We start from the raw sequence: 217,288 nt of genomic DNA, 5'->3' as shown, positions 1-217,288 counted from the left end.
GATGAGCTGAGGGTAGTGGAGAAATTCCAATCGAACCCGGAGATAGCTGGTTCTCCCCGAAATAGCTTTAGGGCTAGCCTCAAGCTTGTAGCCGCTGGAGGTAGAGCACTGATTGGGCTAGGGGCGCAAAAACGTTACCGAACCCTATCAAACTCCGAATGCTGGCGGTGTTAAGCTTGGGAGTCAGACCACGAGCGATAAGGTCCGTGGTCGAGAGGGGAACAGCCCAGACCGACTGCTAAGGTCCCGAAGATGTGGCTAAGTGTGCAAAGGATGTTCAGCCGCGAAGACAACCAGGAGGTTGGCTTAGAAGCAGCCATTCCTTTAAAGAGTGCGTAACAGCTCACTGGTCGAGCGGCTGGGCGCCGAAAATACTCGGGGCTGAAGCCACACACCGAAGCATCGGGTTATAGCCACAAAAGGAAGTGGCTATAGCGGTAGGGGAGCGTTCTGCGTTAGGGCGAAGCCCAAGGCGAAAGCCAGGGTGGACGAGGCAGAAGTGAGAATGCCGGAATAAGTAGCGCGAGGCAGGTGGGAAGCCTGCCCGTCGGAAGCCCAAGGGTTTCTGGGGAAGGCGAATCCGCCCAGAGTTAGCCGGGGCCTAAGGCGAGGCCGAAAGGCGTAGCTGATGGGTATCAGGTTGATAATCCTGAGCCACCTGCCGGAGGTTAACCTACGAGGCGGGACGCAGGAGGAGCAGGCAACCGGGGAGTTGGTAGACCCCGGCCAAGCGGCGAGCGGGAGTGGGTAGGCAAATCCGCTCACTCGGCAACCGTGAGCCGTGATGGGGAGCCGAAGAAAAAGTAGGCGAAGTGCTGAGCTTCACACTGCCAAGAAAAGCGTCGCGTAGGCGAAGGCAGGTGCCCGTACTGGAAACCGACACAGGTGGGCGAGGAGAGAATCCACAGACGGACGGGTGAAGCACCGCTAAGGAACTCGGCAAACTGACCCCGTAACTTCGGGAGAAGGGGTGCCCTGGGTGAAGAGCTCAGGGTCGCAGGGAATAGGCCCAAGCGACTGTTTATCAAAAACACAGGTCTCTGCCAAGCCGAAAGGCGAGGTATAGGGGCTGACGCCTGCCCGGTGCTGGAAGGTTAAGGGGAGGGGTTAGCCTGAAGAGGGCGAAGCTCCGAACCGAAGCCCCAGTGAACGGCGGCCGTAACTATAACGGTCCTAAGGTAGCGAAATTCCTTGTCGGGTAAGTTCCGACCCGCACGAATGGCGTAACGACTTGGGCGCTGTCTTGGCGGTGTGCCCGGCGAAATTGTGGTACCAGTGAAGACGCTGGTTACCCGCGGTTGGACAGAAAGACCCCGTGGAGCTTTACTGCAGCCTGGCACTGTGTTCTGGTGTGTCCTGTACAGGATAGGTGGGAGGCAGAGAAGTGGGGGCGCCAGCCTCCATGGAGCCGGCGGTGGGATACCACTCTGGGTGCACTGGGGCACTAACCAGACACTCTGAACCGAGTGATGGGACACTGTCAGGTGGGCAGTTTGACTGGGGCGGTCGCCTCCTAAAAGGTAACGGAGGCGCCCAAAGGTCACCTCAGCACGGATGGAAATCGTGCGGTAGGAGTGCAAAGGCGGTAAGGTGGCTTGACTGTGAGAGAGACATCTCGAGCAGGGACGAAAGTCGGGCTTAGTGATCCGGCGGTTTTCGAGTGGGAGAGCCGTCGCTCAACGGATAAAAGTTACCCCGGGGATAACAGGCTGATCTCCCCCGAGAGTCCACATCGACGGGGAGGTTTGGCACCTCGATGTCGGCTCATCGCATCCTGGGGCTGAAGTAGGTCCCAAGGGTTGGGCTGTTCGCCCATTAAAGCGGTACGTGAGCTGGGTTCAGAACGTCGTGAGACAGTTCGGTCCTTATCCGCCGCGGGCGCAGGGTATTTGAGGGGAGCTGACCCTAGTACGAGAGGACCGGGTTGGACGGACCGCTGGTTTACCAGTTGTTCCGCCAGGGGCACGGCTGGGAAGCCAAGTCCGGATGGGATAAACGCTGAAAGCATCTAAGCGTGAAGCCCACCCCAAGATGAGATACCCCACACCTCAAAGGTGGTAAGGGTCCTGGGAGACTACCAGGTAGATAGGCCGCATGTGTAAGCGCTGTGAGGCGTTGAGCAAGGCGGTACTAATGGCCCGAGGAGCTTGACCGAAAGATTAGCTTTCTCCCTATTCACTTGCGAGGCTGCTTAAAAAGCTGCTGAAGAAAATGAATAAGCTGACAAATCCGGTGGCGAAAGAGCGAGGGAAACACCCGTTCCCATTCCGAACACGGAAGTTAAGCCTCGCAACGCCGATGATACTGTGCTGGAGACGGCACGGGAAAGTAGGTGGCTGCCGGATTTTTTATTTTTTAATTATAATTGTTAATAATTTAACAGTTCGCTTAAATGTCAAAAAGCAAATGCTCAATTTCTAAACCTTAGTGTCCTTTTTCAACTCCTTTTAGATATGCTTTGTCTTTTGTTAAGCAACTTTTATCCAAAAACGTTTTTTATCCTTTCTCAGTTAGTATAAATAATTACATAGCATTGCCATATCAAGAAAATATGCAAATCATTTACCTAATAAACGAGGTTTCATTTCTGTTCTATAATTAGCAATCCCCACGTTAGAATAAAAAAATTATTTAACATAATAATTACGAAATTGCCATTTCAGAATTTAAAGTAATTCTTCTGTTTTTTATTTTGCAGTTAAATAGCCAAGAAAGATTACTGCCTGAGACAATATGAACTAAAATGTCTAATTATGTAGAAATGTGTCGAAACATTGTTGTTGAAAAAAATGAATATGATTTTATAAAATAGTAACATATTCTGAAGAAGACAATAACATAATTGAATTTAATTTACGTTTTTAGAAAAAACAAATTATATCTAGAAAGGAGCTATGATAGGAATGAGCTTGAGAAACATATATGCAAATCGAATTTTATCGATATTACTGTTTTTATCATTTTTCTTTTTACTGCTGTCAAATCCATTGTTACCTTTGGCAGCAGAATCAACACAGGTTGACATGAACGAAAGCATAAACAAAGCAGTTCGATGGTTAGCACAAGGCATGAACTGGGGAGATGATTATATTCAGCAGATAATAACAGCTTCAAACATTGTGAAAACTCTAAAAAAATACAAGGGAACTGAGGAAATTATAGCTAAAGCATCAGAATGGTTAAATTTACAAGAGACAGATAATGTAGACTTAATAGCAAGGGTGTTACCTTGCATATCAGAAGAAAAAAGAAAACAATTAATTTCAAAAATAGTGGAACTCCAAAATTCTGATGGTGGCTGGGGAATAACCAATGAATACGAAAGTGACATTTTAGATACATGCTTAGTGCTTGACAGTTTAATTGAAATTGAAGGACACGACCACGAAATTCAACGTGGAGTCAGTTATTTGATTTCAGCGCAGAATGCAGATGGAAGCTGGGGGTTTATAGAAAATACAGAAGGTCGTATTTATGCAACAGCATTAGCAAGGATGGTATTAGTGAAGTACAAAGAAATATATCATGTTGATATTGCTGACGTATTGGATAAATCTGCTCAATGGTTGTTAACTCAAAAGAACGAAAACGGCTTGTGGGGTGATCTAGATACTACAGTATATCTATCTACTTTTGTATACAAAGCATTATATAAGGATAGATGGGAAGAAGTTAAGAACATTCCTGAAAAGATAGCTTTGCTTCAACAGCCAAATGGAAGTTGGGAGAATGATGCGTATATAACAACAATTGCGTTAGATGTTTTGCAAAGTTATATTGACGAACAAAAAGTAGAATTAAGAGATGTAAAAATTCTAGTTAATGGGAGAGAAACTAAACAAGTAAAAGCAAAAGAGTTTGTAGAAGTGCTTCCGATTTACCAGGGAAAGGATATTGAAGTTGAGGTGGCAATAATTAATCCGGAACATGAGAAGATATTTATTCCAAAAGATAGCTTGGGAAGGTATTTTTGGTTTTCAGATGTAAATGAAGAAGGTATCTATAGTGCAGAAGTTGTGTTAAAAAATAAAAATGGTGAAGTTATTGCATCATTAGTGAAAAATTTCAATGTTGAGCCTTTTATAAAAATTAAAAGCGCATTTATAGAAGTAATACCTGGAGTTGCAAGGTTGTATAGCAGAATAACACCAAAATTGCGTATCAATTTAGATGCAGAAGTTAACATAAAAGATGAAATTACAGTTAGAGCAAATGTTTACGACTATAACTATAACATTATTTTTAATAAAGAGATGATGTCGAGATTACAAAATGGTTTAAATCAAATTGAAATAGGTGCTTTTGAACCAAATACAAAGAATGAAGGAGAATATAACATTACAGTCACTCTGTATTACAAAGAAAAAGAAATTATAAAGAGATATTACAAATTTAAAGTATTAAAGCAGCTTAGTTCCGTTTTCACATCAGATGAGGATTTTGATAGAGGTATTATGAGAGGAGTCAATCATGAAGAAGTTCATGATCAGCTCCAGCTTAATAAATCTGCTGAAGTATTTCCATATATTTGGATTGCTAATGCGGGTGAGGGAACTTTATCCAAAATTGATACAAGGACAGGGCAAGAAATAGCAAGATATAGAACAGGTCCAGATAGTTCTACAAGTCCATCAAGAACAGCAATTGATAAAGAAGGAAACTGTTGGGTAGCAAACAGAGGTAATGGAACGGTTGTAAAGATAGCTTTATCGGGTGGAATTGATAAAAATAAAAATGGAAAAATAGATACGTCATATGATGTAAACAATAATGGTAGGATTGACTCAAATGAAATTTTGCCATGGGGAGAAGATGAAGCGGTTTTGGCAGTTGTTCAAGTTGGTAGTTCAAATAGTATACCAAGAGCTGTTGCAATAGACAAAGAAGACAGAGTGTGGGTTGGATTATATAATGAGCGGAAATTTGTTGTGTTAAATTCGGACGGAACAAAAACAGGAATTGAAATAAATGTTCCATATGGACCTTATGGTGCGACAATCGATTCTAATGGTATTTTATGGGCAGCTACACTAGGTTCTGCAATTATGAAAATTGATACTAATAACAATACCTATGTGAAGAGTTATTCTGTTGGTGGAACAACTTACGGAATTGTGGTAGATAAGAAAGGGATTGTATGGTCACCTTCATTTACTTCTTCAGGGGGAATTATAAGATTTGATCCAGTTACCGAGCAGTATTCGATCCATTATGGAGATGGTTCATATGGAAGAGGAGTGGCAGTTGATAATGAGGGTAATATTTGGGCAGCATATTCTGGTAATCACGTATTAAACAAATTTTCACCGGATGGGAAATTCTTGATGTCTGTAAAACTTTACCCTAACGGACAAGGCCCTATTGGTGTTGGAGTAGACGGAGAGGGATATGTATGGGCAGTTAATTATTCGACAAGTAACGCAGCAAAGATTAAAACCGATGGAACAATCGTTGGTTTTTACCCTGTTGGTGCTAGTCCATATACGTATAGTGATATGACAGGCTTTCATCTTAAAAATATTACTGCACATGAGGGGACATGGACAGTGATTCATGATGAAGGAGAGGAAAATTGTAGATGGAAGAGTATCAGTTGGCATGAGAAAAAGCCTGCAGGAACAGATATTACTGTAAGTGCGAAAGCTGCTAATACTTTAGAAGAGTTAGAATCCAAACCTTACATCCAGGTTCAAAATAATGTCGAAATTAAAGACTTAATTGGCAGGTTTGTTCAAGTAGAAGTAAAATTAAAAACTTCTAATTTAGAAACACCGATATTAGAAGATATATCAATTAACAGTTATAATAGAGCACCAATAGCAGATGCAGGTGATGATATAACAGTTCAAGCAGGGTCAGATGGAAAAGCCAAAGTGCTGTTAGATGGGACAGGTTCATACGATCCAGATGGCGACAATTTAACATACAAATGGATATGGGACGGAGGCCAGGCAGAGGGGAACCAGCCAGAGATTATTCTATCTGAGGGAACTACTAAAATAATGCTTGTAGTAAATGATGGGAAAGTTGAATCAGAACCGGATTTTGTTAATGTAACTGTTGTTGGTACAAACAGTTTGAAAACTGACCTATTTACTGACAAATATGAATATGAAAGAGGAGAAACTGTAAATATAAGTATATATGGTGAAAATAGCAGCAATTTAAAGACACAGTGGAAATTGAGAGTAGATATTTTAGATAGGAATAAAAATTTGGTTGCAAATGTTGTTAATGACATACCAGTTGAGCTGTATGAGGGTGAGAAGAAAAACATATTATGCAAATGGGAAACAGGAACAACATTAGCTGGTTATTATATTGTAAGAGCTACTTGGAAAAAAGAAAATGTTATAGCTGCTGTCAATGAATGCAATTTTGTTATCAGACCTGATGGGGAAATTTATAACAGAGTGGTTACTGATAAAGTGGAATATTGTGCTGATGAAGATGTGAACATAACTGAAACAATCAAAAATGGCAGTACAAACAGTATTGAAAAGGGGCTTACTGTAAAGACAAAAATTATTAATTTAAATGGTGAAGAAGTATGGAGTAAAGTTACTAATATTGAGGAAATACTTCAGGGTGAGACAAAAACTATAAAAAGTTCGTGGAATACTTCAAAGAGTAGTTTAGGAGATTACACGGTTGTTTCAGAGGTATACAAAGGCAATGAAGTAATCGCAAAAACTACCACAATGTTCAGAATTATTGGAAGTACTTATAAAGGGCTAAGAGGAGAGCTTGAAGTCAAACCAAGAGTTATACGCTCAACAGATGATGTTATATTCGACTATGTTCTTACAAATACAGGGAATACAGAAATTGGTGCTATTACTTCGCAAGTAAAAATTATTAATCCTGTAAGTATGGAGATGGTTGATACATTAACAGAAAACAATATAAATATAGGAGTTGGTCAAAGTGTATATATTAGTAATACATGGAAACATACTCCATTAAAAAGAGGAACATATTTAGTAATTCTTGATGTTGTTTATGATACAGAAAAAGTAACATTAGACAGTGATTATATACTTGTAAAAGGTTCAGAGAAATTATCAAGTCCAGCATTTGGTTATACCTTATTTTCGTCGAGCAGTGTAAATCCATTGGAGATTTATGTTTATGAAGGCTGTGTAAATGGAGATGTTCATAGCAATAGCAATATTCAATCTGCTGGGACAACGTTGAATATAAACGGCACCTGTTCAAGTGTTGGTGTAATAAACACATGGTTCCAGACAACAAACATATGTAATGTGCTAAGTAATGCTCCTTATGTAGATATACCTAACGTAGTAGAAGAAATTAGAAGTAAAGCTCAACAAAGTGCAACCACCGTAAATGAGATGAGGATTATTGATTATGGAAATGGAATCAATATACCAGGAAACGTCATAAGTGAAAGTTGTATTGAAGTGAATGGGAATGATCTTACAATTGGCGGTTATTTGATATCTAAGAACAATATTTCATTTAATTTAAGAAGTGTAAAAAGCAGCTGTGAGAATGGAATTGTTATTTGTTCAGAAAATGGGGATATAAACATACATGCTTCAGAAGTAGAATTAAAAGGAATTATATATGCTCCTAATGGGACGGTATATATAAATGTGAATAAATTCAAATTAACAGGAAGAATTTATGCCAAGAGTATTAAAATAACATGCTTGCATTTTGAAGCAACACCAACAGCACGTGATATTGAGATGCTAGAACCTTAAGTGAGGTCTGGGATATATCTGCTTTTAGCGAACTAAAATCAAAGAAAAATAAAGATGTGTAGGGAGGATGGTTTTGGAATGGTGCGCAGTAAATTATCAAGACTGATTGCTATTGTATTATTAGTTGCATTTATATTTAACTTTATACTTCCAACTCAACAGTTTGCTTTAGCAAAACAGGCAAAACAAGTTGAGAGTACTTTTAAAACAACGACGTTTGAGAGAAAATATGAAATTCCAAAAACCAGAACAAAACTTGGCTGTTTCACAGATGAAATATATAAACTGTATGAGAAGCTCAAAGCAGACATTGAAGCCAATGACATAGATAAAGTGAAATCTGATATAAAAAACATAAAAAAGGTTTTAAAAGAGATTAGAAAATCTATTGTTACAGAACTTGACAAAAACAGTAAAATACTTGACAAGTTGAATGCAACTAAAGCCAAGCAAAGACATAATCGGTTTAAATCTGAATTGGAAAAGAAATTGAACAATTTTGAAGTCTTATTTGATAAGCTTGATGAACTTTTGAACCGCGTAAAAGAATACAAAGGTAAGGACATGGAACTTCTAAGGAACAAACTTCAGGAGATAGAGAATATATTAAATCCTGAACAGCCCCAGCAACCATTGGGTACACTTCCTCATAACAATGCTAGCTTAACTCCACCTAAACCAGCAATTGGTAATGAAGCCGCAGCATCTGGGTATAGTGTTGCACAACAGGAGTCTTTGGCAAATGTGTTGCCAAAGACTCCTGTTGATGCGGATTTGGCTGAGACTGCTGAGACAAAATTTACACAGGAAATCAAAAATTTAGCTGATTCACTCAAAACACCAGTGAGAATGTATGAATTTGTAAAAAACAACATAGATTTTGAGCCTTACTATGGTTCGAGAAAAGGTGCAACTGGTACGTTAAACCAGTTAGCCGGCAATGACTATGACCAAGCGTCGCTCTTGATAGCAATGTTAAGATACAAGGGCATTCCTTCACGATATGTTAAAGGTATTGTTGAAGTGCCTGTGGAGAAGGTAAAAAATTGGACAGGTGCTCAAACTGCCGAAGCAGCTGTAAAAGTGCTTGGCTCTCTTGGTATACCTACCGAATCTGTTGTGTCTGGTGGTGCAATTGTTGCTGTTCGATTTGAGCATGTTTGGGTAGAAGCATATGTACCCTATGATTACTATCGCGGCGCAGGGGCTATGAAAGGTCAAAAAGTGTGGGTTCCTCTAGATCCAAGTTTCAAACAATATAGTGTAGAATCGGGTTTGGATATTAAAGCAGTCACCAAAGTCACAGATGAGCAAATTATGGATGCATTTAAAGTTAGTGGTGAAAGAGATGGCGAGACCATCACGAAAATAGATATCGAAAAGATGAGCAGCTTCATGGATGAGATTAAAGGGAAGCTGCAAGCCTACATTGAGGGGAATAATCTTAGTAATGTTGATACTAACAAATTGATAGGTGGCAAGAAAATAAAGCCTGAAAAGCTGGGGATGCTTCCTATTACATTGCCATTCAAGATAGTTACAGTACTTGCAAAAACAAATACGATACCTGATGCAAGTAGTGAGAAAATAGGATTTTCAATCAGGGGAAATGAACCGTTCAACTTGAATTTTTCAGGAACGTATGATTTTAGTATTCAGTTCAAGGCAGTTGAACTATATGGTAAAAAGATAACTCTTTCATGGATTCCAGCCACACATGAGGACGAAGAAATTATCAATCATTACGGCGGGTTATTTAAAACACCTGCTTATATGGTTCAGTTGAAACCGCAGCTGAAAATAGATGGCCGGGTTGTTGCAGAAGGTAAGGCAGCAGGATTTGGAAATAGGCAGGAATTTACAATTGAGATAGGACATGTAGGAAGAACTGTTGAGAAGATAACCAACACTGTCACTGTTGGAGGATTTTATAGCATATGTTTTGATTTTGGCAAGATTGATGTTAAAGAACTTGATGCTATCAAAGAGAGAGTGTCAGTCATAAAAGATACAGTAAATGAGGAAAGCATTTATACAGATCAGGTAATGGGAGAGATTTTAAATAGTGCAGGTAAGACATACTTTGCTCAGCTTGATGCATTTAATTCAATTATGGCAAGAGCAATGAAGGTAAGTTCTGTTCGCCAAGTTAGTGAAGCAATGACCGGCTACAGCCCAACTGTAAAGTATATATTCAATACTCCTGTTGAGGTAACAGGCGGTTCGTTTTATATTGATGTAGACCATGATGTAATGGGTGTTGTTAGTCTTGAGGGTAAAAAGCAGAGCGAACGAGGATATATGATAACATCAGGAGTAATAGCTTCTGCGCTAGAGCATGGGATACACGAACAAATATTTAAATTACCTTCAGTTTCAGCAGTAAAGATACTTACAGAAGCAAGCAATAGATGGATACCTATATATACTATAGGCAAGGATAACATTGACAGAATAAATGAACTGGATGTTTCCGAGCATGTTAAAACAGATATCACCAATGCTGTTAACAGCGGGAAGATAGTAATAATACCGCAAAAAGAGATAAGGTACTACAACTGGCAGGGAGCAGGTTATATAGTTTTAGATCCGGAAACTGGCGCAGCAGGATACATGATAAGCGGAGGGCTTGCAGGTGGTTCTGCAGCTATTGATGTTATGGTTGCGCTGGTTAGTTTAACTACACTTGCTTGGGCTATATTTGATGTACTGCAAATATCTTGTGCTTTAATTGCTGCAACCAATCCGCTTTTAGCAATTATATTCTATTCATTGTTTGTAATCAGCACAATCAATCTCATTATGACGTTAGAAACAATAATTTTGTACTGGGAGACAAGAGATTATGAATATGCAAGCCAACTGTTTGGCGAGTTGATACTAAATATTGCTACATTTGGAGTATTTAAGGTAATTGAATATTTAGTACCGGGTATTATGACGTTATTCAAGACGGTAAAAAATCAACTGGATGAGATAGCCCAGATAGCTGAACAATTTGGAGATGAAGTTGCTGAAGTTGCAGCAAGATACGGTCCTGATGCGATTGAGGCTATAAAGAGGTATGGTCCAGATGCTGCGAGGGTGATCAACAATTATGGTGATAGTGCAGTAAAAGCTATGGCAAGAGGTATTGACCCTGCGCTTATTGAAAAAATGGACAGTTTAGCTGTTAAGGTAAATAAGCTTGAAAAATTCAAGATACTATCTCGTGAAGCAGCTCTCAAAGTTGTTGAGGTAGTGGAAACAATAAAGGACTACTTGAAAACATCTGTGGGAAGAGTTTTTGAAAAGATTAGGTCTGTGTACAGGATTGAAGATGAGTTAGATTTAACAACAGTGGATGGATGTGAATTTGGCTTATCAAGGGCAAAACTGAAGAAGAAATTAATAGAAGAGGGAATGAGTGAGGATTCGGCTGAAGAATCACTAAAATTTTTAGAAGAAGGTTGCTTTACCGGGGACACAATTGTTATTACAAAAGAGGGTAAAAAGAGGATAGATGAGATAAAGATAGGTGATTTTGTTTTTGCGAAGGATGTCAATACAGGTAAGACAGCTTATAAGAAAGTTAAACAGATTTATGTCAAGAGTGCGGAAGAGATTGTTCATATCAAAGTTGGAGATGATGAAGTAAAAACTACGAAATCGCACTTATTCTTTACAGATTCGGGCTGGTGGGAAGCAGCTGAGGATATAAAAAGTGGTGACAAAATAGTAACACAAGATGGTATAATGAAAGTAGTATATGAAGTAGAAGTTGAGAAGTTAAGCGCACCTGTAAAAATTTATAATCTCAACATAGAAGATTATCATACTTACTTTGTTGGAAGCTCTGGATTGCTTGTGCATAATGACTGCACACCTGAGGAGACTAAACTTTGGGGAAAATGGCTAGATGTAGCCGAAAAATTTAAGATAATTGAAAAAGAAGGTTTTGGTAAACTTGACGAAGGCAGAAAATCTTTTACCCAGGAATTAGATAATGTTCTTATAGGAAATTCACTTTCGAAAGAAGAGTTTTTAGAGTACATTAAGAGATTTGTTCATGACGAAAAAGAACAAAAACTTCCATCTGAAGTAAGGAAAATATTGCTTAAAATTAGAAGCTCAATACCAAAACCAGATGAGGATACAGTATTAATAAGAGTTCTAAGCCCTGATGATGTGATGTTAAATAAATATTATATAAATGCGGAAAATCCATCTGTAAGTGGATTTATAGCGTGTGCAGCTGACCTTGAAGACACTAAGACTTGTGAGGAACTTGTAGCACGACTAAGGTTAGATTACAAAGATTCACCATTTCCGGATCATAATAAGCTATCTGATATTAATTATAATGAAATATCATGCTATATATTGGTATTTAAAACGAAGGACGTAGACAAGATAAAAATTCCAGTTAGCAAAAATATGTTTGAAGACATTTCGGATGAGGAGCTTGCTAATTTGGGTATTCGCAAAGAACATTTTATTTTATTTGAGGAGGATGAAGAGTTAGCGAAAAGGTATCTTTCCAAACCATTCACAGGGACTGGATTTACAGCTGCAGGTGCTGGATACAGTGAGCATATAAGCAATGATGTAATGTATCAAATGAAAGACAAGGCAATACCGGAGTATTTTGTTCAGTTTGAAAATCCCCTAAGTTTAAAAGATGGTGCATTTTTGATAGAAATGAGAGGAAATAAGAATATGAAAGTGATAGCAAGATATTCTGAAGCAGAAAAAAGATTTATACATTTTGAGGAGTAAGGAGGCGATACTGATGCTATTTAGGATGTTGTATGGATGTGAGAAAGTCTGTGTTTACAGAGGCAAAGAATATTGTTATGAAAATTGCTATATCCCGGGGACTTACATTTTGAAAGGATACAGATTAATATCGACAGATGAAGAAGACGTTAAGTTGAGAGGATTTAGACCGGTGGAAGGGGAGAGAGGGATTTATGAGAAGGTAGTGTTAGTGGATGATGTGACAGCTGTGTATGAAAGGAAGTGGCAAATAAGATACAAGGGATACTGGGTTCAAAAATACTGTTTTTGGTTAGTTACATCTTCTGTGAATGAGATACAAATAATAGAATCTGCGAAAGAAAATGAGGGATATGGATTTTTAGACATATTTGAGAATGCAGGACCAGATAACAGGGATTTTGTAAAGACGATAGATGTGCTTGATTTGGATGAGGTAATAGAGGTTTGGGAAGTTAAGGACGGCTACAGCAGATATTTGGACAGGATGGGAGAGGATGAAGAGAAGAAAGGGGGTGAAGAGGCAAAAGCGGAGAAGGAGAAGGATGGAGTTGAGAGGGGGTATTATGCAGATGGCAGATTGAAGTATGAGATATATTACAGCAAGGGCAAAGAGCACAGGGGGGATGGACCTGCGTATGTGAAATATTACGACAATGGGAAGAAGGAGATAGAGATATATTATCGAGGAGGGAAGGTTCACAGGGAAGACGGACCTGCGTATATAAGATATTCATACAGAGGAGATGTTGTTGCGAAGGTGTATTATGTTGATGGGAAGGTTCACAGGGAAGGAGGGCCAGCGAAGATTGAGTATTACGAGAGTGGGAAAGTTAAGGAGGAGTGCTATTACAGGGAAGGTAAGCTTCACAGGGAAGATGGACCTGCGAGAGTAGTGTATTACGAGGATGGAGCGAAGAAGATAGAGGAGTATTACATTGAAGGCAAACATCACAGGGAAGGAGGACCTGGGTATATATGTTATTTCAGAGATGGTAGGATAAGAGGAGAGACGTATTTTAAAGAAGGCAGGAGGCACAGGGAAGGAGGACCAGCGAATGTGTGGTATTATGACAATGGAGTGAAGGAATTTGAGGAGTATTTCAAGGGGGGTAAACTGCACAGAGAAGATGGGTCTGCGGCAGTGTGGTGGTACAAACACGGTCAGGAAAAGGCAGTGAAATATTGCATTGAAGGTAAGTGGCCTGTGCAAGAAAAGCCTTACCTGACGTGGTATTATGAAGATGGCAGGGTAAAAGAAACATTTTATAGATTGCCACCTTTGAGTGAAGAAGAAAGGGAAAAGTACAAATATAAGTTTTATAGAGCAAGATATTACGAAAATGGAAATCCAATGTGGATTGAATGGGGGGGAAGAGAAGGGAGTTCATACTACAATGAAGATGGTTCTGAGCATAAATTGGTTTACTGAGCGTTAGCAGGAATAATAAAAGAAGATGAGGCAGATAAAAACACAGGATTAAATAGGAAGGTGATTGTGAGGATGAGGAAGGCAGTGCAGGTTTCATGTGGAGATAATTATACGCTTGCGGTATTAAGTGATGGTAGTGTATGGGCATGGGGTTCGAACTGGAATGGGGAGTTAGGGATAGGTGAGAAGGGTGGCATTTTTGCCACTCCTGTGCGAGTAAAAGGATTAGAGGATATAGTGATGGTATCAGCGGGGAAAGACCATAATCTTGCGCTGAGGAGAGACGGGACAGTATGGGCTTGGGGCAGGAATGAAGGCGGGCAGCTTGGAGATGGGACGAGGGAGAGCAAGTTAGTTCCTGTGCAAGTAAAAGGCTTGAAAGATGTAGTGATGGTAGCTGCGGCGGAGGGGCATTCTTTGGCATTGAAAAGAGATGGGACAATTTGGGTTTGGGGGTTTAATAGTGATGGAGTATTGGGTTTAAACGAGATAGTAACCCATTGTGAGGTTCCGCTGAAGGTAGAGGGTTTGGGTGAGATAGTATCGATAGCGACGAACAGATATTTAGTTTTTGCATTGAGGAAGGACGGCAGGATAGTAGCATGGGGGGAAAGACGGTACAAATATCTATGTGGTGATATAGATTTATGGGACAAAAGAAAGTTTATTATAATAGATAAGTTAGAAGACATAGTGGCGATAGCATTGGGTGAGAATCATGCGGTGGCGTTGAGGCAAGATGGCAGAGTGTTGACATGGGGAGTTTTTGAGTATGATTTGTGGAGAGAGAATAAACGTATTTTCCCTGTGCTTATTGAGAGAGAGTTATTGGAAGATGTGAGGATGATAGCGGCTGGGTATAAGCATGCACTGGTGGTGAAAGGAGATGGCAGTGTGTGGGCATGGGGTATGAACAGGAGAGGACAGCTTGGAGATGGGACTGTAGTGAGCAAGGTTTTTCCTGTTAGAGTGAAGGGGATAGAAGGAGTTGTATCGATATCAGGAGGAGGCTGGCACACAGTAGCAGTTAAGGAAGATGGGAGTATCTGGGGCTGGGGATTTAACTATTTTGGGCAGGTAGGCAGCAGGGATGGTGTTGTGAGGGAAGAGGATTATGTAATAACAACTCCTGTTGAGGTTTTTGATAAGTCTTTCTTTGGTTGATAATGCGAAATAGCTACAGTTTTGCAGGTTTGTGTTGGTAAAAGAGAGTTGAGCAAAATTGGGTTTATATTTTTTTGCAGTATAATATTTTTAAAAAAGTTGCTGAAAGAAATAATACCGAAAAAGAAATATTAGAGAGAGGGTGATTGGAAGTGTCGCAGATAGAATGGAAAGAACAGTATACTTTAGGTGATGAAGGTTTCGACGAGGATATCAAAAAAATTGTTGAGAGAATGAATAAAATTTTACATGCCTATGAACAGCCTGAAAGTCAAAAAGATGTTTTAGAAGAGCTACGCTTTTTGGGGAATAATTTAGCTATTAGTTTTTCACATCAAGAATATCGCATGAAGAAGTATTTGTATCCGCCCTATTTTTCACACAAGAGAGAACACGACAGCTTTCTTGAAAAATATAAAAAGTATCGAGAGGAAGCAGGAAAGGAAGGAGAGTTAGTAGCTGCTGTTATGAAGATAAGAGGGATTATTGAAGAGTGGTTAGAGAACCATGTAATTGTAGAGGATAAGAAACTAGTAGCTTTTTTAAAAAAGAAGGAGCAGGGGATGTAGACAAAAGGTTCAAGAACCTGCAAAAGCTATCTGCCACAATGGTAGACAGCTTTTTGTTTATAAGATATCAGGCTTTTTCTGTAAAGGTCAATATCAAAGTGTTTTTTTCCAAGGTCAGTTGAAAGCAGTATCTTAATCATTTGAAATCATATTTGATTTGAGTATTACCTACGCATATTTATTAAATCTAAAAACATGCAGAAGCAAGCAATAGATGGATACCTATATATACTATAGGCAAGGATAACATTGACAGAATAAATGAACTGGATGTTTCCGAGCATGTTAAAACAGATATCACCAATGCTGTTAACAGCGGGAAGATAGTAATAATACCGCAAAAAGAGATAAGGTACTACAACTGGCAGGGAGCAGGTTATATAGTTTTAGATCCGGAAACTGGCGCAGCAGGATACATGATAAGCGGAGGGCTTGCAGGTGGTTCTGCAGCTATTGATGTTATGGTTGCGCTGGTTAGTTTAACTACACTTGCTTGGGCTATATTTGATGTACTGCAAATATCTTGTGCTTTAATTGCTGCAACCAATCCGCTTTTAGCAATTATATTCTATTCATTGTTTGTAATCAGCACAATCAATCTCATTATGACGTTAGAAACAATAATTTTGTACTGGGAGACAAGAGATTATGAATATGCAAGCCAACTGTTTGGCGAGTTGATACTAAATATTGCTACATTTGGAGTATTTAAGGTAATTGAATATTTAGTACCGGGTATTATGACGTTATTCAAGACGGTAAAAAATCAACTGGATGAGATAGCCCAGATAGCTGAACAATTTGGAGATGAAGTTGCTGAAGTTGCAGCAAGATACGGTCCTGATGCGATTGAGGCTATAAAGAGGTATGGTCCAGATGCTGCGAGGGTGATCAACAATTATGGTGATAGTGCAGTAAAAGCTATGGCAAGAGGTATTGACCCTGCGCTTATTGAAAAAATGGACAGTTTAGCTGTTAAGGTAAATAAGCTTGAAAAATTCAAGATACTATCTCGTGAAGCAGCTCTCAAAGTTGTTGAGGTAGTGGAAACAATAAAGGACTACTTGAAAACATCTGTGGGAAGAGTTTTTGAAAAGATTAGGTCTGTGTACAGGATTGAAGATGAGTTAGATTTAACAACAGTGGATGGATGTGAATTTGGCTTATCAAGGGCAAAACTGAAGAAGAAATTAATAGAAGAGGGAATGAGTGAGGATTCGGCTGAAGAATCACTAAAATTTTTAGAAGAAGGTTGCTTTACCGGGGACACAATTGTTATTACAAAAGAGGGTAAAAAGAGGATAGATGAGATAAAGATAGGTGATTTTGTTTTTGCGAAGGATGTCAATACAGGTAAGACAGCTTATAAGAAAGTTAAACAGATTTATGTCAAGAGTGCGGAAGAGATTGTTCATATCAAAGTTGGAGATGATGAAGTAAAAACTACGAAATCGCACTTATTCTTTACAGATTCGGGCTGGTGGGAAGCAGCTGAGGATATAAAAAGTGGTGACAAAATAGTAACACAAGATGGTATAATGAAAGTAGTATATGAAGTAGAAGTTGAGAAGTTAAGCGCACCTGTAAAAATTTATAATCTCAACATAGAAGATTATCATACTTACTTTGTTGGAAGCTCTGGATTGCTTGTGCATAATGACTGCACACCTGAGGAGACTAAAATTATTTCAGAGGCGCAGCAGCAATACGAAAAATGTATAGAAGAAGGTATTGCTTCACTTGACACAGCAAGAAAATGTTTTAGCGACGAATTGGATGATGTTCTAAAAAATCTTGAAGATGAGATAAAAATTTCTAAAGATGAGTTTGTGGAGTATAAATCATCAGTTGTTCATGACAATCCAAAATTACCTGAAAATAAAAAAGAACTTTCTATTAAAGAAAGGAAAGCATTGTTAAAAATAAGAGGTGATATACCACAACCAGATGAGAATACAGTATTAGTAAAAGTGCTAAACCCTCAGGAAGATGTAGAAAAATACTATTTACGTGGGGAGAGTCCATATGTAAAAGGATTTATAGCGCGTGCAGTTGATCTTAAATACGCTCGAACTTATGAGGAAATTGTAGCAAGTTTAAGGTTAGATTATAAAAATTCACCATTTCCGAAACGAAATGATGTGTCCGAAAATAAAGTATCATGCTATATTGTGATATTTAAAACGAAGGACGTAGACAAGATAAAAATTCCAGTTAGCAAAAATATGTTTGAAGACATTTCGGATGAGGAGCTTGCTAATTTGGGTATTCGCAAAGAACATTTTATTTTATTTGAGGAGGATGAAGAGTTAGCGAAAAGGTATCTTTCCAAACCATTCACAGGGACTGGATTTACAGCAACAGGTGCTGGAGACGATGAGTATATAACCGATGGGGTAATGAATCAAATGAAAGACAAGGCAATACCGGAGTATTTTGTTCAGTTTGAAAATCCCCTAAGTTTAAAAGATGGTGCATTTTTGATAGAAATGAGAGGAAATAAGAATATGAAAGTGATAGCAAGATATTCTGAAGCAGAAAAAAGATTTATACATTTTGAGGAGTAAGGAGGCGATACTGATGCTATTTAGGATGTTGTATGGATGTGAGAAAGTCTGTGTTTACAGAGGCAAAGAATATTGTTATGAAAATTGCTATATCCCGGGGACTTACATTTTGAAAGGATACAGATTAATATCGACAGATGAAGAAGACGTTAAGTTGAGAGGATTTAGACCGGTGGAAGGGGAGAGAGGGATTTATGAGAAGGTAGTGTTAGTGGATGATGTGACAGCTGTGTATGAAAGGAAGTGGCAAATAAGATACAAGGGATACTGGGTTCAAAAATACTGTTTTTGGTTAGTTACATCTTCTGTGAATGAGATACAAATAGAATCTGTGAAAGGAAATGAGGGATATGGTTTTTTAGACATAAGTGAGAATGCAGGACCAGATAACAGGGATTTTGTAAAGACGATAGATGTGCTTGATTTGGATGAGGTAATAGAGGTTTGGGAAGTTAAGGACGGCTACAGCAGATATTTGGACAGGATGGGAGAGGATGAAGAGAAGAAAGGGGGTGAAGAGGCAGAAGCGGAGAAGGAGAAGGATGGAGTTGAGAGGGGGTATTATGCAGATGGCAGATTGAAGTATGAGATATATTACAGCAAGGGCAAAGAGCACAGGGGGGATGGACCTGCGTATGTGAAATATTACGACAATGGGAAGAAGGAGATAGAGATATATTATCGAGGAGGGAAGGTTCACAGGGAAGACGGACCTGCGTATATAAGATATTCATACAGAGGAGATGTTGTTGCGAAGGTGTATTATGTTGATGGGAAGGTTCACAGGGAAGGAGGGCCAGCGAAGATTGAGTATTACGAGAGTGGGAAAGTTAAGGAGGAGTGCTATTACAGGGAAGGTAAGCTTCACAGGGAAGATGGACCTGCGAGAGTAGTGTATTACGAGGATGGAGCGAAGAAGATAGAGGAGTATTACATTGAAGGCAAGCATCACAGGGAAGGAGGACCTGGGTATATATGTTATTTCAGAGATGGTAGGATAAGAGGAGAGACGTATTTTAAAGAAGGCAAGAGGCACAGGGAAGGAGGACCAGCGAATGTGTGGTATTATGACAATGGAGTGAAGGAATTTGAGGAGTATTTCAAGGGGGGTAAACTGCACAGAGAAGATGGGCCTGCGGCAGTGTGGTGGTACAAACACGGTCAGGAAAAGGCAGTGGAATATTGCATTGAAGGTAAGTGGCCTGTGCAAGAAAAGCCTTACCTGACGTGGTATTATGAAGATGGCAGGGTAAAAGAAACATTTTATAGATTGCCACCTTTGAGTGAAGAAGAAAGGGAAAAGTACAAATATAAGTTTTATACAGCAAGATATTACGAAAATGGAAATCCAATGTGGATTAATTGGGTGGGAAGAAGAAAGAGTTCATACTACAATGAAGATGGTTCTGAGCATAAATTGGTTTACTGAGCGTTAGCAGGAATAATAAAAGAAGATGAGGCAGATAAAAACACAGGATTAAATAGGAAGGTGATTGTGGGGATGAGGAAGGCAGTGCAGGTTTCATGTGGAGATAATTATACGCTTGCGGTATTAAGTGATGGTAGTGTATGGGCATGGGGTTCGAACTGGAATGGGGAGTTAGGGATAGGTGAGAAGGGTGGCATTTTTGCCACTCCTGTGCGAGTAAAAGGATTAGAGGATATAGTGATGGTATCAGCGGGGAAAGACCATAATCTTGCGCTGAGGAGAGACGGGACAGTATGGGCTTGGGGCAGGAATGAAGGCGGGCAGCTTGGAGATGGGACGAGGGAGAGCAAGTTAGTTCCTGTGCAAGTAAAAGGCTTGAAAGATGTAGTGATGGTAGCTGCGGCAGAGGGGCATTCTTTGGCATTGAAAAGAGATGGGACAATTTGGGTTTGGGGGTTTAATAGTGATGGAGTATTGGGTTTAAACGAGATAGTAACCCATTGTGAGGTTCCGCTGAAGGTAGAGGGTTTGGGTGAGATAGTATCGATAGCGACGAACAGATATTTAGTTTTTGCATTGAGGAAGGACGGCAGGATAGTAGCATGGGGGGAAAAACGGTACAAATATCTATGTGGTGATATAGATTTATGGGACAAAAGAAAGTTTATTATAATAGATAAGTTAGAAGACATAGTGGCGATAGCATTGGGTGAGAATCATGCGGTGGCGTTGAGGCAAGATGGCAGAGTGTTGACATGGGGAGTTTTTGAGTATGATTTGTGGAGAGAGAATAAACGTATTTTCCCTGTGCTTATTGAGAGAGAGTTATTGGAAGATGTGAGGATGATAGCGGCTGGGTATAAGCATGCACTGGTGGTGAAAGGAGATGGCAGTGTGTGGGCATGGGGTATGAACAGGAGAGGACAGCTTGGAGATGGGACTGTAGTGAGCAAGGTTTTTCCTGTTAGAGTGAGGGGGATAGAAGGAGTTGTATCGATATCAGGAGGAGGCTGGCACACAGTAGCAGTTAAGGAAGATGGGAGTATCTGGGGCTGGGGATTTAACTATTTTGGGCAGGTAGGCAGCAGGGATGGTGTTGTGAGGGAAGAGGATTATGTAATAACAACTCCTGTTGAGGTTTTTGATAAATCTTTCTTTGGTTGATAATGCGAAATAGCTACAGTTTTGCAGGTTTGTGTTGGTAAAAGAGAGTTGAGCAAAATTGGGTTTATATTTTTTTGCAGTATAATATTTTTAAAAAAGTTGCTGAGAGAAATAATACCGAAAAAGAAATATTAGAGAGAGGGTGATTGGAAGTGTCGCAGATAGAATGGAAAGAACAGTATACTTTAGGCAATAAAGATTTAGACGAGGATATCAAAAAAATTGTTGAGAGAATGAATAAAATTTTACATGCCTATGAACAGCCTGAAAGTCAAAAAGATGTTTTAGAAGAGCTACGCTTTTTGGGGAATGAATTAGCTATTAGTTTTTCACGTCAAGAATATCGCATGAAGGAGTATTTGTATCCGCCCTATTTTTCACACAAGAGAGAACACGACAGCTTTCTTGAAAAATATAAAAAGTATCGAGAGGAAGCAGGAAAGGAAGGAGAGTTAGTAGCTGCTGTTATGAAGATAAGAGGGATTATTGAAGAGTGGTTAGAGAACCATGTAATTGTAGAGGATAAGAAACTAGTAGCTTTTTTAAAAAAGAAGGAGCAGGGGATGTAGACAAAAGGTTCAAGAACCTGCAAAAGCTATCTGCCACAATGGTAGACAGCTTTTTGTTTATAAGATATCAGGCTTTTTCTGTAAAGGTCAATATCAAAGTGTTTTTTTCCAAGGTCAGTTGAAAGCAGTATCTTAGTCATTTGAAATCATATTTGATTTGAGTATTACCTACGCATATTTATTAAATCTAAAAACATGCAGAAGCAAGCAATAGATGGATACCTATATATACTATAGGCAAGGATAACATTGACAGAATAAATGAACTGGATGTTTCCGAGCATGTTAAAACAGATATCACCAATGCTGTTAACAGCGGGAAGATAGTAATAATACCGCAAAAAGAGATAAGGTACTACAACTGGCAGGGAGCAGGTTATATAGTTTTAGATCCGGAAACTGGCGCAGCAGGATACATGATAAGCGGAGGGCTTGCAGGTGGTTCTGCAGCTATTGATGTTATGGTTGCGCTGGTTAGTTTAACTACACTTGCTTGGGCTATATTTGATGTACTGCAAATATCTTGTGCTTTAATTGCTGCAACCAATCCGCTTTTAGCAATTATATTCTATTCATTGTTTGTAATCAGCACAATCAATCTCATTATGACGTTAGAAACAATAATTTTGTACTGGGAGACAAGAGATTATGAATATGCAAGCCAACTGTTTGGCGAGTTGATACTAAATATTGCTACATTTGGAGTATTTAAGGTAATTGAATATTTAGTATCGGGTATTATGACGTTATTCAAGACGGTAAAAAATCAACTGGATGAGATAGCCCAGATAGCTGAACAATTTGGAGATGAAGTTGCTGAAGTTGCAGCAAGATACGGTCCTGATGCGATTGAGGCTATAAAGAGGTATGGTCCAGATGCTGCGAGGGTGATCAACAATTATGGTGATAGTGCAGTAAAAGCTATGGCAAGAGGTATTGACCCTGCGCTTATTGAAAAAATGGACAGTTTAGCTGTTAAGGTAAATAAGCTTGAAAAATTCAAGATACTATCTCGTGAAGCAGCTCTCAAAGTTGTTGAGGTAGTGGAAACAATAAAGGACTACTTGAAAACATCTGTGGGAAGAGTTTTTGAAAAGATTAGGTCTGTGTACAGGATTGAAGATGAGTTAGATTTAACAACAGTGGATGGATGTGAATTTGGCTTATCAAGGGCAAGAGACTTGTCAAGAATTTTGTGTTTCCAATTTTTAATGCAAATTATAGAGTTGGGTTATGTTGTTAATGCATTTTCTAATGCTGGGAACTCCATTTTTCCATTTTGTACGGCGTAAGTTCTCCCGCTGTAAGTAAATATTAATTTCTAAGACTTCAACAGACTGAAAGTATCCACCTGAATTTACTCTAATCTTTTCAATCATGCTATTTACACTTTCAACGGCGTTTGTGGTGTAGATATGCTTCCTTAATTCCTCAGGGTATTTCATATGGGCAAGATAAAACTCTGCTTTTTCTGATATTGCTTTAATAAATCGAGGATATTTTGAAAGGTATCCATTACAAAGTTCTTTAAATTTCAGTACAGCTTCGTCAAAATCGGAGGAAGAAATTCTAAGTCTGTCTAAACTCTTGTTAAAAGCTGAAGCATCCTCTTTTGTCATATGTTTTCTGCTATTTCATTGGAGGTGGACAAAAGCAAGCTCAAGGTCAGCAAGAGGATAAACAAGTTTGGCAACATCTATAATACCAGGAAAGTCATCACTTATGACAATTAGAATCTCTTTTAGCCCTCTTGTAATTAAGTCTTCAAAAACTTTCATCCAATCAGCCTTATTTTCTTTGCCGAAGAAAGTGTAGACACCGAAAATGTCTTTTTTACCTTTCTTGAGTCGATACCGAGGACAACATAACAAGTAGCTTGTTTAACCTTAGAATTATCCTTAACTTCACAATGATAACCATCGATGATGAGAGCAAAAGCACTTGTTGGTAGTTCTCTTTGTTTGAATAACTGAAGCTCATTTTTAAGGTCTTCTTTGATTTTTAGTATTTCATTTTCGGAATATGGAAGATTCAAAGCTTTCAAAGTCTGGACAAGGGAACGCTCAAGAATGACCATTGATGTACTTGCGACATAAGCAGGGAAGTAGATAAACTATCAACTCTTTTGTAGCGGAAAGAAGAGGATAGAAGGTCGGAAATTCTAAGGGCGTGTGCGAGGGACAGAGATTTCAAACTACATAGCAGGTGTTGCAAGTTTTCTCTCATAGAAGCCATTGCCTTTGTCGTTTTCGTTTTTAGCAAGGTAAACAGTTCTTTCTGATAACATAAAGCAATCGAGCAAGTTTTACTTTTAGCTGTTTTAGAGCTGGGCGAGTAGGATCATCCTTGGAGCAATACATATTTAGCACTTGTTCGATAGCCATATTTTTAGCGGTCTCAAAAATTTCATTTTTCTCCATAATCGTGAACCCCCTTTGGTGATTATTTCAATACTAATTATACAGTGGACACAATTTTATTTTAACTCCCTTCCCTGTGCTTATTGAGAGAGAGTTATTGGAAGATGTGAGGATGATAGCGGCTGGGTATAAGCATGCACTGGTGGTGAAAGGAGATGGCAGTGTGTGGGCATGGGGTATGAACAGGAGAGGACAGCTTGGAGATGGGACTGTAGTGAGCAAGGTTTTTCCTGTTAGAGTGAAGGGGATAGAAGGAGTTGTATCGATATCAGGAGGAGGCTGGCACACAGTAGCAGTTAAGGAAGATGGGAGTATCTGGGGCTGGGGATTTAACTATTTTGGGCAGGTAGGCAGCAGGGATGGTGTTGTGAGGGAAGAGGATTATGTAATAACAACTCCTGTTGAGGTTTTTGATAAATCTTTCTTTGGTTGATATTATTAGCCTGAAGTGAGAAAATTTGAAGCAAGAGGCGAATAGAGTATTATTTAGCTTTTGATGTGATGTTGCAAGGATAGTATGCTTATTCATTGTGCAAATAAATATAACAACTAAATGTTTTCAAAAAGCGAAATTCTCACTTGGCACTGGTACCTTTTCAAGTATCTCGTTTATCACATCTGACGACTTTGTGTTTTTGATTATATATTGATTTTTGAGAAGAATCCTGTGGCTGAGGACAAAAGGAGCTAAGTACTTGACAAAATCAGGAAGAACAAAATCGTAGCCTCGGACAGCGGCAAGGCTTTGAGATGCACGCATAAGAGCAATGAAGCTTCTGTTGCTTGCAGGAAGCTGAACCATTTCGTGTTCTCTTGTGCTTTGACAAATTTCGTATATATAAGATAGAATATCTTCGTTTACATACACCTCTTTTATCTTTTCCTGAATCTTTATTACCTCATCCTTTGCTACCACAGGTTCGATCTCATCAAGAGGATTTTTTTCTCTGAACCTTGTGAGCATCTTTATAGTCTCTTCTTTGTTTGTATATCCTAAACTGAGCTTTATCAAAAACCTGTCAAGCTGCGCCTCAGGGAGAGGATATGTTCCCTGAATTTCAATAGGGTTTTGAGTAGCAATAACAAAAAATGGGTCTTCTAACTTATGTGTGATACCGTCAATTGTCACCTGTCTTTCTTCCATGCATTCAAGAAGACTTGACTGTGTTCTTGGCGTTGCCCTATTTATTTCATCAGCCAGCAGTATATTTGTGAAAATTGGACCTGGTCTGAACTCAAACTCTTGTGTTTTCATGTTGAAGTAGTATATACCTGTCAGATCTGATGGCAGAAGGTCTGGCGTGAACTGAATTCTTTTGAAACTGCAATTTATAGATTTTGCAAGAGCCTTTGATAGCATTGTTTTTCCTGTGCCCGGGACGTCCTCTAAAAGAACATGCCCACCGGCAAAGAGAGATGTTATTACAAGCTCAATTTGAGCTTCTTTTCCCACAATCACCTTTGATATGTTTTGGATAATCCTTCTTGCAACGTTGGCTATCTCCATTTCTCATTCCTACCCTCTTTTTAAATCTTTTTATTAAAATTTTGACCTTACTATGTTTTATTTAAACTTACATGCCCTACCTACAAGATTATTTTACCTCTTTTATGTAGTTATTTCAATGAACTGGGATCAGATTAAACTTACAAAATATTGAGAGCTGTTTTATCGAAAATGTGCAAAAACAAAGCAGAAATTTGTATACCCATAACTTAACAAAGTGAGATACAATATTGTCATGTAAACAATTTCAAAGGAGGCATAAAAGGTGGCGAACGAGATTTTGGGAACAGATGTTGTTGTCCAGATAGGAATAATTGTTAAAGACATTGAAAAGACAGCAAAAGACTTTGCACAGTTTTTTGGAGTTGAGGTTCCACAGATTATCGAAACCGAAGAGTATGAGAAAACTCACACAGAGTATAGAGGAAAGCCTACAAATGCCAGAGCAAAACTTGCATTTTTCAGAAACTTCAAAAACATAGAGATTGAGCTGATTGAGCCAGATGAGAATCCTTCTACATGGAGAGAGTTTTTGGATACTCACGGTGAGGGTATTCACCATATTGGTGTATTTGTGAAGAACATGGATGAGAAGATTGAAAATCTTAAAAAAGAAGGAATTGAAGTTGTTCAAAAAGGGGATTACACAGGTGGAAGATATGCTTACATGGAAAGTACCAATAAGCTCAAATTTATCTTGGAACTTTTAGAAAACTTTTAAAATATTTATTGAGGGAAGTGGGGAGAAATAATTATGAAAAAAATCTTAGCCTTACTTGGAGATTTTTACCACAGTCATGACAACCTGCTCAAAGCCTTACAGCAAGCCACAAGTACTGCTTTAGATAACTGCGAGATAATAGATGCATCAATTGAAAACTTTGAGGAGTTTCTTTCTCAAAATCCAGATGCAATTGTAATCTCTGCAGAAAACAGGGTAAATCCACAAGACGAAATTGTAAAGTGCTGGATGACAGAGAAGGTGGAAAATAGAATAAAAGAGTATGTTGAAGGCGGTGGAAGGCTTTTTGTATGGCACTCAGGGCTTGCCTCATACCCTGAAGAAGGGGAGTTTTGCCAACTTGTGAGAGGGTATTTTAAGTTTCATCCAGAGAAGCACAAACCTGTAAGATATCACTCTTTCCAAAAAGTTGTTCTTGGCAGCAAAGGGTTTGACTTCACAATTGTGGATGAACACTATTTTGTTTTTTGCAACAAAGAAAATACTAACATCTATCTTTACTCTGAATCAGAGGATGGCAGTTCAATTGCAGGATGGTGGCACAATTTTGGCAAGGGTAAAGTGGTTACACTTACACCTGCTCACAGAGAAGATGGGCTTTTAGATAATAACTTCCAGGAACTTCTCAAAGCAGTTTTGACCTTTCTTTTCAAGTAGGACTTTCGAAATATAAATAATAAATAAAAGTTTTCAAGGGCTTATCCAGCTACAGCTTTGGATGAGCCCTTTTTTAAAAAAAACAATTGACAGAATATAAAAAAACAATTAATATAGAAATATAAAGTGAACGATTAAGTAACCTATTTACTAAACTTTTAAGTGAGCTGGTAAAAAATGGATATTACAAAGTTTAAGGAAGATTTAAAAGCACATCTTGAAGAAAAGATTGTACCATTTTGGCAAAGTTTAAAGGACGACGAATTTGGTGGCTACTATGGATATATGGACTTTAATCTTAACATTCACAGAAAAGCTCAAAAAGGTTGTATTTTGAATTCGAGGATATTGTGGTTTTTCTCAGCATGTTACAATGTACTGAAAAATGAAAAATGCAAAGAGCTGGCTTTTCATGCGTTTGAATTTTTAAAAAACAAGTTTTGGGACAAAGAGTATGAAGGACTTTTCTGGAATGTATCCCATAAAGGTGTGCCCGTTGATATGACAAAACATGTTTATGTTCAGGCTTTTGGCATATACGGACTTTCGGAGTACTATGAAGCATCTGGTGACAAAGAAGCTCTTCAAATGGCAAAGAAGCTTTTCGAGATTTTAGAGACAAAATGCAAAAGGGAAAATGGATATACAGAACAGTTTGAGAGAAACTGGCAAGAAAAAGAAAACAGGTTTTTGAGCGAAAATGGAGTAATTGCCTCAAAAACAATGAACACGCATCTTCATGTACTGGAGAGCTACACAAACCTTTACAAGGTTTTGAGAACTAAAGATGTGTATGAAGCGCTTGAGTGGATTGTAAGACTCTTTGTTGACAAGATTTACAAAAAAGGTACAGGTCACTTCAAGGTATTCTGCGATGATAACTGGAACGAACTTATAAAAGCAGTATCATATGGACATGACATTGAAGCAAGTTGGCTTTTGGACGAAGCTGCCAGGTATCTGAAGGATGAAAAGTTAAAAGAGGAGGTTGAAAAGCTCACATTAGAGGTTGCGCAAGTAACTTTAAAAGAAGCCTTTGATGGGCAAAGCCTTATAAACGAGATGGTAGAGGACAGGGTTGACAGGAGCAAAATCTGGTGGGTTGAGGCAGAGACTGTTGTTGGATTTTTCAATGCATATCAAAAGTCAAAAGAGGAAAAATTTTTAGATGCAGCCATCAAGACATGGAAGTTCATAGAAGAGCATCTTGTTGACAAAAGAAAAAATTCTGAGTGGCTATGGAAAGTAAGTGAGGATTTAAAAGCTTTGGATATGCCAATTGTTGAACCGTGGAAGTGTCCATATCACAACGGTAGAATGTGTTTGGAGATAATAAAGAGAGTTGGTTGAAAATTTTAAGCTTGACCCTGTAAAGTTACAAAGAAATAAAGTATAATAGAAAGTAAAAAAGAAAAGGCTTGTAAAGCCTATTTTGAAGGGGAATAAAAAGACCATGGACAAGAGAATTACTATGAAAGACATTGCCGAAAAGCTTGGTGTTTCCAAAGTAACTGTTTCAAAAGCGCTCAAAGACAGTCCTGATATCAGTTCATCCCTGAAAGAAAAAATCATAAAGACTGCCCAGGAGATGGGTTATATCTACAATGCAAAGGGCAGGATGCTAAGAGAAAACTTAACATATTCCATCGGTGTGATATCATCAGAAAAGTATTATGGCAAAGACGACTATTTCTACATAGACCTTTACAAGCATCTTTCAAACAGTTTAGAGAAGCTTGGCTTTACAACAACCTTCAACATTATAAGCCAGTCAGACGAAAATGAGCTTTCTGTACCAAACGCGCTTTTGGAACAAAAAGTAGACGGTGTTGTTATTTTGGGTCAGATGAGTCTTGATTACATTCAAAAGGTTTTAAGTTACAATTACCCGACAGTGTTTTTAGACTTTTACTGTGACAGGTTTAACGTTGACTGTGTCATCACAGACAACTTTTTTGCAACATACGAGATAACCAACATGTTAATAGAGCATGGTCACACCAAAATTGGGTTTGTAGGGAACATCTACGCAACAAGCAGTATCCAGGACAGGTTCCTGGGTTTTTACAAGGCGCTTTTGGAGAACAAGATAGATCTCAACAAAGACTGGATAATAAAAGACAGGGATGACAACAACAATTTCATAGATATTGTATTGCCCAAAAACCTTCCGACGGCATTTGTCTGTAACTGTGACAAGACTGCTTATCTTACAATAGAGAAGCTAAAATTAAGTGGCTACAAGGTGCCGGATGATGTTTCGGTGGTGGGGTTTGATGATAGCCTTCACGCAGTGCTTTCACAGCCCAAAATTACTACAGTCCGTGTGAATTTGGAAGAGATGGGCAGAAGAACAGCCAAGATGATGGTTGAAAAGATAAAGCAAGGGGAAAAGCAATTATGGTAAGATGCTCATAAAAGGCAAAATTATCGTAAGAGAGTCAGTTAAGGCTTTGAAATAACACTTTGTTAACATGGTCGGATAACATTTTAAATTCACATAAATCAAAAAATATGGAGGAGGAAAGAGCTAATGGATATCAAAATAATAGGGCAATCACTTCCAAACATGCCATGGGAAGAGAGGCCAAAAGACTGCAAAGACATTGTATGGAGGTCTAAACACAACCCAATTATCAAGAGAAATCAGGCAAAAGATGCAAACAGCATCTTCAACAGCGCAGTTGTTCCATTCAAAGATGGTTTTGCAGGAGTTTTTAGAGTAGATGATAGGGCAAGAAGAATGAACATCAGACGTGGGTTTAGCAAGGATGGTTACAACTGGGAGATTGACGATGAACCAATCAACTTTATCCAGCAGACAAGAGACCCGCTTGTAAGTGAGTATAAATACGACCCAAGAGTAACTTTCATAGAAGATAGATACTATATCACATGGTGCAATGGCTATCATGGTCCGACAATTGGTGTTGGCTATACATTCGACTTTGAAAAATTTTATCAGATTGAAAATGCGTTTTTGCCTTACAACAGAAACGGTGTACTTTTCCCGAGGAAAATAAACGGCAAATACGCTATGTTATCCCGCCCATCAGATACGGGGCACACACCATTTGGTGATATATTCTACAGCGAAAGCCCTGATATGATTCACTGGGGTTGCCACAGACATGTAATGTCAGCAGGCTATACTCCATGGCAGTCGCTCAAAATAGGGGCAGGGCCTACACCAATTGAAACAAGCGAAGGATGGCTGCTAATTTATCACGGTGTACTTCTTTCATGCAATGGTTATGTATACAGCTTTGGTGCAGCGCTTTTAGATTTGGAAAAACCATGGATTGTGAAAGCAAGATCAAAATCTTATCTTCTTTCACCACAAGAGTATTATGAATGTGTTGGCGATGTTCCAAACGTAGTGTTTCCATGCGCAACACTTTGCGACGCTAGCACAGGAAGGCTTGCAATATATTATGGCGGTGCTGATACTGTTGTAAACCTTGCATTTGCTTATGTTCAGGATATAATTGAACTTCTCAAAAGAGAGAGCCAGGAATAAAAAATATTGATGATAAAAACATACAAAAAAAGGCCGGCAGCAGAACAAGGCTGCTGGCCTTTTTGATTTTGTGATGTTTTCCAAACTTGAAATTGGTTTATTTACTGGTAAAGTAAAATCTAAAATCTACAGTATAAAATATTAAATCTCTCGGGTTGTTAAATATGCACCACAAAATTTATAATGAATATGTAGTTGTTTTGCAGTTTTTCTATGCAAAAATTACATTCTAGAAAGGAGGATTGATTATGTTTAAAAGAAGAGTTGCTTTATTGGTTGCTATTGCCTTTTTGATAACCATCATTGTTCCAGGGTTTTTAAGTACTCCAACAAAGGCAGTAGCAGCATCTAAAAACCCAATAGTTTTTAAGATTTATTGGGGTGATTCTAATGCAGAGCCGGTTGATGTGTGGAAGACACCAATTGGTAAAAAGGTTGAACAAATAACAGGTGTAAGGCTTCAATTTGAATTTATTGTTGGCAGTGACGAGGAAACAAAGGCAGGTATCATGCTTGCAAGTGGCGACTTGCCAGACTTAATCAATGCACACAATGTTGTAAACAAGTTTATTGAAGCAGGAGCTTTAGTTCCACTGGATAATTACATTGCTAAGTACGGCAAGAACATCAAAAAGTGGTATGATACAAAAGCGCTTAAAAAACTCAAATATCCAAAGGATGGGCACATTTACTATCTCACACCTTTCAGAGAAGAGTCTGACCCGCTCTATTCGTTTGCTGGTTTTTGGCTGCCTATATACGTTCTGAAAGAAAACAAATGGCCAGTTGTAAGAGATATTGACACATATTTTAAGATTGTAAAAGATACTGTCAAGAAACATCCAACATACAATGGAAAGCCAACGATAGGTTTTACAGCGCTGACTGATAGCTGGAGAATTTATGTACTGATGCAACAGCCGCTGAGGCTTGAAGGCTATCCGAACGATGGTGGCTGGCTGATCGACGAAAAGACTGGAGTTGTAAAAGACAGCTATACAATGCCATATGCAAAGACATATTACAAAATACTCAACCAGATGTGGAACGAAGGTCTTCTTGACAAAGAGATGTTCTCACAAAACTATGATCAGTACTTAGCAAAGATTTCGTCAGGTAGGGTTGTTGGTTTTTATGATGAAAGATGGCAGATACAGTCTGCAATAGACTCTCTTGAAAAACAAGGACTTTATGACAGAATTCCAATTGCAATGCCAGTGCTCAAGAAAGGCGTAAAGAGAGATAGATACAACGTGGTTACAATGGGAACAGGTGCCGGAATATCAATTACAAAAAAGTGCAAGGACCCGGTTGCAGCCTTCAAGTTCTTGGACAGAATGGCTGGCGAGGATATCTTGAAACTCATCAACTGGGGTATCCAAGGCCAGGATTACTATGTAAAGAATGGTAAAATGTACAAGGATGCAAAACAGATTCAAAACTACATGAACCCAGATTACAGAAAGAAACAGGGCATTGGCGGAAATATCTGGTTTGCATTCCCAAGACCACCGTTTGACTGGACATATTCAGACAAGAGCGGAAAGATTTCTTGGGACTATTCAGACCAGGCATTAGAGCAGAGGTACAAACCATATGAAAAGGAAGTTTTGAAAGCTTATAAGATTAAGTCGTTCAAAGACTTGTTCTCACCAACATGGAACTCACCGTACGGATATGGCTGGGATATCAAGCTCCCAGACGACCTGCAGGCAATCCAGAACCAGGCTGATGACTTGCAGAGAAGGTACATCACAAAAGCTATAATGGCAAAACCGGGTGATTACGATAAGATTTGGAATGAATACCTTAGCAAGATGAAGAACATTCCTATCAAGAAGGTAATTGACTTTAGACAAAAAGAGATCCAGAGAAGACTCAAAGAGTGGAACTAATTAGTTGTTTATAACAGTAAATTTAATCTTGAAATTTTAAAGCTCACGGAACACCTAATTCTACAGGTGTTCCGTGAGTATTTAGTTTAATTGACGCTACAAGCTTTTAAGGAGGAAAAGAAAAATGCAGTCATCTAAGAAAGGAATCTTTTCAACAATCTACAACCAGCGCCAGCTAATTGTTCTTACATTTCCTTTTTTAATTATGGTGCTAATTTTTAACTACTTTCCACTGTGGGGCTGGCTTTTGGCATTCAAAGACTACAAACCGTATCTTGGTTTTCAAAATTCAGAGTGGGTTGGATTTAAAAACTTTGTGGACCTGTTTTCAGACGTTTATTTTTTCCAGGCGCTTAGAAATACCTTGGTCATAAGTTTTTTGAAACTAATATTCAATTTTTTGTCATCCATTACATTTGCAATACTTTTGAATGAGATTAAAAACATGCTGTTTAAAAGGACAGTGCAGACAATCTCCTACCTTCCACACTTTGTTTCATGGGTTGTAGCAGCAAATATTGTATACACAGTGCTTTCACCTGACTATGGGATAATAAACGAACTTCTTGTCAAATTCCATATTCTAAAAGAACCAATTAACTTTTTGGGCGAACCTAAATATTTCTGGTTAATAGCACCAATTACTGAGGTCTGGAAAGAGATGGGTTGGAATGCAATTATATACTTGGCTGCAATGACTAACATTGACCCGCAGCTTTATGAAGCTGCAAGCATAGACGGTGCAGGCAGGCTAAAGAGAATATGGTATATAACCTTGCCAGGTATTCTACCCACAGTCAAGATTCTTCTTATCATGAACGTTGGATGGATTTTGAACGCTGGGTTTGAACAGATGTACCTTTTGCAAAGACCATCAACCTTGGACTATTCAGATATCCTTGAGACATACATTTTGAGGTATGGTATTGGCAGTGGAAGATGGTCATATGCAACAGCAGCTGGTATTTTCAACTCTGTTGTAAGCCTTATTCTTGTTACAACTGCAAACAGAATAGCATCTAAGATTGGTGAAGGCGAAAGGGTATTTTAAAAAACTTTACTGAGAGGTGTTTTAGAAAGTGCAAACGTCAGCAAAGTACAGGACAACAGAGGATTTGGTCATTGACATTGTGGTATACACAGTTATGATAATCGTGATGATAGCTACTTTATATCCTTTTTGGAATATACTTGCTATTTCACTTAACGATGCGCTTGATTCCATAAGAGGTGGAATATATCTGTGGCCAAGAAAATTTACACTCAACAACTATAGAGTCATCCTCAGCAATCCTGACATATACCATGCAACGCTCATATCAGTTTTGAGAGCTGTTATAGGAAGCCTCACAAATGTTCTTTCATGTTTGATGGTTGCGTATGGAATTAGCCGAAAGGACTATATATTCAGAAAGTTTATCTCCAGAGTTATAGTGTTTACAATGTATTTTAGCGGCGGTCTTATACCCACATACCTTCTTATGAAAAATCTTCATCTTGTTGGAACGTTTTGGGTGTACATTTTGCCTGGTATGGTAAGCGCGTTCAATATAATTGTGATAAGAAGCTATATAGACGGGCTTCCTCAAAGTCTTATTGAGTCAGCTAAGATTGACGGTGCAAGCGAATACAGGATACTGTTCCAGATAATAATACCGCTTTGCCTTCCTGTTTTGGCAACTGTTACACTTTGGGTTGCGGTTGGTCAGTGGAATTCATGGTTTGATACATTTCTATACAACTCTGGAAAGCCAGAATTGTCTACTTTGCAGTTTGAGCTTCAAAAGATTTTACAGTCTGTTCAGTCTGCTTCAACAAACCCCGACTTTTCAGCATCACTTACATCTTCTGGCAGGACTGTAACACCAACTGCTATCCGTGCAACTATGACAATAGTTGCAACACTGCCCATACTTTTTGTATATCCGTTCCTACAAAGATACTTTATACATGGTCTTACAATTGGTAGTATAAAAGAGTAAAGAAGAATATGTTATAATTAAATCAATATTCTTCTTAGTTTAAAAAAGATGAAAAGATTCATGCGCCGAAGTATCAAGATTGTAAACGATATTCCGTTGTTTAAAAAGATATTTTCCATATTTTTTATATTTGTTTTTATACCTCTTTTGTTTTTGAGCAGCCAGTTTATCTCGCAAATTGATTTTTATATTAACGATAAGCTCCACAGCCAGCTTGAAAATGCTTCAAGCATAACAATTTCAAATTTTAAAAAAGCAATTGAGCTTGCAATCAATCTTGCGTATACCATATATTCGGACCCGAGAGTAATTGAGACTGTAAATACCCGGTACTTCTCTGTTGAAGAATTTTATGATGCGTACGAAAAGAACATAAAACCTATACTTCAAAACGCAAGAATACTCTATCCACAGATTTCGCAAATAACAATATACTGTGACAATCCTACTATACTGAATGCAGATGGGCTTGCCTTTTTGACAGATGAATATAAAAAGTTTTTGCAAAAAGGAGAAAAAGAGGGTAAAAACCTCTATGTGCTAAGTGGTCTTGAGAATGAAAAGCCGTATGTTTCTATTGTGCTAAATCTTAACTTTTATGAGCAATATGTTCCTAAATACCAGCAGAGCACAATTAAAAAGTTTTTAAGAATTGACCTGAACAGAGTTTATCTTAACAGTATTTTAAGCACGTTTAAAGATGGGCACATATTTATAGCAGATAAAAAGGGGACTGTATATTTTAGTGACCTTTTGTATTACAATCAGGTTGGAAGACTCGGCGAACTTTTGAAAGAAGAGAAAAATCAAACAATTGTGTTTGAAAAGCTTTTATCAATAGAGCTTCCTTACTTTGAAAACTGGAGATACATTGTGACAACTAACAATAGTGGAATATCAAAGAGGCTTTTTGAACATCAGAGAAATTATCTTGCAATTGTGGTTTTATGTTTTACGCTTGCGTTTTTTGCACTTTTTTTAATAGTAAATTCGGTGGTAAGTAGACTTTCGGTTTTAGCAAGACACATAAAAAAGGCAAGAAAACAGCAGTTTGAAAGTATCAATATTGAAGCTGGCAAAGATGAGATAGGCCAGGTTATAGAAGAGTTCAATATCATGGCACGAAAAATAAAAGAGCTTCTCGAGAAGGAAATAAAATATGAGCTTAGACAAAAAGAACTGGCACTGGAGAAAAAACAGGCAGAGATAAATGCGCTACAAAGCCAGATAAATCCCCACTTTCTTTTTAACACATTAGAAACAATCCGTATGAGAAGCATGCTCAAAAAAGAATTTGAAACAGCCAATGCCATAAAACTTCTTGCAAAGCTCTTAAAGCGAAGTATAAGATGGGAAAACGACCTTATAACCATTGAAGAGGAAATTTCGGCTATTTATGACTATCTTGAGATACAAAAGTACAGGTTCGGTGAAAAGCTAAAATTTGAGATTGAGGTTGACGAGGATGTAAAGTCAACAAAGATACCGAAGATGACAATACAACCTCTTGTTGAGAACGCATGTGTTCATGGGATAGAAAACAGCAAAGGTGAAGGCAGGATTGTGGTCAAGGTTTTAAAAGAAGGTGATATGATAGCAATACATGTTGAGGACAATGGCAAAGGCTTAGAAGATGATAAAATAACAGAACTCTTGCGTTCTGTAAAAGGACTTTCATCTGACAAGGTAAGTAGTGTGGGACTTAAAAATGTTTTTAGAAGACTTGAACTTTTTTATAACAAAGATTTCAGCTTTGAGATATTAAGAAGCCAGCTTGGGGGATTAAAAGTTGTGATAAAAATTCCTAACAAGAGGGACTTTGAATATGCTGTACAAAGTGTTGATAGTTGAAGATGAGGTATTTATGAGAGAAGGACTAAAAAACCTAATTGACTGGAAAGAACTTGGGTTTGAGATAGTGGGCGAGGCAGAAGATGGTCTTTCGGCATTTGAGTTTTTGAAAAAAATGCAGGTTGACGTGCTCATCAGCGATATCAAGGTTCCGCTATTAAGTGGACTTGACCTTATTGAAAAGGTTAAAAGGGAAATAAGAAACCCTCCTGAGATAATAATCATCAGCGGGTATGCAGATTTTGAGTATGCAAAAAAAGCTATCCAGCATGGAGTTGTAAATTACATATTAAAGCCTATTGAAGAAGAAGAGCTTGTTGATACGCTTCTTAAAATAAAGTCAAAACTTAAAAAAAGGGAGTTAATTAAGGAAGGCGAGAGTCTACTTGCACTTGAGAGAAGCTTTAAAGAAAAGATAGAAAGTAACAATATCAAAATAGAAAATGGAGTTTATGTTGGAATAGTCTATTTTAAAGAAATGTCGAGCTGGCTTAGTCTTTATTTTGATGAGGGAATAGAAAATATATTGTCAAGGATAAAGGGTTGTTTTGAACAACTAAAAAAAGAGAGACTTATGTATGAATTTTCAGAAATTGATGGCAAGTATTATGTAGTTACAACATCTGAAGAATATATAAAAAAGGCGTATCAGAGCATAAAAGAGATGGTGGACTTTGCGACAGAGATTGTATTTGCTTTTTCAAGAAGGATTACAAAATGGGCTCAATTTTTTGATGCTATATACGATGCAGCATACTCTTTAAACTTTGCACTTTTTTATAATCAAACAGGAATTACATTTTATAGTACTAGTCTGCCCAGTTCAAAAGAGCTTTTGTACTCGAAAGAATATGACAAAAATCTCATTTTGGCTATCGAAGAAGAGAATAGCCAGAACCTACAAAAGATAATTAAAGAAATGTTGGAGGATAGTAAAAAAGGAAGATATCAGCTTGACTTTTTGAAAACATATTTGAGCTTTGTAGTGGTATCTATAAGTTCTTATTTTAGCAGGATAGGACTCAATTTAGAAGATGAGATAGAGTGGTTTTCAAGCTTGAGGCTGGAATTTTCAAACGTTGAGGATATAGAAAAAAATATGCTTAAGTTTTGCGAAGGGATACTTAACAAGTTCAGACAGTGGAAAACAAGCCTATCTAACGGTATCATGAGTGAGCTTGAAAAGTATATAAAAGAAAACTATAACAAGAACCTAACGCTGAAATCTGTTGCGCAAAAGTTTTATCTAAATCCTGTATACTTGGGTCAGCTTTTCAAAAAGCATTATGGGATGTATTTCAACTCTTATTTGCAAAAGATACGCGTTGAAGAGGCAAAAAGGCTTTTGATGTCAACAAATATGAAGATATACGAAATTTCACAGGCAGTTGGGTACAACGACACAGACTATTTTATCCAGTGCTTTACAAAATTTTGCAATATGACGCCTAATCAGTTTAGAAAAAAGTACAGAAAAGTATAAAAAAGGCTGGGATTTTTGCAAAAAACATTTTCCCAGCCTTCTTTTGTTTTATGTGAGGAGGAAGATTTGTTACAAGTTGTTCCTAACTTCCCACGCTGCCAGAACCATATTTTGTAATGTTGGCAAAATTTCTTCTTCCTTTCTGGTCTTAAGACCGCAGTCAGGGTTTATCCAAAGTCTGTCTTTGCCAACCTTTTCTATCATCTTTAAAATAAGCTTTTTCATCTCTTCTTTTGAGACAATCCTTGGTGAGTGAACGTCAAAAACTCCTGGACCAACTTCAGCTTTCAATTGGCTTTTGTTGATGCTATCAAGCAAAGTAAAATCAGATTTTGCAGCTTCAAAAGTTATAACATCGACATCCATCTTTGCAATTTCGTCTAAAAGTTCATCAAAGTTGCTGTAACACATATGAGTGTGGATTTGTGTTTCTGGTTTTACCTTTGAACAGGAGAGCCTAAATGCCTTTATTGCCCAAGACAGATACTCACTGTGCTGGCAGCGCCTGAGCGGAAGCTTTTCAATCAGAGCTGCCTCGTCAATCTGGATAATCTTTACACCTTCTTTTTCAAGTTCGAGAACCTCTTCTTTTATTGCAAGAGCAAGCTGAAAAGCAACATTTTTTAATGGTATGTCTTCACGCACAAACGACCAGTTGAGGATTGTCACAGGCCCTGTCAAAATTCCCTTAACAGGTTTTTTTGTTAGGCTCTGTGCATATTTTATATACTCAACTGTAATTGGTCTTTTTCTCTTTATGTCTGAGAATATAATTGGCGGTTTTACACATCTTGTACCGTATGACTGAACCCAGCCGTTTTGAGTAATTAAAAATCCTTCTAAATTTTCACCAAAAAACTCTACCATGTCATTTCTCTCATATTCGCCATGGACGAGCACATCAAGCCCGATTTCTTCCTGAAGCTTTATTACTCTTTCAATTTTGGATTTTATAAAGCTTTCATATTCTTCAAATGTTATCTCACCTTTTTTGAGTTTGCTTCGCGCTGATCTTACATCTGTGGTTTGCGGGAAAGATCCAATTGTTGTTGTCGGAAGCTGTGGGAGCTTCAAAACCTCTTTTTGAAGCTTGATTCTCTCTTCAAAACACGGTTTTCTTTCAAAGTCATCGTCTGTAAGATTATTTACAGCTGTGCTGACATCTGATAGTTTGTTTTTATTCAGCTCTTCGAAAAGCTGAGCGTTTTGAAGATAAATGCTGTTTGCAGTAAAGTTTCCTTGAGAAAATAAAAGCTTTAGCTCAGACAGCTCTTTTAGCTTCTCCTCAGCAAACGCTAAAAATTTCTTTTTATTGCTGTCAAGCTGTATTTCAAATTTTAAAGAGTATGGCACAAAGAGTAAAGAACATGATGTTGAAATTACAATATTTTTCTTGTCAACAAAGGATGAGAGAGTATTTAAAAGCTCAAGTGTATCTTTGTAGTTATTTTTAAACACATTTCTGCCATTTACAACTCCGGCAAAAAGGAGCTTTTCCCGTGGGAAACCAAATTTTTTAATGAGCTCTAAATTGAATTTTCCATCAATAAAGTCAAGTCCGATTGCGTCAAAGTCAAGAGAAATTATCTTTTCAAAGCAGTCTCTGACGTCTCCAAAATAAGTCTGAAGAAGTACTTTTAGCTTTCCTTTGTGAGAAAGAAGATTGCGGTAAAAATTTTCAAAAAGCTCTACGTCTTTTGTACTTAAGTCTGTGACAAGTATTGGCTCATCTATCTGAACAAACTCGCAACCCAACTCTTCAAACCTTCTTAGTATTTGAATATATACATCAAGTAGCTTTTCCCAAAAAGATTTGTCGTATATATCCACATTTGATTTTTTAGAAAGCTTCAGAAAAGTAAGAGCACCGATTATTACTGGTTTTGTCTTGATTCCTATCGAAAGTGCTTCGACAAATTCATCAAAAGGTTTTGTTGATGAAAGTTCAAATTTGGTGTTTTCAGTGATTTCAGGCACAAGATAATGGTAGTTTGTAAAGAACCACTTTTTCATTGGCAAAGCTTTAAGATCAATGTTTTGGTCTTGATATCCCTTTGCCAGCGCGAAGTAAAGCTCGAGATCATCTGAGAAAACCGCCTTGTATTCCTTGGGTATTGAGCCTACTAACATTGCATGGTCTAAAAAAGTGTCATAGAACGAAAAATCATTTGATGGTATCAGGTCAACACCATACTCTTTTTGAATTTGCCAGTGAGTTTTTTTCAGTTCTTTTGAATTTTGGATGAGCTCTTCTTTTGAAATCTTTTTGTCAAGATAGCTTTCTACCCATCTTTTTAGCTCTCTGTTCTGTCCTATTCTTGGAAAACCAACAACCGAAATCATCTTACGCTTTCTACCTCCCAAATAAAAATTTTATTTGCCGTCAGAAAAACAAATGGGTCTTTACTGCCAACAAAAAAGGCACAAATTGTGTCAAGGCAGTAAAGACCCATTGCTACCATTTTCAAGAAACTCGTGCTTTTAAAATACTTTTTTAAAGAAGCAAAAAGCTTTGAGAAATAAGGTATGGCAGGGGTTAAAAAAGGACAAAACACCCCCCTATGGTCTTTACCACCTTGACTGTGCTTCCCACCGAAGACAGTACAAGGCATCTCAAGCAGGCAGGTCTCCTGGCTCGCACCTCATCCAAAACCCTCTTTGGCCTTCCCAGAAGGCAAGCTCCACTTTCAAAAGAGGAACTACACCTTCCAGTGGCAAAAGTTTATTGAGGGCTTGTCAGTGCTCACAGTAGCGGGGGCTGCAGCGGATTTTCACCGCTTTCCCTATTAAGCAGCCAAATGGCAGCACCTGCTTGATAGGTAAAAGGCCTGTTGCAAATATTAAGTTTTTTTATTTGTATTGCATATTTACAATGAAAATTGACAATTGCATTTATGCAATGCATTTTATATCAAACATGTTAATTGAAAAGTCAGGAGTTGTCAATATATTAAAAAAGATCAGTGGTATATATTCCTGTGATTGCAACAACAAATGAAACTTTAAAAACAACATTGAAGTTATTTTTATAGAGGAGATGAGTAAGCAAGTTTATGGATTTTTCAAAGTTTTATCGTGTTCACCAATATTTCTAAGAATTATTCCATCTTCTTTGTACTGCCATGTCAGTCTTATTCCCATCGTAATGCTTGTTTCAAATATATCTTTTGTCCCTTGGATTTTTTTAGTTCGCAAAGAAGGATGGTATTGATTTTGTAATAATAGTTCTAACTTTTTCTTTAGTATCTTTTTTGCATCTGGTGGCAATTTGTTTACTTTTTCTTTGAAAAGTTGCGAGTAGTAAATCTTCATTCGTCATTCAACCCCAAATCATCAAATAATTCTTCCAATGAATTAGCCACCAAGAGTTTGCCTTCCTGAATCTCCTTCTCTACAGTTGCTTCTTCTCTTTGCCACTTCTCAGAGTAAAACCACGCCTGCTCTTTTGGAATAGCTATTACAGGCGTTAAAATTATCCTACCATCCTTCTCCTCTATTTGTAATAAATCACCTACACGCAAGTTTAGCTTCTTCAGAATTTGAGCTGGAATTGTCACCTGTGACTTTTTCTTTATTTCAACAATCACCATTTCTCACCTCTTAAAGTTAAAAAGTTGTACTTTCTAACTTTAGTATATTCTCACTAAATATATTTGTCAACTTTGTTTGTTGTAAAATTAAATGCAACAGGATAAGAAAATATTAAAGCAATAGCTTCAAGCCATGTATGATATTAATTGAAAAGACAAACCCATACACAGGAGGTTTGAAGCTATTGGTCTATGATGATAATAACACAAAGAGAAGAAGATTTAAACGCTCAAGTGAAGCAGAAAGAGAGGTTATAGAAAAGCTTTCAGAATTAGGATATGGTATAAGAGAAAGTAAGGGAATTGGGAAAAGTGCAAGTAGTTAATGCTGCAGAGGAGAATGATTTGTTTTTATAACTTTTAAAATGCTTGAAAATAGAAAGCTGTTCAGTATCTACTTTATTTGACTATTTTTTCATCTGATTAGTAAACCATAATTTTAATACAGGTTGACAAATCTCAATGCAGGAAATATAATAAAGTAAAAATAACATTGAATAACAAAACAGAAAGGAGAGGTCATTTTTATGAACACAAAAAATATTTGCTTGGTTTCGCTCTTTGCAGCTTTGACTGCTGTAGGAGCCTATATAAAAATTCCCATTCCTTATGTACCATTTACTCTTCAGCTTCTGTTTTGTGTATTAGCAGGACTTTTCTTAGGTCCTAAACTTGGAGCACTGTCACAGGTTGTTTATGTAGCAACAGGGCTTATTGGTATTCCAATCTTTGCAGAGGGTGGAGGTCCATTGTATATTTTTAAGCCGACCTTTGGTTATCTTATTGGCTTTATATTGTGTGCATATATAGCTGGTTATATATCTCATTTGAATCAGAGTAGAAGTATAAGCTTAAACCTTATAGGTTCGCTGAGTGGTTTGTTTGTTGTATACTTATTAGGAGTTAGTTATCTGTATGTGATTTACAATTTTTATCTAAAAATTCCGAAAACCATTAGCTGGGCTTTATACTGGGGATTTTTAGTATGTGTGCCTGGAGATATATTTTTATGCATCGTTGCTTCCATTGTTGCAAAAAGATTAAAACCAATGTTAGAAAAAATTTTACTTATAAATGCAAGATATTTACAAGAAATCAAAGAATAGTTTATCCAAGGAGAGGAAGAGAATGAAGGCTGCTTACATTGTTGGAACAGATACTGATGTTGGAAAGACATTTATATGTGCTGGACTCTGTTGGGCTTTAAAGGAAAAAGGATATAACATAGGATATTTCAAGCCAGTACTAAGTGGTGCTAAAAGAAGAGGAAAGATGCTAATACCTCAAGATACAGAATTTGTAGTTAATTTTGCAAAAATAGAGGGGGATATTTACAGACTCACACCATTTATATTTGAAAAACCAGCCTCTCCTCATATAGCCGCAAGTGATGAAAATATAGATATTAATGTTTATCAAATAAAACAAACCTTTGAAGATTTATCACAGAACTATGAATTCGTAGTAATTGAAGGTTGTGGTGGATTGGCAGTGCCACTGAAAGAAGAGAAAAACCAATTTTATATGCAATATCAATTGATAAAGGAAATTTGCAACAATGTTATATTGGTTACAACAACAAAGCTGGGTACAATTAATCACACTCTCTTGACAGTTGAATTTGCAAAAGCTTACGGACTTTGTTTAAAGGGGATCATAGTGAATATGTATAAGAATGAACCAGATGAAGATAAGGTAATAAATACAATAGCAAAGTTTACCAATATTCCAATATTAGCCAAAGTAGACTTTATAAATGATTTTCCAAGTGATGTAGATGAGAATAAATTTAAAAATGTTTTTAAAAAATGCTTTGATGATAGGGCAATAATGAAGATAATGGGGGTTTTTGAATGTTAAATGAATGGCAACAAAGAGATTTAAAGTATATTTGGCATCCGTGCTCACAAATGAAGGATTATGAAGAACTACCGCCTATCGTTATAGAAAGAGGCCAGGGAGTATGGCTATACGATGTTGAAGGTAATAGATATCTTGATGCAATTTCTTCATGGTGGACAAATCTTTTTGGACATTGTAATAAAAGATTAAATGATGCTCTCAAAGCTCAAGCAGACAAGTTAGAACATGTAATATTTGCAAACTTTTCACACAAACCAGCTATTGAATTGTCTCAAAAATTAGTTAAAATAACCCCAAAGGGATTGGAGAAAGTATTCTTTTCTGATGATGGTTCAACATCTGTTGAAGTTGCACTTAAGATGAGTTTTCAATATCATCAACAGAAGGGGAATTATACAAAGCTCAAGTTTGCATGTTTTACAAACTCATATCATGGAGAAACCTTAGGGGCATTGTCTGTTGGAAGTATAGATCTGTATTCAAAGATATATAAACCCATTATGAAGGAATCCATAAAAATTCAAGGTCCTGATTGTTTTAGATGTAAATACCACAAAACAAGATATAGCTGCAATGTAGAATGTTTTGAAGAAGTAGAAAAGATTTTAGAAAAGCACCATAAAGAGATTTGTGCTGTGATAATTGAGCCTATTATCCAATGTGCAGGTGGCATGAAAATTTATCCACCTAAATTTTTAAAGCTATTGCGAGAGGTCTGCACCAGCTATGATGTTCATCTCATTGCAGATGAGGTAGCTGTTGGATTTGGTAGAACAGGAAAGATGTTTGCATGTGAACATGCAGGAATAACTCCAGACTTTTTATGTTTATCAAAAGGTTTGACAGCAGGTTATATGCCGTTGGCAGTAACACTTACCACTCAAGAAATTTTTGCTGCGTTTTATGCTGACTATGTGGAATTAAAAGCTTTTTTGCATAGTCATAGCTATACCGGAAATCCTCTTGCTTGTGCAGTTGCTTTAGAATCATTAAAAATCTTTGAGGAATACAATGTCCTCAAGAAAATAAATGAAAAAGCAACCTACCTTGAAGAGCTTGCCAGAAAAACTTTTGATAACCATAGGTTTGTGGGTGAGTATAGGCAATTTGGATTTATCGGAGCAATTGAGCTTGTTGAAGATAAGGCTACTAAAAAGGAATTTGATTGGAGAAAGAGAGTGGGATATCACATTTATAAAACTGCTTTGAAAAAAGGGTTGCTTATTCGTCCTCTTGGAAATGTAATATATTTTATGCCTCCATTTGTTATTGAAAACGATGAAATTGATTTTATGGTAAGGAATACTCTTGAATCAATAAACCAATTTTTTGGACTGTAAGTTGCAAAGAGAAATCAAAAAGTTGAAGAGGGGCTATCCAAGAAGATTTTGGACAGCCTCTTTGCATTTATTTATAGTTATCTAATTATTATGCATATTGGTTTGAAACTTTAAATCCAAGGATTCCAACATCTCAATCTTCTCTCTTATTCCCATTCCCCTTGTTGTAAGATAATTTCCAACCATACAACCATTTACGCCACACTCATATGCCATTTTTTCCATATCTCCAAGCGCATTTTCTTTTCCACCTGCAAGAAGAATTGTCTTTTTTGGTAGCACAATCCTAAATAGTGCCAGGGTGATAAAAATTTCGTTTTTGTCTATGATCTTTATATCTTCTAAAGGCGTGCCTTTTATTGGGTTTAATATGTTGATTGGAACAGAGTCAACATCTAATTCTCTTAGTTCAAATGCAAGTTTGATTCTTTCAATCATGTCCTCACCCATTGAGATTATTCCACCGCTACAGATTTGAAGCCCTGCCTCTTTTGCAATTTTTAAAGTCTCTATCTTTTGCTGTTGAGTGTGGGTGGAGCAGATATTTTTAAAATATGTGCTGGATGTCTCTAAGTTATTGTGATACTTTACAACTCCAACTTTAAGTAGCTTTTTTGCCCTTTCTTGAGTAAGAAAGCCGAGTGATGCGCACAGAAGTATGTTATAATTCTTTGAGATGTGTGAATAGATGTCTAAAATTTTTTCAAATTCTGAGTCATCAAGCTTTTCACCACTTGTGACTAAGCAAAATCTTTTTATTGGAAAAGATATTACATACTCAAGATACTCTATTACTTCATCAAGCGCAGCAAGATCTTTTATTTCAATTAAACAACTGTGATGGATAGACTGGGAACAGAACTTGCAATCTTGCGGGCAAAGTCCTACCTTTGCAGGATAAATGGAGCAAAGCTCAATAGTATTTTTAAAATAATGTTGGTTTATCGTACTGGCGAGATTTTTTACCAAATCTGCATCATGTTTTGCGATTTCATAAAGTATGATAGCCTCATTGAAGGCAATGTCTTTGTCATATTCAATTATCTTTTTTTCAACTTCTTTGACAAATTGAACTGATTGAAGAAAATTCAGCAACTAAATCATCTCCAAACGAAAATGTTTAATTTTAATGATAGCATAGAAATTACAAATAGTAAACTATAAATTAAAATACGGTTTACATAGAAGCACAAAAAATAATTGTTCCAAAGAAGAAGATACGAAAGATGTCTAACAATAAAAATAAACTCGTACAAAAATTGTTTTTTACTGGTGCAAGGTTTTTGAAGGGAAAGTTGCCTTTTTAATTCCAATTTAAACCACCTAAAAACCCAATTAAAATGGCGGAGAGAGAGGGATTTGAACCCTCGGTACCCCTTTTGGGGGTACACACGATTTCCAGTCACATCCTCAACGCTTTATTACAGCTTTCTATCCATATCCTGCCAGCAGCTTTTCTAGAAGCCTTGATTTTTCTAAGCTGGCAGAATGGTTTTACTACAAATTATTGGAATTTACCATTTCGCTTTAAGTCGTTTTTTAACTGTCGTTAGAAAAATGTTAGAAACATAAATTGGGTTAGGCTATTGGTTTTTTAAAATGTCCTCAAAAGTTTCTGCCACTTTGCGCCGCTTTTCATCAAATACATGACTGTAAATGTTGAGTGTGGTGGTTATGGTACTGTGCCCCAGTCTGTCACTGATGTGCTTGGGGTCTACACCATGTTTCAGAAGAAGTGAAGCATGGGTGTGCCTGAGGTCGTGAAATCGTATCTTTGGCAGTCCATGCTTTTCTATTGTCTTCTGGAATACTTTAGTAATATACTTTGGGTCCTGTACTCTTCCATCTTCAAATGTGCACACAAAACCTTCATTATGATAAAGTTCCTTTAGCTTTTCTTTGTACTGCTCTTGTTTTCTCCTCCACTGCTTGAGTTCCTCTATTACATTGCTTGAAATTGCTACTATCCTGTAGCTACTTTTGTTTTCTCCCTTTTCTTTGATGTACAACTGCCTGTTTATCTTCATAAGTGTCTTGCTAACAACTATATAGCCCTGCTCTAAATTTATGTCATCCCACTTCAGTGCAGTAATCTCACCAATCCGCATTCCTGTGTAAATTGCTAAAAGCACAGGTACCCAGATATTAGTGTTTCGAAAAATATCAAGTGCTCTTTTAATTGTATCCTCATCCCAGATTGAAGGCTGATAACTTCGCTTTCTCGGTGGGTCTACATAATCAGCTGGATTTTTTTCAATCATGTTCATTCTCACTGCATAATCAAGAGCCTGATGAATTATACGGTGGTGGTATAACGCAAGTGTTGATGAAAGACCCTTCTCACCTGTGATGTGCTGATAGTACTTTTGTAAATCCATTGCTGTCAGTTTGTTCAGCTCTACATCACCCAGAAAAGGTTTTATGTGCAGTGCAATTGAACTAGAGTATGATTGAAAGGTACTCAGAGAAACCCTGTTTTTTGCTACCGTGTTGAGCCATAAGTCTAAAAGTTCACCAAAAGTCTTCTGCTCCAGTAGCTTATTTTTGTTCTGGTAGATGATGTTTAGAATCCTTGGTAAAGCTTCTTCTGCTTCGGCTTTTGTTTCAAAACCACCCAGCCACTTTTGTTTGCGCTTTCCGTCAACTACACCAATATCCACAACAATATAATACTTCTTTCCTTTTTTTGCAATATGTCCTCTCATATTTTCAGGTGCCTCCTCTTAAATATAGCAATTTCGTTTTCTATTGCAAGTGGATTAATGTTTTCAAGATCGTCATAATTCATACAGATAAATGCAAAATAGTCAGCTTCGAGTTCTTCTCGGGTAGTTTTTATAAATGCATTGGTCATAAATATGAGACGATTGTACTCGTTTGTATGGGAATTGAGCAGATGGTATAATTCATGCAATAAAACAAATTGTCTGCCTTTTTCTGAAACCTTTTCATTTATCACAATGTACTTATCACCGTCGTACGCAAATGAAAAACCCTGAACACAGCGGGGTAACTTCCATACAAGACAAAATATATTTTCCATTGCTGCAATTTTTTCTGGGTCACGAGTACCGTATTCGGCGTCAACAAATTCAATAAAAGAAATTACTTTTCTCACAAGTTGCTCGTGACTCATTTACTTTTCACTCCTCTATCTTGTTATTTTCCTGTCTTTTTTCTTTAGCTTTAAGTCTAATCGCAAATGTTATAGCTTCTACAATTGCCTGTTTTACATCAGGTTCGTTGACAGGTATTCCCTTAAAATTTAAATTTTCTGCTTTCCTGATAATTTCATAAATGTCCGGTGTTTTATCTTTTTCCTCTGGGACAAGTTCTTCGTCACCAAGAACTATCTGATCCATACTTTCTTCTACAAGTGTGTTCAGATCAACTTTCAATGCTTTGGCTATTCTCAGAAGATTTCCAAGTGAAAGTTCGCTTTCTCCTCTTTCTGCTCTCATAATTGACGTGGGATTTACACCTGCATAGAGAGCTAGCTGATTTATTGTCCATCCTTTTTCTTCTCTGAGTTTTCTTATTTTTAGTCCTAAAGCTCTTGCGATTTTGTTTTTTTTTCCCATGTACTCATCCCCCTTTTTCACTTTCTATTTTACATTGCATTTCAGCAGTAATACAGTATTATTATGTTTTTGTATTGCGGAAACGCAATGCTTGTGAAATAGTGAATTAGTATCTAAAAAATATATTGCATAAAATCGATACTTATGATATAATACCCTTGAAATTGCAAATACGCAATTGAGAAGGTGGATTTGATGAACTACGAATACATAAGAGAATTTATAGCCAGAGTTCCGACCTATAAATTTGCCAGGTTAATAGGTGTCCACCCGAGCACTATATTCAGGATTAAACAGGGAAAGCAACCAAGCCCGGGAGTGATACTTAAAATCCTCGAAACAAAACCACATGGTTTCGAAATTGAAAGATTTCTAGGTGAAATAAAATGAATGTTCATGAACTAATTAAAAAGATGGAGGAACTAGAAAAGAACATAGCAGACATTAAAAAACTTCTTCTTGAAATGACAGAGAAAGAAACCAGAGACTTTCTAACTGTTGAAGAACTAAGAAAGAAATACAGGGTAGGGAAGAATTTTTTGTACTGGTTGTGCAGGAATAATTTTGTGGAAAACAGATACTTGAATAGAAAGTACTACATAAGCGAAAAGTCATTCATCGAGTATTTAAAGAATACCAAGAGGCAGCAGACCAGTATAATTAGTGATAACAAAATCAGCAATAACAGAGTGTTACAAATAGAAGAAAAACTGCAAAAATACCTGGAAAGTGTGAAATAGCAAAACAAACGGGGGGAGGAGAATACCATGGCAAGAAAACTCAGCCAGGAGAAAATTGATGAAATTCTAAGACTCTTCTATGAAGAACACAAAAAGAGAGTAGAAATTCAAAAAATAACAGGAGTTTCAAGACCAACAATTAACAAATATATTAAGGAAGACCCGCGTTACTTGGAAGAAGTAGCGTACAGACTTTTAGAAGCCAAGAATCGTAGAAAAAAACAGTGGAAAGATTATCAACGTAAAAGAAGAGAAAAAGCAAAAAGAGAATTGTGGGATGAGACTTATGAAATTATGAAGCGTGAACATGCGCAGGCAGTGGCTGAACTTTCTTATCACAGATGGCCGTCTGTGTCTACTTTGTATGAGTTTGTCCGTTCGTGTTACAGATGGGTAAGGGGGAAGTTTGTGCGAAAAGACTGTCTAGAAGATGGTACCCTTGTGCCAACAACACTGCCCAAATATATCAGACCGGTACATACATTGACAGAAGGTTTGAAACGAAAAAGAAATACTGTCATCAATACAGCCAATAACGCTCTTGCGTACTAAGGTGTTAAACATGATACAGATAACAAGGCATGCTATAAAGCGTTTTCGGGAACGTATCATGCCATCTTCAGAATATGAGGCAGAGCTGCACATTTTAGAAGCTGCAACCCGTGGTATTCTCCTTTCCCGGAGAGGAAAATACAAAGCTGTACAGTACGGCCCTGCCGTACTGATTATATACGAGAACGGTGGGATAACCACCATTAAAACTGTCGAACATATAAAGTTTTCTGGTTGGTGGAAAAAGAAAAAACGGGGATAGCAGTGCTGTGCTGCAAGGTGGCACCTGAGTTCGTACACAGGTAGCGTCCCGCACACGAAATCAGGAACTGAACGCTGCAGCATTGCTATCAATGTCCTGTTGCGGTGGGCGGGGCAACGGGGCAAAAATACGGTAGGCATGGTGCAAAGCAACATGCCAGACTGTGGCTCTGGCGTTGTGGGTTCGAGTCCCACTGCCTACCCCAGAAGAAACCGGTATAACAATACCTTACCATTTATTTTGGGTGCGGGCACAGGAAACGATAAGGAGGTGAATGAAGATGGCAAAAAGAATTTTGGCAACTGTATTAGTTGTTGCATTTCTATTTGCCTTTGTATTATCTACCGCAGCTTTTGCAACACCTGTCAAAATTCCCGAAGTTCCGGAAAAACCAACAAAACCAAGTCCAGCACCAATCGTAATCATTCCAGTACCGCCAACAAAACCAGCACCAGTACCAGTAAAACCTATCAAGCCACTACCGATACCAACTAAACCTGGTACACCAGTATACATCTGCAACTGAGATTTTTCAGTTCACAATTGTGATTCACGCCCGCACCCGCTTGAGCTAATTTAAACAGGACGCAGTTTGCCAGTAGAAAGTTTGCCGCTATGCCAGGGTTATTATGCCCTGAGATAGCGGCTTTTGTTTTTTAGAGTCTGTCAAGGGGGGGGTGAGATTTTGAATGACATAAATAAGATTGTAAAACCGGTTACTACGGAAGAATTTGCAAATATGCTTGCAAAGTTGTTTGTAAATTTACTAACAATCGTGCAGGGCTTCATCAAACCCATTACCGGACTGGGAATTGCAATTGCTGTACTCTTGCTTTTGCTCGGTTACATCTTTCACGTTCAGACCGCAAAAAAAATGGGAGCTTCTATACTAGGTGGTGTTGGTCTTGTGGTAATAATCTACTTGCTTGCACCATATATACTCGGGGTCATTTACAACACCTTTGGAAAATAAAACAAATGTAGGGGAGGTAAAATCCATGAACAGGAAGAAAATCCTTATCGTGTTGCTTAGTTTGGTTTTATGTCTTACTGTTTCGACAGTTGCACTTGCAAATGCATCAAAAGGTGACCTGCAACAAGTTATTGGTACCGAAACTACTTCAACCTTTGCACAGAAGGCCGCAAATGTTGTGAATGCTATAAAAGCACCTGTACAGATTGCAGCTGTGACAATTGCGCTTTTACTGGTTGTATTTCGTGGTTTAATTTTAACCGCTGTTCAGGATGAACAACAGAAAGCAAGAATTGGAAGAGCATTTCTGTGGACTTTCATAGGTTTGGGTCTTGTATTCTTTGGTATACAAATCGCTTCAGTAATCATCAACAACCTTGCAACTGCTGCAGGAATTAAATAAGAGTCAGAACCCACAGTGGTTAAATCACTGTGGGTTTCTTTTTTTATCTGAGATAAAAAAATGAGAGAGTGGTGATGAAAATTGCAGAGGCACAGAATACCATACGAGTTCAAATTTGAAAACAAAATCGTGGGAGGTCTTATGACCTGGAGACAACTATTTATTCTCGTTTTACCATCTCTTTTTGCCGTATGGCTGTTTACTGAGTTAAAAATACCTTTTCTGATAGCATTCCTAGCAGAACTTTTTATTGTTACAGTTGGTGCAGTTTTTGCATTTGTCAGGATTGAGTCACGCGAACTGCATGTGTGGTTAAAAGAAATTTTCGATTATCAAAAACGCAAAAAAATTTTCCTCCCATAGGGAGAAAGGGGGACAGCAAATGTCAGACTGGTCGTTGGTTATACTGGGGGCTGTGGTGTTTGCACTTGCTCTGTTTTCTAACAAACTTTTTCAAGGCAAAATTCCTTCTGGTGGGAAGAAAGAAAAAACATCTACCCCTGGTGGACATAAAAGCGAAATAAAAAGGCTACTGGGGATAAAAAACATTATGCCGGACGGTACAGTGGTTATGGATGAAAACAGATATGCAAGAATTTACTATCTTTCATCACAGGACATCGACCTGATGAGCGAATCAGAGCAGGAAGCACTGGAATTAAACTTGATTGCTGCTATGCGTGCTCTGGATTGTCCTGTTCAATTCTTTACAACAACTCAAAGAATAGAGACTTCACAGCAGGGCCAAGAAATTGAAGAGTTTATAAACGACCCGGCGAATATGGTATCAGAGTCACTGAAAAATTACTGTGAACTGCTCAAAAACGCACTGGATAGTTTACAGAGAGAAAAAGAACTGGTTGTACGAAAGAGTTATCTCACTCTCTACGTTCAGGAGAGTAATGAAAAAGTCGCTGTTGAAAAACTGGACCAGCGCGAAAAAAACGTCCTTGGACTCCTTAAAAAAGCAAATTTCAGAATTGCCAGGTTATCACTGCCCGAAGTACTTCAACTGCTCGGAGATGAACTCAATAAAAACCAGGTGTTCAAGATTGAAAATGCGATTAAAAGCGGTGTTCTTGATTTATACACAACATCCAGAAGGGGGATAGTGATAAATGATGAAGTTTATGAAGAAGTTTACGGTCAAACCCGTTAGTTCTAAACAATCAAACATTTCAGAAAAGTCCGAAAATAACAGACTTATCGAGAATGCTACAGGACTTCTCGATCTGATACTTCCTGACTGCATAGAAGAAGGAAAGGATTATATCTACCTGGGACCCGAAAGATATGCCCGGGTATACGTTGTGGCAGTCTATCCGTCAGACATTTATCTTACTTTTTTTCAGACATTTTTCAATATAGGTCAAATTTCAATGTCAGTTTACATTGAGCCTGCCGACACTGGTGATGTAATAAGGAAACTAAGTCGAATGATAACCGACTTGAGAGCCAATATCATTCTTGAAGGGAATAAACCTGTCGACTACCAGAAACTGCAGCAGGCTGAAGACTTTGAGTTACTCAGGGCATCTCTGCAAAGAGGTATTGAAAAAATTCTGTATGTTCAAATATTTTTCACGATATATGCCGACAGTCTTGAAAAACTGAAAGAAAAATGCATAGAGTTTAAAAACAGATGTGAAGCGTACAACTTAAAACCAAGAGCACTGACGTTCCGGCAACTGCGGGGATATCTTGCAACTCTTCCACTTGGATTGCAAAAACATACAGAAAACTACAAGACGATGACCACAGGCAGCAGTGCGTGCTGCGTTCCAACCGGCAACACAGAAGTGTATTACAAAAACGGTATTTTCCTTGGATACAACCTGACAACAGGGGCACCGGTATTCTACAATCAGTTCGACGACTCACTGCTGGGCCCACACGTCGCAGTATTTGGTACAATCGGCAGCGGCAAATCAACGACGATGAAAACAATGCTGGCAAGAAGTGCAGCATTCGGTTTCTGGGCGTGCGTACTTGACCCGGAAGGGGAATATAAAAAACTGATAAATATGCTCGGTGGTAAATATGTTGAAGTAAAAGCAGGCGGTAAAGCAGGAATAAACCCGTTCGACTTAGAGATAGAAGAAGATGAGGGAAAAAGATTTATAAACATTGAAGGCAAGATTTCAGAGATAAGGTTTTTGCTCGGTATAATATCAGAAAGTTTTATGGGTAAGAGACTGGACGGTACTCAGCTTTCTAAAATAGAACAAAGCGTGAGAAAACTTTATGCAGATTTCGGTATCACTAAAGACCCTGAGAGCTTGTACTCCAATATGAAAGTTGATGAAACCGGGAAAATATATGTCGGCAAGGTAAAAAAAGTATTGCCTACCCTCTCCGACCTGCGCAGGGAACTTTCTAATTTTGAAGAAACAAAACAACTTGCAGATGTACTTGAAATATTTACAGGCGAAGGTACTCTGGGCTTGTTTGACTGTCAAACAGATATCGAGATTCAGGAACACGATAGAATAGTAGGGTTCAATTTAAAAGAATTTGACAAAGATCCTTTTCTAAAATTCTTTGCATCGGTGGTTATCATGAACTGGATATGGAACAAGTTCTCGCACGAAAAGATGAGAAAATACAACAAAATAGTGGTATTTGATGAAGGATGGATGTTCACAAAATACCAGTCTACAAATGACTATCTGGAGTCGATATCGAGACGCGGGCGAAAATATCACATATCGCTGATGATAGCATCCCAGACGATTCTGGAATTTTTGCGGACCGAAACAGGCAGGACAATGTTAAATATGTGTCACAGCAAATTTCTGTTAAAGCAGGAACCCGATCTTGCAAAGGAAACAGCTACGTATTTTGGACTGTCGGATGCAGCGGCCCAGTTTCTCATCACTGCAAACAAAGGACAGGCAATACTGGTCAACCCGCTTGAAAAAGTCGCAATTCAGGTTACACCGTTTGATTTTGAGTGGGATTACGTTACAACAACAAAATTTTAAGATTCGTGGTCGTTTTTTTAAAAATTGTGGTATAACCAGTAATAGAAAATCTCAACAGGGAGTAATGAAAATGATACTGCAGCGACTGTTTAAAAGATTCCTTATAGCAATTATCGGGTTTGTAACTACAATATTGCTAACTTCATCTACATGGGTATCGCTACTGAATTCAGTTTCACCCGCTTTGAAGAACAGGGTACTTGAAACAATCAATATAATGCAAAATAATGCCACAAATGTATGGCACGCATTTGTACAGTTCTGTTCCAGCCTAACACAGGGTTTTCACAGATATGCTGACCCTGTCCTGACCAGGTATTTTGGCTACAATCCTGACACGGATGGTTTTGCCGGCATAATAATTGTGGCGATCATGTGTTATTTTCAAGGTTATGTGATAGTATGGATTACAAAGAAACTCTACGAAAAATTTTCTATCTACAGCAGCGACAGAATTGTCAATACAGGTAAATTAAGAGACGGTGTTATCCTTATTCTCGAACCAAGAAAAGATATTTACATCACTTCCCAGCAGGAAGCTCTAAAAGTTTTGAAACTGCTGAGGAATTTTAACAGAAAAACAAAGGCGGCAGCACTTCGCAGGGAAATGTCAATGACTCTCCTGCTAGACGAGAACAAAAAACTTCTCCTTGCACTTATAGACAATATTGGTTCCACAATAACGGTCGTTCCCACCACACACGAAGTACTCTACAGTTACAATGTGTCGTTCAACGGTAAATGCAGGAACGTCATAGTGGCACATACACATCCGGGAATTGCACCTCCTGGTTCGAAACTCTACACATACAGTTATCCATTGCCAAGCCAGAATGACAGAACATACCACCTTGAACTGCAGAGAGCAATTCATCCTGTTAAGGTTATTGACCATTTTGTCCTGCCAGCAATAGATATTGTTTCGCCTTACTCAATAGCTCACGACTCCTGGCTTCCTGTAAAAAGTAAAAGACTAAGACCGTATCCAAGAAGACTTTTCAAAGTTATTTATAACGGTTTTAAAGAAAACAAAACCATGATGCCAACGATGGTGGGTATTAAATTAAAATACCAGGACAATCACAAGATAGAAATAAAACAAGAGGTGGGTGATTATGAAAACGTCCAGAATTAAAACTTTCAGAACCCTGACAGGTACACTGTCAGGGTTGATTTTTTTGTTTCTTTTTAGACTCGGTTTTGCTGCACCGGTGGAAGGCGCAATCACACCAAACGAAAACTCCAATACTGTTGACCCGGTACTTACTGCCAGAAGTCTCATAAGTGAACTGTCAGGGAAAATTATAATAGTTGGTATTGCTCTGGCTGCTATAACTGTACTTGTAATTGGACTCAGATTCATTGTAGCTAGAAGTTCTGAAGAAACTGCAAAAACTTATGACTGGCTCAAATATGTTGTTGTCGGTTGTATAATTCTTACCCTGCTCACAACATTCGTCGGACTTATAGCAGGACTTGAGGAAAAGTTCTACAACACTCTTAAACTACCAGAGACTTCTACTCCGCCTGTCAGCCAAACAACAACTGCAACAGACGGGAAGGAAGATTCATGGATAATCTTAGGCGTGTGCGCTATCCTTAATGGTATAACAGACTTCATAACGTACGCAGGTCAAATAGCAGGGTTCCAGCCCATGAGTAAACTTTTGTTTAATAACTCTGTTTTTACAGCAGAACAATTTCAATTCATGCTCAGTTTCTACTGGCTTGTAACACTTGCTGCAACTGCGTTTATCATCATCATGGTAGGCAAAACAGGTATTCAGATGATCACGTTCGGTTACAGTGCTAGAAAAAAAGCTGATATGATGGAAGAAATTTATACATGGGTTGAAGCTGTTTTGCTTGTAGCTGCGTGTCCGCTCATTTTTGTGTACCTCAACAAGTTTTTTGTCAGTCTTACAAATGTACTGCACGGATATGTAGCACTGGAATACAGCTATATGGGAGACAGTAATATCGCAAACTCTGATATTGACAGTTTTATTTCACAAATTGATACTCAGAATCTACTGAATACTGCAATTGTTAAACTCATGTACGCTTACCTGTATTTCAAAATCAATATGATTTTCCTTATAAGAAAAATAGTACTTGGTGTATTCTTCTTGTTCACTCCAATAGCAGCAATGATGTGGGGTATAAAGAAAGATTCGAACGTTATGAACGTATGGTTCGGTGAAATAATTACAAATACGTCGATGGGGTTTTTCTATGCTTTTTCCCTGCTGGCAGTCCTGCACCTTATAAACTCACTTGATCTTACAGGGTGGCTTTTCACGCTTCTTGCTATGTGGATGGTTCCACAGCTGGGCGGTACGCTGAGAAACATGCTGCAAAACTGGTTCCAGCGTGTAAGCGGTGTGGACGAAGAACATCTTGCAAATCCGTTTTTTACCGGTATTTTTCCGATGATAAAAGGCACCACAAATGCTTTTTCCAGAGCATTTTCAGGTTCCAGAAGCAGTGGGAAAGAAAGCTATGGTTCAGGTTCGACAGGATACGAGTCCGGCAGCAGTCCAGGTAAAACTCCGTCAGGTGGTTCGGACAGAAGCAGTGGTATAGCTGCAGAGGGTGGAATTTCGCGCAGCAAACCATTCGGAAGTGGAGCAATACCTATGGGTGGATCTTCAGGTGTACCTGCTACATCACCACCTACTGTAGATTTCAGCACTGTGTCCAGAATCAGTTCATCACAACCGTTTACAACTCGAGGAACGAGAAACATTTATGCAGACACAGATTTTACAAGAAAAGCTTTTGTACAGAATCTTGCTGCTCTTACAGGTAAAAGTTTGCTGTATGCAACCGGCAGTATGCTACAAAACATAGGAGCAGTTGTTCAGCATGATAACCCCGCTTTTACTGCTTTTGCTCACATAGCAGGTGGGGTCTTGAAATCGGCTGGCGCAGGCACAAAAATGCGACAGGCAATAGATTTAACCACTTTACAGAGACTTGCAAACAACCAGGAGTACAAACAGGATTTTGCTAACCTGTCTTCACTGTCGAACTTTCTAACAGCAGAAGGGAAGGGACACATGTTAACTGAAGCGATAAAAAACGGTGATGCAAGCAGGTTGTCTGTGTATCTGAGTCAAAAAGGTTACACACTAACCGACGAAGAATCGGACGCAATAATGAATCTGCACAGGGCGTTTAAACATGAAAGAGATATCACCAGAAAACAGCTCAATATCAATGAAGTAATAGCCGCAAAAAAACTTGGCCACAGTACTGAAAGTTTTGAAGCATACTTTGCAAAAAGACACCCATACGCAAGTGCAGCAGAAGCGTTTATATTCAAAGTTTAAAACCTGCAGCCCTGCTACTTTGAAACAGTAGCAGGGTTTTTGTTTTTGTGAAAGTACGTTCCCAGTAGTTTTTGCAATCTGGCTGTGGTATTTTCTAAACAAACAGCATACGAAAGGAGAGACATCAATATGCAAAATAACAACCCCAATTTTAATCCATTTGATGTGATGGTGGATATAGGCGAATGCTATGCTAAAGTGGTTAAATTACCCGGGAATGAGAAAGAACTGTGCTCCGATCCAGAATGCATCGAAAATGCTGAGTATGTGGTTGTATACGAAGATGGAGATGAAAAAATTTATCTGTGCAGAAGACATTACAATTTTATCAGGACAAACACTTTTTGCTATGTCATCGAAAATATTCTTGACAGCAACAGTGTAAAAGAAATACCAGTAGTTTTTGGTGAAAACAGGAAAGTAAAAGTCTCATATGTGGGAAAAGTCAGTGATGTATTGCAGGAAACTGAAGAATATCTTAAAGCAATGGGTTTGCTCAATGATAAGGAAACGTTAAATCAGGAAATATTTCTAACGATGCTCAGGTCTTACGACAGAGTCGCATACGCTGATGTAATTAATGACAGAATATTTGCCTACCTTCTGGACGAGTTCAACGACGAGTATATCATCACCGAAAAGGAATGGGAAGAAATCAAGCAAAGATTGGGGGAGTATATACTATGAACGACATGGTTGATATACTCGATAGAGCAAGAATTGCGCTACTTTATCCCAAAAATGACTCAAAAAGAGAGAGAATTGAATATGAAGTGTCTGACAATATGCGTTGTTCAGTCTGCGGGGAGAAAGCATACTACAGACTCTCAAAAACACCGGCATGGTTCTGCACACGGCATTACAATCAGCTTTTAAACCGCTCATTGTGGGATTTTATTGACAGATACCTTGTTGCAGTGGACCCGCTTGCTGTTCTGTACCTTGAGTATAAAGATAAAAACATCAACCTTGAGATATGGTTCACTGAGAAAATAATGAAAGACATTCAGTACTACTTCAGAGATGCCGGGTTTAGAAACTTAAGACTTGACAAGGAAACGTTCCTGTCAGTTGTGAGAAGTTGTAACGGAGTTGCATACGCTGACTGGATTGACAACAAACTCATAACCTTCATGGTACCTGTCCATGATTGCCTGATTACAAAACAGGAATGGGAAGAGATAAAACAAAAAGTGATTAAAAAAGGACTTTTAAAGAAAGTTCAGATAAACAACAAAAGCCCTGATTATGATTTCTAATCAGGGCTTGTTATACTCACGGGGGAGGAGAATACCCCCCACTGTTTTTGCAAACTTTAATAACGCAAACTTTAATCTGGCTAACTACTCAATCTCAGTATACCAGAATAAAATGCGAACAAAAAACCGAACACAGAAAAATTTTTGCCTGTGAGAAAAGTTCCATTCTCACAGGCTTTTTTATTTTATCGGCAGCAAAAATTTAAAAGGGGGTAAGATAACTATGAAATGTGCCGTTGATGTTGGGTTTGGTTTTACAAAGGCAGTAAATGAAAAAGGAAAAGAAGTGATTTTCCCATCCGCAGTAGCAAAAACTTTTCTAACCGATATAGGACTTAAACCAACCAGTGAATACTTCATAACTTATATGAACCAGACTTACGCAGTAGGAAAAGCAGCTACTCATTGCATGATAACAGAAACAAGTTTCTCAGACGACAGATTTGTATCAGAGTTTTCCAAGTTACTCATTCTAACAGCACTTATGGCTCTTGATAGCGACAGAGAAATCGAACTTGGTCTTGGTCTGCCACTTATGTTATACCCAAAACTTAAAGAGAAAGTCAGAGACTATTTTGAGTTCGCAGAAGAGATAATTGTTGACAGCAACAACGTGGCACACACATACCACATAACAAGGTGCGAAGTTTTTCCACAGGGTGTTGGTGCCTTGTTTTCTATCGACTCTAATATTGAAAAAGGAATTTATTGCGTTCTGGACATAGGTTTTAGAACTACTGATGTCATAGTTGTAGAAGTGAATGAAAACAACATCAATCCACTTCTCGAACTGTGCTTTACACTTGACAAAGGTATGTCAATGGCTATTGAAAAGCTCAGCATAATCCTCGAACGAAAATATGGAGTCAGTTACGATACAAATCTTCTGCTCGATATTCATGAGCGTTCGCAGATATCCGTACGTGGCAGAAAAATAAACATCGAAGAACAAAAAAAAGAAGTCTTCAACACTATAGCAAATGACATTGTCCAGTCTATTTCAAGAAAATTACAACGTGGCTTTGACACATTTGATGGTGTATTCGTGGCAGGTGGTGGCGCTTTCAATATCGCAGCTGTTCTGCAAAAAGAGTTTGAAAATGTCCAGGTCATCAACAATGCACAGTTCGCAAACGCAAAAGGATTTTTGAATCTGCTCAGTATACTTGATGAGTAATACCACTGTAAACTTTGATATAACTGAAATGGATGAATGTCAAATGCCTGCTTTGTATTACTACTATGAATTTTTTATTCGATTTTTTACTTCCAGTAATACAAAATAGCAATACAAGGTGTCTCTAACTAAGGTAACAAAAGCTCTAAAACAGTATTACGAAAAGGTGAGTCTGGAATGAAAAAGACTCTGTCAGTTAAAATCGATGAAAAACATCCTATCTGGCAGGAAGAAAACAAGACCAGAGTCATTCTCGACGCACTTGAGCTGTACTACGCAACCAAAGCAGTCGTATCAGGTAGTATTAAACTGAACACAATACCTGTTAATCTGCCTTCCAGTAGTGAAAATCAAAAAGAAAACAACCTTGCAAAGAATAAAAAGGTTGTAAGGTCATTCCTCAACGCCTTCTCATAGTATAAGGCAGGGCTTAAACCCTGCCTTATTTTTTTTGTAGAAAAACTGCAGAAAGGAGAGAAATCAAGATGAGTAATATTCCGAACGATTTCATACCACTTATTGAACACCTCACAAAATGGACAAAAGAACTGGAATTTTCTGTCTACCAGATACGTGAAAGCCTGTTTGAAATCCAGTATAAAGTTAAATTCTACGCAAGCATCATCGAAGATATCCACAATTACAAAATTGACACTACCTTTTTATCGGACATAACCGAAGCAAAATACGAAGACGACATCTTAATAATCTTAATCTACGACGTCCCACCTGTCTACAAAGTCGCTACTCAGTCAGATACACTGAAATGGAAAGAAATGATATATAACGCCCTGTCTAAACTGCCAGAAAAACCATACTTCGAAAAAGCTCATATAGTCTTTGAATTCTATGTACCACACAGCGTTTCAATTAAGGCGGATACAGATAACCGAATGATGAAGACTCTAATAGACGCACTGGTCATAAGTGGTATCATCCCCGAAGACACAATGTACCATATGTCCTTCAGTTGTTTCGGCTTCCCTATAGACAACGTGTACTGCAAAACATTGATAAAAGTAACGCACCCCGAGAACATACATAAAATCATAACAGCAAAACCTAACATTGAAGTAGCAAACAAAATTCCAGTAGAATAATGGCTTAATTGCTATAATTAGTTAAAGTTAATCTTTTACTTTCCATATTAGAAAGCACGATGGAAAAGCATAAAGAAAATCAAGAAACTTATGAAAGTAGGTTTTCTATATGTGAATCCATAGTATTTTTTTGAGCACAATTTGGGATGTTTCAGAAGTTCCAAAAAACTCCGGACAAGAGCAAAAGGGAAAGGTGCAGGGAAGAGTTTCCCTGCACCGAAGTAGCAACCCAGTAGTCATTGCTAAAGAGCACAGACGCCATTAGATGGTATAGCTGCCATAGGCAAACTGGCAGTGTTTAATGGTAGTAACCAGTAGAACATGCCAGAAGCAGGCAACAACATTAGATGGTGGTGATGTAAAGTGCTGGAATTAAGCAAGAGAGACGAAGCATTTTTTGAGATGGTAGTGAAATTCAAGATGGTGTCATATGATATGGCGAGAGAGATTTACAGGAACAAGAAGGCGATATACAACAGGATAGGTAAGATGATAGACGAAGGGATATTGAAGAAAGTGGGTTGGAACAATATAACGCTGACAGAAAGTGGTGCAAGGTTGATAGAAGAGGAGTATGGGTTAAAGTTTGAGCCATTGAGCAACCCGTCGATGCCGGAGATGGTAGGAAGATGGAAGAACGTAGTACGGGTAGGGTTTAGGAGATACATTATGCCGCATTTTACAACCTGCTGGGATTTAAAGAGTGAATCGAGAAAACAGCGTGAACAGCGGGGTAAGAAGGAGATAAGCGACAAGAATAAGGTGCTTGGGGTGGCGAAAGGCTATGCGATATTCAAGGTATCACAGAAAGCGAGCATGAAAGTATTATCTGAGATGATAGACGACATAGACGAACTGGTCGAGCACGATATACACAGGTTTGTTATTTTATGCGAAGGTGAGAAACTAAAAGACTTTTTGCAGGTAGTGACAAAATACAGTACGAGATTGAGGGTGCAGGCATTGCACACACTGCCATTGAGCGAATCGGGACTGCAGATAATGGACGTGATAATAGGGATACCGGAATGGAAGCACAGGATAGCAACAGCAGTTTACAGCAATGCATTTCCCAGTAGAAATAGACTGTTTGATTTTGAAGCAGGCGGAAAGCTAGTATATATTGGGATAGACGGTGAGATGATAGGGAAGAACGCAGTAGAGAACGTATTGAAATCGAGTCCATACAGAGCAGAGATACTGTGTTTAAAAGGTCAGGAGTGGCGGTTTGAAGGGATACAGGCGAATTTGAGAACGATCACACTGCAGGAGTTTTTGAACATAGTCGGGTATGAATCGACACCCAGTAGCCAACCCAGCAGCCAAACAAAACTTGGCGAAATGCAGGTATAGGGGGTTGATAGCATGAAGAAAGCACTTGGAATTGTAGCGATACTGGTAATTTACTACCTGATAATGGCGTATTTGATAGGGATGTTCAGCGGTGCGATATCACAGGACGCATGGGAACAGATTATGGCAGGGAAGAGTCCAAAGATAGTGATACAGACCGACCCGGTAGCAGCGCTGGGCAGTGTATTTCACAGTCCAGCAGTTTTGAGAATCTGGCTTGGTGTTGCTACTGTCCTACTGGTGGTAGCAGGAGTATTCATATTTGCATACAGAGACGAGTTGAAGATACATTTTGGCAAGGAAGTGCCAGCAGATGAGAGGAACACATATGGCTCAGCAGACTGGATGAAGCAAAGCGAAGCAAAAAAGGTATTCAAGTTTGGGAGCGAGCAAAAAGGGATACTGCTGGGGAAGGTAAAAGGACAGAGGGTAGTGCTGCCAGCAGACACGAAGTATAACAAGCACATAGCAATCTTTGGAGCACCGGGAACAGGGAAGTCAAGGACGTTTGCGAGGCCGAACATTGTGCAGATAGCGAAGATGGGGCAGAGCATGATAGTAACGGACCCCAAAGGCGAACTTTTTGAGGACATGTCAGTATGGTTAGAGAAGCAGGGGTACGACGTAAAAGCTTTAAATCTTGTCAACATCGAATGTTCTGACAGGTGGAATCCGTTGGACGCAGTAGCAGATGATATGGATGCGACGGTATTTGCGGATGTAGTGATAAGGAACACACAGGCAGGGATGAGAAAGGCAGGTGGCGACCCGTTCTGGGACAGGGCGGAGCTGAACCTGCTCAAGGCGCTGGTGCTGTACATTAAGGAGACGAGACCGGCGCAGGGACAGAATTTGGGTGAACTGTACAGGCTTTTAGCGACAACGAACATGGCAGGGTTGCAGAGCATGTTTATGAATATACCAAACGACAGGGCATCGAAGATGGCGTACAACATATTTGCACAGGCAAGTGAACAGGTAAGAACTGGTGTTATCATAGGACTTGGCACAAGGTTGCAGGTATTCCAGAACAGGCTTGTCCAAAAAATGACAGAAGTGAGTGACATAGATTTAGAAGCACCGAAGCGAAGGAAGGTAGCGTACTTTTGTATCATAAGCGACACACATAGAGCGTTCAGTTTCTTGAGCTCACTGTTTTTCAGTTTCCTGTTTATCAAGCTTGTGAACCTGCACGATACAACAACAGATCCAGAGATAAGAGCAAGGGAAGTGTACTTTTTGTTAGATGAGTTTCCCAACATTGGTGAGATACCGGATTTTCAGGAGAAGATAGCGACGATTCGTTCCAGGAGACTGCACTGCAGTATTATCTTTCAGAGTTTAGGGCAGCTTGAGAAGATATACCCGCTGGACTGGGAAAACATAATAGGATGTTGTGACACAAAGTTTTTCCTGGGGGCGAACGATTTGAAGACGGCGGAGTATGTATCGGAACTGCTTGGCACGAAATCAATACACACACGGTCGGTATCAAGGCAGGGCGGACTGGAAGGTCTGACAGAGATAGAACGAATAACACAGTCAGTTGGTAAAAGACAACTTTTGACACAGGATGAAGTGCTGAGATTTGAGAACGAGAAAGCGATAGTGATGGTAAGGGGACACAAACCGTTGATAGTAGAGAAAGTTGACATAAGCGAATTGAAGGAGAGTAAACAATTAACCATCCGGGCAATAAAAGACTATTTGAGACCGTGGGCAGCAGAAGTTACTGGAAACACAACTGCAGGGCAAGTTTGCGACGCAGGAGCACAATCACAGATAAACGCTGACCAGTCACAAAATAGATTTACGACACCACCAGAGAATAATGCAGATGGTTCAGAAGGGAACGAACAGAAGGAAACCGGGGAAGACGAATTACTATAAGCCCTGAAGACGAAAACTTCAGGACTTTCTTTTTTTGGGGAGGTTGAGACAGGTGGACAATGTGAGGATACCGGTACTGCCTTATAGAGGCGAAATTTTTGAAGAAGTGAGGTATGCAAATTTTTTAGAGAAGACAGGATATACCACTACACCACTGCCGATGAAGATACTATCGTTTGGGGGATGCAATTATTCATGCACATACTGCAAGAGGAACGGGCACAGTAAGGAAGGCAAATACATCAAAGGCAGCGTGTGGGTGGAGTTTTCGGAAATAGCTAGGAAAGTCAACAAACATTTAAGGCAGGGGTATACGATAAGACTGTCTGGTGGCGACCCGTGTTGTTTTAAAGGAGTCACGAAGGTGATAGCAAGATATGTCAAGAAGAAGGGAGGAAGGGTCAGCATAGCACACAACGGGTCAGACCCGGAATTTGTTCAGCAGTTGATAGACTACACAGATTTCTGGGCAATTGATTTAAAAAGCATAAGACCAGACAGGTTCAGAAGAATTACCGGGACAGGGAACAAAAGCAATGAATACCTGAACAATACACTGATGAGTATAAGCCTGGTATCGTGGTACGATATTCCAGTCGAAGTGCGCACGATAATATTCGATGACACAGAAGAAAGCGAACTGATAGAAATAGCGAAGTTTTTGAAATCCTGCGCTAATCTGAACTTATACTGGACGCTACGGCTATACAAGGGGCAAGCAGCTGGTAAATTCAAGCCACCTGAACTGACAAAAGTAACAGACATGGCAAGACGGATAAAAGAAGCGTATCCAGTGCTCAAAATAGGAATACGCAAAAACTGGAACGGAGAAAGTGGATTATTGACAATATAAGTAAACAAGTTTGCAAGGAAGGGAGAGATGTAAAATGCAAAGCACGCAAATAAAAACAGACAAAAGAATTTATGAACTTCAGCAGGCTTTAAAAACAGGAAGGATTCTACTGGGGGAAGTGATAACAAAAGAGCAGCAAAACGGCAAATGGTATGCGGTTGTGAAATGGAAAGGACTGAGACTGTACTGTGACGAGGCAGAACTTGGACTGCAGGAGCAGGTAAAGAACAAAGCAGATGCACTGCTTGGAGCTTTGATTGAGTTTGTAGTGATAGCACAGGAGAATGGCAGATTTTACATTTCAAGGGTAAAAGCGATGGAGAAGCGAAGAAAAATCTGGGAGAAAGTAAAGGAAGGTGATATTGTTGAGGGCAGGATAACAGGGGTAACGCCGAGAAATGCATTCATAGAAGTGTTAGGCTATGAATTTGCTCTACCGGCAGAAGAAATGCTGTGGAATTACACAAATGATTTGAGAAGACACTTCAAGATAGCAGACAGAGTCAAGGCAAAGGTGATAAGCAAAGACCCACCGAAAATAAGCGTAAAGCAGGCATACCCGAACCCATGGGACACACCACCTGCTGTAACGGTAGGTCAGGTTATTGTTGCCCCAGTAGATGCCATTGCACATTTTGGATTTCTGGTGAAACTCGACGATGGTAAACAGTGCCTGTGTCCGCCGTATTCAAATGCAAGGGAAATACCAACTATTGGGACGAGAGTGGTGGTGCAGATTCAGAGCATTGATCTTGAGAAGAGAAGGATTTTTGGTACGATACAGCGAATATTGAGATAAGGGGAGTGATATAACATTGCAGACGAAACTCATACCGGCAAGGGAACTACTGGACAGGTATGACAAGAGACCGGCATGGCAGAAGAAAGTAGATGATTTTGTGACGAAAGCACAGATTTTGCTTATCAAAATCAAAATAGCTTGGAAAAGAAGACATAGAGTGATATAATATATCTAGTAGTCGGGTAAAATGCAAGAAAAATGTATCTACAGAAATGTAAAAACAAAAGCTCTGGTTTCAAAAGCCAGAGCTTTTTGTTTTTGTAGACTTTAACAGGGAGTGATGTAAACATGGCACGAAAGATTTTGTTTGAGAGTATTGACGATTATTTGCATTTGGCAGAAAAAACATTGAAAGATGACAGATTTACAAACAGAGTTTTAAGAATGTTAAAAAAACTTCCGGCTGGCAGTAAAGGAGTACTTATCAAACCTTTTCCAGTAACTATAGAAAAGTTTCAAAAACCAAAATACAGATATGAAACCTGGCTGACGGGGCATGTTCAGTCGATGATAACAGGTGAGATACTAATGTTTTTAGCAGGTACAGACGGAACTGTTGCATGCAAAAAACCAGAAAACATTTTTGGTAATCCATAGCAGGGAAAATTAAAGCTCTGGTTGTAAAAGCCAGAGCTTTTTGTTTTTTTTGGGGTGAAAAATCAAAAAGCGTGGTATAACAATAATAGCAACCAGAGAAGGAGAAACTACAGATGAGCATGGCAGTATATCAACTTTGCTTTGCTGAGTATACAGAAGTTCTCAAGCAAGAAATTATACAAGAGATTGAGAAGTTCCAAAAGTACTTAAAAGTAACAGACAAAGAGAGCATGAGAAAACTTCACGAGATTGCAAGGAACGATGAGATAAGGAAGCATACCAAGTTTTTACAAGCTGAAGGGTACAGGATCATACACACATTTTTCGCAGACGGTTGGGAAGTAGAACCTGAGAAGATAAACCCCGTTCTCATCCCAGTAGAGAACGATTTACAAAACAACATATTCAAAACAGCACGGTTTACCTGGAGCTCGCCGTACACAGAAGGTTATGGCAGACGACTCAAGTTTCTGGTGTTTGACAATTTCAACGGCAAACTAATAGGAATACTTGGGTTACAGTCGCCAGTACTGGGGCTTAAAGCCAGAAACGAATACCTGGGACTTTCAAAAGGACCTGAAAAGTTGAAAGTACTGAATCGCACAATGGACATATACACACTGGGAGCCCTGCCGCCATATAATTTCCTGCTGGGTGGCAAACTCATGGTCCTTGCAGCAGTTTCAAACGAAATTAGAGAGGTTTATCGCAAAAAGTATGAAGGCAAAACAACAGAGATAGAAGGTAACAACATTGATGGAGACCTCGTCATGCTAACCACAACATCAGCATACGGCAGAAGTTCCATCTATAATAGAGTCAAATACAAAGACAATCTCATCTGCATACCTGTGGGGTACACAGAAGGACAGGGTACACTGTTCATGACCAGCAGTCTGTGCGAGAAAGCAAGAGAATACCTGCAAAGTAAGGGTGTGAAAGTTAAAAGTGGCTACGGAAACGGACCAAACTACAAGTTTCGACTTGCAAAGGCACTGGCAAGACAGCTAAAATTAGAAGGGATTGAAGTTGAACTTGTAACCCACGGTGTGCAGAGAGAAGTATACGTGTTTCCACTGATTAAAAACCTGCAGGAGTACGTCAAAGCACCTGATACAACTGAACCCGAATACTTCGACTATCCGTTTTCTGACCTTGCAAGTTACTGGAAGGAGAGATATTGCTTGCCCAGAAGCAAAAGGAACACCGAATGGAAGGCATGGCGAAAAGAACAGGTGTGGCAGGACATAGCAAAGTCTTTGTGAGTTTTTTAAAAAGCTGGGGGAAATTTTTTAAAAGCGTGGTATAACTTTAAATAGAAATGTATAATTCACTTGGGAATAAGAGATAACAGACAATCATGCCTGTTCAAGAAAATAATCAATAGCGGTTGTATTTGCTTTAGAGCAGGGAGGTGATTAGGGTGAAAAAAAGGATTGTTAGTATTTTGATAAAGGTGTTCCTCGGCTGCAGCATTTTAGTAACGATGCTATCTCAAAAGGGCGCAATTATAAATATATACAACAGGAACCCAAAACTGATGATACTGACGGTAATAACAATTGGGATAATAGCACTCATTGATGGTATAGTCAGGGTTATACTTCCAGTAGACACGAGCACGCTGTTTCTCTTTTACACAATTGAAATACCGCCTCTTATCTTCATTGCTCTGTCTTTTCTATATAACCCTGAGTTATGCAAACTTAATGTAACTTTGCCTCTGGTTGTAGTGCTTAGCATAATATTCATTTTCATGCTTACATTTGATATAGTAGCAGAAAAACGTCAGCAACAGGTAAAAAACAACATAAGGTAAGTTTATCGAAAAGGGCAAAAAGAGGAGGGATAAATGTGAAGAATGTATTTCTGGTTTGGGTTGTTGGTGTACTCCTATCAATACCTATATTCGTTATGCTTGTTCTACTGCGTGGTATAGATAACAATCTGTATTATCTCACTGTACGGGCTTTCAGTTTCTTCCTTGCATTCATAGGTATTGTTGGTTTTGTGTTGAGTATGTATTACTTTTACAAATTTCACAAAAGTAACAGTGATAAAACACAAAAGAAAATTTGTTGAGTATAAGGCGGTGGTAACGCCACTCTCCCCTGACAGAGTCCTGCGTGATATGTCTGTCTTGAAATCGCTTTTGATTTCAGGGCAAGTGGGGAAGACCTGTAAGGGCGCAAGTTCCTGTTTCTTGGGGCAGGGGCTATGGCTTTCCCAAATACCGCCTGCTGGGGTCGGGAAAGCTTGAAAGGCGGACTACAAATACCCCAGCCGCCAATACTGTGCAATTTTGCACAGTTTGGTTGACCAGGTCAAGATAATAGCACTGTTTGTTATTAACGAGCAACAGGCGAACACGCCTGTTGAAATAAAAACAAATGATGGGGGTGTATAATCAATGTCCAAGGAAGAACTTATCAAAGCAATGTCCCAGAAGAGCGGTCTCACAAAGAAGGACAGCGAGAAAGCACTGAACGCACTAATTGAGAGTATTCAAGAAGCTCTTTCCAAAGGCGAGAAGATCCAGCTTGTAGGATTTGGGTCATTTGAAGTAAGGCAACGAGCAGAACGAAAAGGTCGAAATCCGCAGACAAGAGAAGAAATCATCATTCCGGCAACAAAGGTACCTGTTTTCAAGGCAGGCAAAATGTTAAAGCAAGCTGTTGTGACAGGATAGGGCAGGTCTGTTTTTTTTCCTGCCCTGTTAATTTTTCTGGGGGCGGTTATTTTGTACAGTCGCAAACAACAGCTAATAACTCTCTTAATTATGGAAATCGGTTTTCTGGCTCTTTGTATCAGCATACTGTCGCTGGTTAACAGAATATACATCGAAAATTTCATGCTCAAAAGTGCTCAGAGTTTGTACATGGTTGGAAAAGCTAGGGAAGCAGATGTACCACAGCTTCTTGGATTGATACGCGCAGAGAAAATAGTAGTGTTCAAAGACGATACAAACTCATACATCATCTTCCCAGTAAACTCAGAAGGATTCCAGCAACCATACAGAGTTGACAAAAGAGTTATCGCAATATTGCAAGTTGATAAACACATACAGGAGTACTTAGAAAAGTTCAGAAAAGCAACTAAACTTTCAAACATTTCTTTTTACAACGCAGTAAGCAACGAAATAACAGGATATGTAGTCGTATATGACCTGATAATAGTTCTCATTTTTGCAATTGTAATGATTATTGCATGGGGAATGATAACAGACACTGCAGATAGTTCAAATGTGCTGAAAAGTGATAAAAATTCATGGTGTCAAAACCAAAAAACGTGGTATAATAAATAACAAAAGGTGCAAACAAGGTCTCTTCCACTCCCCGATGAACTGCAAACTCCCCCTTGCTTAGAAGTTAGCCAACCAGAGTAAGCGAGGGGGAGTGGAAGAGATGTACTACCCAGACGAAGTTACCATTGATGGTATTGAGTGCTACCTGAAATGGAGCAAGCACTCAAAGGAAAGAGAGATAGAAAGGTTATTCATAGTTGAAGACGTAATACGAACACTTGAACTTGCAACAGAGTTATTAGACTTCCCAAGTGCTACCTACTGCTGGGTAAGGAATCATACTCGCCAGAAGAGTGTACTGGTAAGGGTACTGGCAGAAAAGTTATATGTATGCATAGAGATCATCACACTTCTGGATGATATTGCAGAACCGCATGAAGGAACAATGGTTATAGACGTTTGGGAAGAAGAATATGCTGCATAGAGAAGGGTGGAGAAAACAAAAGGGGAAACTCCACCCTTTTGTTTTCTCTGCGATAACAATTGAAAGGAGAGATGATTATGATAAAGATTAGATTTTCCAAAGACTTTGATCCATCCGAATTTGACTTTGAAATGCCATCAAAAAAGCTCGTTTATGAATTTGTGCTTGAATGTATAGAGAAAAACAAAGACAAGATTCCAATGAACAAAAGCGTTGCATATTTTGATGCTACAGACAGAAAAGTAACAGCAATATTCAAGAGAGTAGCACAAAACGAATACGTCATAGAAGAATACTTCCCATGCAATGCTGTATTAGACGTTAAAGAAAAATAGTCCGAACAGGCTAACCCTGTTCGGTTTTTGATAAATCCCCTTTCAATAAGGTGGTGGCAAAAGGGTTGTGAGAGCAACCCTGAATATTGCTTTCCACCCTTTTGCCTTTAATAAGACCTTATGAAAGGGGTAGATAGAAGATGGCAACAGTCAAGTTTGCAGAAGGTTTGAAAGAAGACAGAGAAGTTTTAGAATTTGTTAAAAGACAGATAGCAAAATATGATTTAGACAACCAAACATTTGAAGATGGCGAAACACCACTTTTTTTCTTTGACAGTACTGAAAAAGACATCGCAGCAAGAGTCAGAAGATACCCGAACAACATTTATGAAATTGAGTATTATACGAGAATCAGCGAATATTTCAAAGTCAATGAGCCAAGAGAATTTCACCGTTTAATTCCCGCGGAGGCTCCAACCTCTACAGGTTGGAGAGGAAGCGGGATTGATATTTTTTCAATCACATGATAAAATATACTCGGTGAGTGAAAATGAAGTTAACGTTATCCTGTAAATTTAAACTCTGGCTGTCACAAGAACAAAAAAGAAAACTCATCGAAACTGCAAAAACATATACCAGTGCTATTAACTTTGTCTTAGCCGAAAATCTGAAAGACAAAACAACTAACGTAAAGAAACTACACAAACTCTACTACAAAACCATCAGAAAAAAGTTTTCTCTTCCCTCCCAGCTGGCTATCAATGTCTACCGACAAGTTGCAGACATATACCAAACCCTGTGGGCACAATATAACAACCTGCTGTACAGAGAGCAAAATAGCAACAACAATAGTGGTACCGCTGAAGAATTCTGGAGTAAACCACCAAAACGAAAAACTCTCACAGTAAACTACACGCACGGTCGCACCTTCTCCATCAAGTACGACAAAAATACAGACACCTTCTTCGTATCCATTTCCTCCATCCATGGCAGAATTAAAAACGTTCGAATCACCGGTTGGAAACAACACTACAACTATTTAAAACACGGCGAAATAGGTGACCCTGTGCTTGTCTATGATAAACCATCAAAAGAATTTTACCTGCACATCCCAGTAACCCTGGAAATCGACGAAAAACTGCACAAAGAAATTGCTGGTATAGACGTTGGAGAGAGAAATATTGTAACAGTAGTGTCAACTGCTGGTGCGAGATATACTATACCACTTCCTGACCAGGTTAGACGTACCAAGCGTCACTATCACGAGTTGCGCTCTCAGTTGATGTCAAAAGGCACTCGCTCTGCCAGAAGAAAACTCCAAAAGATTGGCATGAGCGAGAAACGGTTCGTGTCCAACTTTCTACATAAACTCACTAAGGACCTTGTCAGGAAGCACCCGGCAGCACTATTTGTCATGGAAGATTTGAGCATGATCAGAACAAACAGGATAACGTATCGTGGCAATGATAGTGAAGCGCGCCGCCAAGCAGAACAATGGCCTTTTGCCGAACTACAAAACAAATTGGAGTACAAATCAATACTCTACAATGGAATATGTTCAGTCAAAGTTGACCCTTCGTATACTTCGCTATCCTGTCCTGTTTGTGGACATGTATCGAAAGACAACCGCCCCGGACATGGTGAACTATTTAAGTGTCAGCGCTGCGGTTATGAAGAAAATGCTGACATAGTAGGCGCAACGAATATAGCAATAAGGTATCTTGTGGAAGTTCAGCAGATGAACCTGAGAGGGCTGCTTGTCAACCAGCCTAATGTTCCCTGTTTGCAAAAACAGGTAGAGCAAGCTCCTACCTCTATAGGTAGGAGCAGTTGACGAATATACCCTTCCAAGCGGCAGAAAAGTAAAAGTTTGTTTTGCGCCATACTTTCCACCAGAAGATCTGTTAGAAGACTGTGATGACTACCCACCAAAAGAACTTGTACTCAAGTTTGTCTTAGAATGTCTTGAGGACGACGACACACCAGTAGGCGAAGAAATGGCATACTATGATACAAAAGAGTACAAACTAACAGCAATTTTGAAGAGACTCTCAGAAGACGAATACGAGATAGAAGAATACTACCGCTGTGATGCAGTGATAGACAAAAGAGAATTTGAGTAAACTACCGGGCAGGTTTTAGACCTGCCTGTTTTCATATAGACTACTGGGTGGGGAAAATATTCCTTGCCCAGTAGCAGTTAGAATCCAAAAAGGAGATGATTTTTCTTGGATGAGCTGCAAAGAAGACAATGTCTGAGATGTGATTACCTGAATAATGATATCCCGATCAACAAAAAGAAACCAAACTGCAAAAACTTTCTAAACTGCGAAGTGTACAATGTCACAATTAAACTGAAGATGCGAATTCAACATCTGCGTGGCGAAATAGGACCTATGTTTATATGCACTAAAGATGGCTGTACAGTGGAGAATTTTAAATTTTGACATTTAGTTTGCAAATCCACTGTCATGTTCAAAAGGCTTGAAAGCTCAGCATTTTTGAAGACCCGGAAAGTTCAGCCGGGCTTTTCATGCAGCCATCCCCTGCCAGAAGGTTCATAACTTCATGTTTGGGACGGTTCCCAGAGGAAGACCAACATTTGTTCGCTATCAAAAGCAAAGCACATGAAAACAGGTTTTGCCAGTACGGGCTGGGGCAGGTCAGTTCAAAAGCCCGGACAGGAAACACAAAAAGCCAGAAACGCAGCAAAATCAAGGGTTTTTGGCAGTTGCAAATTTGCAAAACAAATAAAGGCTCAAAATCGCATTGCAAATGAGCAGGTAATATATAAAAATACCTTTTACCCAAAAATCGTTCAATGTAGGGCAAAAGCAACCGCTTTCATGGGTGTTTTTTGAGGGTGTATATGCTGAACTTAAATCATTGTTTTTATGTATGTAGATAGAATACTGCCATCAAATAGTGGCAAAAATAAAAATAGTGTGGTATAATAAAATTGCGAAGGACGTTGTAAGTTGTACGAAAGAAGGCGATTAAGATTGACAAGCTAAAGGAAGAAATAGTCAGGAATTATCTACTGGGAATCAAGAAACTTGTAACAATAGGGAAATGGCGCTTTATTTTTAGAAGGAAAAACATAGAGTTTTTGCACAAATGGGGGTTGCTGATAGACGATGTGAGAGATATATTGCTGGATCTGGCTCCAGAAGATTATGTTAAAGGACCGGAACAAGACCATGACAAAGATAGAGAAGGCGATATATGGATTTTCAAAAACAGTAGATATTTAGATGTTTGTATATACATAAAGTTGAGATACAATCCACCAGAAGAAGTAGTTTGTATTTCTTTTCACGAGGATGAACCTCAAGAAGGAGGTGAACAGGATGAATAGAGTATACTGCCCGGAGTGCAAAAAAGATGTGGAGTTCGAACTCGAGAGGAATTTGATCAAAGAATACAAAGGTGTACAGGTAAATGTTGAAGAATATATTCCCCGTTGTGGTGAGTGTAATACTGAGCTGTTCATACCGGACATCGAAAATGAGAATCTCAAAAGACTTTACCAGCGTTACAGAGAATTAACAGGTTTGATTACACCTGAAGAAATCCAGAAGATAAGAGAAAAGTATAACCTGTCTCAAAGGGAACTTGGTCAAATTCTTGGCTGGGGCAAGATGACAATAAACAGATACGAACGAGGGGCTCTGCCTTCTAAATCACACAGTGACATTTTGAAGTTGATTCTCCAGGCTGAAGAGTTTTTCAAAGAAAAGGTTGAAGAAGCTCATAATGCTGGAAGAATAACTACAAAAACGTATCAAAAGTTGATACAAAAAATAAGTGCTTCAGTTGGCGAAAAGAAGAAAAGAATAATTATTGAAGAACTTACGCATCCAGAAGATATTTATAACGGGTTTAAAAGATTTGACTTTGAAAAACTTGAGAACTTGATAAGTTATATTGCTGAAAAGGTTGGTAATCTCTACTTGAGCAGTCTAAACAAAATTTTGTGGTACATTGATTTTTTACATTTCAAATACCGACTGCGTTCGGTAACAGGATTGAGATACATCAAATACACATATGGTCCTGTAATTGAGAATTTTGCATACAACGAAATAATAGCATATCCAAGTGACAAATACACTGTGGAACAATATGAAATGCCTGATGGTGCAATTCAGACTGTAATCAAAAGCACAGGGAATTATGACCTTTCAGTTTTTGATGAAAAAGAGCTTGCCATAATTGATAAAGTTATAAACTTGCTGAAAGACAAAACATGCAGGGAAATATCTGAGATGTCACACAAAGAAAAGGGATGGTGTGAAACACCAAAAAAAGAACTTATATCTTACGAATTTGCGAAGGACATTGAACTTTGATGGATAGGGTATGGAAATGTCCTGAATGTAGAACAATCCATGATAGAGATGAAAATGCAGCGAAAAACTTGAGAAACTATGGGATTGTATATATAAGCGACAAGTAGGGTGGGGACCACCCGAATTTACGCCTGTGGAGATTGGACCTCTACTACCAGGGATTTATCCTCCGGTAGCAAGTCTGGTCGATGAGACAGGAAGTCTCCACCTCTTCAGGTGGATGGTAGTTCACTATTAGAAGGCAATCACAAAGCAGGTTTTGGACTTTTGCAGTACTGAAACCTGAAAAAAAGCCTGCTCGAAAGCCCAAAGCAGTTTTCCTGCCCAGCAGAAAAAAAGTTGTTGCAAACAAAAGTTTTTGTGGTATAATAAAATCAGAAAGAGAATATCAAAGTTTGCCAAAGAAAGTTAGCCCTGAGCTGGGAAGCTGAAGCTTCCTTCTCAGGGCTTTTCGTTTTTATTGCCCCCTTTTTTTGGCGGTTTGCAAAACAAAGTTTGCAGTAAGGGGGTAGTTAGCCATGGATTCCAGATTTAGGGATATACTTAAAAAGTACAGCAGAAAGGGCAGGGTAAAGATTGACTGGGATGCTAAAAGAATTCAGTACCACCTTGAAACAAGCTCTCCATACTACGAAAAAGAAGTCTTTCTTGTATTCAAAGATGGTAGCGTAAAAAAACTTCTGGATTGTGCATTCTTGTACAGAGATATATTAAGCAACATTGTAGGTGGCGTAGAAAATTTACCATGGGAAGTAGAACGATTAGATTTCGGCAGGATAATTACAGCACTAGCTATATTACCTGACAACATACGAGAACAGATAATAGCTATCATACAGCGATACGACCAGATTCGTTATATCCCAAGAAACCGTGACGGTTGGGGTGAAGATGATGTCAAAGTATACACTTTGAAAGAACCCACATTCATTATTACTCCTTTTGAAAAGGCATTGGTAGATACCATGCTTGCAAACAGTCTTCTTTTCAAAAAAATTGGGAAGAAACTGGTATTCCCGCTTGCCCTGCCCATTCCACAACGCAGGAGGAGTAGAGTATCAAATATTTTCAGGAATCTCCTGCATCTGGCAAGGGTTTAACCCCTTGCCATGGAAGTTGGCAAAATAAAGTTTGCAAGGGGAGGTAGTTTGCATGGCAAGAAAATCAAAAATACAAATAGCAAGAGAGGCTGTGTGCAACTACTTGAGAGAACATAGTAATACACGTTACATCATGCTCTTCGATTTATCAGTAATTGCAGACAATGCTGCCGGCAAGGAACTGTTCAAATCCTTGTATGACTACGAACAAATAGTACCGGGAAGGACCTGCTGGATACCTGCTGAAAAACTTGACCAGACAACACTCTGCCGAGGACTTGGCGGTAATTTTCTGGTCGTAGAAAATCCATACTACAGAAACGTTGCAAGGGCTTAGTCCCTTGCCATGGCAGTTAGCCAAATACAAAGTTTGCGGGAGGTAGTTGGCATGGATTCTAGATTTAGAGATATACTTGAAAAGTACAGCAGAGCAGTAATTATTTTAGACGACACTGAAGTGACATACAAGACACACAAACCTCTTTATGAAATACTGGCGATGGCAGCAAAACTTGGCTCAATAGTTATTGCAGTTCAAGATTCGATTTACATGTTTGAAATAACTGAAGAACTTTTACAAGCAGTAGCCTTACTATACTACAAAAACCACTACTGTACTGTAAAAGAAAAACGAGTTACACCAGCCTTTCTCACCTTTCTCAGGCAAAAGCTACTGGCAAGGGTTTAGACCCTTGCCTTGGAAGTTAGCAAAACAAAGTTTGCAGAAAGGAGAGAGAAAAATGCACAGGGGTTATCCATACGAGTACGACTGGTACCCGAGAAGAAGAACTGAGGAGGACACTCGCAGGATTGAGTGGCTCAGAAGCCACTGGAGAATTCCCGAAAACTGGAACATCGAGCCAGTAGAGTTGATTGAGAGATTTTCTTATGTTCCCGGCAGCTACATTGGATACCGCATCTTAAACGAGAAGGGACAGACAGTATACTACGGTGTGCTTCGTCCTGTGAGATAGTCCTCCTCCCTCTTGGCAGTTTGCCGAAAAAAGTTTGCAGGGAGGATGATGAAGATGTACAAAACAATTGTCGTGGGGTACACTTCCGATGGGTACTACGGTCCAATTCAGGCAGGAACCTACAACGATCTGGAAACAGCTATAAGGTTTCCTGAACTTAAGGAACATGTTGATATTATAGCAGTTTATGTGTACGATTGCCAGGGAAAGCTGGTATACCCTCGGAAGTAGTATTCTCTCCCCTTCTCTGGCAGTTTGCAAAGAAAAGTTTGCGGGAAGGGAGAGGGTTTGCCATGTCTGATATGTTGGGAAAAGAAGTCAGAGAAGTAAAAGATGAACTTGTCGCTTTCAAGACATCGACGCTCACCGAATTGGCCAATTTTAAGCTGGATATTGCAAAAGAACTGAGAAGTACCAAATGGCAGACCCTTGGCTTAATGGTTGGACTGACTGCAATATTTGTGACAATCATACTTGTCTTCAAGTAACCCCATGTCCTAGTTTGCAGTAAGGCAGGTGGTAATATGTTTAAGTATGTCGAGTTGCCAAGCAGCGAGGGCGGTACACATAAATGGATCTTCCGACCAGAAGAAATATTCCAGATATACAAAGTAGCAAACAGTAACAAAATAGAAGTAGAGTTTAGAGACGGTACCGGTTTTACTTTTGACTTTTCGACTCCAGAAGCAGCAGACCAGGCTTTCCACGAAATTCAAAAAGCACTTCTCAACAGCTAAAAGGCAGGGTACAAAACCCTGCCTTTTCTTTTATCCTGAAATCCTGACTTCTTTCTTAATCACTACTTCTATCCCTTCCTTCTTCCCAAACTCAAGCACTTTAAAAGCCATCTCACGATAAAACCGGTCCGGGTCTGGATAGTTGAGTTTTCCATAATTCCACCGTCCAAACACTATCCTGTCGACAAAACTGACACTTTCAAGGAGCTCATCTATGTCCTGTGCTATGATATCTGGCGTGGGATAAGGCTCGATACTAACCCATGTTCTGATACCACATTTGTGCATTGCAAAAAGACTTTTAATCCTTTCGCTAACAGGTGCTGCGTTCGGTTCATACTTTCTTCTGAATTCCTCTGACAACGATACAAGTGTTACCCCAAAACTGTTCTCCGGATGATTCGAAACTTTCGCTACAACCAATGTATATACGCCTTTGGTTAATGTCCGCACAGGAATACCAAAAGAGTTGATGAGTGCAATCACATCGCAGGAGAGTTTTATAACTTCTGGCTGATTGTACATAAAAGGATCTGTTGCAAAACACATGTTGATGTACTTGGCTTTTCCCCTGAGTTTTGGCAACTCCTTCTCCAAGAGTTCAATCGTGTTGTCTACCAGTTTTGGTTTTATCCAATCATCATAGCTAATGTTTCTAAAGCGCCTGTTCATCAAAAATGCATAGCAGGGATATTTGCAACCGTGAGCACAGCCAAGGACATGGTTCAGGGCATAGTCGCCGTATTCAACACCGGTTCTGTACAGCAGTTGTTTCCTGATAACTCCTTCCATTTTTATCATCTCCCAGAACCATAGCTTTCAGTTCTTCGCATTCTCCTTTTCAGAAGACATGCTGCTAAAAACTTTTTCTTAATCATCCTTTTTGAGTATTCCTGTTTTCTTTCCTTTGCTGCAGTATACGGCAAACAAAAATCTTTCATTCTTCCCTCACCTCCCCCTGCTTTGTTTCCTGACAACTCTCTCCATTTATTTCGCCTTCTACTTTCTTGATATCAATTCTTACCAGATTTGTATCACCTTCCACTTTATAGGCAAGAATTTTAATCCCCTTAACTTCCTTGTATACCTTATCTGCATAATCGTCTGCAACAATTGAGTACAACTGTCCAATAATTCTAAGAACATCATCATTCAACTTTTTGATAAACATCTTTATTCTCCTCCTTTTCCATCTCAAATTCAATCTCAACCTTTTTAACTTTGAGTCCCAGCTCATCATTGACCTGACGCAGTTCTCTGGCTAACTTTACAATCAGGTCTAATAAAGCAACGTCAAAATGCCGTACTTTGCAGTTGCTGCAAACATCAACCTTCACATTTTTCATCCAGATAGGTACATTGTAAAAACCAAATCCAACTGTTGTACTTTCCTTTCTCAACTCACCAGCACAGTGACAGCAAAACCTTGTTTCGCTCATATCAACATCCCCCAGTAGTTATTAATCACCTATTATGTGATAAGATGGGACAACGGTCATTAACAACCCTGCAACTTCCCGGGTATCCCTGCAGACAATGTATGCGTGATTTTGTTCAATGTCATGGTATAAAACGCAACCCAAAAACTGTAGTTGTGAATTCCAATATCGAATCAAAATTCATCTTTTCCAACTCTTTTCTCAAGTGGTAAAAATATCACCACTCAGAATCTTCAAAATTAACCTTGTACCATCATGAAAACCATTCCTGTAGCTATTGAGTTCCGCAAGATTAACAAGGTATATGTGCCTATCCAACAGCTGATTGATAAGTTCACGCATCCTTTCACCAGCTTCAACAGTTGAAGTCAAAGGATCAATGTTTTCCTTTATCTCCCTGATAAGACTCTCAAACTCTTCTTTTGTCCTGCACCATTCCTGATTGTTCTCAAGTTCCTCTCTGTGCTCAATAACTGCATCATAAATCAGGTTTTCCACAAGCTCTTCTATTATTTGTTTCGGCATTACTCATCACACTCCTCATCTCTCAAATCTTCATCGTCATCAACGTTCTGCATGTATTCTTCTCTGTCAATCACAGTGATGTATTCTTTTTTAATGCGCATGACATTTGCCAGCAGCACACGCAGAGCTTCTACCTTTTCGGGTGTGTCAACAGACTGGTTAATTTTTGAATACACCGGCACATAATTACCGTTCTCATCAACACCCCATTTTGCCTGCTCGCTTACCTTGAAATAAACGTATGGCATTATTCACCACGCTCCTTTACAAGAATTTCTTCAATTTTAGCAATTAATTTTTCAATCTCACAAAGTTTTAAATCCACAATAAAAGCCATCGTATCTGCATAGTTTGCTGCTTCTTTCAGACCTTTTCTTAGCAATTTAGATGCTTCCTTCTTGAGTGTGTCTTTCAAATTGCGCTGTTCCACAGAAACACCATACAAAATATCTCTGATCAGTTTTAGTTCCTGTGTTTCCAGGACTATGCCGTAAAGATACTCTGCTGTTTCACACAGATTCTTGATTATGTCCCTGTCACATTCAACATTAAACTCCATTTCCTTATAACTCCTTACATCTTCAAGTTTTAAAATCATAAAGACCACTCTCCAAATCACAAAACAAATTTTCAAAAAGATTTTCAAAAAGTTCTTCTACTGTTTGCCTTGACATTGTCTATCACTCTCCCAGAAGTTTATTCACAACTTGAGCCTTTTGATAAGCAGATTTGAGCCTTCTGGATGTGCCTCCAATCTCTACAGGACAGCACATCTCTATAAGTCTGTCAAAAATGCGAATTCCAAGCTTTTCTTTCAGTTCTTCAAGACCATAGTTTGTGGTTACAATCAGCGGCTTTTCATCACGATAACGCATATCCACAAGCATGTACAACTTTTCCACAGCCCAGCCAGTAGAACTCTCAGCACCTAAGTCATCTAAAACTATCAAATCAGCGTTTTTAAAATTGTTCAAAACTTCAATCTCCATCTCACCGGTTGATAGTGAATATAGCTGTTTGAGCTTTGCAAGAAAACCTATCGTGGATACTGCAATAACAGGGTAGAACCTTTCAATGAGATGGTTTGCAATACAAAACGCAAGAAATGTCTTTCCCGTTCCCGGTGGTCCATAAAACAAAAGCCCAACGTTTTGCTTTTTCATCTCTTCAAACTGCTGGCAGTAGTTTCTGGCAAGACGATAAAACCGCTCATTTTCAGAGTCTATCTTGAAATTTTCAAAAGTACACGACTCAAACTTTTTGTCCATGAGCGAAAAATTTCTCAATCTCTCAAGCCTCAGAGCTTTTTCTCTTGCTTCCTGAAGCTGCTGTTGCCTTCTGTATTCCTGCTTCTGGCATTCACATGCACACGGAAGTTTTCTCACTACCCCGAATATCTCAACTTCAGTCCAGAGCTTGCTGCCACATACAGGACATACTTCTTCACGCTGTACTGCTTGGTCCAAGTCGAATAACGGGGAGTGATGCATACGGGTCGACATCAGGATCTGGCTGTTTCCCAAGCCTGATTGGTTTGATGATTGAGTACGGGTCATCTGGTGGAAGCTCACCATATTTTCTGTTATCTTTCTTACGCTTTCCATCCGCCTCACTCTCCTTTTTCTTATCGTTGCTGTTTTTCAAAACATTGATTAAATACCCTTTAGGTTTCTCAACTTTTTTGTTTTTAAGTGCCCATTCAAGCCTGTCCAAAGCCCACAAAACTTCAGCATAGCCATAATCATTGTAGAGTTTCCCAATCAATGGGAAATGCTTGTTGTCATGCTTGCCAATAATCTGCTCAAATTGCCTGACAAGCTCAACTATTAACTGCCTGTCAGTAACTTCTGGGAATGATTCATTATCACCTTTACCAGTAGTTTCCTGTTCCTTTAAGCCCGCTTCTGTGTTAACGTTAGTTAACTTATTATCTTTTAAAATCTCTAAATTATCTTGATTATCATTTAGAGTGTTAGTATTATTGTTGTTGATATCAAAGATGTAAATATCTTTGATATTTACATCTTTGTCGTTTTGCGGGCTTTGGTTTTGTGGCTTTGGGGCAAGTTGCTCTGAAGCCTGTTTTTCTGCTTTTTCTGAGTTTTTGTTAGATAATTCCATGTAATTTTTCACTGCAAAATTCCCCTGTAAACTTACACTGGAATTTTCCACTGTATTTTTCCACTGTAAATTTCCACTGGAAATATCCAGTGAATCTTTTGGCTGTGATTCATTTAAATGGCAGTTAATAAATGAATTAAGCCTGTATCGAGTAGGTTCACCTTTTCTACCAATAACAAAATCTATTAATCCTGCTTCTTTCAGCTTATTTCGCATTTCTAACAATGTTTTCTCAGAAATCTGGACAGTGTGAATTAATTCCCGGTTACTTATCGAAAACCAACCATCGCTGCTGGCGTGTTGACTTAAAATCAATAGCTTATACCACAACAGTTGTGCTAGCGGTGGAAGGGCATGAGTTTTGAGCCACTCTTCAAATAATTCTATTTCTCTTTGAATGTCCATTTGTTCACTTCCTTTCATAAACCAGTTGACAGATATCTATTTCTAATACTTCAGCAATTCTTTTGATGACTTTAATTGACGGGTTCGTTTTTATTCCTGCTTCAAGCTCACTAATGTATGATTGTGATACACCTGTTAGTTTTGCTAATTCTTTCTGTGAAAAACCTTTTAACTTCCTTAGTTCTTTGATTTTTTTTCCAGGTATCATCTACTTCACCTCTACTAAGTAATTGTATCACTAAAGCGAAATTATTGCAATAGAAAAATTTTTATTGTCTGCGAAATAGATTAATTAACGTAACACGAATGTGGTAACCTAAATGTAGCTGAAACAAAAAGGAGGTAAGTCTCCAGTGAACATTGGAAAAAAAATAGCTGAATTAAGAGAGAAATATGGACTGACAAGATACAAACTGTCAGAACTTTCCGGTGTATCTCAATCTGCTTTGTCGGAAATCGAGCGAGGAATAAAACAGCCAACTATTACAACTTTAGAGAATATCTGTAAGGCACTCAATATAACCCTTGCTGACTTTTTTGCTGAAAAAGAACCTGAAATTCCACCTGAAGTCAAAAGCCTGATTAACACAGTAGTAAGATTAAGTCCGACACAAATAAGGTTACTGGATAGCTTTTTAAAAACTTTTCAGCCCAGTAAAGTTATATTTCTTGATGATTTGCCACCAGAAGCTGTTGAATTGTTCTCCATTGTAAAGACTCTCGACAGCGATAAAATTAAAATATTGCTCAATATCGCTAAGACATTTGTCCGGCAGGAGAACTGAAATTCTTTTTCCTGTAGTTATTAATTTTTTCAGTATTCACTGAATAATGTATCTACTCATTGAAATTTTAAACTTCATGGATTATAATAAACTCAGAACAATTGGCAGAGGGGTGTTTTAGATGATACAGGCAACGTCGAAGATTACAGGAAGGGGTCAAGTACAATTACCAGCTGAAATAAGGAAAGTTATTGGAGGAGAAATAGGGGATAGTGTACTTTTCACTGTGCAGGATGACGGCAAAGTTGTAATTGAAGTAATAAAGAAGAGAAAACTATCAGAACTTGGTGGGTCTTTGAAATCATCAGTTGCGTTCACAGATTTGGAACATGAAGCTAACGCAACAAAAGAAATATGGGTGAACAAAAGAGTAAAGGGGACACAATAATGAAAAAGGTTTGGATTGATGCAAATGTTATTTTGCGATTTCTTTTGCAAGACCACCAGGAGTTTTTTCAAAAGGCTCAAAAGATTACGCTTGAGGCAGAACAGGGAAAGTTAAAACTGCTTGTTGCTCCAATCACAATTGCAGAGGTTGTGTGGACTTTAGAGTCGTTTTATAAGATACCAAGGAAGGAGATAGCTGATATTCTGAGTGCTTTCATATGCTCTGATGGTATTGAAGCAGAAGAAGGGGATGTTGTTCTTTTTGCACTCAAAAGCTACAAAGAAAGCAACGTTGATTTCATTGATGCGTATCTTTCTCATCACATAACAAAGTCAGGAAACAACAAGATATTCACTTTTGATAAGAAACATTTCTCGAGACTTGATGTAGAAATCTTAAGTATGGATTAAGAATACTGAACCAACCCCAGAAGCCTTAAATAAGCTTGCTGACTTCTTTGGAGTAACCATAGATTATCTACTGTGCAGGACTGATGTGCGCTCTACAGAAAAGCAAGATACAAAAGGCAAATTGCAGACTCCAGTAGATGCAAACAAAGAACCTGCCACCGATGATATAAAAGAGTTGCTACTGCTGGCTCAAAATCTGCAGGTGGATGATTTGAAACTGTTGAAGAATCTGCACCTGCACTCTCGTGTCTTTAGACATGAGTAATGGTGTTATCATTATGTTATCAATAAAGTAAATAAAAAGTCAAAAATATTTCAATCTTCCCTTTGCATATGATATAATATATGCAAGGGGAGATGATAAAAGTGGCACAAGTTCATCACGGAAGAGGATACATTTATTCACTGCAGTATCATGTGGTCTGGTGTGTGAAATACAGACACAAAGTTCTGCAGGGAGAAATAGATACAAAATTAAAAGAAATACTTTTTGAGATAGCAAAAGAACAGGGTTTCGAAATAATAGCAATGGAAACAAATCAGGACCATGTCCATCTTTTAATAGATTGTTCACCCCAGCATTATATACCTGATTTAATAAAAGCTCTGAAAGGTGTTAGTGCCAGAAGATTATTTCAAGCTTTTCCTGAGCTTAAAACAAAACTTTGGGGTGGGCACTTATGGAATCCGTCATATTTTGTGGCAACTGTGAGCGAAAACACTGAAGAACAAATCAAGGAGTATATCAACTCTCAGAAGGAGAAGAGTTAACATGGTTGTTACATACAAATACAGGATATACCCAAACAAGGAACAGCAAATACAGCTTGCAAAGACGTTCGGGTGTGTGAGATTCGTATGGAACTTTTTTCTTGCATGGAGAGAAAAAAGATACAGAGAAGAAGGTCTTTCAACTACTGAATCAGAATGTCGAAAACATCTGAACAATGTTCTGAAGAAACAATTTCCATGGCTCAGGGAAGTGGATAAGTTTGCTCTTGAGAATGCTTTGATAAACCTTGACAACACATACAAAAAATTTTTCAAAAAGCAAACCAAACATCCAAAATTCAAAAGAAAGAAATCACATCACTTTTCATACACAACAAACTTCACAAATAACAATATTCAGGTGGACTTTGGAAAATTAGCTACTGATATTAATCTTAATCGCTGCTGGGGCAGGATAAAATTGCCGAAACTTGGCTGGGTAAAAGCAAGAATCCACAGAACTTTTAATGGTAAAATCAAAACAGCAACTGTAAAGCTATTGCCAAGTGGGAAGTACTATGTATCAATAACAGTAGAGCAAGACAAAATAGACAATCCGAAGATAAAGGAAACACCTGCAAACTTTGCAACTGCTCTGGATCTTGGAGTCAAAGACTTCTTTGTGGACAGCAATAGCAGACACGTTGAAAATCCCAAGATTCTTACGAAGTACGAAAGGAGAATAAAAAAAGTACAGAGAGAACTTTCAAGGAAAAAGCCAGGTAGCAAAAATTTTGAGAAAACAAGAAGAAAACTTGCAAAACTGTATGAAAAGGTGACAAATATCAGGATGGACTTTTTACACAAATGGTCTTCACGGGTTATTTGCGAAAACCAAGCGATAATCTGTGAAGACTTAAAAGTAAAAAACCTTGTGAGGAATCATCATCTGGCAAAAAGTATTATGGATGTATCATGGTCAAAGTTTGTAGAGATGCTGGAATACAAATCTAAATGGTATAACAGGATATTTCTGAAGATACCATCAAGTTTTCCATCATCCCAGATTTGCAGTAGGTGTGGATATAGGAATGAAGAGCTAAAGGACTTAAAAATAAGGACATGGCAATGTCCATGTTGTGGGCAGAAACATGACAGGGATGAGAACGCAGCCAGAAACATTCTGAAACAGGGATTACTCCAGTTAGGAATGGTAGTAAGTGTATAGGCGATGTAGTAGGGTTGGGACGACCCGAGCCGATAAAAGGCAATGCCTGTGGAGACCTGGACCTCTACTGCCGGGGTATTCCCCAGCAGCAAGTCCGGTCGATGAAGCAGGAAGCCTGCGACTTCAGTCGTGGGTAGTTCACGCAAATAGCGAAAAGACTGAGTAAGTAAACCAAAATAAAATTAGAGAAACATAGTAGTATTTTTATGAGGGGAGGAATAAGATGAGTGAAGAATTAAAACAAATTATTCCATTTCCACTTGGAAGATACCAATACTATAAATTAGGGCAAACCACTTTGAGGCAACTAAAAAAAGAAAAGATTATAAAAAAGGTAAACAGGAAAATAGAGGATAAAAAGCCTGACGGAATAATTGTTCTTCCGGGGGGTATTGTTAAAGCTGTTATTGAATACAAAGCTCCGGGTGAACTATCAACAGAGAGTAAGATAAAAGAAGCTATAGAGCAAGAAATAGAAGTTGCTCGGTGTTTATGTAAATTGCTGATTGTTAGTGACGGAACAAAGAGTTATTGGATTAATGCTTTGAATGGAGAAAGGATTAAGAGAAAAAGGGAAATAGAAATAAATGGACGAAAAGAGGAAGTAGAAGAGGAAATTAGTTATGTGTTCGATGCTCAAAAGATTATAGCAGGTACCTTAACCCAGGAAGAAATAATTGAACTTGAAAATTTATTAGATGAGATTGATTATTCTATCACTGAAACAAACAATGTATTAAAGACTCCTAGCATTATTGACCCCACCCCTCTTGCCAAAGAAGTTTGGCAAAAGATATGGATAAATACCGGCAAAGAACCTGAGAAATGTCTTTATAATGTGGTGGAAATCTTTGTATTTAAGTTCCTTAGCGATATAGGAGTTTTGACAGGGGACAACGGATTTGACAAAGTCTATCAGAAAAAAGTAGAAGAATCGCCTAAAGAAGCCCTTAAGTATTATGCCACTGTATGCAGGAAGGCTATTAAGGAAATGTTCCCTCCTGGGGAAGATGGTACTACAATAATTAACGGTACTATCTTTGTAAACGAAGAGGGTGAAGCAAACTTGCAGCAAGCAGAATTGTTTGGGCAAGTATTGGAAAGTTTTAAAAAGTTTGAAGATGAATATGGTTCACTAAAGTATGTAAGTAAAGAGTTTAAAACACGATTATATGAAACATTTTTAAGGCAAAGTGCGGGTATTAAAAGTTTAGGGCAATATTTTACTCCACGAAATGTTGTACGGGCAATGGTAAAAATGTCTAAAGCAAATATGCTACCGCCAGGAACCAGCATATGTGACCCATTTTGCGGAGTAGGAGGCTTTATACTGGAAACAATATTAATTAACGAAAATATATGGAGAGAATTTGAACCTAAGAATGGCAAAATAGACCCTCAAATAACACTTGTAGGTTATGATAAGGGGACTGATGAGAAAGAGGATGAGAGGACTATTATACTAGCAAAAGCAAATATGCTCATTTATCTTTCTGATTTCTTAGCCAAATACCATTCTAAAACTTACCTTGAGGAGTTTGCCAAAAATGCATTCAACAAAGTTTTTAAATTGTTAAGGACAAACTTAGGAACCTTTGGGTTAAGGGAAGAAGAAAAATATGATCTAATACTCACTAATCCACCTTATGTTACAAGTGGTGTGAGTAGTATAAAAGAGATTATTAAACGAGAAAACATGGATGATTATTACACTGCTAATGGCAGAGGAACAGAAGCCCTTGCAATAGAGTGGATAATCAAAAGTCTCAAAAAAGGTGGGCAGGCTTTAGTTATTGTACCTGATGGTTTATTAATGCAGAAAAACATGTTAGACTACATAAAGAAGAAATGTATAGTAGAAGGAATAATCTCACTTCCGCCTAGGACTTTTTATGCAACCCCCAAAAAAACGTATATTTTAATTTTAGAAAAGAAATATGATGAAAACAAAATCCAACAGAAACCTGTATTTTTATATTTGGTAAGCGAGATAGGCGAAACCAGGGACTCAAAAAGATTTAAAATAGACCAAAATGATTTAGAAGAAGCAGTTAAATTGTTCAACTATTTTAAAGTTAACTTAGAACCACCAGATAACTTGAGATGCAAAGTGATGAATTTTGAAGAATTTGATAAACTAACACACTGGATGGTAGATAAGTTTTGGACAGAAGATGAAAAACAAAAATTAGGAATAATTGAAGAAAAAGAAGAAATATCTGCAGAAGACTTTTACAATATACTAAAAAACATGAGAGATTATTTAGATACACAATTAAGAGATGATTTTTTCTTTAGAAAGGATTTTAAAGAAAAAGCACTTAATATTAATTATGCAGTTATAAGTTTAGATAAGTTATTTGATTTTCCGGCTATAAAGGGAGTTACAGAAAAATTTATATTAAACAATCCAGGTAACATACCAGTATATGGAGGTAAAAAAACAGAAACTCCCATTGGTTATATTAAAGATAATCTTCCAGGAGTTAAATATTTTGAAAATTGTTTAGCATGGAACAGAGAAGGTTCTGTTGGTTATGTATTTTGGCACAAACACAAATTTACCACGAATGATCACCATAGACCAATGATCTTAAAAGAAAAATATAAGGATGTTATAAATCTTGAATATGTGAGAATTGTACTTGAAAAAAAGTTACTTAGCTTAGGATTATCGTGGAGCAAAACAGCAGCTAAAGAGAAAGTAAAAAAAATAGAAATTGAAATTCCTGTAAAAGAAAATGGAGAATTTGATATTGAAAAACAGAACGAAATAGTTGAGAAGCATAATAAAATCGAGAATCTAAAGAAAGATATATTAAGAATGTTAAAAGAAATAGAGAATATAGAAATTGAACCAAATTACTAGCCATGGGTTAATAATAGCAAGTAAAAATGAATTAATAGATGGCAAGGTTCAAAGCCCTGCCTTTTGGTTTGCAAGATACGCTTGCAGTTGGTTTCTTGATGTTGTATAATAACCTTGCAATTGTTAGCACCAGTAGCATTAAAATGCGTCTACAAAAATGTAAAAATAAATGTTAGCAAATGTAAGTTTGCCCTGGTTGGATAAGCAGCTGGGGCTTTTGTGTTTTTCAACAGAAAAATTTCTGGGTAGTTTTTAAAAAAGCGTGGTATAAATAATAATAGCAAGCAACGTCTCCACTCCCCCTGTTGCGTTGCAAACTCCCCCTACCGCATTGGCAGTTCACCAAACAAAGTTTGCGGTCAGGGGGAGTTTGGAGATGTTATATCACCCGGACGAAATTATTATTGATGGTGTAGAGTGCTATTTAGATTGGTCAAAGCACTCCACAAAAAGAGAAGTAGAACGGCTATTTACGGTAGAAGATGTAACAGCGACTCTGGCGCTTGCTACAGAACTTTCAGATTTCAAAAGCGGAACAAGGTGCTGGGTCAGGAACCATACCAGAGGCAAGTCAGTGCTTGTCAGGGTTGTAGCAGGCGGACAGTGGATTAGTTTAGAAATAATCACACTACTGGACAAAGTAGCAAAACCCAAGAAAGGCACCGAGGTAATAGACGTCTGGGAAGATGAGGAAAAGTAAATAGGCAAAAGGGCAGGATTGGTGGTAGAGAAAGCAAGCATACCCTGCCCTTTTGCTTTCTCTACGAAAAAAAAATGAAAAGGAGAGATGATAGATGAATAAAGAACCCAGAATCACGTTTTCAAAAGATTTTGACCCTGAAAAATATAAAGATATTGAAGACATGCCCACTCAAGAAGAAATTCGTCAATTCGTGCTTGAATGCCTTCAAGAATATGAAATAGCTATAAACGACCATGAAGCATTTGTCGGCGACGGCAAGACAGCAATAGTCAAAAGAATCTCTGAAGATGAATATGTAGTAACATTTTACTTCCCATGCGATGCTGTAATTGACGTATACGAAGAAAGAGAAAAGAACTCGAACTACAAATCAGTGCGAGAGATAGTCATGGAAAACCGAAGAAAAATGCAAGAACAGCAACAATAACCATAAAGCCCTGAGGATTACTCAGGGCTTTAGTTCAATAAGAAAGGTCCCGGTGGGTTTGTCCCTGCCGGGGCTTTTATCATTGAACTTCAAATAATTGCCTTCCAGAAGATGTTATAACGGTCTTCATAAAGTCCGTTATAAAACTTCAAAACAACTCCGTTATAAAAAATTATAACGACGTTATAAACTGCCAACTTGAGTAGCAAACCGAAATGCAAACATATTGGACAGATGTTCGCTATCGAATTGTCCCACCTTGATGGAAATGTTCCTCGACTGTGTTTCCACGAAAAAGTTGAATTCAAAGCCCGGAGCAGACACAGGACAAACCCCAGAACCCCTGTGGTATCTGCATTTTGCCACAGCAGGCGAACCTGAAAAGAGCTTTTGAGCTGGGAAAAAGACTCTACAGCTACAAATACCGCATAGAAACACTTTGGAAACGCTTTCAGATAAGAAAGTGAGCAGGCGACAATTTACAGCACGCTTGGGGCTTGCTTGAAAGCTCTTTTGGAGTTCTGGTAGTATCTCAAAAGTCTTGGAAATACTGAACTCGCAGGACTACCCTGAGCCTGAAAAGGGCTTTTGCTGTGGCTACTGGGGTCAAAACAGGCAAAAAGGCAGGGAAAAGGTCTGTAAACGATTACAAAGGAGTATGGCAGTGTTTTTGGAGAAGGTCAACAAAAAAGCCAGTCCAAAAGCCCAAACACAGCTTGCCCAGTAGTTTAAAATCCAGGAAAATACGCACATTTGCAGGGGTTCTAAAAACCTGCTTTTTTTATGTCGAATTTTTGAAAATCGTGGTATAACCATATAACAGAAAAGTTATTTGCAAAAACAGGAGAAAGGAGAGAAGAGCCATGCAGGAAAATCAGCTGTCTATTTTCGAAAACCATGAGTTTGGAAAATTGAGAGTTATTGTCAAGGACGATGGCACTGTTCTTTTCAATCTTCATGATGTCGGCTGGAGTTTGGGGTATACAGTAAAAAATGATAGAGGGCAATTGTTTTTAAGAAAGAACAAATTGATTGATATTATTCAAAGTCTTGAAATTCCTGTGGTTTCACTAAGTGACACCAAGGTTGAACTTACTACTGCACTCGATTTTGAACAATTATACATTACTGAAGATGGATTGTATGACCTGATATTGGAAAGTCGTGCATCCGGGGCAAGGAAATTTAGAAAATGGGTAACACAAGAAGTGTTACCTTCAATAAGAAAGACTGGTGTATACGCAAAAGACCCAAAGCATCTATTGGCTCTGGCAGTCTTAGAAGCTAACAAGATTATACAGGAGCAGGAACAAAAAATCAAGGAACTTGAACCAAAAGCAGAATACTATGACAAACTGGTAGACAGAAACCTGCTTACAAATTTCAGGGACACAGCCAAAGAACTAAATATCCCAGAAAGAAAACTAATCAACCTTCTGCTCCAGAAGAAAATTCTCTACAGAGACGCAAAAGGAAATCTCAGACCCTATGCGGAATACAAGGAATACTTTGAGCTCAAAGAGTGGACAAAAAACGGTACTGCCGGTGTCCAGACACTCGTTAACCCAAAAGGCAGAGAATTCTTAATGCGACTTTTGAACAGAGAAGGGAAAATTATAGAGCTTGAGTTCGGAAAAGCAATCCGCTGAAATATGTATTGCAAAACCTGTAAATTGAGTGTATAATAAAGCAATGTAGGAAAACTACGGGAAGAATGTGTCTACAGAAATGTAAAAATAGAAAGTACCACAGCTTTTTGCTGTGGTTTTTGTTTTTTGTGTGGTATAATAGAAGTGAAAGGAACTAAAACTCTCCTCCCCCTGCTGGAAGTTTGCTAAAAGAGGGGGAGTTTGCTGATGCGTGATAGTTTGCCACCACAGGAGCATGATTCAACTTTTAAGTTTTTGTTTGAAAATGCAAAAGATATCCTTTTCCTTGTCAGGGACGTAATAGGCTACAGCTGGGCAAAAGATATTCAAGAAGACTCAATAGAACTTGCGAACAAAGAATTTGTAGATGAAGACTTTCTGCAAAGAAGAGCAGACGTCATAGCAAAAGCAAAACTAAAAGACAGGGAAGTATACTTCTACATTATCATCGAAAATCAATCGAGAGTCGATGGGAATATGCCAAAAAGACTTTTGGAGTACATGATTTTGCTATGGGCAAAGAAAATCAGAGAAGGTGTAAAGAAACTTCCGGCGATAATTCCAATAGTAACATACAACGGTCTTGATAAGGACTGGGATATACCACAGGAAATAATCAGCGAATTTGATATTTTCAAAGACGATATTTTCAGGTACGCTCTTGTAAACATTTCAAAATTAGATGCAAAGGCTCTGTTGCAAGAGGAAGAGGATGTCTTGAGCCCGGTAGTGTTCTACTTAGAACAAGTGCGAGATGATACAGAAAAGTTAATTGAGAGGCTAAAAGAGCTTGTACCAAAACTGCAAAACTTCAGTCAAACCAATATGGAGAGGTTTTTAACATGGGCGGGAAATGTAATACGTCCGAGGTTTCCAAAAGAGGAAAGGGAGAAGTATGATAAGCTTGACCAGGAGCTAAAGCAGGGGGGAGTGGCGAAAATGGGTGAGTTTGTATCTAATGTTGCAAAACTACTGGATGAAGCACAGATGAAAAAGTACAACGAAGGCGTTATTAAAACAAGAATAGAAATAGCAAGGAACATGATAAAAGAAGGGGCAGAGGACATCTTTATAGCAAAGGTGACAGGACTTACAATTGAAGAAGTGAGAAAACTCAGAGACGAAACTCTATCATAAAAAGTTCAGGTTCAAAAACTTTAGCCACAGGTAGTTTTTTGGCACAAAACACCTGTGGCTTTTGTTTTTCAGGAAGGAGTTTCTCCTGCTTAAGGATCTGCGCACCGCAGAATTTCGCCTGTTGTCAGAAGATTCAGGAGTTTTGCACCATCGAAAAGCCCAAACTTGTAAGCATTTAGCTCAGCCATACTGTTCATGTAGAAAATTTTATCCATAAGTTCGTCCAGAAGACTGTGCTGATGTGGCGGTACAAGCTGTTTCAAAGTTTTCATGATTTGCTGTATTTCTTCCTGGAGTTTTTGCCACTGTCCATTCTCTTCAAGGTCGGCATGGTGCTCATACACTCCATCGTCAACTACCACCCCCCTGAAGAGGCGGTGGCTTGCTGGCAAGGGTGGACTGCCGGTGAGTCTGCCTGCTGGCAGGTAGTTGAACGTGGGTGATGCTGTAGCAGAACCTGACGTTCCGGGACGACACTCCCAGTTCCGGGAGACAGCGGTGCAATCCCGCAGCCTTACACAGGGTGCTACAGCACGCCTCAGGGAGACCTACCACCTTCCTTTTGGAAGGTGCCCAGATCATAGGGCTCCTGAACAAGGAGGGAAAGAATATTGGTAATCTTCACCGTTGACAAACATGGAAGACCAGGACACCCAACAAGAAGATTTGATATGGTAAGAAAACTGGTAAAGCAGGGTAGAGCAAAAATCATCGGTGGTGGAGCTTCTGGCAAACCACCGGTTGTGATGTTCCTCGACAGGGAGTTTGACTACTCCAAAACGATAGAAAGACGTCTCTTTGTAGTACTTGACCCGGGATACCACCACATAGGCTTTGCAGTATGCGAACTTCGCTGGGGCGTATTGATTGTCTACTGTATAGGGGTTTTAGAAACAAGAATCCCTGAAATTAAGGACTTGATGACTAAAAGAAGGGGATACAGACGAAACCGCAGGTACCACTCAAGGTGCAGAAAAAAACGAATGTCCAAAAGACATAGTAGGGTCCTGACAAAATTCAAAGCACCAAGAAATGTAAGGACAAAGGATAGAACAAATGCAACACTTAGACATGGCATAGAAACCCACCTCAACCTTTACAAAAAACTCTTAAAGTTCTTTCCATTCCCAGCAGAGCAGGTTGTGTTCGTTATGGAAGACAACATCTTTGATGTCAGAACAATGACATGGGGTAAAACATATGGTACAGGGTATCAAAAATCACCCAGAGTTCCAGCAGAGAAGAAGTGTATTATCTGCGGTACAGAAGACAATCTGCAGAAGCACCATTTGATACAGCGTAAATGTGGTGGTACAGACGTTCAGGAAAACCTGGTGTACCTGTGCAGGGACTGTCATGAAGATGTCCATGCTGGAAGAGTGTATATACCGGTGGAAGGTGTCAGGCAGTGGCGTGCACTGGGTACGATGAATGCGATAATAGGTCAACTGCGTGAAATACCATGGCTGAAGTTCGTACCTGCATCTGACGCGGCACAGATGAGAAAAAAACTGGGTCTTAAGAAAGGACATGCAAACGACGCTCTGGCAACAGCAGCGGTCTTTTGCAGCTGTACAGAAGCTGACAGAACACACATGATTGAGCTAACCCTGGTAAAGTTCAGAAGACACAACAGGGCAAGAATACATGCTGTAAGAGACAGACTGTACAAGGTTGATGGTAAGATTGTGGCGAAGAACAGACGTAAGAGGACAGACCAGAAAGAACCGTCCTTTGCAGATATATCACCATTGCCACCGGAAATTCAAAGAAAACTCAAGGTATATCCCGGTACAAAGATTCTTAACCCGCTGCGAAAAGAAACACCGACCATAGCGGGTGATGTATGGATTCACGAACCAACAGGCAAGAGGTTTGTAACAACAGGTGTGGTATCCCAGAAGTATTTGTATTCGCCACAGCTAAAAAAGATAGTGGGAAAAATGTACGTTCAACCAGAAGAATGCAGGCAGGTACTCCATAACGAAGGAATGGTTGTTATGTACAACAGTCTATACCACAGTTAAGAACCCACTTGTTGCCAACAGCGCATTCATCTCCATCTTAAAGAAGATGGAGTCTTCTGCGCTAGTTTGTGATAAAATATCAAAAGAGTGGACTGGTTTCCCATCAGAATACTTAAAAAGCTGGCTCAAAAGTTTAGTACTTGTGAGAAATTTATGTGCTCATTACAGGAGATTATATAGAAGAACTTTTGCATTTCCACCAAAACTAAGCAAAAAGCAAAGGATGTATGTCGAAAACAATAACTCATTGTTTGCAATTTGTTTTGTTATGAGATATATGCTTGAATCATCAAGTTGGAATAATTTCGTAATAAATCTGGAAGCACTTTTTGAAGAATATAAAGGAAAGAAAGTAGATATTTCTCTTATTGGCTTTCCAATCAACTGGCTTCAGATTCTTCGTTCACCAGTATAAATACACAAAAAAGTAGTTGACAAAGTACAAAGAAGCAGACTAAATAACCATTACAATTTCAAATTAGGATGGTATAATATATTCAGAATCAAATACCAAAAATGTATCTTTTAGGTGTTTATACAGAGTGTCAAATTTTTTAAAAGCCAAAAAAGACCAAGTTTAACGCCAACAAATGTTCGCTATTTATAACAAACTCAAGGCAATTCAAACTTTTTCAAAACCATGGCCAGCGGCGGGGTAGCTCGAAAGCCCAAAGTGGACTTTGGTACATGACTCAAAGCAAGAATACAACTGGGTTTGCGGGAAGTAGTCAAACCCGATAAGGGCTTTTGAGCCGGGGTTTGGGTGGTAGAGCAAGCAATAAAATGGGAAAGAGAGATTGTAAACGATTGCATAAGGACAAGGTGGGTAAAAAATCATATCAGTTGCAAATTCAGCCATCTCAAAAGCCCAAACAGGACTTTCGCCAGTAGTCAAAACTCTTGAAAAACCTGCATTCAAATTGTGTTGAAAAAACTGAAACTCGGATGTATAATAAAAACAGTTGAGGAAACCATATTCAAAACCTGTCTACAAAAATGTAAAAATAGAAACTGCCGCAGCAAAAGCTGTGGTTTTTGTTTTTAGTAGCATAACTGATTGGTTTTGTGGTATAATCTAAATATAAGGCAATATGCCCCCTGGAAGTTTGCCGTAAAAAGGGGGTTTGCAGATTGTGAAGTTATCAAGAAGTTATGATGTGGGATTCAAAAAGCTCTTTTCAGACAAGATAAATGTTTGCTGGTTTATAACTGAAATAATACCGGAACCAAGACTCAAAAACTATACACAATCGGATATTGAGATTGTTGCAACAGAGTCTATAAACGCTCAGTGGAAAGCACGACGCTCTGACATGGTGTACAGACTCCCCTATTCGTCATCGTGGATATACTTGCTGGTGGAGTTTCAAAGCAGGCCAAATAAACAAATGCATTGCAGAATCTATGAGTACGTATTTCTTATTCAAAGGAAGTATCAGATAGACAAAAGACTTCCTGTGGTTGTGCCAGTAGTTTTGTATAATGGGGTAGAGAAATGGCAACCTGTAACGCAATTTGCTGATAACGTTGAATATGCAGAAGATTTTCCTGAGTATGTCCAGAGATTGAATTATATTTTTATCGACGTAAGAGATATACCGGAGGATAAACTGCTAAATGGCAACAACGTGCTTGCTGCTGCCCTTTATATAGACCAGGTTGCAACAAACCCGGACAGTGTTGTAGAAAGACTTCTGGAACTGGGCAAAAACATCAGAATTCCGGACGAGCAAAGAGAAGAGCTGGCAGAATGGCTTTATCATGCAGTACTGAAAAGTTATAAGATACCCCGGGAAGAAATAAACGAGTTGTTTGCAAAATCAAAAATTTTGGGGGTGGAAGAGATGTTTCAAAGTACTGCGATGAAAATTAAAAAAGGACTTGCAGAAGAAAAGAAAAAAATAAGACTGGAAAGCAAAATTGAAGGAAAGATTGAAGGTAAGATTGAAGGAAGAATGGAAGCACAACTTGAGATAGCAAGGAATCTGATACTTGAAGGAGCAGAAGACAGTTTTATAGCTAAAGTGACAGGACTTGATATTGAAAAAATAAAAGAGCTTAGAAATCAGCAACAGAAATAATAGATTTCAAGGCAGGGTTTAAACCCTGCCTTTTGTTTTCAGGAACAGGGGAAAGTGTAGCTAACAGGTGTTCGTTATTAGATAGTGATAAAATCCAATTGCGAAGGATCTCTCAATTGTGTCTGCAAAAAGCTGAGTCCAAAGCTCAAACCGGGCACAGGAGTGCGGCAAAAACACAGATATACTCTGGGGTTGCATGCACCAGCCCAACCCGGAAAGAGCTTTTGAGCCCACCAGTAGTACCAGAACAGGCAACAGGGTGGAGAAGGTGATTGTAAACGATTACATAGAGATGCGACAAGAGAAAGTCATATCAGTTGCAAAACAGCTGATTCAAAAGCCCAAACAGGGCTTGTGCCAGTAGCTAAAACCCTTGAAAATCCTGGTTTCAGACTATGTTGCAAAATCTGAAAATTGAGTGTATAATAAAAACAAGTAAGAAAACTGTATTCAGAATGTGTCTACAGAAATGTAAAGATGAAAATAAAAAAAATGAATTTTGTTTTAAAGGACATTGACCTTTAGAAAAAATGAGAGTAAAATAGTAAATGGGATATGTTTAAAAAAATTACGAAAGGGAAATATAAAAATTACAGGCATGCCTGGTGATGAGAGGTATGATAGCTCATCTGCCGGGGGCAGAAGGAGCGGAGAAGTCGTCCTCAAAAGTGAGGGCGACTTCGGTTTTTATGAGTATATGAATTGGCTTTTTTCTGAAGTTCGCGGCGTTTGTTTTCATACTTTACGCAGTATGCAGTAACCAAAAAATAATGATTTTTTCTATCATCCAGGACAATAACATAATCTACCCGGGTACACCACATTATTACCCTGTTTTTCTTCTCTCTAAAACAACGTAAATATGGACAGTGAGAGCTTGTACAGTTATCAATTATATGCTTTATCCATTTTATTCTTTTACAACGTTCATCATCATAAATTCTTTTCCCTTTATATTCTTCAGTAACCAAGTGTTCAAAAGTTGTTTCCCTTAAATTATAACTTAAACTTTTAGCTGTTTTTATAGGCTTTCCGTTATAATAAGTTGTCTGATTCGAAAAATCATCGAGATATAACTGATGAAGGTAATTCAAATATTCCTCTAAAGTCTTGAAATTGTTCTCAATTAAAGCAGGCAGATTTTGACAATCTTTTTTTTTCAAAATTAATCCCTCCTGGGTGTCCAAACAAAAATGTTGAATTTTTCTGCCTTACGTGGTGTAGAATAGTTAAGAGAAGTTTTTGAAACACTAATGAGATAGTTTGTAATTTCAACTTTTGCTATACTGGTATTTAATTCACGATTAAAATATGAAATAGCACCAATAAACAAATCAGTTAGCTGCAACAACTCAATTTCATGAGATTCAACAATTTGTATCTTACGGACTGTTTCACCTGCAAAGTCCAGTAAACTTCTATTTAATATGTCCCGCAGTAAACTTACTTTTTTGACACCCTGTGTATCTTTTTTATCCAGATAAATTGCATAATGTCCACCAAGCCTAACAATCTCCCTCAGAAGGTAAAAATACATTTTATAATACCAGTCATCATAGTCTTGATTATATTTTGAGTGGTCCAAATATTTTTTCCCCTTTACTACAACTGCCCGAAAATTTAAATAATCAACCGAAAAAAATAAATCTATGAGTTCTTTGTAGAGAGATATTTTATTCCTACTGATTTTTGTCCACTTTATTTCGCTGAAAGGGTTTAGACCATGTTTTGTTTTTATGTTTCTAATTTCCTTATTGACTAATTTTACCTGTTGTAAAGGACATGAAATAGCACCAATTACCATTGTGTCTATATGATCTTTGGGCAAATGACAACTTTCATCGCAGTAGACATTTATAATTTCCATTGGCAAAAGTATTTCCCCCTTCATTCAAAAGTTTTCCTACTTCTAATTATATCATAGTAATGCTATAAAAAAGCCATGATAGTCACTGATAGGTAATATTTTCAAAAATCTTAGCTTTAAATTGTATTGCAAAAACTGCAAAGAAGGTGTATAATAAAACCAGTTAGCGAAACTGCACTTAAAACCTGTCTACAAAAATGTAAAAAATAAAAATCAAACCGCAGATTTTCTGCGGTTTTTGTTTTTTCGGGGTGTTCAAAATGCCAAAAAGACCATCAAGGTTTTGTATTCGGGAAGTACTTCAAACTCTAAAACTGCTCCTGCCAGAAGTTATCCTATTCCTCTTAATGCTTGCAATGCTTGTAATTCGAATTCTTGTTGCTTTGCTGTATTGAGTTCTTGCAAAACAGGCATAAACCTGCTACAATATACTTAAAAGAATTGCCAGAAGTGTAGCTTTTAGGTGTTTATATAAAGTGTCAAATTTTTTGTTGTTGCAATTTCAAACTATAGTGGTATAATATATTCAGAATCAATTGCCACAAATGCATCTTTTAGGTGTTTATACTGAGTGTCAAACTTTTTAGATGAGTAAAACGAAGGTAAGTAAAATCAAAAGGAAGTTAGCCACGGCAAAAGGTCACAATTAAAACCTTGCTGTGGTTTTTTGTTTTTCAAAAGACCTTGCTTTTTTGTTAACAATGTGATATCTTTAGTTTTAGAGTTAACTCATTTGTTAATGAGGTGGTTTGTTTGAAAAATGCAGAGCTTTACAAAAAGATAGGGCAAAAACTGCAGGAGGCAAGGAAAAAAGCTGGACTTACTCAGGAACAGGTAGCAGATTATCTTGGTGTTAATAAGGTTCAGCTCTCATACTACGAAAACGGCGCAAGAGAAATCAGTATTGAAACTTTGCAACAGCTTGCCGATTTATATGGTTATACTCTTAATTATTTTCTCGATGACGAAAAGTCTACTGACCCAGCAGTAAGTTTTTCATTCCGTGGAGAGGAACTGGAGAAAGAAGATTTAGAGGTTATAGCACTGGCAAATCGATTTTTAATCAACCTTGAACAGATGAAGATGATGCTGGCAAGTAAAAAGGAAGGGATGAAAAAGTGAACTTGAAAAAAGAGATGGAACTTTTAGCTCTTCAAACACGAGGAAGCTTGGGTATAGGAATGTTTGACAAGATAAATATATTTGACTTTTTAAGCAATGTAGAAGGTATATCATTGATGATAGTCGAAATGAGCGATAAAATTTCAGGAATGGTTTTGAGGCGTAACGATGAGAGTTTAATTGTTATAAACTCAAAAAAAACTCTGGGACATCAGCATTTTACTGCTACACATGAGTACTACCACCTCAAGTTTGACAAAAACATCTCCCACCGTATTTGTCCTATTAAAAAATTTGAAGACGAATATGAAGAAGAGTACAAAGCTAATCAATTTGCAGTAAATTTTCTCTTACCAGAGCAGGCAGTAGAATTTGTCCTATCCCGAAGAGTTAAGGATAGAAAGATTGAACTTGATGATGTAATATTTTTAGAACAGTATTTTGAAGTTAGCCATCAGTTAATGTTAATAAGACTCAAAGAGCTTGGATATATCAATAAAGGCCAGTATGAAGAGTTTAAAACAGATGTTATCAAAAGAGCTTATGAACTGGGTTATTCCACAGAGATATATAAACCAACAAATGATAAAGGGATTAAGGTATATTCAAAATATCTTGAACTTGCAACAAGATTGTACGAACAGGGAAGAATTTCTACTGGAAAGTATGAGGAGCTTTTAATTGAAGGTGGCTATGCTGACATCGTATTTAACGTACCAGAAGAGATAGAAGGTGTAGCAGATGAACTTGAAGATGCCGGTATTTTTTGATACTGATTGTCTTTGTTCTTTTTCGTGGGTCAATAGATTAGATATCATTGTCGAACTTTTTGGAAACAATGTTTGTATTCCTTCTATGGTTTTTAAGGAAATTGAAAGGCTTAGATATACGAAAAGTATTTTTGTTTATCAGAACATCAAGAGAAAAATAGAAACAGGAGAGTTTAAACTTGTAAAATTAGATCCTCTTGATACTTTGTACTCTGAATTTTTGGAACTTGTAGACCCGGCTAAAGAAAAGCCGGTCGGAAATGGAGAGGCAGCAGCAATTGTCCTTGCTAAACAATACAATGGTACTCTTGCAAGTAACAATCTTAAAGATGTGCTTCCGCATATTCAGCCAGACCAACCACCGCTGATAACCACAGAAACCATTCTATACCTTGCATATCAGAGAAAACTCATAAGCTTTCAAGAAGGACAGCAAATATTAGATGAGATGAAACTGAGAAAAAGGAAACTCTCAACTTATAGCTTTTTTGAGCTTCTTGACAAGTACAAAGAAGTAGAATAAATAACTGTTGCAATTTCAAACTACAGTGGTATAATATATTCAGAATCAATTGCCACAAATGCATCTTTTAGGTGTTTATACTGAGTGTCAAACTTTTTAGATGAGTAAAACGAAGGTAAGTAAAATCAAAAGGAAGTTAGCCACGGCAAAAGTTAGGAAGTAAATTGCCGTGGTTTTTTGTTTTTTAGCAGACAAAATTTCTGTGCAGTAAATTTCAAAACCATGGTATAACTATAATTAGAAGCAGAGATATAAAAGCAAAGGGAAGGTGAAACTTATGCCCAGGGAGTTAGTTTTTGCAGGTGTAGTCGGTATAATTTCCTGCATACTTATTCTTATGTTGCTGCCATTAAAAGAACAACCTCTTTATGGTTTCCTCATCATTGTTCTATGTATTGTTGTAGCAATATGTCTTGATATACAAAGTCGTGTTTTTCGTGAACCTCTGCAAGGTAACAAGAATAGAAAAAAGGAGAGTGATTAACCATGAAAAAACTTTTGAGCTTTGCAATCATCCTAAGCCTGCTTTTGAGCTTTGCCTTCCCAGTAGCACAGGCAATCAAAAACTTCAAGCAGCCAATCTTCCCTTGAAATTTGCAGTTTTTTAGGGTATTATTAACAATAAATTGGGAGACTAAAAAAGACTCTACTGCTTTTTCTTTTACAAGCTTTGTGGGAAAATAAAAAAGCGTGGTATAACTATTAATGAGAGTTAAAAGAAAGGAGAGGATTTACCATGAAAAACACATTTAAAAAGTTAACAGTACTTTTGTTTTCAGTTGCATTGATATTTATGACAGCGTGTGGTAATAGCCCGGCACAAAGGACTTCACAACCAAAATCTACAGCACAGCCAAAGCAAACTGTATTGGCTAAGCTTGCACAGACAGCACCTGCAATCACAACAGCAAAAGGTTTTACAGAAGCTCTTCTGTCAAGAGCAAGGATTGAACCTGCAACATTTGAACAAGCAAAGACTCTTGGGATTGTCCCAAAAGAGGTTGAACCAGACAGCGTACTTACAAGAGCTCAAGCATCATACATCATGTGGAACGCTATGAAGAAGATTGATTATCTCAAGGTCAAGAACATACCAGTTTCAACAGCAGTGTATGACCTGTGGGAGAGTTACCTTTCAGGAAAAGACGTTGTGCTCAATCCCGGTTACTGCACCATGGCAGCATACCAGTTTTTCGATTTTCTGCGATACGAAATTTACTATGCTAATGGCGAAAAAGACATAAAATTTGTGTACAACCCAATACTTTTGAATGGCAAATGTGCAATGGACAACTACGATACTGTCAGACAGCTCATACAAACATTCAAGAAAAAGTATCCGCAAAAACTTAAAATTGCAATACCAGAAAGACCAAACATCAAAGTTGTCAAAAACGCCAAAAGAGTATTGAGATACAAAATAAACAAAGACGGTTCAAAAGTGCCATATGAAGTTGCACAGGGAGATTTATACTATATACTCTTCGAACGCAACAAAGTTCCTAACTACTACTGCTACATTTTGGAAAACGGCGAAAAAATACAGTACAAGCCGGTCGTACTCTTTTACACAGGTTACAAACCTCAAAGAGACTTGAAATTAAAAGACTACACAGACACAAACGACAAATACATTTTAAACTTCATCATGCCAAAGATAGACCTGCGTTACAACAAATACATCTACGACTGGCTCAAGAGCCTTCCCAGAAGATACAAATACTACGACTACAGAAGATTTGAAGCTCAAGGATATATTGAGGATATAAAGAGCATACCACAGCTTTACAAAGAACCAGTTCTCAGAATGTTTGACCTTGGGATATATATCTGGGATAAGTCTCCTTTCTACTATCAGAAGGTGAGAGCAAAACCGGGAAAAACTTTGACTGAACAGGAAGCAAATGAGCTTTTGAACAGGCTTTTTGACAAGAGCAAAAGAGATGTGTTTGACGAGTTCAGCAATCGAGCAGCACTTTACATGACACCAGCAGGAGATGTTATATGCGGACTTAATAACCTTGGCAAGGTGGACAATATCAGAATGGACCCGTGGGACTTTCAAAGTGTCCTGAGCGAACTTGACGGTGCTATCTTTGACACACAAACTGTAACTTTGAGACTTCTGCCCGGTATAGCTAATGAGTTCAAATGTCGTGTCAAGGAAGACCCATTTATCAAAGATGGTGTTGTTCCGCTGCTTTCGATGGCATTCGCAAGTAGACTTGGACTGAGACTCAACGACTCATACTTTTTTGGGCTTTACTTTACACTCTTTGGTACACCCGGAATACAAGGCAAAACAGGTTTGCCCAGTATTTCATGCTTGCCATGCGACTATCTAGTTACTCCCAAGTCAGTTGAATCTCAGTATTATCCTTGCCCAGAGGCTTTTAAAGATGTAGCTAGAAAAACTCATAGGTATTACCGTATAGAGAATACAAAAGCGCTCGTTCCAGGAAAACCGGGTGTTGTAATACAGATTGGGGATTCTTATGACTATATATACGCATATAAATGGGTCGATGAGATACTTTTTGATTATAGAACATACTACGAAAAGCCGGAGATACCGGGTGCGAAATTCATTGTTTTAAAACCAGACCCAAAATACAAGTAATGGGAGGTGCAGTTATGAGTTTAAAATCAAGATTTCAAAGAGCTGTTGCTTTTTTGGCAACAGCTCTACTTCTGTTTTCTTTATGTTTTGTGCATCAAAGTGTAACAGCAGATGTAGGGAAGTACGGCGACCCAGACACAAAAAAAGTACCAGCGGATACAATCAAGAATTTTTTGACCCCTGTAGCTCTGTATAAGATTGAACACGGTATAGGTGGATATGGAAAGAAGATAGAGGTAGACGAAAAAACTGGCAAAGAAACGCTTTACTACGTATTTCCCCTTAACAGAGAGCTATCAGCTCTGCACAACGGACTTCCCATATACGGTTCACCAGAAGACATAAAAGCAAACTTTGACTATTCAGAAAGACCTGGTTTTAAAGAAGACCCAAACGGAGCATACTGGGCGGTGAAACAGGGGGATATATACGTTCCTGCAAAACCGAACACTCCTGACGCTGTTCGTGGATGGTTCAGATACGCAGGGGTGTCTGACTTTGGTTTGCCTCTTACAGAAATAAGATTTCCGCCAGATGTGTCTTACAGAGCTGTAACGAATAAAGTCAAAATCTTAAGAGATCCGTGGAACGACTCGATTGCTAGAGACATAAGCGAAGTCGCACGAGCGTATTATGAAGGGAACAAACCAAATAACTTAGACCAGATGTTTGAAACATGGCTCAGAGACTATATGTATACTGATATGAAAGGACAGACACTCAGAGATGCACTTTTGCAGGCAGGTCTCAACCCTGATAACTATGGAGAACTCAAACATTATGTCATGCCAGTAACAAACCAGAGTGGAGAGGCAGCGGCTGTTGTTTTGATACTGCAGTATCCGGACAGACAAATAGTTTACAGAACTTATGAAAGAGTAGAAAGAAACAATCCATATAATTTTACGTTGACCACAATCCCCGGCTCAGGTGTTCCTGTATCAAGCAAAATTTCATACAAAGCTAAAATCAAATTTGACAGGAATGTTATCTATACAAAATACCATCCCACAGTGTCAAGAGAAGCAATAGACTCAAAACGACATTCGTATGTGAAGATAGATGTCAGGATCTGGGATATTGGGTATTACAGAAAAGTTCCTATTTATGAAAAGAAAACAGAATATGATGATGAAGACAACCCTTACACTGCAGTGGTATTAAAAGGTTACAATCTTGAGTTTGTACCTGCGACAGAAGTCAGATACAAAGACCCATATGCAAGAGTTGTAAGGTACAGAAATGCAGGAATTAGATACGAATACCCTTACAAAATTGAAAATCTACAAGTTGGTTCAAACTCTATAAGTTACACAGTATATTTCATGTTTGAAAAAGCAGGAAGGTCAAACCCAAATGAAGAATCATATATTACGGCTATAAACTATAATTCATCAACAGACAGCAAAATATTTTTCCCGTTTGAAGTAAAAATAGACAATCAGTCATTTGAGGTCAACACACTTGTAAAAGACAACGTGCCCATAAACACGTTCACAGCCACTTTAGTAGACCCACCCGGCCCTGACAGAACAAAGATATACAGAGTACTGCACTTAAGAGAAAAGAGAACAGAGAACTGTGTGCTGACAACTAACGGGCAGTTGAGCTTTACTGCACAAGTAAGTTACTTAAATGCAACACCCCAGATTGGTATTTTTAGAACAAGCGACGCAAGCCTTACATGGTCTATTGAGAGAAATATATATCCGCAGTAGACAGGGAAGGTAGAACACCTTCCCTGTTATTTTTTTATACATTTTGTAGAGGAGGTGAAAAGGGATGCTAAAAATGTTTGCAAAACTTCACACAAACCTTATTAAACTTAAGAAAAACACAAGAGGCGAAGGTTTACTTGTTTTTCTCGGACTCATTGTCATCATCATAGTTATTCTTGGCATAATATATGCAGTCGCTCCCAATCAATTTCAAAGTATCATTAACCGGGTATTCCAAACAATCAGCTCATGGTTTGGCGGCTAATGAGAGGGAAGTCTTTTATGACTTCCCTGCTTTTTTTATGAGGAGGTGAAAGGAAAAACATGAAACTTCTGAAAAACACAAAAGGAGAAGGGATACTGACGTTTATAGCAATGCTGCCGTTTGTAATACTAGTGCTTCTTCTGGCAGTGCAGGTTGTTATAATAGGGTATTCCAAGATAGCGCTGCAGCACACCGCAAAAGTAGCAGTGGAAAAAGCAATAAGAGAAGAAGAAAGCAAAATAGTATCGACGGCTATACAGACTGCACAGTCAACAGGTTCAAGTCTTTTATACCAATTTTCAGGAAGAAGCACAATAACCCCTGAAGGAGATACCTCACCAGGAGAAATATTTACAGTGAAGATAGAATACAACTTTCCAAAGTTTAGCGTGATAACATCCATATTCAGAATACCAGCTGATATGACAGTAAAAGCACAGGCATCAGCAGTTGTACAGGAGGTGCCATAATGCCAGGTCTTAAAAAAACAGTCTGGCTTATAACCACCTTTTTTATTCTCACTGGTATTTTTCTGGGGGTTTTGTTATCCGAAAGGCGTCCGCAACTTCCCCAGCTTGTAAGGACACAGCAGCAAAAAACAGAAGCAACATCAAATCAAGAAGAATGGAAAAAAGAATATGTGAGAAGCAAATACAAGCTTGTTCCCGCATACGACACAACAAAAAGGTATGATATAGAGATTTTAGTCGCAAAAGGTGGACACAGTCTGGCAAAAGCAGAAGATATGGCAAAAATACTTGTAGCTGACTTACGCATAGAAAACAACTGGGTAGTGTTCAAGCAAAACAAAAAAGAAATAAAACTCATGCTCGAAAATCCAAAAGCTGTAGGTTGGGCAGTAGCAAAGGACAATGAGCTTAAAAAAGCAGAGTTTAGACTCCCCTACCCTGCAAGAAAGCTGGACGGTAAAATTTACGTGCCCGTCAGGTCGGTGTTAAGACTTTTCGGTTATGGAGTGAGATTTGAGAAAAATACAGGGCTTATATACTTTGGCTATGGCTTGAAAGTGGACGACATGTGTCTTGTGTTTGAAAGGTTTGTCGACCAGAAGTAAAGGAAGGACTGAAAAAGATGATATATATAGCAACAGGTTTTGCTGAGTTCGATATAAGGCTTTCTTCAGAAATAGAAAATTCAAAAGTGATATTCTACCGGGACTTTTTAAGACAGACAGATGACTATTCAGTAGTGGTAATTTCGACATTTTTCGACAGGCATACAAATAAGGAAGAAGACCGATCAGAGTTTATAAATCTCTTGTTTTCGTTGCGTGCAAGAGACAAAAGAGTAATTTTGCTCGTTGACGAAGATGAAAGAGAAGTTTTAACAAGTGCACTTGCACTTGGGATATACGATATAGTTATGTATCCTGCTGAAGTTTCAGATGTGGTTTACAGAATAAAAAATCCAGCAACTTTTTCAAGCGTTAAAAGCCTGTTTGAAATGCTCAAAGTTGTTGAGCATGTAGGTTTTGAAGATGTCCTGAAGGTAAAGGACACATTCAAAGAGAGGTTTAAAACAAGAGCAGAACAAGAGTGCGCAAAACAGAGTAACATGGAAGATATAAAAGAAAAAGAAGTAAGTGAAGAGGTAAAAACTACTGGCAAGGACACTTTCATACAAACAGGCTATGAAGAGGATATAAAAAGGATCTTAGCAGGGGTGCTGAGATTTCTGGGTGTAAAGAAGATACCATCTGATATTTACGAAATGCTTGTTTTACTTGAAGACTCAATAGCAGACACGTATAAAAAGTGAGGTAAGAGTATGGGGAAAATAATTTCGATATTCAGTCCAAAAGGTGGTGTGGGGAAGACAACTCTGACACTGGCACTTGCAGAGGTTTTGCAAAAAGAAGGTAAAACACTTGTTATAGAGTTTGACTTTTCACCGGGAGATTTTACGACTTTGCTTGATGTTGACAAGAACAAAAACATAGAAGTAGCCTGTGTGCATGGATTGTTATCTAGCATTCAAAAACCACAGAACAAAGAATATTTTGTTGTTGCAGGCGGTTTTCCTGAAGTTCATGAGAAGATAGATCCAAAACAACTTAAAAAGATTATCAATGAAGCTCAAAATGAATTTGATTTTGTGCTTTTTGATATTCAGCCAGGGCTTGTTGAAAGAGCTGTTGATGTGTTAAATGCAAGTGACAGGGTGATTGTAATAGTAGAAAACAATCAACAGGTTATTTTGAGGTTTGCAAGAATCATAAGATATCTTTCAACGAGGATGGTTCTTTCGAAAATTTTTGTTGTGGTAAACAAAGCAAATAAAGGACAAAAAATTTGTCTGCCAGAAGATATAACAGGGGAAGTAATCCCGTGGTGTGGCAGACTCCAAGAACCGTGGGATAAAAAAATCGTTTTTCACACAGAAAAACTGAAACAAAAACTATTCGAACATGAGTTTACAGATACACAAAAGCTAATTGGTTTTATGAATGAAACGCTCAAAAAATACAATATTGAAAATACACAGCCAAAAGAGGTGGAAAGCGAAGTGATATATATCATGACAGGAATACAGAGCCTTGATGACCTTCTCAAGAACAAGTTTGCAGATTTTGTAACAGAGGATATTGCAAAATCAAAAATACAGGTTCTGGTGTGTGAAGATAAGCAAAAGATAGATGAAGCAGCAGAAATCAATGGTTTTAAGATAGTTTTAACATCTCCTGAGTTTGAGAAGTACGCATACGAAAAAGGGTTTGAATATGTATTTGCAGGTGCAATTGAAATTCCTAAAATTACACATGCAATAGAAGATTTAATTTCGAGAACGACAGCAGAACCTGAAAGAAAATTGATTAAAGAATTGAAAAGTGAACAGATAGAAAATCCAGAACAGGTAGTTGAACCAGAACAGATAGAAGAAAAACCCGACGAAGATTCATTTTCCAACCCAGTAGAAGATTCAGAAGAAGAACTTTTTGCTCAAGATTTGAAGCAGGAAGTTAAAAACATAGAAGAAAAAAGTACTTCGACAGAACAAACAGAAAATATGCAGGATGTAGAAGTTTTTATTTCAAATCTATCTTCTGCCGTCACTCAGCTAATATCTACAGAGGTTAGTATGTTTTTAAAAGAACACAGCAAGAACATGAAAGATAATCAAAAGTTAAAACAGGAAATAACAAAGCTACTGGAGGAAAATCAGAAATTAAAAGAAAGAATGGCAGAGCTTGAGGAAAAACTCAAGAAACTGAGCAAAATAAAAGAACTCATAACAAGTTTGGCAGGTGGTTTGTTGGATGAGTAAAGTTATACTTTCTGTACTGCTGATATTAATACTTTCATTTGCAGCAGTATATGATTTTAAAAAGCGTGAAATACCAAATATTGCAGTGGTGCTTTTGCTTTTTGTTGCAGCAGTTAAAGTTATTCTAAACAGGAACTTTGGCAATGTAATTATATTTGCGATATATACTCTTTTCCTTCTTGCAACATACTTTTTTTCAGAAAAGAGAGGCATATATCTACTGGGAGAAGGGGATATAAAACTTTTATCAGCACTTTCATTATATTTTGGGTTTGATTTTTTAAAGGTTTTGCTTCTCACATGTATATCTGGATTTGTAGCAGGATTTATAGCAGGCATTGTGAACAAGACATATCTCGAAACATATGTTCCACTTGCACCGTTTGTTTTTGCAGCAAGTATTATTGTTGAGGTGGTTAAAAAATGGTGCTCATAATCACTAAAAATCCACTTACAGTAGAAGTTTTTTCAAAGACAGCAGGTCAAAACTTTGAAGTTGCGATGTCTTTAGAAAGTGCTTTTTTGAGAGTAAGAAAAAAGAATTACAGCGCAATAGTGGTAGATGAAAAGGATATAAGCAGTTATTTGTTTTTGAGTGAAAATGTAATGTCTTTGAAAACATTTCTTGCAAAGAGAGAAGAAAAACAAAAACACAGTGTCAAGATAAAAACTCCACAAACAATTGCAATAACAAGTTGTAAAAGCTCTGCTGGAAAAACTGAACTGATAAAAAAACTTATAAGTGTTCTATCCATGTACAGGATATTGATTTTGGACATGAACTTTTACGATGGGGGGAGTGATTTAAGTTTTGAGTTTGAACTGCCTGTTTTGCCCCACCTTGGCTGTTTTTTGAAACAAAAAGGAGATTTGAAAGAAAGGTTTTTTGCGTGTGTGTATCACCTTTATGAGAATGTGGATATAATTCAAGCGCCCCCAAACCTTTCACTTATACAGGATTTGAGAAAAGAGGATTTAGAAAGAATCATTTCTTTTGCAAAAGAGAATTACGATGTTATTATCTTCGAAATTCCGCATTTATCTAAAAGAGAAGATTTAGTTCATACTGCTCTTAAAAACTGCGACAAAAAAGTTGTGGTAATTACCGGTCTTAATGTTGAACTTGAAAGATTAAAACACATTAACGCAGATATTGTTATATCAAAAAACAGTGTACCGGAATTTTTTAGTGACAGGTTTGAAGTAATCACTTTTAAAAGTTTTTACAAAATACTGAAATGAAAGGAGAGAGTAAGATATGAAAAACAGGGTGATAAAACTTGCTGTGATACCTGCTGTGCTTGTTGCACTGCTTTCATACATTTTTATTTCAAGGCAGACAAATATGATTCAAATACCTGTTGCAAAAAACTTGATTCATCAGGGGGAGATAATAAACGACAATGATATAACTTTTCTAAAACTTCCGTCGTATGCACTGCCACGGGGTGTAATTAAAGAAAAAGAAAAGCTTGTTGGCAAACGTGCAGGTGTAACAAGAGTTGCGGGTGATTTTTTCTATGATGATGTAATAAAAACCGTATATGTGCAGGTTTATGAAGATGAGACGCTGATTTGTGTAAACATCCCAGAACCGCTTACCCAGTTTATAACAGAAGGAACAAAGCTAATAATCGCAACAACATCTACATCAAACTCTGGAGTACCACCATTTGCTGTAGAAGACGCAGAAGTTGTATCGCTTCTGTCAAAGACAACAAACAATATGGTGAGCGGTTCAAACACAAGATATGCAATTGTAAAAGTAAAAAAAGACCAGGCAGTACAACTTGCGTATGCTCTAAAAAACGGGGATTATACTGTTGTCATCCAGAAGCAGTAAAGGAGAGATAAAAAATGCTCATTTCGATATTCAGTCCCAAAGGTGGCGTAGGGAAGACCACAGTAACCCTTGCTCTTGCTGAATCACTCTCAAAAAATCACAGGGTTTTAGCTTTAGAACTTGATTTTTCGCCGGGCGATTTTATATCACTACTTCCCTCGCTTGACCCTAAGAAAAATATTCTGACATACAAACACGACATTCTGTCAGCAGTACAAAGACCACAGGGGAAAAACTTTGATGTTGTAGTAGGGGGATATCCGGGTGAAGACAGGTATATTAAAAGAGAAGACATTACAAGGTGCGTGGAGATTTTAAAGTTCAAGTATGAATATGTTATTGTCGACATACAACCGGGTATTGTTGAGCTTGTAGTAGACGTTTTGCAGCAGTCAGACAAGGTACTTGTTGTGGCAGAAGAGAATTTTATAACCCCTGTGGCAAGAATAAACGCTCTTTTGGACTGGGTGCAGGTAAATAACCTTAGCGATCTTAGAAATTTTGTTTTTATACGCAACAAAGTTACGAACAAAGAACTTGTATATATTGACAAAGTAAAGCATTCGTTAAAACTTGTGCATGACGTGCCGTTTTACAAAAAACTCAAAGGATATGACGACAAAAGACTTCAAAAGAATATAAGAAAGCTTGCGGGGGTGTTGCAAAATGGGACTTTTAGAGAGAATAAAAAGTCATTCTTCAGAAGAATTTTCAACATATGACGAACTTTTAACATATGTCAGAAACAAAGTTCTGAGTAGCAGTCTGGATGTTGCAGGTAACCTTGACCTTTTAAAAGAGTTAACAAAACAATACGTCGATAAGTACTATGCAGAAAACTATTTAGGACTTGCACAGCAGCATATTTACGATTATGTTTACAATATGTTATTTGGACTCGGACCAATCGAAAAGCTTTTAAAGTCCCCAGATGTAACTGAAATATACGTGATGGGGACAAAGATATACTATATAGAAAACGGACTCAGAAAAGAGTTAGAGGAAAAGTACCCAAACGAGGCTGAAACACAGCGCGTTATCGAAAAGATAGCAGCAACAGCAAGACAAACAATAAACATTCAAAACCCTGACATTGACTGTGAGCTTTACGATGGTTCAAGAGCGTTGTTAGTCATTCCCCCAGAAAGCGTTCAACCCTATATCACTATCAGAAAACACACATCAAAATTAAAAACTCTTGAAGAGCTAAGAAGCGGTTATATAAACTTTGAAGACTGGATGATAGACTACTTTAAAAATGCTGTGCGCAGCAGAAAAAATATAGTGGCAGTAGGTCAAACTAACGCTGGCAAAACTACTTTTTTAAACGCTCTGACATATTACATTCAAACAAATCACGTTGTTGCAGTGCTGGAAGACACCCACGAGGTCGAACTTCCTTTGAGGTACGTTTATTATTTCAAAACAAGAGAAGGAAACGAAGAACTAAGACCTATAACGTGGAGCGACATAATACTAAATTGCCTCAGAGCAAACCCCGACAGAATATTTATAACAGAAATACGAACCCCGGAAGCAGCGTATGGTTTTCTGGACGCACTGAACTCTGGACACAGGGGAAGTCTCACAACCATACATGCAGGGTCAACTTACCTTGCTCTGCAAAAGCTTGAAATGAAATTAAAAGAGTTCAATCCCAACCTAGATGTTCGTAACATGAGGATTTTAATTTCAAGTACAATAGACGTATTAGTATTTTTGGACATTGCAGAAGATGAAACTGGAAACATTCTGGGAAGAGTTATTAAAGAAATCGCAGAGCTAAAAGGGCTGAATAGCGATGGGACTTACAAGCTTGATTATGTATACAAGTACGAACAACAGGAAAAGAGGTGAAAAGTTTGCTAAGTCTACTTTTAGGAATCATAACCTTTTTCGTTCTCTTTCTGTTTTTAGCGTACTATGAAGAAAAGGTGTATGAAATCCGTAAAAAGCTTTCAAGACAGCTAATAAGACCTGATGAGAGTTTACAGAAGTATACTTTTTTTGGGTTTCTTGGTGATATATACGACAGGATTGACAGACAACTCAAGAGCGCAGAAGTAAAAATCTCAACCGACGATTTTATAATGTACTACCTGTACTTTGCAGTTTTTTGTTTTGTACTTGCAGTGATTTTAAATCAGCTAACATACTTTGTAGTTTTAATTGTAAGTTCTTTCATAGTGATAAAAATTATTCTTGACTATATGTCTACAAGCAAGAGGTTCAGGTTTGAACAGAGGTTCGGGGAGTTTACACAAAATGTTGCAATAATGCTGAAAGGAACACCAAACTTAATGGCTGTGCTTTTTCAAGCTAAGGAAGAAGAGCAAGACTTGAGACTTAGAAAGGAAATCGAAACAATTTTAAGTGAAGTACAGTCAGGAACCACTTTAGAGCAGGCACTGAAAAACTTTAAAGAGAGGAACAACTTTTCGAATATAGTCAGCACGTGGGTTGACAGCGTAATATTTGCAAATTTGTCGGGTGCGTCGATTTCAGATGTCTGTATGAATGCATCAAGAAAAATAAACGATAAGCTCTCCCGTGCAAGACTTATAAGAAAGAAAACAGCAAGACTCAAAAGTGTAATGATTGCAATAGTTAGTATAATTTTAATTACCCTTGGCATGGTTTTATTTCTCTTCCCAGAAGCCAAAGAAAGTTATTCAACTGCTGGCGGGAAAATAATCCTTGCGTTTGTGCTTTCTTTAGTTATTGCAAGCACGTACTACATGCTCAAAACTGCAGATGACGTAGCAAAGAGGTGAGGAAAAAGGTGAAAATCACGCTCAAACCACTGAAAATTAAGAAATACGTAAAAAGGTTTGAGAAAAACCAAAAAGCAAAAGATATTATAGAAAAGCTTGACAGGCAAATAAAAACTGTATTTGGAGTGGACGTTGAAATACAGAGTTTGAAGCGAACACTATTTGGGTTTGCGGTGCAAGACGTTTACGATTTCATTTCAATTGTCTTTACGTTCTTTTTAATTTCTTGTTTGCTTTTTGCATTGTATACGAGGATAAGTATTTTGTTTGGGCTTATTTTTCTGCCATCAGTAACGGCAATGCCGATTGCGGTTTTAAGTATAAGAACAAAAAAATTTAAAAATCAATTTAAACAGGATTTGCTTGATACAATAGAAACAATGATACAGGGATTCAAGTGTGGGCTTGTGGTTGAACAGGTTCTTGAGTACATTTCTGAGTCCCAAGAAAATTTGGTAACACCATTTATAAGAGAAATAAATTTAAGACTTCTGGCAGGACAGAGTCTTAAAGAAGCAAGTCTGAAAGTAAGCCAAAAGACTCTGTGTAGCGAATTTGAAAAGATGTGCAGGATATTTAACTTGCGCTCTGTTACAATTTCACATATATCCGAAGCTCTTTCTATGCTCGCACAAAACATATACGAAGAACAGAAAACAGAAATAGAAACACTTGCAGATAAGCTAAATGTCAGGTTTACTTTGATTATGCTTGTAGGTTATGTAATTCCATTTTTGATACTTGTAACATATCCGCTTGTTATGATGATGACAAAATACAGCTTTTTTGGAGGGAGCTAAAATGAATTATATAGTATTTAAACTGCTGGGACTAAATTTTGTAATTGAAGCGATAGTCATGCCAGCAGTCCGATTTATATTCAGGTTTAGAAAGATGGGAATATTCTTTTCATACTTCCCAGCCTTAAATAGAATTGTACAGGACATAAAATGGCGGGATTTGAAAACATTTAAGAAATTAGATTGTATTGCTGAAAGAGAAAAATTTAAAGAAACAGTAAAAGAGGCGGTAAAAAGTTCTCTTGCAGCTATTAATAAGGCAAACATTAAAAGAGACAAAGTGATTATAAGAACCAACAGGTTTGTTCATTCTATAATGGAAGAGCTCAGGCAAGAAGGAGTTTTAGAGTTTGAAAAGGTAAGGAAATATAAAACAAAAAGGCAAGTATCAGAAAAACTTCAGCTTGTGTCAACAGCAAAAGTGTATAAATATTTGTTGAACAAAAAGTTCTGGCAGTGGATACTCAGAAAAGAAGAAATCTGTGTATATGAAATTCACCTACCACCTATAGAGGTGGAGACTTCTTGTTAAATTTTTGTTAAAATGAGGGGTTATAAAAATGTGGAAGTTTATAAAAGCTCAGAAAGGTGATGCAAATCTTATTTTAATGTTATCAATGATGTTTCTTTCTGCGATGCTTGTTGCGATTACTTTTTTTGTAATACTTCTAAGTAGTGAAACGCATCACATAAACGACATATGTCAACTTGCAATTGAAAAGACAGCATATATACTTGTAACACAAGGAGGTGATACATCATCAGACAATGAAAATGTTTTAGGTGACAATCTCATAGTTGAAGAAAGGTTAAGGGAGGAATTATCTAATCTACTTTCTGCACACAATATGAATTTAGTAGCGGCTGATATAAGTTTTAACGGAAAAGAAGTAACAATTACAGGGACAGTAAATGTTCGGACAAAAAATCCTTTTGGAAATTCCTCAGAGAAGAGTATAAACTTTAAATACAAAGGACGATTCAATAAAAACTATGGTATGTAGTAGAAAGGAGAGATTTTAAGATGAACGAATGCACATTTTTTGGAAGGCTAACAAAAGACCCTGAAGTCTTTACAACACAGAGTGGTAACAAACTTGTCAGGATAACAATTGCTATGGACAGAACAGTCAAGGGAGAGAAAAGGACTCAATTTATCCCATGCATAGCTTTTGGAAAGAATGCAGAACTACTTGAGCAGCACTACAAAAAGGGACGTGAAATTTTGGTCAAAGCAAGAGCTGAAAATGCAAGAGGAAAAACAAAAGATGGTGTGGAATATCCCACTTTCAGGTTTGTGATTGAGCGTTTCTGGTTTGCAGGTTCTAAACTTAAGCAGCAGCATGAACAGACTGCAGTAGCAGAAACAGTAGAATCCGAAATTTCTGAGGATGAACTGGAAAAGGAACTGGAAGAGTTCTTTGAAGAAGACCAAAACTTTGAACCACCAGTAGAAAACGGTGTTATCCCAGCAGAAGAAGATCTGCCATTCTAAGCAGGGTTTTTAACCCTGCTTTTTTTGTTGTCCACTTTTTTAGAAGGGAGTGCAAAAGGTATTATGCAAAAAGCACTGAATCTGCTTTTGCAAAACATGAGCGAGAAAAACGCAACACTACTTACTCATTCGCTGAACGTTGCAAAACTGTGCACTATAATAGCAAAAAATCTGGGAATGGACGAAGAATTTTATTATACCGCTGGACTTTTGCACGATGTCGGGAAACTGCTTGTCCCCAATGCGCTTTGGGATAAGTCCATTGCAATAAGCAGAGAAGAGTTAGAAATTTTCAAAAACCACAGCAAATGGGGAGCAGAACTTCTAAAAATGCTGGGTTTAAATGAATTTTCTGTGATTGCACTGCTCCACCATCAGGATACATCTGATTTGCCACTACCTGTGCAAATCGTAGCTGCTGCTGATAAATATGAAGCTATGACAAGCCTTTGGCGACAGTATAAAAAACCAGTTTCCCACAAAGAAGCAATTGATGAACTGTGGAATATGGGTATATTCCAGCCAACAGTCATAGAAGCTCTTGCTATTGCTCAGATGGAACTCATAACAAAAAAGGAGAACTAAAGCCGGAGGGGGAGATATGAGAGGCTATACCCACTTGGCTTTTGCCCTTGCAGCAGCCAGCAGTATACAAGTGCTTGCCCACAGGAGTGCTTTGTCTCTCGAAGTAGCAGTGGCAGGAATATCAGCACTCCTGCCTGATATAGACCATCCAGATTCGCTACTGGGAAGGAAAATAAAACCAATTTCATGGCTTATAAACAAACTGCTTGGGCACAGGACAATTACACATAGCCTTGATTTTGCGATTGGTCTTTGTGTAGTTGTGCTTTTAAGCTCCAATTTTAGCTACTGGGCGTGGATGTTTGTGCTGGGGTATATGTCCCACCTGATACTGGACAGTCTAACACTCAGCGGTATAAAACTTTCTATGCTTCGACAAAATTCGACAATTGGCTTTAAACTTGTTAAAACAGGCGGAGTTGAGGATACCGCAATCTTTATCGTTTGCTTGCTCATTTTGAGTTTTCTCATAACAAAACATGCCTGAAATACCATTTATACTGCTGCTTTTTAGCACATCCCCTGAATAGGGACGTGTTTTTTTATTTTCTGCGTTTTTAGGTGCTCGTTGCGGGGCAAGATAAACCGGTTTCAAGGGGGTATAAAAGGTGGCGTATTTTAAAATCGAAATTCAAACAAAACCTGTGCCGAAAGCCCGTCCCAGACTGGGTGCAAACGGCAGGATGTATACACCGAAAGAAACAAGAGAATTCGAAGAACTCATTGGCTGGACTACAAGAAGTGTTGTTAGAAAACCTATTGAAAAACCTGTAAAGGTTAATATCGACGTGTATTCAAAGACGAGAGCAGATTTTGATAACATAGCAAAAGCTATTCTGGATGGGCTTAGTGGCGTGGCATTCATTGACGACAGACAGGTTGTAGACCTGCGAATCAGAAAATTAACACCGGTAAATTGTGAAAAAATTGTAATCAGTATTAGAGAAGCAAGGAGTGTTTTAAAGTGCAAAACTTCAGACTGAAAGTATATATCTGCTCCCCATACAGAGATAACCCGGAAGAAAACAGACAAAAAGCTCTGCAATATTGCAGAAAAGCTTTTGACGAAGGTTATCTGCCTATCGCTCCACATGTGTATTTTCCCCAGTTTTTGGATGAGAACACAGAAAGAGAACAGGGTTTGGAAATGGCTTTGCAGTTGCTTCTGGAATGCCAGGAGCTCTGGGTGTTTGGACCTGAAATAACAGAAGGCATGAAAAGAGAAATAGAGTTTGCGAAAAAGTTCAAGATACCAATCAAATGTTTCTATTTCAGGAAAGTGGAAGAGGTCAAAGAAATCCTAAAAGGGAGTGTTGTGCAGGATGCGCAGAAATGACACACCACAGATTTTCATAACGACTTTTTTTCTCAAAGAAACTGTCAACTACCACCCCCCTGAAGAGGCGGTGGCTTGCTGGCAAGGGTGGACTGCCGGTGAGTCTGCCTGCTGGCAGGTAGTTGAACGTGGGTGATGCTGTAGCAGAACCTGACGTTCCGGGACGACACTCCCAGTTCCGGGAGACAGCGGTGCAATCCCGCAGCCTTACACAGGGTGCTACAGCACGCCTCAGGGAGACCTACCACCTTCCTTTTGGAAGGTGCCCAGATCATAGGGCTCCTGAACAAGGAGGGAAAGAATATTGGTAATCTTCACCGTTGACAAACATGGAAGACCAGGACACCCAACAAGAAGATTTGATATGGTAAGAAAACTGGTAAAGCAGGGTAGAGCAAAAATCATCGGTGGTGGAGCTTCTGGCAAACCACCGGTTGTGATGTTCCTCGACAGGGAGTTTGACTACTCCAAAACGATAGAAAGACGTCTCTTTGTAGTACTTGACCCGGGATACCACCACATAGGCTTTGCAGTATGCGAACTTCGCTGGGGCGTATTGATTGTCTACTGTATAGGGGTTTTAGAAACAAGAATCCCTGAAATTAAGGACTTGATGACTAAAAGAAGGGGATACAGACGAAACCGCAGGTACCACTCAAGGTGCAGAAAAAAACGAATGTCCAAAAGACATAGTAGGGTCCTGACAAAATTCAAAGCACCAAGAAATGTAAGGACAAAGGATAGAACAAATGCAACACTTAGACATGGCATAGAAACCCACCTCAACCTTTACAAAAAACTCTTAAAGTTCTTTCCATTCCCAGCAGAGCAGGTTGTGTTCGTTATGGAAGACAACATCTTTGATGTCAGAACAATGACATGGGGTAAAACATATGGTACAGGGTATCAAAAATCACCCAGAGTTCCAGCAGAGAAGAAGTGTATTATCTGCGGTACAGAAGACAATCTGCAGAAGCACCATTTGATACAGCGTAAATGTGGTGGTACAGACGTTCAGGAAAACCTGGTGTACCTGTGCAGGGACTGTCATGAAGATGTCCATGCTGGAAGAGTGTATATACCGGTGGAAGGTGTCAGGCAGTGGCGTGCACTGGGTACGATGAATGCGATAATAGGTCAACTGCGTGAAATACCATGGCTGAAGTTCGTACCTGCATCTGACGCGGCACAGATGAGAAAAAAACTGGGTCTTAAGAAAGGACATGCAAACGACGCTCTGGCAACAGCAGCGGTCTTTTGCAGCTGTACAGAAGCTGACAGAACACACATGATTGAGCTAACCCTGGTAAAGTTCAGAAGACACAACAGGGCAAGAATACATGCTGTAAGAGACAGACTGTACAAGGTTGATGGTAAGATTGTGGCGAAGAACAGACGTAAGAGGACAGACCAGAAAGAACCGTCCTTTGCAGATATATCACCATTGCCACCGGAAATTCAAAGAAAACTCAAGGTATATCCCGGTACAAAGATTCTTAACCCGCTGCGAAAAGAAATGCCGACTATAGCGGGTGATGTATGGATTCACGAACCAACAGGCAAGAGGTTTGTAACAACAGGTGTGGTATCCCAGAAGTATTTGTATTCGCCACAGCTAAAAAAGATAGTGGGAAAAATGTACGTTCAACCAGAAGAATGCAGGCAGGTACTCCATAACGAAGGAATGGTTGTTATGTACAACAGTCTATACCACAGTTAAGAACCCACTTGTTGCCAACAGCGCATTCATCTCCATCTTAAAGAAAATGGAGTCTTCTGCGCTAGTTTGTGATAAAAATCGGTCAAAAGGTTAGAGTTAACAAAGTTCCATATACTACTGGACAGGGTAGATATACAGAACCATCCGAACCACGAGAAGGTGTTGTAATAGCAAAGTATCCCAGCTTTTTCGTTGTCCAACTAAAAAGCTACAGGGAATCTTTCAGATATACAGACCTTCTGGATGGAACAGTAGAAATCACAAGAGAAGAAACCGATGCTTTTAGCTGGCTTAAAGCATTAAGGGGGTAATGAACCATGTTTGGCTACAATCAGGAAAAAGCAAAACAGGTAGCAAAGGCATATGTCAAACACAAAGCAAAGTCGGTTTTAGTGAAGTTCCTAATGAGCAAACCTGGATTAATAATAGCAGGAATACTTCTGCTGATTTTACTGATTCTTGGCTCCATACAGGCATTTATCGAAGCAGGAGAAATCTCCAATAGACTCGACGATGAGCACAATCAAAAACTGCAAAAAGACGTTGTTGACATCGCAAGGAAAAAGTCAGGCAACTTACTGGATTACTATGGCACAGACGAAAATCTGGCTTTGAATGCAGCGTGGGTCATGAGTTATTACAAATACCTGCAGTTCATGAACAAAGCAGACATAACAGAAGCCAAGGACTTTGACGAAGTAGCGAAAGAGCTGGCAAAACAGGGCATTAAAAGCGCTGTCAATCAGATTCTGCCACAGTGGTACATCTACCGCAAAGTCAAGGGTGAATTATCAGACCTGGCTGAGCGTATGAAACCAAGATTCCTGTACATCAAAACAGAACGCAAAACTGTTACTACAAAACTTTTGCACTACTCAATGCCAAGAACATATTCCTACACAGTTTCTAAAGAAGTCTACAACCCTGAAACAGGAAAATATGAAACCCAGACAGAAAACAAAAGCCAGACTGTTACCGTGAAGTGGACTGAAAAAGTTGAAATTACCGAAACACAACCTATCTGGCTGATAGTTGCTGCTGACACAATCAAACAGCGCTATACATTCAGCTACGATATCAACGAATACAAGCGCACATACCAGAACAATGTGCCCCAGAAAACACAGAAGACAAAAAGCCAGGACTTAAAGTTCGATTTTGACCCAACAAAATTCATTGAGAACAAGAACTGCTTACATGCATCCGACCTGGGTATCAAATCTACATTTGAACTCAAAACCAATTTTGATAAAACAGACAAAGACATGAAACCTTCCACCAGCAGTAAAACATTGGAAACATCCTCAGAAACAGAAGAACCCGCATTTTCTCCAGAAAAAGGAGCAACAAACATAAGTCACACTGATGGAGAAAAGAAACTTGAAAAAGAAGAAGTACTGCAGGTAATTGAAACTGTCCCCGAACTCAATGGGCAGAACTCAATTGGTAAGGAATATGAAAGGCTTGAGGAGATGATAAAAGAAGACAACCCTGGTGAGAATATTGAACTTGCCAAATCAATGATTATCAACACCGCAATGAGTTTCATAAAAGGCACAAAAGATTTGAACTGGGTATTCAGTGACATAAACGATTACATGAACGTTGGTGGATATGTAAACTGTTCATACATTCCCGCACAATTCCTGCCAATGTTCCAGGAAGCAGAAAAACTGATGGGTATCCCATACTGGTTTTTAGGGGCAGTATCGTTCAGGGAAAGTTCATTCAATCCCAGCGCAAAAGCAGAGAACTACGATGGCGTAGCAATAGGTCTCATGCAGGTACAACAAAAACACTGGAATAGCAGGGTAGAAGCATTCAAAAATGCATTCCCGGATGTAACCATCACAGGCGACATAACCAATCCAAGAGACCAGATTCTAATAGGTACATGGACACTGTACAATAGTTTCAAAGAAATGGGAATAGACCCAAAAACAGTGGACTGGCAGGGTGATGGATGGAAAGAACAAGTAATCCCTGCTCTTGCTGGTTACTGGATGGGTGTTAACGGTGCGAAACAGTGGGACGCACCTCGAAACTTCGCAAAAACAAGGAGTGAATACGCACCGCCGCTCATCGACCAGGCACAGTTATATAAGTCTGTAAGTGAAATGCTAACGAACCCGAACGTGGCAAAACCGATCGCAGGAGAAATTTATATCACGAGTCCGTTTGGTATGCGATATCACCCAATTTCCCACGAATGGAAAATGCACACCGGTATAGACATTGCAACAACTTACGGACAACCCGTTTTTGCTGTTCAGAATGCAGTAGTCAAGTTTGCAGGTTGGATGAACGGATATGGTAAGACTATTATCTTGCAATCAGGGGAGTATGAGTTTTACTATGCACATCTGGCCGAGATAAATGTTCAGGTAGGGCAGGTGGTAAAGAAAGGCGATGAAATAGGCAGCGCTGATTCAACAGGATATTCTTCTGGTAACCACCTGCATTTTGAAATTAGAATCAATGGTACTCCAGTGGACCCACTCACAGTCCTTGGCAACCTTCAGTAGGGCTGCAGAATGCAACTTCTGCAGCCTTTTCAAAAAACGAACTTGTGTTTGGTTAGTTTTGAGTGTATAATAGAAATAGCAAACAATTGTTTGCAGAAAGGAGTGTCTGCTTATGCAGGTATTAACAGAAAGACAGCAACAAATACTGAATGCTATAACAAACTACATTAACGAAAAGGGTTATCCACCCACCGTTAGAGAACTTGCTGATATGGTTGGTATTAAGTCTTCATCTACTCTTCATGGACATCTGCGAAGGCTCGAAAAGAAAGGTTATATCACAAAAGAAAAAGGAAAGCCACGTACAATCACAATTAACGGATAACAAAAATATGGAAGGCTGGAATAGTAGAACACCTGGCTTCCAGTACCTGCTGGAAGCCTTTTTTTCTTTCAAGAGGTATGAATTTTTGCAACAAAAGAATCATTTCGTTGCAAATCATACACCAAAATGATATAATCTCCCTGTATAAAATGTCTTATCCGCAACAAAATTTGCAAATAAATTCGCAACAAAATCGGAAGAACTACATCATGCTTGCAAACTTCTTCAGGGGGTAATTAAAAATGCAGGAATTTCACAACTGGCTTCTGGGAAAAGGTAAAATGGAAAGTACAGCAAAAACATATATCAGAGCCGTAGAAAACTTTTTAAAATGGTACCAGGAAAGCTACGACAGAGAGTTTGACGGAAAAGTTCTGCCTCTGCACATCAGAAACTATAGAAGCTATCTTATGACCGTTAAAAAGTTGAATGCTAAAACAATCAATAACAACTTGTCAGCAATAAAATCATACTGCGACTTTCTCGTAGAAAAAGGACTCATTGAAACCAACCCTGTTTTAGATGACTACTTTATTGACGTTCAAGAGCCTGGTGTATCTCCTGCCAAGTTAGAAAACAAAGACTTCAATAAGTTGGAAGAAGCTGTTGTTCACTATGGCTCTGCAAGAGATATTGCTATATTCTACACTCTTGCTTACACAGGTGTAAGGGTTTCTGAACTTTGCAACATCCGGCTTAATGACATCGTCAAGGATGAGCTGATTATTTATTACGGCAAAGGCGGTAAACAAAGAAAGATTCCTTTAAACAGGACTGTCAGGGAAGCAATTGATAACTGGCTTAAAGAAAGAGGCAAATATAAGTACTCTCACCTTGATTACCTCTTCATTTCCGAGAGGGGAAAATTGGACAGAAGCACAGTGTACAGGATAATCAAAGAATACTGTCGTATAGCTAAGATAGAACCAATAGGACCACACCAGCTGAGACATTATTTCTGCAAGCGAGCTCTTGAGAAGGGATTCACTATCACAGAGGTTGCTGCACTTGCTGGGCATTCGAGAATTACTACTACTCAGATATACATTAATCCTTCCATGCTAGAGTTAAAAGAAAAAATAGAAAGGTTGTAGTACTTTTCAATTTGCCTTCCAACATGATAAAATAATCCTAAACCTTCGACAGAAGGAGTTTTGAAATGGACCAAACCGCAAAAGGAAAAGCCTTCGAATATGCTTGTATCATAGAGTTCGAAAACTACTTGAAAAATGAAATCCAACAAAAAGTTGTTATCCAGGAAACAAGAGCTCTTAAAACTGCTGAACGATTATTTTTAAAACAGAGCGATGAAGAACAAAAAAATATGTTGAAGGCTGCTAATGCAGCAGCAAAAATCATTTCTAAATGTGAACCACATTTAGTTTGTAAAAACCACACGAATGAAATAATTCTCAGATTGCAAGAAGATGCTGCAGGGCAACGTGGTGATGTAAGAGATATGTTAGCTATAAGAATTTTAGAACCTGCAACAAAATGGGAGATAGGTATAAGTTGTAAACACAATCATTTGGCTGTTAAGCACCCACGTCTTTCCCCAAAATTGGACTTTGGTAAAAGATGGCTTGGCATTCCTTGTTCTCAAAATTATTTTGACGAGATAAAAAAAGTTTTTTCCGAAATTGAAATACAGATGAGAGAGAAAAAATGCTGGAATGAAATTGAAGAAAAAGAAGAAATGGTATATGTCCCTCTTCTAAATGCTTTTGTCAAGGAATTGATAAGGATAGAAAAAGAGAATAAAGGACTTGAGGAAACCATACCTTCCAAGTTGCTTAAATATTTATTAGGAAAAAATGACTTTTACAAAGTAATTTCTCTTGAGAATACAAAAAGTACTATGGTTCAAGCTTTCAACCTTAACGGCCTTTTAAATCAACCTTGCTGTGATAGAAAACCTGAATTTAAAATTGGTCCGAAATTAAAACTGCCTACTAAATTTCAAAACATATACTTCAAAGAAGACTCTAAGAATACTGTTCATGTAGTGTGTGATAACGGTTGGACTATTTCCTTTAGACTCCACAACGCTAGTTCAAAATTAGAACTCTCTTTAAAATTTGACATCCAACTAGTAGGTCATCCCCAAAAACTTTTTTCTCACATTGAAAGTTGGGAGTAAAAATTGTAACTGTGGTATAATAAAGATTAGGTAGGTGGTTTTAACAATGCTCAAAAACGTTCTTCGATACCCTGGTGGAAAATCAAAAGCATTAAAATACATATTACCTAACTTGCCTGTTGGTTTTAGAGAATACAGAGAACCAATGGTTGGTGGTGGAGCAGTTGCCCTTGCAGTAAAACAACTGTACACTAATGTTAAAATAAAAATCAATGACCTCAACTACGACTTGATTTGCTTTTGGAAACAATTAAGGGATAACCCTGTACAGTTAATAGAGGAAGTTAGTAAGATAAAGGAAAACTATAAAGACGGACGAAAATTGTATGAATTCCTTACATCTCAAAACGGTGGTGGTGAATTTGAGAGAGCAGTAAGATTTTATATTCTCAATCGTATTACATTCTCAGGTACAGTAGATTCGGGTGGATACTCTCAGCAATCTTTTGAAAATCGCTTTACATGGAGTGCAATAAATAAACTTAAACAGGCAGCTGAAATTATCAAGGATTTTGAAATATCCCATGGAGATTACGAAAAACTTTTATTTGAACCGGGCAATGAAGTATTTATTTTTTTAGATCCACCTTACTACAGTACCACTGAATCTCGCCTGTATGGAAAAAATGGAGACTTGCATTTAAGCTTCGACCATGAAAGGTTTGCCTTCAACATAAAAAAATGTCCTCACCTGTGGATGATAACGTACGATGATTCACCTGAAGTCAGAAAACTATTTAAATTTGCCAATATTTACGAATGGGAATTACAGTACGGCATGAACAACTACAAACAATCAAAAGCAGAAAAAGGAAAGGAACTTTTTATAACCAATTATAAATTGGAGGAACTACGTCAAAAAGAAAAATACGCACTTGGTCTGTAGGCAGGGTCATCTCAAGCCCTGCCTTGTTTTTTGTCTAATCAAAACAATCCTTCTAATAATTTTATCAGCAAATTTAATTTGTCTTCTGGCATTCGTAAAGCAATAGCCAGAAGTTGCTTCAACTCAGGCGATAAATCCATCTCTGGTTTTGGAATATTCGTTAATCCTAGCAGATAATCAGTACTCACATCAAAAAACTTTGCAATTTTTATTAGCGTATTTAGGTCTGGACTCCTCTGTCCTTCTTCATACTTTGCTATGGCACTTTCTGATAACTCAAGCATCTTGGCAAGTTCCTGCCTGGACATCTTTTTTTGCATGCGTAGATCTTTTAAGATTCCGCCAAAATTCATTCAAAACTTCACCTTCCAATAAATTTTATATGGACATTATGTCTTGACAATGGACAAAATGTGTGGTAAATATCCAGAGTCTGCACAATATATCTATTTTGAAGAGTCTTCTTACGCTCAATTAGTTACAGAAACGACAGACAAGACTGCGTATACCGACAAATGTTATAAGCAAACGCAATCAATTGACATCAATAGCAATCAATTGATATCAAATGATATCAACATAAATCAACGAGAACATTCTGATATCAAATGTAATCAAATGATATCAAATGATAGCAGTTGTAATTCTATTAACAGTTTTGCTTTACCGCTCCTTTGACACTTCTTCTAAGAATCTGCAAAGATATTCCAATTCTTTTTCAGAAAGTTTTTTGGCATACACCAACAGTTCCTGCAGTTTAGGACTTTCCATGTGTGGCTTTTCTTCTCCTCCAAAAAATTCAACCAGTGTAATGTCCAGAGCATTACAAATCTTTATAATCACATCAATAGTCGGATTTCTCTCACCATTTTCAATATAACTCAGAGTTGATTGACCAACACCAGCTATTTTTGCAAGTTTTGACATACTTAATCCGCATTTTTCCCTTAATTCCTTTATTCGCTTTCCAACATCAAACATAAACCAGCACTCCTTGATTTAGCATCAACATTGTGATTATAACACAATCACTCATAGATTAAACGACCACAATTAGGATTGACATATCAATCACATTTGTGATAAAATTTAAATGAAGAAAAGGGGTGTGAGTAAAATGGTAGGAAAAAAACTAAGAAAATTAAGAACACAAAAAGGATTATCTCAACAGCAACTCGCAAAAATTGCAGGAGTTCCACAGTCTACCATCTGGTATATCGAAAGAGAGAATAGAAATCCCACAATAAAAACAATGAAAAGGTTAGCAACAGCTTTAGGAGTTTCCATAGAAGAATTTCTTGATTCTGAAACAAAGGAGATGATTACAAATGGCTCGCAAAAGAATGATTGACCCTTCAATATGGAGCGATGAGAAATTAGGACTGCTATCCCCATTACATCGGTTGCTGTTTATAGGTCTGTTTTCAAATGCTGACGACGAAGGAAGATTACCCGGTCATCCAAACTACATTAAATCACTGATTTTCCCCTATGATAATGATATCACACCACAGAACGTTGAAGCAATGCTCAATGATTTGAACAGAAAAGGTTTTATCCTGACGTATATGGTTAACGGACAGCGGTACATCCAGGTTGTTAATTTTCTTAAATACCAGAAAATTAACCGACCTACGCCTTCTAAAATTCCCCCACCACCAGTAGAAACAACTGTAAAAAATGCTACATCATGTTTCAGTGAGTCCTCACTGAATACTCATGGAGTACTCAATGAATACTCATTGAATACTCACGAAGTATTCAATGAAAACTCATTGAATACTCATGAACAATTCACTGCCCAAATAGAAAAAGAAAAAGAAGAAGAAAAAGAAAATAAAAATAATAGGGATGTAGTTACTAACGTAACTACATCACGCACTGGCTCTGACGAGCCTACGTGCGTGGCTGAAGAGCACAAGATTTCTACTTCTACCCAGAAGAAAAAACTAGAAGGTAAACAGGAAATGGCAGTTACTTCCGACCCAGAGCAGGTAACCGAAACTGCAGTACTAATCGATACAAACAACAACGCTCTAAATACTACTGGGGAAGATGAGATAGAACAGTTGCTTGAAGACTTTTTCGAGGACAATGATGAAATAGCCGAGAACCAGGACACTGCTAAAACCAAGGAACCCTTAATTGCTACTGGGGAAGGTGAAAGGGAAAAACCTTCAGCCCCAGTAGAAAACCCTGAAATTCTTGAAACTGCTAAATCCAGGGAACGTCTAAATACTACTGGGGTAGAACTGGTAAACAGCAAAGAGTGTAATACAATACCGCACGACCAGACCACTTTTAGAACACAGGACCATCTAATTGGTGATGAAGAAGAAATTGAAAAACTGCTTGAAGAGTTTTTTGCTGACGTGCCCGCCCCGGCAGGTGCACCCACCTCAATCATGCCAGCTAACATTTCGCCACTTGCTGATGTTGATACAACCGCAGTTTATGACTCAGCCGGGTTTGTATCCACCGCACATGTGCAGACAGATTATGATACTGGTACCCTGCCCAGCAGCCAGAAGGGAACGAACACAGGTAACACATATACTGTATCAGATTCCGGGGTTGCAACAGCGATTGTTACAAGCAATACTCCTGGAGTAGAAAATTACCAGGAAGAACCAGTCGAAAAGCCACCGGAACTAACAAATCGTGAACTAATCGGTATTCTCACGCATAAATTTCACGAGATAACAGAACCGCTTAAATACCGTTCTGATTACTCATACATTGGCGGTTTGTACAACACGTTCAATTATTTCATTGTCGACAAAGCCCTTGACAGACTCAGGAGAAAAGTTGAAAAAGATGGACCTATGGACAACATAAAGAGCTATCGTGCTTATCTAGCCCGGGTTTGTATAAATCTCAAACAGGAATGTGTAGTTCCTGCAGAAGCACAAAAACAAAAGAGACAGGGTTTAAAAGTCAGAACTCTTAAAGTTTCAACTGAAGAAATAAAAAAACAAATAGAAACACAGGCTAAACTTTTCTGATCTGAAAGGGGTGTTTTGTTTTGATTCTCAATTTTACGGTGGAAGACTATGTACTTGGCTGTCTGCTGAATAATCCAGAGTACAGAGACAAACTGCTTGTTATTCCTGAAGATGCCTGGACTGTGCCAGAATATAAAGAGATTTTCAAAGTTATGAGAGACATGTATTTCAAGAAACCAAACTTTCAGGTTATAGATATACTACCGATGTTTCCACCAACTGTACAGGATACAATAAGTTTTATTTCTTTTGAAACAATAGTTACGGTATTTTTCAACGAGTATTTTGAAGAATTCATAAACCGTTACAAAAGAAGAAAAGCGAAAGAAGTATGTGAAAGGTTTATTCTTAACGATGGTGACGTTGACAGTTTGGTGGCTGAACTTGACGCTATAAGGAACTATCAAGCATACCAAGTTACCAGTCTTGACATGGACAAGTTACTTGTGGCGTACTATGAACACATTGAAAAGTTATATTCGTCCGGTGGAAAAATCGCAGGTGTTCCTACAGGATACCAGACACTCGATGAACTGATAAATGGTCTACAAAAAGGCACAATGACTGTACTGGCAGCAAGACCTTCTATGGGGAAAACTACACTTGCAGTTAACATTGCTACAAATGCGATCAGAGACGGTTATTCGGTCTTGTACATTGATACGGAAATGCCACCTTTTTCAATCATGAACAAAATCATGGCAAGAGGTGGTGTTGCTTCATATGAAGATCTTTCAAAGGGAAGATTAACAGACGAACAGTGGAAAAAGTTTATCGCCGGTTTTAACTGGCTGAAAGGCAAAAAGTTTTTTTTACGCTCTCATTACCTGACACCACGCATAACTGTCTACGATGTCTTAAGCGAAATCCGCAAAATTAAAGCACAGTACAGGATTGATTTGGACCTTGTGGTAGTTGATTATCTCCAAAACCTTGAAGTAGATTCACACTATCGTAGCAGGTATGAAGAAGTAAGTGTTATTTCAAGAACACTCAGTAATATTGCTCGTTCTGAAAATGTTGCTATCCTGGCAATTGCACAACTCAGCAGGAACGTTGAAAACAGAGAAGATAAACGACCGTTACTTGCAGACTTGCGTGATTCCGGTCAAATTGAACAGGATGCACATGTAATCATGTTTCTCTATAGAGACAGCCATTACTGGAGTAAAGAAGAAAAGGAAAAAAGAAAAAATGACCCCGAAGCAAATATTGCTGAATTGATAGTGGCCAAGAATAGAGATAATCAGCTTGATACAATTATGCTTTACTGGGAACCGGAAAAACAAGTTTTTGTAGAAGCAAAACAACAATAATCAATTAATGGGGGTGCTAAGGATGAAGAGTAACAAAAATACTCCACGCGCATACTCTCCGGAAGAATTAGCAAAAGACCTTCTGGAGTACTTTAAAAAAACAAAAATATGGTACGGTCATAAAGAATTTGACGAGATTGCAGGTCCGCTGGATGGCGGAAAGTGGATATACGCAGTAGTCTATCCACCTGTAGATTTCCTCATGTTAACTGTGAAACTTGCTAGAAACATTGCGTTACAGGGAGGAACAGTCCTACTCATAAATTGTTCCGTTCCAGTAGAAAAAATGTACGAAAAGTTTCTAACATTTTTTACAAGAATCAGCCAGAAAGCACATTCCCTTCAGGGGATTGTGATGAATGGCTGTTGTTTTTCTTTTCTTGTACCATTTTAAGAGTACGGGGTATAATAGAAATAGCAAAAAGTTTTTCGGTGCTATCAGGAGAGTCGAAAAATGACAAAGGCAGAAAAAATTAAGCAAACACGGCAGCAAACTAAAGAAAGAAGAAAAAATCAGATACCTGTGGTATATCAACTAAAAATTAATCTTAGTTCTGTTTCTAAAGAGACAAAAAACAAACTCTCTAAATTGTTTTTAGAAGCGAAATGGCTGTACAACTACATAGTTGCTGACATTGAAAACAGACTTAATAGCAATGCAGACAAACTAAAAGAAGTCGAAATAAAGGTCGGGGAAAATTTTGAGAGAAGAAAAATTGAAAATCTCAGTTCACAGATGAAGCAGGCACTAAGAGAAAGAATAAAGCAGAATTTGTACTCTCTTCATGTACAAAAAGAAAACGGATATAGAACAGGTAAACTGCAATTCAAGCATTGTGTTAATTCAATACCCCTTAAGCAATACGGGAACACTTTCAAGTTTGTCAACCAGCAGAAGACCAGAGTTAAAATACAGGGCATTAAAAAACCTTTGAGGGTACTGGGTGGGCATCAAATTCCCGGAGATAGCGAAATAGCAAAAGCAGAACTGGTAAGAAGACCAAGTGGCATTTATCTTTTTGTAACCTGCTACATAGATAGGGATAAATACACAGGAGCGTGGAAACACAGAAAGAACAGAAAAGGTGTAGTAAAACCAAGGGTATGGCAGACATTTGCAACTGATAGTGGAATTGATTTCAAACCCACTGGATTTATGTTATCAAACGGTCTCAAACTTGAATGGCAGATAAAAGAAACCAGGCGACTAAAGAAGTTGCAAAAACAGTTTTCACGTCAGAAAAAAGGTTCTAAAAGATGGTACAAAACAAAGGAAAAGATTGCAAAGGAGTATGAAAAGTTAACGAACATCAAGTACGACGTAATTAACAAAACCTGTTCATTTTTGTACAGGTACAGGAAGATATGTTTTCAAGATGACAACATCAAGGGTTGGAAGAACGGACATTTTTCCAAATCAGTACACCACAGCGCAGTAGGAACAATTAAGAGAAGACTGAGCGACAGTCTTCGGGTTTCTACTGCGGTGGTTAAAAGCAACGTACCAACCACAAAGACATGCAGCAGGTGTGGAAGTCAACAGGAAATTTCGCTGTCGGACAGAATTTTCAGATGTTCAGTGTGTAGCCTGGAAATTGATAGGGATTTAAATGCAGCGATAAACATGTTGAAGGAAGTAGGGCTGGGCCGGTCCGAACTTACGCCCGTGGAGTGGGAGACCGCTGCCAAGATATTCAGGGGTAATCCCTATATCCTGGTAAGTCATACCACGTAGAAGCGGGAAGCCCAACCCCTGAAGAGGAATCCTATCCCCTTCAGGGGATTGGGAGGAGGTCAAACATGAAGAACTGAGAAAAGTACCCATACATTTTAGTCCTATTGACTGTATAGAAGAACTAAAAGATATTGTTATGCGTTTTGAGGATTTAAGATTAGTCATCGTAGACGACTATCAAGAACTGAATACAATGTATACTTTTTGGGATTTAAATACACGTATCAGACATATAAACATGACTATAAAGCAGACCAGTATAGAGCAACGTTTCGATATCATAACTTTTGATACACCCAAAAAGATACTGCATGACTATATTCATCAGGATGCTGATGTAATCCTGGGTCTGCACAGATTAACGTATCCACAACAGAATATGATTGAAGTAGTCAAGAACAGATATGGTCCAGACCATCTTAAAATTGTCTGCAATTTGTAAAAAAGAAAGGAGTTTTTTAAAAACGCTGATATATATAGTAATAAGCAACAAGTAGATAGAAAGGAGTGCCAGCATGTACAAAGGTTATTTCGACGGCGCATCTAAAGGCAATCCCGGTCCAGCAGGGGCAGGAATTGTTATTGTCAACCCTGCTGGCAATGTGATTCTGGAATATTCAAAAGAACTCGGCATTAAAACAAATAACGAAGCGGAATATCTGGCGCTGATAGAATTGTTGCAGAAAGCTCTGGAGCTGGGTATAAAGGAATTGGAAGTTCAGGGAGACAGCCAGCTTGTGATTAATCAGGTTTTTGGTAACTGGAATATCAATATGCCACATTTATATTCTCTGTATGAACAAGCAACGGAACTGCTGGAAAAATTTGATAAAGTCAAAGCTAGATGGATTCCAAGAGAAAAGAACCAGCTTGCAGATTTACTTTCTAACAAAGCAATAACAAAACCACCACCTAATACCTTCCCAGTAGAAAAACTGGAGCAAATAACAGACCACATTTTCATTGCTCATGGCACAGAAGATTATGCTGTAGATGTCTTGCACAGAGCCTGCACATGTCCTGATTTCACAAAGAGGCATAGAGAGTGTAAACACCTGCTGGCAGCATACAAAGCTGTAGATGCTTCAAACAAAATAGAAACTATGGGGTAGTTTTGTGGTATAACTTTGTTAATAAGTTGGGAGATGAGCAAAATGACTAATTTCCAGCTAGCATACAGGACAAAGAAATCAGCTAAAATTCACAAGATAACAATTCAAGCAAATAGTATTCAAGAAGCACAGGAAAGATTAGAAAAAGCTATTGATTTTGTCAACGAATGCTACGACAAAACAGTAATAACGGTAGAACCGTGGATGTTGTGGAACGGCTGGGGCATGAGTGTAGGGTGTGAAAAGTGTATTTTGTACGGTAGGGAAGCGGCATGCTGGGGGAAAGCTCAGTGTCATGGGTTCAAAAACGGTTGTACCTGCAGGGAATGCGAAAAGAAATACAAGAAAAAACTTGCATAGTCAACTACCCCCGCCTGTAGAGGCGGAGACTTGAAGGGCCTCGTGGTTGACCAGCCTGAGGGACTGACCCGAAGGACAAGGGAATGAAGTCCCTACGTTATCCCTGCCTAGGGCACTCTGGAGTGCGTCCCAAGCTCCAGACCCTGCCGTGCAGACTTAAACAGTCCTGTCGGGGTAGGGACAGTGGTCTGCACACAGCAAAGTAGGGATAACATTGGCGATGGAAGATGCAGGTGTAGTCCAACCTGCACGTCACCCAGCAGAATCAAATCCTGCTGGAGAAGGGAGGAGAACTCCAATCCCATGGTATTTGTACTGAACAGGGATAAAACACCTTTAGCACCCTGTCATGAAGCGGTTGCGAGAAAATTGCTTAAGCATGGAAAAGCAGTAATCCATAGAATCTACCCTTTCACTATAAGACTCAAAGAGCAAAAAGATACATCAACGTTCAAGCCAAACTACAGACTTAAAATTGACTATGGTAGCAGGTGCACAGGAATTGTCATATTGAAGAACAATTGCGAAGTTGTATTCATGATGAAGTTATATCACAGAACAGAGATAAAAGAGAACATGGATAGAAGACGCAGTTTGAGACGTAGTAGGAGAAATAGAAAGACAAGGTACAGAAAAGCAAGATTTTCGAACAGGAGAAGGGATGAGAATTGGTTACCGCCTACACTACTGAGCAGGGTAAGAAACATTGAAACGTGGGTAAAAAGACTTTGCAAACTGTGTCCTGTTACTGCTATTTCATATGAGAACGTCAAATTTGATACGCAGAAGCTAAGAAATCCAGAGATTTCTGGAATAGAATACCAGCATGGTACTCTTCAGGGTTATGAAGTAAAAGAATATTTGCTTGAGAAATTCAACTGGAGATGCGTCTACTGTGGTGCTACAGGAGTACCACTCGAAGTTGAACATGTCATTCCAAAGTCAAGAGGTGGAACAGACAGAGTAGACAACCTTGTCATAGCCTGCCATGGGTGTAACCAGAAAAAAGGGAATAAGACAGCGGAAGAGTTTGGGTATCCAGAGATTCAGAAACTTGTAAAAGCGCCACTAAGGGATTGTGCATTGGTTAACGCAACAAGATGGAGAATATACGAAGTTTTAAAAAACACAGGTTTACCTGTGGAATGTGGAAGTGGAGCTTTGACAAAGATGAATAGAATCAAGTTAGGACTACCAAAAGACCATCATTTTGATGCAATCTGTGTAGGGTATTCTACACCAAATAGAATTTGGCTCAAGACCAAAACTGTTTTGCACGTGATAGCGAAAGGTAGAGGCACAAGACAAATTGCTATACTTGACAGGTATGGTTTTCCACGTGGGCATAGAACTAGAAAGAAATTTTTCTATGGCTTTCAAACTGGTGATATGGTAAAAGTAGTTGTTCCGAAAGGCAAGTACAAAGGCACATGGGTAGGGACAGTATCGTGTAGAAACAGCGGGTATTTTGATATAAAGGACAAAACCGGGAAAAGGATTGTTCAGAGTATTTCATATAAACACTGCAAAATAATTCAACGATTTGATGGGTACTGCTACGAATTAGAACGAATAAGAATCTCAGGCACATTTCCACTCCAACCTGTAGAGGTTGGAGCCTCCATGTGCCAGTAGGGAAGGTGAAAACAGAGAAGTATTTTGCTTTTTCGAACTGGTGTTCGCTATTTAAAATTGTCCCTCTGAACCAGCAGCGTTTTTGTCGGTGCAACCTGCAAAGACCCAAACCAAAAGCCCTTTGCAGACACAGGGTGGTTCTCAGAAACCTTGAGACACCTGTTTTTGCAGGCAGCAGGCGAACCTGCAAAGGGCTTTTGAGCCGGGGTTAAGATACCAGAGCAAGCGATAAGGTGGAAAGGAAGATTGTAAACGATTACAAAGAGTTGGGCAGGGGTGGTTTCATCTGCCGAAAAAACTGACTCTAAAGTTATAGCAAAATTCTCTCCAGCAGCTAAAAAAAATGTTGCAAACAGAATAAAAAAGTGGTATAAATAAATTAAGCAGACGTGTAATAAAAACACGTCTACAAAAATGTAAAAATAAAAACGGAGTAAACCGGCAAGAGGTAATACTACCAGGAGTATACAGTTTGCCAAAAACAGTTAGCCCTGACTTGAGCGTCTAAGCTCGGTCAGGGCTTTTGTGTTTTCTGTCAGTTTGCTAATAGTTGTTTGCGTTTTTGGTTTGCTAAACTCGCTAATAATTTGGTACAGGGTAAAATCCCCCCTTTTTAAACACATGGGTGAACAGGGGTAAAGAGGACAAAAAAGAAAGGGGGGATAATGACAATGAAAGATATAGTCATAGCACTTATCATTTCAGCTACTCTCATAGTACTAACATATGTCGTTGTCATTAAAGCAAAAGGGAATATATACGTAGAAATAAATGGGAAACCACCACGCATTGTTATAAAAAAGAAAAACAGTTGAAAACAAGTTTCAACTGCTTTACCCTGTACCATATTCGAATAAACAAGTCCCTGTTCACCCTTAATTAAATTATATCACACATTCATAAGTTTCGTACCAAAAGTTTTAGGTTTTCCCCCTTTTGGCAGTTTGCCAAATACAGTTTGCCTGCCAGGGGGTGAAGTTTGCAATGTTTGAGCTGAGTTTCGATGAACAAAAAGAATTGATTGGCAGAATAAAGAAAGGGGACAAAGAAGCCGCTGAAACACTTATTATGGCATATGAGCCTTTAATTATATCACTTGCCGCTAAATACAACAAACCCGACATCTTTGAAGACTTGAAGCAGGAAGGTGCAGTAGCAATCCTGCAGGCTGCCCAAAAGTTTGATGAGAGCTTGGGCGTCTCGTTTGTAACCCTCGCAATATACTATATCAAACGCAATATGGACAGATGTACCAACAAAAGCAGAACAATAAGACCACCGTTTAATAAACCCAATACTGAAATCCCGCAGGTGATTTCAATGGAATCTGTTATTAATACTAACAGTCATGCTGATGATGAAGAGCTAAAAGTTAAGGACACTGTTCAAGATACTGCTAATGTTGAAGAGCAAGCAATGTACAATGAAACTCTGCAAAGACTTATTAAAATGCTTTCAGACGAAGAAAGGAAAATTCTGTTACTGCGACTCAAACAATACAGCTTCAAGGAAATTGCAAAGGAGTTAGGACTGACTGAAAAGCAAGTTGCTACAAGAGCACAAAAAATCCGTACTAAACTCCAGTGTCTCCTGAAAGCATCGTAGTGCAGGGTTTGCTCCCCCTTTCCCTGCACCCGGTAGTTGGCAAATTACAGTTGGCTGGAAAGGGGGAAGAGAAAATGGATAAAACTCTCATCAAAATGAAAATAGCAGAGTTAGAGAAAAAGTTAGAAGATGTTCTTGATGTCTTGCATCCAGAAGATTACAGTGAATATCTGGACTACATTGATTGGCTAATTACCAAGACCGACTTGTTTCTAAAAGGAAGAAGCTTTAAAAAGGGTAAAGATTACAAGAAGTTTGGCACATTCAAAAGGGGTGATATTGTTTTAGTAAATTTTGGCTATAATGTCGGGACAGAGAAAAATAAAATCCGGTGGGCCATTGTGATTGATATTAATAACTTACCTACCTTTGGGACAGTTACCGTGGTACCATTAACTACAAAGCAAGGACGCACTGTTAATCATCCTACATGTGTGTTTGTTGGTCACATTCCACCACTACCAAGTAACAAAACATATGTGGATGTAGGAAATATTCGTTCAATAAGTAAATTGAGAATAATGCGTACAGTAGGAAGAGCTAACAATGATGTACTGAATGCTGTTGATGAAAAACTAAAAGAGCTTTTTCTAGGCAAATATTGATTTTAGTCTATTAATGTGGTAAAATACAATTAAAATTATTTTTTCCCCTTAGCGGGAGCACGGTAGCTTAACGCTACCTTCGTTTTTCCCCACAGCGGGAGCGGAGCAGGTTAAATGCCTGCGGTATTCCAAAAAGATCAATACAACAGTTTGCCCAAAATAGTTAGCCCTGACATGAGCGTCTAAGCTCGGTCAGGGCTTTTTGCTTTGTTTTGGGAGTTTGCTAAATTGTAGGTTTGCAGAGAAACAGGTTAGCTCTGGAAATGCTAATAACTTGGTACAGGGAAAATATCCCCCCCTTTTAAGACATGGGTGCATGAGGGTAAAAACACAAAAAAAGAAAGGGGGGATAACCATGAACATCTACGTTGTTGCCATCGTTGCTATTGTCGCTGTTGCTATCGTAGCAGTTGTCGGACTTGTATGTAGAAGCCCTGATGATACGCAGCTAAAGATAAACTCAAGAATCATTGTAATGTTGGTAGATAAAAAGAAAAACAGATGAGATAATTCTCATCCGTTTTCCCTGTACCAGTGCCATTTATAAAGTGCCCTCATGCACCCTCACCTATATTATACCACGCTTTTTAAAAAACATACAGTGCAAAATTGCATCTTGGCAGTTAGCAAATAAAAGTTGGCAGGGAGTGGTTAAGAATGACCATTTTCAATGCCTGCAAAATAGAAGATGGCAAAATCTACTACTTCAACAGATTCGTCGGTATTGTAAAAGGTATAAAGGCGTTTGTTCTTGAACGCTACTGGTGCAGAGAACTTGAGTGTTTTCTGGAAGAATCAGGACTTGTACCAGTTTGGGTTTCTTCCTTGCCAGAAGAAAAACAGGCAGGCTGAGGGCTTATCTCTTTGCCCTCAGCTCTGGAAGTTTACTAATCAACAGTTTGCAAGGGGGTATCCAGGTGAGTTTGCGGAAAAGAAAATTGCAAAAATATCTGCGGGGACTTGTTCTAAGAAGATACAAACTACTGGGTGGTAAAAAGACAATTTCAATGGCTGATACAAAAGGTGTACTTGCGTCGTATTATTTTGATGTGGTAGAAATCAAGACTGGAAAGAAGGTTAAACTGAGAGTAGATACCTTCTATTTTCTCGGTGAAGACCAGGCAACCCCCGAAGAAATCTGGTATTCACTGGGTGGAAGATAATCCTTCCACCCCGGCAGTTTGACAAAACAAAGTTTGCAAAATCCTGTTGCAATGAATAGAAAGTGTGGTATAATAAAAATAGAAGTTAGCCTTGAAAAGTTAGCCACAGGTTGTTTGCCAGGGTCTAAAAAACCTGCAGATACCTGTGGCTTTTGTTATTTTCTGCAGCTTGGCAACTGAATATTCAGTTTGCCAGTTAGCCATTGATAGTTAGCCCTGAGCGAGAAGTATAAAAACTTCTTCTCAGGGCTTTTTGTGTTTGTAAGGTCATTTCAGTTTACAGGTCTGGTTTGCAAATCCAGTCTTGGTAGTTTGCTAAGCAAAGTTTTCAGGGGGCGATCCAAGATGATGTTCATCGACTTCACAACTGCCGATAACTGTAGGAATCCATGGTCTTATGAAATTTGTGTGCAGTGCAATGCATGTGGACGTATTAACAAAGACTCTATGCTACAGGATAGACTAAAAGTTCTGGAAGAATATTTGCAGGAGAGAAAAAGTTTTGACCGGTGGTCTGATGCTCCGGTAGTTTGCCAAATAAAAAAGTTAGCGAGGGGGTAGTTAGCAATGCCAAACTGGTGTAGAAATGTGCTTGTGGTCAGCGGTTCTGAAGAAGATGTAATAAAGTTTGACAGACAATTTTACAATATTCCGCAGGTGTATCCAGGACACAAGAAACCAACCAGAAAACAGTATACTTTCTCAGCACTCCGACCAATACCCGATATAATACTTCAAAAAGGCTACTGGGACCCAAGTGAAGAAGGTTATAGAAAATGGAAAGAGTTTTGCAACAAGTACGATAAGTATGACATCTTCTTTATCGCTTCGCTTGAGGATGAAGAATTTCCCAACGGCTACGAATGGCAATGCGCTAAATGGGGTACTAAATGGGACTTGGTGGATGATGAAGACATTGATGTCAAGATCGAAAAGGATATTGGGAACGCCAAAATAGTATATACTTTTGATACTGCTTGGTCACCAGTAGCACCGCTTGTAGTACATGTTGAAAAGAAGTATCCAAACCTTAAATTTGAACTTGAATTCATCGAAGATTGCGGTGGGTTCTTTGGATACTACAGAAATGGTGGCTATACTGTGTATACGTTTGAAGATTTGAAACGAAAACCGGAGTTGCTTGCTGATTTCAAGTACATTCGCATTCACGACTACCTGTAAAAAAATTGGGCAGGAGAAGGTTCCCTGCCCGGTGTTTGGCAGTTTGCCAAAAATAAGTTTGCGGGAGGTAGTTGGTTATGAGTGATGTAAAAGAACTTGCAAAGATTGAAGGGGGAACAGTGGAATACGATACTGAAAGCGGAAAAGTTAGATTGTCGCCTGAAATTGTCAAAAGATACTTGGTCAGCGGTGACCCATCGAAGGTAACTGATGCAGAAGTGCTTATGTTTTTAAAACTCTGCCAGTACCAAAAACTTAATCCGTTCCTAAGAGAGGCATATTTGATAAAGTATGGTGACGAACCAGCTACAATTGTAGTTGGCAAAGAAACATTCACCAAAAGGGCCTCAAAATGTGAACTGTGTGCTGGCTGGCAGGCCGGGGTAATCGTGAGAAAATATAACAGAGTAAATGAAATCAAAAGGAAACTTATAGAAAAAATCAAAACGGTTACAGCAAATGAAGACGAGAAGAAACTTTTAATAAACTTTGTTGACTACGTTGTAGAACTTATAAAAACGTCAGAGTACGAATTAGAGTACAGGGTTGGAACATTGGTGCAATCGGATGAGGAACTAGTTGGTGGCTGGGCTAAAGTATTCAGAAAAGACTGGGCAGTTCCAATAGAAATTAGCGTCTCGCTACAAGAATATATAAGAAAGAAAAAAGATGGACAACCAACACGAAGTTGGAGAGAAATGCCAGCCACCATGATAAGAAAGGTTGCACTGGTACAGGCGCTCAGAGAAGCATTTCCAGAGCAGTTTCAGGGAATGTATGCCCTGGAGGAAATGCCAGTGGACAGTGCACAACTGCCAACTGAACCTGTTAGTACCATAGAAAACTACTACCAAGAGCCTACTATTGGAACAATTAGTACGAGCTATACTGAACAAGCAAATAGACAAGAAGAAAAAGTTGTTCCACTGTCTGCAAAAGAATCAAAAGTCGAAGAAACACAACAATCTGCTCAGTCTACTGTTATTGAACTCCACAACGTTGGAGTCATCGGTGACCCGATTATTCGACAATCTAAAAGCAAAGGTACTGACTACATGAAGGTAAAGGTCATCGCAGATGAAGGTGAATTTGAAGTGATTATTAACCAGAAAGAAATCATGGAACAGGTCGAAAAAGGATTCATTTTCAGCAGAGTTACAATCAAAAAACTCTCATCCGGTCTGTTGCTTGTAACTTCTGTTGAAGAATAAGGCAGGGAGTTCCCCCTTCGCCCTGCCTTTGGAAGTTTGCAAAAAATAGTTTGCAGGGGGTGTTTTACTTATGCACTACGTTCATTTCATTCTTGTTAACGTCCCAGAACTCAAAGAAGAACTTGAGCTGAACGATTTCGATAACATCAAAGAAGAAATCAGAAATTATGCAGAAGAACAAACTAGTGTCTACTCCGACATTGTCTATGATTGGCGAGAGACTGAGACTGCTGGTAGATGGGCTGACGAATTTCCAGAAAATGTAGTTCTGGGGAGCGAGCAGCCAGAAAAAGTACGAGAAATATTAGACCGTATTCGAAGAAACCAACAAGAAGAAATTGAAAATTACGTGTCAACATTAAAAGAACATGGCTGGATTGATTCGAGTGGCAATTTTACAGTCTCAGTCAGCAAACTTATAGAAGAGGCACAAAAAGGTCTATCTTCTAATAACCATTTGTTTCTCTACTGTTTGTCTAAGCTTATGGCCTATTTATCCGGTGAGTACCTGAGTAATTCCTTTTTCTTCAGCACATATCATGGAACAGCGTACTTGGATGATACTGTCTATGAAGAGGTTTACAAAAAACCTGAACAGTTTGCCTTTGTTATCTTTGATTATCACAATTAAGTTTGAGAGTGGCAGGCATTGCTTGCCTGCCGTTGTTGGAAGTTTGCTTAAACAGAGTTTGCAGGGAGGTTGGCTTGCTATGAGATTTGTTAACTGTACTCCTCATGCAATTAATATTTTGCGTGAGGATGGAAGTATCATGACTGTGGAGTCCTCTGGAGTGGTTGTAAGAGTTGAGACCACACAAGAGATAGTTGGCAACATTGATGGTGTTCCAGTAGTGAGAACAGTTTTCAACAATGTAACATTACCAGAGCCACAGGATGGAGTTGTTTATATCGTGTCCACGGTTGTACTCCAAGCTCTTCAGCAGATGGGTATTTGCAGAGACGACCTTGTTGCTCCTGATACTGGTCCACAGTCTGCTGTACGTGACGGGACAGGGCAGATTGTAGCTATCCGCAGGTTCCAGGTTTTGTAATGCGGCGGCTGCACTGCCCCGCTCATCCTGGCAGTTAGCCAATAAAAGTTGGCAAGGGGGGAGTTAAGATGGAGGATATCAGGAACTATAGAGAATTGTATAACTTTGTAACCGAGCAAGACCCAAACGCTCTGGAAAAACTCATGATCTTTGAAAAACTCTTACTGATGCGATGTGGCTTTGAGTGGCTGTCAGATGATACACAGGACCAAATTGTAGAAAAACTCCATAGTGTCTATGCAGAAATGGCAGACAAGGTAAAACTCAGCGATTTCTTAGGTGCAGTGTACGAATTAATATACGAAGACTTGAAAGGGAAACCTGAAAAGATACTTAGATTTCCAAAGAAACACATTTTGGACAAAATCGATTCTTTCTTATGTGCTGCACGATGAGACAGGTCCAAGACCTGTCTCTGGCTTGGGAGTTTGCCAAATCAGAGTTTGCCCAATAAAGTTTGGTGCGTTTAAAGCATGCAATGCGGGAATTATCACCCCCTTTTAAAGACACGGGTGTGTTGGGGTAAACAACTTCGAAAGAGGGGGTGATAGTGTTGGAAACTATGGTTAAACCTGTACTACTGTCCGTTGTATCAATCATTGCTATTGTATCGGTTTGTTTTGCAAAGGCAAACTTCAAAATCTACTTTAGTCTAAAACCTTTCAGGATACGCATAAAAAAAGAAGTGGTAAGATAATATTCTTACCACTTCTCTTCCAACACCCGCATTTGCCATAAATTTTCCCCAACACACCCTAATATCATTATACCACAAAAAAAGGAGTGAACAATACCATGCTGATGCAAATTCTCAAAGTTGTTGCTACAGTTCTCGACTGGGCTTTATGGTTAGGTATCCTCGGTTTTGTGCTACTGGTGGGATACTGCGTTGTTTTCAACAAAAACATCCACTGGAAACTTGGGAAGTTTGAACTTGTTATTGACTCTACAGAGCAGCAGGCAGACCACCAGTAGCTTTTCTCCCCTTTCTTTTTGGCAGTTAGCCAAAAATAGTTTGCAGAAAGGGGAGAGTTAGGATGGTAGAGACATGGACTGGGAGTTATTCGAAGTTAGTATTGTTTGAAAAATGCCCGAGAGCGTATTATTACAAGTATATTTGTGGTTATGACTATACAACACCTGCTCTGGAACTTGGTAAAAAAGTCCACGAGGAAATAGCAAAGTTTATAACTACTGGGGTGTGCAGTATTGAGATTGCAGAATTCATTACACCACGTGTCAGACAAAAACAAGGTATCGGTACTGAGTGTGTAGAAAAATCTATCAGGTTCCAGGTTGATGATGTCACAGTAGAAGCAGTAATAGACTTGATTACACCAGATGAGATAATTGACTGGAAAACAAACTGGGTGAAAAATGCTGATCCACGACAATTAATTTTATACCACTATGGTGCTAAAAGAGTAGGACTTGCAGGAGTAGGTAATAAAGTTTACTTTCATTATCTACGATACAACGAAGATGAAGAAGTTGATATCAGCACAAATGCAACTGCAAGCACACTGGATTGGGTTAAGGCAACATATGCAGCAATTTTTGAAACACGGTTTGAATACGATTTGACTGAAGATATTGGTGTTTTCAACAAAACTGATAATCCTAAAAACTGTCTAACATGTCCTTATAGAACAGTATGCAACAATGTTAATACTACTGAAGATGCTGTCAAACTTGCAAGAGAAATTGAAGAGTTAGAAGTACTGCTTGAGCTTAAAAAAGAAATGTTAAGAGATTACATTGAGGAATATGGAGAAATACAAACGGAAGCAAATGTGTGGAAACTCACAGTAGTAAATAACTGGGACTTTGATGTGAAAAAAGTCTATGACTACATTAGGAATCTTGGAAAGGACCCGTTAGAATTTCTAAACTGCACATTTACAAGCCTTAAAAGGCTAAAACTTTCAGAGCAGGAGTTGGAAAAGTTGGGTACTAAGAAAATTACTTACAGACTTGCAAAGTCAAAAATCAAAGAGGCAAGGTAGACCTTGCCTCGCTCCCCTTGGTAGTTTGCTAAATACAGTTAGCAAGGGGAGTGAGTTTGCATGGATTATGTCAAGGTTTTTGAGAAGGGGTCTTTCAACGAAGTTGAAATTACAAAACTTAACCTTGATGAGTTGCGGACACTCAGAGCTGATTTGACCATCATCTTAGGTAAAGTTAACTTTTACCTTAACTACGGCGTTTATCCAGAGTACCCAACAAAAAAGTACACAATCAGGGTACTCAGAAACGATGTGTTTGTTCCACGAAAAAACGCAGACCAGGAATTGGTCAGACAACAGCTACTGGAACTTCTAAAATACATTGATTGGCGCATTCGAGACATGGAACTGGATTTGCAGGAACAATTACAAGAACAACATCAGAAAAAAACGGCATAAGGCTTTTGCCTTATGCCAGCCTTCCCTTGGAAGTTAGCCAAGGAGGGTTTGCAGATGATTAAGTTTGCTTTGGTACGTTTAAATCCAACAGGGGCAACCAATTTGTATATACTGAGCAATCCTACCACTATGGATGCAGATGAAATCAAAAAAAGATTAAGAAAAGTGCCTGTAAAGCTTTTGTTAAACTACATTATTGATGCAGAAAAGGGACGACTGATAACACGCTTTGTATTTGCAGTACCCGAATCGCTCGTCAGAAGATTTGCAGCGTAGGAAGGGTTTGCCCCTGCCCTTCCTGTTGCTTGGTAGTTTGCCAATAAAAGTTCACAGGGATTCACAGGGGGTGTTTAAGTTGGAAAGAAGATTTATCGCTTTTGTAAGTCACGATGTAGCTATGTACCTTGTTGAGAAATGTGAAGATGGTTGCAAAGTAGTTCCTCTTCCTCACTCCTCCTTTCCGGTAGTTTGCAAATAAAAGTTTGCTGTAAGGGGGAGTTTGCTATGAAGATTTTCTTTGGAAGCAAGGTTTCAGAGATTGTTACTGAAAGAATTTTAGAACAACTGGAAAAAGGAATTGTTCCCTGGCACAAAAGCTGGCGTGTTGATAGTCGACCAGTTAACTGGGAAACTAGACGTCCCTATAATGGTGTCAACCTTTTTCTCTTAGAACCCGGTGGAGAATATCTGACATTCAGACAAATAAACAAACTTGGCGCAAAACTAAAGAAAGGTGCCAAAGGATACATCGTGGTATTCTGGAAGGTTGACACAGTCAAGCAGGAAACCAGGGACATCCCGGAAGATGAAGAAACTGTAGAAGTCATAGAAGAAGAACAACAGGAAAACACAAAAACAGTCTACTTGCTCCGGTACTATTATGTCTTCAATGTCGACGATGTAGAAGGCTTGCCTGCAAAGAAAAAAGAAAAGAAAGAAATTACCCCGGTACCCTATGATGAAAGAGTTAGAAAAGCATTGCAGGTTGTGACTGACTGGAACACCATATGCCCCATCAAACACGGTAACTATGCACCCTGCTATTCCCCAGCAAACGACACAATTTATATGCCAACCTTCGATAAGTTTGAAGGTGCACACAAAATAGAAGAATACTTCAGCACTGTCTTTCATGAGATAGTACATTCCACAGGACACAAAACCAGATTGGACCGTCACAGACATTCCAGGTTTGGCGACTGGCACTATGCTCAGGAAGAGTTAGTTGCCGAAATAGGAAGCGCATTTCTCCTTAACATGTATGGTTTGGATATACCAGAAACATTCAAAAACAACGTTGCGTACATTAACTACTGGCTGGAACAACTGCAAAAAGATAAAACCATGATTGTGAAGGCAGCTGGGAAAGCAGAAAGGGCAGTTGAATATATTTTGAAAAAAGTCGAGGAAAAACAGGACAAACAGCTGCAGCAGGCAAGTGCTTAAGCTCAAGGCAGGGTCTTCATCCCTGCCTTTTTTTTGGGTAGTTTTTTCTGTGAGCGTGGTATAACGAATAGTAGAGAGAAATTTGCTCAGGGGGTGTGTTATGTGGGCAAGATTGTAAATTTTCAGCAGGCAAAACAAAAAATAATACAGCAAAAGCATGATGAGGAGATAAAAAAGTTCAATGCTTCTGTTAACTTTCTTGTTGAGTTGATAGAAGCTAATATGAGCGAAGACGAAAAACAGAGGAGAAGAGAATTGGAAGAAGAACTTGAAAAAGCTTTGAAAGGGCTGATTTAAGCCCTTTATTTTTTGCAGAAAACAGAACGAAAGGGGTGTGTATATGGTTTTCTACAACGCCGAGAAGATGATAGAAGATTTTATCTACACATGGGGTTGCTGCACTGTAGAACACATCCGAGAACTTGTCCACCCTGCACCAGAAAATAAGATCCGGAGACTTATAAAAGGGCTACTGATTGAAGAACAGGATGGAGTGTTAAGACCTATTTTTTCGCAACTGTCGTATCTTGAAACACAAAGAACATTAAAATTTCTCGACTTTCTGGTCAAATACCTGCAGGACAAGGTAACAGACTACAAACCAGCCCAGTATCCATATGTAGCAATTGTAAGAACAACAAAAGGCAAAAGTGCTTTTGTATGCTATGTAATGGCAGGAGAAGAAACTATAATTAGAGACGTTATCAATACTGCACCACCTGAAAATATTATCTTCATTCTCGAAAAACCAGAAACAAAAGAAATATTGCAAAGCGTAAACTGTAAACTCAAAACATTTTTGAATGCACAAAGCGGTGAGAAGGTGTAAAAAGGTCTTTTCAACTTTCTTCTCTTTTGATAAAATAAAAACAAAGGGAAAGCTGAAGACTGAATGCGTCTACCAAAATGTAAAAATAAAAAACCTTGTTTTCAACTCAGCAAATGTGGTATAATAAAACCAGAAAGGAAGTTCTGCAGGGTAAAAGTATCTACGAAAAAGTAAAAATAGAGTAGAAGTTTGCCAACAGGAAAGTTAGCCCCGGTAGAGTACCATATACTCATCGGGGCTTTTGTATTTTTCGGACCGAGTTTGCTGGTTCAGCCAGAAGGGTCCCTCCTCCCCCGTTCTGGCAGTTTGCCAAACAAAGTTAGCGACAAAAAAAGTTTGAAAGTTAAACACATGGGGGAGGATGGGATTTATGAAAGAGTTAATTGATATCACGATGCAAGATGTTTTGGATAGAGTAAGAATAACAGTGCTAAAACAAAGGGGTAATGAATTGAACTGCTTGTGTCCTTATTGCGATGAACCACATAGACGTGAAGGACATCTTTACATCAACATTGCTAAGGATACATTCATTTGCCACAAATGCGGCAGACAGGGAAATGCACTGCAGTTATACGCACTCCTTACAAATCAGGATACCAAAGAAGCTTACAGAGAACTTGTGCAGGAGATAGCATCCGGTTCACGAAGGTTGCACCATATACAGTACAAACTCCAACACAAAGAAATACAGCCAAGATATATCGCACCGCCAGAAGCTAGAGATAAGGTCTACAGGGAATTTTTGAAGTTACTTACCCTGGATGAAACACACAAATCGGACCTGCTCAGACGTGGATTGTCAGAAACAGCTATAAAAATCAAAGGTTACAAATCATTAAATGTTGAAAAAGAAAGACGTTTACTTATTTGCAGGGTCATGCAGGAGAAAGGTCTAAACCTGGCAGGTATTCCTGGTTTTTACGAACATAAAACTACTGGGGAATGGGACTTTATCCCTTACCAGGGCTATGCAATCCCAGTCAGAAACTTTAAAGGGCAGATAGTTGGGTTACAGGTCAGAATGAATGAGCCAGCACTTTCAAAATACCGCTGGTTCTCTTCATCGAACAGCAAAGACGTTGGAACACCGGCAGAAGCTTCTCTACATGCTGTAGGAAGTATGGAAGAAGGAATTGTTTATGTAACAGAAGGTGCTTTAAAGGCTGATGTTGCTTCATATCTGTCAGGACAGATGTTCATCGGTTTACCCGGTGTTAGTTCTTGCCATAAACAACTGATAGAAACATTGAAACAAATTCAGCCTAAAGTTGTTATCCTGGCATTTGATATGGATTGTGAAGAGAAGGTCGAAGTAAGATTAAATGTAGAAAAGGTTAAAAAGCTTTTAACTGAAAACGGCTTTGAATTCAAACAAATCACCTGGGATAGGCAATTCAAAGGTATTGATGATTACTTGTTGTACCTGAAACAAACACAGAAAAGGAGCGCCTAAAAAGGCGCTCCATATTCTTTTTTTTAGCAAATCATCCAGTAGTTGATGTTAGAAAAATGTTAGAAAAAATCAACTGGAAACCTGATACCTTCCGGCAGTATAGGTCACAAAATCAGCAAAATAAAAATGGCGGAGAGAGTGGGATTTGAACCCACGGTACCCCTTTTGGGGGTACACACGATTTCCAGTCGTGCGCCTTCGACCACTCGGCCATCTCTCCGCTACTATTCCCTTTTCACTTTATCTATTATAAGGCATATTTTGAGTTTTGACAATGGGAAAGTTAAAAGCAAGAAGTAAAAACTCGAAAAGTTATATTTGAATAACAGAGTATCTTTCATTGTTCAATACTTCAAGCATAAATTCTACAGGATCTGGAAGTTGATTTTTAATAAGGTTTTCAAATATTTTTTGAGACATTCCAGATACTAAAAGTACATTTGGTGTTTCTTTAGTTACAGGAATGTTGTTATGCCTAGATGAGACATTCCAGAACACCAAAGTAGGCAACTCATATCCATGATTTTTATACCTTTCTCTTATCGCATCAAAAAGTGGTGCGTCAGGTGAAACTCTTGTGGCTTCGTCAAACTCCATGTCTGAGACAATATATAATTTTTTGGGCAAGTCCTCTTGTGCTAAATTTTTATTTATTGCAATATTTAATATGAGTGTGAAGACTGCTTCAATATCTGTGTTGCATTCCCAGTCTGCATTCTCTAAAAATTTAACTTTCTCATAAATAGTTTTTCCTTGGATTTTTTGTAACTTAGGTTTCGCAGAAAAAGTAATAAACCTATTATGAAAAATTCCTTTATTATTTTCTGCATAATACAATGCTAAACCAACCGAAGCAGCAATTCCAAGAGCATACTGACCACATGCATAAAACATAGAACCTGATGTATCTGCTACAACAAGAGCATTCTCTGATGTGTCAATCTTTGGAATGTTTTGCCACAGAAGATCCAGATGTTTCTTTTCATCAAGTGACATTTTACCTCTATCTATAAGTATTTGTCTTACAATCTGCACAGCAGAGAGTGTATTTGTATTAATCTTTTTCTTTCCCTGAATAACTTTTTCAATGTACTGAGTGTATCTGTCTTTGTCATTTCGCAAAAATGCTTTTCTGTATTTTAGCATTGCTTGTGAAGGGACTTTTTCGTAATCGAATGTATAGTCTTTCTCTGATAGTCTTCTTTCCAAAACATCAATTCTTTTTCTAAGTTCAGCTAAGGTTTTTCTATATTCTTTTGGTGTCATCGAAAGGGCTTTACGAGTCTTCTTTGCAAGTTTTACTGACTCTTTTGAAGAAGTATTTTCACTTTTGAGCCATTTTGCCAAAAGTGAAGGGTTTTCTGATTTTAAGTCTTCAGACAATTGCTGTTTAATAAAAAACCACATGGAGTTTTCAACTGGTGTGTCAATCAGTTCATATAAGTCATCCCACCGTCCAAAAAAAGGAATAAAGACAATGTTTTTTCTGACAATATCCGGATGGGTTTTAGCAAGGTGTTTGAGAACAACTCTAAAAACTCTACGTTCACCAAGTCCTTTTTTAATATCCCTTGTGAAGAATAAATTTTTCATAGCAAGCTGCTTATCTTCATAAAATGCTTTCATAAATAAAGATATAATTCTATCCTCTGGTTGAAATCTCAAACCACCACTCATTGAAAACCAATCAAGATTTGCATTGAGTGTAGATTGAAATGTCAGTGCATTATTTTCTGTGCGAGAAATGTTTGTTGATTTTTCTAACTCGTTGAGAAACTCATCACTCATCACATTTTCCTCCAAAGCATTAGTCTATTTTAAATACATAAAGACACCTCTGTCTTCAAGATGCATGATGGCTTCGAACCATCAGCCCACAGAAAAGTCTGCAGGCCTATCCAAAAAATATTTGCTGTCTGCATCTTTGACAGAGGTACTTTACAAGACCCCTTTTCACTTTGAGATGACATTTGCTGTTGGGGTCTATTAAAAGAATTAAAAAACGAGACACTTTTTTCCTCAGCTTGTATCATCGCTGTTAGTGTCTCTTTATTCAATTTAAATTTATCAAAAAAGAATCTTTATGTCAATACAATATAAATTTTACTTTATGAAAATTAAGAAAACTAAAAAATATATTGCTCAAAAAAATCAAGAATGCTTCTATTTATGAGAAAAGAAATAAAAAGCGATAAATTTGTTGTATTTAAACCGATATTTTCGACAAAAACTCTGAAATTAAGTTCTTGACAACTCTTTAAAAACCCATTATAATATTTACCCCTCTATTTACAAAAAAAAAGAATAGTGATATAATAATAATGTTTTCAAATGTAGTAAAATGGAGAAGTTTTCATACAGTCAGAAAACTAAATATTTTTAGAGGGGCAGTGATGTTAAGGTGGTTGATAAACTTCACCTTCAACAGCTAAAAAAAGACATTGAAGCCCTAAAAGGCGAAAAGGTTTTAATTCGCGCAAATAAAGGACGCAAAAAAATGGTTGAGGTTGAAGGTATTTTGGAGAACACTTATTCAAACATCTTTGTTGTCAAGTTTCCAGTTGACAGAGAGTGCAAACAGTACAGGTGTGTGACATACACTTATTCAGACCTTATTACAAATACAGTTGAGATTATCCTTTGTAAGACAAACACAAAAGTAAATGTTATGTAAACTCAAGGATTTTATCAATTTTTTCTTGTACGTTTTAATTATAATCAAAAATATTGATTTGTCAACTACTTAAAAGGGCTTATTCTAAAGCGAAGTTTTTAGAATAAGCTCTTTTATTTTACATATTCTCAGGACATCCTTGCATATATTTTATTTAGAGATAAGAAACAATTAGTTGGAGGCAAGCTTAGCATTGGAAAAGAAATTTGAAAAGGTTGAGTACATGAACATCTATGGGACAGACTCCCAAAAAGTGATTGTTGAAGGTGAGATTTTGCTTCCAGAGATAAAACCAGATGCTGTGAAAGTGCTTCAGACTGATAGTGAAGTCCTGATTACAAATGTTGAGGTTTTAAACGACAGAGTGGTTGTTCAAGGTGAAATAGAGTTTAGAGTAATTTATCTCTCATCTGACCCGCAGAGGAAAGTTGCTTCTGTTTCAAGTTCAGCAGGGTTTTCAAAGACATTTGATATGTTGGGAGTAAGATCTACAATGGCGTATGAGGTCAAAGATGATCTCATTTATACCTTTTGCTCTCTTTTGAGTCCGCGCAAACTTTCTGCCAAGGCAATTGCAGAGATTACCGTTTTGGTAAAAGCCCCAGCTACTGTTGAGTATCTTGCCGACATTGAAGAAGATTCAATAAAGTATTTAAAAGAAAAAATCTCAATTTCAAATCCTCGCAGCACGACAGAGGAGATTTCAAAAAGAGAGATTTTAGAGATACCTCAAGGTAAACCTTCCATCAGAGAAATATTGCGATGTTTTGCAAGGCTTTCAGACAGGAACATCAAGTTTGACAGGAAAAAGATGACCTTTGATTTAAAAGTGGACTTAAAAACCCTCTACTCACCAGATATTGGTCAAAATCCTATTGAGATGGTTGAACATGAGGTATTAATTCAGCACTACTCTGAACTTCCCGACAGTCCCGATGATGTAGAACCAGTTGTTAAATTTTATATCAAAAGCTTCAGAGTTTTGCCTAAGACTGATGAAATAGGCGAACTTCGCAGGATAGAGTATGATATAACTATTGAAGCTGAGATAACATTTCATGATGTAAAAACCATTGAACCCATTGTGGATGCATATTCGACAGCGTATGAGATAAAAGATTCTAAAAAACTTCTCAACATAGAACAATTTGTTGGGAAAGTTCGGCATATGCATCTTTTAAAAGATACAATTACACTACCTATTGAACCTGAGCAGGTTTTTTCAGTCTCTGGCAGGATAGAGGTGGACGTTATAAAGCCAGAAAAGAATAAAATTAATATAAAAGGTGTTGCTGTTGTCTTTTTGATTTATCTTTCTAAAGACCTGCAGGACATCATAAAAAATACAACATCCCAAATTCCTTTTGATGTGAAATTGGATATAGAAGGGGTAGAAGAGACCGACAGGGCATTTGCAAATATTGAGATAGAAAACATATCATTTTCCATTATTTCTATATCTGAAGTTGAACTGCGGATTCGTCTTGCAATTGAAGTGTGGATAAAAAGAGGGCTATCAAAAGAGATTTTGTCTGATTTAGAGCTTGTAGAAGAGATAAAAAAAGAAGAGGAGAGACTTGCAAGCGTGTACATTTATACTGTCCAGAAAGGTGATACTCTGTGGAAAGTTGCAAAAAAATACAGAACAACAGTAGAAAAAATTATTGATTTTAATCAAATAGAAAAAGAAGAAATTGTGCCTGGCCAAAAACTTTTAATAGTAAAATAGAAACTAAACTGCCTCATTTAGGAATTAAGTTCCAAGATGAGGCAGTATTTTTTATGATTTTACAACAGCTTTTTTGAGAATAATGTCCAAACATTTGTTTATATCACCTGCGCCAATGGTTGCAATGATGTCACCTTTTTTTGCTTCTTTTACTGCATAACAGGCAATATCTTCAAAGTTGCTTATATACTCACAGTCAATTCCAATTTCTTTTAGTTTCAAATAAAGCTTTTCAGATGTAATTCCAAAAACATTTTTTTCACGTGCGGCATATACATCTGTGACAATAACCTTGTCAGCCAACTGCAAGCTCTCAGCAAATTCGTTCAAAAGAGTTTTAAGCCTTGAAAATGTATGCGGTTGGAATATGGCAAGAACCTTTCCTTCAGAGATCTTTTTCAGGGTAGCAAGTGTTGCCTTGATTTCGGTTGGATGGTGAGCATAGTCATCATAGAGGTATATACCATTAAACTCTCCTACCTTTTCAAGCCTGCGCGAAGCACCACGGAATTCAGAGAGAGCTTGTTCAATTGTAATACTTTCTACTCCCAACTTTGATGCAACTGCAAATGCAGCGAGCGCATTATAGACGTTATGAAAACCAGGAATGTTGAGTTTTATATGAGCTAAAATCTCGTCGTTATTATTTTTAACGTCAAATTCATAGTATCCATCACTACAGCTAATATTGTCGGCAAAAATGTCAGTTTTTTCTTTTGTGGATATACAAATTATCTGTGTGTTGAGCTGATTTATAATATCTTTAACATTTTTATCGTCATAGTTTACTACTAAAAACCCTGAAGTTGGAATTTTCTGTGCGAACTTTTTAAAAGAGTTTTTTATTGAATCTATATCTTTGAAATAGTCCAAATGGTCATTATCAATGTTTAAAATAACTCCAATTGTAGGGTTGAACTTTAAAAAGCTATCCACATATTCACATGCTTCAACAACAAGGTATTCTTTAGAACCAATCACAAAATTTCCACCAAGCTGTTTTACAAATGCACCTACCAGAACTGTAGGGTTATAATTTGCTTTTTTTAGGATGTAACCAATCATAGAGGTTGTAGTTGTTTTTCCATGCGTCCCTGAGATTGTAATGACATTTTTAAAATCTTTCATCAAAAGCCCTAAAAATTCTGCCCGCTCATAGATTTTCAGATTCATCCTCTTTGCTGCTAAAAGTTCGGGATTGTCTTTTGAAATTGCCGCGGTGTATATTACAGTTTCATCGCCGTGTATGTGACTCTCATCATGTCCAATATATACATTTATTCCATTTTCTCTTAGCATCTTTGTAGTGGCGCTTTCCTGCATGTCAGAACCTTCAACCCAAAAACCTTGGTTTTTGAGTATTAAAGCGATTGCACTCATTGATATTCCACCAATACCAATGAAAAAATACTTGTTCATTTTAAAAAAACTTACCTCCAGCCCGAAAATTTCAATATTGAAATACTCCTACATTCTATATTATACTTCTTTTTTACTTGACTTGTTAAAATATTTTTTAAATCGAACGTTCACTCAAAAAATTTTTGTATCATTCGGGGGTTATGGTATAATTATTTTCAATAATATTATATTTAATATTGAATTGGTTTTTATTTGTTCTGGAGGTGTCTTTTGTGCAAAAGATTGGAAAATCAGAACGGCTCATTTTTATAACAAGCACACTTGTCCAAAATCCTATGAAGCTTTTTAGTCTTACTTTTTTTTGTGAAAAACTCAGCTGTGCAAAATCCACCTTGAGTGAGGATATAGATTTGATATCACAAATATTCGAGCAAACAGGACAGGGAAAGCTTGAAACAGTCAGCGGGGCTGCCGGTGGAGTTTATTACATCCCTGTTATGAAAAAAGAGGATGAGATAGAATTTTTAAACTTTCTGAAAAATGAGCTGCAAAATCCTGAAAGAATCGTGTCAGGCGGGTTTGTATATATAAACGACGTTGTCTTTAATCCAGAGGTTATAAAAAAAGCTGCGAGAATATTTGTGAGGTTATTTTTAGAAAAAGAAATAGACTACATTGCCACTGTTGAGGCAAAAGGTATAGCTTTGGCATCGTATGTTGCCCAGTATTTCAACAAACCACTTGTTGTTGCAAGAAATTCGAGCAAGTTCACAGAAGGTTCAACTGTCAATATTTCGTACATCTCAGGCACAACAGGCAAGATTGAAACAATGACAATGGCAAAGAAGGCCATTAAAAAAGGTGCAAAGGTTTTGTTCATAGACGATTTCATGCGCGGCGGGGGAACAGTGCGAGGCATGAAAGACCTTCTTTCTGAATTTGAATCAAGCTTGGTTGGAGTTGGAGTGCTCATTGCAACAAAAGATAAAAAGTCTGTGAATGTGGATTACAAAAGCCTCTTAGTTCTTGAGGAACTTAATGCCGAAAATAAGAAAATCACCTTTTCTATCAACCCTCAGGTTATTTCATAAAAATTAAACAAAATGCACCAAATAGAAAGAAAATTTTGTTAAAAATGATAAAGGGAAAGATTAAAAAGTGGAGAATTATATAAAATAACAACACTAAATTTTAACATGGAGGATGGACTTATGCAGGTGACAGATGTTAGGATTAGAAAGATTACAAATGAAGGAAGAATGAAGGCTATTGTGTCGGTGACCTTTGACAACTGTTTTGTTGTTCATGACATCAAGATTATCGAGGGGCAAAATGGGCTTTTCATTGCTATGCCAAGCCGCAAAACGCCTGAGGGCGAATTTAAAGATATTGCTCATCCAATAAACCAGGAGACGCGAGACATGGTTCAAAAAGCTGTGATTGAGAAGTATGAAGCTGTTATCTCAGCAGGAGAATAAAACGATGGCTGAAATTAAAAGGAGGAAAAGGGACTTTAGGTAAAGTTTCAGTTCCTAAAGTCCCTTTTGTTTTTTATGGAACTGTAATGAGATTTATACCCGGTAAAAGATTAACTATGGTTCTTTTTTCCTGACCATTTGGCAAAAGAGTAATTAATGTAAAACCTTTTATCTCAGAGTAGTTTTTGTTGTCCACAACAAAGGTTGTTGAGTCAAGCGGCGTTATTTGCACATTTTTCAATGCAACCTCATAGTCAATAAACTCTTTTACTGTTGGTACCCACAGAAGTTTTTTGCTCATGAGGTTTGAGACTAATCTGAGAGTTTTATCAAACTGCGGCGAGATATATACGTTTTTGTTTCTCACAACAAAAAGTTTATTTTTCTGCATAGGGTGTGCAAAATAGTCATGAATAATACACACTCCATTTTCATTTACAAGTTTGTCAAGTTGATTTTGAGTGAGCATCTTTGGAAGATTTCTGTATCTTACCGAGTTCCACTGGTAAAGCGAGTCACCTTCTCCAAAGTTGTAGTTCTTGAAAAAAATCTGCGGATGCCAAGTGACTTTGTCAGGCTGAAGCATGTTGAGCGTGTCAAGCTTTACGTCAAGGTACGACCAGCAGTATTTGTATCCGTGTTTCAAGAAAAGGTCAAATGAATAGTTTTTGCTACCATGAATAGCACCTTCACTCTTTAAAGCTGCGCATCGTGTGCCGTCAGATAGACTGTGGTCAATCCAGTCATCAAGCTTTAAATAGGTTGTATCTTCCAGTGCTTTTTTTATAAGCTCAACAGTATTTTCTTTGGCTACTGGTGATGCTGTGTGCAACACAACCTCTATTTTCTTTTGTGCCAAAAACTCTATGAGCTTTTTGTATTCTGGATTGTCGAATCCAGGTATTCCTTTTACTGATTTGTAGAAGAATCCCCATGTTATTGGTATTTTATATCCTACAAATCCCTTTTTCATATAAGAAGGGTCTTTGGTATCTGTTGTGCCAAACATCATAGCTTTTATGATTGATATCATATTTGAGTCAGAGTGATGAGAAAAGATTAAAATAGCTTTTGTAGCGTTTGGCGACCTTGATTTTATCGAATATGTGTATTCTGCAGGGAAAATTGAATATACATATGTCTTTTCAAATCCTTTTCTAAAAAGCTGTGTAGTGGTGTATATGTGTTCTTTGTTTTTTCCAATCACAAAATACTTTATATCATCAGAATTTGAAAGAAACATAAATACATTTGCCTTATTTTTCAGGTTATATGTTTCGATTGAATCATAATTGTTTGCATAACCTATGGCACAGTTTTCAAGCTTTAAATAGAAATCTGAAAGGGAATCTGTAACATACATCGGTTTTGCAAATTTTTCGAGTTTGTAATCTCTTTTAAGAATAAAAAGGGGTCTTGACTCAAATTCAACTAAGGAGTATTCTTTGAAAACTTGATGGTCTTCTTTTGCTTTTAAAGTCTCTTCAACATTTACAACATCTTGAGGGGAGGAGACAAATATTCTTCTGGTAAGCTTTTGAAAGCCATTTTCAAACTCCTGCTGAATATAGTTGTTGTAAACCTGAACGTTTTTCAGCAAGAAAGTGTACTTTGAAGGTTTTACAAGGGTTATCTTGAAATTTTCAAACTCACAGCTTATTAAATTGCGGCTTGCCTGAGAAATCTCAAAACTTATATACCTGCTATCCATCGGGATAGAAAAAGAGGTTTTAAATGTTCCCTTGCCAGAAGTTACTTTTATCTTTTCAGGAAGTACCAGTATTTTTGTTTTGTTTTCAGAAAAAATAGAGATTTCTACATTGATGGTCTCATCGTCTTTGAGCTGGGGAGATCTTTTAAATTCACAGTTGTAGTTGAAGGTAAGCCGGGCAGATTGATATTGTTCTTTGAAAGCAATATATGGCGAGGTTATTTTATAAAATGCATCTAATGTATGAAAGTTAAGCTTTAAAGTTTTATTTTTACCGTCTGACAAAAATAAAAGGTCTGAAGGTTCACTTTTTTCAAACCTCCAGTTAACTACTCCATTTTCAATAAACGGCAGCAGAATTGTTTGGGTCTCTTCCTTTTTTGCTGGAGATTCATTTAACAGTTCGGGTGGCAATATCTTGGCAACAACTTGACTGCCTTTCAAAATCTCAACATAGTTTCCTTTTGGCTTTACAGAAAATGGATATTTTTCTGGGGCGGTTTGAGTAGCTTTTGCCGTACCTGCAACAATTGAATTTATGAAAAAGACAAAGACTATAAAAACAGCCACAAACTTTTTCTTCATATTTTCCTCAGTAATCTCCTTCCTACTCCTATTCTTTTGTGGTCCTGAATATTAATTATATTGCGATAGAAAGAAAGATTCAATTAAAATTACTTAATGTTTTTCTTTTCCAGCTTTGAAATCTCTGAGACAAATACAAATTTTATATTCTCTTTCTTTGCCTTTTCCACAGTCTGCTTGAATGCTTCAATTGTTGTGATGCCACCATCAAGCCCAAGATGACCTATTGCCACTGCAAATCCTTTCTTCTTTGCCATATTAAAAAGAAGATTGAACTTGTCTTGTATCGGCTTTAACTCATTTCTTGAATCAAGTACAATGTCTGGGATGATAACCTGAAGACCCATTTGCTTTCCTATTTTTGCAAAGAGTGACTCTGAGGAAAAGGTAGAGTCTATAACGGTCATATCTTTTTCTTTTGCAAGCAGACACAGCTTTTTTACTATTCTTTCATTTTTGCAAACAAGCGTCCCGAGATGTGTACTAACACCTTTGCTATTTGCTACATTTGCCAATGCATCTTTGAAAATTTTTTCAACCTCATCATCAGGAGTAGCATTCATTATACTTCGCGGGCACAGCCAAATTGTACTGCCCTCTTCAGGTTCCATTGAAAGATGCAGCAGAACTTCCTTTCCTTTTTCCTGGCACATGAGAGATATCTTATTGGAAAAAGGCAAAAAAGGAATAATGGCAATATCAAACGGTACGTTTATACTCAAAAGCTTTTGTACTTCTTCTTCATCCATTCCAGCATCTTCGAAAATGATAGCAACATACGATGATGCTTGACTGGCAGCTTCTTTTATTTTTGGTTTCGGGTTGTAGAAAAGATACACAAGAAGCAATGTAATACAACACAAAAGAGCAAGAAAGGGTATGAAGAATTTACTTAGCTTTGTCCTTTCTATTATCACAAGAACATATTTTTTAAATCTCATTTGCTTTGAAATTATATAACTTCTCAATAAATAACTTATTCGAATATTGCTTTTTGTATGCAAGTTTGAAAGAGATAGAATTATTTGAGGTTTTTCAAAAAGCGCTCAAAATTTTCGGTGGACAGTACCTTGTATTCTCTGTTATATCTAACTTTGTTATATTCTTCAACAAGCTTGTTCACAACATCAGCATTTAAAAGTTCACCTTTTGAGATGGTCTTTCCCATCTCAAGTGGGGTGTAAGAGCTTTTGAGCACATAATTTTTCTTTTGATAGAAGTATTCCATTGTAAGTTTGAAAATAATGCGAAGGCGTAAGTTCAAATCGTTTATTTTTTCAAAGTTTACTCTTTTTGCTCGGGTAGATTTTAATTTTTTAGCGGGCGATTTTTTTGCAAAGATAAATGTCTTCACATCTGTATAGTTTTGCCCTCTTTCTTCAATCTGAAGATTGTTTGTGATGCTGCTTATGAAAAGCAAAAAGTTTGTTATCACCTGCTTTAGAACGTTTACAAGAATCCCAAGTGCCTTGTATATCAAAAATCCCAAGATTGACAATGCAAGAATATAACCAATAAAGTCAAGGATTTGAGAGAGCAAGCTCTTTTTTGCTGGTCTCATGTTTTTGAGAAGTTCTTCTAATCCATTTCCGGTATTTGTCTGTGGTTTTGTTGTGGCAAACAAAGAGTTTAAAAAGTCAAGGATCTTCTTTATTATGCTGAGCACAAACTTTATTGTTTCCACAATAAATGCAACAATATATGGTGCAAGCCCCTTGAACTTGAAAAGAAGAAGAAGTATCACTATGAATCCAATGCTTAAAAAAAGGTTAATATAACTTATACTGTTTGATATACTGTTTTTTCTTCTATATCTTCTGCCCAGCAGATTTTCCAAGTTAACCCTATTTATGAGATAAACACTTGTCACCAAAAATATTATTGAATAGGTAGTGTATTGGTTTATAATATTCCTTGGGATGTTCATAAAACTTGAGACTGCTCCCACGATTATTATAGCCCAAAGACCTGCTAAGATTGCTCCCAGTGAGAGCGAGACCTGCTCTTTTTCGAATATTAAATATGAGTGTATATAAAGTCCCATGCAAAAAACTTGACCGAGAAACATTTCAAAAAAACCGTAGGGCTTTAACACAATTAGTGAAAAGCCTTGGGGAACTACTATTATAAACAGGATATTTAAAATCTTTTCCCACGTTCCCTGGCTCTTTGCGCGAATAAGATAAGGAATGAGCAAGAACAAAATATCCATGACCACAAATGCTAAGAATACATTTGACAAATCTGTTGGAGCTACCATAGAAGAAAACATAATAAATATTGGGAAAACAAGGCTTGTTATGGCAAAAAGATATATATACTTTGTAATAAACTGATTGACTTTTTCCATTTTTTTCACTCCAAAAGAGATTTAGCTATAAATATAGTATCACTAAACAGGGATGCAATAAACATGGGAAGACAGTTTTTGATGACAAAAAAATTTAAAAAAATTTGTTAAAAATTAATAAAGAAAAAGGTGATAAGTTGATGTATATATATAATGTAATGAAAACTCTGATAGAGTATGCAAGTCGTTCAAATGACATTCCAGTTGCGGCAGCTGTTGTAAAGGATAGAAGAATTATTAGTATCAAAAGAAATGACAGTAAAAAGGCTATTTACCACGCAGAGATTCTTGCCATAATTGACGCCACATCAAAGCTTTCTACAAAGGACTTAAGAAGCTGCGAGATGTTTGTGACAAAAGAGCCGTGCCCTATGTGTATGAGTGCAATAGTTTTGAGTAAAGTAAAGAGGCTTTACTTTGGTGCAAGGGATTTTAAGATGGGTGCTGCTGAGTCTTGCTTTAATCTTTCACAAAATCCTTTTTTAAATCATAAGGTAGAAGTGATAGGAGGAATATGTGAAGATGAGTGCAGACTTCTTTTAAAAAGGTTCTTTGAAGAAAAGCGAAGATAGGCTTTCAAAATAGGTGAGTTTTAATGTTTGTGTGTGTAAAGTAGAATATTTGAGGGTATATATCAAGTAGAAGAGATTTTTCAGGTACAAAAGAGGGATTGATTGTTGTATTTTTGTTGGATGGATATTATAAAAATTTTGGAAAGAAGGTTGCGTGGAGGAGATGGAGAACAAATTTTTACAGCTTGTATTTACAAGTAATCTCCAGCTTGTCAAAGTAGCAGAAAAAGAGATATTGTCATTTTTAACAAGGGAAACTAATATATCAGCAGATGAGCTTTTAGAATTCAAACTTATAGTGAATGAACTTTTAATAAATGCTGTGGTTCATGGAAATAAGGAGGACAGTTCAAAGTCTGTAAAGGTAAAGGTTGGAATAGTAGATAAAAAACTAAGTTACATTGTTGTTGAGGATGAAGGAGAAGGGTTTGACATTGACAGGGTATTTAAAGAGTACACCCCATACGATGAAAAGGATGAAATAGAAGATTTGTATGAGTTTGGTCGAGGACTTATGATAGTTGCATCACTTTGTGAAAAGGTCAAGCAGAACCAAAAAGGGAACAAGATCGTGGCTGTAAGAAGGCTCAAAAAAGAAGAAGATTGTTATGTTTGAAAATTTGATATGGATACGAGGACTGTCAAAAATGTTCGACAGTCTTTTTTATTTTGTGCACTTTTTTTAGAAACTTTACAAAAGCTAAATAAAAGTCTCTTTTCCTTAATTTTTTGACCTTGAAAGATTTAAAGAAAAAATTATATGGAAGACAGAAAAATAAAAGGATATGTTACAGCAGCAAGTACAAAACCAGATAGCCAGTTTGGGTTCTTATTCATAAGGTGCAAGCTGATATCCAATATAAGAGAAAAAGAGTGTGTCTACCTTGGAAGACCATGGCATCCATCTTCTGATCCTCACAGGTGGGCAAATGTTGTGTTTAAGGAATGCTATTTGGATGAGCACATTCATCCCGATGGCTGGTGCGAGATGCACGGCTACAGCCCTGAAAATGAGAGATTTTTCGAATATAGAAATTTTGGTCCTGGTGCAAAACAAAATCCCAAAAGACCTCAACTTGATGAAATAGAAGCTGAGAGGTATACAAAGGAAAATGTTTTAAAAGAGTGGAAAGTAGAAATATAGCGTACACAGTATTAAAAAGTAGGAGCAGGCAGCTGCCTGCTTTTTTTATTTTCACCTTTAAAAATGTTTGACCAATCTTGTGTAATCATTTTGAATTTCATATTGCAAATCCTCAAAAAATCGAGTAGAATATTAATAAGCTGACACACAAATCCACATATAAGAAATAGGTGATGAAGAGAAATGCTTTCGGCAACGCGCAGGCAAAAAATTAAAGAGATATTGATGGAGAAAAAGAGTGTGACTGTTACAGAACTTTGTAATATTTTTAACGTGTCTGACGAGACAATAAGAAGAGATTTGAAAAAACTTGAGCAGGAAGGGATAATCGAGAAAAATTACGGTGGGGCTATTTTAAAAGAAGGGGTATCAATAGTTCCACCTATTTCCCAGCGCTCAAAAGAGTTTATCCAGGAAAAAGAAAGGATTGCACTTGAGGCGATAAATAGAATAAAAGAAGGTATGGTTGTAATTCTGGATACAGGAACAACCACACAGCAGATAGCAAGAAAACTCAAGAGTTTTCAGCACATAACTGTGATAACCAATGGCATAAATATAGTAAATGAACTAATAACTAATAACAGTATTAATTTATTTTTAGTTGGAGGCAAGGTGAAAAATTCTAACTTTTCAACAGTTGGGCCAGAAGCCCAGAAAGCATTTTTGCAGTTTAGTGCTGATATAGCTTTTATAGGAACAAGCGGAATTTCTCTTGAAAAAGGTCTTACAACCTCTGATGTTTTTGAAGCAGAGGTAAAAAGGGCTATGATAGATAGCAGCAAAGAGGTCATAGTTGTTGCAGACAGCAGCAAGTTCAAAAAAAATGCAATGGTTTCGTTTGCAACATTGAGCAAAGTGTCTGAAATTATTACAGCAGGCGAGATAAGTGATGAACTTGTAGAAAATTTCAGGCAAAAGGGTGTGAAGATAACTGTAGTATAACCATCTCAAAAGAAGCAAAGAGTAGATTTTTACGTTGAAAGGGGCAAACCTTAAATGGAAAAGATTCTTACCATAGATATTGGAACAACTGCCTGCAAGGTAATAGTGTTTGACCTGCAGGGGTACATCTTGGCAAAAGCAAACAGGGAGTATCCAACATACACGCCTCAGATTGAGTGGGCAGAACAAGACCCACTTGACTGGTGGAAAGAAGCAGTAGAAGGTATCAAGCAGGTCGTACAAGTAGCAGGAGCAGATGACATTGTAGCAATTGGACTTTCGTCGCAAAGAGAGACAGTTGTTCCAATTGATAGGGAAGGAAATGTTCTGTCAAGAGCTATTTCGTGGATGGACAGGCGTTCGCGGGTCGAAGCCGAAGAAATTTCACGTCAGTTTGGAAAAGAAACAATACATAAAATCACAGGTTTGATTCCAGACTCTACATTTACTGCAACAAAGCTTTTATGGCTCAAAAAACACCAGCCAGAAATTTTGCAAAAAGCTTATGTTTTTCTGCAGCCCAAAGAGTTTATTGGATACATGCTCACAGGGCAGGCTGCAACAGACCATTCATTGGCATCACGAACAATGATGTTTGACATAAACAAAAGACAGTGGTGGCAAGATATATTTGAGTTTGTGGGGGTCAAAACCTCTCAGTTTCCAAGACTTTGTTATGCAGATGAAATCATAGGGTATTTGAAAAAAGATGTTGCAAAATTTTTGGGTCTTAAAAACGGAATACCAGTTGTAAGCGGTGGTGGAGACAGGCCTTCAGAGGCATTGGGAGCAGGGATTGTAGGAAGCCGTGTTATGGAGTCAACAGGGACTGCTACGAATGTTTCAATGTCGTCAAATAGAATACCAGAGAATCTTGATCCGAGAGTTGTATGTTCCTGCCATGTGATAAGAGACCACTACTTAATTGAGCAGGGGATAAACACAAGCGGCACAATTTTGAGATGGATAAGGGATAACTTTTACAGGGGCGAGAAGGAAAAAGGCGAGAATGTTTATGAGCTAATTGACAATGAAGCTGAAAGTTCAGGTCCTGGCGCAAACGGTGTTGTACTTTTGCCATTTTTCATGGGTTCACGCGCAACAAGATGGAACCCTGACGCAAAAGGAGTTTTGTTTGGACTGACGCTGACACATTCAAGAGCTGACATTGCAAGAGCTGTGCTTGAAGGAATTTCGTATGAGATAAGAGCATGTATTGAAATTTTAGAGTCTATGGGTCTTAAAGCTGAGAGTATAGTTTCTATGGGGGGTGGCGCAAAGAGCAGAGTATGGAGCAAAATTAAAGCTGATATTTTGGGAAAGGCTGTTGTTGTTGAGAAGGTACAAGAGGCGGCATCGAAAGGAGCAATGCTTCTTGCTTCATACGCAATTGGTGCAAGGAAAAGTTTAATTGAGGAAAAAAGAGAAGTGCTTTTTGAGTACCAGCCAGACAGCAAAAACTACGAAATTTACAACAGAGTATATGAAATTTATAACCAGCTTTACAACTCAGTTTCCCACCTTTATTCAAAGATTTCTCAATATTGATGGGTAGGAGGTCTTTGTTTTGCTTGTAAATTTGAATCAGGTTTTAAGCTATACAAAAGTAAAAAAGTTTGGTGTGGGGATGTTCAACGGGCTTTCAGCCGATTTTTATGAAGGACTGATCGATGCTGCAGAGCAGCTCAGGTGCCCAATTATTATCGGTGTTGCTGACAGATTTGTTGACAGGCTTGATTTTGAAATGATTGCAGAGGTCATGATTTTCCTTGCGAAAAGGGCATCTGTTCCAGTTTGTGTTCATCTTGACCATGCAAAGAGTTTGAAAAACATCATGAGAGCAATAAAGGCTGGGTTTACATCTGTCATGTTTGATGGGTCAAGTTTGCCTTTTGAAGAGAATATAAAGAGAACAAGGGAAGTTGTTGAGATAGCGCATTCTGTTGGTGTGAGCGTTGAAGGTGAGCTTGGAGTTGTGGGAAGAGGAGATTTTGACTTTAAAAATCCAGAATTTTATACAAAGCCTGATGAAGCTGAGGAATTTGCTCAAAAGACACAGGTTGATGCTTTAGCTGTTTCGATTGGCACAGTGCATGGTGTTTATAAAGGACAGCCACGGCTTGATTTTGAAAGGCTTTCTGAAATCAGAAAAAGGGTTGATTGTTATTTAGTCTTGCACGGTGGGTCTGGTCTTTCTGATGATGATTTTAAAAAGTGTATAGAATATGGTATAAACAAGATAAACATATTTACAGACCTGACACTTGCTATAAATGCTCAGCTTCCAGAATTTATAAAACAAACTGAAGATTTAACCACGGCAATATTTGAAAAGATAAGAGAGATTGTGAAGCTTGAAGCTATAAAGAAGCTTAAAATCTTTGGCAGTTACAACATTTTATAGATAAAAATTATTGGAGGTGTGAAGAATGAACGAGCCAATTAAAAAATATTTTAAGATAGGAACAATTCATTTCATGTCATTTCCAGAGGTAATTGGTGGAGAAGGACCAATTGAAGAAACCTTAAAAATAATCTTAGAAGATGATTACTTTGATGCAGTAGAAATCACATGGGTAAAAGACCCAGAGGTAAGAAAAAGAGTAACAAAGATGTTAAAGGATGCACATATAGCAGTTGCGTACGGTGCACAGCCTACTCTTCTTAGAACAGGGCAGAACCCCAACGATTTGGACCCAGAAAAAAGAAAACAGGTTATAAACTTTTTGAAAGAGAGGATTGACGAGGCGATTGAGCTTGGTGCTCAAGGGCTTGGATTTTTGTCAAGACAATATGATGAGGCAAAAAAAGAGGAAGCATTTGAAGCTTTGGTTGATACAACTTTGCAGCTTTGCGACTATGCAAAGTCAAAAGGCAATTTCTTGATTGAACTTGAGGTGTTTGACTTTGATATAGACAAAAAAAGCTTGATTGGACCTGCAGAACTTGCTGCAAAGTTTGCAGAGAGAATCAAAAAAGAATATGATAATTTTGGTTTGATTGTTGACCTTAGCCATCTACCACTTACAAGAGAGACAGCACAGCAGGCACTCCTGCCAGTGAAAGATTATCTTACCCATGTTCATATTGGGAATGCTGTTGTAAAAGACCCAAGCCACCCTGCATATGGTGACAAGCATCCGATGTTTGGAATAGAAGGCGGCGAAAATGACGTTGATGAGGTTGTTGAGTTTTTAAAAGTATTAAAAGAAATAGGATTCATGGACCCGATAAAGAGACCAATTTTGAGTTTTGAAGTAACACCTATGGCAGGGCAAGACCCGAAGATTGTTCTTGCAAGCTCAAAGCGTGTATTAAATGAGGCATGGGCAAGATTATAAAAGCTGTTTGATAAAGCAAGAGATAAAAGTTTAACATACCATTCATATTTTTGGGAGGGAGATTCATTATGAAGATACTTGTAACAAGAAGAATAATGGAACCTGCGATTGAGCTTTTGAAAAAATATGGTGAGGTTGAAGTAAATCCACACGACAGACCAATGACAAGAGAAGAACTTCTGTCAGCAATAAAAGACAAGGATGCGGTTTTAACCCAGCTTGTTGACAAGGTTGACAAAGAGTTTTTCGACCATGCACCAAATGTCAAGATTGTTGCAAACTATGCAGTGGGGTACGATAACATAGATATTGAAGAGGCAACAAGAAGAGGTGTTTATGTCACAAACACACCTGATGTTCTTACCAACGCAACAGCTGAGCTTGCATGGGCGCTGTTGTTTGCTGCGGCAAGAAGAATAGTTGAAGCTGACAAGTTCATGAGAGGTGGACATTACAAAGGCTGGGGACCAATGCTGTTTTTGGGCAAAGGTGTGACAGGTAAAACGCTTGGTGTGATTGGTGCAGGTAGAATTGGGCAGGCTTTTGCAAGAATGTCAAGAGGGTTTAATATGAAGATTTTGTACTATGACTTTGAAAGAAAAGAAAGTTTTGAAAAAGAGCTTGGTGCCCAGTATGTGCCGCTTGATGAACTATTAAAAGAAGCTGATTTTATTTCAATACATGTACCTCTCACACCACAGACAAGGCATTTAATTGGTGAAAGAGAATTTTCTCTCATGAAACCATCGGCAATTTTAATTAACACAGCACGTGGACCAATTGTAGATGAAAAGGCTTTAGTCAAAGCGCTTAAAGAAAAGAAGATTTATGCTGCAGGACTTGACGTGTACGAGAGAGAACCTGAGTTTGAGCCAGAACTGGCTGAGCTTGACAATGTTGTAATGCTTCCTCATATTGGTTCTGCAACAGAAGAGTCGAGGCTTGACATGGCAATGCTTGCAGCAAACAATATAGTAGATTTCATTGAAGGAAGGGTTCCAAGAACACTTGTCAATAAAGAGGTTTTGAACAAGAAATAATTAAAAATCTTCTTTTGGTGAATATTTCCCTGCGGGAAGGAGGTTATTCCCGCAGGGGGATATTTAAATAAGTAAAAAATCGATTATTTTAAAAGGCAGAAAATAATGCTATAATATTTTTATGAATAATACGCAACAGCGTTTCACAATACGAAACAGGAGAGTAGAATATGGCGCAAAACAGAGTACAGTCTATTGAACGAGCGTTTGAAATAATCGAGGCATTGGCTGTTGAGCCAAGGGGACTTACAGTAAGTGAGCTTTCTGAAAGGCTTTCACTTCACAAGACAACAGTCCACAGGATACTTCAGACACTTCTTCAAAGAGGGTATGTGCAAAAAGACAGACATAATCTAAGATACAAGCTCGGTGTGAAGTTTGTTGAAATATCAAGCATATATCTCAATAACATCGAGCTTAAGACAGAAGCACATCCATATTTAAGAGAACTTGTAAAGATGCTCAATGTGACTGTTCACCTTGCTATACTTGATGAGTTTGATGTTGTGTATATAGACAAAGTAGAACAGGTAAACTCAATAAGGCTATATTCGTCTATTGGTAAAAGAGTACCAGCATATTGTACAGCTCTTGGGAAGGTTTTACTCAGCAAGTATCAAGACCATGAAATCAAAAAGATACTAAAATCAATTGAACTCAAGCCCTATACACAAAACACTATAACAGATCCAGAGATACTTTTAAATGAAATAATACTTGCACGAGAGCGTGGCTGGGCAGTTGATAATCAAGAACTGCAACCTTCAATCAGATGTATTGCTGCGCCTATTTATGACTACAGAAATGAGATCATTGCTGCCATAAGCATTTCTGCTCCTGTGAACATTTTGCCGCCTGAAATGGATGAAGAAAATGCAAAAAAGGTTGTAGACACAGCAATGACAATCTCAAGCAGGCTTGGGTATGTAAAAGACAGGTTCTAAAAATACTATAAAAACTTAAAATGAAAGGGGTTTAGCTCTTCGATGGAAAAAGAACAGGTGCTTGAGAGAATTCACGAAAATGGGCTTGTGGTTGTTGTAAGGGCTGAGTCAAAAGAAAAAGCTCTAAAGATAACTGAGGCTTGCATAAGAGGCGGAGCGAGCGCAATTGAGATCACCTTTACAGTTCCAGGTGCAGATGAGATAATCAGACATCTTACAAAAACATACTCTGAAGACAAAATAATAATCGGTGCAGGGACAGTCCTTGACAGCGAGACAGCTCGAATTGCAATCTTGGCGGGTGCAAAGTTTGTTGTAAGCCCATACCTCAATCCTGAAATGGTAAAACTTTGTAACAGGTACAGAATAGCTACAATGCCCGGTGCTATGACAATAAAAGAGGTTGTTGAGGCACTTGAGTGCGGTGCAGATGTTATAAAAATCTTTCCTGGCGAGCTTTTCGGACCAAAGATTATAAAAGCTTATAGAGGACCGATCCCACAGGCAAGACTTATGCCTACAGGTGGTGTTGACCTTGACAACGTTGATGAATGGATAAAAGCTGGGGCTTTTGCTGTAGGGGTTGGCGGGAATATAACTAAATACGCTCAAAATGATGACTTTGAAAAGGTAGAAGAGGTGTGCAGACAGTTTGTTGAAAAAATAAAGATAGCAAAGGGGAAGGTATAAGCAAGATGTTTGAGTTGACAAGCTTTGGAGAAATAATGCTAAGACTCTCACCGCCTGGGTATCAGAGGTTTGTGCAGGCGACAAGTTTTGACATCAATTTTGGCGGTGCTGAAGCAAATGTTGTTGTTGCTCTGTCAAACATCGGAGTGAAGACAAGCTATGTTACACTTCTTCCGCAAAATCCTCTTGGAGATGCTACTATAAACTTTCTGAGAAGATATGGGGTTGACACAAGCTATATAAAAAGAAAAGGCAGAAGGCTTGGAATTTATTTTCTTGAAAAGGGTGTTGGTCAGAGAGCATCTTCTGTTGTGTACGACAGATCAGACTCTGCCATAAATGAGATACAGCCCGGGGATATTGAGTGGGAGCAGATTTTAAAAAAGACCAAAATATTTTTTTCAACAGGAATCACTGCTGCTTTATCACAAAATGTGCTAAATGAGCTAAAAATGGCTTTTAAAACTGCAAAAAATGCAGGTGCAAAGGTGGCGTTTGACATCAATTACAGGTCAAAGCTGTGGAGCTATGATAGAGCAAATGAAGTGATTTCAGAACTTATGCCGTATGTTGATATTTTAATTACAAACGAAGAGCATGTAAGAAGAGTTTTAAAGATTGAAATGGAAGACAAATATTTCGAAGGCATTGATTTGACTGTAGATGGGCAAAAGGTTTTGTTTGAAAGGTTACAAACAAAGTACCAAAACTTGGAGAGAATAATTCTTGCTGCAAGAAGGAGTATATCTGCATCTAAAAACATCTTTTTTGCTTATACAAAAGATGAGAATGGCAACATTGTATTTTCAGAAAAACGTGAAATAGAAATTGTCGACAGGGTAGGGGCAGGTGACGCTTTTACCGCAGGTGTGCTATATAGCATTTTAAGAGGCATTGAGACCACTCAGATGCTTGAGGTTGCCACATACATGTGTGCTCTAAAACATACAGTTGAAGGAGATAGTTTGATTGTAACAGAGGATGAGATAAAACAGGTGTTTTGGAAAGATGGCTCAGGTATGATGAAAAGATAAAACAAGGGAGGGTTATTTGAAAATGGAAGTTCGATTTGCAATGCATCCAAGCCAGTTTAAAGCTCTTACTACAGAACAGATAAGAAAAGAGTTTTTGATTGAAAATCTCTTTGAATATGGCAAGATAAACATGGTCTACACTCATGTTGACAGGGTGATTGTCGGTAGTGCTGTGCCGACAGTAGAGGCTTTGGTTTTAGAAGATGGTTCTCAGATTGGTGCTCAGTATTTTCTTGAAAGAAGGGAAATTGGGATAATCAACATAGGTAGCAGAGGGTATGTAATAGCCGATGGACAAAAGTTTGAACTTGACAAGAAAGATGGGCTTTATGTTGGGATGTCCACTAAAAAACTTGAATTTGGGAGCGATGACCCTTCAAATCCTGCCAAGTTCTATTTTGTTTCAACACCTGCTCATAAACAGTATCCAACAGAAAAGATTGATATTAAGCAAACTGAGGCAACTCATCTTGGTTCGCTTTCTGAATCAAACGAAAGAACAATCTACAAATACATCCATCCAGACGGGGTTAAAAGCTGTCAGCTTGTAATGGGAATGACAATTTTAGAGCCAAATAATGTGTGGAACACTATGCCATGCCATTTGCATGACAGACGTATGGAAGTTTACTTCTATTTTGACATGCCAGAAGATGCGTTTGTATTGCACCTAATGGGAGAGCCGAATGAGACAAGACACATTATTGTGAGAAATGAACAGGCAGTAATCAGCCCAAGCTGGTCGATACACTCGGGTGTTGGAACTAAAAACTACACATTCATCTGGGCAATGGCTGGTGAGAATCAGTCCTATTCAGATATAAGTCCTGTTCCTATGAAAGAACTAAAATAAAATTATATAAATGCGGAGGTGTTTTAAAATGATACTTGATAAATTCAAACTTGATGGCAAAGTTGCAATTGTAACAGGTGCATCAACAGGTTTAGGCCAGGGAATGGCAATTGCACTGGCTGAGGCTGGAGCTGATATTGTTGGTGTTGATTATGTCCCATGTACAGAGACAAAACAGAAAATAGAAGCAATTGGAAGAAGGTTTTTGGAGATTCAGGCAAACTTGATGACCATTGAGCCAATTAACATGATTATCGAAAAGACAATTCAGGAGTTTGGTAAGCTTGATATTTTAGTGAACAATGCAGGAATTATCAGAAGATGTGATGCTATTGACTTTACTGAAAAGGACTGGGACGATGTACTTGCAATTAATCTTAAGACAGTATTTTTCTTCTGCCAAGCAGCAGCAAGACAGTTTATAAAGCAAGGAACAGGTGGCAAGATAATAAACATCGCGTCTATGCTTTCGTTCCAGGGCGGAATTAGGGTTCCATCGTACACAGCAAGCAAGAGCGGTGTTGCGGGTATCACAAGAGCACTTGCAAATGAGTGGGCAAAGTACAACATAAACGTAAATGCTATTGCGCCAGGTTACATGGCAACAAACAATACCCAACAGCTCCGTGAAGACCCACAAAGGAGTGCTGAGATATTATCAAGAATACCTGCCGGAAGATGGGGAACACCTGAAGATTTGCAGGGTGCTGTTGTGTTTTTGGCATCTGATGCATCAGAGTATGTAAATGGGTGTATTTTGAACGTTGATGGTGGCTGGCTTTCAAGGTAACTTTACTATTTTTTGGAGGGTTATATTAATATGAACAAATATAAAATGTGGCACAATGAGCTGATTGCTAAGGACATTGTTGAGAGGCTAAATAGAAAAAAATATAATGCATTTTATGCACCAACCTTGGAAGATGCAAAAAATAAAGTTTTAGAACTTATCCCCGAGGGTTCAAGTATTGCCCTCGGGGGTTCTGTTACAATAGAAGAACTTGGACTTATTGAAATATTCAGAAACGGTCCATATAAACTTTTTGACAGATACAAACCAATGACTGCTGAAGAACGGATAGAACTTTTTAGACAATCGCTTTTAGCAGATATACTTGTAACTTCAACAAATGCAATAACAAAAAATGGTGAGCTTGTAAATGTTGATTGTTCGGGCAACAGAGTATCTGCTATGATATTTGGACCAAAAAAAGTAATAATTGTTGCTGGGGTTAACAAAGTTGTAGAAGACCTTGATGAGGCGTTCAAAAGATTGAAAAAGATTGCACCCATGAACTCTAAAAGAAATAATCACAAAACACCATGTATTGAAACAGGATACTGCATGGACTGTCAAATAAAAGCAAGGATGTGCAACTATATAACCATAATCAACCATGGAATGAAATTCGAAGGACGTTTAAATATTATTATTGTGCCTTTTGAAATAGGATTCTAAAAAAATGATGGTCTATCATTAAAATTGTCAATATGAGTTTAAAATTTTCCTTGTATATTTTAAGAGAGCATGTTTTGTTCATATGTTAATATTTTCATGTCAACATTAATATTTTCTTGATGAAATCATTTAGTTTTCAAATTAAAATAGTAATGAAAAAGTGATTTATTGAATATGCACAATATATAATGCAAAAATTCAAATAATAATTTAATTCTGATTATTATCTTCTCACTTATTCGCTAAGAAAGGACGTGGGTTATATGCAAAAATTAAAACAGCTCGCAAAAGAAAGCTATTCTGTCAAAATGGCAGATAGTGCACTTTTTAAGTTTCCAGATCTTATTGATAAATGGCAATATGACTATGGTGTTGTGTTCAAAGGTTTAGAATATATTTATGAAAACACCAAGGATGAGAAATATTTTGAATACATAAAGAAAAATATAGACTATTTTGTCAAAGAAGATGGAAGCATAAAAAAATATTCTCTTGATGAATACAACATAGACCATATAAACAATGGTAAAGCTGTATTGTTTTTGTATAGAAAAACAGGTGAAGAAAAGTACAAAAAAGCAGCTCAGCTTTTAAGAGAACAGCTCAAGACTCATCCAAGAACGGTAGAAGGTGGATTTTGGCACAAAAAGATATACCCGCACCAGATGTGGCTTGATGGGATATATATGGGTTCGCCATTTTATGCTGAGTATGCAACTTTGATAGGAAAAGATGAAGCAGAAGAGATATTCGACGATGTTGTAAGACAGGTCATTCTTTGTGCAAAGCATACTAAAGACCCAGTGACTGGTCTTCATTATCACGGCTGGGATGAAAGCAGACAGCAAAAATGGGCAAATAAAATCACAGGCTGCTCTCCAAATTTCTGGGGAAGAGCACTTGGCTGGTTTGCAATGGCAATAGTTGATGTTCTCGATTTTCTTCCACAGAATCACCAATCAAGAGATACAATTTTAGCTATTTTCAGGCAGCTTATGGATGCCATTTTAAAGTATCAAGACCCAGAGACAGGTGTGTGGTATCAAGTTGTAAACTATATTGGTAAAAATGGTAACTATCCAGAAGCTTCGGCATCATGTATGTTTGTATATGCACTTGCAAAAGGCATACACAATGGATACCTTTCTTCAAAGTACTTAGATGCATTAGAAAGGGCATATGAGGGGATAATTTATAGGTTCTTAGAAAAAGACCACAATGGACATTTGAGCTTAAATGGAGTTTGTATGGTTGCAGGGCTTGGTGGGAATCCGTACAGAGATGGTTCATATGAATATTACATCAGTGAGCCAATAAAAACAGATGATTTGAAAGGTGTTGGAGCGTTTTTGAAAGCTTCCGCATGGGTTGAAAGACTTTTTTAACAGAAAGATTAAAGTCAAACAGGAGGGCAAAAGTTTAAAATGATTTACAATGTTTGTAATTTTGGTGCGAAAGGAAACGGAGTAGATAAAGACACAGAAGCGTTTAAAAAAGCAATTGAGGTATGTGAAAAAAACGGTGGTGGAACAGTTTATGTTCCCGCTGGTATTTATCATATAGGTGCACTACATCTTAAAAGTAACATGACACTTTATATTGAAAGCGGTGCTGTGCTGAAATTTTCACAGGATGAAGAAGACTATCCACTTGTATACACAAGATGGGAAGGCGAAGAGATGCAGGTTTACTCTCCACTGATATATGCAGAAGATGCAGAAAATGTTGCAGTAGTGGGGTTTGGCACAATTGATGGACAGGGCGAAAAGTGGTGGCGTCTTCACAGAAATAAAGAGTTAAAATATCCAAGACCTCGTTCTATCTGTTTTTACAGGTGTAACAACGTTACTATCGAAGGAATAAAGATTATAAACTCTCCAAGCTGGACGGTAAATCCCATAGAGTGCCAGAATGTTACAGTTCACAATATAAAGATTCAAAATCCATATGATTCACCAAACACAGATGGGATAAATCCGGAGTCATGTAAAGGCGTCAGAATATCAAACTGCTACATAGATGTTGGTGATGATTGTGTGACGCTAAAGTCTGGAACAGAAGACTGCAAAGAAAGAATACCTTGTGAGAATATTACAATAACAAACTGTATAATGGCACACGGTCATGGCGGTGTTGTTATCGGAAGTGAGATGAGTGGCGGTGTTCGGAATGTTGTTATTTCAAACTGTATTTTTGAAGGCACAGACAGAGGAATAAGAATAAAGACAAGAAGAGGTCGTGGAGGAGTTGTTGAGGATATAAGAGTTTCGAACATTGTAATGAAAAATGTTATGTGCCCATTTGCATTTTACATGTATTACCATTGCGGTAAAGGTGGAAAAGAAAAGAGAGTTTGGGATAAGTCTCCATATCCTGTTGATGATACAACACCAGTTGTTAGAAGAATATATATAAGTGATGTTGTTGTAAGGCAGGCAAGAGCAGCAGCAGGATTTTTATATGGACTTACAGAGATGCCAATTGAGGATGTTGTGTTTTCTAATGTTACTGTTGAGATGGCTCAAAACCCTGAACCAGAACTTCCAGCAATGATGAGTTATTTAGAGCCAATGGCTAAAAGAGGGTTTGTCATAAATACTGTAAAGAACATAAGATTTATGAATGTTACTGTACTGGAACAGGAAGGTGCTGCTTTTGAACTTAACAATTGTGAGAATGTAGAGTTTTACAGATGCAGGGCAAAAGATACAGCAGATTATTCTAAGATTTTGAGTCTGAACAATACAATGAATCTGATTGCTGAGTAGAAGTACAGTACCTTAAAATTGTCCAGGTCACTTTAAAATTTTCCGCATGTAAATTACTGGAATGTCTAAAAAATCTGAGTTTTTTTGAGCTTTTATATGGGTTTAATATTTTCAGTATGGTTTTAATAAATTCAGCTACTCTCGAGTGAAAGGAGGTTGATATAATTAAAATGAAAACAAAAAAAATAAGGAGGAATCAAAATGATTTGTTCAAGAACGTTTATAAGATCAAAAGAATTTTTTAAAGTTGTGGTATTGCTAGTATGTATTGTTTTTATCATTTCAAGTATAGGCATGCTTTCGCCATAATCAAAAGCCTTAGCCACCACAAAAAAAGTTACTCTGACTTATTTTGTTCCTATGAGTAATGAAGCTTCTCTATTTTACAAAAGTTTTGCTGAAATACCATGTTATCAGTTGATGGAAAAATCTACAGGAGTAAAATTTGTTTTTAAACATCCACCTCTTGCTACATCTGCTGCACAAGACCAGTTCAATTTAATGATAGCTTCTCGACAGTTAACTGACATAATAGAATGGGGATGGGATGGCTATCCTGGAGGTCCTGAAAAAGCCATCATTGACAAGGTAATTGTGCCGTTGAATGATTACATACCCAAGTATGCACCAAATTTAAAAAGACTTCTTGATAAAAACCCTCAAATCAAAAGGATGGTAAGCTCAATTAGTGGAAAAATCTATGGTTTCCCTGCTTTAAAAGAAACGCCAATAGATGCATATTACGGTCCTCAGGTTAGAAGGGATTGGCTTGAAAAACTTAAAATTGCTCCGCCAGAGACAGTAGATGAATGGTATAAAATGTTGAAGGCGTTTAAAACCAGAGACCCGAACGGAAATGGAAAAGCAGACGAAAGACCTTTTTCAATGTTAAGAGGTGCTGCAAATCCGAGAGCTGTTTTTGACTATTGCAGCTTTTTAGTTGGGGCGTGGGGAATAAAAACAGACTTCTTCCAAGTAAATGGAAGAGTTAAATATGGAGCAATTGAACCTCAGTTTAAAGAGTTTATGAATACTTTGGCAAAATGGTGGAAAGATGGGTTGATTGATCCAGATATACTGACGATGAATCAACAAACAATTCAAGCAAATGTTTTGAGCGACAAAATTGGAGCATATCTGGGGATAATTTCGGGGCATATGGGTGCCTTTTTAGCAGCAAAGAAAGGGACAGACTTTGATTTAATAGGTGTGAAATATCCAGTACTGAAAAAAGGTGAAATAGCACGAATCGGTCAAAATGAGTATCCTTTTACGGGAAGAGCAGCAGCAATTACAACCAGCTGTAAGAACATAGAGGCAGCATGCCGTGCGCTCGACTGGGCTTATAGCAAGGATGGGTATATGGCTTTTAATTTTGGTGTAAAAGGAAAATCTTATATGATTAAAAACGGCCGACCAATTTATACCGATGAAATTCTTTACAACCCGCAAGGATTAGGGCCAAAACAGGCATTAGCTAAATATGCGCTGATTTATGGTCCATTTGTCCAATCCAGGGAGTATACATTACAAATCAACTTGCAGTTGCCTCAACAAAAAGAAGCTTCAAAGAATTGGGGTATGGTTAAAAATGATATTGCATTAGGTCCAGTTTCGCTTTTCTTAACCCCAGAAGAGACTAAAGAAATTGCAAATATTATGAATACCATAAATACTTATTATGATGAGATGTTTTTGAAGATGATGACAGGCAAGTATAATAATTATGATGCTTTTGTAAAAACTCTAAAGAAAATGAAGATAGAAGAAGCTATAAAGATTTATCAGAATGCTTATAACAGATATATGCAAAGAAAATGATAGAAAACAAGTTACTTTACTACAACAAATAACTTAAAATCACAGAAAACTACGGTAAATACTGATTGAGTCATTTCTCGCCTTGATGTAAAATTTTGGTTTATTTTTGAGACTTTATTCTTTTAATCCACGGGTGAGAAATGGCTCAATTTATGTTTACACAACTGTGGGATCTTAACTTGTTCAAGGTGTTCAAAAAACACTACTCTTATTATGATTTATTCACAAAACAAAGAAGTAATTTTATGATACCTATTGTAAAGTAAAGTACCTTTTTAAATATATTTAACCATGTTATTATAAAATTGCACAATCAAATCTATTAAAACAAAACAAACAGTAGGTGTTTGCAAAATAGGTGGTGATTGAAGGTAAAAGGCACCAATACTAACATGAAATACAATCAAGATACAAAAAGAAAAGAGAAGTGAAAACCAAATATTATCAATACCAACAAAAATAATCAGCAACAAACATATGACAAAAATTAACAACTTCAAAAAAGACAATAATATCCTAAGCCTTCTAAACTTCTTGGTTTTAGAAGGTTAAGAAAAAACAAAACTATAAATTTTTTGTAAGAAATAGATTCAAAAAAATAGTGGTTTTAAGCGATAAGTTTTTTGAGTTTGTTAAGCTTTTTGATAGTCGATTTAGAGCAATAAAGCTTAATGTTGTGAGCGAGGATAAATAAAAGAGAAAAAGTAATGGCAGATATCAAGAAATCAGAGAAAATAGAAATATGGTCATAAGGACAGAATAGTATCAGAGCCCATGTAGGATTTCAGGTGGAAAATAGTCTGCTCTACAGCAACACGTTTTTTGTAGAGGTCAAAAAACTCTTGAGAATTTCTGCTCAGACTTGGGAAAGAGCGAAAATCGTCAGGATATATAAACTATTGCCCCCGATTTAGAGGTAGTACAAGGTTGAGGGCAAGAGCAGACACGTTTGCCATCTTTGTATTGTGACATAGGGCAAGTCCATTTAAGGCGCAAAGAGCGATTTTTACCCTGACATTTGCCTTTGGGTTTAAAAGGTAGATTGAACTTTTTACAAGAAGAAGCACCATCTTCAGAAATAACAATATTAGGGCTTGATGTAGGTGTAGTATTATTTTTAGAAGCTCTTGTATTAAGAAGAATAACGATTTTGAAGAAGTTAAAAGTATTTTTTAAAGCGGAGTATATGTTGTGGGAATCCAAAGCACTGTCAGCGATTGATGGTAGAGAAATTTTTAAGGATGTAGGAGAATAGAGTTTCGAGCGAAGGAATTAAAGCGGCAGAAGTCGGAGATAGCTTTTGTTTCTTGTGGGTCAGAGGAAGGGGAATCATAGTTAAACAGAGGGACTAATGCTAAAGGAATACCGAGAGCGCTTATGATGACAACAAATTTCAAAGCCCAGCAGAAATGGCCATTTACAAACATAAGACGGATGTTAGAATTAGCGTTAGCAGTTTTAGGCAAAGAAGAATAAACGAGAGAGTAGACTTTTTCAGAGGGAAGTTCAGGGTTAGCTTTTGAGGTATTTTTCAGCAGTAGATGAATGAATTTAGGGTTGTTTTCACGGACCTGTGGGACGATGCCAGTTGTATCAAAGATTAAGATTGAAGAATCTTGAGGGCATTGTTGGATGGAAATATTATGTGCATGGATAGAGATATTTTGAAAAAGTTTATGGATTTCACTTGCAAATATTTTTCTAAAGCGAGAGAGAGTAGAGATAGAAGGGACATTGCCATGAAGATTACAAAATGAGCGAAGTTCGAATGAGTTGAGTAAGACAGCACGAAGCTGAGTTAAAGTATTGAGTTTGAGCAATTTTTGGACGAGGAAGCAACAAAGCATAGATTCTAAAGAGAAGTATCTATGCTTACCGAAATATTTGTAGTAGGCATTGTAGAAAGAAGAAGGTATATAATGTGACAAGTCAATGAATTTATTGAACAAGCCCAAGAGGCTTTCAGGCTTGTAGAGAGCCAAAGCCTTTAGGTGGGAGAATAGGGCTATGAAAGAAAGTTGTTTAGGTTTGGTGTTGAACATTTTGGAACCCTCCTCATAGTAGAAAATTTGTTTTATATAATCATATTTTACTACAATTATGAGGAGGGTGACCAGTCTTTTTTGATTCTATGTAAAGCTTGATAACGCTCATCTTGAGCGTTTTTGCAAAAGGCTATTAAAACAAAACAAACAGTGGAGGGAGGAAGTCAAAGTGATAAAAAGTAAAAGGTTAATTGCAACTCTTGTGTTAGTAGTTTTTACTATGTCGATCTTCTTTGCTTTTTCGACCGCTGGGTCTGAGAAAGCTAAGGCAGCATCGAAAAAGGTTACACTCAGGTTTATGTGGTGGGGCGGAGAGGCAAGACACAAAGCCACTTTGGCAGCAATTCAGGCGTATATGAAGAAATACCCTAATGTAAGAATTAATGCAGAGTATGGCGGTATTGAAGGTTACATGCAGAAGCTCATTACCCAGCTTGTGGGAAGAACCGCTCCAGATATAATCCAGATTGACGTTACATGGATTGGTGAGCTGAGCAGCCAGGGAGATTTCTTTGCAGACCTTAAAACTTTCAAAGAGGTCAACTTAAAGCCATTTGAAGAGAAGTTTTTAAAAGACTGGTGCTATTCAAACGGAAAACTTATTGGACTTCCAACAGGTGTTAATGCTTCGGTACTTCAATATAATAAAGAGTTTTTTAAGAAGTTTAATATCGACGAAAATACAGTTTGGACGTGGGATAACTTACTATCAATAGCTGAAAAAGTACACAAAAAAGATAAAAATAGTTATTTGCTTAATTTTGATCAAATCCTCTGTTACTATGTTTTGACATCGTATATTGGTCAAAAAACAGGAAAGGATTGGATTTTAGATGATTATACATTAGGATTTAATAGGAATCAGTTGATAGAAGCTTTTACTTATTTGAAAAAATTATTTGATGTAGGAGCTATTCAACCTTTTGCAGAAAGTGCGCCATTTCAAGGTAAGCCAGAACAAAATCCAAAATGGCTAAAAGGAGAATTAGGGATTTTATGGAATTGGACTTCAACTTATGCTGCAAATAAAGCTATGATTCCAAGTTTGGCGATGACATTACCACCCAGGGGCAACAACTTGAAAAACTATGCAGTAACTGTCAGACCGTCGCAATTGTTATCTGTAAATAAACTTTCGAAGAATGCTAAAGAAGCTGCAAAATTTATTAACTGGTTTTTAAACGATAAACAAGCTGCTCTAATACTCACTGATGTAAGAGGAGTTCCTGCAAGTTCAAGTGCCAGAGATGCATTGTTAAAGGCAAATAAATTAGATCCAGAAATATTGAGGGTTACAAACGAAGCGGTAAAGTATGCAGCAAAACCACAGAATGCACTATCACAGAATCAAGAAATAGCAAATATAGCATATGATATCATTCAGCAGCTTGCATACAAACAGCTAACACCGACACAGGCTGCAGATAAATTGATAGCATTATATAAACAAAAACTTTCTGAGCTTAAAAGAATGCAGTCTCGATAGATAAAAAATAAATGGGGACTGTCACAAAAAAGTGCAATTATTGGATACGTGGATTTATATAACCTATCTCACCCATTTTCATTCATTGAAATATTTTTGCTCTAAAAGTGGCAGTTCCCATTTTATTTTAGATTTAAAATTATTGCATAATTATCTAAATAATGTGAGGTGACATAATTATGGTAGTTCGCTATAGAAAAAAAGACTTTGTTGGTTTTTTATATATACTACCTTGGCTTATTGGATTTTTGATTTTTAGGCTATATCCATTTATTATGTCTTTCTACTACTCTTTCAGTGATTATACAATGTTGAAGCCGCCTCGCTATGTTGGATTATATAACTTCATTTATATGTTCACAAAGGATGAACTGTTTCCAAAAGCACTTTTAAACACTATAAAGTATGTTATAATAACTGTTCCGCTTAAAATCTCGTTTGCACTTTTTGTTGCAATAATATTGAACATGAAACTGAAAGGAATAAATCTTTTCAGAACAGTATATTATCTTCCTTCTATCTTCGGTGGGTCTGTTGCAATCTCGATTTTGTGGAGATTTTTGTTTATGAAAGAAGGTATAGTAAACAAGTTCTTAAGTCTTTTTAGAATAGAAGGTATAAACTGGCTTGGAGACCCAAGAATAGCTATGTTTTCAGTAAGCCTTCTTGCGGTGTGGCAGTTTGGGTCATCTATGGTACTATTTTTAGCAAGACTTAAAGAGATACCATCAGAACTTTACGAAGCAGCACTGGTTGATGGAGCATCAAGACTAAAAATGTTTACAAAGATAACTCTTCCTATGATTTCACCTATAATGTTTTTCAACCTTGTGATGCAGACCATAAATGCTTTCCAAGAATTTACTGGACCGTACATCATCACAGGCGGTGGACCTGTCAATTCCACCTATCTTTTGAGTATGCTCATATATGACAATGCATTTAAGTATTTTAGAATGGGTTATGCGGCAGCACTTTCCTGGGTTCAGTTTGTGATAATATTAATCTTTACTGCATTTATATTTAGGTCTTCTACTTATTGGACATATTACGAGTATGATGAAGGGAGGTTCTAAAAAAAGATGTACTCCCAAAACAAAATAGTAAAAAATACTATTTCTCTTTTTATAACTTATGCATTTTTGATTCTATTTGGACTGTTTATGATTTATCCACTTTTGTGGGTTGTATCTGCGGCATTTAAATCAAATGATGAGATATTCAAATCGCTGTCTTTATTTCCTCAAAAAATTGTTACAGACTCATTTATAAAAGGATGGCAGGGGACAGGGCAATATACATTTGGTAGATTTTTTGCAAATAACCTTATACTTGTTATTCCAGTTGTATTTTTTACAATAATATCCTCTACACTTGTGGCATATGGGTTTGCAAGGTTTAATTTTCCACTGAAAAGATTATTTTTTGTGATACTAATTTCAACATTAATGCTGCCAGACTCTGTAAACCTTATTCCAAGATATATTCTTTTCAATGCATTTGGATGGGTAGATAGTTACAAACCATTTATAATTCCATCAATGTTTGCATCAACTCCATTTTTTGTGTTTATGATGATACAGTTTATGAGAGGGCTTCCAAGAGAAATAGAAGAAGCTGCTATAATTGATGGCTGCAACTCTTTCCAGATACTTTTGCGTATAACGGGTCCTCTTTGTAAAACAGCAATGATTTCAATGGGAATTTTCCAGTTTATCTGGACTTGGAATGACTTTTTAGGACCCCTTATATATATCAACAGCGTTGAAAAATACACAATTGCCCTTGGACTTAGAATGTGTGTTGACAGTGCAGCTGCAATTGCTTGGAACCAGATCATGGCTATGACTGTTATAGCAATGCTACCGTGTATTATCATCTTCTTTGCTGCTCAAAAATACTTCGTTGAAGGAATTGCAACAAGCGGAATAAAAGGTTAAAGTAAGATATTGGTTTTGTGAAGATTATTTGAAAGATGATATAATTTAAATTACAATGGGTTTAGTGCAAAAAAGGGGGCAGACCCTATATGTCTTACAAGATGATTATCGTGGAGGATGAAAGTGAGATAAGACAGGGGCTTTTTACCTGCTTTCCATGGAATAAACTTGGTTTTGAAGTTGTTGGCCTGTTTGAAAATGGAAAGCAGGCTTTAGATTATATTTTGCAAAATAAGGTTGATGTTGTTTTTTGCGATATTAAAATGCCTGTTATGAGTGGAATTGACCTTGCAAGGGTTTTGTTTTTAAATAACATCCCTGTAAAAGTTGTTTTTATAAGTGGTTATCAGGACTTTGAATTTGCTCAAAAAGCAATGAAATACGGGGTAAGGTACTACATAACAAAACCAGCAACGTATGATGAAGTAATAGAGATATTTGGGCTAATAAAAAAAGAGCTTGACCTACAGTCAAAAAATCCGCAAACTCACAGTGAAGAGGTAAAAAAACAAGATTTAATTTCTATTGACAATCCTGAAAATGTGATTGAAACTGTGAAAGAGTATATAAAAAGAAACTATAAAGAGGCCACGCTTGAGGATGCTGCAAAGCTTGTCTATATGAATCCTTATTATCTTAGCCGGCTTTTCAAATGCAAAACTGGTAAAAACTTTTCTGATTATCTGATGGAAGTCAGGATGAGAAAAGCTCTGGAACTTATGAAAATTCCTATATATAAACTTCATGAGATAGGTGAAATGGTTGGTTACAAGAACCCTAAGAACTTTACAAGAGCTTTTAAAAAATATTTCGGCAAGTCTCCTTCAGAGTTTGTTCAGGAGAGATAAAGTGCGATGATAAGAAAAAATGGAGTTTATAAAAGCAAGATTTTCAAAAAGAATTTTGTGCAGATAGTTATTGTTCCCATTGTGATAATAACTATTCTTGGGCTTTTCTCATGCATCATTATAGAACAATACGTTAAAAATGAAATAAACAAAAATTTAGAGACAATGCTAATACAAAGCAAAAACAATGTCGAGCTTATGCTCGGTGAGATAGACTATCTTTATATGGTATTTGGGATAAACAAAGATGTGACCCTTCAGATAAAGAGGATTTTGAACTCAATGTATTTTTCTTTAGAAGATATCTGGCAGATTAACATGGTCAAAAATGTTTTAAATTCAATCTCATATTCAAAGCCGTTCATACATTCCATCTATGTTTATTTCGAAAATCCTGAAGGGAATTTTATAGTTACCCCAGATGGAATGACTAATTTTCAGTATTTTTATGACAAATGGTGGTTTGATCAGTATAAAGAAAATAAAGCATTAATGTGGGTAGAGAGAAGAAAAATTCAACCTTACAATTTTACTGGAGAATCAATTGATGTTTTGACCATCTACAAAAGGATAAAATCTGCATATTCTGATGTGAATGAGGGTGTTATTGTTCTTAATCTGTATTACGACCAGGTAAAAAAGCTCTTAAGCCTTAAAAGTTCGCTCCCTCAGCATGCAATGTACATATTAGATCAAAATGGAAATGTTTTGGTATCAAATGAATCAGATAACTCTAATACCTCAAGTATGGCCCTCCTAAAAAAAGAAACAGACAACTATCTCACAAAAAGATTAGAGTCAAAAAAATACAACTTAACCTTTGTTTCAGTAATTCCCAAAAATTATCTTTACAGCATCCCTATCAGACTTTTCAAGGTGACACTGGTGCTACTTTTAATTTTTATAGTTATCGCTTTTGCTGCCTCATACTACATTGCCAAAGTAAATTACAGGAATATTAAAAAGATTATAGATACAATAAATTCAGCAACAGAAGGAAAACCACCAAAAGAAATTAAAATTACTTCAAATGATGAATATGGGTATATCATGTACAATGTAATCAAGAACTTTATTGAAAAACATTATCTGACAACACGCCTTCAAGCTTTGGAGCTTTTAGCATTGCAGGCTCAGATTAACCCTCATTTTCTTTTCAATACTTTAGAACACATATATCTTAAAACTTTAGCACTTACAGGCACCCCAAACGAGATTACAAAAATGATAGAAAACCTTTCGGCTATACTCAAATATTCTCTGAGCAATCCAAAAATTACTATCTTCCTAAGGGAAGAAATTAAAGCTACACAGGCATATATTGAGCTTGTAAAAGCAAGATATAAAGATAAGTTTGATGTGTTTTGGGACTATAGTGAAGATGTGCTTGAGATAAAAGTGATGAAGCTTTTATTCCAGCCGCTCATAGAAAATTCAATCTATCATGGGATAAAACCTTGCGAAAAGAGATGTGGAATAAAAATCAGGATAAGAAAATTAAAAGATACCAGTGATTGGCTTTGTATATGGGTAATTGACAATGGAATTGGGATGAGCAAAGAAAAGTTAGAGGAGGTACAAGGCAGGCTTTCACAGGATTTTGACTTTTCAGATCATATTGGGCTTTTAAACACCAATGAAAGGTTAAAGCTCAACTATGGGGGTAACTTTAAACTCAAGGTTTGGAGCAAGCTGGGTTTGGGGACAATTGTAAAAATAATTCTTCCTGTGAATTTTGAGGACCGAAAGGAGAATGAAATAGATGCTAAAAAGACAGGATATTTATATCCGTGACCCTTTTATTATGCCTGTAAAAGAAAAAAGGGTGTACTATATGTTTGGTACAACTGATAAAAATTGCTGGGGAAATGAAAAAGCAACAGGCTTTGATTATTATGTAACCTATGACCTTGAAAATTTTGATGGGCCATATCCAGCATTCAGGCCTCCTCAGAATTTTTGGGCAGACAGAAATTTCTGGGCGCCAGAGGTGCACTTTTATAACGGCAAATATTATATGTTTGCAACATTTTGTTCACCAGAAGGAAAAAGGGGAACTGCGATTCTTGTTTCAGATACTGTAGAAGGACCATATGTTGAACATAGTCTTGGACCTGTTACACCAAAGGATTGGATGTGCCTTGATGGAACACTTTACATAGATGAAGATTCAAATCCCTGGCTTGTATTTTGCCGTGAATGGGTTGAGGTTTATGATGGTCAGATTTTGGCAGCAAGACTTTCAAATGATTTGAAAAGAGTTATTGATGAGCCCGTTTTACTCTTTACAGCCTCCAGCGCACCTTGGACAGCAATTATAAGAGTTAAAGATGGCAGAGAATGTTTTGTGACAGATGGTCCGTTTTTATTCAGAACCCAAAACGGTACTCTTTTGATGCTATGGTCAAGTTTTGATAGAGAAAGAAGATATTGTGTTGGAGTTGCAAAATCACTGTCAGGCAATATTTTAGGTCCATGGCAGCACAAAACAGAGCCAATTTTTTCTAATGACGGTGGTCATGGCATGCTTTTTAGAACCTTTGAAGGTGACCTTATGCTTTCAATTCATACTCCAAATTCAAGGGGCAATGAGAGGCCTTTGTTTATAAAAATTGATGATAAAAATTTAGAAGACGAGTTTTGAAAGAGAAAAGGGTTTATCCAAAATATTTTGGACAAACCCTCACTTTTTTACCATAGCTTTTCAACGTCTAAACTATTGCTATCAACAGGTATCATATAAAAGCAAAATTCAAATTTGTCATCCTTGACTAAGTACTTCTCAAGTGGGCCGGGACCGCAGCTCTGGCTTCCGATACCACCAATCTTAAAGTCAACATTCACAACAATTCCATCTGCTTTTGTCAGCTCATATGAGTGTTTTGCTTTTGTGAGCACATCATCAGTGTATTCTCTTGCACTGAAGTTAAATGTAGGGATGCCTCTAATACAAAGTCCTATTCCATAGATGTTGTATACAAAAGCCCATCTAACGTCGCACCTGTTTCCATATTCCTGGGGCATTATATATGGAACGTACATGTCTTTTATAGCCATGTCATATATTTCTACAGTTGCGCTCTGTTTTATATCAGGATAGTTTTCATGAGGTCCACGTCCATAATATTTGACATACTCAAACTCTTTTGGCATCATAAATTGCAGTCCTATCTTTGGAAGTGGCGGAAGCTGTCTGAGAGCTTGCGCATACACATTTGTCTCTACAATTCCCGATTTGAAAACCTTGTAGCTTGTGGTTACTTCAAATCCAGGTTTTACTGAATATGCGCCATATACCGAAGTTGTTTGTACTTTGAAGTACTGGCTGTGTTCTTCAAAGCTGACATTTACAATTCTTCTTTGAAGCTTGTCAAATCCAGCTTTTATCCATTCGTTTTTGATATGCACATCATTATCTGTTGGAGCCCTCCAAATATTAAATCTTGGTGAGGATTTTATAAGCTCAAGGTCACTATGTTTCAAGCTTACCAAATCACCTGTCCATCGGCAAAACTCTACTTCTGTGTTACCTGCGAAAACTACCAATTTGTCATGTAACTTGCAAACCTCAAACCTGTCTTGCTTTGATAAAATGGCATTTATCTTCTCAATTTTTTGCACAGCATCTTGAGATGTTTCTTCTTTAATTGCAATCTGAGATTTTGTTATAACAAAACCTCTTTTTGCCCAAGGCATTGAGTTTTTGAGCTTTGCCGTGAAGGTAATAAAAAGCTCTTCCTTGCAACTTTCTAAAACTTCTTTGACTTCATCAATCTTGACCTCTTTTGAAGAGTGAGGCAGTACATCGCTCACATCAACAAAGCCCTCTTTCACAACCCTGCCGCCTAACAAAAGTTCCCATTCAACTTCAATGTGATTCAAAGATATAAAATCATACCTGTTTGTTACCTTGAAAATTCCGCTTTTTTTATCTAAAAGTTCAATCATAACTGGCTCATAAACTTTTTTCAGCTCAATCATCCCGGGCGACGGAGTTCTGTCGGGGAAAAGAAGTCCATCTATACAGAAGTTACCATCATTTGGCTCATCTCCAAAATCCCCGCCGTAGGCATAGTACTCTTTCCCATCAGGTGTCTTTGTCAAAATTCCGTGGTCTGCCCACTCCCACACACATCCACCTAAAAGCCTTGGGTATTTATATATCACATCCCAATACTCTTTGAGGTTTCCAGGACCATTTCCCATTGCATGTGCATACTCACACATAAAAAATGGCCTTTTTTCTTGTTTTTTGCCCTCTTCTTCAAGTTTTTCTACAGGAGGGTACATTACACTTACAATATCCACAACCTCTGCATCACGGGCACTTTCGTAATGAATAGGACGGCTATTATCGTATGACCTTATCCACTGAGCCATTTTATCGTGGTTTGGACCATAGCCAGATTCATTTCCAAGCGACCACATAATGATTGATGGGTGGTTTTTGTCCCTCATTACCATCATCTTTGCCCTTTCGAGAAACGCATCTTCCCACACAGGGTCTTTTGCTAAAAGTCCCCAGTCACCAACTGCTCCAAATCCATGTGTTTCTAAATCAGCTTCATCAATTACGTAAATCCCAAATTTGTCACACAGCTCCAAAAAATAAGGATGATTTGGATAGTGTGAAGTTCTTACACAGTTTATATTGTGCTGTTTCATCAAAGTTATGTCCTCTTGCATCATCTTTCTTGTCACTGCAAATCCAACTCTTGGGTGCATGTCGTGTCTGTTGACACCTTTTAATTTAATGGGTACATTATTTAGGTAAAATACGCCATCTTTAATTTCAATTTTCCTAAACCCAAAGTTTTGAGGGATGACCTCCAAAATCTTACCTGATGTATCCTTTATAATCACAATAAATTTGTAGAGATTTGGCGTTTCAGCACTCCAAAGCAATGGTTTTTCAATTTGGAACTCAAATCTGAACTGTTCAGTGGTTTTTGGTAAAATGCTTGCAAGTTTTGAGGCAGATTTTAGTAGTTCTTTGTCTGCGTATATTTGTACATCTACATAAAATTCTGATTTTTCTTCATTTGAATTTGAGATTTCGATTTCTGCTACCAAACTGCCTTTAGTTAGGTTATCGTTAAGGTCAGGCTTGAGATAAATGTCTTTGAGATATATCTTGGGGCGCACAAGTAAATATACATCTCTAAATATTCCACTCATTCGCCACTTGTCTTGGTCTTCTAAATATGTACTGTCTGCATATTTTAAAACTGCAACTGTTATAATATTTTTACCTTCAGTCAATAGGTCTGTGATGTCAAACTCATGCATCATGTGGCTTACTTTTGAAAATCCAGCAAACTCCTGATTTACATATAAATAAAAAGCACAATCCACACCCTCAAAGACTAAAAATATTCTCTTTTCTTTATCCTCTTTTGAAATAAAAATCTCTTTCTTATACACCCCAGTAGGATTAATATCAGGTACATATGGTGGGTCAACTGGGATGGGATACCGTGTATTAGTGTATATTGGTTTGTCGTAACCAAAAAGCTGAAAATTACTTGGAACAATAATTTTATCAAATCCTGTAAATTTAGCATCTGATTTTATAATCTCTTGGTCAACTTTACAGGGCATATCAAATAACTTAAAATACCAGTTTCCATTAAGTAATCTCAAGTATTCTGAAAGTTCCCAATCACCAAGCAAAGCATTTTCTACACTGGCATAAGGAACAAATGATGACCTTGGCTGTGCCATGTTCACATGCTGAATCTTTGGATTTTGATAAAAAGATTTGTCAAGCACAGAGTATCACCTCTTTTAGAAATTGTAACAAGGCTTTGTTTTTACACTATTTATTTTACTTTATATTACAATTACTTTACAATATCAAAAAAATAAAGAAAATATCAATATTTTAAATTGCCATATAAACTAAAAGGGAAGCTGTTTAAAAATCTTCACAGCTTCCCTGAGAATGCTTAAATTAGCTTTCTGGTGGCTTGTATTTGCCAGCAACTAAGTCTTCTAAATCCTTTAGAACTTTTTGAACCTGTTCTTTTGCAATCACAAAGTCAGACTTACCATTTCGCACAACCATGTAAAAATCGTCGTTATAAGGAATGTACTGCATCACGTCAACCTTTTTGTTGACAAGATAGAACTTCATGGTGACCTCTGGTGTACCTGCCGGTTTTTTGTCGTTTTCACCGTCAATTAGAAGACCAATGATTTCCTGATAGAATTTTTTGAATGTGTCTTCATCAATTTTTCTTCCGTCAGCCTGGAAGTTGTATTTGTACTCATCAGATTCTTCTTCGCTTGTAGCTTTTTTGATGAGTTTTTTGTCAAGAATCAGCGTATGCTTTTTATTTGGCGTAAAAATTTCTATTTTGTCAACGTAATCTATATTCACAATGTAAGCAAATTTTTCTATAAGGTCAAATGGCTTTACGGTGTTCATAAAATCTGTCTTATATGTTGACATTGTAAAAACAACCTTAGAGTTTGCCATTTTACAATAGACAGTTGAGTCACTTGCACTGTTGCCAACAAAAAGATGCAAAGTGTTTTTGTTGTCTTTCACAATTAGTTCAATTTTTGGTGACTCAAGACCATATTTTGGATTGTATACATCTTCACCAACAATATCTTCTGGACTAAAGTTTGGTACATTTTCAATAAACTCTGAAAACTTATCACTTGCAACGCCAACCGGCTGGCTGTAGGGCTGAACTAAGTTCCAAAGCCTTACATAATACTTCCATTCATTGTCTTCTTTATTTTTCTCATCAACCTTTTTAATCTCAATAGTAGGTTGACCTTTTCTAACAAGTTTAACATATGTTATATTTTGAGTATCTATTTCGGGTATCTTTACGCTCAATAGTTTTTGAGGCTTTATAGTGAAATTTTCGGCATGGTTTGTCCATACAACGTAAACTTTTGGGTCACCTTTTTTCATCAGATAGTAAGTAGAGGTTATAGGTGTCTCAGAACCAAGGTAGAAGGTTACTTTTTTGCCATCACTAAATGTTGCCTCAACAACCGATTTTGGGTTGTCAAGCCCATATTTTTTAAGGTCTTTCGGGTTTGAATCTGCAATCTTTTCGGCGCTCATCTGCGCACACGAAAATGCTATATCGTCTATTTTATCCTGGTCAAAATATAAGGGGTTGTTAATTCCATTTACTATCCATTTGTCTTTTACTTTTTCAAGCACAAGATGAACATCGTCATGTTTTATATCTATTTTGATCAGTTTATTCCTATCAAAATTAGTCACTGTAATAGTTTGAGATGACTTTTTCTCTTCAGCCTCTTGTTTCTTTTTATTCACATAACTGACATAAAAGTATACACCGATTACTAAAACTAAAACCAAAAGTACAGAGACAATTGTAAAAAGTCTGTTTTTCTTTTTTCTCATAGATGTCTCCTCCTAAGCCAAATAGTCAAGCCAAGAATAAGTATCAAAACAGGTATCCCCACAACAGTTATTGCTGCCCAGATCATAGCCTGGCTTGTGCTAAGATTAAGTCTGAATGTTGTCAAGTCTTTTGGCTGGATTTGCAGTGTGTTTTTCTTATCTTGCAACCAGTTCAATGCATTTACAACAAAGTTGAGGTTTCCTGGGACGTTTTTGGAAAACCGTGAATTCGCAAAAATTGCACTTCCTACTATAACTACTTTTGTGTCGCGCGGTCTTAACTTTGCATTTAAGCTGTCTGCTTTGTCTGTTATTGCAACAGCAAGTGTAAATGGTCCTGATATATCACCTTTTTCTTTTGAAAGTGATGTAGAATTTAAATCTTTTCTTAGCCATGAATTAGAAGTTGTTGTTAGAAGTTTTTCAATTGTTATTGTTCTCTTTTTGAATTTTGTTTCAACAATAGGTTGAGCACTTGGCAAAAGCATGTACATATTGTTTAGGTCTATTGGATTTGTGATATCATGAGACTCTAAATTTGGCAAAATCCAAACAGGATTTCCTGCATTCTTTGTATTATCACCTTCCATTACAATACCATGTTCAAGTCGAACACCCAAGCTTTCAAATATGCTATTGAAGTTTTTAAGCTCATCCTTTAACAGGTCCATCAAAAACAAGACTCTTCCGCCACCGTTTATATAGTCTTTTAGTTTTTTAAGTTCAATATCAGAAATATCTGTCTTTGGCGATATTACAACAACAGCTGATGCATCCTGTGGCACACTTTTTTCTGTAAGCAAATTCAAATCTTTTATTTCAAAGTTTGCAGCTTCTACCTCACTTGAAATTCCAAGACCTATAAAGGTATCTTCACCATGACCTTTCAGCTCATAAATTATAGGTGTTTTTTCAGATGTAACATAAAGTATAGCAGGGGTAAGTTTTTGTTCTATTGTCAAGCCTGTTACATTTGTATTTCCTGTTTGTTCGTCATAAGAGTAATCTACCATATCGTATCTATTTATAACTCTAAATTTGTTTCCACTTTCAACTATTAAAGACCCTTCATCAATCCCTGAACCGCTTGTGTCGTACTTTTTTACAAACCCTGGGTTTTTGTATGGGTCTATGTATTTTATTTTTACATGAGAGGACTTGTCAGCATATTTTTGTATGAATTCTGAAATCACGGGGTTTTCATTACCTGATGGGAACAGAGCATAAATTGTTACATCTTTTTTGAGATTTTTCAAAAGTTCAACAGTTGGTTTTGAAAGTGAATATAATCTATTGTGCGTAAGGTCAAATTTTGCAGGTATCTGACCTACCAAAAGGTTGAGGACAATGACAATAGCAATAACTGAAGCTGTCAGCATTGCTGCATATCCGCCAAACTTGAACTTCCTCGATTTAAATGAACCAAGGATATTTTTTATATCAAACTTCACCATTTCTTCCCCCTTTTATTTAGCTCCATCTTCTTTTTTCAAGAATTCTTATTGTTAAGAAGATAAACACAAATATGAATGATAGATAATAAACAATAGAAGATAAATCCAGAAGACCATTGGTAAATTTTTGGTATCTACTCAAGAGTGAAAACCACTTAAAGAATCTGACTATAGCGTTATCGTAAAAATCTGGTTTTAATATATATACAGCAATAAATGCACCGGCACCAATTATTCCCGAAATTGCACTTATTATTATATTCCTCAGTGTCATATATAACCAGCCGGCAACAAGCCCGACCAATATCAGGACAAATACAAAGCCTGCTGTTCTGTCGGTTGGAAGAGCTGATTCAAGCCAGTCTATTACCCACGTCAAAAGCAGTGCAGCAAAAGTCACCACAGCAGCAACAAACTGATTTTCAGTAAGGGATGATATAAAAAGTCCAACCGAAATAAATGCACAGCCAAGCAGAAAAAATCCTATGTATGCTCCAACTGTTTCACCAAACGGAACATCACCATAAAATGAAAGTATTACTGGATAAAGAATTGTAATGGCAATAGTCAAAACAAACACGCCCACTGCTGCCAAATATTTCCCAAGAACAATCTCAGTAAGTTTTAGCGGAGATGTTAAAAGCAGCTGGTCTGTTTTTGTTCTTGCCTCTTCACTCAAAAGTCTCATTGTCAAAACTGGTACAACTACTAAGAATATGAATGTTATATTACCGAGGACTGAGGTATAGTTTGGGCTTGCTGAAAATAGGTTTGACACTGCAAAGAAAAATCCCGAAATCAAAAGGAAAAATCCCATAAATATATAACCTGTTGGTGTTGAAAAGTATATCTTTAGCTCTTTTTTCAAAACTGCGCTCATACAGCCTCAGCCTCCTTTTCCTCAGTTGTGAGCTGCAGGAATATCTCTTCAAGCGTTAGGTCAACAGCCCTCATCATCAAAATAGGAAGTTTTGCCTCGCTCAGAGCATAAAAGATATCTGCCCTTATATCTATATCATTTTCTGATTCAACAATAACCTCAACAGTGTTTGGTTCTTTTGGACCAATGAATTCTATGTATTTTACTCCTGGCACCTTTTCAAGTATTCCATAAACCTTTTGTCTTTGACCTAATACTCTCAATTGTAGTTTGCTTCCGTGAGTAAGTCTTTTAGATAGATTCTCAGGTGTGTCGCTTGCAACTATCTTTCCTTTGTTAATTATCAAAACTCTTTCACACACTGCGCTTACCTCTGGCAGGATATGTGAGCTCAAGATTATTGTATGTTCACTTCGAAGATTCTTTATAACAGACCTTATTTCAATTATCTGCTTTGGGTCAAGCCCGATTGTTGGCTCGTCCAAAATCAGAACAGGAGGGTTGCCAATTAAAGCCTGGGCAAGTCCAACTCTTTGCTTGTAACCTTTTGAAAGATTTTTTATGAGCCTGTTTCTCACGTGGGCAATTCCAACAGTTTCCATTATCTTATCCATACTTCTTTTCTTTTCTTTTTTGTCCACCTTTTTAATGTCACTCACAAAGTCAAGATATTCTTGCACTGTCATGTCCATATAAAGTGGGGGGTTTTCAGGAAGGTATCCTATTCTTTTTTTCACTTCTTCGGGCTCTTCTAAGATGTCGAATCCCTCGACATATGCAGTACCTTCTGTAGGTGATAGGTATCCTGTGATTATATTCATTGTGGTAGATTTTCCAGCACCGTTTGGACCCAGAAAACCAACAATTTCCCCTTTTTGCACTTCAAATGAAATGTCATGAATTGCATAGTGCTGGCCATACTTCTTTGTTAAGTGTTCGACCTTTATCAAAAATTATCCCTCCTCTAAAATCAATAAAGTATGTAGGTACTCAACTTTAATTATAGTATAAACTATATCACAATGTGTTAACAATTTGTTAAATAAAAAAATAGACAGAACTGAAAATATTGCAAAGATAAAAATACAAAAAGCTGCCATAGGGATTGGCAGCTTTTTGTATGTAAATGCTCTTTAATTCTTTATACCTTTCAAAAAGGCTATATCTTGCATATTCTTTCCGCAAACAGATTCAATTACAACCATGTCTTTTTCAAGCCTTGTTATCTTCTCAGAATTCTCTTCAACTTTAGAAATTATGACTTGATGCTCTTGGTTATTTTTATTTATCTCTGATGTCAAAAGTCCTTCAATTCTTGCAAGTTGATGAGTAAAGTTATCATGCTCTGCCTTGTTTACCTGTGCCAGATGTTCTAAAGCTTTGAGAATTTGAGTATTTTCGGAAACTTGAATTTCTAACCTTTCAACTCTTGCCTCAAGTGCATCCATTCTTTTTTCGAGGCTTTCAACCCTTTTTTCGAGACTCTCAACTCTTTTTTCAAGACTTTCAACTTTCTTTTCAAGACTTTCAACTCTCTTTTCGAGGTTTTCAACTCTCTTTTCAAGATTTTCAAGCCTTTTTTCAAGCCTGTCAACCTTTTGGTCAACCACAGTGACCTTTTCCAGTATCAATTCCAGTATTTCCCTATCACTCATTGTTTTTCTCCTAAAAGTTTTGCTTGTTTTTCTTAATTATAACACAAGCATGGAATAAAAATCTATACAATTATATCCAGAAAACATAAGCTATAAATATAAGATACAGCACTCCACCAAACAAAAGCGCAAATGGATTGACATTCTTTCTAATTTTAACCCACAAAAGATTTAAAACAGCAGACGAAAAAGCCAAAATCGCAGATACCATTGTAATTCCTTTCAAGTTCCAGGGTGTGAAGATTATACCAAAAACAACAGGAACAGATGACTGGAACACCATAGCACCTGTTATGTTTCCAATTGCAAGGGTGTCTTTTTTCTTGCCAATCCATATTACAGAGTTCAACTTTTCAGGAAGTTCTGTTGCAATTGGTGTTATGATAATTGACAGAACAAGTGCTGAGATTCCAATCAAAGTGGCAACTTTCTGGACATATTCAACAAAAAGGTGTGCACCAAAGATTATTATAGCAAGTGACAGAATAAGCTGGGCGCTTATCCAAAGAAGGTTGTTTGGAAGTTTTAAAAGCTTAGTAAAATACAGCTTTTCTAACTCTTGAGTTTCTTCATTTTCAGACTCATCCGCGAGAGTCTTTTTTACATAGATAAGATAAGCAACAAATAAAATGATAGCAATTATTGTTCTAATTAACTTATGGTTTTGTATGAAAGTTGTGGCAACAGCAATTCCATAGACAATCATAAAATAGGTAAGGTCTCTTTCAAATACACTACGGTCAACATTCATTTTTAGTGTTCTTTTTTTGAGCAATGTGTAAACTATAACTGCCAGCCCTGTTATGAAAAAAGCAAGTGTTCCCAGCATAAAAGGTGCACCTGCAATCGCGCCAATTCCAACTTGGTGAGAACTTTCACCCTTTGAAAAAAGAATGGCAATAATGGGTATAATGGTTTCTGGCAAAGCTGTGCCAACCGCAGCTAAAATGCTACCAACTGCTCCCTCGGCAAGGTTTAGCTTTTTCCCGAACCATTCAACAGCATTTGTAAAAAAGGTACACCCCAAAAGTATCACAAATAGAGAAATAATCAGTTTTAAGACATATCCTGCTACCATTTTGTCATCCCTTTCTTTTGTTAATACTCTAATAAGAATACTACTTTGGAATAAAAAGTGTCAAGCAGAGGTCACTTTCTGACCTCTACTTGACAATGCTTTTAAGAATTACTCTTTGTGAAAGTGTCGTGTGAAATACTTTACAACTTCCACAATAGGGATAATAGAAATTGATGCCAAAATTATAATTGTCCACTGTGAAAAATTAAGGTATGACAATTTAAATAACTCCCTTAATGGAGGAACTATTAAAACTACAACCTGAAGCAAAAACGAAGCTACAAAAGCAAGATTTAAATATTTATTTGAGAACACACCCATTTTGAATAGCGAATTGATGTTTGAACGCACATTGTATGCATGTGTAAGTTGTATGAGGCTGAGCGTCATGAAAGTCATAGTGATGGCAGTTTTGTGGTCATATAATTTGTTTCCAATAAAGAATACCAATAATGTTATCAAGCCTTTTAGAAAACCTTGATACAGAATTGAAAAGCCAAGTCCACCTGCAAATATATTTTCTGAAGTTTTCTTTGGTTTTCTCTTCATTACATCACTTTCTGCTTTTTCCATACCAAGTGCTAAAGCAGGGAAAGTGTCAGTCACAAGATTTACCCACAGAATATGAATTGGATACAATACTACCCAGTTTAAAAGTGTTGCCAAAAAAAGTGTTACAACCTCTCCAATATTTGAAGAAAGCAAAAATTGTATGGTTTTTCGTATATTATCATAAATCTTTCTTCCTTCTTCAACAGCTGCAACAATTGTGGCGAAGTTATCATCTGCCAAAATAACATCAGATACATTTTTGGTAACATCAGTACCAGTTATTCCCATACCAATTCCAATGTCGGCAGCCTTCAGGGCAGGTGCGTCATTAACCCCATCACCTGTCATAGCAACTATTTTGCCATGACTTTTCCATGCGTCAACAATTCTTAATTTGTGCTCAGGAGAGACTCTTGCATATACTCTCACTTCTTTTACTTTTTCTTTTAGCTGCTGGTCATCTAATTTCTCAATTTCAGTACCTATCAAAACTTGCGAAAGTTCGTCTTTGCTTGTATCAATTATTTTTAATTCTTTTGCAATGGCTAAAGCTGTATCTTTATGGTCTCCTGTTATCATAACAGGTATTATTCCTGCTTGGTAGCAGATCTCAACTGCTTCATAAGCTTCTTTTCTTGGCGGGTCAATCATTCCAACAAGTCCTATAAAGATGAGATTTTCTTCAATGGTATTTTTATTTTCTAATTCATTTTTATCAATTTCTTTGTAAGCAAAGGCTAATACCCGTAGGGCATTTGATGTCATCTCCTTGTTTGCTTGGATAATTTTTTGGTACATATTTTGGTCAAGGGGGAGTATTTCATCATTTACCATTATAAACTTACACTTATTAATTATCACATCTACAGCACCTTTGGAAAATACCAAAAGCTTTTCATCATTTTTGACCTCATGCACAGTTGTCATCATTTTTCTGACAGAATCAAAAGGTATTTCGTACACTCTTTTAAAAACCTTTTCAATGGCGTTCTTGTTCAATCCCTTTTCATAAGCAAATTTTACCAAGGCAATTTCGGTAGGGTCACCTATAAACTGAGGCTGTTTGTCAACCAGATCAAGTTTGACATCATTACAAAGTGCCATTATTCTAAGAAGGGTTTTAGCTACAATATCTTCATGTTCAAGATTTTCGCTCAAGTTATCATTACAATATACTTTCACCACATTCATCTTGTTTTGAGTAAGTGTCCCCGTTTTGTCAGAACAAATAACTTCTACTCTACCTAAGGTTTCAATTGAAGACAGTCTTCTTATTATAGCATTTCGTTTTGCCATTCTTTGAACACCAATTGCCAGAACAATTGTGACAACAGCAGGAAGTCCCTCAGGGATTGCAGCAACAGCCAGTGACACAGCTGTCAAAAACATTTCAAATACATCTCGCTTATAAAGCAATCCTGTCACAAAAACAATAAATGCAATTGCCAGAATTCCAACTGTAAGATATTTCCCGATTTCTTCTAACTTTTCATGGAGAGGAGTTTTAGTATCAATTGCAGATTGCAAATTGACAAAGTTTGCAATTTTGCCTATTTCTGTTTTCATACCTGTTGAAACAACCACACCTTTTGCTCGACCATATGTTACAATTGTTCCCATAAAAGCCATATTTGTTCTTTCTGCAAGAGGTGTTGACTCAGCAAGAAGGTCGTTTGCGTTTTTTTCAACAGGGACAGATTCTCCAGTTAAAGCTGACTCATCAATTTTAAGATTGAAACTTTCAATAAGCCTCAAGTCTGCTGGAACAATATCTCCCGCTTCAATCTCAATTATATCGCCAACTACTATTTCATCTGTTTTAATTTGCATCAGGTGGCCATCTCTGTAAACTTTTGCATATGGCATATTAAGTTTTTTGAGAGCATCAATGGCTTTTTCAGCCTTTAGTTCCTGGACAACTCCAAAGACTGCGTTGATGAGCAAAACTGCCAAGATGATTGCGGCGTCTGCTGCTTCGCCAAGAAGAATTGAGATTATAGCTGCAGCAAAAAGTACAAGTACCATTACATTCTTGAATTGTTCCATGAAAAGAGCAAATATGGATTTCTTTTTTCCCTCTTCAATTACGTTTTTTCCATATACTTTAAGTCTTTCTTCTGCCTCTTGATAGGAAAGTCCGTTTAAACTGGTTTTAAGATTCTCCAAAGTGGTCTCAATATCCTTTGAGTAAAATTCAGTAAAGTTTAAATTCAATGCAAAATCCCTCCTTCTTCAAAAGAGTTTTTGAATTTTTTCTAAATTGCTAACAGAACTATTATGTGTTTTGCAAATCTTTTTAAAGATAAATAAAAAAGACTTTTAACATGTGACGGCAAAATCACATGTTAAAAGTCTCGCACACCCTATTTTGGGCCCTTATCCCCAGAGAAAGGACTTTTTGAATACCTTTCTCGCGAATGTTGAGGACAAGGCTTTTGGTGCTACTCCCTTTTAACATAGAGTAGAACCTATTTTTTGTTTTTATCTGATACTGTCTATTATTTTACAGTAGAATCAAAACATTTTCAATATCTTATTTATGTCTAAGGTTATGCTTTATAATTCATGGTTCATACTGATGCCCTTTTCGCTTTTTACCCATCAAGGGGCCTTCTAACCAAAACATTGTTGTGTCCTCTAAAGCTTCTACAATTTCGTGAAAGTCACCCATCTTGGTCCAGAGCATGTCACCTTTTTCGAGTATGTATTCCTTATCTTCTGAAATCACTTTCACTTTTCCTTCAAGTACAAAATAATACTCATCACAGTCATGCATATGCTTTTCAACAATATTTTTCTGGCCTTTTTTATAATAGACAATTCCCCATGAAGAAAATCCCGGGTCGCCAAACAATGTAGGTTGCTCTTTTATATTTCGTTTTGGCATTTTCTCACCTCTAAAAATTCATTTTTCGGTTAACTGTGTTATAATTAAATTCTAATCTATAACCATTACAATTAAAATATGCAATCAAAATTTTTTATCATTTATCTTCCTGCATAAAGGTTTACAAGCTTCGCATCACAATTGCAAGTTTTTTGTTTTAAACTTGCAGCTTACAAAAAATTATCCTCAATTTATTATTGATTGTTTAATAATTTACTGCTATAATTAAACTTAACCCATTGTATACATGTATGAATATTGTTTTTTGTATGCAAAAGTTTTTTATATGCAAAAGATGTAATTTTTTTAGAAGTAAAAAACTCAATAGTAAATAATTTTCAATTTATATACACAGGAGGTATAGAAATTGTTAAGGGAAGGGCAAGTTAGAATTCCGTCTGGTTGTGCTATTTCGGGGTTTATTAATAAAAAGGGTGTTAGAATTTCTGGTACAGACATCATCAATTCCATTGCTATCATGAAAGAAAGAGGAAATGGACTTGGTGGTGGATTTGCAGCGTATGGAATCTATCCTGACAGAAAAGATTGGTATGCTTTTCACCTATTTTTTGATGATATAAAGGCAAAAGAGGATACAGAGCACTTTTTAAACCAGAACTTTGAGGTATTGGAAAGCGAAGTAATTCCAACAAGAAAGGTTTCAAGCATTCAAAACAGTCCAATTGTCTGGAGATATTTTGTAAAGCCACTTGAGAAAAGATTGAGAGATACAGAAAAAACAGAAGAAGATTTTGTTGTTGACAGTGTAATGTTTATAAACAGTAGAATTGACGGTGCATATGTATTTTCAAGTGGCAAGAACATGGGTGCATTCAAAGGTGTTGGATATCCAGAGGACATAGGCGAGTTTTTCAGGATTGACGAGTACAAGGCATATATCTGGACAGCGCATTCAAGATTCCCAACAAACACGCCAGGCTGGTGGGGCGGAGCTCACCCGTTTACCCTGCTTGACTGGTCAATTGTCCACAATGGCGAGATTTCATCATATGGCACAAATTATAGATACTTAGAGATGTTCGGTTACAAGTGTACACTTAGGACTGACACTGAGGTTATGGCATACCTTTTTGACCTTCTTTTGAGAAAGCACAAGCTTTCTGTTGAGATTGCAGCAAAAGCCTTGGCAGCTCCGTTTTGGAGTGTGATTGACAGGCAGGACGAACAAGAAAGAGAAAAGCTCAGAGCAATAAGAGCAGTGTATGCATCTTGCTTAGTAAATGGTCCGTTTTCGATAATCTTGGGATTTTCAAATGGGATATTAGCTCTTAACGATAGAATAAAACTGCGACCGCTTGTTGCTGCGCAAAAAGGTGATTTTGTATATGTTGCATCAGAAGAGGCAGCAATAAGAGAAATCTGCAAAGACCCGGAAAAGGTTTGGATGCCCAAAGGTGGAGAGCCTGTATATGTTACTTTGGACGAAGGGGTGATAGTATGATTTCGCTATATGAAAATGAGTTTGAGGTTGTAAGGGACGAAACAAAGTGCATTCGCTGTAAAGTGTGTGTAAGACAGTGTGCAAACGAAGTTCATGAATATGATGAAGAGGAAGACAGAGTAGTGGCAGACTCATCAAAGTGTGTTGCATGCCACAGATGTGTTGTTATGTGTCCAACAAAGGCGCTTACTATAAAAAAGACAGAAAATGCATTCAAAGAAAATGCTAACTGGACTCCAGCTTATATAAATGAAATATACAAACAGGCAGAGACAGGCGGAATACTTTTAACTGGCATGGGAAATGATAAACCAATACCAATTTACTGGGATAGGCTTTTAATAAACGCAAGCCAGGTTACAAATCCGTCAATTGACCCCTTAAGAGAGCCAATGGAGCTGAAAACCTTTATTGGCAGAAAACCTGACAAGCTTGAGTTTGACGAGAACGGAAATCTAAAAACAAAGCTTCCGCCCCAGCTTGAATTAGAGGTACCTATTATGTTTTCTGCAATGTCGTTTGGTTCTATTTCACTAAACGCTTGCGAGTCTTTGGCAGCAGCAGCTGTTGAAGTAGGAACATATTGGAACACAGGCGAAGGTGGGCTTCATCAGAAACTCTATAAATACAAAGAAAGAGCAATTGTTCAGTGCGCATCAGGAAGATTTGGTGTTGACGTTGACTATTTGAACGCAGGTGCGGCAATTGAGATAAAGATTGGTCAGGGTGCAAAGCCGGGAATTGGCGGGCATTTGCCTGGTGAAAAGGTTGGTGAAGAGGTATCAAGAACAAGAATGATTCCAATTGGCTCTGATGCTATTTCACCAGCTCCGCACCATGATATTTACTCAATTGAGGATTTGCGCCAGCTAATCTTTGCTTTAAAAGAGGCTACAAACTATACAAAACCTGTTGGTGTTAAAATTGCAGCTGTTCACAACGTTGCGGCAATTGCCTCTGGTATTGCAAGAGCAGGTGCTGACTTTATCACAATCGATGGTGTGAGAGGTGGCACAGGCGCAGCACCGCTCAGAATTAGAGACAATGTTGGTATTCCAATAGAACTTGCCTTAGCAGCTGTTGATTCAAGGCTCAGAGAAGAAGGAATTAGAAACCAGGTGTCCATAATTGTTGCAGGTTCAATTAGAAACAGCGCAGATGTTGTGAAGGCTATAGCACTTGGTGCTGATGCGGTCTACATTGGAACAGCAGCGCTAATTTCATTGGGATGCCATGTTTGCCAGAAGTGCCACACAGGTAAATGCAACTGGGGAATAGCAACACAGGACCCTGTTTTGGTAAAAAGACTCAATCCTGAGATTGGAGCAAGAAGAGCAGCAAACCTTTTGAAGGCTTGGAGCCATGAGATAAAAGAGATGCTGGGCTTGATGGGAATAAATGCTCTGGAGAGTTTGAGAGGAAACAGGCTGATGCTCAGAGCAGTTGGACTTACAGAGAAAGAGATGGAAATCTTAGGTGTCAAGCATGCAGGAGAGGGGGTATAAGCTTTGGCAAAAAAGATTTTCCCGAAAGAAGATGTGTGTGTAGGGTGCCACCTGTGCGAGGTTTACTGTGTGTATGCTCACTCTAAATACAAAAAACCAAATATAAAGGCTCATGAACTTGTAAAGCTTTATATAAAACATAAGGATTCAAAACCAACACCGAGAATTCTGATTGAAGAAAAAAGCGGAACATGGACCACATTTGCCCTGCAGTGCAGGCACTGCGATGACGCTCCATGTACAAAGGCATGTATCACAGGTGCAATGAAGAGGCTTGAAGATGGTAGGATAATCTGTGATGAGGAAAAGTGTGTTGGGTGCTGGTCGTGTATAATGGCATGCCCGCATGGGGCAGTAAGGCGTGGGGAGAACAAAAAAGCAGCGTCTAAATGTGATTTGTGTTTAGAGCTGGGCGAGCCTGCGTGCGTTAAAAACTGTCCAAACGAGGCCCTTGAAATCAAAGAGGTCTAAAAAAGGGGGAAGAGCTTATCAATGAAGTATGTTATAATAGGCAACTCTGTTGCTGCGTGCGGATGTATTGAAGCGATAAGAAAGGTTGACACGCAAAACCCTATTGTTGTTATATCAGATGAAAAATACAGGGTATATTCAAGACCACTCATCTCTTACTACCTTGGCGGGAAAGTTGACGAAAGCAAAATGTATATCAGAGATGAGGACTACTATGAGAAAAACAAGGTAGAGGCGAAACTTGGCAAAAAAGCGGTAGCAGTTGATTTCAAAAGCAGAGAAGTTATACTTGACGATGGTGAAAAGGTAAAATACGACAAGCTCCTTATTGCAACAGGTGGAAAGCCTTTCATCCCGCCAACAAAAGGGTTTGAACTCAAAAATGTGTTTACATTCATAAAGTTTGACGATGTAAAGGCGATAGATGAGGCTATCAAAAATGGTGCAAAAAAAGCAGTAGTAGTTGGTGCGGGACTGAGCGGGCTCAAAGCCGCAGAAGCGCTCATCAAAAGGAATTTAGATGTAACTGTTGTTGAACTTGCAAACAGGATTTTGGGTTCTATACTGGATTTGGAAGCGTCAAGGATAGTCCAGGACGAGCTTGAAAAGCATGGTATAGTTTTCAAACTCGAAACATCTGTTGATGAGATATTAGGCGATGGCAAGGTTGAAAAAGTAAAGCTCAAAAATGGTGAGGTTTTAGATTGTGATATAGTTGTGTTTGCAATAGGTGTTGTGCCAAATATTGACTTTTTGAAGGGAACAGAGCTTAAGATCAACCGCGGAATTGTTGTAAACAACAAAATGGAAACAAATATACAAGATGTTTATGCAGCAGGGGATTGTGCAGAAGGATACGACTTTGTGTTTGAGCAGCAAAGGGTAATTCCAATCTGGCCAAATGCTTATAATCAAGGTGAGACAGCAGGGTATAACATGGCAGGGGCCCAAAAGACATTTGATAGAGGATTTCCAATGAACTCAATAGGATTTTTTGATGTTCACATGATAACAGCAGGGATTGTTGTGCCAAACTCTGATGATATAGAAGTTTTGGTAAAACATGATAAGGAAAAGAATACTTACAGAAAGATATATCTCAAAAATGGTAGAGTTGTTGGCTTTATGTTTATAAACTCAATTGACAGAGCAGGTATGATAACTAATATGATAAAAGAAGGCTTTAACGTTGAGAGTATAAAACACAGGCTTCTTGACGAGGACTTTGGATATTTAGATTTGCCAAAGGAAATAAGGCAAGAGAAGATTTTAGGGGGTGCAAAAGCTTAAAATGAATCTTCATAAGCTTACCATAGATGCAAAAGGCATACATTACAAAGAATTGAATGAGATGATAGAAAATGCTTTGAATGAAGGGTATAAAGAGATAGATTTGATAAACGTAAACGGCCAGCGCTACATTGGCGATGGATTGACATTCCCGGATAGAAAACTTAACATCTATGGCACCCCTGGAAACGATTTAGCTGCGTTCATGAACGGGCTTACAATTGAGGTATTTGCAAACGGTCAGGATGGTATTGGAAACACCATGAATGCGGGCAAAATAATAGTTCATGGTTCTGCAGGGGATATTATAGGCTATGGAATGCGCGGCGGCGAGATTTTCATAAAAGGTGACGTTGGTTACAGAGTAGGAATTCATATGAAGGAGTATCAAGACAAGATTCCTGTATTGGTAGTTGGTGGGAAAGCAGGAGATTTTCTTGGCGAGTACATGGCAGGTGGAAGGATAATTGTTTTAGGTCTTACATTAAAAGATGGTGAGCCTATAACAGGGCTTTACTGTGGAACAGGTATGCACGGTGGTATTATGTATCTTCGCGGTCAGCTGCAGCCATATCAGCTTGGGAAAGAGGTTAAAGTTGTTGATATGGAAGAAGAAGATTACAAATTCATTGACAAATATGTTACAGAGTTTGTAAAGCATTTTGGATATAGCAAAGAGTATATAATGTCAAAGCCATTTTACAAGCTAATTCCTTACAACAAACGCCCATACGGAAAGCTGTATGCTTATTAATAATCCAGAATATGACATCTGGCCAGTGGCGAAAATTTTGCCATTGGCCGTTTTGTAATTTGGCAGAAATTTTACAAACAGGGGGTTGTACAGTGGATTTCTATTGATTCAATTGCACTTGAGATGATAAAATATTTCAAAAATGATGTGAGAAGAATAAACCATGCGCTCAAAGTATTTTCATTTGCAAGACTGATTGGAAAGGCGGAAGGTTTGGACGGCAAAAAACAGTATATTTTAGAAGCTGCAGCGCTTTTGCATGATATTGGGATTAAGATGTGTGAACAAAAGTACAACTCCACAGCAGGTCATCTGCAAGAGATTGAGGGACCAGAGGTTGCAAAAGAAATTTTGTCGCACATAGATGTTGAAAAACATAAACTTGAGAGGATTCTTTTTCTTATCGGCAACCATCATTCATATTCAAAGATAGATGACATTGACTTTCAAATCCTTGTTGAAGCAGATTTTCTTGTAAATATATATGAAGACTCTATGGACGTCGAAACAATAAAGAGTATAAAGCACAAATACTTCAAAACAAAGATGGGACTTTTCATGCTTGAAAAGATGTTTGAAGTATGAGGGTGTAGAACTGGTAGGATGGCCAGCTCAAAATGGGATTTTGCGCTGGTCTTGAGAATAAAATCTGTAGGATGGTAGAAGGGGGATTGATGGTAGTATGGATTTATTTTTAAGTGTCTTGCCAATTTTACTTGTCTTATTTCTTCTCATCTTTGCAAAGAAGACTGCAGATGTGGCAGGGCTTGTCGGATGGGTTGTAACAGCTTTGATTGCCGTTGTGTATTTTAAAACCTCATTTGATGTTGTTCTAAAATCATCTATTATGGGCTTTTTAGCAGCACTTCCTGTATCCTTAGTTGTTGTCACATCAATCCTGCAGCTCAATGTCATGGAGTCAGCAGGTGCAATGAGAAGAATTATTGTATTTGTAAAAGGTTTGTCAAAGGATGACAAAGTGTTTCAGGCACTTATTTTGAACGTGGGATTTGGGACCTTTCTGGCGGCAACCGGAGCTGTTCCTGTGACTGTGCTTCCACCAATTTTGATTGGGCTTGGTTATTCAACCTTTGCTGCAATTGCCCTGTCTGCAGTCGGGTTTGATGCGCTGTGTACATATGCTCTTCTTGGTACACCTTTGGTTGTATTTTCACAGATTGCAAATGTGGATTTGATAACAGCTGCAAGGTACTTTTTGCCGTTTGTTGGAGTTGTTTCATTTACAATATCACTTGCAATGCTTTTTATAATTGGCAATAGCAAGTTTGTCAAAAGAGGTTTTATCCCTGCCATAATTGTTGGGCTTACATCTTATGCAGCAGCAGAACTTGCAATTTTGGTAAAAGCGCCAGTTATCACTGGCATCTTTGCAGGAATCCTAATAATGCTTGTTATGATGGTAATTCTCAAACTTCTTGGTAAAAGAGTATATGACTCAAGCCATTTTACAGAGGAAGATAGAAAAGTTGAAAAGACAATGGGGATAATAAAAGCAACATCTCCGTGGATACTGCTGGTTGTCTTTATTCTCATTACAAATCTCATTACTCCTATAAGAGAATTTTTGTATGACAAACTTTCAATGCCGGTTGAAGTAATGAAAGGACCAAAAATAAAGCCTATTTTCACAAGAGTTATCTGGCAGTCGTACACATGGATATTGCTCTCAACAGTTATTTCAATCTTCATCTTCAAGATGAATGGCAAACAGCTAAAGAGTGTATGGGAAAAAACAAAATCCAGAATTCCAAAACCTTTCTGGTCTTCAACTGTGTTTTTCTTAATGGCATATGTTATGATGTACTCAGGCTATCAAAAGACACAAAATGGCTATGAACTTTTGAAAAGGGCGCACAACATTGTTTATGTGCTTGCAGAATATTCGGCAAAGGGATTCAAAAACATATATGCTTTTATTGCTCCATATCTGGGCATCTTGGGCGGTTTCATTACAGGTACTGAAACATCTACCATTGCCATGTTTGCAAAGTATACCATTGAAACCTCAAACTTGCTTGGGCTGTCTCCACTTTTGATGGTTGCAGCTGTTGCTTTCGGTGGTGGGCTTGCATCAGGTATTTCACCTTCAAAGCTTCAAAATGCAGCTGCTGCAATTGATGCAATTGGCGAGGAGTCAAAGGTATTAAAGACAACCCTTGTGGTTTCGCTTATAATGGCGTTTATTGCGGGGATAATTAGCTTTGTGTTAAGGAATTTTACAGTATAGTATTTTGAAAAAATTTAAGATTAGATTTTGATATGTAACTCATGTTAAAGAGTATTTTCTAAATAAAAGATTCAGAGGCAATATTTGATAGGCTGCTTGCAAAAAAGCAAGCAGCCTTTATTAAACTTTAATTTTGTAACTTTTACTGATAATATTTGAATAAAGTATTTAATATGAAATTTCATAAAATCACGATTGATGTTGAAAATCAAATGATGTTATAATTAATACAAATAGAATAATATTCATGCTTTTATTGTTTTAAATTGCTTGAAACCGCTTTCTAACCTCAGCACAAAGTTTTTTTGAAAATCATATTTGGAGGTGCAAGTAAAAGTGTCAATTGAAAAAAGGGTAAACCAGCTTTTGCAGCAGATGACAGTTGAAGAAAAGGTGTATCAGCTCACAAGTGTGCTTGTAAAAGATATTTTGGAAAACAACCAATTTTCTGAGGAAAAAGCAAAGAAAGTCATTCCTCATGGTATTGGCCAGATTACAAGGGTTGCAGGTGCGAGCAATTTCACACCTCAACAGGCTTTAGAGGCAGCAAACCAAATCCAAAAGTTTTTGATTGAAAACACAAGGCTCAAAATTCCTGCGATAATCCATGAAGAATCTTGTTCTGGTTTTATGGCAAGCAAAGCAACAGTATTTCCACAGAGCATTGGTGTTGCCTGCACTTTTGACAATGAACTTGTAAAAGAGATGGCAAAGGTTATAAGGCTGCAGATGAAAGCTGTAGGTGCGCATCAGGCTTTGGCACCACTTATTGATGTTGCAAGGGATGCACGATGGGGAAGGGTTGAAGAGACATTTGGTGAAGACCCATATCTTGTTGCAAATATGGCAGTAAGTTATGTTGAAGGAATTCAGGGCAAGAACTTTGAAGAAAAGATTATTGCAACAGGCAAACATTTTGTTGGTTATGCAATGTCAGAAGGTGGGATGAACTGGGCACCTGTTCATATTCCTGAAAGAGAGCTAAGAGAAGTGTATCTTTATCCATTTGAGGTCGCTGTTAAAGTGGCAGGATTAAAATCAATTATGCCAGCTTACCATGAAATTGACGGAATTCCTTGTCATGCAAACAGAAAGCTTTTGACCGAAATTGCAAGGAATGAATGGAGATTCGATGGAATATTTGTGTCTGACTACAGTGGTGTTAAAAATATCTTAGACTATCATAAGTCGGTTAAAACTTATGAAGAGGCAGCGTATATTTCTCTTTGGGCAGGACTTGATATTGAACTTCCAAGAATAGAGTGTTTTACTGAGAAGTTTATTGAGGCATTAAAAGAAGGCAAGTTTGATATGGCAGTTGTTGATGCTGCTGTGAAGAGAGTTTTAGAGATGAAGTTCAGGCTCGGACTTTTTGACAATCCATTTGTAAAAACAGAAAATATTTTAGAACTTTTTGACAATGAGGAGCAAAGAAGCCTTGCAAGAAAAGTTGCCCAAGAGTCTATGGTTCTTTTGAAAAACGACGGTATATTGCCACTTAAAGAAAAAGAACTCAAGAAAGTTGCTGTGATAGGACCTAATGCCAACTCAGTTAGAAATCTTCTTGGTGATTATTCTTACCCAGCACACATATCAACAACAGAAATGTTCTTTATGAAAGAAGAGGTTGACCTCGGCGATGAAGATGCATTTGTCAAAAAGGTTGTAAATATTAAATCTGTATATGAAGTTATAAAAGAAAGAATAGGTAAGCATACAGAGGTAGTCTATGCAAAAGGTTGTGATGTAAACTCTCAAGATAAGTCCAGCTTTGAAGAAGCTAAAAAAGCTGCCCAGGGCGCAGATGTTGTTATAGTTGTAGTTGGTGACAAGGCAGGGTTAAAACTTGACTGCACATCTGGTGAGTCAAGAGATAGAGCAAGCTTAAAACTTCCAGGTGTTCAGGAAGAGCTGATAGAAGAAATTTCAAAAGTAAATCAAAACATTGTTGTTATTCTTGTAAACGGTCGACCTGTTGCGCTCGAAAATTTCTGGCAAAAGTCCAAAGCTATTCTTGAAGCTTGGTTCCCGGGCGAAGAAGGTGCAGAGGCGATTGCAGATGTTATCTTTGGAAAGTACAATCCGGGTGGAAAACTTGCAATTTCATTCCCAAGAGATGTTGGGCAAGTACCGGTATACTATAGTCACAAACCATCCGGTGGAAAATCATGCTGGCATGGGGACTATGTTGAAATGTCTTCAAAGCCATTTTTACCATTTGGTTACGGTCTTTCGTATACAACTTTTGAATACAAAAATCTTACCATTGAAAAAGAAAAAATTACAATGGATGAGAGCATAAAAATCTCGGTTGAGATAGAAAATACAGGAAACTATGAAGGAGATGAGGTAGTTCAGCTGTATACAAGAAAAGAAGAGTTTTTAGTAACAAGACCTGTAAAAGAGCTAAAGGCATACAAGAGAGTTCACTTAAAACCTGGTGAAAAGAAGAAAGTTGTATTTGAAATCTTCCCAGACCAGTTTGCATACTATGATTATGATATGAACAGGGTAATCTCACCCGGCACTGTTGAGGTCATGGTAGGGGCATCTTCAGAAGACATAAAGTTTACAGGGACATTTGAGATTGTTGGGGAAAAGAAAGATGCAAAAGAAATCAAAAATTATCTTAGCCATGCATGGTGTGAATAAATTTAAAAATGATAAGGGACTGATGGTAATAAGTAGCGTCAGTCCCTTATTTTATAAGTACTATAGTTTAAATGTTATAAAAAGAGTACTCTCCTCTATAGTTTGAGCCATTTATAGTAGGGTATTTATTTGGAACAAGCACGTCTGATTTAATGCCATTGTCTTGCTGGGTATAAATATACATTTTCTTTTCGTCCCACAGCAATATCTCATCTCTGCCATCACCTGTCAAATCAATGCTATCTGCACAAAGGATTGGATGACCATCATCAGGGAAAGTTACAACCCTTCTTCCAAAACCATCAATCAGCCCACCATACTGAATATGACCGCTCAGAAGTATTAAATCTTTTCCGTCCCCAGTCCAGTTGACAGGTGTTATTATATTTCCAGGTACTGGTGATTCGAACTGATGCAGAAGATTCCCTTTACAATCAAAGATGTATATTATTCCTTGATATCCCCAGTATGTAGTTACGCATATCTCATAGCCTTTAAGATCAGGTCGGTAGTTCCCAACACTTATTCTTTGAGCATGACCTATTAAATGTCGCTTTATAATATTGCCTTTAAGGTCAGAGAGTATAAAGCCTTCATCACCACATGCCATCGCAATGATATCTTCATTTCTCTCAGGGTCAATTGGACCTATTACAATCTCATCAGTGTGGTCAGATTCAATGGGTAAAGTCCAGATAAGCTTTCCATCATGGTCTAAAAGATGATAACCTACAACAACCTCTTCTTTGCCATCATTATCAATGTCTTTGGTGAACATAAAATGTCCTGTGTTTTTGCCATTGAACTTCCACAGAAGATCAAGATTGTTGTCATATGCCCAAAGCCTGCTGTACCTATCTTTTACAATTATATCTGTTGGCTTAGATTTGCCAGTTAGGTTTGCAATTCTGATTGAGTCAATATTGACCCTATCAAAGGCATATTGGCCAAATGGCACAGAGTACAGTTTGTCAGTTTCATAAGAAAAGGGCGCAGGAATTTGCTTTTTTATTTTTCCTGTAAGAGAGTCTAAAATCATGATTTTAAAGTTTCTTGCAACAATTACCTCATCAACCCCGTCAAGGTCAACATCGCACACCTGAAAAGGAAGGTCAGCTGTAAGATATGCATGGTCTTTTTGTGAAGATGCTTCACCTATCTGCCAAAGAATTCTGCCATCTAAATCAATTGCGGTAAGGCAGCTGATATTGGCGTATGCATCTCTGTGCACCCGCTTTTGATGCTGGGCTATTACCATAAACTTCTGATTGTTTTCTGGTAAATTTCCAAATCTTATTTGCCTGCCTGCACCAAAGTTTTTAAAATCAATTATTTTCCATAATACCGGCTGAGGATACTCGCATTGAAGATTTTTTTCAACTTGAACCCAATTGTTTTTTGCTATCAAATAATTTTTATAAGCTTGATGGTTCATCAACACCCTGACATCTGTAAATTGTGCAGGCATTGTTGCTGTAATCCCGATTTTTCCTCTTGTATATGAGCTATCAATTGCTTCTACCATCTTTTTGTTGTCTACATATCCAATTAGTTTGCTGCCACAACATTCCACTTTTAGATTATAAAATGTATCGCAATCATAATTGAAATTGCAGAAAGCCAAGACTTCAAGATTTTCCTGGTCTTTTTTGATAAGTTTGAGCTTTTTGTCATGAAGCAAAAGAGCATAAAAACTGCGTGCATGTACATATCTAAACATCATTCCTGCATGGGCTGAAGGCAAGGTTGAAAGCATCCTAACTTGAGCCTCTACTATATAGTCTTGCCAAAACTCATCTCCTGTTACAAGCATTGGCCACAAATTCTTTAAGGCGGCGAGCACCCTTGTCTGTTCCATAAACTTTTTACCATCTTCCTCTGTCACAATCCAGGTAGGGCCACTTCCGTTCCAACCATGATATACAACAGGGTCGTACCATCTACCACGGTAACCTTCAGGAATATAACAATGATATTCACCCATGGCAGAGTGATTAGGGTCAAATGGGAAATTACCAATGGGAAAGTCTTTAAATGTTTCGTTGCGGACAAGCACCAGTTCTTCTTTCATCTTATCACACCTTCAAAATGGTCTTCTTTCTATAAATTATACCAGAATGTTCTTGCCTTAAGAGAAGATTCTTTTAAACATTTTAGAAATTTATTTTTTGTTGGACAAAAAAACTAAAAATATCCCATTGACAATCTTATCGTATTAGTGTATTATTTAATTAGTACACCAATACAGGGGGAAGAGGCTTGATTGAATTTAATCCTAATGTTCCTATTTATCTTCAAGTGCTGGAATACCTAAAAAAACAGATTGTCAGTGGCAAGATAAGGCCTGGTGAAAAGCTTCCGTCTGTGAGGGAGATGGCACAAAGGTTTAATATTAATCCAAATACAGCACAGAGGGTTTTTCAGGAGCTGGAAAGAGAAGGTTTGGCAAAAACAGAAAGAGGAATTGGGAATTTTGTTACGTCTGATACAAAACTTATTCAAGACTTAAAAGAAAAAATGGCTGAAAAGATTATAGAAGACTTCATCTTGGCAATGAAAGAGATAGGCTATGACCAAGAGGAAATCCTGAATCTTCTTAATAAAAAATTAAGTGGGGAGGAGTAGAATTCTTATGCTTCTTGAGGTAAAGAATTTATGCAAGAGATATAACAAGAAGATTGTTCTGGATGATATTAGTTTTTCAGTAGATAGGGGCAAAATAGTTGGACTGTTAGGGGAAAATGGTGCTGGGAAAACAACACTCTTGAAGATTATTGCAGGCTTTTCTAAACCTACTTCAGGGCAGGTTCTTATAAACAATACAAAGGTAGGGGTTGAAACACGCAGATATGTTGCATTTTTGCCAGATACAATTATTTTTCCTAAGTGGATGAAAGTAAAGGATGCTCTAAAGTTTTTTTCAGACTTTTTTGATGATTTTGATTTTCAAAAGGCAAAGGATATGCTTGAGTTTTTGAATATTAATGAAAACGGGAAGATTCATGATTTTTCAAGAGGAACCATTGAGAAGCTGTCTATTGCACTTTTGCTCTCAAGAAATGTTAATCTATATCTTTTAGACGAACTACTTGCTTTTGTGGATCCAATCTCAAGAGATGTAGTGATTAATATGATTTTAGACAATCTTAGTGAAGAGAAGACAGTTATTGTATCTACCAATATTATCTCTGAAATTGAGCATATATTTGATGAGGTTATCATTCTTAAAGATGGCAAGATTGTACTTATAGATTCGGCAGAAAACTTAAGAGAAAAGTCAGGAGTTTCTGTAAATCAATTTTTCAAGGAAGGTGGTACAAAGTGATAACGAAGTTTATAAAGTATCAATACAGAAGCGGAATACTTTTCTATATTTTATTTACATTCAGTGCAACTTTGATTGGTGTATGGGCCTATTACTCAGAAAATGTTAAAGTTCAACCTGAAGAAATGCCAAAAATAGCTGTGTTATGGCTATTGTGGATTATTTCATTGATGAGTGCAATAGTGTATCATCTTGTAAGATGGAACAAAATATTTAGAAGTTCAGAAAGATTTTTGCTCTTGTCTTCTTGGAAGTTTAAACCAGAGGTCTTGTTGTTTGGAGAAATTTTGCATCTTATTTTAGACCTTTTCCTTTTTTCGATTTGGTTTAACTTGCTTGGAGCTATTGTTATGACTCCGAAAAGATATATTTCTCTTCTCACTTTGGTGATAAAGAAAGTTGATGTCGTTGACTTTTATTTAATTGTTATATCTATAGTCTTTTTTAGTGCAGTATATTTTTGGTATCTTACAGGAATTGTCTATTGGAACACATTAAAGAACTTTTCTCAGTGGGGTTCATATATGAGCTTAGTATTTATATTGCTTGCATACTTTCACATAAATTTATCTGAATTTATAGCAAGAACCAATTTAAGTGATTCTATAAAATTAACCTGCATGTTATTAACAAATTTTTTGATATTTGCTGCATTGATTATATTTAACTTGAAAATGCTGAAAAAAGGATTGGATACTTGAAAATATTAGTAGCAAAGGAGGTTATCGCTTTTAAATGATTATTAAATTTCTCCTTTTTGATTACAAAAAAAGCTTCAAAAATTATTTCGCTTTAGGATTACTTACTGGACTGTATATATTTTTTGGAAAGACTTTGTCTCTGGAGAATTGTCACTTGGAGATTTTTGCATTGTTTTTTTGATAGGTATCTGTATTTATCATCTTTCAACATTTGCAAGTGAGATTGCCTCGCAGCAAAGATATTTAATTTTTGCATCACCTAAGATAAATGGTAAGACATTTGTTCTTACTAAATTTATCAGAGTATTTTCAGATACAATTCTTTTCTTCATAGTTGTGTTTTTATCCGAGATGATTACAAATCTCGCAAGAAGGCGATACAAAAGTGAGATTATTTTGTTTATAAAAAATCTATTAGCTCAAAAAACAAACAAACTGATTGATATTAATTGTAGTTTTGTGTTCTACATCTCTTTTGCAATTGCAGCAATTTACTTTTTAATAATCTTCAATCTCACACTCCTGAGAGAATTTCTCCCAAATGTTTTATATAAAATAACGTCCATCGTCGAATATATTTTGAGTGCATACGTCCTGTTATTAATTATTGGTTTACTTATCAACATAAATCAGAGCTTTTCTGCACACATTCCAAGAATTTTAAGAGAATTTATTAATGTTGCCTTGATAGTTGGGCTTGCCCTTTTATGTTTATATGGAGCTATCAAGCTTTTTGACAAAAAGCTTGAGATATAAAAACTTCTAAAAGAAGAAAAATTTGGAGGTGTTTTAGTGTGAAAAAAGCTCTTGAGGTAATTTCAGTCTACAAAAAATTTGGGAGAAAGGAGGTGATAAAGGGAATTTCGTTTGATATTGAAGAAGGCCGAATAGTAGGGTTTGTGGGACCAAATGGAGCTGGTAAAACCACCACAATTAAAATGATAACAGGACTTATAAAGCCAGATAGTGGACAGGTTAAAATTTTTGGGTATGACATTGTACATGAAAGAGAAATGGCATTAAAGTTTATTGGAAGTATAATAGAAAACCCCGAGCTTTATGAATATCTAACAGGATATGAAAATTTAGCTCAGCTTACAAGAATTTCAAACATACCAAAGTCCAAAATAATTGAAGTTGCAAAACTTGTTGGTATTGACTATGCTCTCAAAGAAAAGACAAAAAAGTATTCGCTTGGAATGAAACAGAGGCTTGCTTTAGCGATGGCAATTTTGACAGACCCAAAACTTCTTGTCTTGGATGAGCCGACAAATGGGCTTGACCCGAGCGGTATTATTGAGTTAAGAAGCCTTTTGAAGAGCCTTGCAAATGATAAAAAGGTAACGATATTTATATCATCTCACAATCTGTTTGAGATTCAAGAAATTTGCGATAAAGTGGTGTTTATTAAAGAAGGAAAGATAGAGACGATTGAAAACATAGACAGAAGTTTTATCGAAAATGTGAAGTTTGTTCTGGTATTAAATGAAGACAGAAATACAAATGATGTGGTGGTAAAAACTACAGAAGTAATATCTTGCTTTGAAGGTGTAAAAATTTTGGGAGTAAAAGAAAACAGTATTGAGTTAGAACTTGACGGAAGTAAAAAGGTAGCGTTTATGAATTTCCTCTTTCAAAATGGAGTTAATATAAAGGATTTTTATGAAAAAGTAGAATCTCTCGAGGACAAATATATAAAAATATACCAGAATTAGGAGGGTATAAAATGTTAGCTCTTGTAAAAAATGAGCTTATAAAACTTTTTTACAGGAAGAAGATTTTTATTGCTATGCTCATTATAATTGCTTCTGCGATAGTGGGTGTTTGGGGAAGCATTGCTTATATTAAATCAGTTCAGCCAGAAGAGGAAATAAGGTCATTGCAAAAAACAATTAGTCAATTGCAAAAAGAAAAATCGAAAATAAAAGATGAAGTGAAAAAGCAAAAGATTGATATGCAAATATATCAACTTGAACAGCAACTTGCTCAGTTGAAGAGTGCTCTGGCAAGTGATTCAAATAATTGGCGAGAAAATTTAAAAAAAGAAATAAAAGAACTTAAAATCAAGATGAACCAGGCTCTTGATTTGAGCTTTTCTGACTCAAGAGAAAATTATCGAAAAGAAATTATAGAAAACGAATACTATCTTTTACACAATCTAAAGCCACTTAAACGTACAGATTTAAATAATTTTAGTGTAATGATACTTTTTTTGGGTATGATAATATTTATGATGCCTTTAATAGTATTTGTGATAAGTTCAGATATAATGTCAAACGAATTTTCACAGAAGACTATAAGGATATTAGCCTCACAACCAATACCAAGAAACAGCATTGTTTTGTCAAAATTTTTAACAGCTTTAATTGTTAGCGAAGGGCTAATTTTGATCTCAGAAGTTTTAGTATATATAGTAACTGGAATAATTTACGGTTTTACTAACTTAAAATATCCAGTAGTAGTTGGGACAATTTATAAAAAGGTTGGAGAAGCAGTAGTACCTGTATATGGTAGTTCATATATCATAACACTGGGGAAATTTTTAATTTTAGCCCTTTTACTTCAGACACTAATAATTGCTGCATGTTGTGCACTGAGCGTATTTATTTCTACTCTTTGCAAGAGCAATTCATTGGCAAATATTCTAAGTTTTGTCGTGGTTTATGGAATTTATTTTTTGGTCTCACCAATCTCACAAGCAGTCCCTGTTCTTAAATATTTGACTATGATACTTCTTTATTCTTATCTTGATCCTTTTAAAATAATTACTAATGATATTTCTGTTCAATTAAGTATTAGTTTCATAAGCCCATGGTTCAGCATATTGGTAATTGCCGTATATCTTACTATTCCTATAGCAACGGCATTGTTGAATTACAAAAATAAGGATATTTTGGCATAAAGATTTTTCAGAAATATGTTTTACCGAGGGGCTATCCGAAAATGGAGGGTAGCCCCAAAATTGTTGCAATAGTGCTTTCAATATTTCAGAATTAAAAGGATTTTAAACCCTCATGGTAGAAATATATTAATCAACCACTACATTTTTCATGGAAGGAGAAGATATGCTTTGGAAAAAGTAGTGTCTGTATATTCAAAAGACCTTACAAAGTCAAAGTCTGATTTATTAAAACTCATAGCAAGCATAACCATGTTTATTGATCATACAGGATTTTTATATTTTCCTCAAAAACCCTTGCTGCGGATAATTGGTCGCATTGCCTTTCCCATCTTTGCCTATCAAGTGGCGGTGGGGTTCTGGCACACATCTGACCACAAAAGGTACTTAAAAAGACTCTTAATATTTGCCATCATATCCCAGTATCCTTTTTATCTTATGACAGGAGATATGGAGCTTAATGTCATTGCAACCTTCTTTTTTGCAGCGCTTTGCCTTTATTTTTTCAAAAGATCATGGTATGTATTAGTAATTGTTCCACTTGCAATATCATACTTTGTTTCAATGGACTATGGAATCTACGGTGTTTTAGCTGTATTGATATTTTATTTTCTATATGAAAAACCCATTTTGCAGCTTGTGGGATTTTCCATTCTTACAGTGATTGCCTCATATCTGTTAGGCTGGCAGCTTCAAGTATATTCTATTTTGAGCGTTGTTCTGATACTTTTTGTAAGAATGCTTCCAGTTGACTTTGAATTCAGGCTCAATAAATACTTTTTTTACTGGTTCTATCCCGTGCACATGCTGTTTTTAGTTTTTGTTGGAAAGCTGCTGGGGTATTCATAAAATGAGGGTCTTGATAAAATAGTGAGCTTATAAAGCTTGATGTGTGGTAAAATATTGTTAAGAGTAGGTTACTACAAGAAGTTTTTAAAGAAAAAGAAGGTAAAAAGGCATGCCTGAGATTAACATGGAGGAAATAAAAAAGGTAGTTGTGGATATTTTGAAAAGAGAAATATCGCCCTGGCTTATACTTCTGTTTGGTTCTCTTGTTAAGGGGAATTTTAGAAAAGATAGCGATATTGACATTGCATATCTTTCTGATAAAGAAATATCAAACGTTGAGAGGTTTTGGGTTTCTCAAGAAATTGCGGATAGTTTAAACAGAGATATAGATTTGATTGATTTAAAAAAGGCTTCCACTGTACTAAAAGCCCAGATTGTTGGCACAGGAGAGGTCATATATTGCGAGGATGAGAAAAGAAAAAATTTATTTTTTATGAGGGCTTTGAAAGAATATGCACTTTTAAACGAGGAGAGAGATGTTGTTTTAAAAAGCTTTTTTGGGATGAGTATATATTCAAAGGGTGAGAAAAATGATAATAGATGATATAATTGCAAATAAGATACAGGTCATTGAAAGATGTTTGAAGAGAATAGACGAAGAATATGAGCATAACCCTAAAAATCTTCTCAATTACACAAAACAAGACTCAATTATTTTAAATCTTCAAAGAGCTATAGAAGCGACAATAGATATTGCAATGCACTTGTGTGCAATTTTTAAGTTTGGCGTTCCGCAAAGTTGTAGAGAAGCTTTCGATTTGTTGGAGAAAAATAAAGTTGTGTCGGAAGAGTTAGCCAAAAGACTGAAAGCCATGGTGGGTTTTAGAAATATTGCAGTACACGATTATCAAGCAATTAATCTTGAGATTCTCAAAAATATAATTGAAAAAAATTTATCTGATTTTTTAGAATTTAAAGGTGCTGTACTAAATTTTTTACAAAAAAGGAGCTGATAGTATAAAAGATGCTTGACATCAAAGGGAAAATTTTCTTAGCACCCATGGCAGGGTTTACAGACAAGGTTTTCAGAAGGCTTTGCTCAAGATTTGGAGCAGATGTTACAGTGACAGAGATGATATCAAGCAAAGCACTTGTCCTTGGCAGCGCAAAAACAAAAGATCTTATTTCATTTTCAGAGGAAGAGAAGATAAGAGGTGTTCAAATTTTTGGTAACGACCCTGAAGTTATGGCACAGTCTGTAAAGATATTGCAGGATGAGTTTGAATACCATTTTATTGACATAAACATGGGCTGTCCTGTTCCGAAACTTGTGAGAAGCGGAGAAGGATGTGCCCTGATGAAAAACCCTTCTTTGGCTGCGAAGATAGTCGAAGAGGTTGCAAAGGTAAGTAGAAAACCTGTATCTGTCAAAATTCGAAAGGGATTTGATGATGAAAATATTAATGCTCCTGAATTTGCGTACATCCTGCAAGAAAGCGGAGCCTCTTTTGTGACAGTTCATGGAAGAACAAGGGCTCAGCTGTACTCTGGGAAAGCTGACTGGGAGATAATCAGAAAGGTAAAAGAAAAG

At 37.7% G+C, this 217,288-nt stretch carries 224 protein-coding genes, 3 tRNA genes, 2 rRNA genes, 4 pseudogenes and 1 riboswitch (2 of these 234 cut by a window edge); of the genes and pseudogenes, 190 read left to right on the top strand and 43 right to left on the bottom strand.

Annotated features, from left to right (window positions below):
* The 12 genes from ATHE_RS12975 to ATHE_RS14700 form a co-directional block, all read left to right on the top strand.
* Window positions 1-2,155: ribosomal RNA gene (locus ATHE_RS12975) — 23S ribosomal RNA — on the top strand; it begins 816 nt to the left of the window's first position.
* Window positions 2,156-2,228: 73 nt separating this feature from the next.
* A 5S ribosomal RNA gene (gene rrf / locus ATHE_RS12970) occupies window positions 2,229-2,345 on the top strand.
* 558 nt (window positions 2,346-2,903) lie between these two features.
* Window positions 2,904-7,730 (top strand): prenyltransferase/squalene oxidase repeat-containing protein, encoded by a 4,827-nt coding sequence (locus ATHE_RS12965; RefSeq protein WP_015908886.1) that lies wholly within the window; start codon window positions 2,904-2,906, stop codon window positions 7,728-7,730.
* 78 nt (window positions 7,731-7,808) lie between these two features.
* Window positions 7,809-12,488, top strand: a complete 4,680-nt coding sequence (locus ATHE_RS12960) for a polymorphic toxin-type HINT domain-containing protein (protein ID WP_015908885.1) — start codon at window positions 7,809-7,811, stop codon at window positions 12,486-12,488.
* 13 nt (window positions 12,489-12,501) lie between these two features.
* Window positions 12,502-13,920 carry a toxin-antitoxin system YwqK family antitoxin gene (locus ATHE_RS12955; RefSeq protein ID WP_015908884.1) on the top strand — a complete coding sequence of 473 codons (1,419 nt, stop codon included), beginning with the start codon at window positions 12,502-12,504 and terminating at the stop codon, window positions 13,918-13,920.
* A 72-nt stretch (window positions 13,921-13,992) separates the two neighbouring features.
* A complete protein-coding gene (locus tag ATHE_RS12950; RefSeq protein WP_015908883.1) occupies window positions 13,993-15,084 on the top strand; it encodes an RCC1 domain-containing protein in 1,092 nt (363 codons plus the stop codon).
* A 152-nt stretch (window positions 15,085-15,236) separates the two neighbouring features.
* Entirely contained in the window at window positions 15,237-15,653 is a 417-nt protein-coding gene (locus ATHE_RS12945; protein WP_011915897.1) for a bacteriohemerythrin, read from the top strand.
* 416 nt (window positions 15,654-16,069) lie between these two features.
* Window positions 16,070-18,220 (top strand): polymorphic toxin-type HINT domain-containing protein, encoded by a 2,151-nt coding sequence (locus ATHE_RS12940; protein ID WP_015908882.1) that lies wholly within the window; start codon window positions 16,070-16,072, stop codon window positions 18,218-18,220.
* A 13-nt stretch (window positions 18,221-18,233) separates the two neighbouring features.
* A complete protein-coding gene (locus tag ATHE_RS12935) occupies window positions 18,234-19,649 on the top strand; it encodes a toxin-antitoxin system YwqK family antitoxin (protein WP_015908881.1) in 1,416 nt (471 codons plus the stop codon).
* Between the two features lie 72 nt (window positions 19,650-19,721).
* Window positions 19,722-20,813, top strand: a complete 1,092-nt coding sequence (locus ATHE_RS12930) for an RCC1 domain-containing protein (protein ID WP_015908880.1) — start codon at window positions 19,722-19,724, stop codon at window positions 20,811-20,813.
* A gap of 152 nt (window positions 20,814-20,965) precedes the next feature.
* A complete protein-coding gene (locus ATHE_RS12925) occupies window positions 20,966-21,382 on the top strand; it encodes a bacteriohemerythrin (RefSeq protein WP_015908879.1) in 417 nt (138 codons plus the stop codon).
* A gap of 416 nt (window positions 21,383-21,798) precedes the next feature.
* On the top strand, window positions 21,799-22,674 hold the full coding sequence (locus ATHE_RS14700) for a hypothetical protein (protein ID WP_079583428.1): 876 nt from the start codon (window positions 21,799-21,801) through the stop codon (window positions 22,672-22,674).
* Here the strand turns inward: ATHE_RS14700 and ATHE_RS12920 are convergent.
* Window positions 22,591-23,802 (bottom strand): annotated as a pseudogene (locus ATHE_RS12920) (IS256 family transposase). The gene ATHE_RS14700 and the pseudogene ATHE_RS12920 sit on opposite strands and share 84 nt — an antisense overlap.
* Window positions 23,803-23,908: 106 nt before the next feature.
* Here ATHE_RS12920 and ATHE_RS12915 point away from each other — a divergent pair.
* Window positions 23,909-24,235, top strand: a complete 327-nt coding sequence (locus tag ATHE_RS12915) for an RCC1 domain-containing protein (protein WP_232422020.1) — start codon at window positions 23,909-23,911, stop codon at window positions 24,233-24,235.
* A 126-nt stretch (window positions 24,236-24,361) separates the two neighbouring features.
* On the opposite strand, the gene ATHE_RS12910 is transcribed toward ATHE_RS12915, so the two are convergent.
* Window positions 24,362-25,309, bottom strand: coding sequence for an AAA family ATPase (locus tag ATHE_RS12910; RefSeq protein WP_015908877.1), 948 nt, complete (start codon window positions 25,307-25,309; stop codon window positions 24,362-24,364).
* Between the two features lie 265 nt (window positions 25,310-25,574).
* Here ATHE_RS12910 and ATHE_RS12905 point away from each other — a divergent pair, with 265 nt between their 5' ends.
* The 10 genes from ATHE_RS12905 (at window position 25,575) to ATHE_RS12860 (ending at window position 37,439) form a co-directional block, all read left to right on the top strand.
* Window positions 25,575-26,030: a VOC family protein gene (locus tag ATHE_RS12905; protein WP_015908876.1), complete on the top strand. Its 456-nt coding sequence runs from the start codon at window positions 25,575-25,577 to the stop codon at window positions 26,028-26,030.
* Between the two features lie 33 nt (window positions 26,031-26,063).
* The gene (locus ATHE_RS12900; RefSeq protein WP_015908875.1) at window positions 26,064-26,708 is read left to right on the top strand and encodes a ThuA domain-containing protein; all 645 of its coding nucleotides are present in this window, start codon (window positions 26,064-26,066) and stop codon (window positions 26,706-26,708) included.
* A gap of 177 nt (window positions 26,709-26,885) precedes the next feature.
* On the top strand, window positions 26,886-28,058 hold the full coding sequence (locus ATHE_RS12895) for an AGE family epimerase/isomerase (protein ID WP_015908874.1): 1,173 nt from the start codon (window positions 26,886-26,888) through the stop codon (window positions 28,056-28,058).
* Window positions 28,059-28,161: 103 nt separating this feature from the next.
* A complete protein-coding gene (locus tag ATHE_RS12890) occupies window positions 28,162-29,115 on the top strand; it encodes a substrate-binding domain-containing protein (RefSeq protein ID WP_015908873.1) in 954 nt (317 codons plus the stop codon).
* Between the two features lie 126 nt (window positions 29,116-29,241).
* Window positions 29,242-30,228 (top strand): glycoside hydrolase family 130 protein, encoded by a 987-nt coding sequence (locus tag ATHE_RS12885; RefSeq protein WP_015908872.1) that lies wholly within the window; start codon window positions 29,242-29,244, stop codon window positions 30,226-30,228.
* A gap of 248 nt (window positions 30,229-30,476) precedes the next feature.
* The gene (locus tag ATHE_RS12880) at window positions 30,477-32,123 is read left to right on the top strand and encodes an ABC transporter substrate-binding protein (protein ID WP_015908871.1); all 1,647 of its coding nucleotides are present in this window, start codon (window positions 30,477-30,479) and stop codon (window positions 32,121-32,123) included.
* Window positions 32,124-32,247: 124 nt separating this feature from the next.
* Complete coding sequence (locus ATHE_RS12875) at window positions 32,248-33,174, top strand: ABC transporter permease (RefSeq protein WP_015908870.1); 927 nt, start codon at window positions 32,248-32,250, stop codon at window positions 33,172-33,174.
* 28 nt (window positions 33,175-33,202) lie between these two features.
* The gene (locus ATHE_RS12870) at window positions 33,203-34,105 is read left to right on the top strand and encodes a carbohydrate ABC transporter permease (RefSeq protein ID WP_015908869.1); all 903 of its coding nucleotides are present in this window, start codon (window positions 33,203-33,205) and stop codon (window positions 34,103-34,105) included.
* A 60-nt stretch (window positions 34,106-34,165) separates the two neighbouring features.
* Window positions 34,166-35,956: a sensor histidine kinase gene (locus ATHE_RS12865; RefSeq protein ID WP_041727239.1), complete on the top strand. Its 1,791-nt coding sequence runs from the start codon at window positions 34,166-34,168 to the stop codon at window positions 35,954-35,956.
* A complete protein-coding gene (locus ATHE_RS12860; RefSeq protein WP_015908867.1) occupies window positions 35,931-37,439 on the top strand; it encodes a response regulator in 1,509 nt (502 codons plus the stop codon). The genes ATHE_RS12865 and ATHE_RS12860 overlap by 26 nt, the downstream gene beginning before the upstream one ends.
* Before the next feature lie 69 nt (window positions 37,440-37,508).
* Here the strand turns inward: ATHE_RS12860 and metE are convergent, their stop codons facing one another.
* From metE to ATHE_RS12835, 3 genes are all read right to left on the bottom strand, one after another.
* Window positions 37,509-39,782 carry a 5-methyltetrahydropteroyltriglutamate--homocysteine S-methyltransferase gene (metE, locus tag ATHE_RS12855; protein ID WP_015908866.1) on the bottom strand — a complete coding sequence of 758 codons (2,274 nt, stop codon included), beginning with the start codon at window positions 39,780-39,782 and terminating at the stop codon, window positions 37,509-37,511.
* A gap of 260 nt (window positions 39,783-40,042) precedes the next feature.
* A riboswitch (cobalamin riboswitch) is annotated at window positions 40,043-40,266 on the bottom strand.
* Between the two features lie 224 nt (window positions 40,267-40,490).
* Entirely contained in the window at window positions 40,491-40,751 is a 261-nt protein-coding gene (locus ATHE_RS12840) for a hypothetical protein (protein WP_015908864.1), read from the bottom strand.
* Window positions 40,748-41,029 (bottom strand): AbrB/MazE/SpoVT family DNA-binding domain-containing protein, encoded by a 282-nt coding sequence (locus ATHE_RS12835; protein ID WP_013433368.1) that lies wholly within the window; start codon window positions 41,027-41,029, stop codon window positions 40,748-40,750. Before ATHE_RS12835 ends, ATHE_RS12840 begins: the two co-directional genes overlap by 4 nt.
* Window positions 41,030-41,214: 185 nt before the next feature.
* On the opposite strand from ATHE_RS12835, the gene ATHE_RS12830 reads away from it, so the two are divergent.
* The 4 genes from ATHE_RS12830 (at window position 41,215) to bioA (ending at window position 44,232) form a co-directional block, all read left to right on the top strand.
* The gene (locus tag ATHE_RS12830; RefSeq protein WP_015908863.1) at window positions 41,215-41,355 is read left to right on the top strand and encodes a hypothetical protein; all 141 of its coding nucleotides are present in this window, start codon (window positions 41,215-41,217) and stop codon (window positions 41,353-41,355) included.
* 201 nt (window positions 41,356-41,556) lie between these two features.
* Window positions 41,557-42,135, top strand: a complete 579-nt coding sequence (locus tag ATHE_RS12825; protein WP_015908862.1) for a biotin transporter BioY — start codon at window positions 41,557-41,559, stop codon at window positions 42,133-42,135.
* 22 nt (window positions 42,136-42,157) lie between these two features.
* Window positions 42,158-42,889: a dethiobiotin synthase gene (gene bioD, locus ATHE_RS12820; RefSeq protein ID WP_015908861.1), complete on the top strand. Its 732-nt coding sequence runs from the start codon at window positions 42,158-42,160 to the stop codon at window positions 42,887-42,889.
* Entirely contained in the window at window positions 42,883-44,232 is a 1,350-nt protein-coding gene (gene bioA / locus ATHE_RS12815; protein ID WP_015908860.1) for an adenosylmethionine--8-amino-7-oxononanoate transaminase, read from the top strand. The genes bioD and bioA overlap by 7 nt, the downstream gene beginning before the upstream one ends.
* Window positions 44,233-44,313: 81 nt before the next feature.
* Here bioA and bioB read toward each other — a convergent pair whose 3' ends face one another.
* The 5 genes from bioB to ATHE_RS12795 form a co-directional block, all read right to left on the bottom strand.
* Window positions 44,314-45,327, bottom strand: a complete 1,014-nt coding sequence (gene bioB / locus ATHE_RS12810; RefSeq protein ID WP_015908859.1) for a biotin synthase BioB — start codon at window positions 45,325-45,327, stop codon at window positions 44,314-44,316.
* A 246-nt stretch (window positions 45,328-45,573) separates the two neighbouring features.
* Window positions 45,574-45,669, bottom strand: a tRNA-Ser gene (locus ATHE_RS14695).
* Window positions 45,670-45,815: 146 nt separating this feature from the next.
* Window positions 45,816-46,937, bottom strand: a complete 1,122-nt coding sequence (locus ATHE_RS12805; RefSeq protein WP_015908858.1) for a tyrosine-type recombinase/integrase — start codon at window positions 46,935-46,937, stop codon at window positions 45,816-45,818.
* Window positions 46,934-47,368 carry an ImmA/IrrE family metallo-endopeptidase gene (locus ATHE_RS12800; protein ID WP_015908857.1) on the bottom strand — a complete coding sequence of 145 codons (435 nt, stop codon included), beginning with the start codon at window positions 47,366-47,368 and terminating at the stop codon, window positions 46,934-46,936. The genes ATHE_RS12805 and ATHE_RS12800 overlap by 4 nt, the downstream gene beginning before the upstream one ends.
* A gap of 7 nt (window positions 47,369-47,375) precedes the next feature.
* Complete coding sequence (locus ATHE_RS12795; RefSeq protein ID WP_015908856.1) at window positions 47,376-47,813, bottom strand: helix-turn-helix domain-containing protein; 438 nt, start codon at window positions 47,811-47,813, stop codon at window positions 47,376-47,378.
* Between the two features lie 195 nt (window positions 47,814-48,008).
* Here ATHE_RS12795 and ATHE_RS12790 point away from each other — a divergent pair, with 195 nt between their 5' ends.
* From ATHE_RS12790 to ATHE_RS12585, 44 genes and pseudogenes are all read left to right on the top strand, one after another.
* On the top strand, window positions 48,009-48,203 hold the full coding sequence (locus ATHE_RS12790) for a helix-turn-helix domain-containing protein (RefSeq protein WP_015908855.1): 195 nt from the start codon (window positions 48,009-48,011) through the stop codon (window positions 48,201-48,203).
* On the top strand, window positions 48,200-48,553 hold the full coding sequence (locus ATHE_RS12785) for a helix-turn-helix domain-containing protein (protein WP_015908854.1): 354 nt from the start codon (window positions 48,200-48,202) through the stop codon (window positions 48,551-48,553). Before ATHE_RS12790 ends, ATHE_RS12785 begins: the two co-directional genes overlap by 4 nt.
* 27 nt (window positions 48,554-48,580) lie before the next feature.
* On the top strand, window positions 48,581-49,105 hold the full coding sequence (locus ATHE_RS12780) for a hypothetical protein (RefSeq protein WP_015908853.1): 525 nt from the start codon (window positions 48,581-48,583) through the stop codon (window positions 49,103-49,105).
* A gap of 10 nt (window positions 49,106-49,115) precedes the next feature.
* Window positions 49,116-49,367 carry a hypothetical protein gene (locus ATHE_RS12775; RefSeq protein ID WP_015908852.1) on the top strand — a complete coding sequence of 84 codons (252 nt, stop codon included), beginning with the start codon at window positions 49,116-49,118 and terminating at the stop codon, window positions 49,365-49,367.
* Between the two features lie 132 nt (window positions 49,368-49,499).
* Window positions 49,500-49,572: transfer RNA gene (locus tag ATHE_RS12770), tRNA-His, on the top strand.
* Between the two features lie 75 nt (window positions 49,573-49,647).
* Complete coding sequence (locus ATHE_RS14840; RefSeq protein ID WP_015908851.1) at window positions 49,648-49,893, top strand: hypothetical protein; 246 nt, start codon at window positions 49,648-49,650, stop codon at window positions 49,891-49,893.
* A 159-nt stretch (window positions 49,894-50,052) separates the two neighbouring features.
* The gene (locus tag ATHE_RS12760; RefSeq protein ID WP_015908850.1) at window positions 50,053-50,340 is read left to right on the top strand and encodes a hypothetical protein; all 288 of its coding nucleotides are present in this window, start codon (window positions 50,053-50,055) and stop codon (window positions 50,338-50,340) included.
* Between the two features lie 25 nt (window positions 50,341-50,365).
* Window positions 50,366-50,743, top strand: a complete 378-nt coding sequence (locus ATHE_RS12755) for a hypothetical protein (RefSeq protein WP_015908849.1) — start codon at window positions 50,366-50,368, stop codon at window positions 50,741-50,743.
* A gap of 81 nt (window positions 50,744-50,824) precedes the next feature.
* Entirely contained in the window at window positions 50,825-51,106 is a 282-nt protein-coding gene (locus ATHE_RS12750; RefSeq protein WP_041727234.1) for a PrgI family mobile element protein, read from the top strand.
* Window positions 51,107-51,125: 19 nt separating this feature from the next.
* Entirely contained in the window at window positions 51,126-51,902 is a 777-nt protein-coding gene (locus ATHE_RS12745) for a hypothetical protein (protein WP_015908847.1), read from the top strand.
* Complete coding sequence (locus ATHE_RS12740) at window positions 51,862-53,727, top strand: VirB4 family type IV secretion system protein (protein ID WP_015908846.1); 1,866 nt, start codon at window positions 51,862-51,864, stop codon at window positions 53,725-53,727. Before ATHE_RS12745 ends, ATHE_RS12740 begins: the two co-directional genes overlap by 41 nt.
* 70 nt (window positions 53,728-53,797) lie before the next feature.
* Entirely contained in the window at window positions 53,798-54,862 is a 1,065-nt protein-coding gene (locus ATHE_RS12735) for a hypothetical protein (protein WP_015908845.1), read from the top strand.
* Entirely contained in the window at window positions 54,843-57,062 is a 2,220-nt protein-coding gene (locus tag ATHE_RS12730; protein ID WP_015908844.1) for a pilin, read from the top strand. The genes ATHE_RS12735 and ATHE_RS12730 overlap by 20 nt, the downstream gene beginning before the upstream one ends.
* Window positions 57,063-57,191: 129 nt before the next feature.
* Complete coding sequence (locus ATHE_RS12725) at window positions 57,192-57,749, top strand: hypothetical protein (protein WP_015908843.1); 558 nt, start codon at window positions 57,192-57,194, stop codon at window positions 57,747-57,749.
* Window positions 57,746-58,321 (top strand): hypothetical protein, encoded by a 576-nt coding sequence (locus ATHE_RS12720; RefSeq protein WP_015908842.1) that lies wholly within the window; start codon window positions 57,746-57,748, stop codon window positions 58,319-58,321. Before ATHE_RS12725 ends, ATHE_RS12720 begins: the two co-directional genes overlap by 4 nt.
* Window positions 58,322-58,544: 223 nt before the next feature.
* Window positions 58,545-59,498, top strand: coding sequence for a ParM/StbA family protein (locus ATHE_RS12715; RefSeq protein WP_015908841.1), 954 nt, complete (start codon window positions 58,545-58,547; stop codon window positions 59,496-59,498).
* Between the two features lie 177 nt (window positions 59,499-59,675).
* Window positions 59,676-59,915, top strand: coding sequence for a hypothetical protein (locus tag ATHE_RS12710; RefSeq protein WP_015908840.1), 240 nt, complete (start codon window positions 59,676-59,678; stop codon window positions 59,913-59,915).
* 68 nt (window positions 59,916-59,983) lie between these two features.
* Entirely contained in the window at window positions 59,984-60,598 is a 615-nt protein-coding gene (locus ATHE_RS12705) for a hypothetical protein (RefSeq protein ID WP_015908839.1), read from the top strand.
* A gap of 363 nt (window positions 60,599-60,961) precedes the next feature.
* Window positions 60,962-61,951 (top strand): hypothetical protein, encoded by a 990-nt coding sequence (locus tag ATHE_RS12700; protein ID WP_015908838.1) that lies wholly within the window; start codon window positions 60,962-60,964, stop codon window positions 61,949-61,951.
* Window positions 61,952-61,963: 12 nt separating this feature from the next.
* Complete coding sequence (locus ATHE_RS12695) at window positions 61,964-63,841, top strand: VirD4-like conjugal transfer protein, CD1115 family (RefSeq protein WP_015908837.1); 1,878 nt, start codon at window positions 61,964-61,966, stop codon at window positions 63,839-63,841.
* 52 nt (window positions 63,842-63,893) lie between these two features.
* Window positions 63,894-64,694, top strand: coding sequence for a radical SAM protein (locus ATHE_RS12690; RefSeq protein ID WP_015908836.1), 801 nt, complete (start codon window positions 63,894-63,896; stop codon window positions 64,692-64,694).
* 34 nt (window positions 64,695-64,728) lie between these two features.
* Entirely contained in the window at window positions 64,729-65,493 is a 765-nt protein-coding gene (locus tag ATHE_RS12685; RefSeq protein WP_015908835.1) for a S1 RNA-binding domain-containing protein, read from the top strand.
* A 16-nt stretch (window positions 65,494-65,509) separates the two neighbouring features.
* The gene (locus ATHE_RS14835; RefSeq protein ID WP_015908834.1) at window positions 65,510-65,662 is read left to right on the top strand and encodes a hypothetical protein; all 153 of its coding nucleotides are present in this window, start codon (window positions 65,510-65,512) and stop codon (window positions 65,660-65,662) included.
* A 122-nt stretch (window positions 65,663-65,784) separates the two neighbouring features.
* Window positions 65,785-66,093, top strand: a complete 309-nt coding sequence (locus ATHE_RS12680; RefSeq protein WP_015908833.1) for a hypothetical protein — start codon at window positions 65,785-65,787, stop codon at window positions 66,091-66,093.
* Between the two features lie 113 nt (window positions 66,094-66,206).
* Window positions 66,207-67,358 carry a Druantia anti-phage system protein DruA gene (locus ATHE_RS12675; protein WP_015908832.1) on the top strand — a complete coding sequence of 384 codons (1,152 nt, stop codon included), beginning with the start codon at window positions 66,207-66,209 and terminating at the stop codon, window positions 67,356-67,358.
* A 158-nt stretch (window positions 67,359-67,516) separates the two neighbouring features.
* Window positions 67,517-67,912, top strand: a complete 396-nt coding sequence (locus tag ATHE_RS12670; RefSeq protein WP_015908831.1) for a hypothetical protein — start codon at window positions 67,517-67,519, stop codon at window positions 67,910-67,912.
* 270 nt (window positions 67,913-68,182) lie between these two features.
* Window positions 68,183-68,353, top strand: a pseudogene (locus tag ATHE_RS15230) (IS200/IS605 family accessory protein TnpB-related protein); the annotation flags it as partial.
* Window positions 68,354-68,503: 150 nt separating this feature from the next.
* Window positions 68,504-68,782 (top strand): HU family DNA-binding protein, encoded by a 279-nt coding sequence (locus ATHE_RS12660; RefSeq protein ID WP_015908829.1) that lies wholly within the window; start codon window positions 68,504-68,506, stop codon window positions 68,780-68,782.
* Between the two features lie 51 nt (window positions 68,783-68,833).
* Window positions 68,834-69,397, top strand: a complete 564-nt coding sequence (locus ATHE_RS12655) for a hypothetical protein (protein WP_015908828.1) — start codon at window positions 68,834-68,836, stop codon at window positions 69,395-69,397.
* Window positions 69,398-69,497: 100 nt separating this feature from the next.
* On the top strand, window positions 69,498-69,821 hold the full coding sequence (locus ATHE_RS12650) for a hypothetical protein (RefSeq protein WP_015908827.1): 324 nt from the start codon (window positions 69,498-69,500) through the stop codon (window positions 69,819-69,821).
* Between the two features lie 77 nt (window positions 69,822-69,898).
* Window positions 69,899-70,156 carry a hypothetical protein gene (locus ATHE_RS12645; protein WP_015908826.1) on the top strand — a complete coding sequence of 86 codons (258 nt, stop codon included), beginning with the start codon at window positions 69,899-69,901 and terminating at the stop codon, window positions 70,154-70,156.
* A 140-nt stretch (window positions 70,157-70,296) separates the two neighbouring features.
* A complete protein-coding gene (locus ATHE_RS12640; RefSeq protein ID WP_015908825.1) occupies window positions 70,297-70,623 on the top strand; it encodes a hypothetical protein in 327 nt (108 codons plus the stop codon).
* A gap of 23 nt (window positions 70,624-70,646) precedes the next feature.
* Window positions 70,647-71,930 (top strand): RNA-guided endonuclease InsQ/TnpB family protein, encoded by a 1,284-nt coding sequence (locus tag ATHE_RS12635; RefSeq protein ID WP_015908824.1) that lies wholly within the window; start codon window positions 70,647-70,649, stop codon window positions 71,928-71,930.
* Window positions 71,931-72,093: 163 nt separating this feature from the next.
* Complete coding sequence (locus ATHE_RS15175; protein ID WP_015908823.1) at window positions 72,094-72,219, top strand: hypothetical protein; 126 nt, start codon at window positions 72,094-72,096, stop codon at window positions 72,217-72,219.
* A 1,016-nt stretch (window positions 72,220-73,235) separates the two neighbouring features.
* Window positions 73,236-73,454, top strand: coding sequence for a hypothetical protein (locus tag ATHE_RS15395; RefSeq protein ID WP_408605145.1), 219 nt, complete (start codon window positions 73,236-73,238; stop codon window positions 73,452-73,454).
* Complete coding sequence (locus ATHE_RS12615) at window positions 73,447-74,448, top strand: type II TA system antitoxin MqsA family protein (protein WP_015908820.1); 1,002 nt, start codon at window positions 73,447-73,449, stop codon at window positions 74,446-74,448. Before ATHE_RS15395 ends, ATHE_RS12615 begins: the two co-directional genes overlap by 8 nt.
* Window positions 74,445-74,555, top strand: a pseudogene (locus tag ATHE_RS14370) (zinc ribbon domain-containing protein); the annotation flags it as partial. The gene ATHE_RS12615 and the pseudogene ATHE_RS14370, both read left to right, overlap by 4 nt.
* Window positions 74,556-74,966: 411 nt before the next feature.
* On the top strand, window positions 74,967-75,548 hold the full coding sequence (locus tag ATHE_RS12610) for a hypothetical protein (RefSeq protein WP_015908818.1): 582 nt from the start codon (window positions 74,967-74,969) through the stop codon (window positions 75,546-75,548).
* Window positions 75,549-75,600: 52 nt separating this feature from the next.
* Window positions 75,601-75,885: a hypothetical protein gene (locus tag ATHE_RS12605; protein WP_015908817.1), complete on the top strand. Its 285-nt coding sequence runs from the start codon at window positions 75,601-75,603 to the stop codon at window positions 75,883-75,885.
* Window positions 75,886-75,936: 51 nt separating this feature from the next.
* Window positions 75,937-76,236 (top strand): hypothetical protein, encoded by a 300-nt coding sequence (locus ATHE_RS12600; protein WP_015908816.1) that lies wholly within the window; start codon window positions 75,937-75,939, stop codon window positions 76,234-76,236.
* A 52-nt stretch (window positions 76,237-76,288) separates the two neighbouring features.
* The gene (locus ATHE_RS12595; protein WP_015908815.1) at window positions 76,289-76,522 is read left to right on the top strand and encodes a hypothetical protein; all 234 of its coding nucleotides are present in this window, start codon (window positions 76,289-76,291) and stop codon (window positions 76,520-76,522) included.
* A 54-nt stretch (window positions 76,523-76,576) separates the two neighbouring features.
* A complete protein-coding gene (locus ATHE_RS14830) occupies window positions 76,577-76,753 on the top strand; it encodes a hypothetical protein (protein ID WP_015908814.1) in 177 nt (58 codons plus the stop codon).
* Window positions 76,754-76,815: 62 nt separating this feature from the next.
* Window positions 76,816-77,010, top strand: a complete 195-nt coding sequence (locus ATHE_RS12590) for a hypothetical protein (protein WP_015908813.1) — start codon at window positions 76,816-76,818, stop codon at window positions 77,008-77,010.
* A 36-nt stretch (window positions 77,011-77,046) separates the two neighbouring features.
* On the top strand, window positions 77,047-77,259 hold the full coding sequence (locus tag ATHE_RS12585; RefSeq protein WP_015908812.1) for a hypothetical protein: 213 nt from the start codon (window positions 77,047-77,049) through the stop codon (window positions 77,257-77,259).
* Between the two features lie 30 nt (window positions 77,260-77,289).
* Here ATHE_RS12585 and ATHE_RS12580 read toward each other — a convergent pair whose 3' ends face one another.
* From ATHE_RS12580 to ATHE_RS12540, 10 genes are all read right to left on the bottom strand, one after another.
* Entirely contained in the window at window positions 77,290-78,051 is a 762-nt protein-coding gene (locus ATHE_RS12580) for a radical SAM family protein (protein ID WP_015908811.1), read from the bottom strand.
* 5 nt (window positions 78,052-78,056) lie between these two features.
* Window positions 78,057-78,200, bottom strand: coding sequence for a hypothetical protein (locus ATHE_RS14825; RefSeq protein ID WP_015908810.1), 144 nt, complete (start codon window positions 78,198-78,200; stop codon window positions 78,057-78,059).
* Window positions 78,197-78,430: a hypothetical protein gene (locus ATHE_RS12575; protein ID WP_015908809.1), complete on the bottom strand. Its 234-nt coding sequence runs from the start codon at window positions 78,428-78,430 to the stop codon at window positions 78,197-78,199. The genes ATHE_RS14825 and ATHE_RS12575 overlap by 4 nt, the downstream gene beginning before the upstream one ends.
* Window positions 78,408-78,698, bottom strand: coding sequence for a hypothetical protein (locus tag ATHE_RS12570; RefSeq protein ID WP_015908808.1), 291 nt, complete (start codon window positions 78,696-78,698; stop codon window positions 78,408-78,410). Before ATHE_RS12570 ends, ATHE_RS12575 begins: the two co-directional genes overlap by 23 nt.
* Before the next feature lie 201 nt (window positions 78,699-78,899).
* Complete coding sequence (locus tag ATHE_RS12565) at window positions 78,900-79,223, bottom strand: hypothetical protein (protein ID WP_015908807.1); 324 nt, start codon at window positions 79,221-79,223, stop codon at window positions 78,900-78,902.
* Window positions 79,223-79,471, bottom strand: coding sequence for a hypothetical protein (locus ATHE_RS12560; protein ID WP_015908806.1), 249 nt, complete (start codon window positions 79,469-79,471; stop codon window positions 79,223-79,225). The genes ATHE_RS12565 and ATHE_RS12560 overlap by 1 nt, the downstream gene beginning before the upstream one ends.
* On the bottom strand, window positions 79,471-79,821 hold the full coding sequence (locus ATHE_RS12555) for a hypothetical protein (protein WP_015908805.1): 351 nt from the start codon (window positions 79,819-79,821) through the stop codon (window positions 79,471-79,473). The genes ATHE_RS12560 and ATHE_RS12555 overlap by 1 nt, the downstream gene beginning before the upstream one ends.
* An 82-nt stretch (window positions 79,822-79,903) precedes the next feature.
* Window positions 79,904-80,689, bottom strand: coding sequence for an ATP-binding protein (locus ATHE_RS12550; protein WP_015908804.1), 786 nt, complete (start codon window positions 80,687-80,689; stop codon window positions 79,904-79,906).
* Window positions 80,667-81,749: a hypothetical protein gene (locus tag ATHE_RS12545; protein WP_015908803.1), complete on the bottom strand. Its 1,083-nt coding sequence runs from the start codon at window positions 81,747-81,749 to the stop codon at window positions 80,667-80,669. The genes ATHE_RS12550 and ATHE_RS12545 overlap by 23 nt, the downstream gene beginning before the upstream one ends.
* 4 nt (window positions 81,750-81,753) lie before the next feature.
* On the bottom strand, window positions 81,754-81,957 hold the full coding sequence (locus tag ATHE_RS12540; RefSeq protein WP_015908802.1) for a helix-turn-helix domain-containing protein: 204 nt from the start codon (window positions 81,955-81,957) through the stop codon (window positions 81,754-81,756).
* A gap of 145 nt (window positions 81,958-82,102) precedes the next feature.
* On the opposite strand from ATHE_RS12540, the gene ATHE_RS12535 reads away from it, so the two are divergent.
* From ATHE_RS12535 to ATHE_RS12480, 10 genes are all read left to right on the top strand, one after another.
* Complete coding sequence (locus ATHE_RS12535) at window positions 82,103-82,534, top strand: helix-turn-helix domain-containing protein (RefSeq protein WP_015908801.1); 432 nt, start codon at window positions 82,103-82,105, stop codon at window positions 82,532-82,534.
* Window positions 82,535-82,655: 121 nt separating this feature from the next.
* Window positions 82,656-82,922: an AbrB/MazE/SpoVT family DNA-binding domain-containing protein gene (locus ATHE_RS12530; protein ID WP_015908800.1), complete on the top strand. Its 267-nt coding sequence runs from the start codon at window positions 82,656-82,658 to the stop codon at window positions 82,920-82,922.
* The gene (locus ATHE_RS12525) at window positions 82,922-83,332 is read left to right on the top strand and encodes a PIN domain-containing protein (RefSeq protein WP_015908799.1); all 411 of its coding nucleotides are present in this window, start codon (window positions 82,922-82,924) and stop codon (window positions 83,330-83,332) included. Before ATHE_RS12530 ends, ATHE_RS12525 begins: the two co-directional genes overlap by 1 nt.
* A gap of 366 nt (window positions 83,333-83,698) precedes the next feature.
* The gene (gene tnpA / locus ATHE_RS12515) at window positions 83,699-84,103 is read left to right on the top strand and encodes an IS200/IS605 family transposase (RefSeq protein ID WP_015908798.1); all 405 of its coding nucleotides are present in this window, start codon (window positions 83,699-83,701) and stop codon (window positions 84,101-84,103) included.
* Between the two features lies 1 nt (window position 84,104).
* Entirely contained in the window at window positions 84,105-85,271 is a 1,167-nt protein-coding gene (gene tnpB / locus ATHE_RS12510) for an IS200/IS605 family element RNA-guided endonuclease TnpB (RefSeq protein ID WP_015908797.1), read from the top strand.
* Between the two features lie 223 nt (window positions 85,272-85,494).
* A complete protein-coding gene (locus tag ATHE_RS12505) occupies window positions 85,495-88,140 on the top strand; it encodes an N-6 DNA methylase (protein WP_015908796.1) in 2,646 nt (881 codons plus the stop codon).
* 376 nt (window positions 88,141-88,516) lie between these two features.
* Window positions 88,517-88,840: a hypothetical protein gene (locus tag ATHE_RS12500; RefSeq protein ID WP_015908795.1), complete on the top strand. Its 324-nt coding sequence runs from the start codon at window positions 88,517-88,519 to the stop codon at window positions 88,838-88,840.
* 94 nt (window positions 88,841-88,934) lie between these two features.
* Entirely contained in the window at window positions 88,935-89,270 is a 336-nt protein-coding gene (locus ATHE_RS12495) for a hypothetical protein (protein ID WP_015908794.1), read from the top strand.
* 863 nt (window positions 89,271-90,133) lie between these two features.
* On the top strand, window positions 90,134-90,919 hold the full coding sequence (locus ATHE_RS12485) for a phage antirepressor Ant (RefSeq protein ID WP_015908793.1): 786 nt from the start codon (window positions 90,134-90,136) through the stop codon (window positions 90,917-90,919).
* A 207-nt stretch (window positions 90,920-91,126) separates the two neighbouring features.
* Window positions 91,127-92,056, top strand: a complete 930-nt coding sequence (locus ATHE_RS12480) for an Rpn family recombination-promoting nuclease/putative transposase (RefSeq protein ID WP_015908792.1) — start codon at window positions 91,127-91,129, stop codon at window positions 92,054-92,056.
* 89 nt (window positions 92,057-92,145) lie between these two features.
* On the opposite strand, the gene ATHE_RS12475 is transcribed toward ATHE_RS12480, so the two are convergent.
* On the bottom strand, window positions 92,146-92,418 hold the full coding sequence (locus ATHE_RS12475) for a hypothetical protein (protein ID WP_015908791.1): 273 nt from the start codon (window positions 92,416-92,418) through the stop codon (window positions 92,146-92,148).
* Between the two features lie 249 nt (window positions 92,419-92,667).
* On the opposite strand from ATHE_RS12475, the gene ATHE_RS12465 reads away from it, so the two are divergent.
* The 3 genes from ATHE_RS12465 (at window position 92,668) to ATHE_RS12455 (ending at window position 96,164) form a co-directional block, all read left to right on the top strand.
* Window positions 92,668-94,083, top strand: a complete 1,416-nt coding sequence (locus tag ATHE_RS12465) for an RRXRR domain-containing protein (protein WP_015908790.1) — start codon at window positions 92,668-92,670, stop codon at window positions 94,081-94,083.
* A complete protein-coding gene (locus ATHE_RS12460) occupies window positions 94,052-94,498 on the top strand; it encodes an Abi family protein (protein ID WP_015908789.1) in 447 nt (148 codons plus the stop codon). Before ATHE_RS12465 ends, ATHE_RS12460 begins: the two co-directional genes overlap by 32 nt.
* Before the next feature lie 718 nt (window positions 94,499-95,216).
* A complete protein-coding gene (locus ATHE_RS12455; protein ID WP_015908788.1) occupies window positions 95,217-96,164 on the top strand; it encodes an Rpn family recombination-promoting nuclease/putative transposase in 948 nt (315 codons plus the stop codon).
* A 662-nt stretch (window positions 96,165-96,826) separates the two neighbouring features.
* Here ATHE_RS12455 and ATHE_RS12450 read toward each other — a convergent pair.
* Together ATHE_RS12450 and ATHE_RS12445 are read right to left on the bottom strand one after the other, a co-directional pair.
* A complete protein-coding gene (locus ATHE_RS12450) occupies window positions 96,827-97,327 on the bottom strand; it encodes a hypothetical protein (protein ID WP_015908787.1) in 501 nt (166 codons plus the stop codon).
* A gap of 2 nt (window positions 97,328-97,329) precedes the next feature.
* Window positions 97,330-98,031 (bottom strand): DUF3800 domain-containing protein, encoded by a 702-nt coding sequence (locus ATHE_RS12445; protein WP_041727228.1) that lies wholly within the window; start codon window positions 98,029-98,031, stop codon window positions 97,330-97,332.
* 260 nt (window positions 98,032-98,291) lie between these two features.
* On the opposite strand from ATHE_RS12445, the gene ATHE_RS15170 reads away from it, so the two are divergent.
* The 31 genes from ATHE_RS15170 to ATHE_RS12280 all read left to right on the top strand — a co-directional run bounded on the left by ATHE_RS15170 (window position 98,292) and on the right by ATHE_RS12280 (window position 124,763).
* Window positions 98,292-98,426 carry a hypothetical protein gene (locus ATHE_RS15170; protein WP_256861285.1) on the top strand — a complete coding sequence of 45 codons (135 nt, stop codon included), beginning with the start codon at window positions 98,292-98,294 and terminating at the stop codon, window positions 98,424-98,426.
* A 358-nt stretch (window positions 98,427-98,784) separates the two neighbouring features.
* Window positions 98,785-99,153 (top strand): helix-turn-helix domain-containing protein, encoded by a 369-nt coding sequence (locus ATHE_RS12440; protein ID WP_015908785.1) that lies wholly within the window; start codon window positions 98,785-98,787, stop codon window positions 99,151-99,153.
* A complete protein-coding gene (locus tag ATHE_RS12435) occupies window positions 99,150-99,923 on the top strand; it encodes an ImmA/IrrE family metallo-endopeptidase (protein WP_015908784.1) in 774 nt (257 codons plus the stop codon). The genes ATHE_RS12440 and ATHE_RS12435 overlap by 4 nt, the downstream gene beginning before the upstream one ends.
* Window positions 99,895-100,446: a hypothetical protein gene (locus ATHE_RS12430; protein ID WP_015908783.1), complete on the top strand. Its 552-nt coding sequence runs from the start codon at window positions 99,895-99,897 to the stop codon at window positions 100,444-100,446. Before ATHE_RS12435 ends, ATHE_RS12430 begins: the two co-directional genes overlap by 29 nt.
* Window positions 100,447-101,182: 736 nt before the next feature.
* Complete coding sequence (locus ATHE_RS12420) at window positions 101,183-103,066, top strand: hypothetical protein (protein WP_015908782.1); 1,884 nt, start codon at window positions 101,183-101,185, stop codon at window positions 103,064-103,066.
* A 14-nt stretch (window positions 103,067-103,080) separates the two neighbouring features.
* The gene (locus tag ATHE_RS12415; protein ID WP_015908781.1) at window positions 103,081-104,784 is read left to right on the top strand and encodes an Athe_2463 domain-containing protein; all 1,704 of its coding nucleotides are present in this window, start codon (window positions 103,081-103,083) and stop codon (window positions 104,782-104,784) included.
* A 324-nt stretch (window positions 104,785-105,108) separates the two neighbouring features.
* Window positions 105,109-105,519: a hypothetical protein gene (locus tag ATHE_RS12405; RefSeq protein ID WP_015908779.1), complete on the top strand. Its 411-nt coding sequence runs from the start codon at window positions 105,109-105,111 to the stop codon at window positions 105,517-105,519.
* Complete coding sequence (locus tag ATHE_RS12400; protein ID WP_015908778.1) at window positions 105,519-106,124, top strand: hypothetical protein; 606 nt, start codon at window positions 105,519-105,521, stop codon at window positions 106,122-106,124. The genes ATHE_RS12405 and ATHE_RS12400 overlap by 1 nt, the downstream gene beginning before the upstream one ends.
* 17 nt (window positions 106,125-106,141) lie before the next feature.
* Window positions 106,142-106,828, top strand: coding sequence for a hypothetical protein (locus ATHE_RS12395; protein ID WP_015908777.1), 687 nt, complete (start codon window positions 106,142-106,144; stop codon window positions 106,826-106,828).
* A gap of 9 nt (window positions 106,829-106,837) precedes the next feature.
* On the top strand, window positions 106,838-108,334 hold the full coding sequence (locus tag ATHE_RS12390) for an AAA family ATPase (RefSeq protein ID WP_015908776.1): 1,497 nt from the start codon (window positions 106,838-106,840) through the stop codon (window positions 108,332-108,334).
* A complete protein-coding gene (locus ATHE_RS12385) occupies window positions 108,327-108,770 on the top strand; it encodes a prepilin peptidase (RefSeq protein WP_015908775.1) in 444 nt (147 codons plus the stop codon). The genes ATHE_RS12390 and ATHE_RS12385 overlap by 8 nt, the downstream gene beginning before the upstream one ends.
* Window positions 108,758-109,576 (top strand): hypothetical protein, encoded by an 819-nt coding sequence (locus ATHE_RS12380; RefSeq protein ID WP_015908774.1) that lies wholly within the window; start codon window positions 108,758-108,760, stop codon window positions 109,574-109,576. Before ATHE_RS12385 ends, ATHE_RS12380 begins: the two co-directional genes overlap by 13 nt.
* A gap of 16 nt (window positions 109,577-109,592) precedes the next feature.
* Window positions 109,593-110,177, top strand: a complete 585-nt coding sequence (locus tag ATHE_RS12375) for a CpaB family protein (protein WP_015908773.1) — start codon at window positions 109,593-109,595, stop codon at window positions 110,175-110,177.
* A gap of 14 nt (window positions 110,178-110,191) precedes the next feature.
* Entirely contained in the window at window positions 110,192-110,899 is a 708-nt protein-coding gene (locus tag ATHE_RS12370) for a ParA family protein (protein ID WP_015908772.1), read from the top strand.
* A complete protein-coding gene (locus tag ATHE_RS12365; RefSeq protein WP_015908771.1) occupies window positions 110,844-112,034 on the top strand; it encodes a CpaF family protein in 1,191 nt (396 codons plus the stop codon). Before ATHE_RS12370 ends, ATHE_RS12365 begins: the two co-directional genes overlap by 56 nt.
* A gap of 5 nt (window positions 112,035-112,039) precedes the next feature.
* Window positions 112,040-112,951 (top strand): type II secretion system F family protein, encoded by a 912-nt coding sequence (locus ATHE_RS12360; protein ID WP_015908770.1) that lies wholly within the window; start codon window positions 112,040-112,042, stop codon window positions 112,949-112,951.
* 8 nt (window positions 112,952-112,959) lie between these two features.
* Window positions 112,960-113,751, top strand: coding sequence for a type II secretion system F family protein (locus tag ATHE_RS12355; RefSeq protein ID WP_015908769.1), 792 nt, complete (start codon window positions 112,960-112,962; stop codon window positions 113,749-113,751).
* 1 nt (window position 113,752) lies between these two features.
* Window positions 113,753-114,283, top strand: coding sequence for a hypothetical protein (locus ATHE_RS12350; RefSeq protein WP_015908768.1), 531 nt, complete (start codon window positions 113,753-113,755; stop codon window positions 114,281-114,283).
* Window positions 114,284-114,311: 28 nt separating this feature from the next.
* Window positions 114,312-114,755 carry a hypothetical protein gene (locus tag ATHE_RS12345; RefSeq protein WP_015908767.1) on the top strand — a complete coding sequence of 148 codons (444 nt, stop codon included), beginning with the start codon at window positions 114,312-114,314 and terminating at the stop codon, window positions 114,753-114,755.
* Window positions 114,756-114,775: 20 nt separating this feature from the next.
* Window positions 114,776-115,246: a single-stranded DNA-binding protein gene (locus tag ATHE_RS12340; RefSeq protein ID WP_015908766.1), complete on the top strand. Its 471-nt coding sequence runs from the start codon at window positions 114,776-114,778 to the stop codon at window positions 115,244-115,246.
* 63 nt (window positions 115,247-115,309) lie between these two features.
* Window positions 115,310-115,831: an HD-GYP domain-containing protein gene (locus ATHE_RS12335; RefSeq protein ID WP_015908765.1), complete on the top strand. Its 522-nt coding sequence runs from the start codon at window positions 115,310-115,312 to the stop codon at window positions 115,829-115,831.
* A 16-nt stretch (window positions 115,832-115,847) separates the two neighbouring features.
* Complete coding sequence (locus ATHE_RS12330; protein WP_015908764.1) at window positions 115,848-116,318, top strand: metal-dependent hydrolase; 471 nt, start codon at window positions 115,848-115,850, stop codon at window positions 116,316-116,318.
* A gap of 121 nt (window positions 116,319-116,439) precedes the next feature.
* Complete coding sequence (locus ATHE_RS12325; RefSeq protein WP_015908763.1) at window positions 116,440-116,814, top strand: RusA family crossover junction endodeoxyribonuclease; 375 nt, start codon at window positions 116,440-116,442, stop codon at window positions 116,812-116,814.
* Window positions 116,796-117,167, top strand: coding sequence for a DUF7768 domain-containing protein (locus tag ATHE_RS12320; RefSeq protein ID WP_015908762.1), 372 nt, complete (start codon window positions 116,796-116,798; stop codon window positions 117,165-117,167). Before ATHE_RS12325 ends, ATHE_RS12320 begins: the two co-directional genes overlap by 19 nt.
* Before the next feature lie 304 nt (window positions 117,168-117,471).
* A complete protein-coding gene (locus tag ATHE_RS12310) occupies window positions 117,472-118,887 on the top strand; it encodes an RRXRR domain-containing protein (RefSeq protein WP_015908761.1) in 1,416 nt (471 codons plus the stop codon).
* 68 nt (window positions 118,888-118,955) lie between these two features.
* A complete protein-coding gene (locus ATHE_RS12305) occupies window positions 118,956-119,198 on the top strand; it encodes a Veg family protein (RefSeq protein WP_015908760.1) in 243 nt (80 codons plus the stop codon).
* Window positions 119,199-119,204: 6 nt separating this feature from the next.
* Window positions 119,205-121,412 (top strand): M23 family metallopeptidase, encoded by a 2,208-nt coding sequence (locus ATHE_RS12300; RefSeq protein ID WP_015908759.1) that lies wholly within the window; start codon window positions 119,205-119,207, stop codon window positions 121,410-121,412.
* 112 nt (window positions 121,413-121,524) lie between these two features.
* The gene (locus tag ATHE_RS12295) at window positions 121,525-121,737 is read left to right on the top strand and encodes a LexA family protein (RefSeq protein ID WP_015908758.1); all 213 of its coding nucleotides are present in this window, start codon (window positions 121,525-121,527) and stop codon (window positions 121,735-121,737) included.
* A 242-nt stretch (window positions 121,738-121,979) separates the two neighbouring features.
* Window positions 121,980-122,831, top strand: coding sequence for a tyrosine-type recombinase/integrase (locus ATHE_RS12290; RefSeq protein ID WP_015908757.1), 852 nt, complete (start codon window positions 121,980-121,982; stop codon window positions 122,829-122,831).
* A 65-nt stretch (window positions 122,832-122,896) separates the two neighbouring features.
* Entirely contained in the window at window positions 122,897-123,877 is a 981-nt protein-coding gene (locus ATHE_RS12285; RefSeq protein ID WP_015908756.1) for a HaeIII family restriction endonuclease, read from the top strand.
* Between the two features lie 46 nt (window positions 123,878-123,923).
* The gene (locus ATHE_RS12280) at window positions 123,924-124,763 is read left to right on the top strand and encodes a DNA adenine methylase (protein ID WP_015908755.1); all 840 of its coding nucleotides are present in this window, start codon (window positions 123,924-123,926) and stop codon (window positions 124,761-124,763) included.
* A 38-nt stretch (window positions 124,764-124,801) separates the two neighbouring features.
* Here the strand turns inward: ATHE_RS12280 and ATHE_RS12275 are convergent, their stop codons facing one another.
* Both ATHE_RS12275 and ATHE_RS12270 read right to left on the bottom strand, forming a co-directional pair.
* The gene (locus ATHE_RS12275) at window positions 124,802-125,116 is read right to left on the bottom strand and encodes a helix-turn-helix domain-containing protein (RefSeq protein ID WP_015908754.1); all 315 of its coding nucleotides are present in this window, start codon (window positions 125,114-125,116) and stop codon (window positions 124,802-124,804) included.
* A 310-nt stretch (window positions 125,117-125,426) separates the two neighbouring features.
* Window positions 125,427-125,744, bottom strand: a complete 318-nt coding sequence (locus ATHE_RS12270) for a helix-turn-helix domain-containing protein (RefSeq protein WP_015908753.1) — start codon at window positions 125,742-125,744, stop codon at window positions 125,427-125,429.
* A gap of 136 nt (window positions 125,745-125,880) precedes the next feature.
* On the opposite strand from ATHE_RS12270, the gene ATHE_RS12265 reads away from it, so the two are divergent.
* The 9 genes from ATHE_RS12265 to iscB all read left to right on the top strand — a co-directional run bounded on the left by ATHE_RS12265 (window position 125,881) and on the right by iscB (window position 133,926).
* Window positions 125,881-126,114 carry a helix-turn-helix domain-containing protein gene (locus ATHE_RS12265; protein ID WP_015908752.1) on the top strand — a complete coding sequence of 78 codons (234 nt, stop codon included), beginning with the start codon at window positions 125,881-125,883 and terminating at the stop codon, window positions 126,112-126,114.
* Window positions 126,092-127,768 (top strand): hypothetical protein, encoded by a 1,677-nt coding sequence (locus ATHE_RS12260; RefSeq protein ID WP_015908751.1) that lies wholly within the window; start codon window positions 126,092-126,094, stop codon window positions 127,766-127,768. The genes ATHE_RS12265 and ATHE_RS12260 overlap by 23 nt, the downstream gene beginning before the upstream one ends.
* Before the next feature lie 20 nt (window positions 127,769-127,788).
* Window positions 127,789-129,084 (top strand): replicative DNA helicase, encoded by a 1,296-nt coding sequence (locus tag ATHE_RS12255; RefSeq protein ID WP_015908750.1) that lies wholly within the window; start codon window positions 127,789-127,791, stop codon window positions 129,082-129,084.
* A 22-nt stretch (window positions 129,085-129,106) separates the two neighbouring features.
* A complete protein-coding gene (locus tag ATHE_RS12250) occupies window positions 129,107-129,478 on the top strand; it encodes a hypothetical protein (RefSeq protein ID WP_015908749.1) in 372 nt (123 codons plus the stop codon).
* Window positions 129,479-129,538: 60 nt separating this feature from the next.
* Window positions 129,539-130,819 (top strand): RNA-guided endonuclease InsQ/TnpB family protein, encoded by a 1,281-nt coding sequence (locus ATHE_RS12245; RefSeq protein ID WP_015908748.1) that lies wholly within the window; start codon window positions 129,539-129,541, stop codon window positions 130,817-130,819.
* A gap of 136 nt (window positions 130,820-130,955) precedes the next feature.
* Window positions 130,956-131,261 (top strand): hypothetical protein, encoded by a 306-nt coding sequence (locus tag ATHE_RS12240; RefSeq protein WP_015908747.1) that lies wholly within the window; start codon window positions 130,956-130,958, stop codon window positions 131,259-131,261.
* Between the two features lie 73 nt (window positions 131,262-131,334).
* Entirely contained in the window at window positions 131,335-131,931 is a 597-nt protein-coding gene (locus ATHE_RS12235; RefSeq protein WP_015908746.1) for a reverse transcriptase-like protein, read from the top strand.
* Between the two features lie 42 nt (window positions 131,932-131,973).
* Complete coding sequence (locus ATHE_RS12230) at window positions 131,974-132,291, top strand: hypothetical protein (RefSeq protein WP_015908745.1); 318 nt, start codon at window positions 131,974-131,976, stop codon at window positions 132,289-132,291.
* Window positions 132,292-132,594: 303 nt separating this feature from the next.
* On the top strand, window positions 132,595-133,926 hold the full coding sequence (iscB, locus tag ATHE_RS12225; protein ID WP_015908744.1) for an RNA-guided endonuclease IscB: 1,332 nt from the start codon (window positions 132,595-132,597) through the stop codon (window positions 133,924-133,926).
* A gap of 47 nt (window positions 133,927-133,973) precedes the next feature.
* Here the strand turns inward: iscB and ATHE_RS12220 are convergent, their stop codons facing one another.
* Window positions 133,974-134,405: a hypothetical protein gene (locus ATHE_RS12220; protein ID WP_015908743.1), complete on the bottom strand. Its 432-nt coding sequence runs from the start codon at window positions 134,403-134,405 to the stop codon at window positions 133,974-133,976.
* A gap of 192 nt (window positions 134,406-134,597) precedes the next feature.
* Here ATHE_RS12220 and ATHE_RS14820 point away from each other — a divergent pair, with 192 nt between their 5' ends.
* The 21 genes from ATHE_RS14820 (at window position 134,598) to ATHE_RS12120 (ending at window position 146,880) form a co-directional block, all read left to right on the top strand.
* Window positions 134,598-134,741: a hypothetical protein gene (locus tag ATHE_RS14820; protein WP_015908742.1), complete on the top strand. Its 144-nt coding sequence runs from the start codon at window positions 134,598-134,600 to the stop codon at window positions 134,739-134,741.
* A 169-nt stretch (window positions 134,742-134,910) separates the two neighbouring features.
* On the top strand, window positions 134,911-135,531 hold the full coding sequence (locus ATHE_RS12215; RefSeq protein ID WP_049760265.1) for a sigma-70 family RNA polymerase sigma factor: 621 nt from the start codon (window positions 134,911-134,913) through the stop codon (window positions 135,529-135,531).
* Window positions 135,532-135,605: 74 nt separating this feature from the next.
* A complete protein-coding gene (locus ATHE_RS12210; RefSeq protein WP_015908740.1) occupies window positions 135,606-136,136 on the top strand; it encodes a type II toxin-antitoxin system PemK/MazF family toxin in 531 nt (176 codons plus the stop codon).
* A 355-nt stretch (window positions 136,137-136,491) separates the two neighbouring features.
* Window positions 136,492-136,641, top strand: a complete 150-nt coding sequence (locus tag ATHE_RS14670; RefSeq protein WP_015908739.1) for a hypothetical protein — start codon at window positions 136,492-136,494, stop codon at window positions 136,639-136,641.
* 152 nt (window positions 136,642-136,793) lie between these two features.
* Window positions 136,794-136,988, top strand: coding sequence for a hypothetical protein (locus tag ATHE_RS12200; RefSeq protein WP_015908738.1), 195 nt, complete (start codon window positions 136,794-136,796; stop codon window positions 136,986-136,988).
* A gap of 65 nt (window positions 136,989-137,053) precedes the next feature.
* Entirely contained in the window at window positions 137,054-137,299 is a 246-nt protein-coding gene (locus tag ATHE_RS12195) for a hypothetical protein (RefSeq protein ID WP_015908737.1), read from the top strand.
* Between the two features lie 567 nt (window positions 137,300-137,866).
* Entirely contained in the window at window positions 137,867-138,481 is a 615-nt protein-coding gene (locus tag ATHE_RS12185) for a DUF1281 family ferredoxin-like fold protein (protein ID WP_015908735.1), read from the top strand.
* A 77-nt stretch (window positions 138,482-138,558) separates the two neighbouring features.
* Window positions 138,559-139,692: a phage recombination protein Bet gene (gene bet, locus ATHE_RS12180; RefSeq protein ID WP_015908734.1), complete on the top strand. Its 1,134-nt coding sequence runs from the start codon at window positions 138,559-138,561 to the stop codon at window positions 139,690-139,692.
* Window positions 139,693-139,762: 70 nt separating this feature from the next.
* On the top strand, window positions 139,763-140,323 hold the full coding sequence (locus ATHE_RS12175) for a hypothetical protein (RefSeq protein ID WP_015908733.1): 561 nt from the start codon (window positions 139,763-139,765) through the stop codon (window positions 140,321-140,323).
* 79 nt (window positions 140,324-140,402) lie between these two features.
* Entirely contained in the window at window positions 140,403-140,744 is a 342-nt protein-coding gene (locus ATHE_RS12170) for a hypothetical protein (protein WP_015908732.1), read from the top strand.
* Window positions 140,745-140,812: 68 nt separating this feature from the next.
* On the top strand, window positions 140,813-141,139 hold the full coding sequence (locus ATHE_RS12165) for a hypothetical protein (protein WP_015908731.1): 327 nt from the start codon (window positions 140,813-140,815) through the stop codon (window positions 141,137-141,139).
* Between the two features lie 158 nt (window positions 141,140-141,297).
* Window positions 141,298-141,441 (top strand): hypothetical protein, encoded by a 144-nt coding sequence (locus ATHE_RS14665; RefSeq protein ID WP_156046821.1) that lies wholly within the window; start codon window positions 141,298-141,300, stop codon window positions 141,439-141,441.
* A 98-nt stretch (window positions 141,442-141,539) separates the two neighbouring features.
* Complete coding sequence (locus tag ATHE_RS12160) at window positions 141,540-141,719, top strand: hypothetical protein (RefSeq protein WP_015908730.1); 180 nt, start codon at window positions 141,540-141,542, stop codon at window positions 141,717-141,719.
* A 62-nt stretch (window positions 141,720-141,781) separates the two neighbouring features.
* Window positions 141,782-142,750 (top strand): PD-(D/E)XK nuclease family protein, encoded by a 969-nt coding sequence (locus ATHE_RS12155; RefSeq protein WP_015908729.1) that lies wholly within the window; start codon window positions 141,782-141,784, stop codon window positions 142,748-142,750.
* A 60-nt stretch (window positions 142,751-142,810) separates the two neighbouring features.
* Window positions 142,811-143,149, top strand: a complete 339-nt coding sequence (locus ATHE_RS12150; RefSeq protein WP_015908728.1) for a hypothetical protein — start codon at window positions 142,811-142,813, stop codon at window positions 143,147-143,149.
* A gap of 54 nt (window positions 143,150-143,203) precedes the next feature.
* Window positions 143,204-143,425, top strand: a complete 222-nt coding sequence (locus ATHE_RS12145; protein WP_015908727.1) for a hypothetical protein — start codon at window positions 143,204-143,206, stop codon at window positions 143,423-143,425.
* Window positions 143,426-143,504: 79 nt separating this feature from the next.
* The gene (locus ATHE_RS15165; protein ID WP_256861288.1) at window positions 143,505-143,627 is read left to right on the top strand and encodes a hypothetical protein; all 123 of its coding nucleotides are present in this window, start codon (window positions 143,505-143,507) and stop codon (window positions 143,625-143,627) included.
* A gap of 26 nt (window positions 143,628-143,653) precedes the next feature.
* Window positions 143,654-144,595 carry an ArdC family protein gene (locus ATHE_RS12140; protein ID WP_015908726.1) on the top strand — a complete coding sequence of 314 codons (942 nt, stop codon included), beginning with the start codon at window positions 143,654-143,656 and terminating at the stop codon, window positions 144,593-144,595.
* Between the two features lie 102 nt (window positions 144,596-144,697).
* Complete coding sequence (locus ATHE_RS12135) at window positions 144,698-144,892, top strand: hypothetical protein (protein ID WP_015908725.1); 195 nt, start codon at window positions 144,698-144,700, stop codon at window positions 144,890-144,892.
* Between the two features lie 43 nt (window positions 144,893-144,935).
* Window positions 144,936-145,424 carry a DUF5697 family protein gene (locus ATHE_RS12130; protein WP_015908724.1) on the top strand — a complete coding sequence of 163 codons (489 nt, stop codon included), beginning with the start codon at window positions 144,936-144,938 and terminating at the stop codon, window positions 145,422-145,424.
* A 370-nt stretch (window positions 145,425-145,794) separates the two neighbouring features.
* A complete protein-coding gene (locus tag ATHE_RS12120) occupies window positions 145,795-146,880 on the top strand; it encodes a DUF3854 domain-containing protein (RefSeq protein WP_015908723.1) in 1,086 nt (361 codons plus the stop codon).
* Window positions 146,881-147,007: 127 nt separating this feature from the next.
* On the opposite strand, the gene ATHE_RS12115 is transcribed toward ATHE_RS12120, so the two are convergent.
* A tRNA-Ser gene (locus ATHE_RS12115) sits at window positions 147,008-147,100 on the bottom strand.
* 92 nt (window positions 147,101-147,192) lie between these two features.
* Window positions 147,193-148,668 (bottom strand): DUF2828 family protein, encoded by a 1,476-nt coding sequence (locus ATHE_RS12110; protein ID WP_015908722.1) that lies wholly within the window; start codon window positions 148,666-148,668, stop codon window positions 147,193-147,195.
* A gap of 613 nt (window positions 148,669-149,281) precedes the next feature.
* Here ATHE_RS12110 and ATHE_RS12100 point away from each other — a divergent pair.
* Entirely contained in the window at window positions 149,282-149,554 is a 273-nt protein-coding gene (locus tag ATHE_RS12100; protein ID WP_015908721.1) for a Veg family protein, read from the top strand.
* Between the two features lie 193 nt (window positions 149,555-149,747).
* On the top strand, window positions 149,748-151,283 hold the full coding sequence (locus ATHE_RS12095) for a DUF3794 and LysM peptidoglycan-binding domain-containing protein (protein ID WP_015908720.1): 1,536 nt from the start codon (window positions 149,748-149,750) through the stop codon (window positions 151,281-151,283).
* Between the two features lie 51 nt (window positions 151,284-151,334).
* Here the strand turns inward: ATHE_RS12095 and murC are convergent, their stop codons facing one another.
* A complete protein-coding gene (gene murC, locus ATHE_RS12090) occupies window positions 151,335-152,702 on the bottom strand; it encodes a UDP-N-acetylmuramate--L-alanine ligase (protein WP_015908719.1) in 1,368 nt (455 codons plus the stop codon).
* A gap of 215 nt (window positions 152,703-152,917) precedes the next feature.
* On the opposite strand from murC, the gene purR reads away from it, so the two are divergent.
* Window positions 152,918-153,736: a pur operon repressor gene (purR, locus tag ATHE_RS12085; protein WP_015908718.1), complete on the top strand. Its 819-nt coding sequence runs from the start codon at window positions 152,918-152,920 to the stop codon at window positions 153,734-153,736.
* 120 nt (window positions 153,737-153,856) lie between these two features.
* Window positions 153,857-154,123: a septation regulator SpoVG gene (gene spoVG, locus ATHE_RS12080; RefSeq protein WP_013404331.1), complete on the top strand. Its 267-nt coding sequence runs from the start codon at window positions 153,857-153,859 to the stop codon at window positions 154,121-154,123.
* Window positions 154,124-154,196: 73 nt separating this feature from the next.
* Here the strand turns inward: spoVG and ATHE_RS12075 are convergent, their stop codons facing one another.
* The 3 genes from ATHE_RS12075 to ATHE_RS12065 all read right to left on the bottom strand — a co-directional run bounded on the left by ATHE_RS12075 (window position 154,197) and on the right by ATHE_RS12065 (window position 158,769).
* Window positions 154,197-156,419: a hypothetical protein gene (locus ATHE_RS12075; RefSeq protein WP_015908717.1), complete on the bottom strand. Its 2,223-nt coding sequence runs from the start codon at window positions 156,417-156,419 to the stop codon at window positions 154,197-154,199.
* Between the two features lie 89 nt (window positions 156,420-156,508).
* On the bottom strand, window positions 156,509-157,360 hold the full coding sequence (locus ATHE_RS12070) for a divergent polysaccharide deacetylase family protein (protein WP_015908716.1): 852 nt from the start codon (window positions 157,358-157,360) through the stop codon (window positions 156,509-156,511).
* A gap of 80 nt (window positions 157,361-157,440) precedes the next feature.
* Window positions 157,441-158,769: a hypothetical protein gene (locus ATHE_RS12065; RefSeq protein ID WP_015908715.1), complete on the bottom strand. Its 1,329-nt coding sequence runs from the start codon at window positions 158,767-158,769 to the stop codon at window positions 157,441-157,443.
* Window positions 158,770-158,909: 140 nt separating this feature from the next.
* Between ATHE_RS12065 and ATHE_RS12060 the strand changes: the two genes are divergently transcribed.
* The 17 genes from ATHE_RS12060 (at window position 158,910) to ATHE_RS11980 (ending at window position 175,380) form a co-directional block, all read left to right on the top strand.
* Window positions 158,910-159,341: a nucleoside deaminase gene (locus ATHE_RS12060; RefSeq protein WP_015908714.1), complete on the top strand. Its 432-nt coding sequence runs from the start codon at window positions 158,910-158,912 to the stop codon at window positions 159,339-159,341.
* Window positions 159,342-159,504: 163 nt separating this feature from the next.
* Window positions 159,505-159,957: an ATP-binding protein gene (locus ATHE_RS12055; RefSeq protein ID WP_013429211.1), complete on the top strand. Its 453-nt coding sequence runs from the start codon at window positions 159,505-159,507 to the stop codon at window positions 159,955-159,957.
* 144 nt (window positions 159,958-160,101) lie between these two features.
* Entirely contained in the window at window positions 160,102-160,485 is a 384-nt protein-coding gene (locus ATHE_RS12050) for a pectinesterase family protein (protein WP_049760264.1), read from the top strand.
* A gap of 183 nt (window positions 160,486-160,668) precedes the next feature.
* Window positions 160,669-161,430: a DeoR/GlpR family DNA-binding transcription regulator gene (locus ATHE_RS12045; RefSeq protein WP_013429213.1), complete on the top strand. Its 762-nt coding sequence runs from the start codon at window positions 160,669-160,671 to the stop codon at window positions 161,428-161,430.
* A gap of 54 nt (window positions 161,431-161,484) precedes the next feature.
* A complete protein-coding gene (gene xylB / locus ATHE_RS12040) occupies window positions 161,485-162,978 on the top strand; it encodes a xylulokinase (protein ID WP_015908713.1) in 1,494 nt (497 codons plus the stop codon).
* Between the two features lie 19 nt (window positions 162,979-162,997).
* Window positions 162,998-163,834: a class II fructose-bisphosphate aldolase gene (locus ATHE_RS12035; RefSeq protein WP_015908712.1), complete on the top strand. Its 837-nt coding sequence runs from the start codon at window positions 162,998-163,000 to the stop codon at window positions 163,832-163,834.
* A 25-nt stretch (window positions 163,835-163,859) separates the two neighbouring features.
* Window positions 163,860-164,771 carry a sugar phosphate isomerase/epimerase family protein gene (locus ATHE_RS12030; protein WP_015908711.1) on the top strand — a complete coding sequence of 304 codons (912 nt, stop codon included), beginning with the start codon at window positions 163,860-163,862 and terminating at the stop codon, window positions 164,769-164,771.
* A gap of 68 nt (window positions 164,772-164,839) precedes the next feature.
* A complete protein-coding gene (gene gyaR / locus ATHE_RS12025; protein WP_015908710.1) occupies window positions 164,840-165,811 on the top strand; it encodes a glyoxylate reductase in 972 nt (323 codons plus the stop codon).
* 170 nt (window positions 165,812-165,981) lie between these two features.
* A complete protein-coding gene (locus ATHE_RS12020; protein WP_015908709.1) occupies window positions 165,982-166,755 on the top strand; it encodes an IclR family transcriptional regulator in 774 nt (257 codons plus the stop codon).
* A gap of 42 nt (window positions 166,756-166,797) precedes the next feature.
* On the top strand, window positions 166,798-167,445 hold the full coding sequence (locus ATHE_RS12015) for a bifunctional 2-keto-4-hydroxyglutarate aldolase/2-keto-3-deoxy-6-phosphogluconate aldolase (RefSeq protein WP_015908708.1): 648 nt from the start codon (window positions 166,798-166,800) through the stop codon (window positions 167,443-167,445).
* 5 nt (window positions 167,446-167,450) lie between these two features.
* The gene (locus ATHE_RS12010; protein ID WP_015908707.1) at window positions 167,451-168,479 is read left to right on the top strand and encodes a sugar kinase; all 1,029 of its coding nucleotides are present in this window, start codon (window positions 167,451-167,453) and stop codon (window positions 168,477-168,479) included.
* A gap of 22 nt (window positions 168,480-168,501) precedes the next feature.
* Entirely contained in the window at window positions 168,502-169,332 is an 831-nt protein-coding gene (kduI, locus tag ATHE_RS12005) for a 5-dehydro-4-deoxy-D-glucuronate isomerase (protein WP_015908706.1), read from the top strand.
* Between the two features lie 28 nt (window positions 169,333-169,360).
* The gene (gene kduD / locus ATHE_RS12000; RefSeq protein WP_015908705.1) at window positions 169,361-170,122 is read left to right on the top strand and encodes a 2-dehydro-3-deoxy-D-gluconate 5-dehydrogenase KduD; all 762 of its coding nucleotides are present in this window, start codon (window positions 169,361-169,363) and stop codon (window positions 170,120-170,122) included.
* A gap of 30 nt (window positions 170,123-170,152) precedes the next feature.
* Complete coding sequence (locus tag ATHE_RS11995) at window positions 170,153-170,791, top strand: lactate utilization protein (RefSeq protein WP_015908704.1); 639 nt, start codon at window positions 170,153-170,155, stop codon at window positions 170,789-170,791.
* A gap of 263 nt (window positions 170,792-171,054) precedes the next feature.
* Entirely contained in the window at window positions 171,055-172,176 is a 1,122-nt protein-coding gene (locus tag ATHE_RS11990; protein ID WP_015908703.1) for a glycoside hydrolase family 88/105 protein, read from the top strand.
* Window positions 172,177-172,215: 39 nt separating this feature from the next.
* Window positions 172,216-173,559 (top strand): glycoside hydrolase family 28 protein, encoded by a 1,344-nt coding sequence (locus tag ATHE_RS11985; RefSeq protein WP_015908702.1) that lies wholly within the window; start codon window positions 172,216-172,218, stop codon window positions 173,557-173,559.
* A 420-nt stretch (window positions 173,560-173,979) separates the two neighbouring features.
* On the top strand, window positions 173,980-175,380 hold the full coding sequence (locus ATHE_RS11980; RefSeq protein ID WP_408605144.1) for an extracellular solute-binding protein: 1,401 nt from the start codon (window positions 173,980-173,982) through the stop codon (window positions 175,378-175,380).
* A 607-nt stretch (window positions 175,381-175,987) separates the two neighbouring features.
* Here the strand turns inward: ATHE_RS11980 and ATHE_RS11970 are convergent.
* Window positions 175,988-177,422, bottom strand: a pseudogene (locus ATHE_RS11970) (transposase).
* 172 nt (window positions 177,423-177,594) lie between these two features.
* On the opposite strand from ATHE_RS11970, the gene ATHE_RS11965 reads away from it, so the two are divergent.
* The 6 genes from ATHE_RS11965 to ATHE_RS11940 all read left to right on the top strand — a co-directional run bounded on the left by ATHE_RS11965 (window position 177,595) and on the right by ATHE_RS11940 (window position 184,343).
* Entirely contained in the window at window positions 177,595-178,911 is a 1,317-nt protein-coding gene (locus ATHE_RS11965) for an ABC transporter substrate-binding protein (RefSeq protein WP_015908699.1), read from the top strand.
* A 179-nt stretch (window positions 178,912-179,090) separates the two neighbouring features.
* Window positions 179,091-179,987 carry a carbohydrate ABC transporter permease gene (locus ATHE_RS11960; RefSeq protein ID WP_015908698.1) on the top strand — a complete coding sequence of 299 codons (897 nt, stop codon included), beginning with the start codon at window positions 179,091-179,093 and terminating at the stop codon, window positions 179,985-179,987.
* 6 nt (window positions 179,988-179,993) lie between these two features.
* A complete protein-coding gene (locus ATHE_RS11955; RefSeq protein WP_015908697.1) occupies window positions 179,994-180,851 on the top strand; it encodes a carbohydrate ABC transporter permease in 858 nt (285 codons plus the stop codon).
* 89 nt (window positions 180,852-180,940) lie between these two features.
* A complete protein-coding gene (locus tag ATHE_RS11950) occupies window positions 180,941-181,699 on the top strand; it encodes a response regulator transcription factor (RefSeq protein ID WP_015908696.1) in 759 nt (252 codons plus the stop codon).
* A gap of 6 nt (window positions 181,700-181,705) precedes the next feature.
* Window positions 181,706-183,493 carry a sensor histidine kinase gene (locus ATHE_RS11945; RefSeq protein ID WP_015908695.1) on the top strand — a complete coding sequence of 596 codons (1,788 nt, stop codon included), beginning with the start codon at window positions 181,706-181,708 and terminating at the stop codon, window positions 183,491-183,493.
* Window positions 183,462-184,343 carry a glycoside hydrolase family 43 protein gene (locus tag ATHE_RS11940; RefSeq protein ID WP_015908694.1) on the top strand — a complete coding sequence of 294 codons (882 nt, stop codon included), beginning with the start codon at window positions 183,462-183,464 and terminating at the stop codon, window positions 184,341-184,343. Before ATHE_RS11945 ends, ATHE_RS11940 begins: the two co-directional genes overlap by 32 nt.
* A gap of 47 nt (window positions 184,344-184,390) precedes the next feature.
* Here the strand turns inward: ATHE_RS11940 and ATHE_RS11935 are convergent, their stop codons facing one another.
* The 9 genes from ATHE_RS11935 to ATHE_RS11895 all read right to left on the bottom strand — a co-directional run bounded on the left by ATHE_RS11935 (window position 184,391) and on the right by ATHE_RS11895 (window position 197,601).
* On the bottom strand, window positions 184,391-187,471 hold the full coding sequence (locus tag ATHE_RS11935) for a glycoside hydrolase family 2 TIM barrel-domain containing protein (protein WP_015908693.1): 3,081 nt from the start codon (window positions 187,469-187,471) through the stop codon (window positions 184,391-184,393).
* A 181-nt stretch (window positions 187,472-187,652) separates the two neighbouring features.
* On the bottom strand, window positions 187,653-189,095 hold the full coding sequence (locus ATHE_RS11930; protein WP_015908692.1) for a DUF4340 domain-containing protein: 1,443 nt from the start codon (window positions 189,093-189,095) through the stop codon (window positions 187,653-187,655).
* Entirely contained in the window at window positions 189,092-190,549 is a 1,458-nt protein-coding gene (locus ATHE_RS11925; protein WP_015908691.1) for a GldG family protein, read from the bottom strand. The genes ATHE_RS11930 and ATHE_RS11925 overlap by 4 nt, the downstream gene beginning before the upstream one ends.
* A 16-nt stretch (window positions 190,550-190,565) precedes the next feature.
* Complete coding sequence (locus ATHE_RS11920) at window positions 190,566-191,429, bottom strand: ABC transporter permease (RefSeq protein ID WP_015908690.1); 864 nt, start codon at window positions 191,427-191,429, stop codon at window positions 190,566-190,568.
* A complete protein-coding gene (locus ATHE_RS11915; protein ID WP_015908689.1) occupies window positions 191,426-192,379 on the bottom strand; it encodes an ABC transporter ATP-binding protein in 954 nt (317 codons plus the stop codon). Before ATHE_RS11915 ends, ATHE_RS11920 begins: the two co-directional genes overlap by 4 nt.
* Before the next feature lie 183 nt (window positions 192,380-192,562).
* On the bottom strand, window positions 192,563-193,084 hold the full coding sequence (locus ATHE_RS11910; protein WP_015908688.1) for a coiled-coil domain-containing protein: 522 nt from the start codon (window positions 193,082-193,084) through the stop codon (window positions 192,563-192,565).
* 70 nt (window positions 193,085-193,154) lie between these two features.
* Entirely contained in the window at window positions 193,155-194,162 is a 1,008-nt protein-coding gene (locus ATHE_RS11905) for a sodium:calcium antiporter (RefSeq protein ID WP_015908687.1), read from the bottom strand.
* 108 nt (window positions 194,163-194,270) lie between these two features.
* Entirely contained in the window at window positions 194,271-196,928 is a 2,658-nt protein-coding gene (locus ATHE_RS11900) for a calcium-translocating P-type ATPase, SERCA-type (protein ID WP_015908686.1), read from the bottom strand.
* Between the two features lie 349 nt (window positions 196,929-197,277).
* On the bottom strand, window positions 197,278-197,601 hold the full coding sequence (locus ATHE_RS11895; RefSeq protein WP_015908685.1) for a cupin domain-containing protein: 324 nt from the start codon (window positions 197,599-197,601) through the stop codon (window positions 197,278-197,280).
* A 367-nt stretch (window positions 197,602-197,968) separates the two neighbouring features.
* On the opposite strand from ATHE_RS11895, the gene ATHE_RS11890 reads away from it, so the two are divergent.
* From ATHE_RS11890 to ATHE_RS11855, 8 genes are all read left to right on the top strand, one after another.
* The gene (locus ATHE_RS11890; RefSeq protein ID WP_015908684.1) at window positions 197,969-199,063 is read left to right on the top strand and encodes a class II glutamine amidotransferase; all 1,095 of its coding nucleotides are present in this window, start codon (window positions 197,969-197,971) and stop codon (window positions 199,061-199,063) included.
* The gene (locus ATHE_RS11885; protein WP_013402129.1) at window positions 199,060-200,568 is read left to right on the top strand and encodes a glutamate synthase-related protein; all 1,509 of its coding nucleotides are present in this window, start codon (window positions 199,060-199,062) and stop codon (window positions 200,566-200,568) included. The genes ATHE_RS11890 and ATHE_RS11885 overlap by 4 nt, the downstream gene beginning before the upstream one ends.
* A 3-nt stretch (window positions 200,569-200,571) precedes the next feature.
* Window positions 200,572-201,039 carry a 4Fe-4S dicluster domain-containing protein gene (locus ATHE_RS11880; RefSeq protein WP_015908683.1) on the top strand — a complete coding sequence of 156 codons (468 nt, stop codon included), beginning with the start codon at window positions 200,572-200,574 and terminating at the stop codon, window positions 201,037-201,039.
* Window positions 201,040-201,060: 21 nt separating this feature from the next.
* Window positions 201,061-202,329, top strand: a complete 1,269-nt coding sequence (locus ATHE_RS11875) for an NAD(P)/FAD-dependent oxidoreductase (protein ID WP_015908682.1) — start codon at window positions 201,061-201,063, stop codon at window positions 202,327-202,329.
* A 1-nt stretch (window position 202,330) separates the two neighbouring features.
* Window positions 202,331-203,083: a GltB/FmdC/FwdC-like GXGXG domain-containing protein gene (locus ATHE_RS11870; protein ID WP_015908681.1), complete on the top strand. Its 753-nt coding sequence runs from the start codon at window positions 202,331-202,333 to the stop codon at window positions 203,081-203,083.
* 123 nt (window positions 203,084-203,206) lie between these two features.
* On the top strand, window positions 203,207-203,668 hold the full coding sequence (locus tag ATHE_RS11865; RefSeq protein WP_015908680.1) for an HD domain-containing protein: 462 nt from the start codon (window positions 203,207-203,209) through the stop codon (window positions 203,666-203,668).
* 97 nt (window positions 203,669-203,765) lie between these two features.
* Entirely contained in the window at window positions 203,766-205,331 is a 1,566-nt protein-coding gene (locus ATHE_RS11860) for an L-lactate permease (protein ID WP_015908679.1), read from the top strand.
* A 336-nt stretch (window positions 205,332-205,667) separates the two neighbouring features.
* A complete protein-coding gene (locus tag ATHE_RS11855; protein WP_015908678.1) occupies window positions 205,668-207,983 on the top strand; it encodes a glycoside hydrolase family 3 N-terminal domain-containing protein in 2,316 nt (771 codons plus the stop codon).
* Between the two features lie 67 nt (window positions 207,984-208,050).
* Here ATHE_RS11855 and ATHE_RS11850 read toward each other — a convergent pair whose 3' ends face one another.
* The gene (locus tag ATHE_RS11850; RefSeq protein ID WP_015908677.1) at window positions 208,051-210,054 is read right to left on the bottom strand and encodes a rhamnogalacturonan lyase family protein; all 2,004 of its coding nucleotides are present in this window, start codon (window positions 210,052-210,054) and stop codon (window positions 208,051-208,053) included.
* Window positions 210,055-210,242: 188 nt separating this feature from the next.
* Here ATHE_RS11850 and ATHE_RS11845 point away from each other — a divergent pair, with 188 nt between their 5' ends.
* From ATHE_RS11845 to dusB, 10 genes are all read left to right on the top strand, one after another.
* Window positions 210,243-210,608: a GntR family transcriptional regulator gene (locus ATHE_RS11845; RefSeq protein ID WP_015908676.1), complete on the top strand. Its 366-nt coding sequence runs from the start codon at window positions 210,243-210,245 to the stop codon at window positions 210,606-210,608.
* Between the two features lie 7 nt (window positions 210,609-210,615).
* The gene (locus ATHE_RS11840; RefSeq protein ID WP_015908675.1) at window positions 210,616-211,308 is read left to right on the top strand and encodes an ABC transporter ATP-binding protein; all 693 of its coding nucleotides are present in this window, start codon (window positions 210,616-210,618) and stop codon (window positions 211,306-211,308) included.
* The gene (locus ATHE_RS11835; protein WP_015908674.1) at window positions 211,305-212,009 is read left to right on the top strand and encodes a hypothetical protein; all 705 of its coding nucleotides are present in this window, start codon (window positions 211,305-211,307) and stop codon (window positions 212,007-212,009) included. The genes ATHE_RS11840 and ATHE_RS11835 overlap by 4 nt, the downstream gene beginning before the upstream one ends.
* 147 nt (window positions 212,010-212,156) lie before the next feature.
* Window positions 212,157-212,765, top strand: a complete 609-nt coding sequence (locus ATHE_RS11830) for a hypothetical protein (protein WP_143287404.1) — start codon at window positions 212,157-212,159, stop codon at window positions 212,763-212,765.
* Between the two features lie 38 nt (window positions 212,766-212,803).
* Window positions 212,804-213,724 (top strand): ABC transporter ATP-binding protein, encoded by a 921-nt coding sequence (locus tag ATHE_RS11825; protein ID WP_015908672.1) that lies wholly within the window; start codon window positions 212,804-212,806, stop codon window positions 213,722-213,724.
* Between the two features lie 11 nt (window positions 213,725-213,735).
* Window positions 213,736-214,911: an ABC transporter permease subunit gene (locus tag ATHE_RS11820; protein ID WP_015908671.1), complete on the top strand. Its 1,176-nt coding sequence runs from the start codon at window positions 213,736-213,738 to the stop codon at window positions 214,909-214,911.
* 168 nt (window positions 214,912-215,079) lie between these two features.
* Window positions 215,080-215,757 carry a TraX family protein gene (locus ATHE_RS11815; RefSeq protein WP_015908670.1) on the top strand — a complete coding sequence of 226 codons (678 nt, stop codon included), beginning with the start codon at window positions 215,080-215,082 and terminating at the stop codon, window positions 215,755-215,757.
* Between the two features lie 109 nt (window positions 215,758-215,866).
* Window positions 215,867-216,301 (top strand): type VII toxin-antitoxin system MntA family adenylyltransferase antitoxin, encoded by a 435-nt coding sequence (gene mntA / locus ATHE_RS11810; RefSeq protein WP_015908669.1) that lies wholly within the window; start codon window positions 215,867-215,869, stop codon window positions 216,299-216,301.
* A complete protein-coding gene (hepT, locus tag ATHE_RS11805; RefSeq protein ID WP_015908668.1) occupies window positions 216,288-216,710 on the top strand; it encodes a type VII toxin-antitoxin system HepT family RNase toxin in 423 nt (140 codons plus the stop codon). Before mntA ends, hepT begins: the two co-directional genes overlap by 14 nt.
* 11 nt (window positions 216,711-216,721) lie before the next feature.
* On the top strand, window positions 216,722-217,288 hold the 5' portion of the coding sequence (gene dusB / locus ATHE_RS11800) for a tRNA dihydrouridine synthase DusB (protein WP_015908667.1). Its footprint extends 420 nt past the window's final position; only the first 567 of its 987 coding nucleotides appear in the window; the start codon lies at window positions 216,722-216,724; its stop codon lies beyond the right edge, outside the window.

Origin of the sequence: Caldicellulosiruptor bescii DSM 6725, assembly GCF_000022325.1 — a bacterium.
GTDB lineage: Bacteria > Bacillota > Thermoanaerobacteria > Caldicellulosiruptorales > Caldicellulosiruptoraceae > Caldicellulosiruptor > Caldicellulosiruptor bescii.
Note: the sequence above shows the minus strand (reverse complement) of the source record. Positions and strands in the feature narration are given on the sequence as shown.

Bases quoted from the DNA above. Each gene is read 5' to 3' on its own strand.
- ATHE_RS12390 (WP_015908776.1), top strand. From the start codon at position 106,838: ATGGGGAAAATAATTTCGATATTCAGTCCAAAAGGTGGTGTGGGGAAG.
- ATHE_RS12345 (WP_015908767.1), top strand. From the start codon at position 114,312: ATGTGGAAGTTTATAAAAGCTCAGAAAGGTGATGCAAATCTTATTTTA.
- ATHE_RS12245 (WP_015908748.1), top strand. From the start codon at position 129,539: ATGACAAAGGCAGAAAAAATTAAGCAAACACGGCAGCAAACTAAAGAA.
- ATHE_RS12590 (WP_015908813.1), top strand. From the start codon at position 76,816: ATGTCTGATATGTTGGGAAAAGAAGTCAGAGAAGTAAAAGATGAACTT.
- ATHE_RS11840 (WP_015908675.1), top strand. From the start codon at position 210,616: ATGCTTCTTGAGGTAAAGAATTTATGCAAGAGATATAACAAGAAGATT.
- ATHE_RS11910 (WP_015908688.1), bottom strand. From the start codon at position 193,084: ATGAGTGATAGGGAAATACTGGAATTGATACTGGAAAAGGTCACTGTG.
- ATHE_RS12575 (WP_015908809.1), bottom strand. From the start codon at position 78,430: ATGTTTATCAAAAAGTTGAATGATGATGTTCTTAGAATTATTGGACAG.
- ATHE_RS14700 (WP_079583428.1), top strand. From the start codon at position 21,799: ATGATAAGCGGAGGGCTTGCAGGTGGTTCTGCAGCTATTGATGTTATG.
- ATHE_RS12200 (WP_015908738.1), top strand. From the start codon at position 136,794: ATGACCATTTTCAATGCCTGCAAAATAGAAGATGGCAAAATCTACTAC.
- ATHE_RS12280 (WP_015908755.1), top strand. From the start codon at position 123,924: ATGCTCAAAAACGTTCTTCGATACCCTGGTGGAAAATCAAAAGCATTA.
- ATHE_RS11865 (WP_015908680.1), top strand. From the start codon at position 203,207: ATGATAAAATATTTCAAAAATGATGTGAGAAGAATAAACCATGCGCTC.
- ATHE_RS12785 (WP_015908854.1), top strand. From the start codon at position 48,200: ATGAATGTTCATGAACTAATTAAAAAGATGGAGGAACTAGAAAAGAAC.
- ATHE_RS12300 (WP_015908759.1), top strand. From the start codon at position 119,205: ATGTTTGGCTACAATCAGGAAAAAGCAAAACAGGTAGCAAAGGCATAT.
- ATHE_RS12555 (WP_015908805.1), bottom strand. From the start codon at position 79,821: ATGATTTTAAAACTTGAAGATGTAAGGAGTTATAAGGAAATGGAGTTT.
- ATHE_RS12405 (WP_015908779.1), top strand. From the start codon at position 105,109: ATGAAACTTCTGAAAAACACAAAAGGAGAAGGGATACTGACGTTTATA.
- ATHE_RS11925 (WP_015908691.1), bottom strand. From the start codon at position 190,549: ATGGTGAAGTTTGATATAAAAAATATCCTTGGTTCATTTAAATCGAGG.
- ATHE_RS14670 (WP_015908739.1), top strand. From the start codon at position 136,492: ATGAACATCTACGTTGTTGCCATCGTTGCTATTGTCGCTGTTGCTATC.
- ATHE_RS12130 (WP_015908724.1), top strand. From the start codon at position 144,936: ATGGTTTTCTACAACGCCGAGAAGATGATAGAAGATTTTATCTACACA.
- ATHE_RS12525 (WP_015908799.1), top strand. From the start codon at position 82,922: ATGAAAAAGGTTTGGATTGATGCAAATGTTATTTTGCGATTTCTTTTG.
- ATHE_RS11995 (WP_015908704.1), top strand. From the start codon at position 170,153: ATGAACAAATATAAAATGTGGCACAATGAGCTGATTGCTAAGGACATT.
- ATHE_RS12675 (WP_015908832.1), top strand. From the start codon at position 66,207: ATGAGCATGGCAGTATATCAACTTTGCTTTGCTGAGTATACAGAAGTT.
- hepT (WP_015908668.1), top strand. From the start codon at position 216,288: ATGATAATAGATGATATAATTGCAAATAAGATACAGGTCATTGAAAGA.
- ATHE_RS11920 (WP_015908690.1), bottom strand. From the start codon at position 191,429: ATGAGCGCAGTTTTGAAAAAAGAGCTAAAGATATACTTTTCAACACCA.
- tnpB (WP_015908797.1), top strand. From the start codon at position 84,105: ATGGTTGTTACATACAAATACAGGATATACCCAAACAAGGAACAGCAA.
- ATHE_RS11950 (WP_015908696.1), top strand. From the start codon at position 180,941: ATGTCTTACAAGATGATTATCGTGGAGGATGAAAGTGAGATAAGACAG.
- kduD (WP_015908705.1), top strand. From the start codon at position 169,361: ATGATACTTGATAAATTCAAACTTGATGGCAAAGTTGCAATTGTAACA.
- ATHE_RS12645 (WP_015908826.1), top strand. From the start codon at position 69,899: ATGATAAAGATTAGATTTTCCAAAGACTTTGATCCATCCGAATTTGAC.
- ATHE_RS11870 (WP_015908681.1), top strand. From the start codon at position 202,331: ATGAATCTTCATAAGCTTACCATAGATGCAAAAGGCATACATTACAAA.
- ATHE_RS12160 (WP_015908730.1), top strand. From the start codon at position 141,540: ATGCTGATGCAAATTCTCAAAGTTGTTGCTACAGTTCTCGACTGGGCT.
- ATHE_RS12250 (WP_015908749.1), top strand. From the start codon at position 129,107: ATGAAGAGTAACAAAAATACTCCACGCGCATACTCTCCGGAAGAATTA.
- ATHE_RS11930 (WP_015908692.1), bottom strand. From the start codon at position 189,095: ATGAGAAAAAAGAAAAACAGACTTTTTACAATTGTCTCTGTACTTTTG.
- ATHE_RS11955 (WP_015908697.1), top strand. From the start codon at position 179,994: ATGTACTCCCAAAACAAAATAGTAAAAAATACTATTTCTCTTTTTATA.
- ATHE_RS11860 (WP_015908679.1), top strand. From the start codon at position 203,766: ATGGATTTATTTTTAAGTGTCTTGCCAATTTTACTTGTCTTATTTCTT.
- ATHE_RS12650 (WP_015908827.1), top strand. From the start codon at position 69,498: ATGTACTACCCAGACGAAGTTACCATTGATGGTATTGAGTGCTACCTG.
- ATHE_RS12260 (WP_015908751.1), top strand. From the start codon at position 126,092: ATGGCTCGCAAAAGAATGATTGACCCTTCAATATGGAGCGATGAGAAA.
- ATHE_RS12695 (WP_015908837.1), top strand. From the start codon at position 61,964: ATGAAGAAAGCACTTGGAATTGTAGCGATACTGGTAATTTACTACCTG.
- ATHE_RS11940 (WP_015908694.1), top strand. From the start codon at position 183,462: ATGCTAAAAAGACAGGATATTTATATCCGTGACCCTTTTATTATGCCT.
- ATHE_RS12965 (WP_015908886.1), top strand. From the start codon at position 2,904: ATGAGCTTGAGAAACATATATGCAAATCGAATTTTATCGATATTACTG.
- ATHE_RS12045 (WP_013429213.1), top strand. From the start codon at position 160,669: ATGCTTTCGGCAACGCGCAGGCAAAAAATTAAAGAGATATTGATGGAG.
- murC (WP_015908719.1), bottom strand. From the start codon at position 152,702: ATGAACAAGTATTTTTTCATTGGTATTGGTGGAATATCAATGAGTGCA.
- kduI (WP_015908706.1), top strand. From the start codon at position 168,502: ATGGAAGTTCGATTTGCAATGCATCCAAGCCAGTTTAAAGCTCTTACT.
- ATHE_RS12800 (WP_015908857.1), bottom strand. From the start codon at position 47,368: ATGAGTCACGAGCAACTTGTGAGAAAAGTAATTTCTTTTATTGAATTT.
- ATHE_RS12330 (WP_015908764.1), top strand. From the start codon at position 115,848: ATGAGAGGCTATACCCACTTGGCTTTTGCCCTTGCAGCAGCCAGCAGT.
- ATHE_RS12910 (WP_015908877.1), bottom strand. From the start codon at position 25,309: ATGGAGATAGCCAACGTTGCAAGAAGGATTATCCAAAACATATCAAAG.
- ATHE_RS12420 (WP_015908782.1), top strand. From the start codon at position 101,183: ATGAAAAACACATTTAAAAAGTTAACAGTACTTTTGTTTTCAGTTGCA.
- ATHE_RS12955 (WP_015908884.1), top strand. From the start codon at position 12,502: ATGCTATTTAGGATGTTGTATGGATGTGAGAAAGTCTGTGTTTACAGA.
- ATHE_RS11875 (WP_015908682.1), top strand. From the start codon at position 201,061: ATGAAGTATGTTATAATAGGCAACTCTGTTGCTGCGTGCGGATGTATT.
- ATHE_RS12150 (WP_015908728.1), top strand. From the start codon at position 142,811: ATGGATTATGTCAAGGTTTTTGAGAAGGGGTCTTTCAACGAAGTTGAA.
- ATHE_RS12860 (WP_015908867.1), top strand. From the start codon at position 35,931: ATGCTGTACAAAGTGTTGATAGTTGAAGATGAGGTATTTATGAGAGAA.
- ATHE_RS12540 (WP_015908802.1), bottom strand. From the start codon at position 81,957: ATGATACCTGGAAAAAAAATCAAAGAACTAAGGAAGTTAAAAGGTTTT.
- ATHE_RS12210 (WP_015908740.1), top strand. From the start codon at position 135,606: ATGGATAAAACTCTCATCAAAATGAAAATAGCAGAGTTAGAGAAAAAG.
- ATHE_RS12230 (WP_015908745.1), top strand. From the start codon at position 131,974: ATGACTAATTTCCAGCTAGCATACAGGACAAAGAAATCAGCTAAAATT.
- ATHE_RS12140 (WP_015908726.1), top strand. From the start codon at position 143,654: ATGAAGATTTTCTTTGGAAGCAAGGTTTCAGAGATTGTTACTGAAAGA.
- ATHE_RS12275 (WP_015908754.1), bottom strand. From the start codon at position 125,116: ATGAATTTTGGCGGAATCTTAAAAGATCTACGCATGCAAAAAAAGATG.
- ATHE_RS12790 (WP_015908855.1), top strand. From the start codon at position 48,009: ATGAACTACGAATACATAAGAGAATTTATAGCCAGAGTTCCGACCTAT.
- ATHE_RS12395 (WP_015908777.1), top strand. From the start codon at position 106,142: ATGATATATATAGCAACAGGTTTTGCTGAGTTCGATATAAGGCTTTCT.
- ATHE_RS12015 (WP_015908708.1), top strand. From the start codon at position 166,798: ATGGAAAAAGAACAGGTGCTTGAGAGAATTCACGAAAATGGGCTTGTG.
- ATHE_RS12480 (WP_015908792.1), top strand. From the start codon at position 91,127: ATGCGTGATAGTTTGCCACCACAGGAGCATGATTCAACTTTTAAGTTT.
- ATHE_RS12825 (WP_015908862.1), top strand. From the start codon at position 41,557: ATGAACACAAAAAATATTTGCTTGGTTTCGCTCTTTGCAGCTTTGACT.
- ATHE_RS12900 (WP_015908875.1), top strand. From the start codon at position 26,064: ATGAAAAAAATCTTAGCCTTACTTGGAGATTTTTACCACAGTCATGAC.
- ATHE_RS12685 (WP_015908835.1), top strand. From the start codon at position 64,729: ATGCAAAGCACGCAAATAAAAACAGACAAAAGAATTTATGAACTTCAG.
- ATHE_RS12380 (WP_015908774.1), top strand. From the start codon at position 108,758: ATGGTGCTCATAATCACTAAAAATCCACTTACAGTAGAAGTTTTTTCA.
- ATHE_RS12610 (WP_015908818.1), top strand. From the start codon at position 74,967: ATGGATTCCAGATTTAGGGATATACTTAAAAAGTACAGCAGAAAGGGC.
- ATHE_RS12735 (WP_015908845.1), top strand. From the start codon at position 53,798: ATGATACTGCAGCGACTGTTTAAAAGATTCCTTATAGCAATTATCGGG.
- ATHE_RS12165 (WP_015908731.1), top strand. From the start codon at position 140,813: ATGGAGGATATCAGGAACTATAGAGAATTGTATAACTTTGTAACCGAG.
- ATHE_RS15175 (WP_015908823.1), top strand. From the start codon at position 72,094: ATGGCATACTATGATACAAAAGAGTACAAACTAACAGCAATTTTGAAG.
- xylB (WP_015908713.1), top strand. From the start codon at position 161,485: ATGGAAAAGATTCTTACCATAGATATTGGAACAACTGCCTGCAAGGTA.
- ATHE_RS12265 (WP_015908752.1), top strand. From the start codon at position 125,881: ATGGTAGGAAAAAAACTAAGAAAATTAAGAACACAAAAAGGATTATCT.
- ATHE_RS12865 (WP_041727239.1), top strand. From the start codon at position 34,166: ATGCGCCGAAGTATCAAGATTGTAAACGATATTCCGTTGTTTAAAAAG.
- ATHE_RS12350 (WP_015908768.1), top strand. From the start codon at position 113,753: ATGAATTATATAGTATTTAAACTGCTGGGACTAAATTTTGTAATTGAA.
- ATHE_RS12605 (WP_015908817.1), top strand. From the start codon at position 75,601: ATGGCAAGAAAATCAAAAATACAAATAGCAAGAGAGGCTGTGTGCAAC.
- ATHE_RS15170 (WP_256861285.1), top strand. From the start codon at position 98,292: ATGCCAAAAAGACCATCAAGGTTTTGTATTCGGGAAGTACTTCAAACT.
- ATHE_RS12730 (WP_015908844.1), top strand. From the start codon at position 54,843: ATGAAAACGTCCAGAATTAAAACTTTCAGAACCCTGACAGGTACACTG.
- ATHE_RS12290 (WP_015908757.1), top strand. From the start codon at position 121,980: ATGCAGGAATTTCACAACTGGCTTCTGGGAAAAGGTAAAATGGAAAGT.
- ATHE_RS12600 (WP_015908816.1), top strand. From the start codon at position 75,937: ATGGATTCTAGATTTAGAGATATACTTGAAAAGTACAGCAGAGCAGTA.
- ATHE_RS12400 (WP_015908778.1), top strand. From the start codon at position 105,519: ATGCCAGGTCTTAAAAAAACAGTCTGGCTTATAACCACCTTTTTTATT.
- ATHE_RS12940 (WP_015908882.1), top strand. From the start codon at position 16,070: ATGATAAGCGGAGGGCTTGCAGGTGGTTCTGCAGCTATTGATGTTATG.
- ATHE_RS12145 (WP_015908727.1), top strand. From the start codon at position 143,204: ATGATTAAGTTTGCTTTGGTACGTTTAAATCCAACAGGGGCAACCAAT.
- ATHE_RS12285 (WP_015908756.1), top strand. From the start codon at position 122,897: ATGGACCAAACCGCAAAAGGAAAAGCCTTCGAATATGCTTGTATCATA.
- bioD (WP_015908861.1), top strand. From the start codon at position 42,158: ATGAAGGCTGCTTACATTGTTGGAACAGATACTGATGTTGGAAAGACA.
- ATHE_RS12120 (WP_015908723.1), top strand. From the start codon at position 145,795: ATGAAAGAGTTAATTGATATCACGATGCAAGATGTTTTGGATAGAGTA.
- gyaR (WP_015908710.1), top strand. From the start codon at position 164,840: ATGAAGATACTTGTAACAAGAAGAATAATGGAACCTGCGATTGAGCTT.
- ATHE_RS12640 (WP_015908825.1), top strand. From the start codon at position 70,297: ATGGCAACAGTCAAGTTTGCAGAAGGTTTGAAAGAAGACAGAGAAGTT.
- ATHE_RS12270 (WP_015908753.1), bottom strand. From the start codon at position 125,744: ATGTTTGATGTTGGAAAGCGAATAAAGGAATTAAGGGAAAAATGCGGA.
- ATHE_RS12055 (WP_013429211.1), top strand. From the start codon at position 159,505: ATGGAGAACAAATTTTTACAGCTTGTATTTACAAGTAATCTCCAGCTT.
- ATHE_RS12185 (WP_015908735.1), top strand. From the start codon at position 137,867: ATGCCAAACTGGTGTAGAAATGTGCTTGTGGTCAGCGGTTCTGAAGAA.
- ATHE_RS12715 (WP_015908841.1), top strand. From the start codon at position 58,545: ATGAAATGTGCCGTTGATGTTGGGTTTGGTTTTACAAAGGCAGTAAAT.
- ATHE_RS12505 (WP_015908796.1), top strand. From the start codon at position 85,495: ATGAGTGAAGAATTAAAACAAATTATTCCATTTCCACTTGGAAGATAC.
- metE (WP_015908866.1), bottom strand. From the start codon at position 39,782: ATGATTTCGGTTGTTGGTTTTCCAAGAATAGGACAGAACAGAGAGCTA.
- ATHE_RS12155 (WP_015908729.1), top strand. From the start codon at position 141,782: ATGGTAGAGACATGGACTGGGAGTTATTCGAAGTTAGTATTGTTTGAA.
- ATHE_RS12895 (WP_015908874.1), top strand. From the start codon at position 26,886: ATGGATATTACAAAGTTTAAGGAAGATTTAAAAGCACATCTTGAAGAA.
- ATHE_RS12335 (WP_015908765.1), top strand. From the start codon at position 115,310: ATGCAAAAAGCACTGAATCTGCTTTTGCAAAACATGAGCGAGAAAAAC.
- ATHE_RS12530 (WP_015908800.1), top strand. From the start codon at position 82,656: ATGATACAGGCAACGTCGAAGATTACAGGAAGGGGTCAAGTACAATTA.
- ATHE_RS12805 (WP_015908858.1), bottom strand. From the start codon at position 46,937: ATGAGAGGACATATTGCAAAAAAAGGAAAGAAGTATTATATTGTTGTG.
- ATHE_RS12445 (WP_041727228.1), bottom strand. From the start codon at position 98,031: ATGGAAATTATAAATGTCTACTGCGATGAAAGTTGTCATTTGCCCAAA.
- ATHE_RS12030 (WP_015908711.1), top strand. From the start codon at position 163,860: ATGAACGAGCCAATTAAAAAATATTTTAAGATAGGAACAATTCATTTC.
- ATHE_RS12170 (WP_015908732.1), top strand. From the start codon at position 140,403: ATGAGATTTGTTAACTGTACTCCTCATGCAATTAATATTTTGCGTGAG.
- ATHE_RS12340 (WP_015908766.1), top strand. From the start codon at position 114,776: ATGAACGAATGCACATTTTTTGGAAGGCTAACAAAAGACCCTGAAGTC.
- ATHE_RS12885 (WP_015908872.1), top strand. From the start codon at position 29,242: ATGGATATCAAAATAATAGGGCAATCACTTCCAAACATGCCATGGGAA.
- ATHE_RS14840 (WP_015908851.1), top strand. From the start codon at position 49,648: ATGGCAAAAAGAATTTTGGCAACTGTATTAGTTGTTGCATTTCTATTT.
- ATHE_RS14825 (WP_015908810.1), bottom strand. From the start codon at position 78,200: ATGAAAGATTTTTGTTTGCCGTATACTGCAGCAAAGGAAAGAAAACAG.
- ATHE_RS12795 (WP_015908856.1), bottom strand. From the start codon at position 47,813: ATGGGAAAAAAAAACAAAATCGCAAGAGCTTTAGGACTAAAAATAAGA.
- ATHE_RS12635 (WP_015908824.1), top strand. From the start codon at position 70,647: ATGAAGTTAACGTTATCCTGTAAATTTAAACTCTGGCTGTCACAAGAA.
- ATHE_RS12240 (WP_015908747.1), top strand. From the start codon at position 130,956: ATGCGTTTTGAGGATTTAAGATTAGTCATCGTAGACGACTATCAAGAA.
- spoVG (WP_013404331.1), top strand. From the start codon at position 153,857: ATGCAGGTGACAGATGTTAGGATTAGAAAGATTACAAATGAAGGAAGA.
- ATHE_RS12050 (WP_049760264.1), top strand. From the start codon at position 160,102: ATGGAAGACAGAAAAATAAAAGGATATGTTACAGCAGCAAGTACAAAA.
- ATHE_RS14830 (WP_015908814.1), top strand. From the start codon at position 76,577: ATGTACAAAACAATTGTCGTGGGGTACACTTCCGATGGGTACTACGGT.
- ATHE_RS12570 (WP_015908808.1), bottom strand. From the start codon at position 78,698: ATGAGCGAAACAAGGTTTTGCTGTCACTGTGCTGGTGAGTTGAGAAAG.
- ATHE_RS12075 (WP_015908717.1), bottom strand. From the start codon at position 156,419: ATGAAGAAAAAGTTTGTGGCTGTTTTTATAGTCTTTGTCTTTTTCATA.
- ATHE_RS11985 (WP_015908702.1), top strand. From the start codon at position 172,216: ATGATTTACAATGTTTGTAATTTTGGTGCGAAAGGAAACGGAGTAGAT.
- ATHE_RS12365 (WP_015908771.1), top strand. From the start codon at position 110,844: ATGGGACTTTTAGAGAGAATAAAAAGTCATTCTTCAGAAGAATTTTCA.
- ATHE_RS12890 (WP_015908873.1), top strand. From the start codon at position 28,162: ATGGACAAGAGAATTACTATGAAAGACATTGCCGAAAAGCTTGGTGTT.
- ATHE_RS12495 (WP_015908794.1), top strand. From the start codon at position 88,935: ATGAATAAAGAACCCAGAATCACGTTTTCAAAAGATTTTGACCCTGAA.
- ATHE_RS12430 (WP_015908783.1), top strand. From the start codon at position 99,895: ATGAACTTGAAGATGCCGGTATTTTTTGATACTGATTGTCTTTGTTCT.
- iscB (WP_015908744.1), top strand. From the start codon at position 132,595: ATGGTATTTGTACTGAACAGGGATAAAACACCTTTAGCACCCTGTCAT.
- ATHE_RS11960 (WP_015908698.1), top strand. From the start codon at position 179,091: ATGGTAGTTCGCTATAGAAAAAAAGACTTTGTTGGTTTTTTATATATA.
- ATHE_RS12755 (WP_015908849.1), top strand. From the start codon at position 50,366: ATGAACAGGAAGAAAATCCTTATCGTGTTGCTTAGTTTGGTTTTATGT.
- ATHE_RS12415 (WP_015908781.1), top strand. From the start codon at position 103,081: ATGAGTTTAAAATCAAGATTTCAAAGAGCTGTTGCTTTTTTGGCAACA.
- ATHE_RS12295 (WP_015908758.1), top strand. From the start codon at position 121,525: ATGCAGGTATTAACAGAAAGACAGCAACAAATACTGAATGCTATAACA.
- ATHE_RS12935 (WP_015908881.1), top strand. From the start codon at position 18,234: ATGCTATTTAGGATGTTGTATGGATGTGAGAAAGTCTGTGTTTACAGA.
- ATHE_RS11990 (WP_015908703.1), top strand. From the start codon at position 171,055: ATGCAAAAATTAAAACAGCTCGCAAAAGAAAGCTATTCTGTCAAAATG.
- ATHE_RS12720 (WP_015908842.1), top strand. From the start codon at position 57,746: ATGAACGACATGGTTGATATACTCGATAGAGCAAGAATTGCGCTACTT.
- ATHE_RS11905 (WP_015908687.1), bottom strand. From the start codon at position 194,162: ATGGTAGCAGGATATGTCTTAAAACTGATTATTTCTCTATTTGTGATA.
- ATHE_RS12780 (WP_015908853.1), top strand. From the start codon at position 48,581: ATGGCAAGAAAACTCAGCCAGGAGAAAATTGATGAAATTCTAAGACTC.
- ATHE_RS12560 (WP_015908806.1), bottom strand. From the start codon at position 79,471: ATGCCATACGTTTATTTCAAGGTAAGCGAGCAGGCAAAATGGGGTGTT.
- ATHE_RS12705 (WP_015908839.1), top strand. From the start codon at position 59,984: ATGAGTAATATTCCGAACGATTTCATACCACTTATTGAACACCTCACA.
- ATHE_RS12500 (WP_015908795.1), top strand. From the start codon at position 88,517: ATGTTATATCACCCGGACGAAATTATTATTGATGGTGTAGAGTGCTAT.
- ATHE_RS12060 (WP_015908714.1), top strand. From the start codon at position 158,910: ATGTATATATATAATGTAATGAAAACTCTGATAGAGTATGCAAGTCGT.
- ATHE_RS12835 (WP_013433368.1), bottom strand. From the start codon at position 41,029: ATGGTGATTGTTGAAATAAAGAAAAAGTCACAGGTGACAATTCCAGCT.
- ATHE_RS12020 (WP_015908709.1), top strand. From the start codon at position 165,982: ATGGCGCAAAACAGAGTACAGTCTATTGAACGAGCGTTTGAAATAATC.
- ATHE_RS11945 (WP_015908695.1), top strand. From the start codon at position 181,706: ATGATAAGAAAAAATGGAGTTTATAAAAGCAAGATTTTCAAAAAGAAT.
- ATHE_RS12950 (WP_015908883.1), top strand. From the start codon at position 13,993: ATGAGGAAGGCAGTGCAGGTTTCATGTGGAGATAATTATACGCTTGCG.
- ATHE_RS12485 (WP_015908793.1), top strand. From the start codon at position 90,134: ATGCAGGAAAATCAGCTGTCTATTTTCGAAAACCATGAGTTTGGAAAA.
- ATHE_RS11820 (WP_015908671.1), top strand. From the start codon at position 213,736: ATGTTAGCTCTTGTAAAAAATGAGCTTATAAAACTTTTTTACAGGAAG.
- ATHE_RS14820 (WP_015908742.1), top strand. From the start codon at position 134,598: ATGAAAGATATAGTCATAGCACTTATCATTTCAGCTACTCTCATAGTA.
- ATHE_RS12065 (WP_015908715.1), bottom strand. From the start codon at position 158,769: ATGGAAAAAGTCAATCAGTTTATTACAAAGTATATATATCTTTTTGCC.
- ATHE_RS12215 (WP_049760265.1), top strand. From the start codon at position 134,911: ATGTTTGAGCTGAGTTTCGATGAACAAAAAGAATTGATTGGCAGAATA.
- mntA (WP_015908669.1), top strand. From the start codon at position 215,867: ATGCCTGAGATTAACATGGAGGAAATAAAAAAGGTAGTTGTGGATATT.
- ATHE_RS11885 (WP_013402129.1), top strand. From the start codon at position 199,060: ATGATTTCGCTATATGAAAATGAGTTTGAGGTTGTAAGGGACGAAACA.
- ATHE_RS12775 (WP_015908852.1), top strand. From the start codon at position 49,116: ATGATACAGATAACAAGGCATGCTATAAAGCGTTTTCGGGAACGTATC.
- ATHE_RS12740 (WP_015908846.1), top strand. From the start codon at position 51,862: ATGATGAAGTTTATGAAGAAGTTTACGGTCAAACCCGTTAGTTCTAAA.
- ATHE_RS12960 (WP_015908885.1), top strand. From the start codon at position 7,809: ATGGTGCGCAGTAAATTATCAAGACTGATTGCTATTGTATTATTAGTT.
- ATHE_RS12580 (WP_015908811.1), bottom strand. From the start codon at position 78,051: ATGGAAGGAGTTATCAGGAAACAACTGCTGTACAGAACCGGTGTTGAA.
- ATHE_RS12615 (WP_015908820.1), top strand. From the start codon at position 73,447: ATGAATAGAGTATACTGCCCGGAGTGCAAAAAAGATGTGGAGTTCGAA.
- ATHE_RS12595 (WP_015908815.1), top strand. From the start codon at position 76,289: ATGCACAGGGGTTATCCATACGAGTACGACTGGTACCCGAGAAGAAGA.
- ATHE_RS12070 (WP_015908716.1), bottom strand. From the start codon at position 157,360: ATGAGATTTAAAAAATATGTTCTTGTGATAATAGAAAGGACAAAGCTA.
- ATHE_RS11980 (WP_408605144.1), top strand. From the start codon at position 173,980: ATGGAAAAATCTACAGGAGTAAAATTTGTTTTTAAACATCCACCTCTT.
- ATHE_RS12585 (WP_015908812.1), top strand. From the start codon at position 77,047: ATGTTTAAGTATGTCGAGTTGCCAAGCAGCGAGGGCGGTACACATAAA.
- bet (WP_015908734.1), top strand. From the start codon at position 138,559: ATGAGTGATGTAAAAGAACTTGCAAAGATTGAAGGGGGAACAGTGGAA.
- ATHE_RS12680 (WP_015908833.1), top strand. From the start codon at position 65,785: ATGGCACGAAAGATTTTGTTTGAGAGTATTGACGATTATTTGCATTTG.
- ATHE_RS12385 (WP_015908775.1), top strand. From the start codon at position 108,327: ATGAGTAAAGTTATACTTTCTGTACTGCTGATATTAATACTTTCATTT.
- ATHE_RS12840 (WP_015908864.1), bottom strand. From the start codon at position 40,751: ATGAAGATTTACTACTCGCAACTTTTCAAAGAAAAAGTAAACAAATTG.
- ATHE_RS12660 (WP_015908829.1), top strand. From the start codon at position 68,504: ATGTCCAAGGAAGAACTTATCAAAGCAATGTCCCAGAAGAGCGGTCTC.
- ATHE_RS12545 (WP_015908803.1), bottom strand. From the start codon at position 81,749: ATGGACATTCAAAGAGAAATAGAATTATTTGAAGAGTGGCTCAAAACT.
- ATHE_RS11850 (WP_015908677.1), bottom strand. From the start codon at position 210,054: ATGAAAGAAGAACTGGTGCTTGTCCGCAACGAAACATTTAAAGACTTT.
- ATHE_RS12010 (WP_015908707.1), top strand. From the start codon at position 167,451: ATGTTTGAGTTGACAAGCTTTGGAGAAATAATGCTAAGACTCTCACCG.
- ATHE_RS12875 (WP_015908870.1), top strand. From the start codon at position 32,248: ATGCAGTCATCTAAGAAAGGAATCTTTTCAACAATCTACAACCAGCGC.
- ATHE_RS12725 (WP_015908843.1), top strand. From the start codon at position 57,192: ATGCAAAATAACAACCCCAATTTTAATCCATTTGATGTGATGGTGGAT.
- ATHE_RS12110 (WP_015908722.1), bottom strand. From the start codon at position 148,668: ATGAGTGATGAGTTTCTCAACGAGTTAGAAAAATCAACAAACATTTCT.
- ATHE_RS12930 (WP_015908880.1), top strand. From the start codon at position 19,722: ATGAGGAAGGCAGTGCAGGTTTCATGTGGAGATAATTATACGCTTGCG.
- ATHE_RS12745 (WP_015908847.1), top strand. From the start codon at position 51,126: ATGTCAGACTGGTCGTTGGTTATACTGGGGGCTGTGGTGTTTGCACTT.
- ATHE_RS12710 (WP_015908840.1), top strand. From the start codon at position 59,676: ATGAAAAAGACTCTGTCAGTTAAAATCGATGAAAAACATCCTATCTGG.
- ATHE_RS12235 (WP_015908746.1), top strand. From the start codon at position 131,335: ATGTACAAAGGTTATTTCGACGGCGCATCTAAAGGCAATCCCGGTCCA.
- ATHE_RS12175 (WP_015908733.1), top strand. From the start codon at position 139,763: ATGCACTACGTTCATTTCATTCTTGTTAACGTCCCAGAACTCAAAGAA.
- ATHE_RS12565 (WP_015908807.1), bottom strand. From the start codon at position 79,223: ATGCCGAAACAAATAATAGAAGAGCTTGTGGAAAACCTGATTTATGAT.
- ATHE_RS12370 (WP_015908772.1), top strand. From the start codon at position 110,192: ATGCTCATTTCGATATTCAGTCCCAAAGGTGGCGTAGGGAAGACCACA.
- ATHE_RS12375 (WP_015908773.1), top strand. From the start codon at position 109,593: ATGAAAAACAGGGTGATAAAACTTGCTGTGATACCTGCTGTGCTTGTT.
- ATHE_RS11895 (WP_015908685.1), bottom strand. From the start codon at position 197,601: ATGCCAAAACGAAATATAAAAGAGCAACCTACATTGTTTGGCGACCCG.
- ATHE_RS12880 (WP_015908871.1), top strand. From the start codon at position 30,477: ATGTTTAAAAGAAGAGTTGCTTTATTGGTTGCTATTGCCTTTTTGATA.
- bioA (WP_015908860.1), top strand. From the start codon at position 42,883: ATGTTAAATGAATGGCAACAAAGAGATTTAAAGTATATTTGGCATCCG.